Raw genomic sequence first — 227170 nt, 5'->3', positions numbered from 1 at the left:
CGTTGTCGTTGAACCCGTTCAGCTTCAGGTACTGATACATCAGCTGCGCCTGCGGCTCGACCGCGACCGGCAGCGCGCCGATCGCGAACGGCTTGCCGACTTCCTGCGACAGCGCGATGCCGAAGCCGTTCTGCGATGCCTCGTTGCCGTAGCTGTCGCGATAGCGGTTGCCGTAGTGCGTAACCTGCCCGACGCTGTCGAAGTACGTGCCGTCGGACAGGTACTTCGTCCAGTAGCCGCCGATGCTCTGTGCATGCATCTCGACCGAGCCCGTCGACGTCGACACGTTGGCCGTATCCGCACGTGCCATGTCGCTGAAGCTGGCGTTCGACACGCCGATGCTGGCCGTCACGCCCGCATGCGTGCTGCCGCCGCCGTTCGGCGCCTGGTCGAGCGTCCAGTCCTTGCCGAACTGCGCGAAGAACGTGCGCTCGTCGGCCGCGAAGCGGCCCGCGTTCGCGTCGAGGCTCTGGCCGCCGATGCGCCCCCACACGCCGTCGCGATTTCCCGGCTGCTGCTTCTCGAGGTTGTAGATGTCGCCGACGCGCTCGTGCAGCTTGCCCAGTGTGGAGAAGCCGTAGTCTGCGTTGAGCAGTGGCGTGAGTGCGTAGCCCGAGACACCGGGGCGATACGCGAGCGTGCCACCGTTGCCATTCCCGTTGCCGTCTCCGTCGCCGCCACCGGACGGGTGGATCGGGTCGCCGGGATCCGACGGATCGAGTTGCGACCGCAGGTACCAGCCGTTCGCGTCGCCTTGCCCGCCGCGATAGAGCCGGTATTCGTACGCGCCCGCCTGCACGGGCCCAGCGAGCTGGAACGCCGATGCGGTGGTCGTGCCGCCGTTGGCCGTGACGACCACCGGAATCCCGTCGCCCTTCGTCTGCGCGCCGGTGCCGGCCGTGTTGGCGATCTTCAGGCCCGTCGTGCCGCTCGCGGTGCCGCCGTTCACGATCACCCGGTCGGTCGGCGATGCATCCGCGCCGAGGAACGTGTTGAGCGCGATCGTGCCGCCGTTGCCGACGTAGCTGCCGGTCGTCAGCGTCTTGTAGCTGCCCGCGAGCGTCGGCGAACCGGTCGGTGCGGCGAACGCGACGAGGCCCGCGTTGTTCAGGCTGCTCAGCACGGAGCTGCCCGTCATGCGCCACGTGCTGGTGTTGTCGATCGACAGTGCGACCGGATCGATCTTGCCGGTCAGCGTCGTGCCGTTCGCGAGGAACACGTTGCCGGTGCTCGATGCGTCGGAAACGATGTCGCCGGCCAGGTTCACGGCCGATGCGGTGAAGGTGGCGTTGCTGCCGTTCGACAGGTCGAGCAGCGTGCCGTTGCCGGCCGTCACGACCGTGCCGTTGCGCACCGCGATGTCGGCCGTGCCGCCGCGTGCGGCGAAGGCCGGCCCGGTGGCGGACGTGACGCTGCCGCCGTCGACGAGCACCGAGTTCGTCGCGCCGTTTGCGAGCGTATCGGAAATCAGCACGCCGGCCGTCGCGCCCTTGAGCGTCGTGCCGGTCAACGCGAGCACGCCGCCGCTGTCGGCGGTTGCGCCGTTGCCGGCGGCGCTGGCGATCGTCGAGCCCGTATCGCCGATGCGGCCGCCGTTCTGCGCGACGAGGCCGTCGGCCGCCGTGCCGGCAGCAGTGATCTTCGTGCCCGACAGCAGCGCGGTCGCACCGCCGCTCGTCACGATCGCGGCCGAACTTGCGCCGGTCGTCGCGATGGTCGTACCGTTGGCCGCCAGCGTCGAATCCGCGCCCGACACGAAGAGGCCGCGCGCGTTGTCGCCGGTGGTCCGGACGACGGTCGCCGCATCCGCCGCGATGCGTGCGCCGGCGCCCGTCGACGACAGGCCGTCGGCGCCACTGCCGGTCGTGCCGATCTGCGTGCCGGACAGCGCGATCGTCGCGTTCGTCCCCTGGTTGTCGATCCCCTTGCCCGAGCCGCCGACCGCGATCGATGTCGCGCCGGCCGCGAGCCCGCCGCCCGTGACGGTCGAGTCGATCAGCACGCCGTCGGCGCTGCCGTTGGCGCTCACGGTGCCGGCGCCCGACAGCGCGACCGATGCGCCGGCGCCCGTCAGGTGCACGCCGGCGATGCCGTCGTCGGCTTCGATCGAACCCGTGTTGGCGAGCGTCGCCGACGCACCCTGCACGAGCGCACCAGTGCCGTCGGATACGCGGATCGTCGACGCGTTGTTCACGGTGCCGAGCGTGCCGATCACGACACCCGTCGAACCGGCGCCCGTCAGCAGCACCGTGTCGCGGTTCGCGAGCGTGCCGAGGTGCTGCGCGACGAAGCCCGTCACGCCGGCCGTCGATGACGTGACGGCGGCGTCGTTGGTGAGCGTCGTCGCGACCGGTGCACCGGCATTGGCGCCGGCGAGGTCGTGCGCCTGGCCGTCGACGATGCCGGCGATCGCACCGGCCGCGTTCAGGTTGATCGTCGCGCCCGTGTCGATCGTGCCCTGCGCGCCGCCTTCGACCGCGATCGCGATGCCGTTCGCGCCGTTGACGTTGTAGATCGCGTTGCCGGTCGACAGCACGGTGCCGGCGTCGGTCGCGAGCACGCCGTGCGCGCGCTGGCCATTGACGTCGGTCGTCAGCGCGCCGGCCGTCGACGTGCCCGTGTAGACCGCGCCACCGGCAACGCGGAACAGTGTCGAATCGTCGGTGTCGACGCTGAGATGCTGCGCGGCGACGTTGATCTTCGAGCCCGCGCCATACGCGTAGAAGCCGATCTGGTTGGTGCCCGACATGAAGGCGGGCACGGCATTGGCGCCGACGTCGATCGTCGCGCCCGAACGCGCGTGTGCGCCGATCGCGCCGGTGCCCGTCAGGTTGAGCGCGCCGTCGAGCGTGGCTTTCGCGAGCGGCCCCTCGGCCCACACGCCGTAGTTGCGCGTGCCCGATGCGGGATCGAGGCCGCCGGCCACGTTGATCGTGCCGGTCGAGGTCGCCGCTGTCGCGGTCGGGCCGGTCCCGACGACCATGATGCCGATGCCGTTGACGCCGTTCAGCGTGATGGTGCCGGTGTTGGTCACGGTCGCGGCCGTGTTGGCCGCGAGCATGCCGACGTTGGCGAGCGGCGTGCCGGACGCCGCGCCGTTGACGACGAGCGCGCCCGCGTTGGTCAGCGCGCCGGCGGTCGAGCCGATGCTCGCCATCGCGGCGCCATTTTGCGTCTGCGAGCCGATCACGATCGTGCCGAGGTTGCTTGCGGTGCCGGCATTACCGAGCAGGATGCCGTATGCGTGCGCGGCGAGCGCGACGTCGTTTGCCGTTCCGCCGGGCGCGTACTGCGCCGAGCGGCCGAGGTAGATCGTGCCGCCGGCTTCGTTCGTGAAGCTGCCGCCGGCGACGAGGCCGCCGATCACCTGGCTGTCGAGCGTCGTCGCATTGACGCCGACATTGATCGTGCCGGCGTTCGACGCGGTCGCGCCGCCTGTCACGGCGACCGCGTAGTTCTGCAGGTCCGGCTGGTTACCGTCGAGCGTCCACGCGCCCACGTTCATCACGCCGTTGTTGACGAACGACGTGCCCGCGCCGTTCGCAAACACGCCGTTGCCTTCGGTGTACGCGTGAAAGTTGAAGTTGTTCGGCGGCGTGCTGCCGCTCGTGTCGAAGTCGTCGCCGGACGCGTACCCGGACGAGATCGCGCCGTTGTTGACGCCGCTTGCACCGCTCAGCAGGCGCACCAGCGTGAAGTCGCCCGACAGGCGCCCGTCGTTGATGAAGTGCGCGCCGTTTTCCGCGAGGACGGCCGAGCTCGAGACGATCGTGTTGACGCCGCGGAAGTCGATCTGGCCGTCCTTGCCGATTTGCAGTGTCGCGTTCGCGCCCGTGCCGTGCATCACCGACAGGAAATCGATCGGCAACGTGTTCTTGTCGCCCGAGGACGCGTTGTTCTGATACTGGAAGGTTTGCTGCGAGAACGTGACGGCCTGGCTGAGCGCGCTGTCGTAGGCGGCCTGCGAGCCGAGCGCGCCGCTTTGCACCGAGCGCACGAGAAAGTCGTTGTACGCGGCGAGCGACGCGGCGTCGGTGACCTTCCACGTGCTGCCGTCGAATGCGGCGAAGGTGCCCGCGTAGGCCGGCACGTCGAGCTGGCGGCTGCCGATCGCGCCGCCGTCCGCAACGTAGTCGCCGGTGGTGAACTGGATCTGGTTGCGCGAGTTCCAGTTGACGGTGCTTGTCGTGGCGCCGGTGCCGTCCGCAAAGGTCAGGTCGGTCCCCTTCGCGGCCATCGAGATCGCGTTGCCGGCTGCATCCGGCGCGTTCGCCGCATTGCCGATCGACACGTTGAGCGTACCGCCGCTGGCGGTGACGGTGCCGATGCGCGTATTCACGTACTGATCGCCGTTCACGTCGTGGTAGACGGGCACCGCGGTCGCGCCGGCCGTCGACGCGGAGAACGCGGACGAGTCGTAGGTCGCGACCGTCGTGTGGGTGCCGGTGATCGAGTCGGGCGTGCTGACGCTGTGCGTCTTGCCGCCGAGCGACAGCAGCGGCTGGTTCGGGTTGCCCGACACGATGGTCGTGCTGCCGATCGGCGTGAGCGTGTAGCCGGGGTCGCCGCCGGCGCGGGTCCATGTGCCCGACACGCCGACGGTGTCGCCGCCCGAGACAGTGGCCGAGCCTGCCAGGTTGTCGTTGACGGTCGGGCTGAAACTGCCGGGCGCGCAGGTGCCGCCGCTCGCGACGGTCGCGCCGCTGCCGCACGTCGATGCGTACGCGGAGCCGGCCGACAACGCGGCCAGCGCGGCGCCGACTGCCGCGATGCGAAGCGATGTCCGGTGCGTTGCCGCGTGTGCGGCGCGGCGGCTCGCGCAGGATGAGCGGCCCGAACGCTTGCCGCGCGCCCGTGCCGTTTCCGCAGCCGCAACCCAGCAGCCGGTGGCCTCGCTCCATATCGATCGAAATGAATGATTCACGACAAGCCCCTCTCTCTTGTTTTGATGTGGTTTTCACCGCGGCGCAGTGAAATCGCAATCCGCAGTGAGGAATGGCGTGAATGGGTGTGCGGCGGCCGTGGCCGTTTCTCCGCCAATCGCGATTCGTTACACCGAGGATGGGGCGGAGTCTATTGGCCGTGCCGGTGATTGATTGTCGGGAAGCTAACAAATGCGGCAATCATGTCGATTTCATCCGGTATATCTGGATTGTGTGATGAATCGAACTGAAAGCCTTGGTGGGCAAGGATTCGGTGGATTTGATCGATGTGAGTCGGCGATTGCCGGCTCGGTGAGGTGGCGCACGGTTTGCGCTAAATTGGCACGTTAAAATGCGGCTCCCGGATTATATGTTGCCCGGGATCTGTATATTGTTTTTCGTCTTTTAGTTATTTTCGTTTGAAAATAAATTAAATCGCGCGGATGTCGTGCGGCGTCGCTTCGATATATCGGACTGCGATCCGGATGAAGCGAAGTCGGTGCCGGGGCAGGCCACTTGCTCCGACGGAGCGCGTCGCTGTATCGCCGGCGCGCGAAGCCAACGCCGCGATCGGACGCGGCGAGCCACCGACTTGCCGTGCTGCGGCGAAAACGTGAAGAGAAGAGGGCGCGGGCGCCGGGCTCAGAAGTCGATCGCGTCGTCGGAATCGACGTCGGCGGCGGTGGCGAGCGCCTCGCGTGGGTCGCGCGGTGCCGACGCCGATGCGTCGAGCGACGGATTGCGCAGCTTCTCGAGCACGCGTTCGGGCACCGGGATCCGCATCCGCGCGGCGACGTCGCCGCACTGGAACATGATCAGTTCGCCCGGCTCGAACGCGGTCCACACTTCGTTGTCGGTGAGCGGCTGCGTTGCGATCACCGCGACGCGATCTTCGGGCGTCGTGTATTTCGCGAAGTCGATCGACAGGTCTTCGTCGACGAGGTGCGCGGTCGAGAACGGCCAGCGTCGCACGAGGTAGTGCAGCCGCGTCGAGCAGTGCGCGAACAGCGCCTGGCCGTTCGACATCAGGAAGTTGAACACGCCGTGATCGGTGATGCCGCGCGTCAGCTCGCCGACGCGCTCGAACAGCTCGGGCAGCGGCGGCTGCGCGCCGGGGAACGCTTCGCGCAGCCCCTGCATCAGCACGCAGAACGCCTGTTCGCTGTCGGTCGTGCCGACCGGATGGTAGACGCTGCCGTCCATGTCCGGAGCGTAGTCCTGCAGGTCGCCGTTGTGCGCGAAGATCCAGTGCCGGCCCCACAGCTCGCGCATGAACGGATGGCTGTTCTCGAGCAGGATGTGGCCTTGCGTCGCCTTGCGGATGTGCGCGATCGTGTTCTTGGACTTGATCGGGTAGCGCTTCACCATTTCGGCGATCGGCGACGTGGCCGATGCCTGGTGATCGATGAACAGGCGGCAGGCTTTATCTTCGAAGAACGCGATGCCCCAGCCGTCGGCATGGTGATCGGTGAGCCCGCCCCGGGCCGCGAAACCTGTGAAGGAGAATGTGACGTCCGTCGGCGCGGCGCAGTTCATTCCTAAGAGTTGGCACATTTTACTTGGGGCAGCAGGCTGAGGCGGGGGGGTAACGAACCGGGCGAACCCCGGTACAATGCGGCTTCTAGCATATCACCGAGCCCTGAGCGGTAAAAAGCGGATTCCGCCGGCCGAAGGCCCCGTGTTGCGGTTTGCCGTCAGTCGGCCCGCGCACGCGCGTTCCGGCCCCGCCGATGGCCAGCCCGTTCCTCACGACGCCTCCTATGACTGCCTCGAACGCTTCCTCCCCGGCGACGCTCTCGCTCGCCCGTCCCGACGACTGGCACCTGCACCTGCGAGACGGCGACATGCTGGCCGCCGTGCTGCCGCACACCGCACGCCAGTTCGGCCGCGCCATCGTCATGCCGAACCTGAAGCCGCCGGTGACGACCACCGCGCAGGCGCAGGCCTATCGCGAGCGCATTCTTGCCGCGCTGCCGGCCGGGATGACGTTCGAACCGCTGATGACGCTGTACCTGACCGACAACACGCCGCCCGACGAGATCCGTCGCGCGCGCGAAAGCGGCTTCGTGCACGGCGTGAAGCTGTATCCGGCCGGCGCGACGACGAATTCCGACCACGGCGTCACCGATCTCGCGAAATGCGCGAAGACGCTCGAGGCGATGCAGGAAACCGGCATGCCGCTGCTCGTGCACGGCGAGGTGACCGATGCGTCGATCGACCTGTTCGACCGCGAGAAGGTCTTCATCGACCGCGTGATGACGCCGCTGCGCCGCGATTTCCCGGGCCTGAAGGTCGTGTTCGAGCACATCACGACGAAGGACGCGGCCGACTACGTGCGCGACGCCGACGCGGCGCCCGGCCTGCTCGGCGCGACGATCACCGCGCATCACCTGCTGTACAACCGCAATGCGCTGTTCGTCGGCGGGATTCGCCCGCATTACTACTGCCTGCCGGTGCTGAAGCGCGAGACGCATCGCGTCGCGCTGGTCGAAGCCGCGACGTCGGGCAACCCGCGCTTCTTCCTCGGCACCGACAGCGCGCCGCATGCGCGCGACGCGAAGGAAACCGCGTGCGGTTGCGCGGGCTGCTACACGGCGCTGCACGCGCTCGAACTGTATGCGGAAGCGTTCGACACGGCCGGCGCGCTCGACAAGCTGGAAGGGTTCGCGAGCTTCTTCGGCGCCGATTTCTACGGACTGCCGCGCAGCGCCGAGACGGTTACGCTACGTCGCGAGGCGTGGGAGCTGCCGCGCGAGATCTTCGCGGGCGATACGCCCGTCGTGCCGCTGCGCGGCGGCGAGACGATCGGCTGGAAACTGGCCTGACCTTCGCGCCGCCGCGCGAGCCTGGCCGCACGGCCGGCGGCGCGCAGTGCTAGAATGCGCGTCGCAAAGCAGGCCAGGCAGTCGCGGCCTCGCCGCCTTCGGGCGCGCGGGGGCGAGGAAAGTCCGGACTCCACAGGGCAGGGTGATGGCTAACGGCCATCCGTGGCGACACGCGGAACAGGGCAACAGAAAGCAAACCGCCGATGGCCCGGCGCAAGCCGGGATCAGGTAAGGGTGAAACGGTGCGGTAAGAGCGCACCGCGGCGACGGCGACGTTCGCCGGCACGGTAACCTCCACCCGGAGCAATTCCAAGTAGGCAGGCGCGCATTTTCGGATGCAGGACGGGGCCCCCGTCTCGTCTGCGGGTAGGAAGCTTGAGCGCGTCAGCAATGGCGCGCCTAGAGGAATGGCTGCCACGCGTTGCGTGCTTCGGCGCGCAGCGTGCACAGAATCCGGCTTATCGGCCTGCTTTGCCGTTCGAATGCGAAAGGGCCGGCGTCTCCCAACGGAGCGCCGGCCCTTTTTTCATGCGCGCCCGCCGTGCGTTCAGCCGGCGACGATGTCGAACGAATGCGTGAGTTCGGCCGTTTTCGCGATCATGATCGACGCGGAGCAATACTTGTCGTGCGACAGGTTGATCGCGCGTTCGACCGTGGACGGGTTCAGGTTGCGGCCGGTGACGGTGAAGTGGAAGTGCACCTTCGTGAACACCTTCGGGTCTTCGCTCGCGCGTTCGGCCTTCAGCGTGACCGAGCAGCCGCTGACTTCCTGGCGGCTCTTCTTCAGGATCAGCACGACGTCATAGGCCGTGCAGCCGCCGGTGCCGAGCAGCACCATTTCCATCGGGCGCGGCGCGAGGTTGTGGCCGCCGCCTTCGGGCGCGCCATCCATCGTGACGAGGTGGCCGCTGCCGGTCTCGGCGGAAAACGCCATGCCGTCCTGCCCCATCCAGCTTACTTTGCATTCCATGCTTGCACTCCAGCTTTGCCTGATTCGGATTCGATCCGGCATTGTAGCCCGCGGCGCAACGGTCGGCTGATGCGCTGCACGACGGTCAATGCCGGAGCCGCGCGAGCGGCGCGCCGGACGGCCAATTCACCGTCGTATTTAGGGGTTTTGCTCTAGAAGAGGGCGATTCGTGATCCTGCCAGCCGGGATCAGATGGTTGATTTTAAAGGGAAAATAAATTTTTCAAACGCGCTTCGAAATATTCCGCATTATGGTGTTTGATTTCGTAATGCAAATTTTCTTGTGAAGTCGGAGACGCGTTCGTATAATGAGCCTCATTGGTTGTCGCGCTGCGGCAACCTCCGAATGTCTCCTCCACCCTCCTCCTATGGTGGATTAAGCCCGAACCAGCCGTTCGGGCTTTTTTTCGTCCCATGCAAACATCGGCGCGCGGCTTGCGCGCCCCGGCATCGTTACACCGGTTGCTTCGCGGCGGGCTGCGAGGTCGCACCGGGCGAGCGTGCGCCAGGTGCCGGCGCGTGGACGGCCGACGCGTGGCCGTGGCCGCGTGCGCAGAAGTGGCGGACGCGTTCGCGCACCGCGCGCAGGCGGGCGACGCGATCCTCGGCATGGGCGGCACGGGCTTCGGTAATCCGTGTATCGAGTGCGTCGAGCTTGGCTTCGCAGTCGGTGCGGGCGGCGACGGCAGGCGCCGCGGCGGCCAGCAGGGCGGCCGCAAGGAAGGGCGTAAGTCGTTGATTCATCATGCTTGTTTGTTGTTTTCCGTATTCGGCCGGTCTGGCGCGGCGAGGTCCGGTGCCGCGCGTCGATGGGTGCCTCCCCCGGGCGCTCGGTTCGCCTGGCTTGTCGGGGCACGAACGGATTTTGGCCCATTTCGGCCGCCGTGGGCACGGGGAGTGGATTCCCTTTGACCGCGTTGCCGTATTTCCTTTATAATTCAGGGCTTTTCCGCATTCATGCCCACGGAAAAAGAACAGGGAGAGCCTGCACCGCGCCTCGAAGCGCACACAGACAAGCAGGACGAACACATCGGGCAAAGCATTTTTTTTGGATCGATCATGAAGACGTTTTCCGCAAAAGCCCATGAGGTGACGCGCGAATGGTACGTGATTGACGCGACGGATAAGGTTCTCGGCCGTGTTGCCAGCGAAGTGGCACGCCGTCTGCGCGGCAAGCACAAGCCTGAGTTCACTCCGCACGTCGACACTGGTGATTTCATCATCATCGTCAACGCGAGCAAGTTGAAAGTCACGGGCAACAAGACGCTGGACAAGAAGTACTACCGTCACTCGGGCTACCCGGGCGGTATCTATGAAACGACGTTCGGCAAGATGCAAGAACGCTTCCCGGGCCGTGCGCTCGAGAAGGCGGTCAAGGGCATGCTGCCGAAGGGCCCGCTCGGCTACGCGATGATCAAGAAGCTGAAGGTCTACGCAGAAGCGACGCATCCGCACTCGGCTCAACAGCCGAAGGCGCTCGAGATCTAAGGGGACCCACATGATCGGTAACTGGAACTACGGTACGGGCCGCCGCAAGAGCGCAGTCGCACGTGTCTTCATCAAGGCTGGCAAGGGCGACATCATCGTCAACGGCAAGCCCATCGCTGACTACTTCTCGCGCGAAACGTCGCTGATGATCGTGCGTCAACCGCTGGAACTCACGAACCACGGCCAGACGTTCGACATCAAGGTCAACGTCAACGGCGGCGGCGAAACGGGTCAGGCAGGTGCAGTGCGCCACGGCATCACCCGTGCACTGATCGACTACGATGCGACGCTCAAGCCGTCGCTGTCGAGCGCAGGCTTCGTCACGCGCGATGCGCGTGAAGTCGAGCGTAAGAAGGTCGGTCTGCGCAAGGCACGCCGCGCCAAGCAGTTCTCGAAGCGTTAATTCCGCTTCATGGCATCGCCGCTTCCGGGCGGCGTCCGCCGAAAAAACCGCCAGCTTTCGCGCTGGCGGTTTTTTTATGTCCGTTTCCAGGCGCGTGCTGCCGCGGCCCGCGCGGGCGCGTTTGATGAAATCGACAAGAACCTATTGATTTCATGGACTTCAGCACGATCTTCTGATCGGCCCTACAATAGCGGCTAAAGCTTTTTGGAGAGTTCGCAATGAACGCTGTTACCGAATCCGCAGCAACGACGGCCGAAATGCCGGTTCCGTTCGTCTTCACCGACGCCGCGGCCGACAAGGTCAAGCAACTGATCGACGAAGAGGGCAATCCCGACCTGAAGCTGCGCGTGTTCGTGCAGGGCGGCGGCTGCTCCGGCTTCCAGTATGGCTTCACGTTCGACGAGGAAGTCAACGAGGACGACACCGTGATGAACAAGAACGGCGTCCAGCTCCTGATCGACTCGATGAGCTACCAGTACCTGGTCGGCGCCGAGATCGACTACAAGGACGACCTCAACGGCGCCCAGTTCGTGATCAAGAACCCGAACGCGAGCACCACCTGCGGGTGCGGCTCGTCGTTCTCGGTCTGACCGCACGGCAGGTCTACACCGGTTCGTCGGAATGAAAAACGGGGCTTCATGCCCCGTTTTTTTATGTCCGTCTGCGATGGCAATGCGGCACCCGCCGCGCCGCAGGCGTCGCGTCAGCGCGGATAGAGCGCGCCGAGCACGCGATTGCCGGCGGCACCGGTGACCGTCGCAAGATTGCCGGGCTGGCGCGCCGTGAAGCGGTATGCGAGCCACGCGAACGCGAGCGCCTCGACTTGCTGGGGCGGCACGCCGAGTGCGGCCGTCGTATCGACCGTGGCCGGCACACCTGCCTCGTGCAGTGCGTTCCGGAGGGCGTCGAGCAGCACCGGATTGCGTGCGCCGCCGCCGCATACGAACACGGCCTTGCAGCCCGCTGCGTGCTGCGCGATTTCGCGTGCGACCGACACGGCCGTGAGCGCGGTGAGGGTTGCCTGCACGTCCTGCGGCGCGACCTGTGCGAACGCGGCGAGCTTCGCGTCGAGCCATGCGGGATTGAACAGGTCGCGCCCGGTGCTCTTCGGCGGCGGTGCGGCGAAATACGGCTCGTCGAGCAGCGCGTCGAGCAGCGGCGCGTGGACGGTGCCGCGCGCGGCGAACTTGCCGCCGTCGTCGTACGGCTTGCCGAGATGACGGGTCGCCCATTCGTCGAGCAGCGCATTCGCGGGGCCGCAGTCGAAGCCGCGCACGTCGCCGCCTTCGCCGGGCAGGATCGTGATGTTGCTGATCCCGCCGAGATTGCAGACGACGCGCGTCTCGCCCGGCGCGCCGAATACCGTCGCATGGAAGGCCGGCGCGAGCGGCGCGCCGTGGCCGCCTGCGGCGACATCGCGGCTGCGGAAATCGGCGATCACGTCGACCTGGGTCAGCTCGGCAAGCAACGCCGGGTTGTTGATCTGCCGCGTATAGCCGCGCTCGGGGCGATGGCGCACGGTCTGGCCGTGCACGCCGATCGCGCGGATCTCGTCGCGCGACAGCCCGGCCGTGCGCTGCAATTCGTGGCAGCACACCGCATAGCGTGCGACCAGCGCGTTCGCGGCGACCGATTCGCGGTCGATTTCATCGTGGCCGGGCTGCTGCAGCGCGAACAGCGCGTCGCGCAGCGATTGCGCGAAGCCGACGAACGCTTCCGCGAGCACGACCGGCGCACGGCCGGCCTCGAAACGCACGGCGACGCCATCGACGCCGTCCATGCTGGTTCCCGACATCAGCCCGAAGTAGATGCCGTCGGCCGGATGGGCGTTTTGCGGCTGTCGTTGCGGCACGTGGGGTCCTCCTGGATCGTGCGGCGCGGGCCGGTGCCGCGCGCCTTGCGCCCGATTATCCGCGCAACATGACGCGCCGTTAAGCGATGCGCGCGCAAGTTATGGGAAAATCCCTGCTTTTGCGACATTCTTCCTGGCACCGATGAGCACCGAACCCAGTTCCAAGCCTGTTTTCCCGATCACCGACGAAGTCCGGCATGCGCTCGCCGTCACGAAGCGCGGCGTCGACGAGCTGCTGGTCGAGGAAGAGTTCGCGCAGAAGCTCGCGCGCAGCGCGGCCACGGGCACGCCGCTTCGCATCAAGCTCGGCCTCGACCCGACCGCACCTGACATCCACATCGGCCATACGGTCGTGCTGAACAAGATGCGTCAGCTGCAGGACCTCGGCCACACGGTGATCTTCCTGATCGGCGATTTCACGTCGCTGATCGGCGACCCGTCGGGCCGCAACGCGACGCGCCCGCCGCTCACGCGCGAGCAGATCGAATCGAACGCGAAGACCTACTTCGAGCAGGCCGCGCTCGTGCTCGACCGCGACAAGACCGAAATCCGCTACAACAGCGAATGGTCGATGCCGCTCGGCGCGGACGGGATGATCAAGCTCGCGTCGCGCTACACGGTTGCGCGGATCCTCGAGCGCGAGGATTTCACGAAGCGCTTCCAGGGCGGCGTGCCGATCTCGATCCACGAATTCCTGTACCCGCTGATGCAGGGCTACGACTCGGTCGCGCTGAACGCCGACCTCGAGCTCGGCGGCACCGACCAGAAGTTCAACCTGCTGGTCGGCCGCGAACTGCAGAAGCAATACGGCCAGGAACAGCAGTGCATTCTCACGATGCCGCTGCTCGAAGGCCTCGACGGCGTCGAGAAGATGTCGAAGTCGAAGGGCAACTACGTCGGCATCAGCGAGCAGCCGAACGACATGTTCGGCAAGCTGATGAGCATCTCGGACACGTTGATGTGGCGTTACTTCGAACTGCTGTCGTTCCGCCCGATGGACGAGATCGGCGGCTTCAAGCGCGAGATCGAAGGCGGCCGCAACCCGCGCGACTTCAAGGTGCTGCTCGCGCAGGAAATCGTCGCGCGCTTCCACTCGCAGGCCGACGCCGAGCGCGCGCTCGAGGACTTCAACCACCGCGCGAAGGGCGGCGTGCCGGACGACATTCCGTCGGTCACGCTTGCGGGCGCACCGCTCGCGATCGGTCAGTTGCTGAAGCAGGCCGGCCTCGTGCCGTCGACGAGCGAGGCACTGCGCAACATCGAGCAGGGCGGCGTGAAGATCGACGGCGCGACCGTGTCGGACAAGGGCCTGAAGGTCGAAGCCGGCGAGTTCGTCGTGCAGGTCGGCAAGCGCCGCTTCGCACGCGTCACGCTGACCGCATGATCGCGCTGATCCAGCGCGTGAAGCGCGCCGACGTGCGCGTCGGCGACCGCACGACGGGCGAGATCGGTGCGGGCCTGCTCGCGCTGGTCTGCGCGGAGCGCGGCGACACCGACGCGGCGGCCGACAAGCTGCTCGCGAAAATGCTCGGCTACCGCGTGTTCAGCGATGCCGCCGGCAAGATGAACCTGCCGGTGTCGAATATCGACGGCGAGGGCCGCGCAGGCGGCCTGCTGCTCGTGTCGCAGTTCACGCTGGCGGCCGATACCAACAGCGGGCTGCGTCCGAGCTTCACGCCGGCCGCGCCGCCCGACGAAGGCGCGCGGCTGTTCGACTATTTCGTCGCGGCCGCGCGTGCGCGCCATCCGGTCGTCGAGACGGGCGAGTTCGGCGCCGACATGCAGGTGTCGCTCGTCAACGACGGCCCCGTGACTTTCTGGCTGCAAGTGCGGCCCTGATTCTTCCCCGGAGACGCGCCGCGATGGCCACCACGCAGATTCTTTTCATCCGCCATGGCGAGACGGCCTGGAATCGCATCAAGCGCATCCAGGGTCATATCGACATTCCGCTGGCCGAAACGGGCCTCGAGCAGGCGCAAAAGCTGGCCGCGCGCCTCGCACGCGACGCGCGTGACGGTGCCCGGCTCGACGCGATCTATTCGAGCGACCTGATGCGCGCGCAGCAGACCGCGCAGCCGTTCGCCAACGCGCTCGGGCTGCCGCTGCGGTTGCGGGAAGGGCTGCGCGAACGCTCGTACGGCCAGTTTCAGGGGCATGACAGCGCCGAGATCGAGACGCTGTTTCCCGACGCATACGCGGCCTGGCAGACGCGCGACCCCGGCTTCGCGCCGGAAGGCGGCGAGTCGCAGCGCGAGTTCTACCACCGCGTGCTGCATGCGCTCGAGCCGATCGTCGCCGAGCATCCGGGCGGCCGGATCGCGTGCGTCGCGCACGGCGGCGTGCTCGATTGCGTGTACCGGTTTGCGAACGGCATCGAGCTGTCGGCGCCGCGCAATTACCAACTGCTCAATACGAGCATCAACGTCGTCGATTACGTCGATGGCCGCGCGCAGGTGGTGCAGTGGGCCGACGTGTCGCATCTGGACGCCGCGAGCGACGACGACGACGGGTACCGCAAGGTCCTCTGAGCCAGCGGGCCCCGTCCGGCGTCGCCGGCCGGGGTTTCCGGTGCCGGCTGCTTACTGCGGCAGCGCGTGGCGCGTCTTGTAGTCGAGCGCGTACGCGATCTTGCCGGGCTTGTCCGCCGCGATCGGCTGGCGCAGCTTGTCGAATTCCCCCTTGTTGTATTTCTTCCCGCCGTTGATCGCGTCCGCGCGCCCGAGGTCGGCCCCCGTCTTGCCGTCGATCACCGGGTCCGTGGCCGCGACCATGCGCGTCGACGCATTCCAGACCGCGTTCAGGTAGCCCGTGTCGGCTTTTGCCGGATCGGGGTCGGTTGCGCCGGCGCGCGCCAGGTCATAGCCGGCGAGCGAGAACGTGCCCGGTTGCGCGCGCAGCCAGTCGGCCCAGTAGAACTCGAGATAGTCGGTGGCTTGTGCGGGCTTGCTGTAGCCGATGTCGCGCGTGAAATAGACGAGCGAGCGGTAGCGGTCGTTCGTCATCCCGAGTTTCAGGCCGAGCCCGGTCGGCAGTTGGGCGGTCGTGATCGCCTTGCCTTCGCCGTTCTTGAGGCGCAGATAGCCGCGGCTCTGCATCTGCTGCCAGAACGCGTCACCCGAGTAGCCGCTGAGGTTGTCCTTGACGACGACGTGCACGTGCAGCGCCGGGCCGCCGTCGGGCGTCTCGTAGTAGGTCGACAGGCCGTGGTGGCCGTCGGTCAGGTACAGCGCATCGCCGTTCGGGCCGATCACGACCGGGTTCAGCACCGAGCGGTCGCGGGCGTTCGCGTCGGTCGTCGTGCACGTGTAGCTCGCGGGCTCGCGCAGCGCCGACCTGGCCGTATAGCCGCCCGAAGCGACGCCGCCGAGGCCTTCGTCCGCGCAGAAGTCGTCGAATTTCTTGTCGGGCTGCAGTTCGTAGCGGCCGAGCTTGTAGTAGATCTGGTCGTAGCCGATCGCACCCTGCGTCGGATGGAGGTCGCCGAGCGTCACGTCGATCAGGTCGCCTGCGCGAGCGGCCTTCCATTTGCCCGGTTGCGGCGTGACGGTGGCGGGCGGCGCGGGGGCCGGCACGGTCGGGGTGCCGCCGGACGGCGTTTGCGCGTCCGAACGCGCGACGGCGGCGACATCGTCGCCTCCGCAGGCGGTGAGGGCGAAGACGGTGGACAGGCTGGCGGCAAGGGCGAATCGGATCGGCAGGCGTGGCATCGCGGGCATCGGGTGTCGGTCGGGTGGGCGGGACACCGCGCGGGTCACGGACGGGCGGAACGGACGGCGCGTGCGACCGTGCGCGGGTGCAAGCCCGTCAGCTTGTCACAGGTATTTGACAGTAAATTGAAATGATGTGAGGAAGCGAATCGTCAGGCGGGCGGCGTGCCGTCGGGCGGTGTCGCGGTAGCGCGGCGGCGCGCACGCCTGGATGCGCCGTTCACGAGCGCCCAACGCAGCACGGGTGCGACGACCCGGATGCCGGGCCGGACCACCGCGCGGCGCAGCGGTGCGAACGCCGACACGCCGAGCATGCGCTGCGCCCATGGCGGCAGCAGGTCGATGCCGGCGTGCATCACCAGCGACGCGGCCGGCCGCAACGCGGGCTTCGCGACGGGCACGTTGAGCAGGATGGACATCACGTCGAACGTGCGCGGTCCGGCCTCGAGTTCAGGCTGCATGCGCGCGAGATACGCGGCCACCTCGGCGCGCGAACGGGGCACCCCATGTGCGCCGAGCAGTTCGGCGATCAATGCCGTTTCGGCGTAGTAGCGGTCCTGCAACTCACCCGGCAGTGCCGGATTCACGTAGCGCAGATGCGCGGCGAGGAAACTCGACACTTCCGCGACATGTACCCAGGTCAACAACGCCGGATCGTCGGCACGGTAGGGCCGGCCGTCCGGTGCGGTGCCCGATATGTGCGCGTGGATCGATTTCACGCGCTCGATCAGCGCGAGTGCGTCCGCGCGACTGCCGAACGTCGTACCGGTGATGAATGTGGCGGTGCGCCGCAAGCGGCCCAGGATGTCGGTGCGAAACGACGAGTGATCCCAGACGCCCGCGAGCGCGAGCGGATGGAGCGCCTGCAGCAGCAGCGCGGCGATGCCGCCCGTCATCATCGACGTGAAGTCGGCATGCACGCGCCAGCAGACGGCATCGGGGCCGAACAGCCCGGGGTCTCCCGGCGGCGAAGAAAGGTCGAGCGACGGGCCGCCGCCGCCCGCCGTCAGGTGCGTGACGCCGGCCACGAGCCGCTTGCGGATCGGCTCGGCCCAGCGCGGGCCCGGTGCGGGTGCGGCGGGGTGGTGGCTGGGCGGCGTCGTCATGGTGGGTGCGGCTTGGGCGACGGGTTACTTCCCGTCGGGGGTATCCCACTCGCCGCGTTCGGTGCGGCCGGTGTCGGGCACGGAAAGCCCGAAGTGGCGATAGGTGAGCAGCGTCGCGACGCGCCCGCGCGGCGTGCGCTGCAGGAAGCCCTGCTGGATCAGGTACGGCTCGAGTACGTCCTCGATCGTGTCGCGTTCTTCACCGATCGCCGCCGCGAGGTTGTCGATACCGACCGGGCCGCCGTCGAACTTGTACAGGATCGCCTCGAGCAGCTTGCGGTCCATCAGGTCGAAGCCGACCGGGTCGACGTCGAGCATCGCGAGCGCGGCATCGGCAACGGCCGCGGTGATCTGGCCGTCGGCCTTCACTTCCGCGAAATCGCGCACGCGGCGCAGCAGCCGGTTTGCAATCCGCGGCGTGCCGCGCGAGCGCTTCGCGATTTCGAGCGCGCCGTTCGGATCGATCTGCGCGTTCAGCAGCGACGCCGAGCGCCGCACGATGCGCGACAGTTGGTCGGCGTCGTAGAACTCGAGGCGCGCGACGATCCCGAAGCGATCGCGCAGCGGGTTGGTCAGCATCCCGGCGCGGGTGGTGGCGCCGACCAGCGTGAACGGCTGCAGGTCGAGCTTCACGCTGCGCGCGGCCGGGCCTTCGCCGATCATGATGTCGATCTGGTAATCCTCGAGTGCCGGATACAGGATTTCCTCGACGACCGGCGACAGCCGGTGGATTTCGTCGATGAACAGCACGTCGTTCGCCTCGAGGTTCGTCAGCAGCGCGGCGAGATCGCCCGCGCGCTCGAGCACGGGGCCCGACGTCTGGCGCAGGTTCACGCCCATCTCCCGCGCGATGATGTGCGCGAGCGTCGTCTTGCCGAGGCCCGGCGGCCCGAACAGCAGCACGTGGTCGAGCGGCTCGGAGCGGCGCTTGGCGGCTTCGATGAAGATCTCGAGCTGGCCGCGCACCTTTTCCTGGCCGACGTAGTCGTCGAGCTGGCGCGGCCGCAGCGCACGTTCGAACACCTCCTCGTGCGACGAGGTGGGTGTGGCGGCGATGATCCGCTGCTCGGTGGCGAGTTTGTCGGTTTCAATCATGCGGCCATTGTACCGCGCGCCGCTGTCCCGCCCACCTGGCCGAACGGCCGACTGGCGAGCGCCCCACGGCCGCGCGACACTGGCTTCAACGCACCGATAGGCGGTGCGTCATGCGGGCATTACACCTTCGACAACGCCTTCAGCGCGAGCTTGATGCCTTCGGATACACCGGTGCCGGCCGGCACGTTCTTGATCGCGGCGAGGCCTTCCTTTTCGGAATAGCCGAGCGCGAGCAGCGCGTTGAGGATGTCGGTTGCGTGGTCGGACGGCGACGCGGCGCCGGCGAGCGCACCGAGATCGGCGCCGAGCTTGCCCTTCAGTTCGAGCAGCAGGCGCTCGGCCGTCTTCTTGCCGATGCCGGGCAGGCGCGTCAGGCGCGCGGCGTCCTGCATCGTCACGGCCTGCGCGAGTTCCTGCACGCTCATGCCGGACAGCACGGCGAGCGCCATGCGTGCGCCGATGCCGGTGATCTTCAGCAGCTCGCGGAAGGTCGTGCGCTCCTGCGGCGTCAGGAAGCCGTACAGCAGGTTCGCGTCCTCGCGGACGATCTGCTGCGTGAGCAGCACGACGCGCTCGCCTGTTTGCGGCAGGTTGTAGAAGGTGCTCATCGGCACGTCGATTTCGTAGCCGACGCCGTTGCAGTCGACGAGCAGGTGAGGCGGGTTCTTTTCGAGCAGGATGCCGGCGATGCGACCGATCATGGATGGCGGGATGCGAGGAAGAAAGCGCGAGTGTAGCGCACGTGCGGCGCAATGCCGACGGGATCGGCCATCAGGCCGGGGCGAGGTGGGGGCGTGGGCGCGCCGCGTGCGGTCAAGAGGGGCGATCCGGTGCGCCGCACGCCGGCATGCGCGGCATCAGCCGACGAGGCGCCCGCGCCGCACGCGCAGCCCTTTCTTCGCGAGCGCCGGCGCGAGGCCGCCGAGCGTGCTGAGCGTGTTGCCGCCGTGCGCGTGGCAGATCGCCATGCCGAGCGCGTCGGCCGCGTCGGAGCCCGGTTGTCCGGAGAGGTTGAGCAGCCGTGTGACCATTTCCTGCATCTGCGTCTTGGTCGCGCGGCCGTAGCCGACCACGGCCTGCTTGAGCTGCAGCGCCGTGTATTCGGCGACCGGCAGGCCGCCCGCGACGAGGCCGCAGATCGCGGCGCCGCGTGCCTGGCCGAGCAGCAGCGTCGACTGCGGGTTCACGTTGACGAACACCTTTTCGATCGCGGACTGATCGGGGGCGTGCTCGCGCACGATGGTCGAGACGCCCTGGAAGATCGTGCCGAGCCGGGTGGCCAGGTCGGCGGTCGGCGTGCGGATCACGCCGCTCGCGACATACGCGAGCCGGTGGCCGCTGACGTCGATGATGCCGAAGCCGGTAACGCGCAGGCCGGGGTCGATGCCGAGAATTCGCATGGGTAAGGAGAAAAGCCTGATGCAGCGATACTACAACGAATGGTGCGGCGCGCTGGCCGCACGGTCGCGTACGAGGGCGCCGCGCAATAAAAAACCCGGCGGGTGCGATGCCGCCGGGTTGTCGTGCAGCGACCGCGCGGGCCGCATGCGATCAGTGACGGAAGTGGCGCACGCCCGTCAGGATCATCGCGATGTTGTGCTCGTCGGCGGCGGCGATCACTTCGTCATCGCGCATCGAGCCGCCCGGCTGGATCACGCAGGTCGCGCCGGCCGCCACGACGACGTCGAGGCCGTCGCGGAACGGGAAGAACGCATCCGATGCCACGGCCGAGCCGGCCAGCGTCAGGCCCGCGTTCTGCGCCTTGATGCTCGCGATGCGCGCGGAATCGACACGGCTCATCTGGCCTGCACCGACGCCGAGCGTCATGCCGTTGCCGCAGAACACGATCGCGTTCGACTTCACGTACTTCGCGACGCGCCATGCGAACAGCAGGTCGTCCATTTCCTTCGGCGTCGGGTGGCGCTTCGTGACGACACGCAGTTCGTGCGGCTGCACGTTCTTCGAGTCGAGCGACTGCACGAGCAGGCCGCCGCCCACGCGCTTCAGGTCGAATGCGTTATGGCCGTCGCCGAGCGCGATCTCGAGCAGGCGCACGTTCTGCTTCGCGGCGAACACCTGCTTCGCGGCGTCGGAGAACGACGGTGCGATCAGCACTTCGACGAACTGCTTCGCGACGGCCTGGGCAGCCGCTTCGTCGACTTCGCGGTTGAACGCGATGATGCCGCCGAATGCCGACGTCGGGTCCGTCTGGAACGCCTTTGCGTACGCATCGGCCGAATCGTTGCCGACCGCGACGCCGCACGGGTTCGCATGCTTGATGATCACGCAGGCCGGTGCGTCGAACGTCTTCACGCATTCCCACGCCGCGTCGGAATCCGCGATGTTGTTGTACGACAGTTCCTTGCCCTGCAGCTGGCGGTAGTTCGCAAGCGCGCCGGCCGGCGTCGCGAGGTCGCGGTAGAACGCGGCGCTCTGGTGCGGGTTCTCGCCGTAGCGGAGGTCCTGCACCTTGTCGAACGCCAGGTTCAGCGTCGCCGGGTACGCGCTGCGCGATGCGTGCTTCAGCTCGTCGGTCAGGCTCGTCAGGTAGTTCGTGATCGCGCCGTCGTATTGCGCGGTGTGCGCGAACACCTTCGTCGCGAGGCGGAAGTTGGTCGCGTAGCCGACCGCATTGCCGTTCGCCTTCATTTCATCGAGCACGACCGCGTAGTCGGCCGGATCGACGACGACCGTCACGTCGCGGTGGTTCTTCGCGGCCGAGCGCAGCATCGTCGGGCCGCCGATGTCGATGTTCTCGATCGCGTCGGCGAGCGTGCAGTCGTCCTTCGCGATCGTCGCGACGAACGGGTACAGGTTCACGACCAGCAGGTCGATCGTCGGGATGCCGTGTTGCTCCAGCGCCTGCATGTGCTCGGGCAGGTCGCGGCGGGCCAGGATGCCGCCGTGCACCTTCGGGTGGAGCGTCTTCACGCGCCCATCGAGCATTTCCGGGAAGCCCGTGTAATCGGCCACTTCGGTAACGGGCAGGCCCGCGTCGGCGAGCAGTTTCGCGGTGCCGCCGGTCGACAGGAGCTTGACGCCGAGGTCGGACAGCGACTTCGCGAAGTCGACGATGCCGGTCTTGTCGGAAACGGAAATGAGCGCTTGCTTGATCATGATGGAACCACCAATAGCCAGGGAAACGGGGACGGGACGGCCGCCTACAGCAGGCCGTGCTGCTGCAGCTTCTTGCGCAGCGTATTGCGATTGATGCCGAGGTACTCCGCGGCGAGCGACTGGTTGCCGCCTGCCTGTACGAGCACGACCTCGAGCATCGGCTTTTCGACGCAGGACATCACCATTTCATAGACGTCGTGCGGATTGGAGCCGTCTAGATCCCGGAAATACACGTCCAGGCTCTCGCGGACACATTGTTCGATGTTGTGCTTGCTCATGCTGCTAACTGGTTATGGTCGTCCGACTCGCCCTGGCCGTTTTCCTCTTCGTCATCCACGTAGACGAGGTGGTCCGACAGCGCCTTTTGCGCCTCGAAGAATGCATTGACGGCGGCGAGCTGCTCGCGGGAGGAATCGAGCGTGTTCATCCGGTGCCGGAACCCGTTGGCACCGGAAAGGCCGCGAGTGTACCAGCCGATGTGCTTGCGCGCAGTACGGACTCCCGTGAATTCACCATAGAAAGCGTAGTGGTCTTCCAGGTGTTCGTTCATCACGTGCTGGATCTCGTCGATCCGCGGCGGGGGCAGCAGCTCGCCGGTTTGCAGGAAATGATCGATTTCGCGGAACAGCCACGGCCGACCTTGCGCGGCACGACCGATCATCAGTGCATCGGCGCCGGTTGCGTCGAGCACGGCCTTCGCCTTCGCGGGCGACGTGATGTCGCCGTTCGCGACCACCGGAATCCGCACGGCCGCCTTCACGGCCGCGATGGTGTCGTATTCCGCGTCGCCGCGGTACAGGTCGGCGCGCGTGCGGCCGTGCACGGTGAGCATCGAGATGCCGGCGGCTTCGGCCAGGCGCGCGACGGTGATCGCGTTCTTGTGCTCGCGATCCCAGCCCGTGCGGATCTTCAGCGTGACGGGCACCGCATCGGGGCCCGTGCCGACCGCCGCGACGACGGCCTCGACGATGCGCTGCACGAGCGGCTCGTTCTGCAGCAGCGCGGAGCCGGCCGCGACATTGCAGACCTTCTTCGCCGGGCAGCCCATGTTGATGTCGATGATCTGCGCGCCGTTGTCGACGTTGTAGCGGGCCGCTTCGGCCATCATCGCGGGATCGGCGCCGGCGATCTGGACCGCAATCGGTTCCACCTCGCCTTCGTGGTTCGCGCGCCGCATCGTCTTCGCGCTTTTCCACAGCTGTGCGTTGGACGCGACCATCTCGGACACGGCGTAACCGGCTCCCAGCCGCTTGCAGAGCTGGCGGAACGGACGATCCGTCACGCCGGCCATCGGGGCGACGAACAGGTTGTTACGCAATACGTGAGGGCCGATAACGGGCATCGCAATGGCACCGCCCGCGGCGGGCGCGGGCAGGGAAAGGGCAGACGGAAACGCGCATTTTACCGTATTCCCATGCCCCGCCGATTTGACCCGGTTTGAGTGGCGCGACTGTGCGCGCCGCGCGTCAGTTGCGCTGGCCGAACATCATCTGGCGCGCGATCACCTTCTTGAGCGGCGGCACGAATTCGAGCGCGGTGAGCGCAGCGCCACGCAGCAGCGGAAGCGGGCCCGAGTCGATCGTGAACAGGCGCGCCAGCGTGTCGGTTGCGCCGATCGTGAAGCGCCGGTCGAGCGCGCGCCGCGCGTTGAAGGTGGCGAGTGCGGTTGCTTCGAAGCCTTGCGCGGACAGCGTGTCGACGAGCGTATGGGCATCGCGCAGCCCGAGGTTGAGCCCCTGGCCCGCGACGGGGTGCAGGGTTTGCGCGGCATTGCCGACGATCGCGACGCGGCCGTTGACGAGCGTCTGCGCGGCGGTCAGGCCGAGCGGGAACGATGCGCGGCCCGCGATCGCGACGAAGTCGCCCATGCGTTCGCCGAACGCGCTGCCGAGCTCGCGCAGGAATGCGTCGTCGGGCAGCGCCGCGCGCCGCGCCGCTTCATCGGGCGTGCAGCACCAGACGAGCGCGTACTCGGCTTGGCGTGGCCCGCCGAGCGGCAGCAGCGCGAGCGGGCCTTCGTGCGTGAAGCGTTCCCATGCGACGTTCGGGCGCGGTGCCGATACCGTGACCGTGCCGACGAGCGCGGTCTGTCCGTAGTCGCGGCGATGCTTGCCCGTATCGGCCTGCTGTTCGTGGAACAGCCCGCCTTCGGCATTGATGACGACGCGTGCGCGCAGCGTGCGCTCACCGTGCGGGCCGTCGAGCGTCAGCGTGACGCCGTCGGCATCCTGCTGCGGCGTGCGCGCGGTGGTCGACGTGAGCCAGTCGATGCGTGTGCCGCGCACGGCGTCCGCGAGCGCCTGCATCAGCGAGCCGTAGCGCACGACATAGCCGAGCGCGGCGACGTCGTGCTCGTCGCGGTCGATCAGCGTGCGGCCGAAATGGCCGCGCTGCGATACGTGGATATGTTCGATCGGCGTCGCGTCGGCGGGCCACGCGAGCGTGTCGAGCAGCACGCGGCTGCCGTGCGACACGGCGATCGCGCGCGGGTCGTTCGCGCTCGCGGCCGGTTCGCGTGCATCGATCAGTGCGATCGACGCATGCTGCGTGGCGCTGCGGCGCGCGAGCCAGCCGGCGAGCGCGAGCCCGACGGGGCCCGCGCCGACGATGGCGAGGTCGTAGTCCGGCGTGGCCGGGGAGGAGGCGGTCGTCATCTTGATTCGTGAAACGGTGGTAACGGTCGGCGGCAGCCGGTCATGCGCCCGCGCGCATCAGCGCTTCGATCTCGTCCGCCGCGACGGGCACGCCGCGCGTGATCAGCTCGCAGCCGTGCTCGCGCACGATCGCGTCGTCCTCGATGCGGATGCCGATGTTCCAGTACTCGGGCGGCACGTCGTCGGCGGCGCGCACGTACAGGCCGGGCTCGATCGTCAGCGTCATGCCGGCCTTCAGCGTGCGCCACGGCAGCGCGCCGTTGCCGTCGCGCTCGGCGAGCCGCTCGCGGTAGTCGCCGCAATCGTGCACGTCCATGCCGATCCAGTGGCCGGTGCGGTGCATGTAGAAGCGCGTGTAGGCGCGCTCGGCGATCACGTCGTCGACGTTCGAGAAGCGCGTTTTCGGAATGATGCCGGTGTCGAGCAGCCCCTGCGCGAGCACGCGCACGGCCGCGTCGTGCGGCGCCTCGAACGGCACGCCGGCACGGGTCGCGTCGATCGCGGCCTGCTGCGCGGCGAGCACGATGTCGTACAGCGTGCGCTGCGCGGGCGAGAAGCGCCCGTTGGCCGGGAACGTGCGTGTGATGTCGGACGCGTAGCCGTCGAGTTCGCACGCGGCGTCGATCAGGATCAGGTCGCCATCTTTCGCGGTTGCGTTGCCGGCCGGGTAGTGCAGCACGCACGCGTTCGCGCCGGCCGCGACGATCGAGCCGTACGCGGGCGACTGCGCGCCATGCTTGCGGAAGACATACAGCAGCTCGGCCTCGAGCTCGTATTCGCGGACGCCGGGGCGGCACGCCTGCATCGCGCGGCGATGCGCGAGTGCGGAGATGTGCGCGGCGCGCATCATGATCGCGAGCTCGTGCTCGTCCTTCACGAGCCGCATGTCGTCGAGCAGCGGCGTGAGGTCGAGCATCGCATCGGGGGCGGCGACGCCCGTGCGTGCGAGCGCGCGCACGGCGTCGACCCAGCCCGCGAGCTGGCGGTCGAAGTCGGCCGAGGCGCCGAACCGGTAGTGCACGGTGCCCGCGTCGGCGAGCAGGCGCGGCATCTCGGTATCGATCACGTCGACTGCGAACGCCGCGTCGAAGCCGAACGTGTCGCGCGCGGCTTCGGGCCCGTAATGGAAACCTTCCCAGATTTCGCGGTCGGCATTCTTGCCGCGGCAGAACAGGACCGACTCCGGCGCGCCGTGCGGTGCGGCCGCGTTCAGCACGAGCACGGCATCCGGCTCGCTGAAGCCCGTCAGGTAGTGGAAGTAGCTGTCGAACCGGTACGGATAGTCCGTATCGCGGTTGCGCGACACTTCGGGCGCGGTGGGGACGATGGCGACGCCGCCGCCGGCGGCACGCAGTGCGGCAAGCACGCGTTCACGGCGCTGGCGGTAGACGTCGACGGCGATGGCGGTATCGAGGGGCGCGTTCATTCGTGCGATTGTAGCGCCGCGGGGCGCCGTGCGTGAGAGAGGGGCCGGAAGCCGCCTGGGAAGGCCCGCGCGGCGCTTGTTGCAAACCATCCACAGGCCGGTCGGGCGATTTTCTATCGCGCGATGCTGGCCGGTTATGATCGGCGACAACGTATACTCTCGGCGGTTCCCTTAAAAAGGCAGATGATGAAATTAATCGGTTCGCTCAGCAGCCCGTACGTCCGCAAGGCGCGGATCGTGCTGGCTGAAAAGAAGATCGACTACAAGCTGGAGCTCGAGAACGTGTGGGCGCCGGAGACGGATATTCATGCATCGAATCCGCTCGGCAAGGTCCCGTGTCTCGTGATGGAGGATGGTGCCGCGGTGTTCGATTCCCGCGTGATCTGCGAATACGTCGATACGCTGTCGCCGGTCGGCAAGCTGATTCCGCCGTCGGGCCGCGAGCGCGTCGAAGTGCGCTGCTGGGAAGCGCTCGGCGACGGCGTGATCGACGCGGCGGTCGCGATTCGCGTCGAACATACGATGCGTGACGAGGCGCAGCGCAGCGCGAGCTGGATCGCGCGCCAGCAACGCAAGATCGACGACGGTCTCGTCGCGATGTCGCAGGGGCTCGGCGGCAAGACGTGGTGCGTCGGTAATCATTACACGCTCGCCGACATCGCACTTGGCTGCGCGCTCGGCTATCTCGATTTCCGGATGCCCGAACTCAACTGGCGCGATCGCCACCCGAACCTCGACAAGTACTTCGTGAAGCTGCTGCAGCGGCCGTCGTTCGCCGACACGCTGCCGCAGAACTGAGCCGCGCGCGCATTCACGCATTCGGCAGACAAAAGAAAAGCGCCCCGCAGGGCGCTTTTCTTTTTGCCGGGCAGGGCGGCGTGCGTCACTCGATCGACGCGTACACGGCCTCGCCGAGCGTGAACGAATCGCTGCGCGCAATCGGCCACCACTTGTCGTACAGCGTAAAGCCGCAGGTGTTGCCGTCGAGCAGCGCGCCGGGCTTCAGGTACTTCAGCAACTGCGACATCAGCCGGACCTCGTGCGGCGCGATGCGCTGCACGATGTGATGCGCGCGCAGCTCGGAAGGATGCGCGAGGCCGGCCGCCTGCACGAGTTCCTGCAGCGCGTGCAGCGTGTTGCGGTGGAAGTTGTACACGCGGTCGGCCTTGTCCGGCACGACGAGTGCGCGCTGGCGCACCGGGTCCTGCGTCGCGACGCCGGTCGGGCAGCGGCCCGTGTGGCAGGTCTGCGCCTGGATGCAGCCGACCGCGAACATGAAGCCGCGCGCCGAGTTCACCCAGTCCGCGCCGATCGCGAGCGTGCGGGCGACGTCGAACGCGGTGATGATCTTGCCGCTTGCGCCGAGCTTCACGCGATCGCGCACGCCGATCCCGACGAGCGTGTTGTGCACGAGCAGCAGCCCTTCCTGCAGCGGCACGCCGACGTGGTCGGTGAATTCGAGCGGCGCCGCACCGGTGCCGCCTTCCGCGCCGTCGACGACGATGAAGTCCGGCACGATGCCGGTCTCGAGCATCGCCTTCGCGATCCCGAAGAATTCCCACGGATGGCCGACGCACAGCTTGAAGCCGGTCGGCTTGCCGCCCGACAGCGTGCGCAGACGTTCGACGAATTCGAGCAGCCCGCGCGGCGTCGAGAATTCCGAGTGCGTCGCGGGCGAGATGCAGTCCTTGCCCATCGGCACGCCGCGCGTCTCGGCGATTTCCGGCGTGATCTTCGCGGCCGGCAGCACGCCGCCGTGGCCGGGCTTCGCGCCCTGCGACAGCTTCACCTCGATCATCTTGACCTGCGGATCGGCGGCCTGCTTCGCGAACTTGTCGGGGTTGAAGGTACCGTCGTCGTTGCGGCAGCCGAAGTAGCCGGACGCGATTTCCCAGATGATGTCGCCGCCGTTTTCGCGATGGTACTTCGACAGCGAGCCTTCGCCCGTGTCGTGCGCGAAACCGCCTTTCTTCGCGCCGAGGTTCAGCGAGCGGATCGCGTTCGCGGACAACGAGCCGAAGCTCATCGCCGAGATGTTGAAGATCGAAATGTCGTACGGTTGCGCGCGGCTCGCGCCGACGCGGACGCGGAAATCGTGGTTCGGCAGCTTCGTCGGCGCGAGCGAGTGGCTGATCCATTCGTGTGCGACGGCCTTCACGTTCAGCTCGGTACCGTACGGACGGTTGTCGGCGACGTTCTTCGCGCGCTGATAGACGAGGCTGCGCTGCGCACGCGAGAACGGCTTCTCGTCGGTGTCGTCCTCGACGAAATACTGGCGGATTTCAGGTCGGATGAATTCGAACAGGAAGCGGAAGTGGCCCCAGAGCGGGTAGTTGCGCAGGATCGCGTGGCGGTCCTGCTTCAGGTCGTACAGGCCGAGGGCGACGAGGGCGACGGGAATGACGATCCAGAACCAGGAAAGTGCGTGGATCGAGGCGAGCGCGGCCGCGGCGACGAGCAGCAGGACGGCACACCACATCGCCAGATAGCGTCGTGAAAGCATGGGGACTCCGTAAGAATCTTGAAATGCCGCCATGCGTACGCTGCGCGGCGGCACGCCGGCCGCAGCGGAATCGTGTTCCGCCGGGCGCGGCGTGCCGCAAGTCTAAACCGAATATGTGTCAGCGTGCTTCGGCGAGTGCCCGCGCGGGGCCGTCCGCCGGGGCGGCCTGACCGGGCTGGCCGGCGGCCGCGGATTCGATGATCCCGCCGCCGAGGCAGATTTCGCCGTCGTACAGCACGGCCGACTGGCCGGGCGTGACCGCCCACTGCGCGTCGTCGAAAGCGAGCGAGAAGCGTGCTTCGCCTGCCGGGCCGGGCGTGGCGGCGCCGAATGCGCATGCGGCGTCGGCCTGCCGGTAGCGCGTCTTCGCACCGCACGCAAAACCTTCGGCCGGCGGTTCGCCGGCGACCCAGCTCACGTTGCCGGCGACCAGCTCGCGCGCCAGCAGCCACGGATGATCGTGGCCCTGCACGACGTACAGCGTGTTCGACGCAATGTCCTTCGCGGCGACGAACCAAGGGTCGCCGTTGCCGCTCTTGCTGCCGCCGAGGCCGATGCCCTTGCGCTGGCCGAACGTGTAGAACGCGAGGCCGATGTGTTCGCCGACGACCTTGCCGTCCGGCGTCTTCATCGGGCCGGGTTTCGTCGGCAGATAGCGGTTCAGGAAATCGCGGAACGGCCGTTCGCCGATGAAGCAGATGCCGGTCGAATCCTTCTTCTTCGCGTTCGGCAGCCCGATCTGCGCGGCGATCTCGCGCACCTTCGTCTTCGGAATCTCGCCGAGCGGGAACATCGTCTTCGACAGTTGCGCCTGGCTCAGCCGGTGCAGGAAGTACGACTGGTCTTTCGTATGATCGAAGGCCTTCAGCAGTTCGAAACGCCCGTCGCGTTCGCGCACGCGCGCATAGTGGCCGGTCGCGATCATTTCCGCGTCGAGCGACATCGCGTGGTCGAGGAACGCCTTGAACTTGATCTCGGCGTTGCACAGCACGTCGGGGTTCGGCGTGCGGCCGGCCGAGTATTCGCGCAGGAATTCGGCGAATACACGGTCCTTGTATTCCGCCGCGAAGTTGACGGCTTCCACGTCGATGCCGATCAGGTCGGCCACCGACACGACGTCGATCCAGTCCTGGCGCGTCGAGCAGTATTCGCCGTCGTCGTCGTCTTCCCAGTTCTTCATGAACAGGCCGACCACGTCGTAACCCTGTTCCTTCAGCAGCCACGCGGTCACCGACGAATCGACGCCGCCCGACATGCCCACTACTACACGGCGCTTGCTCATTTGTTGACCGCCTGACGTTCGAATGCCTCGGGGCGCGGTGCGACCGAATGCGTGTGCACGAAATCGAGCGGAATGCGCCGCCCGGCGAGGTAATCGTCGACGCAGCGCATCACCGCGGGCGAGCGATGGCGCTCGCTGCAGGCGCGCAGTTCGTCGGCGGTCATCCACAGCGTGCGGACGATGCCGTCGTCGAGCGCGTGGCCCGCGATCGGCTCGCCGGCCGCGCCGCAGAACGTGAAGCGCAGGTAGGTTGCGCCGGCGGTGCCGGGACGGTCGTAGTGCGCGAGATAGACGCCGACGAGCGCGTCGGGCGTGAACGGGTGCGCGGTTTCCTCGAGCGTCTCTCGGATCACGGCGTCGGCCAGCGTTTCGCCGGCTTCGAGATGGCCTGCCGGCTGGTTGATGCGCAGGCCCGACGAGGTTTCTTCCTCGATCATGAGAAAGCGGCCGGCGTGCTCGACGAGCGCGGCGACCGTCACATGCGGGGTCCAGATTTCGGGTTTCATGGTTCGGCATTTTACCGGTTGCGCCCGAACGGTGCCGGTCGCTGCGCTAAACAACTCCGACCCCATCAATTTGTCTGCCCGTCGATGCGCGGCGACGCCGGCCGGGCTGGCGTCGCCAACTTGCACGACCGTGCGGAGCCGCTGGTACGGCCCTCGCTTTCGCCTAAAGTGGAGAGTGAGTGTCGTCGCTCGTGAGCCGGCAGTCAGCCTGCCCGGTTCGTTGTGCAGTAGAAATCGCCACAAACGAAACACCTGCAATGACTGGAGGGACCGACGATGCATATTGGCGTGCCTGCCGAAACGCGGGCGAACGAGGCGCGTGTGGCCGCGACGCCGGAAACCGTGAAGAAATACGCGGCGGCCGGTCATCGGGTCAGTATCGCGAAAGGGGCCGGCATCGCCGCGAGTTATCCCGACGCAGCCTATGCCGACGCCGGTGCCGAGCTGACCGGCCAGCCGGCCGCTTTCGATGTCGACATCGTGCTGAAGGTCCAGGCGCCGACCGACGCCGAACTGCCGCTGCTCAAGCGTGGTGCCGTGCTGGTCGGGATGCTCGAGCCGTTCGATGGCGAGCAGGCGGCGAAGCTCGCCGCGGCCGGCGTGACGGGCTTCGCGCTCGAAGCCGCGCCGCGCACGACGCGCGCGCAGAGTCTCGACGTGCTGTCGTCGCAGGCGAACATCGCGGGCTACAAGGCCGTGCTGGTGGCTGCGACGCTGTATCCGCGCTTCTTTCCGATGCTGATGACGGCCGCGGGCACCGTGAAGGCCGCGCGCGTGCTGATTCTCGGCGCGGGCGTCGCGGGCCTGCAGGCGATCGCGACCGCGAAGCGCCTCGGCGCGGTGATCGAGGCGTCCGACGTGCGGCCGGCCGTGAAGGAGCAGATCGAGTCGCTCGGCGCGAAATTCCTCGACGTCCCGTACGAAACCGACGAAGAGCGCGACGCGGCCCAAGGCGTGGGCGGCTACGCGCGCCCGATGCCGCCGTCGTGGCTCGGCCGTCAGGCCGCGCTCGTGCACGAGCGTGCGAAGCAGGCCGACATCGTGATCACCACCGCATTGATTCCCGGGCGCCCGGCGCCGACCTTGATCTCGGTCGAAACCGTGCAGTCGATGAAGCCGGGCTCGGTACTCGTCGATCTCGCGGCCGGCCGCGGCCCGGAATTCGACGGCCGCAAGAGCGGCAACTGCCCGCTGACGGTTGCCGACCAGGTGATCGTGCACGACGGCGTGACGATTGCCGGCTACACGAATCTCGCGTCGATGGTCGCAGCGGACGCATCGGCGCTGTATGCGCGCAACCTGCTCGACTTCATGAAGCTGATCGTCACGAAGGACGGCACGCTGAACATCGACCTGACCGACGACATCGTCGCCGCGACGCTCCTGTGCCGCGACGGCGAAGTCGCGCGCAAGTAACCGGGGGGAGGAGGCGACCATGGAAGTCATCAATCACACGGTGATCAACGTGATCATCTTCGTGCTGGCGGTGTACGTCGGCTACCACGTGGTGTGGAACGTCACGCCGGCGCTGCATACGCCGCTGATGGCCGTGACCAACGCGATCTCGGCGATCGTGATCGTCGGCGCGATGCTGGCGGCGGCGCTTACCGTCGGCACGACCGGCAAGGTGTTCGGCACGCTTGCGGTCGCGCTCGCGGCCGTCAACGTGTTCGGCGGCTTCCTGGTGACGAGGCGCATGCTCGAGATGTTCCGCAAGAAGGCGCCCCGGCAGGCCGAAGGCGGCAAGGAGGGCGCGCGATGAGCATGAACGTCGTCACGCTGCTGTACCTCGTCGCGTCGGTGTGCTTCATCCAGGCGCTGAAGGGCCTGTCGAACCCGAAGAGCGCGCGGCGCGGCAACCTGTTCGGGATGGTCGGGATGGCCATCGCGATCCTCACGACGATCGCGCTGATCGTCAAGCAGGCCGCGTGGCTCGGCGCGAACCTGCCGCTCGGCATCGCGCTGGTGCTCGGCGCGCTGATCGTCGGCGGCGGCGTGGGTGCGTTCGTCGCCGCGCGCGTCGAGATGACGAAGATGCCCGAACTCGTCGCGGCGATGCACTCGCTGATCGGTCTCGCGGCCGTGTGCATCGCGTACGCGGTGGTGTCGGAGCCGGAAGCGTTCGGGCTCGTGCCGCAGGACGCGGTGTCGTCGAACTTCATCCCGTACGGCAACCGCGTCGAGCTGTTCATCGGCACGGTCGTCGGCGCGATCACGTTTTCCGGTTCGGTGATCGCATTCGGCAAGCTGTCGGGCAAATACAGGTTTCGGCTGTTCCAGGGCGCGCCGGTCGTGTATGCGGGCCAGCACCTGCTCAACCTGATGCTCGCGCTCGCGATGCTCGGCTTCGGCATCCTGTTCTTCATCACGCAGTCGTGGCTGCCGTTCATCGTCATGACCGCGATCGCGTTCGCGCTCGGCGTGCTGATCATCATCCCGATCGGCGGCGCGGACATGCCGGTGGTCGTGTCGATGCTGAACTCGTACTCGGGGTGGGCGGCGGCCGGCATCGGCTTCTCGCTGAACAACGCGATGCTGATCATCGCCGGCTCCCTCGTCGGCTCGTCCGGCGCGATCCTGTCGTACATCATGTGCCACGCGATGAACCGGTCGTTCTTCAACGTGATCCTCGGCGGTTTCGGCGGCGAGGCGGCGGCCGGTGGCGCGGCGGGCGCGAAGGAGCAGCGGCCGGTGAAATCGGGCTCGGCCGAAGACGCGTCGTTCATGCTCGGCAACGCGGAAACGGTCGTGATCGTGCCGGGCTACGGCCTTGCCGTGGCCCGCGCGCAGCACGCGCTGAAGGAGCTGACCGACAAGCTGGTCGAGAAGGGCATCGACGTGAAGTACGCGATCCATCCGGTCGCGGGGCGGATGCCGGGGCACATGAACGTGCTGCTCGCGGAAGCGGAAGTGCCGTACGAGATCGTGCACGAGATGGAGGACATCAACGGCGAATTCGGCCAGGTCGACGTCGTGCTCGTGCTCGGCGCGAACGACGTCGTGAACCCGGCCGCGAAGAACGATCTGCAATCGCCGATTGCGGGGATGCCGATCATCGAGGCGTACAAGGCGCGCACGGTGATCGTCAACAAGCGCTCGATGGCGGCCGGCTACGCCGGGCTCGACAACGACCTGTTCTACATGGACAAGACGATGATGGTGTTCGGCGATGCGAAGAAGGTCATCGAGGACATGGTGAAGTCGGTCGAGTAACGCATGCGCCGGCAGCGCGGCTCGATCGAAGAGGCCCGACCGGCGCAAGCCGGCCGGGCCTTGTTCATGGTGCGACGCGGTTCGCGACGCACGCGGCGATCGTGTCGCGTACGCGCACGATCGCCGGGTCGCGCTGCGTGCTCGTGCGCCAGCCGATTTCGACCGGGTAGTGCGGCAAGTCGACCGGGCATGCGAGCGCGCGCAGCGGCGTCGATTGCGCGATCGCGCGTGCCGCGTGCGCGGGAATCGTCGCGACCGCGTCGGAGCCGGCGAGCAGGTACGGCAACGCGGCGAAGTGCGTGGTCGACGCTGCGACGCGCCGCTTGTGGCCGAGCGTGGCCAGCGCCTCGTCGACGATCCCGATCACGCCGCCCGACGACACGAGCAGGTGGTCGCGCCGCAGGAAATCGGCGAGCGTGAGTGTGCGCGGCGGCTTCGGGCGGGTGGCCGGGTCGATCAGGCACGCATAGCCGCCCGTCGCGACCGCGCGCCGGCTGAGGCCGTTCGCCGAGAAGCCGCCGGATGCGATCGCGAGGTCGACGCCGTGCCGCAGCAGCGCGTCGCCGGCGATGCCGCTGTGCGTCTGCCGGAAGATCAGCCGGATGCCGGCGGCTTCCCGCGCCACGGCGTCGATCAGCGCGCGGCCGAGCGCGATTTCGAAGTCGTCCGACAGCCCGATCGAGATCGTGCGGCCGATGCGGTCGCCGCCGTCGGCCGCGATCGCGAGGCTTTCACGGCAACGGTCGAGCGCGTCGGACAGGATCGGCTTCAGTTCGTCCGCGCGCGGCGTCGGCGCAAGCCCGCGGCCGGTGCGCACGAACAGCGGATCGGCGTAGATCACGCGCAGCCGCGCCAGCGCCGCGCTCACCGCCGACTGCGTGAGGCCGAGCCGCAGCGCCGCGCGGCTCGCGCCGCCTTCCTCGTACAGCGCCTCGAACACTTTCAGCAGGTTCAGGTCGAGGCTGGCGATATCATCCGCATTCATGACACTTATCGTTCTATCGATTTGATCGATGACATCATATCGATAAAGATGGCGTTACCCCATTCACCGGAGACGCCTTCATGTCCACGTCAGTCATCGCCGCGCTGCAGATCGGCGCATCGCCCGCCGGCACGCGCGCCACGCTCGACACGATCCTCGGCTACGAAACCGCGATCCGCGACAGCGGCGCGTCGCTCGTCGTGCTGCCCGAGGCCGTGCTCGGCGGCTATCCGAAAGGCGAGATCTTCGGCACGCGGCTCGGCTACCGGCTGCCCGAAGGCCGCGACGCGTATGCGCGCTATGCCGCGCAGGCGATCGACGTGCCGGGGCCCGAAACCGACGAGCTGGCCGCGCTGTCGCAGCGCACCGGCGCGAGCTTCGTGGTCGGCGTGATCGAGCGCGGGGGCAGCACGCTGTACTGCACGGCGCTGTTCTTCGACCCGCGCGACGGGCTCGTCGCGAAGCACCGCAAGCTGATGCCGACCGGCACCGAGCGGCTGATCTGGGGGCAGGGCGACGGCTCGACGCTGCCCGTCGTCGACACGGCCGCGGGCCGCGCGGGCGCCGCGATCTGCTGGGAGAACCACATGCCGCTGCTGCGCTGCGCCATGTACGCGAAGGGCGTGCAGATCTGGTGCGCGCCGACCGTCGACGAGCGCGACGTCTGGCAGAGCTCGATGCGGCACATCGCGCACGAAGGGCGCTGCTTCGTCGTCAGTGCGTGCCAGGTGCAGCCGTCGCCGCGCGCGCTCGGCATCGACGTGCCGGGCTGAGATCCGGAGCGGCCGCTGATCCGCGGCGGCAGCGTGATCGTCGGGCCGCTCGGCGACCTGCTGACGGAGCCGCTGATCGGCGAAGCCGGGCTCGTGACCGCGCGCATCGATACCGATGAACTCGTGAGGGCGCGCTACGACTTCGACGTGGTCGGGCATTACGCGCGGCCCGACGTGTTCTCGCTGCACGTCGACGAGCGGCCGAAGCGGACGGTGGTGTTCGGCGCGTAGGGAAGTGGGCCGGGCGCTGTCTGGCGGCCCGGAACATGAACGGCGGCGGCGGCGCGTAGCGCGCCCGCCGTCGTGCCGCGTCAGCGCATTGGCGCTTCCGCGATCCGCATGTAGTCGGCGATCCGCCGTCCTTCCATGTCCGGAAACTGCTCGTGCACGGTGATGTCGCCCATCCGCGCGATGTCGAAGGTGCGGAAATCGTCACGCAGCTCGCACCACGCGCCGATCGTCCAGCGCCCGCCCCAGTAGACGAGCCCGAGCGGCCACACGCGGCGTTGCGAATGCGCGCCGAGCCGGTCGCGGTAGCCGAAGCTGACCACGTGGCGCGTGTCGATGGCCTGGTGGATCGCGTCGACCTTCGCGCAAAACGTCTCGTCGATGTGGAACGACGGCGCGAACACCGGCAGGCGGTCGAGCGCCGTGCGCTTGTCGGCCGGCATCGCCGACGCGATCTTCGCGAGCGCCGAGCGCGCGCCGCTCGCGAAGCGCGCACCGCCCCAGGTTTCGAGCATGCGTGCGCCCGTGGCGAGCGCCGCCAGCTCCTCGGCCGTGAACGTGAGCGGTGGCAGGCTCGCGTTGCGGTTCAGCCGGTAGCCGATGCCGGCTTCGCCTTCGATCGGCACCCCTGACAGTTGCAGGTCGCGCACGTCGCGATAGACGGTGCGCGGTGACACCGACAGCCAGTCGGCCAGCTGTTGCGCGGTCGTGAGACGACGCCCGCGCAACAGCTCGGCGATCTGGAACAGGCGGTCGGCACGGCGCGTCATGACGGCACCTCGACTCCAACGGCGATGGGGATGTCGCGATGATAGCGCCGCGCGCGCCCGACGGCCGCTGCGCTCAGTGGCATTTCGGCGCGTGCAGGCCGACGCGGTTGCCTTCGGTGTCGATCAGGTAGCCGACGTAGCCGTAGTTGTTCGGCAACTCGACGACCGTGCCCTGCACGACGCCGCCCGCGCGTTTCACGCGTTCGAGCGCCGCGACGACCGATTCGCCGGCGTTCAGGTAGACGAGCACGCCGTTCGCGCTCGGCTTCATCTGCTGCGGATCGAACACGATGCTGCCGCCCGTGCTCGATGCGTCGCGGTCGAACGTGGCCATCGGCACGCCGCCGATGACTTCGCGCTGCAGCGTCGTTTGCAGCACGGTTTCGTAAAAGCGGATCGCCCGGTCGAAATCGAGGGACGGAATGTCGAACCACGCGATCGCGCGTTCCAGCGTGGCGGTGGCAGTTGCGGACGTCATGACGAGCTCCTTGTTGCGGTGTGTGTCGTTCGGGTTCGGTGCGGAAACCAGCTTGCATTGCGCCGGGATTGCAGTGTGATCGCGGCCTGCTGACACCGTATTGTCAGTAGAGTTGTCACCCTTGACATGCAACCATTTGGTTGCATAATAAGGTCATTGACCCGGGAGCGGCATGGATCTCGTTTTCAAGGCGCTGGCCGATGCCACGCGCCGCCAGTTGCTCGACCTGCTGCACGCGAAAAGCGGGCAGACCCTGTCCGAGCTGTGCGATGGGCTCGCGATGAGCCGGCAGGCCGTGAGCAAGCATCTCGCGCTGCTCGAGGCCGCGAATCTCGTCGCGACCACGTGGCGCGGCAGGGAGAAGCTGCATTACCTGAATCCGGTGCCGATCCACGACATCGCGGAACGCTGGATCGGCAAGTTCGAGCGTCAGCGCCTGCAGGCGCTGGCGGACCTCAAGCGCGGGCTGGAAGCGGCACGCGAATCTGGAGACGACGATGAGTAATCCCGCCTTTGTGTACGTGACGTTCATTGCGTCGACGCCCGAGCGCGTGTTCGACGCGCTCACCAACGCCGAACTGACGAAGGACTACTGGGTGCGGCATCGCAACGCGTCGCCCGACTGGCGGCCGGGCTCGCGCTGGGAACATCAGGACTACGACGATCCGTCGCGCGTCGACATCGTCGGCGAAGTGGTCGAGAACGATCCGCCGCACCGGCTGGTCGTCACGTGGCGTACGCCGTCGGGGGAGAGCGGGGAATCGCGCGTGACCTACGTCGTCGAGCCGCACGAGGGCGTCGTGAAGCTGACCGTCACGCACGACGGGCTGGTGCCGGGCTCGGAGATGGATCGCGGGATTCGCGGCGGGTGGCCGGTCGTGCTGTCGAGCCTCAAGACGCTGCTCGAGACGGGGCAGGCGCTGCCGTTCACGATGGGGCGCTGGGAGTGCTCGAAGCACTGAAACGAAACACCGCCGTTGCCGCGGGTGCGGTAACGGCGGCGTTCCGGGTGCCGCGATGGGGCCGCGCCAGCGACGCCAGCGCGGCCATGATGCGGATTACGCGTCGCCTTCCGGCGTGGCCGGGCGCGCCTTCACGCTGCCGGCGATCAGGTCGAAGCGGAACAGCCGGCATTCGAGCGCGCCGTTGAACAGCGGCGTCTTTGCCGATTCGCGCAGCCGCAGCTGGCCAGGCAGCGACCGGTCGGACGTCAGCAGGAACGCCTGCCAGCCCGTGAAGCGCTGCTTCAGCGCATCGCCGAGCGCGTTGAAGAACTCGCTGTCCGGTGCGTCGGTGTGAGTACGGCGGAATGCGTCGTCGTTGCCGCGGTTGCGGCCCGTCTCGCGCACCTCGCCGCGCGCGCTGCGGCCGCGCACTTCGATCCGCTCGCCGTACGGCGGGTTCGCGAGGATGATGCCCGGGCCGTCGCACGGCGGCGTCATCCCGCGCGCGTCGACCTGCTTGAGCCAAACCGACGGCACGCCCGCGCGCTCGAGGTTCGCGCGCGCCTTCTCGAGCATGTCGCCGGAGATGTCGCTGCCGTACACGCCGAGCGCTTCGCCGCGTTTGCCGCGCGCCGCGCGCTTCGCATCCAGCGCCGGGACCTTCAGCCCCTGCCACGCGGTGATGTCGTACTGCTTGAGTTTCTCGAAGCCGAACCGGCGCTCGACGCCGGGCGCCACGCCGAGCGCGATCTGCGCGGCTTCCGCGAGGAACGTGCCGCTGCCGCACATCGGGTCGTACAGCGCGGTGCCGGGCGTCCAGCCCGTCAGGCGCAGGATGCCGGCCGCGAGGTTCTCGCGCAGCGGCGCCGCGCCCTTGTCGAGACGCCAGCCGCGCTTGAACAGCGGCTCACCGGACGTGTCGAGGTACAGCGTGCATTCGCCCGCCGTCAGGAAGGCGAACACGCGCACGTCCGGCGCACCGGTGTCGATGCTCGGGCGCGCGCCGGTCTTCTCGCGCATGCGGTCGCAGATCGCGTCCTTCACGCGCAACGTCGCGAATTCGAGGCTCTTCAGCGGCGACTTGATCGCGGTGATGTCGACGCGCAGCGTCTGCGTCGCCGCGAACCAGCGCTCCCACGGCTGCTCGAGTGCGAGCGCGTAGACGTCCTGCTCGTTGCGGTACGCGCGGTGCGCGATCTTCAGCAGGACCCGGCTCGCGATCCGCGAATGGAGGTTCGCGGCCATGCCGGCGGCCCAGCCGCCGCTGAAGTGGACGCCGCCCGGCACCTGCGCGCCCGCGGTGAACGGCGCGCCGTTCAGGTGGCGGCCGGCGATTTCGGCCAGCTCGGCGGCAAGCGCCGCTTCGAGGCCGCGCGGGCAGGGGGCGAAGAATTCGTACAGGGTGGGCGAGGACATAAGGCGGGTGAGGACGTGCAAAAGTCCACTATTGTACGCGGCGCGGGCGGCCGGGGCCGGCGTTGCGTCGCGTTTCGGTGCTTGCCGCGCGGGCCGGGGCGCCGCGCAGGCGTGCCGGGCGGCCGTGCGGCGGCGCCCGGGCGGGCACCGCCAAGCCGCCGCGGGGTCAGTGCGAGCCCGTCTGGCCGGCGCGTGCGGCCTGGCCGCTGCCCGGCCAGAACAGCGCGAGCGGGTTCTTCAGCACCGTGCGGACGATCGCGGCGATGAGCGCGCGCACCTTGGTCCGGCGCAGGCTGCGCGAGCGCACGGCCATCGTGAACGCGAGCGCGAAGCTGACGAGCACGTTGAGGATCGCCATGCTGAGCACGCCGGCGCCGGCCCACCACAGCTCGGGCGTGCCGAGCGCGTCCTTGCCCAGCACGCCGAGCGCGATGCCGATCGAGCCGGCCGACAGCGTCACGTGCCGCACCTCGAACGGGAACATGAATACGGTGACGATCGCCGGAATGAGGCCGAGCATCAGGCCGAGCCCGACGTTCGCGACCACGCCGGCCACGTTCGACCGGCAGAAGTGCGCGAGCTTCGCGGCACCGGCCGCACCGAGCGTGAGGCGCAGCCGGCGGTTGTACGTGAGCGCGTCGCCGACCCGGTGCAGTACGAACCAGTTGTCGGCCCAGCCCGCGATCAGGCTCGACGCCCACAGCAGCACGCCGGTCAGCGCCGCGTAGAGCGGCGTCGGGCCGAGCAGCGAGAACGAGTGCAGCGTCGCGTGGGCTTTTTCCGGCGAGATCAGGTTCGCGTGCAGCAGGTTGCCCGCGAACAACTGCACCAGCAGGCACACGGGCAGCACGACGAGCACGTTGCCGGAAATCGCGGCGGCCTGCGTGCGGATCAGCGCGATCACCGACGCCACGAACGCCTTCACGCCTTCCTCGTGGCCCGTGTCGTCGAGCTCGCGCGCGAGTGTCGGCGCGGTCATCGCGGGCTGCTTGGTCGCGAGCGTGAAGTGCAGGAAGTGCATCAGCATGAAGCTCGCCGCGTAATTGACGCCCGCGAGCAGCCCTTCGAGCATCGACTGCAGGTGCGCGCCCGTGATCGCGAACTTCACGCACACGGTCACGACGGTGACGAGGCCGCCGCCCGCGGCCATCCGCAGCATCTTCAGGTACTCGGCACGGCCGCGCGAGATGTAGTGCTCGCCGGTGTCCGCGTTGGTCTCGACGAGCTTGCGCGCGAACAGCGAGAAGTTGCTGCGCACGAGGTGCGACACGCTCTGGCTGTTGTGGTTCGCGTCGACGAGCTCGGCCGTCAGGTGCGCCATCCCGTGCAGGTCGTCGCGCGCCATCCAGGCGTTCAGCAGCATCTCGGCACGCAGGATGCGCATGCGCATCCGCTCGACCTGGAACACGATGTCGACCGACACGCCGTTGCGGTACAGGTGCGAGAACACGTCGTCGACGGCGATCCGGCATTCGTCGAGCAGCACGCGCAGGTAGTTCACCTCGTGCAGCAGCTTGCTCGGGTCGCCGCCGTCCTCGACGGCCGCGTGCGCGGTCTCGACCGCGAGCATCGCGCGCGTGAGGCGGTAGAACGGCTGCGTCTCGTGCGGCTTGCGCGCGTCGTCGTCGGAGAGCCGGCTGCGCACCGTCTGCGACAGGCCGGTCGAGCTGATCTGGCAGGTCAGGTTGTGCAGCGCGGCCAGCAGGTCGCGCGAGAACGAGCCCGGCTCGTGGCGCTCTTCGTCGGTGACGTCGAACGAGATCAGCTCGGCGAGGCGGGTGAGGAGATCATTGGGCAGCGCGTCGATCCATTGCGCGTCTTCCGGCGTCGGGAACATCAGCGTGAAGAGTGCCGACAACTCGCGGCGGTTCGGCGCGGGCGGGATCAGCGACGAGTCGATCCGTTCGAACAGCGCGCCGAAGAAGCCCGAGTGCACGGGCATGCCGGCGTCGCACAGCAGCGAGATGCCGTCGCATTCGCGCAGGATGCCGCGCAGGATGCGCGCGGCGTGGGTTTTCCACGCGGGATTGCGATCGAGCACGTGGAACAGGTAGCGCAGCCGCGCATGGGCCGGATACGCGCGCGCATCGGCGTCGCGATCGGCCGGCGCGTCCTGCGCGGCCTGCATCGTGCCGGTGCGGCGCAGCCAGTGCGCGAGCTCGATCAGCCATTCGCTGCGCTCGGCGTACGACGCATCGGCGTCGGCGTGCGCGAGCAGCGCATCGAGCTGGTGACCGGCATTGCGCGACGCGCGCCACTTCTTGATCAGGGTCGTCAGGGAACGAAACATAAACGGAATAGCGAAAGCCCTGGACGGGCGGGTTCGGGATGCCGGCCGGTGAAACGGCGCGGCGCCGGGGAGAACGGGTGAGACGGGGCCGGTTGCCGGACGATGCGCGGCGACCCGCGATGCGGCTGCCCCGCTGCGGTGCACGCCGATCGCGTGCGGGCGCCGGGAGGCACGGCGGTCGGGCCGAACGCGGCCCGATACCGCTGGCTGGCGCGCACGACGAACGGCGCGAGCCGGAAAGTGCGTAGGATCGTCAATCGGGCCGGAAAACGCAAGCCGACCGTATGGCAGGGCGCCGGTTCCGGCCGACTTTGACAAACAATGCAAAGTGGCCGTCCGGCCGATGGGCGCGGTGCGAGGCAGGCGGTGGCCGGGTCGCGCCGACGGTTGCCGGCGCTCGCTGCCGGACTTGCCGGGCCGGACGCAGCCTGGCGACGAACGCTGCGTCGAACGCTCGCCTGCGCGCCCGACGCTTACGTGCCGGACTTGCCCGTCGCGCCGGCGTCGCCGCCGGACGTCGGGTTGGCCGGGCACGGCACGACCGGCGCGGCGGCCGTCTTGCTGCCGGCCGCAGGTGCCGTCGAAGCAGGTACGCCGCGGCGCGCGGCCATCGCGCGCACGCCGGCCGCGGCTTGCGTGGCAATCACATCGAGCGCGCGCCGGTGGCCGGCGACGAGCGCGTCGTAGCCGTCGGCGACCGGTTCCGCGACGCTCGTGCGGCACGTCATCACGGCCTGCGTGGCGAGCGAGCGCACGCTCCACACGGCGTCGACCGCCGCGCGCTTGGCCGGCCACGATTCGAAGCGCTGCACGTTCACGCTGATGCGATACACGGGCACGCCGGGCGGATAGGCGGAATTCGCGACGTCGATCGTACCGAGCTGCGCGGCGAGATCGTCCGACAGCGCGCGGCGGATCTCGTCGGCGGGCGGCGACGCCCAGCGTTCCTGCTCGAGCACGTCGACCTGTGCGGCGTTCTTCTGTACGACCAGCTGGTTCTTCGCGACCTGTTCGGGCACGCCGACGGACGGCACTTCGATCAGGAACGCCGGGTTGGCCGGCGCGGTGCGCAGCGGCGTGGCGGCGTCGGCCGGGCTGAGCGTGTAGAACCGCGCGGGCGGCGAGCTGCACGCGGCAAGCGCGAGGGCGGCGACAGCCGCCGCCGCACCGCTCGCGAAACCGTTCACGCGTGTCGTCATGGTTGATCTCCTGGCTTGCCCTTGAGCAGCGATTCGGGGTGACGCTCGAGGTAGTCGGCGAGCGCGTTCAGCGACTGCAGCGTGCGCGTGAGCTCCTTCAGCGCGCCGCGCACGTCGGATTGCAGCGGCGAATCCTGCTGCAGCGTCGCTTCGGCGGTCGAGAAGGTCTGCTTCGCGGCCGACAGCGTGTCGCGCGCTTCCGGCGCGACCTGCGTGTCGAGCTGCTTGAACAGCTTGTCGGCGTTCGACAGCGCGCTGTTCAGGTTCGCGCCGATCTGGTCGAACGGCACCTTGTCGAGCTTCTTCGCGATGTCGGCGACCTGCAGCTGCAGCTCGTCGAGCGTGTTCGGCACGGTCGGCAGCTCGAGCGGCTGGCGTGCCGTGTCGATTTTCGCCGGCTGCGCCTTCGGGAAGAAGTCGAGCGCGACGTACAGCTGGCTCGTCAACAGGTTGCCGGTGCGCAGCTGGCCGCGCAGTCCGTGCTGGACGAGCCGCTCGACGATCTCGCGGCGGGCCGGTTCGCCCTTGCTCTCGATCGTCTCGCGGAAGCGGCGGCCGAGGCGCTCCGGATAGATGTTCATCGTCACCGGCATCAGGAAGTTCTTCGTCTTCGGATCGAAGTCGATGCCGATGTTCGTCACCTCGCCGAGCACGATGCCGCGGAAGTCGACCGTCGCGCCGACGGCGAGCCCGCGCAGCGACTGGTTGAAGTTCATCACCACCTGCAGCGGCTGGCCGTCCGGGTCGCGCATCGCGTCGCTCTCGTCGGAGCCGAGGCGGAAGGTCGAATTGTTCGGCGCGGTCGTGCCGGAGCCCTGGTTCGGCGGCGTCTGGAACGCGATGCCGCCAAGGATCACCGTCGCGAGCGACTGCGTGTTCAGCTTCAGGCCGCTCGAATCGAGCCGCAGGTCGACGCCGCTCGCCTGCCACCAGCGCGAGTTCACGCCCACGTACTGGTCGTACGGCGCGTTGACGAACACCTGGAACGTGACGCCCGTGCCGTCCTTGTCGAGCGAGAAGCCGACCACCTGGCCGACCTGCACGCGCCGGTAGTAGACCGGCGAACCGATGTCGACCGAGCCGAGCGAATCGCCACGCAGCACGTATTGCGTGCCCTTCTGGTCGCCGGTGACGGCCGGCGGTGTCTCGAGACCCGTGAAGTCGGTCTGGTAATCCTGCGAGCGCCCGGCGTCGACGCCGATGTACGCGCCGGACAGCAGCGTGCCGAGCCCCGACACGCCGGTCGCGCCGACGCGCGGCCGCACGATCCAGAAGCGCGAGTCCTTGACCGCGAAGTCTTCGGCTTCCTTCTTCAGCTGGACCTGGACGAGCACGCGCGTCAGGTCTTTCGACAGCTTGATCGTCTTGACCATGCCGATCTCGACGTCCTTGTACTTGACCTGGGTCTTGCCGGGCTCGAGCCCTTCGGCGCTGTGGAAGCTGATCGTGACTTCCGGGCCGCGCTCGCGCACGGACTTGATCACGAGGCCGATGCCGATCAGCGCGGCGATCAGCGGCACGAGCCAGACGAGCGACGGCAGCCAGCCGCTTTTCGTCGAGATCGTCGGATCGGGCGGCCGGGGCGCGTCGTGCTGCGGGCCTTGTGGACTATTCATGGTGATTCCCTGAGGTTTCGACTGGATCCCAGATCAGGCGGGGATCGAACTGCATCGACGCGAGCATCGTCAGGATCACGACGGAACCGAACGCGAGCGCGCCGGGGCCGGCCGTGATGATGGCGAGCGAACGAAAATGGACGAGCGCGACGGTCAGCGTCACGACGAAGATGTCGAGCATCGACCAGCGGCCGATGCGCTCGACGATCCGGAACAGGCGCGTGCGCTGCAGCGGCCGCCAGGCGGTGCGGCGCTGCGCGCTGATCACGAGGATCAGCAGCACGCCGAGCTTGAGCATCGGCACGAGGATGCTCGCGACGAACACGACGACCGCGAGCGGCCAGTCGCCGGAGACCCAGAAATAGATGACGCCGCTCATGATCGTGTCTTCCTGCGAGCCGACGATCGACGCCGTGCGCATGATCGGAAGCAGGTTCGCCGGAATGTACAGGATCGCGGCCGCGAGCAGCAGCGCCCACGTGCGCATCAGGCTGTTCGGCGTACGGAAATGGAGCGCGCTGCCGCAGCGCGCGCAGTGCGCGTGCGGATGATCGAGTGTCTGCACGAGCCCGCATGCGTGACAGCTGGCGTAGCCCTCGCGGGCCGCGGTCGGGATCGTCATCGGCGGGCGGCGTCCGGCAGCGGGGCGGCATCGTCGGGCTGCCCGGGCGAGCGCCCGGCGCGCAGGTCGTCGGCGATGTCCCACAGCGTGCGCGGATCGAACATCAGCACGACGGCGATCATCAGCGTGAGCGCGGCGAACGCGAACAGCGCGGCATCGGGAACGACTCTTGCGAGACTCACCATCTTCACGATCGTGACGAGGATCCCGAGCATGAACACCTCGATCATGCCCCACGGTCGCACGAGCTCGATCGCGCGCAGCACCAGGTTGAAACCGGGCGGTACGAGGCCGCGCCGCATCGGCAGCAGCAGGTACAGCAGCGCGGCCATCTCGACGAGCGGGAACAGCACGGTCGAGCAGAACACCATCACGCCGACGATCGCCATGTCCTGGTGCCACAATGAATCGATCGCACCGATCAGCGTGGTCTGCACGCGGTTGCCGTTCACGTCCATTTCGAGGATCGGGAACGCCTGCGCGATCGTGAACGTGATCAGCGCCGCGAGCGCGAGCGCGCAGATCCGCTCGATCTGCGCGGCGCTGTTGCGATAGAGCAGCGCGTCGCAGCGCGGGCAGCGCGCGGATTCACGTCCGCTCAGGCGCGGTTTGTGCAACAGTGCGTCGCACTCGTGACAGGCAATCAGGTCGTTTCGTTGCATGGAAAAGGCAGTTGTGCGACGGCTGGGGAGACGCGTCGACGGGGCCGGAACCCGCGCCAATCTTACCAAAAGGCCTTTTTCGGCGTGTCAACGATCGTGTGTTCGGTGACTGATCGGTAACATGACAGGAAACTGTCAGACGGCTGGCGCGCCTGTCTTCAGAGTCCGCGCGTGTCAAAAGGTTGCGGTAGCATGGCGCCCTTGACAAGCGTCGGACGCATTTCCGGCGCGGCCGTTCGCTGAACTGAGGAATCCAAGATGGCATCGAAATCGCTGCCGGCCCGGCCGGTACGCTATACGCAGACGGCGATCGCGCTGCACTGGCTGATCGCGCTGCTGATCGTCTGTGCGTTCGCGATGGGCTGGGTGATGACCGACATCCCCGGCTTCACGCCGACCAAGCTGAAGTACTTCTCGTGGCACAAGTGGATGGGCGTGACGATATTCGCGCTGGTCGTCGTCCGCCTGCTGTGGCGTGCGACCCACGTGCCGCCGGCGCTGCCGCGCGATACGCCGGGGTGGCAGCGTGCGGCGTCGCACGGCGTGCACATCCTGTTGTACCTGCTGATGATCGTGATTCCGGTGACGGGCTACCTGTACAGCTCGGCGGCGAACATCCCGGTCGTCTACCTCGGCATCGTGCCGCTGCCGCGGCTGATCGATCCCGATCCGGTGCTGAAGGAAACCTTCAAGACGCTTCACGTGTCATTGAATTACATTCTGCTTGCGCTCGTCTCGCTGCACGTGCTCGCGGCGCTCAAGCATCAGTTGTTGGACCGCGACGGGCTGCTGTCGCGGATGCTTCCCTTTGCCAAATGAAGGATCCCATGAAAGTGTCTTTCTCCCGCTCCATGCTGACCGCGTTCGCCGCGGTGTCACTTGTCGCGTCGGGCGCGGCGCTCGCCGATGTCGATCTCGCGAAGAGCAAGGTGTCCGCCGTGTCGAAGCAGATGAACGTGCCGACCGAAGGCGCGTTCAAGAAGTTTTCGGCCCAGTTGAAGTTCGACCCGGCGAAGGCCGCGCAGGGCAGCGCCCAGATGACGATCGACGTCGCGAGCTATGACCTCGGCGACAAGATGTACAACGACCAGGTCGCCGGCAAGGACTGGTTCGACGCGAAGGCGTATCCGCAGGCGACGTTCGTGTCGTCGGCGATCGCGCCGGCAGGCGGCAACAAGTACAACGTGACCGGCAAGCTGACGATCAAGGGCAAGTCCGAGAACGTCACGGTGCCCGTCACGGTCACGCAGAGCGGCGCCACGCAGACCTTCGACGGCGTGCTGCCGATCAAGCGCTCGGCGTTCAACGTCGGCACCGGCGAGTGGAAGGACACGTCGGTCGTCGCGGACGAAGTGCAGATCAAGTTCCATCTCGTCGCTACCAAGTAAGCGGCGGGCTGTTGCCTCACCCGAACGCCGCGCGAGGGCGCGGCGCCGTTCCAAGGAGAAAGAGTTTGAAAAAGCAACTGATCATCGCCGCGGGCGCGCTGGCAGCGTCGCTGTCGTTCTCGGCATTCGCCGAAAGCGTCACGTACCAGTTCGACCCGAGCCACACGTACCCGAGCTTCGAGGCTGACCACATGGGCGGCCTGTCGGTCTGGCGCGGCAAGTTCGACAAGTCGAGCGGCTCCGTGACGCTCGACCGCGCGGCGAAGACGGGCACGGTCGACGTGACGACCGACATCGCGTCGATCCACACCGGCAGCGCGAAGCTCGACGAGCACCTGCAGACGGCCGAATTCTTTGACGTCTCCAAGTTCCCGCAGGCGAACTACAAGGGCGCGATCAAGTTCGACGGCGACAAGCCGGTGTCGGTGGTCGGCAACCTGACGCTGCATGGCGTCACGAAGCCGGTCACGCTGAAGATCGATTCGTTCAAGTGCATGCCGCACCCGATGCTCAAGCGTGAAGTGTGCGGCGTCGACGCCGTCGGCGAATTCGACCGCAGCGATTTCGGCCTCGACTACGGCAAGCAGTACGGCTTCAAGATGAAGACGAAGCTGCTGATCACGGCCGAAGCGCTCAAGCAGCAGTAAGCCCGCCGGCCGGGCAGGCCTTCGCGCCGGCCCGCTGCGAGCCCGCCGCCGCGTTCCCGTCAGGGGGCGCGGCGGTTTTTATTTGCGCGCCTATAATCGCCCGAGCGCCGTACCCGGCGCCGGGCAGGCCGACGGCGCCCGAGCGGCTGCCTCGAACAGAACGTACAACGACAAGGAGATCGCCGATGCATGCCGTCACGCAGTCCCGTTCCATTGCCTCGTCGCCGCGCGTGTGGCGCGCGGTGGTCGCCGCGTCGATCGGCAATGCGCTCGAGTGGTTCGATCTCGTCGTCTACGGCTTCTTCGCGGTGACGATCTCGAAGCTGTTCTTCCCGTCCGGCAACGACACCGTGTCGCTGCTGCTCACGCTCGGCACGTTCGGCGTGTCGTTCTTCATGCGCCCGCTCGGCGCGATCGTGCTTGGCGCATATGCCGACCGCGAGGGCCGCAAGGCCGCACTCACGCTGTCGATCCTGTTGATGATGGCCGGCACGCTGATCATCGCGGTGCTGCCGACCTACGAGACGATCGGTGTCGCGGCGCCGGTGATTCTCGTCGCCGCGCGGCTGATGCAGGGCTTTTCGGCCGGCGGCGAGTTCGGCAGCGCGACCGCGTTCCTCGCCGAGCACGTGCCGGGCCGGCGCGGCTTCTTCGCGAGCTGGCAGGTCGCGAGCCAGGGGCTCACGACGCTGCTCGCCGCCGGCTTCGGCACCGTGCTGAACGCGCAGCTCACGGCCGCGCAGATGGCGTCGTGGGGCTGGCGCGTGCCGTTCTTCTTCGGCCTGCTGCTCGGGCCGGTGGCGTACTACATCCGCACGAAGGTCGACGAGACGCCCGAATTCCTCGCGGCGGAAGGCACCGCGAACCCGCTGCGCGACACGTTCGCGTCGCACAAGGCGCGCCTCGTCGCCGCGATGGGCGTGGTCGTGCTGGGCACCGTCGCGACCTATCTCGTGCTGTTCATGCCGACCTACGGCGTGAAGCAGCTCGGCCTCGCACCGTCGGCCGCGTTCGCGGCGATCCTCGTGGTCGGCGTGATCCAGATGGCATTCGCGCCGCTCGTCGGCCACTGGTCGGACACTTACGGCCGCGTGCGCGTGATGATCGCGCCGGCCATCGGCATCCTCGTGCTGATCTACCCGGCGTTCGCGTACCTGGTCGCGCATCCGGGCTTCGGCACGCTGATCGCGCTGCAGGTGCTGCTCGCGTTCCTGATGACGGGGTACTTTGCGGCACTGCCGGGTTTGCTGTCCGAGGTGTTTCCGGTGCAGACGCGCACGACCGGGATGTCGCTCGCGTATAACGTCGCGGTGACGATCTTCGGCGGCTTCGGGCCGTTCATCATCGCGTGGCTGATCAAGGCGACCGGGATGAAGACCGCGCCGAGCTTCTACCTGATGTTCGCGGCCGTGCTGAGCCTCGTGGCGCTGGTCGTGCTGCGCAAGCGGTTCGGGTTCCGGTAACCGGGCGGGCGGCGCGCGTCAGTTGCCGGCGCGTTCGCATGCGGGCTGCGCGGGCATCAGCCGCGGTCTGGCTTCGACGGTCTGCACCGGACGCCCCGCGAGCGCGGCGAGCGCCTGCCTGAGCTGCCAGTCGGTTGCCGTGCCGAACTCGCGCTGCGGCAGCGCCGCGCTCTTCGCCGTATCGATCTTTGCGAGCGCACGCTGCTCGCGCAGCTTCTGCCGTTCCTTGCGCACCTTCGCGAACGGATCGGGCGTCAGCCGGTCCGCATACGGCGCACGGGCGAGATCGGCTTCCCGGTACCACAGCAGCACGCCGTCGACGTCCGAATCGCGGCGCGGCGCCACGAGCCAGTCCGGTACGACACCGTAGCCGTCCATCGGGCAGCCGTTCGGCCGCAGGTTGCGCGCGAACGTGAAATTCAGGCGCGTGCCGTCGATCAGGTCGACGCCCGTCTGCGCGAGCCCCTTCCCGTAGGTCGGCATGCCGAGCAGCTTCGCGCGGCCGAGATCCTTCAGTGCTGCCGCGGTCGCTTCTGCAGCCGACGCGCTCTGCCCGTCGACGAGCACGACGAGCGGCACGGTACGCCACCAGTCATCGGCCTGCAGCGGCGCGAGCGGATCCTGCCCGTGCATGACCGGCAATTCGTAATCGGGCCAGTTGGTCATGTAGCGGCGGCGGTTGGCGTCGCCGCGCTCGACCGTCACCATCGCGGTGCGGTCGCGGCCGGCGAACAGCGCGGTGATGCCGATCGCTGCATTGAGCGCGCCGCCGCCGTTGATGCGCAGATCGAGAATCAGGCCTTTCACCGGCGGTCCCGCGCGGCGTGCGGCCTGCACGGCATCGATGTAGTCGCCGACGGCCGGTTCCGGAAAGCTCGACAGCCGCGTGTACAGGATGTTGCCGTCGAGCCGTTTCGCGGTCGCCGGATGCGGCTTGAGGATCGCCCGCACGGGCGCGAAGCTCAGCACCGCGTGCGACGGGCCGCGCCGGACCGTGAGTTTCAGCGGCACGCCCGCGTCGCCCTTGGCGAGTCTGGTCAGGTCGGCGGGGTCGATTCCGACGACGCTCGTATCGTTCATCGCGACGACGAGATCGTCGGGGCGCACGCCGGCTTTTTCCGCGGGCGCGTCGGGGATCACGTCGACGATGTGCAGCCCGTCGGGCCGCGTCTCGAACACGATGCCGATGCCGGGCGTGCCGTCGCGCGCGCGCCGTTCGTCGTCGAGCCGCTCCTGCTCCTCCTTCGCATCGAAGAAACGCGCGTACGGCAGCGTCTTGATCCCCGCGTGGGTCGTTGCGTCGAGCAGCGCGCCGATGTCGACGTCGGTCAGGTGCTGCCGCTTCAGGACTTCCACCGCTGCCTTGAGCTCGCAGATCTGCGGCTCCCAGTCGGGCGGGCAGGGCGAAGGTGGCTGGGTGGGGGCGGGCGAAGAGGCGGGTGCGGAGGCGGCGGAAGCGGGCGGGGCGGACGCCGGTTGTTGCGCACCGACGGTTGACGCGCACGGCAGGAGCGCGGCCGTGACGGCTGCGCAAACGGCAAGGCGAAGAACGGCACGCGTGGGAGGCATCATCGGGACCGCACGTTTGAACGGAGGACGAAGGTGCTGTTCCGCCTACGCGGCGGGACGGTCTCGATTGTAGCCGACGCGCGTGACGGGGCAGGGCGCGCGGGCTGCGCGATGCGCGGCGGTGGCGCGCAGGCATGAAAAAAGCCGGCCCAACCGGGCCGGCTTTTGGTCTGTTCCCAGACAGCGCGTGCGCTTAAACCTGCGCGCCCGCGTTGGGATCGTCCGGATCGTGCGCGGTCTTCTTGTCCTTGATCAGGTCTTCGCGCTTGATGCCGAGCCACATCGCGAGCGAACCCGCGACGAACACCGACGAGTAGATGCCGAACATGATGCCGACCGTCAGCGCGAGTGCGAAGTAGTGCAGCGTCGGGCCGCCGAAGAAGAACATCGACAGCACCATCATTTCGGTCGACGTGTGCGTGATGATCGTGCGCGACATCGTGGTCGTGATCGCGTGGTTGATCACTTCCTGCACGCTCATCTTGCGTTCGCGGCGGAACGTTTCGCGGATCCGGTCGAAGATGACGACCGACTCGTTGACCGAGTAGCCGAGCACCGCGAGGATGGCCGCGAGCACCGCCAGCGAGAACTCCCACTGGAAGAACGCGAAGAAGCCGAGAATGATCACGACGTCGTGCAGGTTGGCGATGATGCCGGCCACTGCGTACTTCCACTCGAAGCGGAACGACAGGTAGATCACGATGCCGATCACGACGCACGCGAGCGCGAGCAGGCCGTCGGTCGCGAGCTCCCGGCCGACCTGCGGGCCGACGAACTCGACGCGCTGCAGCGTGACGTCCGGGTTCTGCGCCTTCAGCGCGCCCATCACCTGGTCGCTCTGCTGGGCGGACGTGAGGCCTTCCTTCAGCTGCAGGCGGATCAGCACGTTGCGCGACGTGCCGAAGTTCTGCACCTGCGCGTCGGCGTAGCCGAGCGTGCCGAGCGTCGCGCGCACGGGTTCGAGTTCCGCGGCCTGCTGGTACTGCACCTCGATCACCGTGCCGCCGGTGAATTCGACGGACAGGTGCAGCCCGCGGTGGAACAGGAAGAACACGGCGGCGAGGAACGTGACCAGCGAGATCACGTTGAACACCAGCGCGTGCCGCATGAACGGAATGTCTTTACGGATGCGGAAAAATTCCATGGTCTCGTCTCCGGGGCCTTATTGGGTCGAGCCCGGTTTCTTCGGCGACACGCCTTGCTGCGCGCGGTTGCGCAGCTGCGGCTTGCCGGCGCGCGGCGCGTTGCTCTTCGCGGGGGCGGTAAGCTTCGCGGCGCGTGCGGTGTCGGTCGATTCGTCGGCGTCGGTGAACGACGCGCCGGCGGTGGCGCCTTCCGGCTTCCACACCTGGCCGATCGCGAGCGACTTCAGCTTCTTGCGGCCGCCGTACCAGAGGTTGACGATCCCGCGCGAGAAGAACACCGCGGAGAACATCGACGTCAGGATACCGAGGCAGTGCACGATCGCGAACGCGCGAACCGGGCCCGAGCCGAACGCGAGCAGCGCGAGGCCGGCGATCAGCGTCGTGACGTTCGAGTCGAGAATCGTTGCCCAGGCATGCGCGTAGCCGGCCTGGATCGCGGTCTGCGGCGGCTGGCCGGCGCGCAGTTCTTCACGCACGCGCTCGTTGATCAGCACGTTCGAGTCGATCGCCATACCGAGCGCGAGCGCGATAGCGGCGATACCGGGCAGCGTCAGCGTCGCCTGCATCAGCGACAGCACGGCGACGAGCAGCAGCAGGTTCACCGACAGGCCGATCACCGACACCACGCCGAACAGCATGTAGTACGCGATCATGAACACGGCGATCGCGCAGAAGCCCCAGATCACCGAGTGGACGCCCATCTTGATGTTGTCGGCGCCGAGGCTCGGGCCGATCGTGCGTTCCTCGATGATGTCCATCGGAGCGGCGAGCGAACCGGCGCGCAGCAGCAGCGCGAGGTCGGCTGCGGCCTGCGGCGTCGGCTGGCCCGTGATCTGGAAGCGGTCGCCGAGTTCGGACTGGATCGTCGCGACCGTCAGCACTTCGCCCTTGCCCTTCTCGAACAGCACCATTGCCATCGGCTTGCCGATGTTCTCGCGCGAGACCGCGCGCACCGAGCGGCCACCCGCCGAATCGAGGCGGATGTTGACCGACGGACGCTGGTGATCGTCGAAGCCGGCCGATGCATCGATGATGCGGTCGCCCGTGAAGATCACGTCCTTCTTCAGCAGCACCGGCGCCTGGTTGCCCTGCGTGAACAGCTCTTCACCCGGCGGCACCGGGTCGTTCGGGTTCGGGTGCGTGTTGATCGGGTCGGCGAGGCGCGCCTCGAGCGTCGCGGTGCGGCCGATGATGTCCTTCGCCTTCGCGGTGTCCTGCACGCCCGGCAGTTCGACGACGATACGGTCGCTACCTTGCTGCTGCAGGATCGGCTCGGACACGCCGAGTTCGTTCACGCGGTTGTGGAGCGTCGTCAGGTTCTGCTTGAGCGCGGCGTCCTCGACGGACTTCTGCACGGCCGGCGTAAACGTGCCGACGACCTGCGTGCCGCCACCGCCCGGCTGGGTTGCCCATTGCAGTTCGGTGATCGACAGCGCGAGCACCTTGCGGGCGTCTTCCGCCGTCTGCGCATCGCTGAAGTTGACGACCACGGACTGGTCGACGCGGCTCACGCCGCCGTCGCGGATGTTCTTGTCGCGCAGCAGCGTGCGCGCGTCGGACGCGTCGGAATCGAGCTTCTTCGTCAGCGCGCCCGTCATGTCGACCTGGAGCAGGAAGTGGACGCCGCCACGCAGGTCGAGGCCGAGATACATCGGCAGCGCGTGCAGGGAGGTCAGCCAGCGCGGCGACGCGCTCTGCAGGTTCAGGGCGACGACGTACTGCGGATCGTTCGGGTCGGCGTTCAGCGACTTCTGCAGCAGGTCCTTGACGCGCAGCTGCGTATCGGTGTCCTTCAGGCGCACGCGGATGTTCGCGTTGGTCGCCGTGTTCTCGAAGGTGACGTCGTCCGGCGTGATCTGCGCGGAGGCGAGCGCCGATTCGACCTGGGTCAGCGTGGTCGAGTCGAGCTTGACCGTGGCCTTGCCGCTCGACACCTGCACCGCCGGCGCTTCGCCGAAGAAGTTGGGCAATGTGTACAGAAGGCCGATGGCGAGCGCCACGACCATCACGACATATTTCCAGAGTGGATAACGATTCATGAGGGAGCCGAACGGGTGGTTGGCGTGAAAGCGTCGCGTCCGGCGCCGCGGCGGCCCGCTCTCTCAGGCGGGCACGGCGCGGGGAGCCGGACGCTCGGTGAAGGGCTTACAGCGACTTGATCGTGCCCTTCGGCAGAATGGTCGTGACAGCAGCCTTCTGCACGGTGATTTCGGTGCCTTCGGCGATTTCGACGCCGATGTAGCCTTCGGTGACCTTCGTCACCTTGCCCACAAGGCCGCCGCTCGTGACGACTTCGTCGCCCTTGGCCATGGCCGCGAGCATGTTGCGATGCTCCTTCTGACGCTTCATCTGCGGACGGATCATGATGAAGTAGAGCACGGCGAACATCAGGATGAGCGGCAGGAAGCTCATCAGGCTCGATTCGGCGCCACCGGCACCTTGCGCGAAGGCATTGGAAATGAACGGCACGTTGGTCTCTCCGTAGGGGAAGATCGAAAAATAAGCCGGATATTCTACCACCGGCCCCATGCGCAAACGGCGCGGCAAATGCGCTTTGAGATCAAGCTGTTAAAGCGCGAACCGACGTCGCTGCGACTTGTTTGGAAAGGTAATTGTAATATTTGGCGACCCGGAGCGGCAGTTGGGGTGCGTTATTTAGTACACGTCCCATGTGACGGGCCGCCCATCGGGCCGCCCGCGCGTCTGCCGGCCCGTCAGTCGACACCTCTCGCGCGATCCTCCGCGAAGCGCTGGCGGAACGCGTCGAACGTGTGGGTCTCGATCGCTTCGCGGATCTCGGTCATCAACTGCAGGTAATAGTGCAGGTTGTGGATCGTGTTGAGTTGCGCGCCGAGGATCTCGCCGACGCGGTGCAGGTGATGCAGGTAGCCGCGCGAGAAGTTCTGGCACGTGTAGCACGTGCAGCTCGCGTCGAGCGGCTTCAGCGAGTTCTTGTGCGTCGCGTTGCGGATCTTCACGTCGCCGAAGCGCGTGAACAGCCAGCCGTTGCGCGCGTTGCGGGTCGGCATCACGCAGTCGAACATGTCGATGCCGTTCGCGACGCCCTCGACCAGATCCTCCGGCGTGCCGACACCCATCAGGTAGTGCGGCTTGTTGGCCGGCAGCTTCGGGCCGACGTGCCGCAGCACGCGCATCATGTCTTCCTTCGGCTCGCCGACCGACAGCCCGCCGATCGCGAGGCCGTGGAAGCCGAGTTCCGCGAGGCCCGCGAGCGATTCGTCGCGCAGGTCCTCGAACATCCCGCCCTGGACGATCCCGAAGAGGGCATTCGGGTTGCCGAGCCGGTCGAACTCGTCGAGCGAGCGCTTCGCCCAGCGCATCGACATGCGCATCGAGTCCGCTGCTTCCTTGTGCGTGGTCGGCACGCCGTTGGTCGCATACGGCGTGCACTCGTCGAACTGCATCACGACGTCGGAGTTCAGCACCTTCTGGATCTGCATCGACACTTCCGGCGACAGGAACAGCTTGTCGCCGTTGATCGGCGACGCGAACGTGACGCCGTCCTCGGTGATCTTGCGCAGGTCGCCGAGCGAGAACACCTGGAAGCCGCCCGAGTCGGTCAGGATCGGCTTGTTCCAGCCCATGAAGGCGTGCAGGCCGCCGTGCGCGTCGATCGTGTCGAGGCCCGGGCGCAGCCACAGGTGGAACGTGTTGCCGAGGATGATCTGGGCCTTGATCTCGTGCAGCTCGCGCGGCTGGATCGCCTTCACGGTGCCGTACGTGCCGACCGGCATGAAGATCGGCGTCTCGACCACGCCATGGTTGAGCTTCACGCGGCCGCGGCGCGCATGGCCGTCGGTCGTCAGCAGTTCGAATTCAAGCCCGTTCGCCGGGCGGTCCTGCACGGGGGCGTGCGTATCGTGGGACGAACCTTCGGTCATCGCGTCATTCTCCTCGCTACCGGAAAACAGTCCGGCGCAGGTTGGAAACGCCGCCGGAAGCCGGCGGCGGGGAAAAAACGGGTGCGTGCCATCGTAGCGCGCGCAGCGGGCACGGCGTTACCGCGCACGGCAATTTCTTGCGGTGCTTGCGGGACGTGCGTCGCTTATACGGCGTCGACCGTCTCCGGCGCGTCGCGCCGCGTGAGCAGCATCGCATCGCCGTAGCTGAAGAAGCGATAGCGTTGCTCGATCGCGTGCCGGTACGCGGCGCGGATCGTCTCGACGCCCGCGAACGCGGACACGAGCATCAGCAGCGTCGACTTCGGCAGGTGGAAGTTCGTGACGAGCCGGTCGACCACGCGGAACCGATAGCCGGGCGTGATGAAGATGTCGGTCTCGGCCTGCGTGGCCGCGAGCGGGCGACCCGCTTCGTCGGCCGCGCGCGCGGCGGCTTCGAGCGCACGCATCGACGTCGTGCCGACCGCGATCACGTTGCCGCCGCGCGCGCGGGTCGCGGCGATCTTGTCGACGAGCGACTGCGGCAGGTCGTACCACTCGCTGTGCATCTTGTGCTCGGCGATGTTGTCGACGCGCACCGGCTGGAACGTGCCGGCGCCGACGTGCAGCGTCAGCGTCGCGCGTTCGACACCCATCGCATCGAGCCGGTCGAGCATCGGCTGGTCGAAGTGCAGCCCGGCCGTCGGTGCGGCGACCGCGCCCGGGTTGCTCGCATAGACGGTCTGGTAGCGCGTCTCGTCGGTCGCGTCGGGATCGTGCTCGATATAGGGCGGCAGCGGCAGGCGGCCGTACTGCTCGATCAGGTCGAGGCACGGCTCGGGGAAGTTCAGCGTGAAGAACGGGTCGACGCGCTCGCCGACGGTCACGTCGAACGCATCGGCGAGCCGCAGCGTCGTGCCGGCGCCCGGCGACTTGCTCGCGCGGATCTGCGCGAGCGCCGTGTGCGTGCCGGTGACGCGCTCGATCAGCACCTCGATCTTGCCGCCGCTGGCCTTCTGGCCGAAGAAACGCGCCTTCAGCACCTTGGTATCGTTGAAGACGAGCAGGTCGCCGGCCGCGATGCACGACGGCAACTCGGCGAAATGGCGGTCGGCCAGGCGCGCGGGCGCGACGGTGCCGTCAACCTCGAGCAGGCGGCTCGCGGTGCGATCGGGCAGCGCGGTTTGTGCAATCAGCTCGGGCGGCAGATTGAAATCGAAATCGGAAAGCGTGAACATGCGGGCTGGTTCGAAGCGGCCGGCGGGCGTCGCCGGCAGGGCGGAAACGCGTAAATGGGGCGCGCGAGCCGCTATGATGACGGGATGCGCGGCCTGGCCGGCGTCGTTCGTTCGGACGACGTGAAAGCCGCTATTGTACTTGCCTTGCGAAGCACCCAGACGATCCGATGCCTGTGTCACCACGCCGTTCCCCCGCCGCCGTTGCCGATTCCGCCGATCCGTTCGACGCGGAGGATGTCGCGCCGCCCGCGCCAAGCGCGGAGGAGCGTGGTTCCGCCGAGCGCGCCGCACCGCGTCGTGCCGGCCCGAAGCGCGGCGCCGACGGCAGGCTCGCGCAGCCGGCCGCCGCCGCGCCCGATACCGATGCCGATGACGCCGCCAGCGATGCGGCGGGTGCGGCCGGCGCGAAGCGCAAGAAGAAGCCGGCCGCGGATAAACCCGTGAAGACCGTCGACAAGCTCGCGAAGCTCGGCCTCACGCGCTCGATCGATCTCGTGCTGCATCTGCCGATGCGCTACGAGGACGAAACCACGCTCACCCCGATCGGCGACCTGCTGCCGGGCGGCATCGCGCAGGCCGAAGGCGTCGTGTTCGACAACGAGGTCGCGTACCGGCCGCGCCGCCAGCTGGTCGTGAAGATCCAGGACGACGACGGCGAGCACCTCGTGCTGCGCTTCCTGAATTTCTACGGGTCGCAGGTCAAGCAGATGGCCGTCGGCCAGCGGCTGCGCGTGCGCGGCGACGTGCGCGGCGGCTTCTTCGGGATGGAGATGGTGCATCCGGCGGTGCGCGTCGTCGAAGCCGATGCGCCGCTGCCGCAGGTGCTCACGCCCGTCTACCCGAGCACGGCCGGCGTGTCGCAGGCCTATCTGCGCAAGGCGATCGAGAACGCGGTCGAGCGCACGCCGCTGCCCGAACTGCTGCCGCCCGAGATCCAGCGCGACTACCTCAAGCCGCTCGACGTACCGACGCTCGAGCAGGCGGTGCGGATCCTGCACCACCCGCGCGTCGATTCCGACGAAGCCGCGCTGATGGACGGCTCGCATCCGGCGTGGACGCGCATCAAGTTCGAGGAGCTGCTCGCGCAGCAGCTGTCGCTCAAGCGCGCGCACGAGGAGCGCCGCACGCGCGCGGCGCCCGCGATGCCGCGCCGCACCGCGAGCGATGCCGGTGCGCTGACGACCCGGCTCTACGCGGCGCTGCCGTTCACGCTGACGGGCGCGCAGGCACGTGTCGTCGACGAGATCGCGCACGACCTCACGCTCGCGCACCCGATGCAGCGCCTGCTGCAGGGCGACGTCGGCAGCGGCAAGACCGTCGTCGCGGCGCTGGCTGCCACGCAGGCGATCGACGCCGGCTACCAGGCCGCGCTGATGGCGCCCACCGAAATCCTCGCGGAACAGCACGCGCGCAAGCTGCGCGCGTGGCTCGAGCCGCTCGGCGTCACGGTCGCGTGGCTCGCGGGCAGCCTGAAGGCGAAGGAGAAGCGCGCGGCGATCGAGGCGGCCGCGCTCGGCACCGCGCAGCTCGTGATCGGCACGCACGCGATCATCCAGGACACGGTCGAATTCGCGCGGCTCGGCCTCGTGATCGTCGACGAGCAGCACCGCTTCGGCGTCGAGCAGCGCCTCGCGCTGCGTGCGAAGGCCGCGAATGCGGCCAACGGCGCGCGCGATTTCCAGCCGCACCAGCTGATGATGTCGGCCACGCCGATTCCGCGCACGCTCGCGATGACGTACTACGCGGATCTCGAGGTCTCGACGATCGACGAGCTGCCGCCGGGCCGCACGCCCGTGCTGACGCGCCTCGTCGGCGATGCGCGGCGCGAGGAGGTGATCGCCCGCGTGCGCGAGGCCGCGCTGACCGGGCGCCAGGTGTACTGGGTGTGCCCGCTGATCGAGGAAAGCGAGACGCTGCAGCTGCAAACGGCCGTCGAGACTTACGAGACGCTGGCCGCCGCGCTCCCGGAGCTGAAGGTCGGGCTCGTGCACGGCCGGCTGTCGCCGGCCGACAAGGCGGCCGTGATGGAAGCGTTCACGCGCAACGACGTGCAGCTGCTCGTCGCGACGACCGTGATCGAGGTCGGCGTCGACGTGCCCAACGCGTCGCTGATGGTGATCGAGCACGCGGAGCGCTTCGGCCTCGCGCAGCTGCACCAGCTGCGCGGCCGGGTCGGGCGCGGCACCGCGGCATCGGTGTGCGTGCTGCTGTACACGGGGCCGCTGTCGCTCACGGGCCGCGAGCGGCTGAAGACGATGCGCGAGACGACCGACGGCTTCGAGATCGCACGGCGCGACCTCGAGATCCGCGGCCCCGGCGAATTCCTCGGCGCACGCCAGTCGGGCGCGGCGATGCTGCGCTTTGCGAACCTCGAGACCGACGGCTGGCTGATCGACCCGGCCCGCGACGCCGCGACGCGGCTGATTGCCGCGTATCCCGAGATCGTCACGCAGCATCTCGCGCGCTGGCTGGGCGCACGGGAGCAGTATCTGAAGGCCTGATTCGCGGGTCGGGGCCGGATTTAAAACCGCCGTTTGAAGCATTCCGATGCAGAGAAACTTGGCGAACCGGTGCCACAGGGTGTATAAATTAAACCTATCGCCTGTATATCTCTGATTGACCCACAATGACGCTGACTGAATTGAAATACATCGTCGCGGTCGCGCGCGAACGGCATTTCGGCCGCGCGGCCGAAGCATGCTTCGTGAGCCAGCCGACGCTGTCGGTGGCGATCAAGAAGCTCGAAGACGAGCTCAACGTGCAGATTTTCGAGCGCGGCGCGAGCGAAGTGAGCGTAACGCCGATCGGCGACCAGATCGTCACGCAGGCGCAGCGCGTGCTCGAGCAGACCTTCGCGATCAAGGAGATCGCGAAGCAGGGCAAGGATCCGCTGGTCGGCCCGTTCCGCCTTGGCGTGATCTACACGATCGGGCCGTACCTGCTGCCGACACTCGTCAAGCAGATGATCCAGCGTGTCCCGCAGATGCCGCTGATGCTGCAGGAAAACTACACGCTGAAGCTGCTCGAACTGCTGAAGCAGGGCGAGATCGACGCCGCGATCATGGCGCTGCCGTTTCCGGAAACCGGCCTGATGGTGCGCCCGCTGTACGACGAACCGTTCGTCGTCGCACTGCCGGCCGGCCATCCGTGGGAAAAGCGCGAGGAAATCGACGCCGAGGACCTGAAGCAGGAAACCATGCTGCTGCTCGGCAACGGCCACTGCTTCCGCGATCACGTACTCGGCGTGTGCCCGGAACTGATGCGCTTCTCGCAGACGGCCGACGGCATCCAGAAAACCTTCGAGGGTTCGTCGCTCGAGACGATCCGTCACATGGTTGCGAGCGGCGTCGGCATCACCGTGCTGCCGCGGATGTCGGTCGCCGAAGTCGGCCCGCGCGCGAACGGCCCCGATGCCGAACTGCTGTCATACGTGCCCTTCAACGAACCGGTGCCCGACCGCCGCGTGGTGCTCGTGTGGCGCAAGAGCTTCACGCGGATGCCGGCGATCGACGCGATCAGCGACGCGATTTCCGCCTGCGAGCTGCCGGGCGTCGCGAAGCTCGACATGCCGGCGACGATGAACTGAGCACGCTGCAGCATGCGTGTGTGGCAACACGATGAACGGGGTCTTGCGACCCCGTTTATTTTTCTCTATCGCATAGATAAAATTTATCAAATTAAAGTAATTGATAGATGTAGATAGAATGCTCTACATGGATCGGCGTCGTGTCGACGACCGATCCGCACGTTGAATGCAAGCGTCAAAGGAGGATGTCATGATGCGGTCGGTATTGCAGCACGCGCAGCGGAACATCCCGTCGCGCGACGCGGTCGTACATCGCGCCAGGGCGGCGGTTCGCAGCCTGCGTCCGATTGCGTTCGCGTACCTGGCGGACCGCGTGTATGGTGGCTGAAGATCGCCGCGCGCCGGTTCAGTGTTCCCCCGATTCACCCGCCGTCAAGCCATGAGGGAGCAGCGCATGTCCGAAAGCTTCAATACCGCCCGCAGCGCCGGCACGACGCCTGCCGGCAGCCGGTTCCCCGAGCGTCCCGCCTGCGGCACATCGCGGCGGGAGCGCGCGCCACAGGCCACGCACGACATCCCGTAGTACGACAGGAGGACCAACCTGTTCCGTTTCCCATCCCCGCAATGACACTCCACCCACCGCGCCCGGCATGCCGCCGGAGCAAACGGATGGAGTCATACGAGCAAGCCAAGGAGAAATCGCATGTCGAACGAAACGAAGTGCCCGTTCAACCACACCGCTGGTGGCGGCACGACGAACAAGGACTGGTGGCCGAATCAGCTTAACCTGAACATCCTGCATCGGCATTCGGCGCTGTCCGATCCGATGGACAAGGATTTCGACTACGCAGAAGCGTTCAAGACGCTGGACCTCGCGGCGGTGAAGAAGGATCTGCACGCGCTGATGACGGCGTCGCAGGACTGGTGGCCGGCCGACTTCGGCCACTATGGCGGCCTGTTCATCCGCATGGCCTGGCACAGTGCCGGCACGTACCGCACGGCCGACGGCCGCGGCGGCGCGGGCGGCGGGCAGCAGCGCTTCGCGCCGCTCAACAGCTGGCCGGACAACGTGAGCCTCGACAAGGCGCGCCGCCTGCTGTGGCCGATCAAGCAGAAGTACGGCCGCAACATCTCGTGGGCCGACCTGCTGATCCTGACCGGCAACGTCGCGCTCGAATCGATGGGCTTCAAGACCTTCGGCTACGCCGGCGGCCGCGTCGATACGTGGGAGCCGGACGACGTGTACTGGGGTTCGGAAAAGATCTGGCTGGAACTGAGCGGCGGCCCGAACAGCCGCTACTCGGGCAAGCGCGACCTCGAAAGCCCGCTCGCCGCGGTGCAGATGGGCCTCATCTACGTGAACCCGGAAGGCCCGGACGGCAACCCCGACCCGGTCGCCGCCGCGCATGACATCCGCGAGACGTTCGCGCGCATGGCGATGAACGACGAAGAGACGGTCGCGCTGATCGCGGGCGGCCACACGTTCGGCAAGACGCACGGCGCGGGTCCCGCGTCGAACGTCGGCGCCGAGCCGGAAGCCGCGGGCCTCGAGCAGCAGGGTCTCGGCTGGAAGAGCACGTTCGGCACGGGCAAGGGCAAGGATGCGATCACGAGCGGCCTCGAAGTCACGTGGACGTCGACGCCGACGCAGTGGAGCAACGACTTCTTCAAGCACCTGTTCAGCTACGAGTGGGAGCTCACGAAGAGCCCGGCCGGTGCGCACCAGTGGGTCGCGAAGGACGCCGGCGACGTGATTCCGGATGCCTTCGATGCATCGAAGAAGCATCGCCCGACGATGCTGACGACCGACCTGTCGCTGCGTTTCGATCCGGCCTACGAGAAGATTTCGCGCCGCTTCTACGAGAACCCGGCCGAGTTCGCCGACGCGTTCGCGCGTGCATGGTTCAAGCTCACGCACCGCGACATGGGGCCGCGCGCCCGCTATCTCGGCCCGGACGTGCCGGCCGAGCATCTGTTGTGGCAGGACCCGATTCCGGCCGTCGACCACCAGCTGATCGACGCCGCCGACGTCGCGGCGCTGAAGGCGAAGGTGCTTGCATCGGGCCTGTCGGTGTCGCAGCTCGTGTCGACCGCATGGGCGTCGGCTGCGACGTTCCGCGGTTCGGACAAGCGCGGCGGCGCGAACGGTGCGCGGATCCGCCTGGCGCCGCAGAAGGACTGGGAAGTGAACCGTCCGGCTGAACTCGCGAAGGTGCTCGCGACGCTCGAAGGCGTGCAGAAGGCGTTTAACGACGCGCAGACGGGCGGCAAGAAGGTGTCGCTCGCCGACCTGATCGTGCTGGCCGGTGCGGCCGGCGTCGAGCAGGCAGCGAAGAACGCGGGCGTCGCGGTGACGGTGCCGTTCGCACCGGGTCGTGCGGATGCGACGCAGGAGGAGACCGATATCGAAGCGATGGCCGTGCTCGAGCCGGTCGCGGACGGTTTCCGCAACTTCCTGAAGCACGCGTACCAGACACCGGCCGAGGCGCTGCTGGTCGACAAGGCGCAACTGCTGACGCTGACCGCGCCCGAGATGACGGTACTCGTCGGTGGCCTGCGTGTGCTCGATGCGAACGCAGGCGACGCGAAGCAGGGCGTGTTCACCGACCGTCCGGAAGCGCTGACGAACGACTTCTTCGTGAACCTGCTGGACATGGGCACGGAATGGAAGCCGGTGTCGGCCGCGAACGACGTGTTCGAAGGGCGCGATCGTGCGACGGGCAACGTCAAGTGGACCGGCTCGCGCGTCGACCTGATCTTCGGCTCGCATGCGCAACTGCGTGCGCTGGCCGAGGTGTACGGCAGCGAGGACGCGAAGGAGAAGTTCGCGCACGACTTCGTCGCGGCCTGGAACAAGGTGATGAACCTCGACCGCTTCGACCTCGCGTAAGTGTCGCCGTGCCGTAGTGCGGTGATGCAGTAACGGGAAACGGCCGGTCGTCCGACCGGCCGTTTCTTCCAGACCCTCAGTTTCGTTGAAGGAGTGACGATCATGACGCAAATGATGCTGAACATGCGCGCCGTACTGGCGTCGCCGGCCGAGATCGCGCGGTACGTAGTCGGATTCGCGATCGTCATCGGCGGTGCGGCCGAGCTGGTGTCGCAGGCGGTGCACGCGATCGCCTGAGCGCGGCGCTTCACGCGCCACGCAGCGTGGCGAACCGTGTGCGCGGATGGCGCGGTATCGAGAGGCAGGTAACCCGATTCGTTTTCATTGCTCTGGTTCATTGAATAAGGAGTCCGGAACATGTCCAGGAAGATTCACGCTGCCCAGATCGATATCGGCATCAGCGACAAGGACCGCAAGACGATCGCGGAGGGCCTGTCGCGCCTGCTCGCCGATACGTTCACGCTGTACCTGAAGACCCACAATTTCCACTGGAACGTCACGGGCCCGATGTTCAACACGCTGCACCTGATGTTCGAGGCGCAGTACAACGAACTGTGGCTCGCGGTCGATTCGGTTGCCGAACGCATTCGTACGCTCGGCGTCGTCGCGCCGGGTACCTTCGGCGATTTCGCGAAACTGTCGTCGGTGCCGGAAGCGAACGGCGTGCCGGCGGCCGAAGACATGATCCGCCAGCTCGTTGAAGGGCATGAGGCTGTCGTGCGCACCGCTCGTGCGATCTTTCCGCTTGCCGATGCGGCGAGCGACGAGCCGACCGCCGATCTGCTGACGCAGCGCCTGCAGATTCATGAAAAAACCGCGTGGATGCTGCGGTCGCTGCTCGCGTAGGCATGCAACGGGCGGCAGGCAGGCTGAAGCTCTCGTAGACCGGCTCCGGCCCTGATTGATTCATACGCATCGGGCCGGGCCCAGGCCGCTGCGCCTGACGGATCCGCGCGTGCGTCGGCTCTGTCCCTTGATTGATGTGCTTCGCGGCTCGACGATGTGCGGCGGGCACCGGCAGCGCGCTGGCGTCCGGCAGCAATCGCCCGCGGGCCGCGCCGACATGACGCGAAGCACCGCTCGGCTCTAAAATGCCGGGGTTATCTTCCCGGTGCTTCGCCATGCTTGCCCGCTTTCCCCTGTATCTGCGGCTCGTCCGGATGGACAAGCCGATCGGCAGCCTGCTGCTGCTGTGGCCGACGCTCAACGCGCTGTGGATCGCGTCCGACGGCCATCCGCGCTGGCCGCTGCTCGTGATCTTCTCGCTCGGCACGCTGCTGATGCGCTCGGCCGGCTGCGCGATGAACGATTACGCCGACCGCGACTTCGACCGCCATGTGAAGCGCACGGCTGACCGGCCGCTGACGTCGGGCAAGATCCGCGCGTGGGAGGCCATTGCGATCGCGGTCGGGCTCGCATTCATCTCGTTCCTGCTGATCCTGCCGCTCAACACGCTGACGAAGCAACTGTCCGTCGTCGCGCTGTTCGTCGCGGGCTCGTATCCGTTCATGAAGCGCTTCTTCGCGATTCCTCAGGCGTATCTCGGCATCGCGTTCGGCTTCGGCATTCCGATGGCGTTCGCGGCCGTGCAGGACACGGTGCCGACGATCGCCTGGGTGATGCTGGTCGCGAACATCTTCTGGTCGGTCGCGTACGACACCGAATACGCGATGGTCGATCGCGACGACGACATCAAGATCGGGATTCGTACGTCCGCACTGACGTTCGGCCGCTTCGACGTCGCGGCCGTGATGCTGTGCTACGCGGTGACGCTCGGCATCTACGTATGGATCGGCGTGACGCTCGGCTTCGGCCTCGCGTACTGGGCCGGCTGGGCTGCGGCGGCCGGCTGCGCGCTGTATCACTACACGCTGATCAAGGACCGCGAGCGGATGCCGTGCTTCGCGGCGTTCCGCCACAACAACTGGCTCGGCGGCGTGTTGTTCGCGGGGATCGCCGTGCATTACCTGCTGGCAGGGAGCTGAGCTTCCCGATCTGTCCGCCGGCGTCATGTCGTGCGGAACGCGGCAACAAAAAAAAGCGGCCTGGGCCGCTTTTTTTGTTGGTCGAGCAAGGCAAGGGGGCGGCCCGTGCGACGCAGAGCGCACCGGGCCGATACCGCGGGCGCGCTTACGCGCGGCCGAGCTCGTCGCCCATTTCCTTCGCACGCGCTTCGGCTGCGAGCGCGCCGCGCACGATCGCATCCTTCACGCCTTGTGCGTCGAACGACGCGAGCGCGGCGGCCGTCGTGCCGCCCTTCGACGTCACACGCTCGCGCAGCACGCTCGCCGGCTCACCCGATTGCGCGGCGAGTTGCGCGGCGCCGGTGAACGTCGCGACCGCGAGTGCGCGGCCCTGTTCGTCGTTCATGCCGAGCTGGCGCGCGGCTTCCTGTAGCGCTTCGATGAAATAGAACACGTAGGCCGGGCCGCTGCCCGAAATCGCGGTAACAGCGTCGAGCTTCGATTCGTCGTCGAACCATACGATTTCGCCGACCGCGCCAAGCACGTTCGATGCGAGTTCGCGGCCCGCCGCATCGACGCCCGGCAGCGCAGCGAGGCCCGTCACGCCCATGCCGACGAGCGCGGGCGTGTTCGGCATCGTGCGCACGATGCGCGTGTAGTCGCCGAGCCAGCGCGCGAGGTCCGTGCCGCGGATACCGGCCGCGATGCTGATCACGAGCTGCGACTTCAGGTGCGGCGCGAGCGCTTGCGCGACATCCTTCAGCACCTGCGGCTTCACCGCGAGCACGACCGCGTCGTAGTCGGCGAGCGTCGCGTCGATGGCCGCGCCGGTGCGTACGCCGAATTGCTGCGCGGCGCGCGCGCGCACATCTTCGTTGACGTCGATGGCGTACAGGCCGTCAGCGGCGACGCCGCGCTTGATCAGGCCGCCGATCAGGGCCGCGGCCATGTTGCCGCCGCCGATGAATGCGATTTTCATGATGTCCGATTGAGCGAGTGAGTGAACGGTAGGGCGTAAAGGGTGCGGTGTTCAGTGCGAGTAATCGCGCGCGCCGAAGATCGCAGTGCCGACGCGCACGATCGTCGCGCCTTCGAGCACCGCCGCGTCGAGATCGGCGGACATGCCCATCGACAACGTGTCGAGCGGCAGGCCGTCGGCGCGCAACGTGTCGAACAGGGCGCGCAGCGCACGATGCGGCGCGCGTTGCGCGTCGGTGTCGCCGGCCGGTTCGGGAATCGCCATCAGGCCGCGCAGCCGCAGCGACGGCAGCGCGGCGACCGCGCGCGCGACCTCGGCCACATCGGCCGGCGCGACGCCGCTCTTCGACGCCTCGCCGCTGATGTTCACCTGCACGCACACGTTGAGCGGCGGCAGGTGCGCGGGGCGCTGTTCCGACAGGCGCTGCGCGATCTTCAGCCGGTCGACCGAATGGACCCAGTCGAAGCGTTCGGCCACCGGGCGTGTCTTGTTCGATTGCAGCGGCCCGATGAAATGCCATTCGAGGCCGGCGCGCAGGTCGGCGAGCGCGTCGATCTTGTCGATCGATTCCTGCACGTAGTTTTCGCCGAAGGCACGCTGTCCGGCCGCATGCGCGGCGCGCACGTCGTCGGCGGGAAACGTCTTCGAGACGGCGAGCAGCGATACGGTGGCGGGATCGCGGCCGGCCGCACGGGCGGCGTCGGCGATGCGGCGATGAACGGATTCGAGGCGAGCGGCGAGATCGGACATGACGGGCATGAAAGCAGGCACGGAAGCGGGCATGTAGCGGATGCGTCGCGGCACGCGACGCATCGATCCGCTCATTATACGGACGCCGCGCGCGAGGCCCAGCGCCAGCCCGTCATTCGCGTGAACCGACCCTAGCCGTACAGCAGATGCTCGACGAGCTGGATCCAGTGGGCGACCGGAATCTGCGTGCCGCTCTGCAGGTGCGCGATGCAGCCGACGTTCCCGGAGACGATCATCTGCGGTTCGAGCGCCTGTAGCTTCAGCAGCTTCTGCTTGCGCAACCGGTACGACAGCGACGGCTGCGTCAGCGAATAGGTGCCGGCCGACCCGCAGCACAGATGGCTGTCGGCCGGCAGCCGCACGTCGATGCCGAGCGTCTCGAGCAGGCGCTCGACCTTGCCGCGCGACTGCTGGCCGTGCTGCAGCGTGCACGGCGGGTGGTACGCCACCGTATGGATCGCGCGGCGCCGCGCGAGCGTCGCCAGCTCGGCCTCGAACGCGAGCAGCACATCGGAGATGTCGCGCGTCAGCGACACGATGCGCTGCGCCTTCTCCGCGTAGGCCGGGTCATCGCGCAGCAGGTGCGCGTATTCGAGCACCGTCGCGCCGCAGCCGGACGCATTCATCACGATCGCCTCGACACCCTGTTCGACATGGGGCCACCACGCGTCGATGTTGCGGCGCGCGTCGTCGAGCGCTTCGTCGTGATAGTTCAGGTGCAGGCGGATCGCGCCGCAGCAGCCGGCGTCGGGCGAGACGACCGTCTCGATGCCGAGCGCATCGAGCACGCGCGCGGTCGCGATGTTGATGTTCGGCAGCATCGACGGCTGTACGCAGCCGCCGAGCATCAGCATCTTGCGCGTATGCGTGCGGTGCGGCCATTCGAGCAGCCGCGTGCGCGGCGGCACCTTGTCGCGCAGCCGCTTCGGCAGCAGCGGCCGCACGTGCTGGCCGAGCCGCATTACCGGCGAGAACAGCGCCTCGTTCGGCACGAGGCTCGCGAGCAGGCGGCGCACGAGACGCTGCTGCACCGGGCGCTTCACCTGCGCCTCGACGTGCTTGCGGCCGATCTCGACGAGCCGGCCGTACTGGACGCCGGACGGACAGGTCGTCTCGCAGCTGCGGCACGTGAGGCAGCGGTCGAGGTGCTGCTGCGTGCTGCGCGTGACGGGCGCGCCTTCGACCATCTGCTTGATCAGGTAGATACGGCCGCGCGGGCCGTCGAGTTCGTCGCCGAGCAACTGGTAGGTCGGGCAGGTCGCGGTACAGAACCCGCAATGCACGCACTTGCGCAATATCGCGTCGGCCTCGTCGCCGTCGGGCGTATTGCGGATGAAATCGGCGAGGTTCGTTTGCATCGATCCCTCAGAGGTCGGGGTAGAGCCGGCCGCGGTTGAAGATGCGCGCGGGATCGAACGCGGCCTTCAGCCCGCGGTGGATTTTCATCATCGGGGCGGGGAGCGGCGTGAACACGCCCGCGCTGCGGTCGTACGCGTCGCCCGCGCGGAACAGCGTCGCGTGGCCGCCGGCCTGCTTCGCGCTCATCCGCACGGTTTGTGCATCGGCGTCGGTGATCCACCAGCGCTGCGCGCCACCCCATTCCATCAGCTGGGTGCCGGGCAGGTGCATCGGTTCGGTGATCGACGGCAGCGCGAGGCGCCACAGCGCATAGCCGGGCGGGATGCCGTTGAAGAACGGGTCGGTATGCTCGCGCAGGCCGGCCCAGAAGCGTTCGGCCTCGACCGCGTCGACGACTTCGCCGCCGAGCAGCGTCTTCGCGGATTTCACGGCCGCTTCGGCGCCCGACAGGCGCAGCACGAGCGTGCCGTTGCGCCACCCGCTCGCGCTGACGGGCAGCGGATGGCCGCCCCATTCGTTGAGCTTGCGCACGGCGTCGGTCGCGGTCATCTCGAACTTCAGCGTGACTTCGGCGACGGGCATCGGCAGCACCTTGATCGACAGGTCGAGCATCAGCCCGAGCGTGCCGAGCGCGCCGGCCATCAGCCGCGACACGTCGTAGCCGGCGACGTTCTTCACGACCTGGCCGCCGAAGCGCAGCATTTCGCCGCGGCCGTTCATCAGCGTGACGCCGAGCACGAAATCGCGCGGCGCGCCGCAGGTGGCCCGCCGCGGACCCGCGAGACCGGCCGCGATGCAGCCGCCGACGGTGGCCGCGCGGCCGAAGTGCGGCGGCTCGAACGGCAGCATCTGGCCGCACTCGGCGAGGACGGTTTCAAGCTGCGCGAGCGGCGTGCCCGCGCGGACCGTGACGACGAGTTCGGCCGGGTCGTACGACACGACGCCCTGAAACGCGCGTGTGTCGAGTATTTCGCCCTCGAGCGCCTGGCCGTACCAGTCCTTGGTGCCGCCGCCGCGAATCCGCAGCGGCCGGCCGTCGGCACTGGCGGCACGGATGCGCTCGGCCCATCCGGCGACGATGTCGTCCTCTTCCATGTTCTGTTGCTGCCTCGACTTGTTGTTCGGTCGATTGTACCGGGGTGGCGCGATTCCACATCGCGACTATCCCTAAGCCCCGTATTGTCGGCCGCATGCTTGCGCGATCGCACGAACGGGCCGCGCGGACGTGGCCGTCCGCCGCGACCCGGCCGCCGGCACGGGCCGCGTACCGCGCGCGATGCTCAGAAGCGCGGCAGGTCGGGGTGCGGCAGCAGCCCGCCGCGCACGTGCTGGCGACCGTACTCGGCGCAGCGTGCGCGGGTCGGGATGCCCTTGTCCGGGTTCAGCAACCCCGCCGGATCGAAGGCGCGCTTGACCGCGAAGAACGCATCGCGCTCCTGCGGCGAGAACTGTACGCACATCGAATTGAGCTTCTCGATGCCGACGCCGTGCTCGCCCGTCACGCTGCCGCCGAATTCCACGCAGCATTCGAGGATTTCCGCGCCGAACTGCTCGGCGCGGTGCAGTTCGTCCGGATCATTGGCGTTGTACAGGATCAGCGGATGCATGTTGCCGTCGCCCGCGTGGAACACGTTGATGCAGCGCAGCCCGTAGCGCGTTTCGAGCTGCTCGATGCGCGCGAGCAGCGGGCCGATCGCACGGCGCGGCACGGTGCCGTCCATGCAGTAGTAGTCGGCGGAAATCCGGCCGGCGGCCGGGAACGCGTTCTTGCGGCCCGACCAGAAGCGCAGCCGCTCGTGTTCGTTGCGCGATACCTGGATGCGCGTCGCGCCGTGCTCGCGCAGCACGGCGGTCATCCGCACGATCTCCTCCGCGACTTCTTCCGGCGTGCCGTCCGATTCGCACAGCAGGATCGCTTTTGCCTCGAGGTCGTAGCCTGCGTGCGTGAACGCCTCGACGGCCTGCGTGGCCGGCTTGTCCATCATTTCGAGCCCGGCCGGGATGATCCCCGACGCGATGATCGCCGCGACGGCCTCGCCGCCCTTGACGACGTCGTCGAAGCTCGCCATCACGAGCTGGGCCGTTTGCGGCTTCGGGATCAGCTTCACCGTGACCTCGGTGACGATCGCGAACATCCCTTCGCTGCCGATCATCACGGCGAGCAGGTCGAGGCCCGGCATGTCGAGCGCGAGCGAGCCGAATTCGACGATCTCGCCGTCGATCGTCACCGCGCGCACCCGCATCACGTTGTGCACGGTCAGCCCGTATTTCAGGCAGTGGACGCCGCCGGAATTCTCCGCGACGTTGCCACCGATCGTGCACGCGATCTGCGACGACGGATCGGGCGCGTAATAGAGGCCGTACGGCGCGGCGGCCTCCGAGATCGCGAGGTTGCGCACGCCGGGCTGCACGGTTGCCGTGCGTGCGTAAGGATCGACTTCGACGATGCGCGTGAAGCGCGCAAGCGACAGCACGACGCCGAGCGCGATCGGCAGCGCGCCGCCCGACAGGCTCGTGCCCGCGCCGCGCGGCACGATCGGCACTTCCATGCGGCGGCAGATCTGCACGATCCGCTGCACCTGCGATTCCGTTTCGGGCAGCGCGACCGCGAGCGGCAGGCGGCGGTACGCGGACAGGCCGTCGCATTCGTACGGCGCCGTGTCTTCGTCGCGGTACAGCAGGCAGTGCGTCGGCAGCACGGCCATCAGCGCCTGCACGACTTCACGCTGGCGCTGCGCGCGTGCCGCGCTCGACAGTTCGACGGGAGCGTTCATTGGGTCTCCTGCAGCAGGAGGCGCGGCGTCGCGCCGCCGTGTCAGCACGTGAAAATCTTGCCCGGATTCATCAGGTTGCGCGGATCGAGCGCGAGCTTGATCGCACGCATCGTATCGATCGCGTTGTCGCCGTGCTCCTTCGGCAGGAAGCGCATCTTGTGCAGCCCCACGCCGTGCTCGCCCGTGCAGGTGCCGCCGAGGCGCAGCGCGCGCTCGACGATCCGGTCGTTGATGTGCTCGGCTTCGGCGATTTCCTCGGGTTTGTCGGGGTCGATCAGGATCGCGACGTGGAAATTGCCGTCGCCGACGTGGCCGACGATCGGGCAGGGCAGCGACGACGCGCGCAGGTCGACTTCGGTTTCCTCGACGCACGCGGCGAGCTGCGAGATCGGCACGCACACGTCGGTCGTCACCGCGCGGCAGCCGGGTTTCAACTGCAGCATCGCGAAATACGCGTTGTGGCGGGCGGCCCAGAGCCGGCTGCGGTCTTCGGGGCGGGTTGCCCATTCGAAGCCCTGGCCGTGGTTCTGGCCGGCGAGCGCCTGCACGAGTTCGGCCTGCTCCTTCACGCCGGCCTCGGTGCCGTGGAATTCGAAGAACAGCGTCGGCGCTTCGGTCAGCGTCAGGTTCGAATGGCGGTTGATCGAGCGCACGGCGAGCGCATCGACGAATTCGACGCGCGCGATCGGCACGCCGATCTGGATCGTCTCGATCACGGTGCGTACCGCGTCGCCCATCGACGGGAACGTGCAGATCGCGGCGGATACCGCTTCGGGCAGCGGATGCAGGCGCAGCGTGATCTCCGTGATCACGCCGAGCGTGCCCTCGGAGCCGACGAACAGGCGCGTGAGGTCGTAGCCGGCCGACGACTTGCGGGCGCGCGAGCCGGTTTTCACCACGCGGCCGTCGGCGAGCACCGCGGTCAGGCCGAGCACGTTCTCGCGCATCGTGCCGTAGCGCACGGCGTTGGTGCCCGACGCGCGGGTCGCGGTCATTCCGCCGATGCTGGCGTCGGCGCCCGGATCGATCGGGAAGAACAGGCCGGTGTCGCGCAGCGCTTCGTTGAGCGCCTTGCGCGTGATGCCCGGCTCGACCGTCACGGTCAGGTCTTCCGCGTTGATCGACAGCACGCGGTTCATTTCCGACAGGTCGAGCGAAACGCCGCCGCGCACCGCGAGCAGATGGCCTTCGAGCGACGAGCCGGCGCCGTACGGGATCAGCGGGACGCTGTACAGCGAGCACAGCGACACGACTTCGCGCACGTCGTCCGCGCTGTGCGCGAACACGACGGCGTCGGGCAGTTGCGGGTCGAACGGCGATTCGTCGCGGCCGTGGTGGGCGCGGACGGCGTCAGCGGTCGATACGCGCTCGCCGAAGACGGCGCGCAGCGCATCGAGCATGGCGGGGGGAAGCGGGCGGCGCGTAGCGGCCGGCGGGGCAGGGTAATTCACGTACGTCTCCTTGTCGATCCGGGTGAGCGCGTTGGCGCCGCCCCGGCTCCCGTGCTGCAGGGTTTCGGCCCATTCTACGCTGTAACGCCCGCTGCGCCTGCCGCTGCGGGCTGCGATAATCACGTTCGAACGCAACCGGGCCGCCTCGCGGCCGCGCACGAGAGGACATTCGCATGGGCAACCGCTTGAGCAAGATCGCCACGCGCACGGGCGACGATGGCACCACCGGCCTTGGCGATGGCCGACGCATCGGCAAGGACGACACGCGGATCGCCGCGATCGGCGACGTCGACGAACTGAGCTCGAACCTCGGCGTGCTGCTCGCCGAAACGCTGCCGGACGAAATCCGCACGGCGCTCGTGACGATCCAGCACGACCTGTTCGATCTCGGCGGCGAACTGTGCATTCCCGGCCATACGGTGCTCGACGACACGCATCTCGCGCGTCTCGACCGCTGGCTCGCCGACTACAACGCAACGCTGCCGCCGCTGAAGGAATTCATCCTGCCGGCCGGCTCGCGTGCGGCGTCGCTCGCGCACGTGTGCCGAACCGTGTGCCGCCGCGCGGAGCGCTCGATCGTCGCGCTCGGGCGCACTGAAACGCTCAATGATGCGCCGCGGCGCTACGTGAACCGGCTGTCGGACCTGCTGTTCGTGCTGGCGCGCGTGCTGAATCGCACCGACGGCGGGTCGGACGTGCTGTGGGAGCGCGGCCGCGTCCGCTGACGCTTTGTCCCCTTTGCCGCACTGCGACAATTTGCCCGGGGAGGCTCCGTTTTTAAAGATGTATCGTATGTGCATGTTTAACGGAGAACGAACATGACCCACATCACCGCTGATCAGATGGCTCGCGTGAAGGCCACTGCCCCTGTCCTCGCCGTGCACGGCGCGACGATCACGAAGCACTTCTACCAGCGCATGTTCGCGCGCCATCCGGAACTGAAGAACCTGTTCAACCAGACGCACCAGAAGACCGGCAGCCAGCCGGAAACGCTCGCGAAGGCCGTCTACGCGTATGCGGCGAACATCGACAACCTCGGCGCGCTGGGCGGCGCCGTGACCAAGATCGCGCACAAGCACGCGAGCCTGAACATCCGCCCCGAGCATTACCCGATCGTCGGCGAGAACCTGCTTGCGTCGATCGTCGAAGTGCTGGGCGACGCGGTCGATGCCGAGACGCTCGAGGCGTGGCGCGTCGCTTACGGCCAGCTTGCGCAGATCCTGATCGGCGTCGAGGCCGACCTGTACGCAGGCGCCGCGTGGAGCGGGTTCCGTCCGTTCAAGGTCGAGCGCAAGGTGCGCGAAAGCGACGAGATCACGTCGTTCTACCTGACCCCGGCCGACGGCGGCGCGGCGCCGACGTTCGAGCCCGGCCAGTACATCACGGTGAAGCGCTTCGTCGGCGACCTCGGTGTCGACCAGCCGCGCCAGTACAGCCTGTCCGACGCGCCGCACGGCAAGTGGCTGCGCATCTCGGTGAAGCGCGAGGCCGGCAAGCCGGAAGTCATTCCGGCCGGCAAGGTGTCGACGCTGATGCACGATGGCGTGGAAGAGGGGGCGATCGTCGAGGTGACCGCGCCGATGGGCGAATTCTCGCTGAAGCGTGGCGTCGAGACGCCGGTCGTGCTGATTTCCGGCGGCGTCGGCATTACGCCGATGCTGTCGATGGCGTCGACGCTGATCGCCGAGGGCAGCAAGCGCGAAGTGCGGTTCGTCCACGCGTGCCGCTCGGGCGCGGTGCACGCGTTCCGCGACTGGCTGAACGATACGGTGCGCGACCATGCGAACGTCAAGCGCACGGTGGTGTACGAACTGGTCGGCCCGAACGATCGCGCCGGCATCGACTACGACCTGGAAGGGCGCCTCACGCCGGAACGCTTGCAGCAATACGCGCTGGTGCCGGACGCCGACTACTACATTTGCGGCCCGATCGGGTTCATGAAGGCGCAGCGTGACGCGCTCGTCGCGCTCGGCGTCGCGCCGGAACGCGTGAACACCGAAATCTTCGGTTCGGGCGCGCTCGAGTGATGCACTGGCGGAGGGTCTCCGGCCAATGAAAAAGCCCGGCGCGAGCCGGGCTTTTTTGTTGCGTGCATGCGTCAGGCGCGCAGCATCAGCGTCGCGTGATAGCGCCACACTTTCGGATCGGCGCTGACGAGCGGCATGCCTTCATGGAGTGCCTGCGCAACCATCACGCGGTCGAACGGATCGGCATGGTCCGGAAAATCGGGCAACGCGGCGACGCCTTCGACGTGATCGCTGCTGATCGGCAACTCCGCGAAACCTGCGAGCCGGAACGCCGAGCGTGCATCGCGCGGATGAACGGGCAGATTGCCTTTGCGGTATTTGATCGCGATTTCCCAGATGGACGCGGCGCTGACGTACAGCGTGTTTTCGGGATGCTCGATCAACGCGGCCGCGGTCGCTGACAGTTGAGGCGCGCCTTCGGCCGCCCATAGCGCGATGTGCGTATCGAGCAGCAGCTTCACGGCGCGAGTCCCTGTTCCGAACTGGCGTCGAAGTCGGCGGAGATCGATTCGTCGCCGGCGTTGAACGCCTCGACGGTTGTGGGGATGTTCAGCCCGGCAAGCAAATGACGGGCTGCGCCGATCCGCTTCGGCGCCGCGTAAGGAACGATGCGCGCAACCGGATGACCATTGCGGGCGATCACGACTTCGGATTCGCGTCCCAATTCGAGCGCTTCGACGAGGCTTGAGAGCCGCGACTTGGCATCGTGCATGTTGACGGTCGGCATGATCGCCCCCGTGGTTAGCTAGACAATGTTAGCTAGTCTAGCAGAGCGAAACGACGACCGCACGCTGGCCGCATGGCCAACCCGCCGGCAGGCGGGGACATGCGGCCAGCCTGTCTGCGCCCGTCAGTTGCCGCTGCCGCGCGTGACGCGGCGTGCCTTCACCGATTCAGCGAGGCCCTCGAGCACCTTCACGCTGTCGTCCCACGCGATGCACGCATCGGTGATGCTCTGGCCGTAGGTCAGTTCGCAGCCTTCCTTCAGGTCCTGGCGACCCTCGACGAGGTGCGACTCGATCATCACGCCGACGATCCGTGCGTCGCCGGCCGCGATCTGTCGGCCGATGTCGGCACAGACGGGGATCTGGTTCTCGTGCTTCTTCGAGCTGTTCGCGTGGCTCGCGTCGATCATCAGGCGCGCCGCGAGGCCTGCCTTGCCGATGTCCGCGCAGGCGGCGTTCACGCTCTCCGCGTCATAGTTCGGCGTCTTGCCGCCGCGCAGGATCACGTGGCAGTCCTCGTTGCCGGCCGTCGACACGATCGCCGAATGGCCGCCCTTCGTCACCGACAGGAAATGGTGCGGCTGCGAGGCGGCCTTGATCGCGTCGACCGCGATCTTCACGTTGCCGTCGGTGCCGTTCTTGAAGCCGACCGGGCACGACAGCCCCGATGCGAGCTCGCGGTGCACCTGCGATTCCGTCGTGCGTGCGCCGATCGCGCCCCACGAGATCAGGTCGGCGATGTACTGCGGGCTGATCATGTCGAGGTATTCGGTCGCCGCCGGCAGCCCCATCTCGTTGATCTGGAGCAGCAGCTCGCGCGCGGTGCGCAGCCCTTCGTTGATCTTGAAGCTGTTGTCGAGGTGCGGATCGTTGATGAGGCCCTTCCAGCCGACCGTCGTGCGCGGCTTCTCGAAGTACACGCGCATCACGATTTCCAGTTCGCCCTTGAAGCGCTCGCGCTCCTTCACGAGCCGGCCCGCGTATTCGATCGCCGCCTTCGTGTCGTGGATCGAGCACGGCCCGACGACGACGATCAGCCGGTCGTCCATCCCGTGCAGGATGCGGTGCATCGACTGGCGCGAGTTGTAGATCAGCTCGGACGCGGCTTCGGAGCACGCGAATTCGCGGATCAGGTGGGCGGGCGGCGTCAGTTCCTTGAGTTCGCGAATGCGGACGTCGTCGGTGTTGTGCGGGGGCATGCTGTTTCTCCTTGGTTCCGGGCGCCGTTCGGTCAGTGCGAGTGCGCGTGCGGCAGATTCATCAATTCAAGCGATTCAGTGGTTTCGGTCGGGGCCGCGGGACCGCTGCGACGGCGACCGGGTGGCGAAGGGCGAAAAAAAACCGCCGGGTTCGCCGGCGGTTTTTTCGGGAATTTCGGTTGCGCTTTACGCGCCATCAACCCTCTCGATCCGCCAGCGGTCTGAGATACCAAAAAAAGTAAAAGTAAAACTTGGCGGACATGACGGAGATTCGGTTCGTCAAAAAAGTTGATTCGGAATTTATACCCCGTCGCCGGGCGGCTGGCAACCGGGAAACGTCGAAAATGCGGAAATTCCGCGCGTTTTCTTCAAAATGCGCGGAATGTCTGCGCCGCGATGCGGTTATGCCGTACCGCCGACCGTCATCCTGTCGATCCGCAGGGTCGGCTGGCCGACGCCGACCGGCACGCTCTGGCCTTCCTTGCCGCACACGCCGACACCCGAGTCGAGCGACATGTCGTTGCCGATCATGCTCACGTCCTTCAGCGATTCGGGGCCGCTGCCGATCAGCGTCGCGCCCTTCACCGGGTAGGTGACCTTGCCGTTCTCGATCATGTACGCCTCGGATGCCGAGAACACGAACTTGCCGTTCGTGATGTCGACCTGGCCGCCGCCGAAGTTCACCGCGTACAGGCCGTTCTTCACCGACGCGATGATTTCCTGCGGATCCTTGTCGCCGTTCAGCATGTACGTGTTCGTCATGCGCGGCATCGGCAGCGCCGCGTACGACTCGCGCCGCGCGTTGCCGGTGACCGGCATCTTCATCAGGCGTGCGTTCAGCGTGTCCTGGATGTAGCCCTTCAGGATGCCGTCCTCGATCAGCGTCGTGCACTGCGTCGGGTTGCCTTCGTCGTCGATGTTCAGCGAGCCGCGGCGGTTCGGCAGCGTGCCGTCGTCGACGACGGTCACGCCCTTCGCAGCAACGCGCTCGCCGATCCGGCCGGCGAATGCCGACGAACCCTTGCGGTTGAAGTCGCCCTCGAGCCCGTGGCCGATCGCCTCGTGCAGCAGCACGCCCGGCCAGCCCGGCCCGAGCACGACCGTCATCGCGCCGGCGGGCGCGGGGCGGGCGTCGAGGTTGACGAGTGCCGCGTGCACGGCGTCGTCGACGTAGCGCGACAGCACTTCGTCGGTGAAGTAGCCGTAGTCGAAGCGGCCACCGCCGCCGCCGGAGCCGATCTCGCGGCGGCCGTTCTGCTCGGCGATCACCGTGACCGACACGCGCACGAGCGGGCGGATGTCGGCCGCGAGCGCGCCGTCGCTGCGTGCGACCAGCACGACGTCGTATTCGCCGGCGAGGCCCGCCATCACCTGCGTGATGCGCGGGTCGCGGCCGCGCGCCATCTGCTCGATGCGTTCGAGCAGCTTGACCTTGGCCGTCGCGTCGAGCGACGCGAGCGGATCGGACGGCAGGTACAGGTCGCGGCCCGAGATGCCCTTCAGCGACGTTGCCGCCTTGATCTTCTGGCGGCCGCCGCCGGCTGCCGCGATCGCCTTGGTGGCGGCAGCGGCTTGCGCGATCGCTTCCGGCGACAGGTCGTCCGAGTACGCGAACGCGGTGCGGTCGCCCGCGACCGCGCGCACGCCGACGCCCTGGTCGATGCTGAAGCTGCCCGATTTGACGATGCCTTCCTCGAGGCTCCACGCTTCGCTGCGGGTTGCCTGGAAGTACAGGTCCGCGTAGTCGACGCGATGCGTGAAGATGTCGGCGATCGTGCGCGTGAGCAGGCTTTCGTCGAGGCCGTACGGCGTGAGCAGGATGTCCTTCGCCAGCGCGAGGTTGCGGATGCCGGGTTCGATGATGTTCATGCGGATATCGGGGTTTCTCAAAAAGTTGTCGGGTGCTTCTGGGCAGATGGGTTGGCCGCGCGGCGTTTCAAGCGGCGCGGCGGATTCAGGTCAGCACGCGATGCCGCCACGCGGGCAGGCTCTGGCGCACGTCGGCGATGCGTTGCGGATCGATCGCGCCGAGCACGACGCTTGCGCCTACGTCACGGACCGCGACGATCTCGCCCCATGGGTCGATCAGCATGCTGTGGCCCCAGGTGCGCCGGCCGTTCTCGTGCTTGCCGCCTTGCGCGGCCGCGAGCACGTAGCACTGGTTCTCGACGGCCCGCGCGCGCAGCAGCGTTTCCCAGTGCGCGCGGCCCGTCGTATACGTAAACGCCGACGGTACGACGATCAGCGCGCAGTCGCCCATCCTGCGATACAGCTCCGGAAAGCGGAGATCGTAACAGACCGACAGGCCGACCCGCCCGAACGGCGCGTCGAACGCGACGACCGTATCGCCCGCGCGGATCGTGCGCGCCTCGTCGAACGACTCGTCGCCTTTCTCGAAGTTGAACAGGTGGATCTTGTCGTAGCGCGCAGCTTCGTTGCCGGACGGATCGAACACGAGCGTCGTGTTGAGCACGCGGTCGGGCTCCGGCGCCTTCAGCGGCAGCGTGCCGCCGATCACCCAGATGCCGTGGCGACGCGCGGCGTCCGCGAGGAAGTGCTGGATCGGGCCGTCCCGGTACGGTTCGGCGAGCGCGAGCTTGTCGGTGTCGCGGTGGCCCATGAAGCAGAAATACTCGGGCAGCAGCACGAGCTGCGCGCCTTCGCCGGCGGCTTCCGCGATCAGGCGGCGCGCCTCCGCGAGATTGCGCGCGACGTCCGGCGTGCTCACCATCTGCAGCGCGGCGACCTGGAAGGGCGTGGCGGAACGGGTAGGGTCGGTCATCGCAGGATCGGTTGCGTCATAAATGGGGTGCGGCCCGGCACCGTGCGCGATTCGACGCGCGGCTCAATGGCTCGCCGCATCGGCCGGACCGTGATTCATCTTACCCTGATCGCCCCGCACCCGCTCGATGTGCGGGTGCGCCCACGAGCCGGTGATCGCGTAGTCGAGCGCGAACGCGCGCGACAGCGTTTCCGACAGCGCGTAGTTCGCGGCCAGCACGCCGACGCCGAGCAGCGGGTTGATGATGGCCGCCCCGATCGCGGCTGCGCCTGCACTGATTTTCGGCGCGACGTGCGCATGCAGGTCTTGTGTCTCGGTGCCGAGATCGACTGCACCGCGCACGGTGACGTTCGCGGGGCCCGTCATCATCGAAAAGTCGTCGGTGCGGGCGATTCCGTTCGAGATCTGGCCGGTGCCGGTGATCTTGTCGAACGGCAGCCCCTTGCCGATCACGTCGCGGAAATTCAGCGTCAGGAAGCGCGCGAGGCTCTGCAGGCTCAGCACGCCGAGCAGCTTCGCCGCGCCCGGATCGACCTTCAGGATCTGGCCGTGCTCGAGATCGATCGCGATCTGGCCGCCGAGCGACGGGAAGTCGAGCGCGGTCGGGCCGCCGCGCCAGCCGACCTTGCCCGTGACCGAGCCGTGGCCGTCCGCAAGCGTGCGCGGCAGGCCGACGCGGTCGAGCAGCGCGCCTGCGTTGTCGATGTCGAGCTTGAAGTCGAACACGGTGCGCCGCGGCGCATCGGTTTCATCGGCACCGCGGGCGAGCGCACGGCGCGACGTGCGCCAGTTGCCGGTGGCCGTCAGCTTCGCGGCCGGGTTCGACAGTTCCAGCTTGTCGAGCTGCCACACGGGCGTGCCGGCTTCGTCGATATTGCGCGCGTTGACGACGAGGCGGCCGATGTCGTGGTTGCGCTCGACGACCTGGTCGACGATCAGGTCGATCGACGGCATCGGGCGGTCGGTCGGCGTCGGCAGGTTCATCGCGCGACCGACGAGATCGTGCTGCGCGCTGTCCGGGATCACGAGCTTCGCGAGCCGCGCGTTCAGCACGCCCGCGCCGTTGTGGCCGCCGCCCGGCGCCCACGACAGGTATCCCGACACCTGGTTCGATGCGATGTTCGCCTGCCACAGCTCGTCGACGTGCGACGCGCCGATGATCACGTTTTCCCAGTTGCGCTTGAGCAGCTTCAGCGTGCCGAAGTGGAGCGCGAAACGCTTCGGCGTGAAGCTCGCGAGATCGACGCGCGACGGTGCCTGCGGCTCCTGCGCGCGCGGCGTGTCGGGCTTCAGCGTATGGGCCAGCGCGAGCCACGCATCGGCGTCCAGTTCGTTGACGTCCACGGCCGCGCTCACGCCGTCCTGCGGCATGTCGGGCATTCGGTGGATGCCCATCGCGCCGCGCACCGCGCGCAGCGGCTGGCCGCGCGTCGCGTCGAGCAGGTAGGTGGCCGACACGGGGCCGAGCGTCAGGTCCGCGTGTTCGAGGCGCTTGCCGTCGGTTTGCGGCGCCGGCTGCAGCGTGAAGCTGAACGGCATCGGCGTGCCGGCCGCCTTCGCGAACGGCGCCGGGAACTGCAACGCGACGCCGGTCAGGTCGGAATGCGCGCTGATGTCGGGCAGGCGGCCCGGTGCGCCGCGCACGGCGACCTTGTACGGTGCGTCGCCGACCACGTGCTCGAGCAGTGCGGCGGCCGGGCCGTGCAGGTTCAGGCCGCGCGCGGCGTCGAGCGCGAGCCGGCCGTCGACGTCCACCGTGTACGGGCCGTGCGACTGGAAGTTGCCGTTCGCGCGCACCGGGCCGCCGAGGAAGCGCCCCGAGAGTTCGTGCAGCGACGCGCCGGCCTCGGTGAACCGGACACTGCCGCGCAGTGCCGACAGCGGCGGCACGCCGCTGGTCGTCAGCGTGTTGCCGCCGAACGCGAGCGCGCCTTCGACGTGCGTGTGCGGATGCGCGACGTGCTGCGGAATCGTGATCTTGAGCGCGAGCGACGCGGGCCCCTGTGCATCGATCCGCTGGCCGATGTGCCCGCTCATCGTGCCGAGCGAGCTGTTGTCCGCGTAGTCGATCAGGTCGGCGAGCGGGCCCTGCGCATGGCCGTCGATGATGAGCGGCGAGTGGGTCGGATTGCCGAGATCGTCGATGCGGCCCGCAACCTTCGTCAGCGCGACGCGCTTGTAGTGCGCGCGGTGGATGTCGAAGCGCAGCTTGTTCTGCGCGAGCTCGAACACGCCGTCGATCCCGTCGAGCGCCGGCCAGACGCTCGGCGTACCGTTCGCGAGCTTGCGCGGCGGGTACGGCGTCGGCTCGAAGCGGCCGCCGGTGAACGGCGCGACGATGTGGAACGTGCCGGCCGTCGGCTCGTGTTCGAACGGGAATTTCTCGAGCGGGCCGCGGGCGACGATCGACGCGCCCTTGGTCACCTGGCCGTCCTGCAGCGCGTGGCCGAGATAGTCGCGCAGGTGTTCGGACATCCCGGTCGGCAGGTAGCGCGGGATGCGCGCCACCGACGCGCGCGCGAAATCGGCGCGCAGGTCGAGCGTGCCGCGGCCGTGGCCGGGGTTCGTGTACGAGCCGGACACCGCGATTTCGGCATCGGGGTTCGAGACGAGCAGGTCGGGCAGCGATACCTCGACGCGCGCGTGCTTGTCGCCGGGCTCGGGCGTGATCGTCCATTTCGCATTGCCGCGCAGCCGGTCGAACGTCAGGCGCGGCTCGTCGAATTCGCCGGGCACCGTGACGGCTGCGTTGACCGTATCGAAATGCGCGGAGCCGCCCGTCTCGTTCGCATCGACACGGCCCCACAGGTTCTCGACACCCGGCCAGCCGGCCCGCGGGTGACCGCGCGGCGAGAGCCCGGGGGGCGGTTCCTGCGCGGCGAAGCTGATGCCTTGCAGATCGCCGAGGAAGCGATAGCGAACGATCGGCGCGGCGCCCGTGCGCCGCTCCTCGTCGGCGAGATCGGCGTGCGCGGGTTTCGCGCGTTCGACCTCGATCTGATAGTTCGACACCATCCCGCGCGGGTCGATCTTGATCAGCTCGTTGCGCAGGCGCGCCGGCAGCGGCAGCCCGCGGATGAATTCGCTGAGGATGCCGAGATCGACGCGGTCGCCGACGACGCTCAACAATTGCCCCTGGTTCGCGGTCGGCACGCGGTAGCGGGCCGTCAGCGTCGACAGCGCGAGCGAGCGGGCGAGCGGCGTGCCGTCCGGTAGCGGCGGCTGGCCGAGCTCCGCGTTGAAGCGCGTCAGGTGCAGCGTGTAGTCGTGGCCGGCGTCGAGCTGCATGTCCCAGCCGAAGCCGACCGTCGGCACGTCGAGCCGCGGCTGGGTCGGGCGCACGCGCAGTGCGACGTCCGCGCCCTGCAGGTCGCCGCCCGCCGAGTGCAGGTGGCCGTCGCTGAAAGTGGCCCAGATCGCGTTGTCGATCCGGCCCGCGTGGATCGTGAGCGGCATCTCGAGGTAGCGCGCCAGCGTCTGCAGGTCGACCGGGCCGGTCGACAGGTACGCGTCGCCCGCCCAGTTCGACGGCTTGCCGATCGGCGCGAGCGGCTTGTGCTTGAAGCGCGCGCGGAAATCGAGCGGGCCGAGCAGCAGCGTGCCGTTCGCGGGCGCCTGCAGCGCGGCCTTGTGCATGCGGCCGTCGTTGAGCACCGCGAGCCGGATGCCCGACAGCACGAGCTCCGGCGCGTCATGCTGCGCGTCGCGCCAGCGCAGCGTGCCGCCGCGCAGCACGATCGCTTCCTGCTTCAGCAGCCACGTGCCGAACGTGTCGTTGCCGCCGTGGGTGGTCGCCACGCCGACGCCCGCGATGCTCAGCGAGCCGTCGGCCGCACGCGCGACGACCAGGTCGGGCTGGTCGACGATCAGGCTCGACAGCGCCGGCGACAGCCGTAGCAGCGACATCCAGGACAGTGCGGCCGTCGCATGCGGCACCGACAGCGCGACCTTGCCGTCGCGGCCGCGGATCGTCAGGTTCGTGAGTTCGACGCCCGGCTGCATGCCGGACCAGTTCGGGGAAAGCTTGCCGATCGAAAGCTGCGCGTGGAGCTTGTCGGACACCGCGCGCTCGATGCGCGGGCGGAATTCGTCGATACGGGGCAGCAGTACGTAGCGCAGCCCGAGGAGCGCGCCGGACGCGACGAAGTAGGTGCCGATCCCGACTGCCAGCGTCACCCTGAACACGCGACGCAGGACCGGATGATCGTGCTTCGGAGGTCCCGCTTCGGGCGCAGCTACGGCGGATTCCTGACGGTCGGACATGCGGCGGACGGGCGGCGATATGGTAGTTTTGCAGACTGACGTTGAAATGTATCACACGGGTTCGTGCCGGCGGCCGTTGCGGCAGCGCGGCACGGGCTTTCCGGCGCGCGGTTTCGCGACGGGCACGCACGCCCCGCGATGCCGCGCCGAGTCCATGGGGCCGGTCGGGTGCGGGGCGCGCATGCGTTTCCCGTGCCGGCCGGCCTTTCCGCCAGGCCCGCTTCTCGATGACCGACGCTTCCGCCCTGATCTGCACGTCCTATTCCCGTTACCTGGCCCGCGCGGCCGCTGCGCGCCCCGCGCTGGCCGACCAGGTCGCCGCGTGGGCTGCCGCGCCGCTCGGTCGCGCGCAGCTCGACGCGCGCCTCACCGAACTGCTCGCGACGCCGGCCGGCACCGCCGCGCCGACCGAGGAGCAACTGAAGCGCGCGCTGCGACAACTGCGGGCCGAGGCGTTCGGCGCGGTGGCGGAGCGCGACCTGCGCGGGCTGGCGGACGTCGCCGAGGTGACGGGCGCGATGACCGATCTCGCGGAAGTGGCGGTGCAGCGCTCCCTCGCGCTGCTGTCGGCCGAACTCGAGGCGCTGTACGGCGAGCCGCGCGGCGCCGACGGCCAGCGCGTCGTGCTCGGCGTGGTCGGGATGGGCAAGCTCGGCGGCCGCGAGCTGAACGTGTCGTCGGACATCGACCTGATCTTCGTCTACGAGGACGACGGCGAGACGACCGGCGGCGCGCGTTCGCCGCTGTCCACGCAGGAATACTTCACGCGGCTCGGCCGGCGCCTGATCGGCGTGCTGTCGGAAGTCACGGCCGACGGCTACGTGTTTCGCGTCGACATGCGGCTGCGCCCGAACGGCGATTCGGGGCCGCTCGTCTGCAGCCTCGGCATGCTCGAGGAATATTTCTACGTGCAGGGGCGCGAGTGGGAGCGCTATGCGTGGATCAAGGGGCGGCTCGTGTCGGAAGGCGACAGTGACGCGGCACAGCGGCTGGAGTCGCAGCTCGAGTCGATCGTCAAGCCGTTCGTGTATCGCCGCTATCTCGACTTCGGCGTGATCGGCGCGATCCGCTCGCTGCACCAGCAGATCCGGCAGGAAGCCGCGCGCCGCGCGTCGATGCGGCCCGACAAGGCCGATGACATCAAGCTCGGGCGCGGCGGGATCCGCGAGATCGAGTTCAGCGCGCAGGTGTTCCAGCTGATCCGCGGCGGCCAGGATGCGGAATTCCGCGTGCGGCCGACGCTCGCGGTGCTGCGCCATGCGCAGGCGCGCGGGCTGATCGGCGAAGACGTGCGCGCACGCCTGGCCGACGCCTACAATTTCCTGCGCACGCTCGAGCACCGGCTGCAGTACCGCAACGACGCGCAGACGCACGCGATGCCGGTCGAGCCGGATGAACGCGCGGCGCTGGCCGCATCGCTCGGCTTTGCCGACTACGGGGCGCTGATGACGGTGCTGGATGGCCACCGGACTTTCGTCGAGGCGCAATTCCACGAGATTTTTGCCGACAAGGTGGGCGGCGGTTCGTGCGCGGCGGGTGACGATAGCGCGGCCGCGTGGATCTGGAGCGGCGCGCTGGCCGACGACGGCGAGGACGACGCACTGGTCGCGCGGCTCGACGGCCTCGGCTTCGCCGATCCGGCCACCGTGCTCGCGCGGCTGCGCGCGATCTGGCAGTCGTCGCGCTATACGGGCCTGCCGGAAAAGAGCCGGCAGCGCTTCGACAGCGTCGCGCAGCGGGCGCTCGAGGCCGCGCCGAAGATCGATGCCGCGCGCCGCGACGACACGGTCGTGCGCCTGTTCGATCTCCTCGAAACGGTCAGCCGGCGCGGTGTCTATCTCGCGCTGCTGACCGAATATCCGGCCGCACTCGACCGCGTGCTGTCGGTGCTCGGTGCGACGCGCTGGGGCGGCGGCTACCTGATCCGCCACCCGCAACTGCTCGACGAGCTGCTCGACGACGAGGCGATCGCGAGCCCGTTCGACTGGCCCGCGTTCAAGGACGCACTGCGCGCGCGACTCGCCGCTGCCGACGGCCCCGAGCAACAGATGGACCTGCTGCGGCACGCGCAGCACGCGGAGGTGTTCCGGATCCTGCTGATCGATCTGGCCGGGCAACTGTCGGTCGAGCACGTGAGCGACCGGCTGTCCGAGCTGGCCGACGCAGTGCTCGACGTGACGATCGAAGTCGTCTGGTCGCAGCTCGCGAAGCGCCATCGCGACGTGCCGAAGTTCGCGGTGATCGCGTACGGCAAGCTGGGCGGCAAGGAGCTCGGCTACGCATCGGATCTCGACCTGATCTTCCTGTACGACGACGCCGACGAGCGCTCGGCGGACGTCTACACGACCTTCACGCGGCGCCTGATCACGTGGCTCACCACCGCGACAGGGGCGGGCGCGCTGTTCGACATCGACCTGCGGCTGCGGCCGAACGGCGAGGCCGGGCTGCTCGTCACCGATCTCGACGCGTTCCGCCGCTACCAGCTGCGCGAAGGCGACGCCGCGAACACCGCGTGGGTCTGGGAGCACCAGGCGCTGACGCGTGCCCGCTACAGCGCGGGCGACGCGCAGATCGGCGCGGATTTCGAGGCGATCCGCCAGCAGGTGCTGACGACGCCGCGCGACGGCGGCGTGCTCGCGAAGGAAATCGTCGACATGCGCGGCAAGGTGTTTGCCGGTCACCCGAACCAGACCGAGCTGTTCGACCTGAAGCACGATCGCGGCGGGATGGTCGACATCGAGTTCATCGTCCAGTACTGGGTGCTGCTGCACGCGTCGAGCGACGCCGAGCTGATCCGCAACACGGGCAACATCGCGCTGCTGCGCGAGGTCGCGCGCTTCGGGCTGATGGGCGAGGACGAGGCCGAGCGTGTCGGCGCGGCGTACCGGAAGTACCGGAAGCTGCAGCACAAGCTGCGGCTCGACGGGATGGAGAAGGCGCGGGTCGATCCGGCCGTGGTGGCCGACGAGCGGGCGGCCGTGACGGCACTGTGGGAGCGCGTGTTCGGGGCGGTTGAAACGGGTAGTTGAAACGGATAGTTGAAACGGCCGTTCGATGCAGGGAGGCAGGGCGGACATGATTGTGCCGCCGTGCCCAAAAAAAGACCGGCGCGTGCGCCGGTCTTTTGCGTTCGATGAACGGATAACGGGTGGCCGGCGTCAGGCCGCGAGCATTTCCTTCGCGTGCTTGCGCGTGGTCGCCGTGATCTCGAGCCCGCCGAGCATCCGCGCGACTTCCTCGATCCGGTTGGCGCGGTCGAGCGCGACGACGGTCGACACCGTGCCGCCACGGTCGTCGGCGCCTTTTGCGACCTGGAAGTGGTGATCGCCGCGCGCGGCGACCTGCGGCAGGTGCGTCACGCACAGCACCTGGCGATCGCGCCCGAGCTGGTGCAGCAGGCGGCCGACCACTTCGGCGACGCCGCCGCCGATCCCCGTATCGACTTCGTCGAAGATCAGCGTCGGTGTCGGGCTTGCCGCGCTGGCGATCACCGCGAGCGCGAGGCTGATCCGCGCGAGCTCGCCGCCCGACGCAACCTTCGCCAGCGGCCGCAGCGGCACGCCGGGGTGCCCGGCGACCCGGAATTCGACCTGTTCGAGCCCGTGCGGGCCGCCGTCGGCGAGCGGCACGAGCGCGACCTCGAAGCTTCCGCCCGCCATCGACAGTTCCTGCATGCCGGCCGTGACGGCCGTGCCGAGCGTCCTGGCGGCCTGTGTGCGCGCCTTGGACAGATGTTTGGCGTCGGCGAGATAGGCCTCCCGCGCCTTGGCCTGCACCGCTTCGAGCGCGCCAAGATCGGCGGCCGCGTCGAGTGCGGCGAGCTGCGCGCGGCGTGCCGCGTGTTCTTCGTGGAGCGTGTCGGGCGGCAGTCGAAACTTGCGGGCGGTCGAGTGCAGCGCATCGAGGCGCCTTTCGACCTGCGCGAGCCGCTCGGGGTCGAGATCGACGCGCTGCGCATAGTGTGACAGCGAGTAGACGGCTTCCTGCAGCTGGATCTCGGCCGGTTCGAGCGACGCGAGTGCGTCGCCGAGCGAGGTGTCGTAGTCGGCGAGGCTGCGCAGCTTCGACACGATCGCACCGAGCTGCGCGAGCATTGCGTCGTCGGACTCGGACAGCGCGTTGAGCGCACCGCGCACGCCTTCGATCAGGTTCGCCGAATGCGACAGGCGCTTGTGCTCGTTGCTGACTTCGTCCCATTCGCCGGCTTGCGGCGCGAGCTTGTCGAGCTCGGCGAGCTGCCACGCGAGCTTTTCGCGTTCGAGCTGCAGTTCGCGCTCGTGCGCCTTCGCAGCGTCGATCGCCTGCGTCGCGTCGCGCCACACGCGCCACGCGCGGGCGACGTTCGCGGCATCGGCGACGAGTCCCGCGTGCGTGTCGAACAGTTCGCGCTGCGCGTCGGGGCGCATCAGCAGCTGGTGCGCGTGCTGGCCATGGATGTCGACCAGCATCTCGCCGAGTTCGCGCAGCTGCGCGAGCGTTGCGCTGGTGCCGTTGATGAACGCGCGCGACCGACCGTTTGCATCGATCACGCGGCGCAGCATCACGGAGTCCTCGGTGTCGAACGCGTGTTCGTCGAGCCAGCGCGCGACGCGGTCGTGCGGCGTGAATTCGGCGGTGATGTCGGCGCGGCTGCAGCCGGTGCGCACGACGCTCGCGTCGGAACGTTCGCCGAGCGCGAGGGCGAGGGCGTCGATCAGGATCGATTTCCCGGCGCCGGTCTCGCCGGAAAAGACGGAAAAGCCGCTGTCGAATTCGAGATCGAGCGCGGCGACGATGACGAAGTCGCGGATCGAGAGGTGGCGGAGCATGGTGTCGGGCGGAGCGGCGTCAGGACGCCTTGTCGTCTTCGTTCGAGGCGTGTTCGTTCCAGTGCAGCTTCTTGCGCAGCGTCGCGTAGTAGCTGTAGCCGATCGGGTGCAGGAACGGCACCGTGTGCTTCGAGCGGCGCACCTCGATCGTGTCGTTCAGTTCGAGCGCGGTGAACGACTGCATGTCGAAGTTCACGTTGACGTCGCGCCCGCCGACGATCTGGATCGCGATTTTCGAATCGTCGGGCAGCACGATCGGCCGGTTCGACAGCGCGTGCGGCGCGATCGGCACGAGCACGATGCCCGCCAGCTGCGGATGGAGGATCGGGCCGGCCGATGACAGCGCGTAAGCGGTCGAGCCGGTCGGCGTCGCGACGATCAGGCCGTCCGAACGCTGGTTGTACATGTACCGGCCGTCGACCGACGCGCGCAGCTCGACCATCCCGGAGAAGCCGCTGCGGTTCACGACGACGTCGTTGAAGGCGATCGCGTGGTAGATCGGTTCGCCGTCGCGCATGATCCGGGCCTCGAGCAGCGCGCGCTCCTCGCGCTCGAACTTGCCCGACAGGATCACCGGGACGAGCGCCTGCATGTCGGCCGCCGCGATGTCGGTGATGAAGCCGAGCCGCCCGTGGTTGATCCCGATCAGCGGTGTCTTGTACGGCGCGAGCTGGCGCCCGATGCCGAGCATCGTCCCGTCGCCGCCCAGCACGACCGCCACGTCGGCGCGCGCCCCGATTTCGGCCGGGGTCAGCGCCGGGTAGCCGGTGATGCCGATCTCGCGCGCGGTCTCGGCTTCGAAGACGACCTCGAAGCCCCGCTTGGCGATGCAGGCGGCCAGCGTGGCGAGCGGCTCGGCGATGTTGGGCGTGTTGCTCCGGCCGACGAGCGCGACAGTGTTGAACTGATTACCGGTTTTCATGCCGGCATTACACCATAGCTCGTTGACGAAAAGAACCGGCTGTGCGCAGTCGGGGCCGGATCGGGCCGGCCCGCGCAACGGTAGCCGACGCCACTCGCCGCGGTCGCGCGGTTGCGCTAAAATTTTCCACCATGCTAGATCCTCGCGCACGAACCCTCCTGAAAACCCTGATCGAACGGTATATCGCCGACGGTCAGCCGGTCGGATCGCGCACGTTGTCCCGTTATTCCGGGCTCGAGCTGAGCCCGGCGACGATCCGCAACGTGATGTCCGACCTGGAGGAGCTCGGCCTCGTGTCGAGCCCGCACACGTCGGCCGGCCGCGTGCCGACGCCGCGCGGCTACCGGCTGTTCGTCGACACGATGCTGACGGTCGAGGCGCCGATCGACGCCGAAGCCGTCGCGCGGCAGGTGCAGAACACGCTGCAGGCGGGCGAGCCGCAGCAGCGGGTCGTGGCGGCCGCGGCGAGCGTGCTGTCGAACCTGTCGCAGTTCGCGGGCGTCGTGCTGACGCCGCGCCGCAGCCACGTGTTCAAGCAGATCGAGTTCATGCGCCTGTCGGACAAGCGCATCCTGCTGATCATCGTCACGCCCGAGGGCGACGTGCAGAACCGGATGCTCGCGACGCCGCGCGACTACTCGCCGTCGCAACTGACCGAGGCGTCCAACTACATCAACGCGCATTTCGCCGGACTGTCGTTCGACGAGGTGCGCCGCCGCCTGCGCGACGAGATCGACCAGTTGCGCGGCGACATGACCGCGCTGATGCACGCGGCCGTGACGGCCAGCACCGAGGTGCCCGACACCGAGGACACCGTGCTGATTTCCGGCGAGCGCAACCTGCTCGAGGTGGCGGATCTCTCGTCCGACATGGCGCGGCTGCGCAAGCTGTTCGACGTATTCGACCAAAAGACGGGCCTCCTGCAACTGCTCGACGTGTCGAGCCACGCCCAGGGCGTGCAGATCTTCATCGGCGGCGAATCGACGCTCGTGCCGATCGAGGAAATGAGCGTCGTCACCGCGCCTTACGAGGTGAACGGGCAGATCGTCGGCACGCTCGGCGTGATCGGCCCGACCCGCATGGCTTACAACCGCGTGATACCGATCGTCGACATCACCGCGCGCCTGCTGTCGCTCACGCTGAGCCAGCAGTAGCCGGCCTCGCCAGCCTGATCCCGCCCCGTCATCGTGCCGCGGCACCGCGTAACCGGACAGTCGGCCGAACGGCCAGCCGACCGGCGCGGGGCGGCCCGCTATAATTGAGAGCCGTCCGGTCCCGTGCCCCGAGCACGTTATTGCCCATGCGTTTCGATCTTGAGCCGCCTTCGAGCATCGCGGCTGCCCATCGCATCGGCGTGCTGCTGATCAATCTCGGCACGCCCGATGCGCCCACGCCGCGCGCGGTGCGGCGTTACCTGGCCGAATTCCTGTCGGATCCGCGGGTCGTCGAGATTCCGCAGGCCGTCTGGCAGGTGCTGCTGCGCACGCTGATCCTGCCGCTGCGCGGCCGCGCGTCCGCGAAGAAATACGCAGCCGTCTGGATGCCGGAGGGCTCGCCGCTGCGCGTGCATACCGAGCGGCAGACCGACAGCGTGCGGCACCTGCTCGTGTCGAACGGTTATCAAGTGCAGGTCGATTACGCGATGCGCTACGGCAGCCCGAGCATTTCGCATGCGCTTGCGCAGTTCAAGCGCGCGGGCGTCGAGCGCGTGCTGCTGATGCCGATGTATCCGCAATACTCGGCATCGACCACGGCCACCGCATTCGACGCCGCATTCGACGCACTCGCGCGCATGCGCAACCAGCCGGAGGTGCGCACGGTGCGGCACTACGCCGACCATCCGGCCTATATCCACGCGCTGGCCGAGCAGGTGCGCCAATATTGGGCGCAGCATGGCCGGCCCGACTTCGCGGCCGGCGACAAGCTCGTGCTGAGTTTTCACGGCGTGCCGAAGCGCACGCTCGACCTCGGCGACCCTTATCACGACCAGTGCCAGCAGACGGGTGCGTTGCTGATGGCCGCGCTCGGGCTGTCGACGACCGAATGCCGCGTCACGTTCCAGTCGCGCTTCGGCAAGGCCGAATGGCTGCAGCCTTACACCGCGCCGACGCTGCGCGAGTTCGGCGAAGCCGGCGTGCGGCGAGCCGACGTGTTCTGTCCCGGTTTCACGGCCGACTGCCTGGAGACGATCGAGGAGATCGGCATGGAAGTGCGCGACGAGTTCCTCGCCGGCGGCGGCAAGGCGTTCCACCGCATTCCGTGCCTGAACGGTGCGCCCGCGTGGATCGGCGCGCTCGGCGAAATCGTCGCCGAGAATCTGCAGGGCTGGCCGGTCAGGGCCGCGCAGCCCGAAACGGTGAGCTGAGATGAAACGACCCCCACGCTCACTTCGTTCACTGCCCCCCGAGGGGGCGGTCAGCCTCCTTGGGGCGGCCCGGCGGAGGCTGCGATGAACTACAAGATTTCGACCGAACCGGGCGCGAAGCTGCGCATCGACAAATGGCTGTGGGCGGCCCGGTTCTTCAAGACGCGCTCGCTTGCGACCGATGCGGTCGACAAGGGGCACGTGAAGATCGGCGGTGCGGCGGTCAAGCCGGCGAAGGAAGTGCGCGTCGGCGACGAGGTCGAGATTGCGATCGACGGCATCGTCTGGCACATTGCCGTGCTTGGCGTGTGCGACGTGCGCGGGCCGGCGAGCGTCGCACAGACGCTTTACGCGGAAACGGAAGCGGGGCGGGCCGCGCGGCTCGCCGAACTGGAGCGGCGCCGCACGTATCGCGAGCCGGCAGCCGAATTGCACGGCCGGCCGACGAAGCGCGACCGGCGCATCATCGACAGATTTTCTGGTGGGAGCTGAACATCTGGTCGAACGTCGCCCGCGCGCTCCCGTATTCGGTCGTGCGGTCGGTAACGGCTCCCGACAGGCAGATGGTGGTGGTGCCGGCAATGAGTACCAGCGCGACCACCGAGATCGCAAAGGTCAGTTTCACGGTACTCCCCTCGAGAAGAAGGGTGAAAACGGCGCCAGGTGGATGTCAGGCGGCGGTCAGCTAGGGGTAAACACGCTTTTCCGACGCTTGAGTGCAGTGTAGTGCAGCGGGCCTGTGCCAAGCTAGTACTTGCCAGGTAAGCGTTGTTACAGCCCGTTTCGCCCGTCATGGCGGACTATGCGGGCGATGCCCCGGCGTGACGCGCGGTTGTTTCGCGGCATTGGAGAATGCCGGCGAATAACCCTCTTGAAATTGTAGTTTTCACCCTTATCTGCACCAGCAATGTGCGGTACCGCCGGGTATACGGTCCGGCGGTTGCCGATTTGGCTTCAACCTCTAATCGACTTTCAGCGACATGGAAAACACGCAAGAGAACCCGGCTACCCAATCGGCCGAAGATATCGGCAGCGAGAAGCAGGCGGCACAAGGCGCTGCTCCCGCCGCCGAAGCAGCCGACGCGGCGCTCGCGGAGGCTCAAGCCAAGGTCGCCGAGCTGCAGGAGAGCTTCCTGCGGGCGAAGGCCGAGACCGAGAACGTCCGCCGACGCGCGCAGGACGACGTCTCGAAGGCGCACAAGTTCGCGATCGAGAGCTTCGCCGAGCATCTGCTGCCGGTGCTGGACAGCCTGGAAGCAGCCGTCAACGATACGTCCGGCGATATCGCGAAGGTGCGCGAAGGCGTCGAGCTGACGCTGCGCCAGCTGACGAGCGCGCTCGAGAAGGGCCGTGTCGTCGCGCTGAACCCGGTCGGTGAGAAGTTCGATCCGCACCAGCACCAGGCAATTTCGATGGTGCCGGCCGAGCAGGAGCCGAACACCGTCGTCGCGGTGCTGCAAAAGGGCTACACGATCGCCGACCGCGTGCTGCGTCCGGCTCTCGTTACCGTCGCCCAGCCGAAGTAAGGCGGTCGCGATGGTGCCAGCCGGCGTCGATCCCGCCATGTTTGACGCCCCGAAGGAAGTCCCCTTGGGGGACGCGTTCGACATGCAGGCGCTGGACGCCGGCACGTTCGACGCGGCGATCGACGGCGCGGGCGATGCGCTCGCGGTGGTGTTCTTCTGGGGCGTGGACTGCTTCAACTGCGAGATCGCGAAGAAGGCGATGCTCGCCCAGCCCGACGCGATCCGCGCGCTGGACCTGAAGTGGTTCCATTGCAACGTGTACGAACATCACCAGCTGGGGCGCCGCTTCGCGCTGCACGGCGTGCCGACGTGGTTCTTCTTCCATCGCGGCAAGCGGCTGGGCCGCGCGACGGGCTGGCATGGCCTCGCGCAGTTCCAGGCGGCGGTGTCGGCGGCACGCGCGAAAATCGCCGCGCCGGGCGGCGATCCCCTAGCCGGCGGCGATTGAAAAAATTTAATATCCGCATCGCTCGTCGGGTCTTGAAAACGGACCGGACGGACGCATTTCGGGAACAGAGTTGAATTCTGGCGCGCGAAACCACCCCAAAACGCGGGGTTTTGCGCAGCAAACAAGCATTTCTGGAGATTAGGAAAAAATGGGAAAGATCATCGGTATTGACCTCGGCACCACGAACTCGTGCGTCGCCATCATGGAAGGCAACCAGGTCAAGGTCATCGAGAACTCGGAAGGCACGCGCACCACGCCGTCGATCATCGCCTACATGGACGACAACGAAGTGCTCGTCGGCGCGCCGGCCAAGCGTCAGTCGGTGACCAACCCGAAGAACACGCTGTTCGCAGTGAAGCGCCTGATCGGCCGCCGCTTCGAAGAGAAGGAAGTCCAGAAGGACATCGGCCTGATGCCGTACACCATCATCAAGGCCGACAACGGCGATGCATGGGTCGAAGCACACGGCGAAAAGCTCGCACCGCCGCAGGTTTCGGCGGAAGTGCTGCGCAAGATGAAGAAGACGGCCGAAGACTACCTCGGCGAGCCGGTCACGGAAGCCGTGATCACGGTGCCGGCGTACTTCAACGACAGCCAGCGCCAGGCAACCAAGGACGCCGGCCGCATCGCGGGCCTCGAAGTCAAGCGGATCATCAACGAGCCGACCGCAGCTGCGCTCGCGTTCGGTCTCGACAAGGTCGAGAAGGGCGACCGCAAGATCGCCGTGTATGACCTCGGCGGCGGCACGTTCGACGTGTCGATCATCGAGATCGCGGACGTCGACGGCGAAATGCAGTTCGAAGTGCTGTCGACCAACGGCGACACGTTCCTCGGCGGCGAGGACTTCGACCAGCGCATCATCGATTACATCATCGGCGAGTTCAAGAAGGAGCAGGGCGTCGACCTGTCGAAGGACGTGCTCGCGCTGCAGCGCCTGAAGGAAGCCGCAGAAAAGGCGAAGATCGAGCTGTCGTCGGGCCAGCAGACCGAAATCAACCTGCCGTACATCACGGCAGACGCGTCGGGCCCGAAGCACTTGAACCTGAAGATCACCCGCGCAAAGCTGGAAGCGCTGGTGGAAGACCTCGTCGAGCGCACGATCGAACCGTGCCGCATCGCGATCAAGGACGCAGGCGTCAAGGTGTCGGACATCGACGACGTGATCCTGGTCGGCGGCCAGACGCGCATGCCGAAGGTGCTGGAGAAGGTGAAGGAATTCTTCGGCAAGGATCCGCGCCGTGACGTGAACCCGGACGAAGCCGTCGCAGTCGGCGCGGCGATCCAGGGCCAGGTCCTGTCGGGCGACCGCAAGGACGTGCTGCTGCTCGACGTGACCCCGCTGTCGCTCGGCATCGAGACGCTCGGCGGCGTGATGACGAAGATGATCAACAAGAACACGACGATCCCGACGAAGCACGCGCAGGTGTACTCGACGGCGGACGACAACCAGGGCGCCGTGACGATCAAGGTGTTCCAGGGCGAACGCGAAATGGCGGCCGGCAACAAGCTGCTCGGCGAGTTCAACCTCGAAGGCATCCCGCCGGCACCGCGCGGCGTGCCGCAGATCGAAGTGACCTTCGACATCGACGCGAACGGCATCCTGCACGTCGGCGCGAAGGACAAGGCGACCGGCAAGGAAAACAAGATCACGATCAAGGCGAACTCGGGTCTGTCCGAGGCTGAAATCGACCAGATGATCAAGGACGCGGAAGCGAACGCAGCGGAAGATCACAAGCTGCGCGAGCTGGCCGATTCGCGCAACCAGGGCGATGCACTGGTTCACAGCACGAAGAAGGCGCTGACCGAGTACGGCGACAAGCTGGACGCGGGCGAGAAGGAAGCCATCGAAGCGTCGCTGAAGTCGCTCGAGGAAGTGCTGAAGGACTCGTCGGCCGACAAGGCTGCGATCGACGCGAAGGTCGAGGAACTCGGCAAGGTTTCGCAGAAGCTCGGCGAAAAGATGTACGCCGACATGCAGGCCCAGCAAGCAGGTGCGGCCGGCGCAGCGGGTGCAGCGGAAGGCGCGGCCCACGCGGGCGGCGCGCAACAGGCTGCCGACGATGTCGTCGACGCCGAGTTCAAGGAAGTGAAGAAGGACTAAGCCGGGTTGCCCCGGTGCCGCACGCCGCGCGCGCAACACGCGCGCGGCGCGGCTGACGGGTTGGCTGACAAGCGGTCTGTCTTTCCTTCCGGATGGCCGGATCGACTCCACGCCTGGCGGGCTTCGCGGCCCTCCGGGCACATTTGTTTTTTGGCGGGTGCTGCACGAGCCGTCCGTGGACGGCGCAGTGCCAGACGAGTCGAGAGACTTTACTGCAGGCGAAAGGAGCCGCGCGTGCGCGATGCGTGGCGGCACAGTGAATCGATATGGCGAAACGGGATTACTACGAGGTTCTGGGCGTCGCGAAGAATGCGAGCGACGACGAAATCAAGAAGGCATATCGCAAGCTTGCGATGAAGTATCACCCTGACCGCAATCCGGACAACAAGGATGCGGAAGAGCATTTCAAGGAGGTGAAGGAAGCCTATGAAATGCTGTCGGACGGCCAGAAGCGCGCAGCGTACGACCAGTACGGCCACGCGGGCGTCGATCCGAACATGGGCGGTGCGGGCGCACAGGGCTTCGGCGGTTTCGCGGACGCGTTCGGCGACATCTTCGGCGACATCTTCGGCCAGGCTGCGGGCGGTGCCGCGCGCGGCGGCCGCGGCGGCCCGCAGGTGTATCGTGGTGCCGACCTGCGCTACAGCATGGAAATCACGCTCGAGCAGGCCGCGCACGGCTACGACACGCAGATCCGCGTGCCGAGCTGGGTGTCGTGCGAGGTCTGCCACGGGTCGGGCGCGAAGCCCGGCACGAAGCCGGAAACCTGCCCGACCTGTCACGGCCAGGGCACGGTGCGCATGTCGCAGGGCTTCTTCAGCATCCAGCAGACCTGCCCGAAGTGCCACGGCACGGGTACCTACATCCCCGAGCCGTGCGTGCATTGCCACGGGTCGGGCAAGGTGAAGGAAACCAAGACGCTCGAAGTGAAGATCCCGGCCGGGATCGACGACGGGATGCGGATCCGCTCGGCCGGCAACGGCGAGCCGGGCATCAACGGCGGGCCGCCGGGCGACCTGTACGTCGAGATCCACATCAAGCCGCACTCGGTGTTCGAGCGCGACGGCGACGATCTCCACTGCCAGATGCCGATCCCGTTCACGACCGCCGCGCTCGGCGGCGAGATCGAGGTGCCGACGCTGGCCGGTCGTGCGTCGTTCCCGGTGCCGGAAGGCACGCAGTCGGGCAAGACGTTCCGCCTGCGCGGCAAGGGCATCAAGGGGCTGCGTTCGAGCATCGCGGGCGATCTGTACGTCCACGTGCAGGTCGAGACGCCGGTGAAGCTGACCGACAACCAGCGCGACCTGCTCAAGCAGTTCGAGAAATCGCTGGCCGAGGGCGGCGCGCGTCACAGCCCGCAGAGCAAGAGCTGGTTCGATCGTGTGAAGAGCTTCTTCGAGTAACTCGAGTAACAGCATGACTGAAGGCAACGAGAGCGCGTCGTTCGCGCTCTTGGACGATTGCGACTCGACCGCGTCCGCGCGGTCGAGTCGTTTGTATTCGGGGTTCGTGCGCGAACGTGTGTGCACGGATCCGGCTCGGCTCGACGAGGTCGACGCGGCAGTGGCGCAGGATCTGCGCGACGGGCTGCATGCGGTCGTCGTCGGCGATTACGAATTCGGACGCAACCTGCAACGGGCGCAGCCGGGCCATGCCCCGCTGCGCTTTTTGCTTTATGCGCGCTGCGAGCACCTGTCGCGCGACGAAGTCGACGCGTGGCTTGCGCAGCAGGACGGCGGTGGCATGCCGTCGATCGCGGGCGTCGCGCATGTCGAAAAGAGTGTGTCGCGCGATGCATTCGACGCGTCGATCGCCGCGGTGCACGACGCGCTGCGCGCCGGCGATTCGTATCAGGTCAACTACACGTACCGGCTGAACTTCGACGTGTTCGGCACGCCGCTCGCGCTGTACCGGCGGCTGCGTGCGCGCCAACCCGTGCGCTACGGCGCGCTGATCGCGTTGCCCGACGGACCGTGGGTCGTGTCGTGTTCCCCCGAGCTGTTCGTCGAGAAGCACGGCGACGTGCTGCGCGCACGGCCGATGAAGGGCACGGCACCTCGTTCGGCCGACCCTCGCGACGACGCGGCGGCGGCTGCGTTCCTCGAGAACGATCCGAAAAACCGCGCGGAAAACGTGATGATCGTCGACCTGCTGCGCAACGACGTGTCGCGGATCGCGCGCACCGGCACGGTCCGCGTGCCGGCGCTGTTTTCCGTCGAGCCGTATGCGTCGGTGTGGCAGATGACGTCGACGGTCGAGGCCGGCTGGCGCGACGGTACGACGTTCGCGCAGATGCTGCGTGCGCTGTTTCCGTGCGGATCGATCACGGGTGCGCCGAAGTACAAGACGATGCAGCTGATCGATGCGATCGAGTCGACGCCGCGCGGGCTCTATACGGGCGCGATCGGCTGGCTCGATGCTGCGAAGCAAGGTGCCGATGCCGACGCGCCGGGCGATCGCGTGGCCGGTTGCGGCGATTTCTGCCTGTCGGTCGCGATCCGGACGCTGACGCTCGACGCGGCCGGCGAGGGCGCGACGGACGAAGGCGATGACCGCGAAGGTGCGACGCGAGCCGATGCCGAAGCACACCATCCGGCAACGGCAACCGCCGGCCGGCGCCGCGGCACGATGGGTGTCGGCGCGGGCATCGTGCTCGACAGCGTCGCGGCCGACGAATATGCGGAGTGCGAATTGAAAGCGCGATTCCTGACGGACGCCGATCCCGGCTTCCAGCTGTTCGAAACGACTGCCGCCACGCGTGCGGACGGCATCCGGCATCTCGATCGCCATCTCGCGCGGCTGCAGCGTAGCGCGGATGCGTTCGGCTTCCGCTTCGATGCCGACGCATTGCGTCGCGGGATCGACGCGCGCTGCGCGGCGCTCGACGGCGACGGCGCGTACCGGATGAAGCTCGCGCTTGCGAAGGACGGCACGGTGGAGATCGTTGCGGCACCGCTCAAGCCGCTGCCGGCGGGTGCGGTCGGCGTGATGCTGGCGTCCGCGCATGGCTTCGCACCGACCCGTGCGAGCGATGCGCTGCTGCTGCACAAGACGACGCGCCGCGCCGAATACGATCGCGCGTGGCAGGCAGCGGAGGCGCTCGGCGGTTTCGACATGCTGTTCGTCAACGAGCGCGGCGAGGTGACGGAAGGCGGGCGCTCGAACCTGTTCGTGAAGCTCGATGGCCAGTGGGTCACGCCGCCGCTCGAGTCCGGCGTGCTGCCGGGCGTGATGCGCGGTGTGCTGCTCGACGATCGTGCGTTCGGTGCGACGGAGCGGGTCGTGACGCGCGACGATCTCGCGCGTGCGGAGGCGCTGCTGCTGACCAACGCGCTGCGCGGCGCGCTCGACGCGGTACTGAAGTAACCAGCAGATAGTCGACCGCTGCCGGCAGCGGGAGAAAGAAAAAGCGCGGCGCCCCGCAAAGGGCGCCGCGCTTTTTTCATCAAGGGACCGGCGAACGCATCGCCGGCCCCGTGAAGGACGTCAGAACGAATGCTCGGGGCCGGGGAACGAACCGTCCTTGACCGCGTGCACGTACGCTTCGACGGCCGCCTGGATGTTCGGCTGGCCCTGCATGAAATCCTTCACGAAACGCGGCCGCTTGCCGGGGAACACGCCGAGCATGTCGTGCAGCACCAGTACCTGGCCCGAGCAGTCGGCGCCCGCGCCGATGCCGATCGTCGGCACGCGCAGCATGTGCGTGACTTCGGACCCGATCAGCGTCGGCACGGCTTCGAGCAGGACGACCTGCGCACCGGCTGCTTCGACCGCGCGCGCGTCGCGCAGCAGTTGCGCGGCGCCGGCTTCGGTCTTGCCCTGCACCTTGAAGCCGCCGAACGCGTGCACCGACTGCGGCGTAAGGCCCACGTGCGCGCACACGGGCACCGCGCGCTCGACGAGGAAGCGGATCGTCTCGGCGAGCCATTCGCCGCCTTCGAGCTTGACCATCTGAGCACCGGCGCGCATCAGCTTGACGCTGCTTGCGAATGCCTCGGCCGGCGTGCCGTACGTACCGAACGGCAGGTCGGCCATGATCAGCGCGCGCGGCTGCGCGCGGGCGACGCAGGCGGTGTGATACGCGATGTCGTCGAGCGACACGGGCAGCGTGGTCGTATGGCCCTGCAGCACGTTGCCGAGCGAATCGCCGATCAGCAGCACGTCGACGCCCGAACGGTCGAGCAGTGCGGAAAAGCTCGCGTCGTAGCAGGTGAGCATCGCGATCTTCTCGCCGGCGTCGCGCATTGCCTGCAGCTTGGGCACCGTGACGGCAGGCCGGCTCGATTCCTGGAGATAGGTCATGGGAAATCCGGTTCGAATGGGTGATGAACGACAGGCGAGGACGCGTCAGCGCGTCGTCTCGCCCTTGACGAAGAACTCCTTGCGGCCGCGCATCGTCTCGATGCGCTCGACCAGCAGGGCGAGATCTTCGGGGGAATCCAGCGGGTTCAGGTGTTCCGCGGCGACCGTCAGCACCGGCGTGCGGTCGTAGTGGTAGAAGAATTCGTTGTACGCGTCGACGAGCGAGCGCAGGTACGCATCGCTGATCTGCAGCTCCATCGGCAGCCCGCGCTTCTGGATGCGCGAGAACAGCACTTCCGGGCTCGCCTGCAGGTAGACGACGAGGTCGGGCGACGGCGCCTGCGGCACGTCCACGTGCGTCGCGACCGAGCGGTAGAGCTGCCACTCGTCTTCCGGCAGGTTCAGCCGCGCGAAGATGTCGTTCTTCTGCGGCATGAAATCGGCGATGACCGGGCGGCCCGTTTCGAGCGCACCGATCAGCTCGCGCGCCTGCTGCGCGCGCTGCAGCGCAAACGACAGCTGCACGGGCAGCGCGTAGCGCGCGGTGTCGCGATAGAACCGTTCGAGGAACGAATTGTCCTGCGGGCGCTCGAGCAGCGACTGCATCGACCAGCGCTCGGCGAGCTGGCGCGCGAGCGTCGTCTTGCCGACGCCGATCGGACCTTCGATCACGAGATAGCGATACGGGGCACGCAGGTCGGGCGCGGTGACGGTGAGGGGAGTCGGGGTCATCGGCAGCGGTTCTTGTCGGCGTCTTCGCTGGCAGCGAGCGCCTTCTGCATCAGGCACTGGCAGGTCTGCACCTTCTCGACGCGCTGGTCCGCGACGGCGGCGAGGAAGGCATCGGCACGACCGCGCGCAGGGATGTCGAGTGCCGGCTCGATCTCGACGAGCGGCACGAGCGCGAACGCACGGTCGGTGAGGCGCGGGTGCGGGACGATCAGGTCGGGCTCGTCGATCGAATCGTCGCCGAACAGCAGGATGTCGAGATCGAGCGTGCGTGGCGCGTTGCGATACGGGCGCTCGCGGCCGAAGTGATGTTCGATCTTCTGGCAGAGCGCGAGCAGCTCGCGGGCCGACAGCGTCGTGTCGAGCTTGACGACGCAGTTGTAGTAGTCGTCGCCGCCCGCTTCGAAGGGCGCCGTGCGATACAGGCTCGATTTGCCGAGGATCGAGATGGTGCGCTGCTGCGCGAGGCACACCACCGCGTCCTTCAGGGTCTGGCGCGCATCGCCGAGATTCGCCCCCAGTCCGATATATGCAACCGTCATGGCATCACTTCCTACGTCGTTCGCCGGCGAGCGCGTCAGTCGTCGGAACCGTCCGAGGTGTCCGGTGCCTGCTCGGCAGCACCTTCACCCGGCTTGCGGTTTCGCACGCCGCCGCGGCGGCGCCGCTTGCGGGGCGATTTTTCCTTCGTGCCGCCCTGCGTGAGCAATGCCTCGCGAGCGGCCGCGTCGCCTTCGATGAAATCCGTCCACCACTGTCCGACTTCCGCATCGAGCTCGCCGGATTCGCAGCGTAACAGGAGGAAATCATACCCCGCTCTAAACCTTTGGTGTTCCAGCAGCCGCATCGCGCTGCGGCCCGAGCGTTTCTCGAGGCGCAGTTGCAGGCCCCAGATCTCGCGCATGTCGGCCGAATAACGCTTGTGGATCGCGAGTTTCTCGGTCTGCATGTCGAGCACGTCGTCCATCGCGCGATGGAGCGCCGGCACCGGGATTTCGCCTTCGGCCGTGTATTGCTCGAAGCGCTGGCGCATGTCGTGCCACAGCAGCGTCGCGAACAGGAAGCCCGGCGAGACCGGCTTGCCGGCGCGCACGCGTGCATCGGTGTTGTTCAGCGCGAGCGTGATGAACTTCTCGCCCTGCGGCTGCTCGAGCACGACGTCGAGCAGCGGCAGCAGCCCGTGGTGCAGGCCTTCCTTGCGCAGCTGCGTCAGGCACGCGAGTGCGTGGCCCGACAGCAGCAGCTTCAGCATTTCGTCGAACAGGCGCGCGGCCGGCACGTTGTTGATCAGGTCGGCGAGCGCGTTGATCGGCTCGCGTGTATGCGGTTCGATCTCGAAACCGAGCTTCGCCGCGAAGCGCACGACGCGCAGCATCCGCACCGGATCCTCGCGGAAGCGCGTGGCCGGATCGCCGATCATCCGCAACAGGCGGGCGCGCACGTCGGCCATCCCGTCGTGGTAGTCGAGCACCGTCTGCGTCGACGGGTCGTAGTACATCGCGTTGATCGTGAAGTCGCGGCGCGCGGCGTCTTCGTGCTGCTCGCCCCACACGTTGTCGCGCAGCACGCGGCCGCTCGCGTCGACCGCGTGCGTGCGGCGATCGAGTTCGTCGCGCTTCAGGCGCTTCGGCGGTTCGGCGGCGGCCGCCTCGGGCGGTGCGTCGACCAGCGCGCGGAACGTCGACACCTCGATCAGCTCCTGGCCGAACTGCACGTGGACGATCTGGAAGCGGCGGCCGATCAGGCGCGCGCGGCGGAACAGGCGCTGCACCTCGGTCGGCGTTGCATCGGTCGCGACGTCGAAGTCCTTCGGCGCGATGCCGAGCAGCAGGTCGCGTACTGCACCGCCGACGATGAATGCACGGAAGCCCGCCTGCTGCAGCGTGTCGGTCACGCGCACGGCATTCTTCGAGATCAGCGCCGGGTTGATGCCGTGCACGCTGGCCGGCACGATGGTCGGCTCATGGTTGCTGCGCGGTTTCTTCGCGCCGCCGCCGCGGGCGCCCTTCGGGGCGCGAGGGGTAGCAGGGGCCGCTTCGTCGGCCGGGGCCGTTGCGGGAGACGTTTGCTCGGTTTCGTCCTGGCCGAGCAGCTTGCGGATGAATTTTTTGATCACGACGTTCAGAAGAGATCGAGGATGCGCCAGCCGCGGTTGCTTGCATGCGCACGCAGCGTGTCGTCAGGGTTGGTCGCGATCGGGTCGGTGACTTTCTCGAGCAACGGGATGTCGTTGTGCGAGTCGCTGTAGAAATAGGTGTGGGTGAAGTCGCTCCATTGCTTGCCGAGCGACGCGAGCCATGCTTCGGTCCGCACGATCTTGCCTTCGCGATAGCTCGGCGTGCCGGTCGGCCGGCCCGTGTACGGCGAATCGGGATGCCCGTCGGTCGTTTCGACCTCGCAGGCGATCAGCGTGTCGACGCCGAACGCGGATGCGATCGGGCGCGTGATGAATTCGTTGGTCGCCGTCACGACGCAGCACAGGTCGCCCGCATCGAGGTGTTTGCGCACGAGTTCGAGTGCGGCGGGTGTCATTGCGGGTCGGATCACCTCGTGCATGTACTGCTCGTGCCACTCGGAGAGCTGCGCGCGCGAATACTTCGCGAGCGGCGTGAGCATCGCCGTGAGGTACGCGTGGATGTCGAGCTTGCCGGCCTTGTAGTCGGCGAAGAACTGATCGTTCTGACGCGAGAAGCTGTCCGCGTCGACGATGCCGAGCTTCACCATGAAGCGGCCCCATTCGTGGTCGCTATCGGTCGTGATCAACGTGTGATCGAGGTCAAAGAGTGCCAGATTAGTCATGGAAGCGCATTTTACTCGAAGCGGTTCGGGCCCGTGCCCGGTGGTGTGATGTCGTCGCCGGGACGCGCCAGCATGCGGCGCAGCAACGGCAGCGTGACGGCGCGTTTCTGCTCGAGCGAAAAGCGGTCGAGTGCGTCGAGCAGTGCCATCAGGCTGGGCATGTCGCGGCGGAAATGGGTCAGCAGGTAGGCGGCGATGTCGTCGGTGAGCGCGATCCCGCGCTCCTTCGCCGCGAGCTTGAGCACGGCGATCTTGCCGGCGTCCGACGGCGGCGACAGGTGGAACACGAGTCCCCAGCCGAGGCGCGTGCGGAGATCCTCGCGCACGTCGAGCGCGAGCGGTGCCGTGGGGCCCGCTGCGACGAATGCGCTCGACGGGTGCGCGCGTACTTCGTTGAACAGGTTGAACAGCGCGACCTGCTGCGTGTCGCTCATCCGGTCGCAGTCGTCGATCGCGTAGATGCCGATGCGCGGGTCGAACGTGAACGCACCGAGCGGGCTCTGCGGCGTCAGGTAGCGCGCATAGCCGTACGACGCGTCGCTCACGAGCGCCTGCAGCAGATGGGTGCGGCCGCAGCCGGGCTCGCCCCAGATGTAGAACGAACGATCCGGCACGGGGCCCGCCGCGAGCGCGAGGTCGAGCTTCTGCAGGCGCGAGATGAGCTCGTCGTTCTCCTCGTTCATGATGAAGTTGTCGAACGTGGCGGGCGGCGGCGTGCCGAGATCGAGCGTCAGTTGACGGGACACAACAGTCACAATGCGGGTCGGTTGAAAATACGCGTGCCATACGCCGGGCACGCGCCGGGAACTGCACCTTCACGGGCTTCACGCGCGACCGTACGCACGGCGCCACGCCGGTTTCGGCGCGGTTCGCTCGGCGATGAAAACGGGGACGTGTTGACCAAGATGCAATCCCTGACGATTCGGTGCTGGGAATTCCGGCCAACGGGCCGGCTTCGGGTAAAATCGCATTTTACCGACCTTCTCGCATTCCCCCATGAATCCTCCGAAATCCGCTCCTGACGCTCAGGGTCTGTCCTATCGCGACGCAGGTGTCGACATCGACGCGGGCGACGCGCTCATCGACAAGATCAAGCCTTTTGCGAAGAAAACCCTGCGCGACGGCGTGCTCGGCGGCATCGGCGGGTTCGGCGCGCTGTTCGAAGTGCCGAAGAAGTACAAGGAGCCCGTGCTCGTGTCGGGCACCGACGGCGTGGGCACCAAGCTCAAGCTGGCGTTTCATCTGAACAAACACGACACCGTCGGCCAGGATCTCGTCGCGATGAGCGTGAACGACATCCTCGTGCAGGGCGCCGAGCCGCTGTTCTTCCTCGACTACTTCGCGTGCGGCAAGCTCGACGTCGACACCGCGGCAACGGTCGTCAAGGGCATCGCGCAGGGTTGCGAACTGTCGGGCTGCGCGCTGATCGGCGGTGAAACGGCCGAAATGCCGGGCATGTACCCGGACGGCGAATACGACCTGGCCGGCTTCGCGGTCGGCGCGGTCGAGAAGAGCAAGATCATCGACGGCAGCACGATCGCCGAAGGCGACGTGGTGCTGGGCCTCGCATCGAGCGGCATCCACTCGAACGGCTTCTCGCTCGTGCGCAAGATCATCGAGCGCGCGAACCCCGACCTGTCGGCCGATTTCCACGGCCGCTCGCTGGCCGACGCGCTGATGGCGCCGACGCGCATCTACGTGAAGCCGCTGCTCGCGCTGATGCAGAAGCTGTCGGTGAAGGGCATGGCGCACATCACGGGCGGCGGTCTCGTCGAGAACATTCCGCGCGTGCTGCGCGAAGGCCTCACCGCCGAGCTCGACCAGAACGCATGGCCGCTGCCGCCGCTGTTCAAGTGGCTGCAGGAGCACGGCGGTGTCGCCGATGCGGAAATGCACCGCGTGTTCAACTGCGGCATCGGCATGGCCGTGATCGTTTCGGCGGCCGATGCCGACGCAGCGATCGCCGACCTGACCGCCGCCGGCGAGCAGGTGTGGAAGATCGGCACCGTGCGTGCGACCCGCGAAGGCGAGGCGCAGACGGTCGTGGTCTGACGCACTGCCTGCAGCAATTGCAGCAAGAAAAGCCGCCCGGAGTCGATCCGGGCGGCTTTTTTCATGCCGACGGACGCGGTGCGCCCGAATTCGCGGCGCGTGTACCGGCCAGCAACGGCGGGACCAGCAGGTAAAGCAGCGCGGCCGCGGCCCAGACGAGCCCCGGCCACGTCGTGCGGGTGGCCGCATAGGTCGCGGTGACGACCAGCGGCCCCGCGACGCCGATCAGGCTTGCCACGCTCGCGAGCGCGCCCTGCAGTTCGCCCTGGCGCGCATCGTCGACCTGCCGCGCGAGCATCGCCTGCAGTGCCGGCAGCGTCATGCCGCCCGCCGCGAACAGCGGCAGCAGCGCGAACGGTACCCACGCGGCGGTCGCGAACGCAATTGCCGCGAGCCCGAGCGCGTCGCCCGCGAGGCCCAGTGCGAGTGCGCGGCGTTCGCCGAGCCGCGCGATCAGCGGCCCGATTGCGAATGCCTGTGCGAGTGCGTGACACGCGCCGTAGCCCGCCAGCGACAGCCCCGCGATCGGTGTAGACCAGCCGAAATGTTCCTGGCCGTACAGGATCCACAGCGTCGCGGGTGCCTGCGACACCAGCGCCACGATCACGTAAATGCCGATCAGCGGCACGAGTGCCGGTGCGCCGCTCAGCCGGCGCAGGCTGGCGAACGGGTTGAGCGCGCCGACTGGATGGTCTTCGCGGGCCGAGCGCGGCCGCGATTCCGGCAGCGCGCGCCAGACGAGCGCGAGATTGAGCGCGTTGAGCACGGCGGCCGCGACGAACGGCGCGCGCAGATGCAGCGCGCCGAGCAGGCCGCCGATCAACGGGCCCGCGATGAAGCCGATGCCCATCATCGCGCCGAGCTGGCCGAAGCGTCGTGCGCGGTCGGGTTCGGCGGTGACGTCGGTCACGTACGCGGTCGCGACCGCGACGTTCGCACCGGTGATGCCGGCAATCAGCCGCCCGACGTAAAGCCACGCGAGGGTCGGCGCGAGCGCCATCAGCAGGTAGTCGAGCGCGGCGCCGGCGAGCGACACGAGCAGGACGGGCCGGCGGCCGAAGCGGTCGCTCAGCGCGCCGAGCAGCGGTGCGCACAGGAACTGCGCGAACGCGTACAGCGCGAGCAGTATCCCGTAGTGGGTGTCGCTGCTGCCTGCGTCGACGAGCGAGCGCAGCAGCCCGGGCAGGATCGGCATCACGATCCCGACGCCGATCGCGTCGAGCAGGACCGTGGCCAGGATGGCAATCAGGGACGGATTCAAGAGCGTGACTCTATCGGTGATAGAGTGGCGATTATTCCACAGCTTTCCCTATCGGTGATAGAGATGAAGGACACAGGGGCGCGGCTGACGCGCGACACGGTATTGCGCGCGGCGCTCGAACTGCTCGATGAAGTCGGCATCGACGGGCTGTCGACGCGGAAGCTCGCCGAGCGGCTCGGCGTGCAGTCGCCGACGCTTTACTGGCATTTCCGGAACAAGGCCGAACTGCTCGACGCGATGGCCGAGGCGATCATGCTCGAGCGCCACGATGCGTCGCTGCCGCGGCCGGGCGAAGCATGGGATGTGTGGCTTTTCGACAACGCGCGCAGTTTCCGGCGCGCGCTGCTGGCCTATCGCGACGGCGCGCGCCTGCATGCCGGCACGCGGCCGCGCGCGCTGCATTTCAGCTCGATCGAACGCAAGGTCGAGTTGCTCGGCGACGCGGGTTTCGCGCCGGACGAGGCGGTCGACGTGATGTATGCGCTGGGCCGCTTCGTGGTCGGATGGGTGCTGGAAGAGCAGGCGGAACCGGACGGCGAAGCCGATGCGCCGCTGCCGGACGCGGCCGAGTATCCGTTGCTCGCCAAGGGTTGGGCCGCGCTGCGCGAGCGCAGCGGCGACGAGGCGTTCGAGCGCGGCGTCGCGTGGATCGTCGACGGCGCCCGCGCGCGCCTGGCAGCGCGCGAGCGCGGCTGACGCGGTCAGCCCGGCGTGCGGCCGTCGAGCACGCGTTCGAGCGCGTCGAGTGCGCGGGCCGTCGAGTCCGGCGCGATGCAGTCGACGACGATCCGCTCCGGCATCGCGCGCAGCCAGGTGATCTGGCGCTTGCAAAGCTGGCGCGTCGCGAAGATGCCCTTGTCGCGCATTGTCCGGTAGTCGGTGTCGCCGTCGAGGAATTCCCACGCCTGCCGATAGCCGACGCAGCGCATCGACGGCAGGTCGGGGTGGAGGTCTTCGCGACGGCGCAGCCGCTCGACTTCGTCGATGAAGCCTGCGTCGAGCATCGCGTCGAAGCGCTGCGCGATCCGTTGGTGCAGCACCGCGCGATCCGACGGCTCGAGCGCGACCGGCACGAAGCGGTAAGCGGCGGCCGCATCGTCCGTGCGGCGCGGGGCGGCGAGCAGTACCGACATCGGCTGCCCGCTCAGCATGAACACTTCGAGCGCCCGCTGGATCCGTTGCGAATCGTTCGGCGCGAGCCGCGCGGCCGTATCGGGATCGACTTGCGCGAGCCGCGCGTGCAGTGCAGGCCAGCCATCGCGCGCGGCTTCGGCATCGAGTGTCGCGCGCACGTCCGGATCGGCGCCCGGCAGGTCGTTGAGCCCCTGCGTCAGCGCCTTGTAGTACAGCATCGTGCCGCCCGCGAGCAGCGGCGTGCGGCCGCGCGCGGCGATCTCGCCGATCAGGCGCAGCGTATCCGCGCGGAAACTCGCGGCCGAATACGCGTCGGCCGGATCGATGATGTCGATCAGGTGGTGCGGCACGCTCGCGCGCTCGTCGCGCGACGGCTTCGCGGTGCCGATATCCATGTCGCGGTAGACGAGCGCCGAATCGACGCTGACGATCTCGATCGGGCGGCGCGCGGCGAGCGCCAGCGCCGCGGCCGTCTTGCCCGATGCGGTGGGGCCGAGCAGGCAGGCGATCGTCGTCGGGCTGGGGCTGGAGTGCGGTGCTGCGCTCATTGGCCGCGCATGAAGAGGCGGTCGAGATCGTTCAGCGTGAGCTGATACCACGTCGGCCGGCCGTGATTGCACTGGTCCGCGCGTTCGGTCGCCTCCATCTGCCGCAGCAGCGCGTTCATCTCGTCGAGCGTCAGGCGCCGGTTCGCGCGCACCGCGTGGTGGCAGGCGAGCGTGCCGAGCAACTCGTGCTGACGTTCGGTGAGCACGCGCGAGCCGCCGAACGCGTGGAGGTCGGCGAGCACCGCGCGCGCGAGCGACTGCAGGTCGGCATCCTTCAGCAGTGCCGGTACCGCGCGGATCGCGAGCGTCGTCGGCGACAGCACTGCCAGGTCGAAGCCGAGGGATTCGAGCGTGTCGCGTTCTTCCTCGACCGTGCCGATCTCGACCGGCGTGGCCGTCATCGAGATCGGCAGCAGCAGCGCCTGCACGGCGACCGAGCGGTCGGCAAGCGCGTTCTTGAACTGCTCGTACAGGATCCGCTCGTGGGCCGCGTGCATGTCGACGATCACGAGGCCGTGCGCGTTCTGCGCGAGCACGTAAATGCCGTGGATCTGGCCGAGCGCGAAGCCGAGCGGCTGCTCGTCGTGCGTGGTGGCCGCAATCGGCGATGCGGTGATGCCCGCCAGTGGCGCAACCGGCGCGTCGGCCGAATCGCGGGCGATGGTCGTCGTGCCTTCCGGCGTGCCGGCGCCCGTATCCTTGCGGCCGAACAGCGCGTCGTAAAGCGCGAGCGGCTGCGCAACGGGCAGCGTGCCCTGGGTCATCCGCGCCTGGCGCATCCAGGTGTTGCCCGACGATGAGGACGACGACGGCGAGAAGCCGCTGCCACCCAAGGCGTTGCCTTGCTGGCTCTGGCCGAGCGGCGTATCCAGGAACGACGACGGCCCGCGTGGAGCCGGTGAGAGTTGCGCGGCATGGCCGCCCGCCGTGGTTTCCGGCGACGCGCCCGCGTGGCGCGCAAGCGCGCGCTGGACCGCATGGAATACGTACTGGTGGATCGAGCGCGAATCGCGGAAGCGCACCTCGATCTTCGACGGGTGCACGTTCACGTCGACGGCTTCGGGCGGCAGATCGAGGAACAGCACGTACGACGGGTAGCGGTCGCCGTGCAGCACGTCCTCGTAGGCCGCGCGCACCGCGTGCGTCAGCAGCTTGTCGCGCACGAAGCGGCCGTTGACGAAGAAGTATTGCTGGTCGGCGCGCCCGCGGCTCGCGGTCGGCAGGCCGGCGCAGCCGTAGACCGCGAGCGGGCCGGCCTGCTCGTCGAGCGGCAGGTGTGCGGTTGCAAAGCTGTCGCCGAGGATCTTCGCGACGCGCTGCGCGGGCTCGGTCGCATTCCAGTGCTCGACGGCCTTGCCGTTGTGCAGCACCGAGATCGCGACGTCCGGCCGCGCGAGTGCCGCGCGGCGGATCATTTCCAGGCAGTGGCCGAACTCGGTCTGCTCGCTCTTCAGGAACTTGCGCCGCGCGGGCGTGTTGAAGTACAGCTCGCGGACCTCGATCGTCGTGCCGGTCGCGCCGGCGGCGGGCGACAGCACGCCCGTCTGCGCGTCGATCTTCATCGCATGCGCGGCATCGGCCGTCCGGCTCGTGATCGACATCTCGGCGACCGACGCGATCGACGCGAGCGCTTCGCCGCGGAACCCGAGCGTGGCGACTGCCTCGAGCTCCTCGAGCGAGCGGATCTTGCTGGTGGCGTGGCGCATCAGCGCGAGCGCCAGCTCGTCCGGCGGAATCCCGCAGCCGTCGTCGGTGATCGAGATGCGCTTGACGCCGCCTTCTTCCAGCACGATGCGCAGCGTCCTGGCGCCGGCGTCCATCGCGTTCTCGAGCAGCTCCTTGACGACCGACGCCGGGCGTTCGACGACCTCGCCGGCGGCGATCTGGCTGATCAGCTGGTCGGGCAGGGGCTGGATCGCGCGCAGCGGGCGCGGAGCTGGGGCGGGCGCGGCGCCCGCGGCCGTTTCGGTGATATCGGACATGGCCGAATTATAGCGAGGCGGCGAATGCGTGCCGGGGCCACCGGCGGTTACGTTTTTTCACGGAGCCTTAAGGTAGTTTCGGTATCATGGGTTCGTTACACGCACCGCCTTGACCGGCGGGCGCTTCAGCCTTTTTCGGCCGTTCCGGCCCTATCGCCTTCGAGGAATCGCATTTGGATACGCTGCTTCATTTCGTCAACCTTGTCCTGCATATCGACGCCTTCCTCGGCGATTTCATCCGGCAGTACGGCGCATGGGTCTATCTCGTGCTGTTCCTGATCGTGTTCTGCGAGACGGGGCTCGTCGTGTTCCCGTTCCTGCCCGGCGATTCGCTGCTGTTCATCGGCGGCGCGTTCGCGGCGACGGGCGAAATGAACGTCGGCCTGCTGATCGTGCTGCTGCTCGTCGCGGCGATTTCCGGCAACACCGTGAACTACCTGATCGGACGCTGGGTCGGCCCGAAGGTGTTCAATACGCACATCCCGGTGCTCGAGCGCTTCCTCGATCGCGCCGCGCTGCAGAAGACCCACTCGTTCTATGACAAGCACGGCGGCAAGACGATCGTGCTCGCGCGCTTCATTCCGGTCGTGCGCACGTTCGCGCCGTTCGTCGCAGGGGCGTCGTCGATGAGCGCCGCGCGCTTCCAGCTTTTCAACGTGATCGGCGCGCTGGTCTGGGTGCTGCTGCTCGTGCTGCTCGGTTATTTCTTCGGCAATATCCCGTTTATCCGCCAGTACCTGAACGTGATCGTGCTGGTCGGGATCGGTGCGGCGGTTGTGCCGGTCGCGCTTGGTGCCGTGTGGAAGCTGGTGCGCGGGCGGCAGTCGGATGGTACGCAGAAGACGGGCGGGCGTTGAGCGGGGGCTTCGTTTTCAGGGCAATAAAAAAAGCGTGGCGGATGCCACGCTTTTTTTTCGTCCGGTGCCGCTGTTACGCGTTGCGATGCGAGACCGGCGTTTCCGGAGTCGGGTACTGCGCGTCGCGGAACGTCTCGAGGATCACGCGGTTGGTATCGCAGTACACCTGCCAGTAGTTCTCGGGTGCCGTGGACGGGCGCACGAACAGCAGCGGGCCTTCCGGCGTGAACTGCAGCACGCCGACGTCCGGCGCCGGGGTGGTCAGCACGTTCGGGATCTGCTGGATCGACGTCTTCAGGCGGTTGATCGCGTCGACCGCATCCACGCCGTTCGCGATCTTCGCGGTCAGGTCGACCCGACGGTACGACGTTGCGCTGTAGTTCGCGATGTTGTCCGAGAAGATCTTGTTGTTGCCGACGATCGTGACGATGTTGTCGGGGGTGACGATCGTCGTACCGAACAGGCCGAGCTCCTTGACCGTGCCCGTGACGCCGCCCGCGTTGATCACGTCGCCGATCTTGAACGGACGCAGCACCTGCATGAACACGCCAGCGGCGAAATGCGCGAGCAGGCCGCCCCAGGCGGTGCCGATCGCGAGGCCGAGGCCGGCGAGCAGGGCGGCGAACGAGGTTGTCTGCACGCCGAAGATCTGCAGGATCGCGAGGATCAGCAGGATCGTCAGCAGCACGCCGACGACGGAGGTCAGGTAGTCGGTCAGTGTCGGGTCGACCTTGCCGCTGCGGCGGACGACCTTGCCGAGCAGGCGCGTGCCGATGCGGATCGCCCAGCGGCCGACGAACCACAACACGATCGCGGCGAGGAGGTTGAGGCCGAAGTCGAGACCGCGGGTCATCAGGAATTGCTGGGCTGTGGCGAGATCGATCATGCGTTCTCCGAAGTCAAGAGTAGAAAGGGCGGCGCATGCACCGGGTGGGTGGCGCTTTTATAACCTGACCTGTGCGGGGCGGGCAACCTGCCTGACATTGCTTGACGTAATGAAAAACGGGCAGGACGCGTGTGCGTGCTGCCCGTGGCGGGTGCAGGATCGCGGCCGGTGGCGGCGCGCGACCCGGAACGGCTTGGCTTACTTCGGCGCCCGGCCGTAAGTATCCTCGAAGCGAACGATGTCGTCCTCGCCCAGATACGCGCCCGATTGAACTTCGATCAGTTCGAGCGGGATCTTGCCGGGGTTCGTCAGCCGGTGGGTCGCGCCGAGCGGGATGTAGGTCGACTGGTTCTCGGTCAGCATGATTTCCTTGTCGCCGTTCGTGACCATTGCGGTGCCCTTCACGACGATCCAGTGCTCGGCGCGATGGTGGTGCATCTGCAGGCTCAGTTGCGCACCGGGGTTCACGATGATGCGCTTGACCTGGAAGCGGTCGCCCTGGTCGATGCCTTCGTAGGAGCCCCACGGGCGGATGACGCGGCGATGCGTAACCGATTCGTGACGACCGGAAGCATTCAGCCACTCGACGATTTTCTTGACGTCCTGAGCCTTGTCGCGGTGTGCGACCAGCACGGCGTCGGCGGTTTCCACGATGACGATGTCGTCGAGGCCGATCGCCGCAACCATCCGGTGTTCCGCGCGGATATACGAGTTCTGCACGGCGTCGGTGAAGATGTCGCCGATGAGCGCGTTGCCTTGTTCGTCGGCGTCAGCGATGTCCGCAAGCGCGCTCCATGACCCGATGTCGTTCCAGCCGAGGTCTGCCGCCGCGACGACAGCGGCGCGTTCGGTCTTTTCCATCACGGCATAGTCGATCGAGACGCTCGGGCAGGCTGCGAACACGTCCGCGTCGAGGCGGAGAAAGTCGTTGTCTCGCTTGGCGGATTCGAATGCGAGTTCCGCCTGACGGGCGATCTCCGGTGCATGGCGACGCAGTTCCTCCATGTACGTGGACGCTTTCAGCATGAACATGCCGCTGTTCCAGGAGTAATTGCCGTCGCTGAGGAAGCGCTCGGCCGTCGGTGCGTCGGGCTTTTCGACAAACGCGTCAACCTTGTAGACCTGCTTGCCGTCCACGATGGCCTGGCCGCGACGGATATAGCCGAAGCCGGTGTGCGCTTCCGTCGGCGTGATGCCGAACGTGACGAGGTGCTGGTCTGCTGCGATGGCCGCTGCCTCGCTGGCTGCAGCGATGAATGCCGGCTCGTTGAGGATGACGTGGTCCGACGGCAGCACCAGCAGCAGCGCGTCAGGCGATTCGTGCGTGGCGAGCAGCGCCGCGATCGCGATGGCGGGCGCGGTGTTGCGGCCAACCGGCTCGAGCACGATCGACGACGGCGTGATGTTGACCTGGCGGAGTTGTTCCGCGACCAGGAAGCGCTGTTCGTTGTTGGTGACGACGATGGGGGCTGCGGCACGGGGAATGTGCTGAAGGCGCATAGCGGTCTGCTGGACGAGCGTCTGGTCGCCAGTCAGCTTCAGGTATTGTTTCGGATAGCCGCCGCGCGACATCGGCCAAAGGCGGGTGCCGCTGCCGCCACACAGAATTACCGGATATATGTTCATGGTTGCAATCCCCGAGTCAAGTTGCCAGTTTTGTGACCGGCTCACGACGCTTCGCGAGCCTTCTTCTTCGTGATTTGTTGCCTGCGCCAAGATAAGTGATGCGCTGCATTACGGCTCCAGCGCATGGCCTTCAGGAACGTTCGTGTCCGGTCGGCGCTTATTTGCGCGAGCGGACGAGCGGCGAGTGGTGCGAGCCGCTCAATGACCGCTTCCGGCGTCGTGTAAAGCTGTAGACGCCAGTCCCAATAGATCGGGTAGCGTAGCAGCACACCTGCCGTAAGCATGTCGAGCGACAAACTGCGTTTTCTCCAGGGCATGGGCGTAACCGCGTCATGCGTGAGTCCCCAGCCTGCGTAAAACGGCAGTCCATACGTGAAAACCGCCTTGCCGCGCAGCAACGCGTCGAAGCCGGCGAGCGACGACAGCGTGTGTACTTCATCTGCTGCGTCGATCAGTGAAATGAGATCCGAATCAATGTCAACAACGTCGGCTAGCCGCTCTGCATCGACGAGGCCATTCCGGTTGCCGGAAAGGACATCGGGATGGGGCTTGTAGACGATGTAAGCGTCGGGGAGGCGCGCGCGCACTTCGCGCAGCAGTGCGTCGGCAGTGGAAATTGTACGAGTGCCCAGGCGAATCGAGGCGTCGTCGGCCACTTGCCCCGGGACTAGCGCAATTCGTTTTCCAATAGGCGCTTGCCAAGTCGGTCTGCGCCGCCCAAGGTTGTACTTGGTCAGACCGAATCGGATGATCTGTGCACGCAACCTGGCGGCCCGAGAGAGTTCCTCGTCGCTGAATGTCGTTTCATTCAGCAGAACAGTAAGATCGCTCGGACCGCTTGCGTCGAAATACAGGCCGCGCATGTCGACCACTTGGCTACGGGGGGCAATCATGTCTGAGCCAAGCCCGGTTGAATGGAGAAACCCGTCCTCGATCCTCACGTGACGTACACCTTCGGGTAGACCGTCCGAACTGCGTGCACCCCAAAGTGCCGCATATTCGCCGGGACGCAGCGAGCCGGGCTCTGGTGCCCAGCGCAGGGCACCGCCGCCGGCCGTGAGGAACGGGGTGGCGAACGGGCGCTTCCACCACTGAAAACGCACGCCGACCACCTCGCGCAGTTCGGCGAACCGTTCTGCAGTGGCGCGCTGCAATTCAATGCTGTCGAGCAATGCATCGAGGCGCCCCGGCGCATGCGTTGCCGGGTTCAGGTAATTCGCCAGACGCAAGAAGACAATATCGAAAAGCGCGGCTACGGTAGGCCTCTCGGTGCGGCCGCACATCTTGCCGCGATCGTTTGTGAGTCCCCAGCCCGCATAGTACGGTGCACCGAATGTATGAACCGGGACACCTGCGAGCAATGCATACATGCCTTCAGGCGCAGCTACCGTATAGACATGATCGACGCGACGAAGCGTGGCGCATAGCGAATACTCGTCGCCAACATACTTTGTGCCGGGCGGTAAGTCGCGAATCAACGACGATAGCCAACGGCCGGTGCCGTAGTCACCGGTCCGTGCGATCCAGAACTGAGCATCGGGATGCGAGGCGCGCGCAGTGTCGATCATCTGCGCGAACAACTTTCGACGCTCAGTCACGGATTCGTCCGCACATGCTGATCGCATGCGCTCGTCGATCAGTAGCACGCGCGGGAAGCGGGACGGCTCCAGCAGCGCTGGCAAACAACGCGGCACGCGGTGTTCCGGATCCAGCGCGTGGGTGTCGAGCACCCGCCCCATCAATCTTGCGATATCGGGTGATGTACCTGCGTCGCGTGCGGTTGCAAGTGCATCGTTAATCGCACCGGAAAGTGTTTGTGGGCCGGCTTCGGTGCGGGGCAGGACGAACCATGAGGTTAGCAGCGTACGTCGATCGATGCGTGCCAACAGCGGTCCCGGTGAGGCTGCCTGGACGGTTAGCCCTGCAGCGCGTGCGATGCGCAGCACGAGTCGTCCCGGAGAGTTGTCTGTCCAGATCCAATTCGACCGACGCATCAGCCAGCTGATGAAACGCAACCCGCGCGTGATACCGCGAAGATCGAAGACCGGATCGCGCAGACCCGGATACGGACGCCCCGGATCGCTCATCTAGTGCAGTGTTTCGAGGAAATGGTCGACGTGGTCAAAGTGTTCGGCCCACGTGGGCTCGCGAAAGTCCCCGATACGTTCGAGCTGCGCATCGCGCTCCGTGCACTCTGCCCGGCTGTATGCCTCAATGCGAGCGAGCCAGTTGGGACCGTCCAGCGGATCGAGATAGTCGGGGATGCCGGCGGCAATTTCGCGAAATACGCCGAGGTCGCTGGCGAGAACCGGTACGCGCAACGCAAGTGCTTCGACGAGCGGCATGCCATAGCCTTCGACGAACGACGGGAAAAGCAGTGCGCGTGCGTGCTGTAGCCAAATGTGGAGTTGATCATCGGAACAGTCCGTTTCCTCGATCACCGCCCCGCGCAGGCTCGAGCAACGGTCGAGCATATCGATCACGTTCTCGCATTCCCACCCGCGCCGGCCAATGACGACGAGTTTTGGCGCCGCCGTACCGTGTCGTTCGACGAGCCTGCGCCATACATGCAGCATGAACCAGTGATTCTTGCGCGGCTCGATGGTGCCAAGCATGACGAAGTAGGGATGATCCAGAGGGCTCAACCCTTGGGCGCGAGTGGCGACGCCGGACGCCAGGGGCGCTACCACCGTTGGTGGAAGGGGGAGCCCTGCGAGGTCGGCCTCGGTGATAAGCGAGTCGAGTGTTGCTTGTGAGTTGGCAATCAGGCCATTGGCTTGCTGGAACGCAGTGTGGATGCGTAGTCGATGAGCGTCGTCGACACCGGGTCTGCAGTATTCCGCGTGCGTGAGCGGAATCAGATCATGCACCATAAATACGGAGCGGGCGTTCCGACGCGCCATGGCGCGGTAATAGCGCTGAAACTCCATGCCGTTGTGGCTCGTATGCAACAAAATGCTGCGTGAAAAATCTTTAAATCGCAGCTGGCTCATGACGCCACGAATCACCAGCTTTTGAATCGCGCAACGATTACGAACGGACGACAACAGCATTTCAAAAATTTGCTGTGAATCTCTGTCCGTCAAAACGGCAGAAAATCCGCGTTCGCTCAGTACCGCGTTTGCCTGGGCGCCGTACCTTTCCACGTAGGCGAGCCCCACACGATCTACGCCGGTTGGCCGCAAGCCGTCGTAGAGGCGTGACAGCAGGCGAGTGACGTCCAAGAAGATATGTGACACGCGAATGCAAAATTTCTGTGGTAACGGGTGCGGGGCAGGAGGATCCAGTCCCGCATGCGTGGTTTTTTTGCTCGCGACATTCTATTTGATTCTGTTACGTGAGACAATTTGCGCCGACCATAAATTACCAAGACTACTAGGCAATGTCGCGTGTTCGGGTGAATGCTTTTTGGGTTTCGATTATCGGGGGAGTCGCCTTGTTGGCCGGCTGTGCAGGGGTGATTCCTACATCCGGACCGAGCAGTGCTCAGATCGATCGGGCGGCGCAGGCGCCGAATGCTACGGGCATTCAGATCGTCGATTTGACGGACGACGTCGCTCGCAAGCTTCTTGCCGAACGAACCCGCGCGGATTTCTTTAGCGGACTCGGCAATGACACGGCATTTCAGCGGCGGTTGGGCATTGGCGACACGATTCAGGTGTCGATCTGGGAGGCGCCTCCCGCGACACTGTTCGGTGCCGCGCAGACCGACGCGAAGAGTGGTGCCAGCGGTGCACACGCGACGGTTCTGCCAGATCAGACGATCGACGGCGACGGGAATATCAGCGTGCCCTTCATTGGCCTCCTGAAGGCGGCCGGGCGCACGCCGACCCAACTGCAGCTGGACATCATGGCGCGCCTCAAGTACATGGCGCACAATCCGCAAGTGTTGGTCAAGCTGTCGCAAAACGTCACGTCATACGTGACCGTGGTGGGTGACGTGGAAAAGAGCAATCGCATGCAGCTGACGGCGCGCGGCGAGCGGCTGTTGGACGCGCTGGCGAGCGCTGGTGGGACGCGCCAGGCGATCGACAAGATCACGATTCAGGTGACGCGTGGCGACAAAGTGGTGTCATTGCCGCTGGAGACCGTAATTCGCGATCCGCACCAGAATGTTCCGCTGCATGCGGGGGATGTGGTAACTGCGTTGTTCCAGCCGTACAGCTTTACGTCGCTTGGTGCGACAGGCAAGAATCAGGAATTCAACTTCGAAGCGCAGGGCATTACGCTCGCGCAGGCGCTGGCGCGAGCTGGCGGGCTGGAGGATTCGCGCTCGGATCCGCGAGGCGTGTTCATTTTCCGGCTTGAGGATGCAAACGCACTGCCGTGGCCGAATACTCCGGTTCGCGTCACGGCTGATGGCAAGGTGCCAGTCGTGTATCGCGTGAATCTAAAGGATCCGAGTTCGTTTTTTGTTGCCCAGAGCTTCATGATCGACAACAAGGACTTGCTGTATGTATCGAACGCGCCGATTACCGAGATTCAGAAAGTGCTGAATCTGGTGTTCTCGGTGGCATATCCGGTGGTTACAGGGGTTCAGACGTTTAAGTAAGCCCGTGGTCGGGCGAAGAGCTTGAGCGGCATCGGTTTTGTGACTGCTCACGTTGTCGCGGATCACGTGAATTGCCTTTCTGTCTGGCCGGGCCGGTACCGTCTCGGTGAGGAGCGCGCCGAAGCGGGCGCTGATATGGCGTGGGGCCGTCTTGCCCAACACTTCGCCGGTGGCCATATTCAACGTGGCAAACAGGCTTGGGGTGCTGTTGCGTTCGTATTCGAAGTCGTACCTCTCGGCGCGTCCGGGCGAACGCGGCAGCATTCGGTTTATGCAATCAAGCGCCTGAATGGTCGTTTTCCCATCCATGCAGAACACCACCGCATGCAACCGCGGGTTCAGGTACAGGCCGATCGCATCGACAGCCTTGGCCGCAAAGTCGGGATCGTTGAACACCATGTTGGTATCGAGATGATGCGGCCGATTGCCGTGGTTGCGTTAGATATGCCGCACCGCCGTGAAGGGCGCGCCCAACTACGTGGCCAACTTTCCGTGGCTGCAGTGTGTCGTGCCGTCGGCCAGTTTGCGTCGCAGCGTGTAGTCCCGCACTCTCGCTTCAAGACGCGCCAGGTCACCATGCGGAGCACGACCAGGGTGCCTATCGTACAAGCCCGCCAGGCGGTCACTCGCAAAGCGAGTGTGCGATGTCGTGATGAAACGCGAATCGCATCGCAATTCGTTCATGATCGCCCCGCGCGAGGTCCCTTCGTCGAGCAGCAGGATCGATCGCGCTCGCCTCGCCTTGCCAACGGCCATCGTTCGGCTGCACGCACCGACAGCGGTTCTTCGCGCTCGGATTCATTCAGATTCATTTTGCCGGTGTATCCCTAAATCGGTGCGAATTCATTGGTTCAACGTACCGGTTGACAGTGGTGTGTGAGTGGTCCTTTGGGGTGCGTCAGATCGACGTGAAGGCTAAGATTTTGTTTGGTGGTTCCATGGTTAAGAAACGCAAACTTGACGATTGTAAAGAGGTGCCGTGCCCTCCCATGCCGTTGACATTAATCAATCGGTCAATCAAGGCGGCGGCATTGTTTGAAGTCGTCGTGCCAATCAAGCCGTTTCAGAAATTCGTCTGCGCTGATAGTCCGCGCCTATCGCAACCTCAAGACGCTGATCGCCGTAATAGCATGCGCGATGACGAGCAAGGGGAGAGTTGCCTCCCGGATCAGTCTATCCCCGCTTACATGCCCTCCATGGCAAGCGCTTTGAAGCGGTTGATGGGTGAAGTGAGCCGTAACAGCGTGCGCGATGATGCACAAGAGAAGACTAGCCTGCAGGATCAGTCTGTTTCTACTCACACGCCTACCATGGCGAGCGCTTTTAAGCGGTTGATGGGTGAGGTGCGCTGCAATAGCGTTCGCGATGACGCGCAGTGGGAGAATTCCCTCCAGAATCAGTCGTCGAATGTCGAGCCGACCCGCGATATTGGGGCGGAGCGCGATCTTGGGCAGGAGTCGGGCCTGAAATATGACGCCAGCATGGGTGACATGCTACGGAAGTTAATCTCTCCGCGTCCTATAATCACTACTTCGGGCGGGCGGTCGGATAACGTCGGTTTCAATTCCCCGATTTTGGATCCTCTCCTGAACAGCGAGGGTGGTCTGGAATATCTGCTGTCACTGGATGGCGACGACTTCATTCGGGCTGCGTATTTGAAGGTTTTGAACCGGGCGGTGGATCCGACGGGTCTGAATTACTACCGTCAACGTTTATTTATCGGGATTTCTCGTCGCGAAATACTGGGGCAATTGGCGCATTCAAGCGAAGGGCGGAGCACCGGGGAGTGGCGAAGCAGGCTGCGTCATTCGTATTCTGTATTGCGACGCCGAAGCGTTACGCCTTTCCGATGGGCGACGGAAATCATTAGCGCGTTCAAAAAATATCATCTTCATGAGATAACCCGTCGGGACGGGGATCAATTCATCATGGAGGCGTTTCGCGCTGTTTTGGGTCGTTCGCCCGATAAAGCGGGGTTCGAGCACTATCGCATTCAATTGTTGAGCGGTCGCGATAAAGTTTCGATCCTCGCGGATATGCGGATGTCCAAGGAGAGCAAAGCAGTCGGTAATCGGGTTGCAGGGCTGACGGCTATCGCCTGGTTGAGAAAATTCAGGCGTACGATTCTTGTCAAGCAACTTGTCGATATTCTTAATCTGCCTTGGGTTGCGGCGGATATCCTCAAGAATCTGCGTGGCCTTGCCCTGGAAGTCCGCGAGCTTCGTTCGCAGCACGAATCCCGGTTCGATACCGTATTGGAGTCGCTTCGGGCTGACCGTGCGCAAGCGTTAGCTCTGTCTGAGCAGGCATTGACGCGGTATCAGGATATGTCTGACCTTCTTTGGCAGCAGAAGGCGGCGTTGACTTCCGAAATGGTGACGTTTGCGGACGACATCAAATCGATGTTAATTGCAGCCCAGGCTGCCGGGCAGGACAACCTAAAGCATGCAATACGCCAGGCGGACTTGTCGTTTGAAAAGTCGGTTGGGGTGATCAAAGGGGATATTTCAAGGCGGCTGGAGACTGCGCAGGCGCAATTGCGTGCGCAGGGCGATCAATATGTAAAGGACGTCACGGCGCTCGTTACCCGTGAGCATGCTGCGGCGGGCGTTGAGGCGCGACAGTTGCAACAGAAGGTGGATCGGCTCAGCGCAGCGCTGCCGAAAGCGATCGACGACGCGAAGGTATCAGTCCTGAAGGCGCTGAAAAAGAGCACGGCGGCGGACGACGCGGCGCGACAGTTGCAACAGAAGGTGGATCGGCTCAGCGCAGTGCTGCCGAAAGCGATCGACGACACGAAGGTATCGGTCCTGAACGCGCTGAAAAAGAGCACGGCGGCGGACGACGCGGCGCGACAGTTGCAACAGACGGTGGATCGCCTCAGCGCAGTGTTGCCGAAAGCGATCGACGACACGAAGGTATCAGTCCTGAACGCGCTGAAAAAGAGCACGGCGGCGGACGACGCGGCGCGACAGTTGCAGCAGACGGTGGATCGCCTCAGTGCAGCGCTGCCGAAAGCGATCGACGACGCGAAAGTATCAGTCTTGAACGCGCTGGAAGAGAGCACGGCGGCGGACGACGCGGCGCGACAATTGCAGCAGACGGTGGATCGCCTCGGTGCAGTGCTGCCGAAAGCGATCGACGACGCGAAGGTATCGGTCCTGAACGCGCTGGAAGAGAGCACGGCGGCGGATGACGCGGCGCGACAGTTGCAGCAGACGGTGGATCGCCTCGGCGCAGTGCTGCCGAAAGCGATCGACGACGCGAAGGTATCGGTCCTGAACGCGCTGGAAGAGAGCACGGCGGCGGACGACGCGGCGCGACAGTTGCAGCAGACGGTGGATCGCCTCAGTGCAGTGCTGCCGAAAGCGATCGACGACGCGAAGGTATCGGTCCTGAATGCGCTGGAAGAGAGCGAGGCGGCGGATGACGCGGTGCGACAGTTGCAACAAATTGTGGACCGACTAAGCCTGGCGTTGCCGAAGACTATCGAAGACGCCAAGACGTCAGTCCTTGACGCGTTGGAAAAAGATGCGGTGAGCCAGAATCTCTTGCGCGAACAAGTCAGCCGTGACTTTGCTAGTGCGGGAGAGCTGCTCGGCCATAAGACTGCCATGCTGGGTGACGAGACGCGTAAGTTCGCAAATGAACTGCAAGCTCAATTGCGTGAGATGAACGGCAATATCACTCACGCGGTTCGAGAGACGTCCTCCCATCTGGAGCAGACCTTCCCGCAGAGTATCGAATTGGCTCGAGGCGCGATTTCGTCTCAAATTGCTGAAAATCAGGCTATTCAGCAGCAACTACGTGCAGAACTGCAGCAGTTTAGTCCGCAATTCGACCGAATCGAGCTCTATAGCCTTAAAAGCGCGCGAAGGGTCGCCGTTCCCTGTGGTGAGAATGATATTTTGGTGCGCACGAATATAGGATACGTCCTATGCGCCAGCGATGATCATGCCTTGGTCGCGACACTCGTGGAAGCCGGCGAACTCGAGCCAGGTATCCGAATGTTGATTCAACGCCTTCTTTCGCCTGGAGACGTGTTTCTGGATGTGGGTGCGAATGTCGGAATGCATAGCATCGCGGCCGCGCAGACTATGCGCGGACAAGGGCGCATCATCGCTTTCGAACCCTATAGTCCCACGGCTAAGCTGCTGGAGAAGACTGTTTGGATCAATGGTTTTCAAAATATTGTTGACGTAAAGAACGAGGCTGTTTTTGATGTGCAGGGCGAACGCGCACTTCACCTCGGGGCGACCAGTGGGCATCACTCGCTTTTCCCTCATGAGGGTCACTTGCCGATAACCGACACGGCCGTCAACGTACCTGTCACAACGCTGGATCATGCCGTTGCAAATTTGCCCAGTGCGAACCTTATTAAAATCGATGTCGAGGGGGCGGAGTCGGCGGTGATGGCCGGGGCGGGGGCGTTGTTGGGCCGCAGTAAAGATATTGGTATCATCGCCGAGTTTGGGATCTCCCATTTAAGACGGGTTGGTGTTGGTGTGCATGATTGGTTGGCAAGCTTTCACAGGCACGGTTTTGTACACCGTGCTATACATGCTGAAAGCGGTGCGATATACGAAATTTCGATCGACGAATTGGAAGCTGCAGATTCGGTAAATCTTTTTTTTGCGAGACCACTTTCGCCAATTTTGGAAAAAGCGGAATATAAAAAATGAATAATTCAGTGATTGTCCTGGGGGGCGGAGGACATGCGAAGGTAGTCATCGAAATACTTAGATCTACCGGATACGATGTCTCCTATTGTATTGCCGCATCCGACGATGTGCCGTATTGTGTTGGCGTACCCGTGCTATGCGGGGATCATCATCTGTCGCGGCTCTTGGATGCCGGACATTCGAAACTATTTCCGGGAATCGGATCCAACGCCGTCCGCGGGCGTGCTGCTGAACAGGCGCTCAAGCTGGGTTATGAGTTGGTGAATGCGGTTAGCCCGATGGCGTCTATCTCCCCCTCTTCGATTATTGGAAAGGGCGTCGCCATCATGGGCGGTGTGATTGTAAATGCAGAATCACGGATCGAGGATCTCGCGATTATCAACACGGGTGCCACCGTCGACCATGATTGTCATGTTGGTTTCTCCGCGCATGTTGCACCGCAGTGTGCGCTTGCGGGCAACGTAAAAGTAGGCGATTTCGCATTTTTGGGTATCGGTACCAAGGTTATTCCTGAAATCGTCATTGGGGAGAACGCTCTTGTTGGTGCCGGGTCGATCATCATTCGGGATGTGCCGCCCTCGAGCAAAGTAATTAATCGAATGCATCAAATTGTGTCGCAGCGCGGGTAGAAGATTGTGCATGCGCAAGGAGTGAGTTGTTAGTTGGCCTTCAAACAAGAAGGTCGCCATATTTTCAAGGTTTGATTGAGCTTGGTTGAGTGCCTAATTGGCCGCGGCGAAGCGAAGTTCGTTGTTTTGGCAAAGTCGAGTGAGTCTGCTCGTTGCGCAGATGCTCAACGCGACGTCATGAACGATTCTTGCCGGAAGGGGCCGTGTCAACAGCGTCGACGATGTGGGGGGGCGGCGTTGTAGGTGCTCGAAATGAATGGGTTGACTAGCGATGATGCTGGTAATGCTTTGGTCGGTGGAGTGTTCGATTGACAAGTGCCAATTAACATTCCCGGTGTGCCTTTGGTGAAGTATGTGGCCTCCGTTTTCGTGAGCAATTAATAAGGAACTAACGTTTATGAAGCGAATTTATGTGGCTGAGCCCAAATTGGCGGGTAAGGAGCGAGAATATGTGCTGGACTGTATCGATAGCACGTGGATTTCGTCCAATGGGAAATACATAACCGCATTTGAGAATGAATTTGCGCGCTTTTGCGGCGTGAAGCATGCAATCGCAACCAATAATGGCACGACTGCCCTCCACCTGGCACTTGTCGCAATGGGCTTGCAACCTGGCGACGAAGTTCTCGTTCCAACGGTCACATACATAGCGACGGCCAACGCGGTACGCTATTGCGGTGCCACACCTGTTTTGGTCGATGTACAACCCGGGACGATGAATATCGACCCGGATGATCTTGAGCGTCACATCACGCCGAGAACGAAGGGCATCATTCCGGTTCACCTTTATGGTCACCCGGCTCAGATGGAGCCGATTATGCGAATCGCCAAGGATCACGGCCTGTTTGTGCTCGAGGATGCGGCCGAAGCGCATGGTGCGGAATACATGGGGCAAAAAGTCGGGTCGTTCGGCACGTGCAGCACATTCAGCTTCTTCGGTAACAAGATCGTTACGACTGGCGAAGGCGGGATGATCACGACCGACGATGATGAACTGGCGGCAAAGCTTCGACTCTATCGTGGCCAAGGAATGGACCCGAATCGGCGTTATTGGTTTCCGGTGGTCGGTTACAACTACCGGATGACAAACATTCAGGCGGCTATCGGCCTCGCTCAAATGGAAAACATTGAGCAAGCTATTTCGGCTCGGGAGCAGGTCGCTGCTTGGTATAACGACGCTTTGGCGTCGTTGGTGACGAAGATATCGCTTCCGGAGGAAGCCCCGTGGGCTAAGCAAGTGTATTGGATGTACAACATTTTCTTGCGCGAGGGCGGAGAGGAGCGGCGTGACGCAGTGATGCGTAATCTCGATTTGCAGGGCGGAATCGAAACGAGGCCCGTTTTCCATCCGATGCATGTCATGCCGCCGTATGCGCAGGCTAGTACCTTCCCGGTGGCGGACTCTTGGGCGCAACGCGGGATCAACCTGCCCACGCATCAATTGTTGACTCGAGACGACGTCTACCGAATCGCGGATGCACTTGCTCATGCTATTGGATAAGTATGAAAATTGCACTTTGCTCGTCCTATACTCCATTTGCGGATGGTGGCGATAGGGACGTTATGGAGTGGCTAAAAGCAGCTCTCCTGAAGGCTGGGCATCAGGTTGAGCTTGTCTATTTGCCATATTCTGCGGCGGCGGAATCATTGCTTACGCAGATGGCCTCCTTTCGTTGGGTGGATCTCACGAGTTCTGCCGATCGAATTGTTTGTTTTCAGCCGCCTGCTTATTTGATTTCGCATCCGCACAAAATTATTTGGTCCGGTTGCCATATTCGTGAATTTCTCGACTATTTGAGCAATGAAAACGGACAACTTTCTGTCGGCGAAGAGCGTCAGGCAATTGACGACATTTTGTGCAGCTTAGATGCAGCTGCATTTAATGAGGCGAAGGCAGTTTTTTCTCACTCTAAATCCGCCGCGGATTGTTTGCGTCGATTTAATGGCGTAAATAGTGAGATTCTGTATCAGCCGGTGTCGTCTCCGGAGCGTTTTCGACACAACGGTTTTGGCGACGAAATTGTCTGTATGGCGCGACTTGAACAGCGTCAACGACAGCATCTTCTCATTGAAGCGATGCGGCATACACGCACGGCGGTGCGGTTGCGATTGTGTGGGGTGAGTTCCGGGGATAAATACTTGCAGCACCTGGAGGATTTGATTGCATCCCTGGGGCTGCAAGATCGCGTTCGACTCGAAAATCGTTGGACTGACGAGGGTCAAAGAGCTGAACTGCTTTCGGATTGTCTGGCCGCTGCGTACATCCCGTCAGATGGGTGGACACACGGAAATCCCGCACTGGAGGCGTCCCATTCGTCAAAACCTGTTTTGACTACCTCGGATGTCGGTGCGGGAGCGGAGTTGATCGAGCACGATCATAATGGATTGGTGGTCGCCCCGGATCCGAAAGCGCTAGCTGCAGCTATGGATCAACTGTATGTTGACCGAAATCGAACTCGAGAAATGGGACTGCATGCTGCAGCTCGTGTAAATGAGATGAATATTTCGTGGTCCACGGTGCTGACGAGGTTGCTCGCATGAAGGTTCTTGTCGTCAATAATATGGCCCCGTTTGTTTGGGGCGGCGCCGAGGAGTTGGCTACTCATTTGGCGAAGAATTTGATCATTGCCGGGCATCAGGCGGAAGTGCTGCGAATTCCATTTCAGTGGGAACCTTCCCACGGGATTCCGTCGCAGATGCTGATGGCACGAAGTCTTGACCTGAGTGGGGCGGACCGAGTAATTGCATTGAAGTTTCCTGCTTATTTGGTTAGACACCCGAAGAAGACGCTATGGTTGCTGCATCAATATCGCCAAGCCTACGATCTCTTCGATGCAGGGCAAACGAACATAAGCGCCGATTCGGTCGGCGATGAACTCCGTTGCATCATCAAGAGTGCCGATGATGAAGCGTTTGCTGAAAGCGAGCGTATCTTCACCAACTCGGAGGTCACTCGCAATCGGCTCGCGAAGTACAACGGCTTCGATGCAGAAGTGCTTTTGCCGCCATTGAACGATCCTGAGTTGTTTGTCGGCGGGCCTTCCGGCAAGTACGTATTTTCGGGCGGGCGTGTAAACGGCTTGAAGCGGCAGCACCTCCTGGTGGAAGCAATGGCGCGTACGGCGCCGCATGTGCAACTGGTTGTAGCGGGGCCGCCGGATACGCCTGAGGATTCGGCTCGCCTTCATAGGCTGGTCGAGCAATATGGGCTGCAGGGCCGCGTTCATCTTGATCTTCGCTTCCTGTCTCGGCAGGAACTCGCGCGCTACGTCAATGAGGCCGCCGCATGTGCGTATCTGCCATTTGACGAGGATTCGCTGGGTTATGTGGCCATGGAAGCCGCGACGGCGGGAAAGGCTCTGATTACCGCGTCTGACAGTGGGGGTATTTTGGGCTTGGTTCGACAGCACGAGACCGGCTGGATTGCGGAGCCTACAGCCGAGAACTTGGCATCCGTACTTAACGAAGCTTGTCGCGATACACGTTCCGTCCGGGAAATGGGACAGGCTGCGCGAAAACTTTGGGCCGACATGGAAATTTCGTGGCCTGCTACCGTCGAAAGGCTACTTGCATGAGGATCTTATTTTTCACCCCCATTGCGCTGGCTTCTGCGATCGGTCGTGTTTCTGCGCTCGTGGTGGCAGAGTTGGTGCTGCAAGGCCACGAAGTTGTCGTCGTCCGGACGGAGGATCCAGCCGAGTTTGGCGGCCCGACTCATCGATTTTCAGGGGACGTCGTTGCCTGGAATGAAACTGAGCGTGTGGCGCACCTCGCGGCACACTCCGAGATTGTCGTCTACCAGGTCGGAAATCACTTCCCCTATCATCGCGGGTGTCTGGAGTGGTTGCCGACGGTGCCCGGATTGATCGCATTGCACGATAACTTTCTGGGGCATTTGTTTTGGGCATGGTCGGATGCGGTCGGGCGAAATAACGCACTCGACGTACTGTCGACCTTATATGGTGAGCACACTGCTGCGGCTTTTTTTAATCAAACTGATTCAACGCAGTTTCTTGAGTTCGCATCTGAGTCCGCTCCGCTGACCGAGTGGATCGCTTCGATGGGCTCGGCAGTGATTGTGCACTCCAGCTGGGCGATGGAGCGAATCGTCGGCTCGTGCGCGGGGCCGGTTGAGGTGGTGCCGCTTCCGTATGACGCGCCTTACCTGGGGCAACCGGAGTCGAATTCGGCAGGGAATAATTCGCAGCGCCTCGTCGCGTTGACGGTGGGGCACGTCAATCCAAACAAGCGATACGAAAGCGTAATTAGAGCACTCGGAGAAAGTTCATTCCTCCGCAACCATGTGTCGTATCGGGTGGTCGGCCCTGCCGAGCCAACTACGGTGCAAGAGCTTACGTCATTAGCAGCCCAGCTTGGAGTTGACTTGGTCATGACTGGTGCGGTGGACGACAGGCAGCTTGCGACGGAAATTCAAGGAGCGGATATCATGTGCTGCCTGCGCTGGCCCGCTCTCGAGGCCGCTTCTGCTTCGACCATCGAGGCAATGTTGTATGGCAAGCCTACGGTGGTGACAGACACCGGGTTCTACCGCGATCTGCCGAACGACTGCGTTGTAAAGATTTCACCCGACGCCGAGATTCAGGACTTGCGCCTGGCGCTAGAGAAGCTGAGTAAGTTCCCTGAGGAAAGAGTGGCTTTGGGGGAGCGTGCGCACAAATACGCGTCGAGAACATTCAGGGCCGACAATTATGCGCGTGCCATCGTCCGCACGGAGCATCGAATTAAGCGGTCCAGAATAATTGGTCAATCAGCCGAAGTTTTTTCATCGACCCTGAAACGGTGGGGCGCAAGTGGGAGTGGCATCATTATTGATGCAGTCGCACGTCCGCTCGACCTGTTTAGGTGAATTTAAATTTTCAAATAACTGATATATATTATATGAACAAGGCGATCATTACCGGCATTACTGGTCAAGACGGGGCCTATCTTGCGCAGCTTCTGCTGGAAAAAGGCTATGTGGTGTACGGAACGTTTCGACGGTCAAGTTCAGTCAATTTCTGGCGGATCAAAGAACTGAACATCGAAAATCATCCGAACCTTCACCTGGTGGAGTATGATCTCACCGATCTGAGTTCTAGTATCCGTCTCTTGCAGACCACGAACGCGACGGAAGTTTATAATCTGGCCGCGCAGAGTTTCGTGGGTGTCTCGTTCGACCAGCCTGTCACGACGGCCGACATTACCGGTCTTGGACCGCTATACCTTCTTGAGGCGATTCGCATCGTCAACCCGGCGATTCGTTTTTATCAGGCAAGCACGTCCGAAATGTTCGGGAAAGTGCAATCCATTCCGCAGACGGAGTCGACGCCATTTTATCCGCGGAGCCCGTACGGTGTTGCAAAACTGTACGCTCATTGGATCACGGTAAACTACCGCGAAAGCTATGGGATCTTCGGTGCAAGCGGGATTTTGTTCAACCATGAGTCCCCGCTGCGTGGCCGTGAATTTGTTACGCGCAAAATTACCGATAGCATCGCGAAGATCCGCCTCGGCCAGCTTGACGTCCTCGAACTCGGGAACTTGGACGCCAAGCGCGATTGGGGCTTTGCAAAAGAATATGTGGAAGGCATGTGGAGGATGCTCCAGGCCAAGACGCCGGACACCTATGTGCTGGCGACGAACCGTACGGAAACGGTTCGGGACTTCGTGACTATGGCAGCTAAAGCCGCAGATCTGGATCTTGCATGGGAAGATCAAGGTGAAAAGGAACTGGCGATCGACCGCAAGTCGGGCAAAGTAATTGTCCGGATCAATCCGAAGTTCTATCGTCCTGCCGAAGTGGATCTCTTGATCGGCGATCCGGCCAAGGCGCACGAAGAATTGGATTGGAAGCCGCACACGTCACTGGAGCAACTGTGCGCCATGATGGTAGAGGCCGATATTCGCCGCAACGAGACCGGATTCTCCTTCTAATATGAGGCGGGTACTTATAACGGGCATCGGCGGGTTCACGGGGCGACATCTTGCGAACTCGCTTTCTCGGGCCGACTTTTCTGTCGTGGGCATGTCGCATCGGCCGTTGAATGCGGACGCATGGCCCACGCATGTATGTGATTTACTTGACCGTGAAAAGCTCTTAGACATTGTTGCCGCGACAAAGCCCGATTTTGTTGTGCATTTGGCCGCTGTCGCGTCTGTTGCGCATCCATCTCCGGCCGCGATTTATGAAACGAACATTGTCGGTACCCGCAACTTACTAGATGCTCTGCTGGCTTCCGAGAGCCAGCCCCGCGCAGTATTGCTGGCGAGCAGCGGAAACGTGTACGGCAACGCGACGGTTCAACCGATTGCCGAGACTCAGTCGCTTGCGCCGACGAATGACTATGCGCTAAGCAAGCTCGCGATGGAGTATATGGCAAAGTCGTGGCAGACTAGATTGCCAATCGTAACTGTCAGGCCATTTAACTACACCGGCATTGGTCAACCGATAGATTTTCTATTGCCGAAGTTGGTCTCTCATTTTCGTTCGAAATTACCAGTATTGAAATTGGGTAACCTCGACGTAGTGCGGGACTTTTCAGACGTACGCAGCGTCACCGAGGCCTATACGCGGTTATTGACGCAAGATAATGTGGCCGGGCAGACTTTCAACGTCTGCTCGGGCGTCGGCCATGCATTGAAGGATGTTCTGACGATGCTGCGTGAGTTGACCGGACACCATCCTGATGTCGTGTCAACACCAGAACTCGTTCGCGGGAACGAAGTTCATACGTTGATCGGTGACCCTTCGCGACTGCAGCGGGCAGTGGGTCCAATGAATTGGATCCCTCTTCGCGAAACGCTAGTCTCGATGTTGGAAGCTGGGGTATGAGACTGACATTGGGTGTCGATGCACTCGTACCTCCACTCACCGGGATCGGTCGATACACTTTTGAGCTGGCGAAACACTACCAGTTGCATCGGTCGCAACTGGCTGTGCGTTTTTTCTTCGCGGGACGTTGGGTATCGGATCCGGCGGCGTTATTGCAGGAGCCGGTGTGTCGCAAGCCCGGACAGTTGCGCAAGCTTTGGGAGCGAAATCGCTTGCGCAAGTGGCAAACGGCGCGCGAGTTGCGCCGCGGTGTCTACCATTCGCCAAATTACTTCCTTCCCCCGGCGGTTGAGGGCGGTGTGGTGACAGTTCACGACCTGTCAGTCTTTAAATATCCGGAGACACATCCGATCGAGCGAATTCGGCATTTTGAAGCCGGATTCGCATCAACGCTCAAACGCGCGGCACACTTGATTACCGATTCGGAGGCTATTCGCGAAGAGGTCGTCGAGCAATTCGGGTGGCCGGCTGAAAAGGTGACTGCGATCAGCCTCGGTGTACCTTCCGTTTTCCACCCGCGAGACGATGCCGAACTGCGTCCGATGTTGGCAGCGCTTGGATTGGAGCCTGGCGCATATGTGCTTTGCGTTTCGACGCTTGAACCGCGCAAGCGCATTGACGCGCTCCTGACTGCGTATCGCGCGCTGCCGGACTCGCTTAGGCAGAGGTACCCGCTGGTTCTCGCTGGCAGCAACGGCTGGCTGAGCGAGAGTTTGTTGGCACAGATCCAGGAAGGTGAATCACAGGGCTGGGTGCGCTATCTGGGCTTCGTCGCAGAGCCGATACTACCGTTTCTGTATTCGGGTGCGCACGCGTTCCTTTTTCCATCCGTCTACGAAGGTTTCGGGCTGCCGGTACTGGAGGCGATGGCTAGTGGCGTGCCTACCCTGACTTCAGATTGCTCGTCGCTACCTGAGGTGGCCGATGGCGCAGCATGGTTAGTACAGCCTGGCGATCATCAAGGGCTCTACGACGGCATTATTCGTGTTCTATGCGACGAAGTCTGGCGGAAGGGCGCACGAGATCGGGGCCTCGAGGTGGCGGCCCGTCACACTTGGGAAAGCTGTGCGGAGCGTACTCTCGATGTATGTCGACGCTTTATGTAGATCCTATGTAGCTGTGGGGGCTCGACACGACATACATTCGTAAGCGGCTATCTCCGCTGCCGCCCAAGCTCTGTCGTCAAGGCGGGTTGGCTAGTCGTGAAGCGTCAAGCGTGTGTTTCTCGACCCAGGAAGTCTGGCCATCGGCGCAACGCCGCCGATGGCGCCATGAGCACGAGGCCAGTTGCAGTAGTGCGCCAACTCGCCAAGGCTTCGATGCGATGGGCGGAGCTCTGGTATGTCCATGCGTAGGCCCATTCGCGTCACGCTGACTGGATGACGCGTTCGGCCTTGCCGTTAGTCTGCGGACGATGCGCTCGCCTGATTTTGTGCCGGACACCCAATTTCCGGCAGGCCTGAGCACCAGACTCAGTCCGGATGAATCGTCGATACAACCTAGTGAAGCTTTACCGCTAGTCGCTTGCGTACATCCCGATGGCGCTTGGCTTGATCGAGTCATTTTCCCGCAAGAGACACGGCTCAGGCCTGCGTGCGGTCAAGCTCTATCAAGAGGGTGCGAAGTTGCTGGGCGCTCTCGGCCCATGTCAGTCGCGCCATATTGCTGCTGTCCGGCGCGCTCGATTCATCGATTTGATTGAGCCATGCTGCTAATCGAGGCGCGAGTTCTACTCCGGTTCTTTCTCTAAAATATGTCGCGTTGTCGCCTGCGATCTCTCGGAACACCGGGAGGTCCCGGACGAACAGCGGCGTGCCGAATTGTGCCGCTTCGACAAGCGGCAGTCCGAACCCTTCGGCTTCAGAGGCCATCACAAAACCGTCGGCAATCGCATAGAGGGATGTGAGTGTCGCGTCGCTGACGTCGCGGAGCCATATCAGGCGTTTTCCCGTCTCCGGGTGTTTCTCCAGTCTGGCAGCCACATCTTCCACGTGCCAGCCCTGCCTTCCCGCAATGACGAGTCTGACATCAACACCCGCGCTCCATAAGCACTCGAACGCGTCAAGTACCAGGGCATGTGCTTTGCGCGGCTCCACTGTGCCAACCATGATGACTGTGCGGCTGATCGAAGGTTCAAAAAGCCGGGAAATGTCGACCTCGTTCAGATCCGGGGGGAGGCCTTGTGCCGGCAGGTCCGCGCCGAGGTGGAACCAGCGGATGGCTGGCTGGTCGTTTGTCAGGTGGTGGTGGTCTTCTAGTCGGCGTCGAACGTCCGCAGCTACCGATGAGGATATGCAGAATAGCGAATCCGCATGGATCGAAATGCTAGTAACCCAATGCTGGAAAAATTTGCTTGAACGACGTGTAAACCAGTCTGGGTTGGTTGCGGGAAGCAAGTCATAAACGACAAACGCATGACGGACGCCTTTCGCGCGCCACTCGAGCAAGTCTGCTTGCCTGCGAGGCAGGATTCTACTTGTCAAATCGAGGCCGAGAAAAATATCCCCCTGATCAACGTTGATCGCCTCCGCCGAGGGCGGAGCGCTGCCCGTGAGTGCTGAAAAATACTGGTCAGCATAGCGATATCTCTGCTTGCGCGTCGCCATCACGGGCCGCACGACAAATCCCGGCGGTGGTTCGCTTATCAACTCGCGAAGTAGCGAACGAACCACGCGCTGAATGCCGGTGCCGGCGTCGTGCACGGCAATGATGGAAACATCGACCAAAAGTTGGCGGCTGGCAGTCGATTGCGCCAGTTTGCCGGTTCGTATCGATTGCACGGCCCGACGGGCGTCTTTCGTGAAGTGGGGCGCCCACCGCGTTGCCATTAGCGTCAGCAGTATTGCTTTTATTTTTCGTATCAAGGGGCGATTTTCACGTTAGGTCGCGGGATGCCGCGACTTCGGTCTGACCTGCTTTGGGCGAGACGCGGAATTTGCTGTACTGGATGCCAGGAGGCCTGGAAAATGGACATTGGTCAGCACCAAGATGACCCAAGCCTGATCTGGGTCGCGCGCATCTCCTTAGTGCGGGAGGGTCACCCGCTGAGGAAATGCTGCACATCGCCTCACATGACGCTTTCCTTGTAGAACGCGTATGCGTCGTCCAATTTTTCAAAATCGTGTAACTTACCATTGACCAACACCGCCGCACGATCGCAGTGTTCCTGGATGTATCCGGGATCGTGGCTAACGATGATAAGAGACCGATCGCGACGTCGTTCAAATAATTCGTGATGGCACTTCGTATGGAATCGACTGTCCCCAACGGCGATGATTTCGTCGATTAGAAAGCAATCGAATTCGACGGCCATCGAAATCGCGAATGCCAGTCGAGCTCTCATACCCGCCGAGTAACTCTTCACCGGTTCGCGCAAGTAGTACCCAAGTTCGGAAAAATCCTGAACGAATGCTTCTGCAGCTTTGGGGTCGGCACCATAGACCCGGCAAATGAAGCGAAGATTATCCATGCCGGTCAGGCTGCCTTGAAACGCACCGCCGAAAGCGAGTGGCCATGACACGCTCATGGTCCGGGTGATGCGTCCGGATGTCGGGAGTTCCGCTCCGCTGATCATCCGGATCATCGTTGATTTGCCCGCGCCGTTCCGGCCCAAGATTCCGACTTTTTGCCCTTTGGTTATTCTTATGTTCACGCCATCCAGCACCAATCGCTGACCTTGTCGCGTATGGTAGGCTTTTGACAGGTTCTCCATTTCAATCATTCTGGTTCCACACGCTTACTGGCTTCTCTTACTAGAAATAGCCCGAGAAGCAAAAGTAATAAATCGGCCGTGATCATGTAGCTTACGTCGTAGTGGGCCTTGACTGCAGCTCCGAAGTATCCCGCGCGCAGCATTTCGGCGCCGTGGACCATCGGTATGAGCAGGATGACCTTCTGCGCAGGGACGGGGAGCCAATCGACCATGAACAATGCCCCGGAAAGCGGAAAAAGCAAATAGGCCGCTGTATGCCAGACACGATCGATCGTTTCGCTTCGCTCGCTCAGAGCCCCAATGGTGAACCCGAGCCCGGTGCCGAGAATGATGAGATACACCCAAGCCTCGATCATCAGTACGACGTCGTGCGGGGGGGCCATTAGTCCAAGCACGATGAAAAGCGTGGAGAGGAACACCAGGGAAATCGTTGCGCCGGACACTTCAAGCAGGACACGCGCAATAAAGAAATCAATCACGCGCACGTTGCGGTGATAGAGCAGGCTTTGATTTGGAAGAATCGCGAGCGCACAGCGGTTTACGCAGTTACGCCACAAAAGGACCGTCGAGTAGCCCGTAACGGCAAACGCCGTGATAGGGAGATTCGATCCGTGCGTTGACTTCGTGGCTGTCCAGAGACCGGTCACGCCGAGCGTGAACATCATCGGTTCGAAGAACACCCATAGGAAACCAATATTGTGGCGACCGTAGCGCGTCAGGATTTCTCTCATCAGCAGCGCGCCCACGACTCTGCACTGTATCTGGAACGATCGATACAGTGGCGCAACGTGCTTCTGCGGGATCTCGCTCATTCGTGATGCTCGCGAACGCCGGCGAGCAGCAGCGTCAGGACGCCCCAGACGATCATCCCAAGCGCGAACACCTCGAATACCGACTTCAGTCGCTTCGGCTCGATCGCCACATCTGGTGCATTCGGCTGGACGAGTCTTTCCAGATAGAGCTGCTTGCGCTCGGCTTCGGCACGAGCGTTTTCCAACGCCGACATCGCCGAACCAAGCTGCTTGTCGCTGAATTGCGCATCCAGTTGCAGCCGCGCATAGTTCGCAGCCTTCTGCGAAAGCGAGTCCTTGCCGCCAGTCACGCCTCCGGTCGCCGCCTGTATCTGCTTCTGCAGCGATTCGATGTTCGTTTTCAACACGGGAACCTGCGGGTTCTGCGGCGAAATCGACTGTAGCTGCATGAGCTGCGTCTGCGCGGCGAACATCTGTGATTGCAGGCTCGTGACCTGCTGAAGCTGCAGGGCGGACTGCTTTTCCGGATCAAACACCGTAAACGAGTTCCGGTAAGCCGCGAGCGCTGCTGCTGCATCCTTTGCCTTCGCCGCAGCGAGACTGACTTCGCGCTGCGCGAACTGGACCGTATCCGACGATGCCCGTTCGTTCATCCGATTGACGAGCCGTTCGCTGATTTCCAGCAGCGTCTGGTTGATCTTTTCAGCGTCCTTCGACGTGAACGCCCGAACCTGCAATGTGGTAATGGCGGACGTGGAATCGAAGTCTATCGATACGACATGCTTGCCGTAATACTTCCACAACGCTTCAAAGCTATCGTCGAGGCTAGAGTTGAACCGGCTGATGATGTCGCCGCGATTCGAGTACGCGTCAAGGAGGTAGTTGCCGCGGTTCAGCTCAGTCAGCGCGTCGCGCGACTGGATATAGTCGATCACAGGGTAGGTATCGTCCTGTGCCCGCGCGAACCCGGTACCTTGCAGCAGCGCACCGACCACGCTCGTTTGGCTCTGCCGCTGGGCGCTGCGCACGACGAAGCGCGACTCCGAAACGTAGACGTCGGACGCCACGAGGCCATAGTAGATAGTGGCAATCGTGGTGGGCACGAGTACTGTCAGCGCAAAGAGCCGATTAATCTTCTTGATCCGCGCTATCAGGCCTTTCTTATTGACCGTTGGCGACCCCGATGTCGCTGTCCTGCTAGATACGTTTTCCAACTCTTTTCCAGGCTGTTTGGCTCCGTTGCACTATCCGCCGCGTGTGGCGATTTTGTGACAAAGGAGCGAAGAATATTCGTGAAACTGTGTCGCCAACTCTAGGAAAAACGTTTCAAACAGATTGGCAACCTGCTTAAGCACCCCGGTTGCGCCATGCCGCGTTGGCGCGCTGCGGTGCCGCGGTGGCCTGCGATCTGTGCGACAGATGCGCGTAGATCGTGCCACGGCGGCTGATTATAGCCACACGTTATGCAAGGCGCCATCGCGGTGGGGTTGTTGCGACACCTTGCCGTATTTTTCGCCGCGTCTATATTGCTTTCAGCTGCGATGCTGTATTCTTCGAACCTTGCCGGGACCAAGCAATTTTTTAACAAATATTACGGGCTTACTACATCGAAGGTGTCGCGGGCGGCGTCGCAGCATTTCGAGCAGGCCATATTCGCTGTTTGACCAGACAAGATGCCTCGTTCATTCCTTGTGTTGCAAGGGACGGCTTCGCCGTTTTTCAACCGCCTCACCGACGCTTTGCGGGAACGCGGACACGCAGCACGCAGGGTCAATTTCTGCGGCGGCGATCTTCTTTACGGCGGGGCAGGCAATGCGTGGGACTACCGCGGCACGCCGGACGACTTGTCCGGCTGGTACGCAAGGCTTGCGCAAGCGGGTGATTTCACGGATGTCATCATGTTTGGCGATTGTCGCGAGATTCACCGTCATATGCATCCGGTATCGCAGGCATTCGGCCTGCGGGTTCATGTTTTCGAAGAAGGCTACGTCCGCCCGCACTGGCTCACCCTCGAGAGGGGTGGGGTCAACGGACGTTCGCTGCTGCCGCGTGATCCGTCCTGGTATCTCGACCAGCGGAGCGTGACCCCGCCGAGCCCGGTTGGCCGTTCCACCGGCTACAAACTCAGCGAGCGCGCGTATCACGACATTCGTTATCGCGCCGCGAACATGCTCTACGCGACGCGCTTCCCGCATTACCGTAGCCACCGCCCACGAAACGGCGTCGCGGAATACGCCGGCCTTGCCGTGCGCGCGCTCCGCCAGGGGCAACATGATCGCCATGCTGAGCGTGTGACGCGTGAACTCCTCGATGCCGGGCGACCGTACTATCTCTTTCCGCTCCAACTGAACTCGGATACGCAGATTGTCGTCCATTCGCCGTTTGACGGTATCCGCGATGCGATCGCCAAGGTCATGCGGTCATTCGCGAGCCACGCGCCTGCGGACGCGTGGCTCGTCATAAAGAATCACCCGCTCGACACGGGGCTCATCGACTATCGCCATTATGCGCGGCAACTTGCGTGCGAACTCGACATGGCTGATCGCTTGCGTTTCATCGACGCAGGCCATTTGCCCACGCTGCTCGAGCACGCGCGAGGCGTCGTAGTGGTCAACAGCACAGTCGGACTTTCTGCGCTGCATCATCGCCGCCCGCTGATTGCGCTCGGCACGGCGATCTACAGCATGCCGGGACTCACCGCGCAGGGTGAGCTCGACGACTTCTGGCGCGGCGCGTCGCCGCCGGACATGCACCTGTACCAGGCGTTTCTCGACTACGTCGTCCATCACACGCAAATCAACGGCGACTTCTACACGCGCACCGGCATCGAAATGGCGACTGCCGGTGCGGTTTCTCGTCTCGAGGCGGTACATGGCTAGTTCCGTGCCGCACCACATCGTCATTACCGGCGCGAGTGCGGGCATCGGGCGCGCGCTCGCTATCGCCTATGCGGCGCCGGGTAGGGTGCTGGGGCTCGTCGGACGGGATACGGAGCGGCTTGACGCTTGCGCCGACGCCTGTCGCGCACGCGGCGCGCAGGTGGTCACCGCGCAGGTCGACGTGCGAGACGCAGCGGCGATGCAGGCATGGCTATGGCAGTTCGACGACGCATATTCGATAGATTTGCTGATTGCCAACGCCGGGGTGGCGAGTACCCTCTCGTCGGCTCGCGACTGGGAGAGCCTCGACCGCACGTCGGCAATCGTCGATACCAATTTCTATGGGGCGATGCATGCGGTACTGCCGGTGATGGAGCGTATGCGGCCGCGCCGACGCGGGCAGGTTGTGCTGGTGAGTTCCCTCGCGGCAATACGTGGCATGGCCATTTCGCCCGCGTACTGTGCAAGCAAGGCCGCGCTCAAGGCGTATGGTGATTCGGTTCGCCCCTTGCTAGCGCGTGACGGCATCCGTCTGTCGGTTGTGATGCCCGGCTTCGTGAAAACGGCGATGAGCGACGTGTTCCCAGGTGACAAGCCGTTCCTCTGGAGCGCCGAGCGCGCAGCCGCATACATCCGGCGCCGGCTTGACGCGGGCCGCAGCGAGATTGCATTCCCGGGCCTGCTGGCATTCGGCATGCGCCTCCTGACGCTCTTGCCTGCCGCACTCGCCGACGCAATCCTCGACCGTCTGTCCTATCTGCCATCGAAGGACAGGGTCAATTGAGCGCGCGTCTTGCCGTGATGCTTGCGGCTACCGTTGCGCTGTCGTTCGCGGTCGATGCGATTGCCGTCCCGCGGGCGCCGCTGCGGCGCCCGCCAGTGTCGTCAGTGTTTCACATTCTTTCCGTAGTCTTCCTGTTCGACATGGTGTTCGCTGTTACGTCGCGGCCGCTCTTCTCGGCCTGCGCGGCGCTTGCGCTCGTCGGTCTTGTCGCCGCGGTCAGCAATGCGAAGTACGAGTCGTTGCGCGAGCCGTTCGTATTTACCGATCTGAGCCTGTTCAGCCAGTTGTTTTCGCATCCTCGTCTTTATTTGCCGTTCCTGAGCGTCGGCAAGGTCGTCGCGATCGGTGCCGGCATCCTGCTTGTGATCGCGGGCTTCGTCGTCGAGCGACCGGTGCACCGGGGCTCCGGCGCGATGGCGTGGCTGGCGGTGGCATTGCCGTTCGCGATCGCCGTGCCCATCGCGGCGCGCTTGCCGCTCACACTCGATCCCGATGTCGATCAACGTCGGCATGGCTTTTTTGCCGTGTTCGTCGCCTATCTGCTCAACGGGCTGCGTCCTGCGACGTTCCGGAAGTTCTGCGAGGTCCTGGCGGCCGGGCCGTTCGCAACCGGCAAGCCGACAAGACGTCCCGACGTGATCGTGATCCAGAGCGAATCGTTCTTCGATGCGCGCCGGCTCGGTGAGGCGGTCGAGCCGAATCTCTTCAGGCGCTTCGACCAGGCGCGTCGCGAGGCCGTCTGGCATGGCGAGATGACGGTCCCTGCGTGGGGGGCAAACACCATGCGAACGGAATTCGCGGTGCTGACCGGCACGGAATCCTTTTCGCTTGGATATGCGCGCTTTTATCCTTACGCATTTGTAAGAAGTAAAATCGCTTCGCTCGCATCCTGGTTCAATCGTTGTGGCTACGATACAGTCGCGATTCATCCGTATTACGCCGATTTCTTCGGGCGGCACCGGGTATTTCCGTTGCTCGGCTTCACGCGTTTTCTCGATATCCGCCACTTTGAATCGGCCTCCCGTGCCGGTCCGTACGTGGCGGACGCCGCAGTGTCCGAGTCGATCATCGCGGAACTCGATGCGGCGGGCGGCGACTGCCCGCGCTTCGTCTTTGCGATGACCATGGAAAATCATGGCCCGCTGCATCTGGAGCAGGTTTTGCCTGGAGAATCGTCTTCGCGGCATACTCTCGGCGAGGTTGCATCCTGGCGCGATCTGACGGCATATCTGCGGCATATCGAAAACGCGGACGCCATGATCGGGCGCCTGCTCGATCATTTGCGCGCCAGCGATCGTGAAACGGTCGTTTGTTTTTACGGTGATCACGTTCCCGCTCTGCATCATGTATTCCAGAAGCTGGGCGTTTCTCCACAACGCAGCGACTACTTCATTTGGCGAAATTACGGCACAGTTGCTCCTGAATGCCGGCATTTGGCCGCCGAAGAGCTGGGGGCGGCTCTGCTGAATGTGGTACAAGACGACGGAAATCGCATGGAAGAGCCGTGCGCATCCGAGAAAGCGACATAAAAGATGAACAGTAAGATTGCAATAATTGGGATCGCTTGTCGGTTTCCCGGGAGTGCAAACAATCTCGGTGACTTCTGGCAACTGCTGCGCGACGAACGTGACGCAGTCACCGAAATCCCCGCCGATCGCTTCGGCACCGATTTCTACCAGCACCCGTCCAAGCGCGAACCGGGCAAGAGCTACACGTTCTCGGCCGGCGTCGTCGACAACGTCGCCGGCTTCGACGCCGCGTTTTTCGGCATTTCCCCACGCGAAGCGGCCCAGATGGACCCGCAGCAGCGCCTGCTGCTCGAACTCGCGTGGGAAGCGTTCGAGGATGCGGGCGTGCGCCCGGCCGACATGCGCGGCAGCAATTGCGGCGTCTTCGTCGGTGCCGCCAGCATGGATTACGGCAACCGCAACATGGACGATCTGAACGTGATCGATCCGTATTCGGCGACCGGCAATACGCTGAGCATCGCGTCGAACCGCGTGTCCTACCTGTTCGACCTGCGCGGCCCGAGCATGTCCGTCGACACGGCCTGCTCGTCGTCGCTCGTCGCACTCCACCAGGCCGTCAAGGCACTGCAGTCCGGCGAGGCCGACGTGGCGCTCGCAGGCGGCGTCAACCTGCTGCTGCACCCGTTCGGCTTCGTCAGCTTCTCGAAGGCGTCGATGCTGTCGCCGCGCGGCCGTTGCCGCGCGTTCGATGCGACCGGCGACGGCTATGTCCGCTCGGAAGGCGGCGCGTTCGTGCTGCTCAAGCCGCTCGATCGCGCGCTCGCCGACGGTGACACGATCCATGCGGTGATCGCCGGCTCCGGCGTGAACTCGGTCGGCCACTCGCCGGGCGGCATCAGCGTGCCGGGCGCGGCCGCCCAGGCGTCGCTGCTGCGCAGCGTGTATGCGCGCGCGGGCATCGATCCGCAGTCGCTGGCGTATCTCGAGGCGCATGGCACCGGCACGGCGGTCGGCGATCCGATCGAGGCGCGTGCGTTGATCGACGTCGTGTCGGGCGAGCGCCCGGCAGATCGTCCGCTGCTCATCGGTTCGGTCAAGACCAACATCGGCCATCTCGAGACGGCATCCGGCATGGCCGGCCTGCTGAAGGCCGTGCTGTGCCTGAAGCATCGCGCGGTACCGCGCTCGCTGCATTTCGTCACGCCCAATCCTGGCATCGATTTCGACGGCGGGCGTCTGCGTGTCGTCGATCGCTACATGCCGCTCGACGCAAGCGACGCGCCGCTGACGGTCGGCGTCAACTCGTTCGGCTTCGGTGGAACGAACGCACACGTCGTGCTGACGGAGGCGCCGGCTGCAAACGAGGCCTCGACGGCCGAGCTCGAGCCGACGCACGCGCAACTGTCTCCGCTCGTCCTGACCGCGCGCAGCGCGAACGCGCTCGGCGCGCTCGCGGGCCGTTATCTGGCGGTGCTCGAGAACGGCGGTGACTGGCAGACGCTGGCCGCCGCGGCTGCACGTCGTCGCCAATGGCTCGAGCATCGGGCGATCGTCGCGCCGGCCGACGTGGCCGAAGCGCGCACGGCGCTCGCGGCGCTGGCCCAACCGGCGCCGGAAGGGCTGCCGGCGTGCGTGGCGACCGGCCAGGCCCCGACCGATGCGGTGCGCACCGCGCTCGTCTTCTCGGGTAACGGTTGCCAGTGGGTCGGGATGGGCAACGAGCTCTATGCCGAGAACGCGGTCTTCCGCGCGGCGCTCGACGAAGTCGACGCGCTGTGGTGCGCCGATGGCAGCCCGTCGCTCGTCGACGTGATGCGTGGCGGCCCGAGTGCGGAATGGCTGGCCGGCGCGGGCGCCGAATGGCTCGCCGCGACGGAGAACGCGCAGCCGCTGCTGTTCGCGATCCAGGTCGGCATGATTCGCGTGATCGACGCGCGCGGGATGCGTTACGACGCGGCGATCGGCCATAGCGTCGGCGAGATTGCCGCGGCGTGGGTGACGGGCGCGCTGTCGCTCGCCGACGCGGTTCGCGTGATCAAGATCCGCAGCCGCGCGCAGGCCATGACGCGCGGCAGCGGCCGGATGGCGGCCGTCGGCATCGGCGATGCGGCGGCGCGCGAGCTGGTCGCGCGCCACGGACTGGCGCGGCGCGTCGAGATCGCCGGCATCAACAGCCCCGATGCGGTAACGCTCGCGGGTGAACTGCAGGGCTTGCAGGCACTGGAGGCCGCGTTGCGCGGCAGCGGCAAGTTCTTCCAGATGCTGGATCTCGACTACGCGTTCCACAGCAGCCACATGGACCGCATCGAGCCGGTCGTGCTGGCCGAACTGGCGAGCCTGCGGCCGCAGCCGGGTAACGGCACGTTCGTGTCGACCGTGACCGGCGGCGCGCTGGCCGGCACCGAACTCGATGCCCGCTACTGGTGGCGCAACATTCGCGAGCCGGTGCGTTTCGGCGACGGCATCGCGCATCTGATCGAGCAGGGCGTCCGGCTGTTCGTCGAGGTCTCGCCGCATTCGATCCTGCGCACGTACGTGAAGCAGGCATTCGCGGCCGCCGGCGCGACCGGCGTGGCGCTGCCGACGCTCAAGCGCGATCACGGCAGCGCGGCGACGCTGCGGCAAGCGATTCTCGCGGCGATCGCGCACGGTGCGAGTGTCGATCCCGACCGCTTCGCGCCGGGCGAATCGCGCGCTGCATTGCCGTCCTATGCGTGGCAGCGCGACCGCTTCTGGCTGACGCCGACCGTCGAAGGCTATGGCCTCGTCAATCGTCGCCGCGAGCATCCGCTGCTCGGCTATCGCCTGCACGAGCACGCATTCGCGTGGGAAAACCAGCTCGATCCGGCGAAGCTGCCGATGCTGGCCGATCACGTCGTCGACGGCGGCGTGGCGTTCCCGGGTGCGGGCTATGTGGAAATGGCGCTCGCCGCGGCGCGTACCTTCTTCGATACGCCGGATGCGGCACTCGAAAACGTCGAGATCCGCACGCCGGTGGTATTCCAGCCGCAGCAGGCGAAACTGTTCCGGCTCGTGATCGAGCCGCGCACCGCAACTTTCACGATCGAGACGCGCGACCGGATGTCCGACGGCGCATGGACGCTGAACGTGACGGGGCGGATGCTGGAAAGCGGCAACGCGCTCGGTGAAGCGAGCGTCGCGCCGGCCGACACGCTCGATCGTCTGTTCGCGCTGCCGGCCGCCGACGGCGACACGCTGTACGCAAACACGGCGGCCATCGGCCTCGGCTACGGGCCGGCGTTCCGCTGGGTCCGCACCGTGCGGGTCGCCGTGGACGACGGCGCGGCGCTGGCCGACGTCGCCGCGCCGGCCGCGTGTGGCGATGCGCGGGCATTGTCTGCCTATCTGCTGCACCCGGCGCTGATGGACAGCGGGTTTCATCCGCTGTTCGCACTGCTCGCGGCGCATGCACGCGAAGGCGAGCACCCGGCTTACGTGCCGGTGCAGATCGGCCGGGTCGACTATCTGCGCGGCGACACGGTCGAGCGGGTGCTGGTGCGGATCGACCGTCACAGCCCGCATTCGATCGTCGCGCATTTCGAATTCCTCGACGCGCGGGGCGCGATCGTCGCGCGGCTCGGCAGTTGCCGGTTCCGGCGCGTCGATCTCGTCGGCCGCCGGCAGAACCTGCCTGCGCGCTTCGTGTACCGCCTTGAAGAAATGCCGCTGCCGGGCGACGTCGATGCCGCCGGTTTGCCGGCCCCCGACGCGCTGCTCGCGCAGGCCGTCGCGCGGCTCGATGCGACCGGGCACGACGGCCGCCGGACGCAGCATCTGACCGAAATCCTGCCGCTGCTCGACGTGCTGGCGAGCCTCTACGCGCTCCGCGCGTTCGATGCGCTCGACGCATTCGCCGGCACATGGCGGCCGGCGGCCGGGCGTGAGGCACTGGCCGCACGTCTGGCCGACATGCTGGTCGAGGATGGTCTCGCTCATCGCGATGGCGCGCTGCTCGTGCGCGACGACGCGGCGTGTGCGGCGTTGCCGCCGCTCGACGAGCTGTGGCGCGGGCTGCTGGCCGAATCGCCGGGGCACGTGGCCGAGCTGACGCTGCTCGCGCATTGCGGCGCCGCGTTGTCCGACGTGCTGGGCGGCACCAAAGACGGCGCGCGCCTGCTGTCGCCGACCGGGCACAGCCTGGTCGAACAACTCCTTGCCGCATCGCCGACGTGGCAGCACGTGCACGCGTTGCTGACCGCAGGCGTCGAGCAGGCAGTCGACGGATGGCAGCCGGCACGCCGGCTGCGCGTGCTCGAACTGGGCGCGACGGACGGCGACGTGCTGCAGACGCTCGGCATGCATCTCGCGGCCGCGCGTTGCGATCACACGATCGCAGCGACTGCGGGCCAACTGGCCGGGTTCGACGCGGATGCGGAAGCGGCGGTGCGCACGGTTGCATTGCAGCCGGGCGAGCGGTTGTCGCTGGCGGCCGACGAAGCCGGCCCTTACGACCTGATCGTCGCGAACCGCGCATTGAGCGGCCGTCACGATGTGGCCGACGCGCTGAATGCGATGCGGTCATGGCTGGCGCCGGGCGGATTGCTGCTGCTGGCCGAGTCGCGCCGCGGCCGCTTCTCCGACCTCGTATTCGGCGCGCAGGCTTCGTCGACGGAAGCCGACGCGCCCGCGCCGCTGGCGCCGGCGGACCTCGATGCGGCGCTCGAGCGCGCGGGCTACGTCGATGTCGTGCGTCACGTCGAGCAATCGCTCGATCTGGACGGCACGCCGACGTTCGTCATCGCGCGCAACCCTGCGAACGCGGTTGCTGCACAACGCGGCGACGAGCCGAGCGATCTCGATACGCTTGCACGCAGCGAACAATGGCTCGTGATGCACGCACCGGATGCCGCCGGCAGTTTCGGCCGGCAGTTGGCCGATGCGCTGGCGCGCGCCGGTTATCCGGCCGATATCGTCGACGTGACGCACGCGGCCGATGCGATCGATTCGTTGCCGGCCGGACAGCCGGCGCATGTCGTGTTCTGCGCGCCGGAAACGCCGCTCGCCGAATCGGCGACGGGCGATGGCCTGATGGCCGCGCAGCGTAGCGGCGTGATCGCGCTGGCGGCGCTCGTTCGCGCGCTGGGTACGCAGCCGAACGCGGCGACGCGGCTGACCGTCATCACGCGTGGCGGCGCGCCATTCGCCGGCACCGCGAATGCGCATCCGGAACAGGCCACGCTGTGGGGCCTCGGGCGTGTGCTGGCGAACGAGCATCCCGAACTTGCGTGCCGCCTGATCGACGTCGATCGAGCGGCGGACCGGATTCCCGACGCGCTGATTCGCGAGCTGACCGGCGTGGCGGTCGAGGAAGAGGTCGTCCTGGGCGCACACGGGCGGCAGGTGCCGCGCATGCTGACGGCTGCGCAGGCCGCGGCCCGCAACGATGGTGCGATCGCGCGTGCGGCCGTGCTCGCGTTCGATGCGCCGGGCTCGCTGCGCAATCTCGAATGGTTCGCGTTGCCGGAAAGCCCGCTGGGCGCCGACGAGGTGGAGATCGAGCCCGTTGCGACCGGCCTCAATTTCCGCGACGTGATGTATGCGATGGGGCTCTTGTCCGATGAAGCGGTCGAGACCGGCTTCGCGGGCGCGACGATCGGCATGGAGCTGTCCGGCCGAGTCGTCCGGGTGGGCAACGCCGTGACGGGATTCGCGCCGGGCGATGCGATGCTCGGCTTCGCACCGGCGTCGTTCGCGACGCGCGTCAGGACGCGCGCGCAAGCGATCGCACTGAAACCCGAACGCCTGTCGTTCGAGGAAGCGGCGACCGTGCCGACCACGTTCTTCACCGCGTATTACGCACTCGTCGAACTCGCGCGTCTGCGTCGCGGTGAGCGCGTGCTGGTGCACGGCGGCGCGGGCGGTGTCGGGATCGCCGCCATCCAGCTCGCGCGCCACTTCGGCGCGGAAGTGTTCGCGACGGCCGGCAGCGACGAGAAGCGCGAGTTCGTGCGCCTGCTCGGTGCCGACCACGTGCTCGATTCGCGCAGCCTCGCGTTCGCGGACGAGATTCGCGCACTGACGGGCGGCCAGGGCATCGACATCGTGCTGAATTCGCTTGCCGGCGAGGCCATGGTGCGCAGTATCGACACGCTGCGGCCGTTCGGTCGTTTCCTCGAGCTCGGCAAGCGCGACTTCTACGAAAACAGCCATATCGGGCTGCGGCCGTTCCGCAACAACATCAGCTATTTCGGCATCGACGCCGACCAGCTGATGGGGGCGTTGCCGGAGCTGACCGCGCGCCTGTTCGGCGAAGTGATGGCGCTGTTCGAGGCAGGCGTGCTGCATCCGCTGCCGTATCGCGCGTTTCCTGCCGAACGGGCGGAAGATGCGTTCCGCTACATGCAGCAGGCGCGCCAGATCGGCAAGGTGCTCGTGACCTATCCGTCCGGCACGCCGGCCCCGACGCGCGGCGTCACGCGCGCGGATTCGCTCGCGCTCGATCCGCATGGCACATACCTGGTGGTCGGCGGCACGGGCGGGCTCGGTTTCGCGAGCGCGCGCTGGATGGTCGAGCGCGGCGCACGCCGGCTGACGCTGGCGAGCCGTTCCGGCGAGCTCGCTGCTGCCGCACGCGAGGAAGTCGAGCACTGGCGCAAGACGCTCGACGTCACGGTCGACGTCGTGTCGTGCGATGTGACCGACGCCGCGGCGGTCGATGCGATGATTGCCGCGATCGTCCGGCGCGACAGCCCGCTCAAGGGCGTGCTGCATTCGGCGATGTCGATCGACGACGGCCTCGTGCGCAACCTCGACGACGCGCGCATGGCCGCGGTGCTTGCCCCGAAGGTGGCCGGCGCGTGGAACCTGCATCGCGCGACGCGCGCATTGCCGCTCGACCTGTTCGTGGTCTATTCGTCGGCAACGACCTATCTCGGCAATCCGGGGCAATCGAACTACGTCGCGGCCAACAGCTTCCTCGAGGCGCTCGTCGAGCATCGCCGCGCAGCGGGATTGCCGGGTACGTTCATGGCGTGGGGGCCGCTCGAGGACGTCGGCTTCCTCGCACGCCACGCGGATACGCGCGAGGCATTGCAGTCGCGGATCGGCGGGGCCTCGATCACGTCCGACGAGGCGATGGTCGCGCTCGAGCGCGCGCTGGTAGCGGGCGCGGCGGGCGAAGCCGTGGTCCGGCTCGACTGGCACGCCGTGGCGCGCGGGATGCCTGCCGCGAAGGCACGCCGGTATGCGTTGCTGCAATCGCATGCGAAGGGCGGCGATGCACGCGACGGCGGCACGCAATTGCGGGAAGAAGTGCTGGCGTTGCCGCGTGACGAAGCGATCGCGCTGGTTGCCCGGACGCTGCAGGGGCAGATCGCGCGAATCCTGCACATGACGCCGGATCGCATCGCGCTCGACAAGTCGGTGCTCGACATGGGCATGGATTCGCTGATGGGGATGGAACTCGGCCTCGCGGTCGAGGAAGCGTTCGAGGTCAAGCTGTCGGTGATGGCGATTGCCGAGGGCGCGTCGGTGACGACGCTGGCCGGACGCATCGTCGATTCGATCGATGCATCGACCCATGCGGACGCCGGTTCCGAGACCGACGCCGCGCACGAGGCCGTCGCTGCGCTTGCTGCGAAGCATGCGATCGACGGCGAAGCGCGCGCGATGCTCGATACGCGGCCGGTGACGGGCCAGGCGTCGCCGACGCTGGAGGTCGCGCGATGAGCGCGCCGTCCGGCTGGGCGACGCGTCAGGGCACGCTGGCACGACCGCTGGCGATCGACGGTCACGGGCTGCACACGGGGCGCCGGGTCGGGGTGCGGATCCTGCCCGGGCGTCCGGAAGACGGCGTGACGGGCATCGCGTTCCGTCGCGTCGCGCAGGGGCGCACGCTCGCGACGCTGCCGGTCGATCCCGCGTTGCGCCGCGCGCAGCCGCTGTGCACGATGCTGCGCAATGCCGACGGCGTCGGCGTTCGCACGATCGAGCATCTGCTCGCGTCGCTGCTCGCGTGCGAGATCGATCACGCGATCGTCGAGATCGATGCCGAGGAAGTGCCGATTCTCGATGGCAGCGCGGCGCCGTGGGTGGACGCCATCCGCGCGTGCGGCCGCGTCGCGCTCGATGCGCCGAAACGCTTCATCCGCGTGCTGCGGCCCGTCGTCGTCACGGACGGCGAAGGCGACCAGCGGCGCGAAATGCGGGTCGAACCGGCGCCGCGTTACGAATTGAGCGTGCGCAACGACTTGCGCGGCTTCGGCAACATGCACTGGGATGGTGCGCTGACGCCGGCCGCATTTGCGACCGAAATCGCGCCATCGCGCTCGTATGGCCGCGTGAAGTGGGCCGTGCCCGCGATCGTCGCCGGTTATCTGCGCGGGGTGCCGATCCTGCGCGGCGCACGGCCGTCGTGCACCGCGTCCATCGTCGGCAATCGCGTGCTGGGCGGGATGCGGCTGCCGGAGGAGTTCGTCCGGCACCGCGTGCTCGACCTGGTCGGCGATCTCGCGCTGGCCGGCGCACCGCTGCTGGCGCGCGTGAGCGCACTGCGGCCGAGCCACGAGATGAATTTCCGGCTGGTCGACGCGCTGCTGGCCCAACCCGACGCATGGCAGTGGGCCGAGTTTCCCGACGCGTGACACCACGCTTTTTCATGATGCGCGGCGTAACATAGCGCCTTTTCGAGATACAGCGAAGGAAGCAATGGCACTGGGAGAGCATCTTCGCCAGCAACTGGCGGCGAAAGCGTTGAAACGGCAACTGGAGCGCGCGACCGATGCTGCCGCGGCACCGGGCGTGCCCGGCACGCTGGCCGCGCAGACCGCATCGGCGCGCAGCCGCTTCGAGTCGATGCCGCAGTATCAGCAGGTCCGGATCATGCGCGAGATGGGCGAGAAGCTGCGCGTCGACTCGCCGTTTTTCCGCGTGCACGACGGCGTGGCCGGTGCGACGACGCAGATCGGCGGCCGCGAATACCTGAACTTCGCGAACTACAACTACCTCGGCCTTGCCGGCGATCCGGCCGTGTCGTCGCGCGCGAAAGCCGCGATCGACCGCTACGGCACGTCGGCCTCGGCCAGCCGGATGGTCGCTGGCGAGCGCCCGGTGCAACGCGACCTCGAGCGCGCGCTGGCGGCGTTCTACGAGACCGACGATTGTGTCGCGTTCGTGAGCGGCCACGCGACGAACGTGACCGTGATCGGCGCACTGTTCGGCCCCGGCGATCTGGTCATCCACGATTCGCTTGCGCACAACAGCATCGTGCAGGGCGCACAACTGAGCGGCGCGAAGCGGCTGAGCTTCGCGCACAACGACTGGCAGGCGCTCGACGAACTGCTGTCGCGCGTGCGCCGGGAATACCGGCACGTGCTGATCGCGATCGAGGGGCTGTACAGCATGGACGGCGATTTCCCCGACCTGCAACGCTTCGTCGACGTGAAGACGCGTCACGGTGCATTCCTGCTGGTCGACGAGGCACATTCGCTCGGCGTGCTCGGCGCGACCGGCAAGGGCATCCGCGAACATTGCGGCGTCGCGCCCGACCAGGTCGACATGTGGATGGGCACGATGAGCAAGACGCTGGCCGGCTGCGGCGGTTTCATCGCCGGCTGCCAGCCGCTGGTCGACATGCTGCGCCACCTGGCGCCGGGCTTCCTGTACAGCGTCGGGCTCGCGCCGACGCTCGCCGAAGCGTCGCTGGCCGCGCTCGAGCGCCTGCAGGCCGAGCCGGAGCGCGTCGCGCAACTGCAGGCGCGCGGGCGGCAGTTCCTGACCGAGGCGCGCGCCGCCGGGCTGAACACGGGCACGAGCGCCGGGTTCGCGGTCGTGCCGGTGATCACGGGGAGCTCGCTGAAGGCCGCGCAGTGGGCCAATGCGATGTTCGACGAAGGGATCAACGTGCAGCCGATCTTCTATCCGGCCGTCGAGGAAAAGGCTGCGCGCCTGCGCTTCTTCATCTGCTCGACGCACGAGCCGGAGCAGATCAGCCGGACGGTCGCCGTGTTGTCTCGACTCGCAGGGCGCAGCGCATGACGCTGGCCGGCGCGTTCGCGCAAGCGGCCCCGCGCGCCGGCGAGCGCGTGCGGTTTCGTGCGGCCGATGCAGGCGACGCGGCTGCGTGCGCACCGCTCGTGTTTGCATCCGGCGTGGCCGAATTCGGGTTCTTTCTCGGCGAAAGCGACGCGCGCTGCATCGCCTTCCTGCAGCAGGGGTTCCAGTCGCGCCATGGGCGCTTCTCGTGGCGCCGGCATCGTGTCGCGGTCGCCGACGACGGCACCGTGCTCGCCGTGATGGCGATTCACGACGGGCAGCAGACGATGTTCGACGACGTGCATGTCGTGTGGGCGCTGGCGCGCTTCTTCGGCGTGCGCCGCACGATTGGCCAGTTGTTGCGCGGGCTGATCCTCGAAACCGAAATTCCGGCACCGAAGCGTTCGCAGATTCTCGTCGCGCATTGCGCAACCGACGAGCGACAGCGCGGTACGGGGATCTTCAGCGCGCTGTTTGGTGACGCGCTGGACACCGGCGCATTGTCGGCCGACGCCAGCCGCGACGTTGTGCTCGACGTGCTGACCCGCAACGTGCGGGCCCGCGCGCTGTACGAACGGCTCGGGTTCACTGCACTGCCGCGGCCGCGCGCCCGTTCGCGCCGGCTGCCCGCCGAACTCGATTCGATCCGGATGAAGTTTTCGCGCCGCGCCTGACGGCGTGTACGGTACCCGCCTGTCTACTTGTGCCGCGGGCTGAACGGCCGCTGCTGCACATCGGCGCCCTGCGCGACGATCGCCATGCTTTCCGGTACTTCCTCCCACGCACCCCGCAGGTCGACGAGCGGCTCGGACACGACCATGAACGCGTCGTCGCCGGCTTCGGCGATGCGCGGGTTGTGCGGATACAGCTCGTGCAGGTGCTTGAACGACGTGCTGTGGAACAGCGAACGCGATTGCCGTTCGCTCGAATAACGCACCGCGATGATCCGTTCGCCGTCGGTCGCGCAGATCGTCATGTTGAGCGGGTCGGCCACGCGATGCCGCGCGGCGGTTTCCTCGACCACGCCGACCATCCGCTCGAGCGCCGGCAGCGGGGTCTGCTCGAGGCCATAGGTCAGCGCGAGGCGGAACATCAGTTCGGAATCGGTCGAGCCTTCGAGCGTCGGGAACAGCGCAGGATCGACCTTCATCGTCAGGTCGCGGCGCAGCTTGTGGAAGTCGCGGATCAGCCCGTTGTGCGCGAACAGCCAGCGGCCGTGGCGGAACGGGTGGCAGTTGGTTTCCTGCACGGGGGTGTCGGTGGCCGCGCGGATGTGCGCGATGAACATCCGCGAGCGGATCGCACGTGCGGCTTCGCGCAGGTTGCGGTCGTTCCACGCAGGATGCACGGAGCGGTAGCGGAACGGCAGTTCGTCAGGGTGCCCGTACCAGCCGATGCCGAAGCCGTCGCCGTTGGTGGTCGTCGCCCCCAGCTCGGAATGCAGGCTCTGGTCGATCAGCGAATGCTTCGCGCGGAACAGTACGGTCTCGAGATGAATCGGATTACCCGTATAGGCGAGCCAGCGGCACATGGAGCGCTCCTTCACGATGGATCGTTCGCAGCATGGTAGCCGACTTCGCGGCGTATCCGTGCTGGTGCGGACCCGGCCGGTCATTCGGGCAGGTACGCTGGCCATTCTTCATACATCGCTTGTCTGCCCGGATGCGCGACGCGCAACCGGGTGGCCACACGGCCGAGCGCCGCCACCTGACGGCAGCGCCGCGGCCGTCAGGTTCACTCTCCGAGCGCGTCCATCACACGCGCCGAATAGACGAGCGCCGCACCCGCGTTCAGCGCAATCGCGACGCCGAGCGCTTCCGCCACTTCCTCCTTGGTCGCGCCATGCTTGGCCGCTTCCGCCGTGTGCACGGCGATACAGCCGTCGCAGCGCGTCGTGACGGCGACCGCGAGGGCGATCAGTTCACGCGTCTTCGCGTCGAGATGACCTGTCTTGGCACCGGCGCCGGACAGCGCCTTGTAGCCGGCCAGCGTATCGGGCGACAGCTTGGCGATCTCGCCGATGCGCGTCGAGAGTTCCTTCCGGTATTCGTTCCAGTTCAGCATGATGCGTCCTTTCGAGTAGGGGTGAGGAGGGCGGCGGGCGCCGCGATCTCGGGCGATGCAGGGCTATTCTGATCGTTCGCGCTGAGGGTTTCGATACGCTAGAGTGTCAATTTTTAGCGCGATCGTCTCATGGATGCGTTGAGTCAACTGTTGTCGCTGGGCCGCAGCCATGTCGAGCTCGACCTGCGCTGCCTGCTCGACGGGCCGTTCGCGATGCCGCACGACCCGCTGCCGCCCGGCGAGGCGGCGTTTCACCTGGTGCTGGCCGGAACGTGCCGGCTGCGTACCGCGGACGGGCGCACGCTGCAGCTCGCCGACGGCGATTTCGTGCTGCTGCCCGCGGGTGGCGCGCACGACCTGCTCGATGCGGGAGGTGGCCGGTCGCGGCCGGCTGCGGCACTGCGCGAGCAGGGCACCGGCGGCGGCGCGGTGCTGCCGGTCAAGTCGAATCTCGATCCGGCCGAACCGGGCGGCGCGAGCGTGGACCTGCTGTGTGGACGGTTCGTCTATGCGCGCGGCGCGGGCGAACTGCTGATGCGCACGCTGCCGCACGTGCTGCATGTCGGGCTGCGCGAGGCGTCGGGGTTCGCGCCGCTGCAACTGCTGACGAGCGTGCTGCGTACCGAGGCGTCGAACGGGCAGCCGGGCGCCGGTGCGATCGTGAACGCGCTCGGCCAGGCGCTGCTCGCGTATGCATTGCGCGCATACGGTCGTGGTGCGCGTGTACCGTCCGGCTGGCTTGCGCTTGCGGCCGACGCGCGGCTCGGCCCGTCGGTCCAGGCCGTGCTGCAGGCGCCGGAGAAGCCGTGGACGGTCGAGTCGCTCGGCGACGCCTCCGCGATGTCGCGTGCGACGTATGCGCGGCATTTCCGCGAGCGGGCCGGAATGAGTGTCGGCGCGTTCGTCGCGCAGATCCGGATGATGCACGCGTGCGCGCTGCTGCAGGACACGCAGCGCGGGCAGGCGGAGATCGGGCAGGCGGTCGGCTACCAGTCCGAGGCCGCGTTCGGCAAGGCGTTTCGCGCGGTGCTCGGCACGACGCCGGGGCGCTGGCGGCGGGCGCAGCGCGAATTGTAAGACTGCAAGCAAGCCGTCTTGCCGCGTGCCAAAGCTGCTACCATGCGCGAAACGCAGTTCAACGAAAACGATTTCGAACAAGAAGAAAGAGAGGGCAAAGCAATGAACCAGACCACCATCCAGCAGCCGTCGTTCGCGTTCGTGGCCGCGTCGTGGGCCGCGCTGCTCGCCGGTTTCGCGGCATTCCTGATCGGTCTCTGGAACGCCGGCATGCAGCTCAACGAGAAGGGCTACTACTTCACCGTGCTGGTGTTCGGTCTCTATGCGGCAATCTCGCTGCAGAAAAGCGTCCGCGACCGCGCGGAAGGCATTCCCGTCACCGGCATCTACTACGGCCTGAGCTGGATCGCGCTACTGCTGTCGATCGCGCTGCTGGTCGTCGGTCTCTTCAACGCGACGCTGCAGTTGAGCGAGAAGGGCTTCTACGCGATGTCGTTCGTGCTCGCGCTGTTCGGTTCGGTCGCCGTGCAGAAGAACACGCGTGATCTGCAGAACGCAAAGCCGCGCTATACCGACGCCGAATCGGCGCCGTCCGTCCAGGAGTGACGGCACGCGAGGCGGGCGCCTTCCAGGCCGTCCGTTTTGCGACAACGGTCGCGGGCGACCCGCATTCGCCGATGCCTCGCGGGCTCCCCGCCCATTCGTTTCATCCATGCCGGTGCGCATGACGATGGAGATATTCCGGATGCCAGACTTCCCTGAAACCACACGGCACAGCCGTGCGGCCGCCCGTTCCGTGGCGGCGCAAGCCGCGCTCGTGCTGGAGACGAACAACCTGCGCGGCGGCGCGGGCCTCGCGCAGGCCGTCGACAGCCTGAAGCGCCTCGTATCGGCGCTGTCGAAGCAGACCGTACCGCCCGCGGCGCTCGCGCAATGGATCATCACGCACGACGGGCTGCCCGCCGATGCGTGCGCGGAGATCGCCGCGCTGGCCGGCCGCCCGGTCGACTTCGTCGAGATCGGCGCGAGCACCGGCTACTACGATGCGAAGAACGACGGGTTCGACCGTGTCGACGCGGCGCGCTGCGACATCGTCGTGTTCGGCGATGCCGATTGCCGGCCGGCCGACGACTGGCTCGAGCACCTGCTCGCGCCGTTCGCGCGCGAAGCCGGCGATGCGCCTGTCGCGGTGGCGGGGCGCACCAGCTATGCGCCGAACGTGCTCGGCATCGCGCTGACATCGATCGATTTCATGTATTTCCCGAGCCCGCTGCGCGACGGTGCGACGCGCAATTTCTACGCGAACAACGTCGCGTTCCGGCGTGACGTGTTCGCGCAATTCCGCTACGAGCCGCTCGACGGCGTCTATCGCGCGCATTGCCAGGTGATGGGGCTGCGGATGCAGGCGGCCGGCGTGGCCGTCGAGTTCGCGCCGGCGGCACACACCGAGCATCGGCTGCCGGACACGCAACGCGAATCGCTGAAGCTGCGCTGGATGCGCGGCGAGGACAGCGTCGGGCTGACGCCGTATCTCGTGAACGCGTACCTGCCGCGCGGGTGGCAGTGGCTCGGCCGCAGCGGCCCGCTCGGCCCGTTCTGCGTGATGGCGATGCGGCTCGGCTACAGCCTGCGCGCGCTCAATCGCCAGCAGTTGCCGCGACTGGGTGCGGCCCGCTATCTCGCGGCCGTCGGCGTCACGATCGCCGCGTCCGCCGTCGATACGCTCGGCGCGCTCGCGCGCGGTTTCGGTCTCGCCGGGCGCGCATCGGCGCGGCGCGATCTCGAAGCGCTGTCCTATCACCGTCATTGAGCCGGTGCCGCGCATCGCGCGGCCATCGCACGCCGACCTCCTGGATCCATCCCGACAACGACCATGTCCTCTCTCGCTACCCGTGTTGCCTGCCTCGCCCTGTTTGCCGTCGGCGCCGGCGCCCATGCCGCGCCGGTCGATCACGCCGGGCGCGGGATCTACCACTTCGCGTCGCAAAGCGGTTGCCCGTTCGCGAATGCAGCCGCCACGGACTGCAATCGCGTTGCGCTCGATGCGTCCGACGTTCACGCGAGCATCGACACCGATGCGCACGCGATCGTGTTCTCGAGCGATGCGACGCGCCGCACGAAGGACGTGCTAGGCGACGTGCTGCTGCAGGGCACGGGCGTCGACGGCGACGGCCGGCGCGTGCCGTTGAGCGTACATGTGCTGCTGCGTCGCGACGGCGCGAAATGGGACCGCGACGTGTACGTCCATGCGCCCGTGCACGGCACGTTCACCGATGTCCGGATCGATCCGTACCGTGTGCGCGTGAAGGAGGGCGACGGCGAGCGCGACGTGCTCACGCCGGACGAAACGCTGGCGCTGTTCGCGCATCCGTCGCTTGCGTCGCGGTTCGCGCGGCATCTCGTGAAGGTGAGTGCGACTGATCCGAAACAGCCGTCCGCGGACGACATCACGATCGCGCTCGGTGTCGCCGGCCTGACGAAGTCGGTCGCGCGTGCGAGCTTCACGTCGAACGCGCCGCACGATGCCGACGTCGATCGCGCACTCGCGTCCGGCACGTGGACGATTCGATTCGATGCGCTGAGCAATCACATTCCGGTGTGGGTCGCCCAGCGCGAGCTGTTCCTGTTCGGCCTCGACGGCAGCGCGCTCGTGAAGGACATGCGTGCGCGCGGCTTCAAAAAGAACGACCGGATCGAGTTCGGCGCGCGCGACGGTAACGGCTATCTGCGCGTGAACGGCCGCGAGGAGGCATTCGCAGGGGCGGCTGCGTCCGCGCACGCGTTCATGCAGGAAAGCTTCATCGGCCTGATCCTCGGATGGCGTCGCGATCCGGCCGCCGCTGCGGCATCCGCGACGAAATCCGCATCCGTACGGGGCGTGCCGGCATGAGCACGGCGGGCGAGCTGCCGGCGTCGCCGCAGGCGGTGCGCGACGTGCGCTTCGACTGTCTCGATGCACCGGCGCCGCGCGGCGCGGCGCGGGTACGCGCGTACCTCGTCGATCGCATCAAGCGGACGGCGATCCGGCAGCTTCATCGCAGTACACATGGCGAGCGCTGGGTGCTGCGCATGTACCTGATCGGCGAGGAAGCGACCGAGTGCGCGTTGCACGACGACTGGACCGGACAGCCGCCGGACTGGCTTGCGCCGCGGATCGAGCAGCACCTCGCGGACGAGCGTCGCCACGCGGCCGCGTTTGCCGAGGCGCTGCGCGAGCGCGGCGTCGCGCCGTCGACCGCGCCGCACGAGCCCGACTGGCTAAGCCGGCGCAAGATCATGCGATGGCGCCGGCTCGCGCAGCGCCATGCGCCGTATTTCGCGCAAGGCGTGCTCGTGCCGGCCTATGCGACGGGTCTGTGCGCGGAACAGATGGCGATGCGCGTGCTCGCGCGCCACTGCGAGACGATCGGCGTTGCGCATCCGTTGTATCCGTTGCTCTCGCGTGTGCTTGCTGACGAGACGCGGCATGTCAGGCTCTGCTCGGATACCCTGCGCCGTCTCGTTGCGCCGTCCGAGGTAGCGCATCTTGCCGCGTTGCTGAACGAGATCCGCGCGATCGAAGCCGGTTTCGGCGTGACGGGTGCACTGGCGATGGTTGCGGCCGGCTGGCTCCAGTCGCTTCGTCCGCGCGCATGATGCCGCGGATCGTCTATCTCGCGACGGCCGACGCGCGCGGCCACCTGATGCGCGCGCAACTGCTCGTGCACGCACTGCGTGCGGCCGGCGCGCAGGTCGACGTGCTGACGACGTCCGATGCGGGGCAGGCGTTCCTGGCTGCGTTCGACATCGACGCGGCCGTGCTGTCCCGTCACTACGCGGTGCAATTCGACGAACGGCAAAACATGCTGCGCGATGCGACCGATCGCAATGTCGCGCACTACGTGTTCAGGCCGACGCGGATGCTGCGTGACATCGCGCGGCTGCGTGGGATCGCCAGCGATGCCGATCTCGTGATCAACGACTCGTTTCATCCGGCGCTGCTGTTCATGGGCGCGATGCCGGGCTGGCGGCGCCGCGTCGTCCACGTGTATGGCGGCAGCCTGCGCCGCGCGTTGACCGCGAATTTCGATGCGCGGCTGCCGCGCGCACTGGCGCGTACTTTCGCGCGGATCGTCGACTGGCAGATCGATTCGGCGCGGTGCTGCATCGAGCACGATTTTGCCTGCGATGCCGCCGATGAAGTCCGGCGATCGTGCGCGCATTACCGGCTGCCGACGCCGGTGCCGGTCGTCGCCGAGCGGCCGGCTTCGGAACCGGCTGCGGCGGCCGTCTATCTGAACCCGCACTTCCGCGATATCGCGCTCGCCGATGCGTTGTCGGCCGGCATGCGCGACGCGGGGCTCGACACACACCGCGTGGGCGAGGGCTACGCCGGGCACGATGGCTGGACCGGCGTCGACGCCGACTGGGTGACGCGCGCCGCTCATGCACCGCTGATCGTGTCGGCACCCGGCATGGCCGCGCTGTCGATCGCACGCGTGTATCGCCGCCCGATCCTGCTCGTGCAGTCCGATCAGCCCGAGCAGGCGAGCAACGCCGCACGCGCCGCGCAACTGCAACTCGTGCATCGCGTCGTCACGTGGCGCGGCGATGCGGCCGCGTTCCGGCGGGAAGTCGGGCAGGCCGCGGCTGAACTGATGCGCAATCCCGGTACGCAGGCAGGGACGAGCGCCGGCCGCGAGCATGCGCGTGCGCGTGTCGACGCATGGACGTCGCGCCTCCTCGCGCTGCGTCCGCGTGCGCAGGTGGCCGATGCCGATACGCGATGCGAGGCGTCGGCGCCACGATGAATTCGCTGTCGTTTCGTGACGATCGCCGGCCCGACATCCGGCAGATGCTGGCCGCGACGTTCGGCATGGTCGCCGGCCTCGCGATCTTCTTTCTGCTGGAGCGCAGCGTCACGCCGCGCTACGTGTTTGCCACGGCGATCGATGCGCGGATTCCGTTCATCGCGTGGTCGTGGTTCGTCTATGTCGGCTTCTTTCCGTTCGTGATTGCGCTTGCCGCGTATGCGCGGCCGCCCGCGTTCGCCGCGTTCAAGGAGGCCGTGCTGATCGCGTTCGTGCTCGGTATCGTGTGCTTCCTGCTGTTTCCGGAAGCCGTGCCGCGGCCCGACGTCGCGGAGATCGGCAACGCGTTCGTGCGCCATCGTCTCGCGCGCATGTGGCAGCTCGACCTCGCGGCCAACGGCTTTCCAAGCCTGCATGTCGCGGTGACGTGTCTTGCCTGCCGGATGCTGGCGGACCGGGGGCGGCTCGTGACGGTGGCGGTCGGCCTGCTGATCTGCGCGTCGACGCTGACGCTCAAGCAGCATACGGTGGCCGATGTGCTGGGCGGCGTGGCGCTCGCGATGGTCAGTGCGCTGTGGGTCGAGCGACGTTCGCTGCGAGGGAGGCTCGCGTGACGGATACCCGTGTTCACCATGCCGGGCCGAACGCCGAGCTTGCGCGTTTCGTGCCCGATCCCGCGTTGTTTCGCGTGAGCACATCGCGCGTCGGCGCGGCGCTGGCAGGCGACTGGCTGATGATTGCCGCTGCGTTCGCGGTTGCGATCGCGTTTGCGCATCCGCTCGTGTACGCATTGGCCGCGATCGTGATCGCGCGCAGCCAGCTTGCGCTCGCGGTGATGATGCACGAAGGCGCGCACGGGTTGCTGGCGCAGAACCGGCGTGTCAACGACGCGCTGGGCCAGCTGTTCGCGGCCGGCCCGTTGTGGCTGTCGTTGCGTACGTATCGTGCCGGCCACCTGAAGCACCATCGCGCACCGATGGAGCCGGACGATCCCGTCGCGCTGCTGTTCGGCGTGCACGACTATCCGGTGACGCGCGGTCGGCTGATCGGCCGCCTGCTCGCGTACGCATGCGGGATCGGCTACGTGACGAGTATCGTGAAGCTCGCGCGCGGCGAGTTTGCGCATGCGATGCCGAAGGTCGGGAAGTCGCGCGCGTATGCCGCGTGGGAAGTGGCGTCGATGCTGGCCGGCAACGGTGTGCTGTTCGGCGCGCTCGCATGGGCCGGACACCCGCTGCTTTACGTCACGTTGTGGATCGTGCCGTCCGTCACGCTGCTGCCGCTCGCCGGGCAGGTGCGCGCGATCTTCGAGCATGCGGGGCTGCCGGCCGGTGCCGACCAGAGCCGCAACGCGCGCACGATCGTCCGGCGTTCGTGGCAGACGTTCCTGTTCGGCCCGCACGCGATTCATTTTCATATCGAACATCACCTGTTCACGCGGATGCCGTTCCATAACCTGCCGGTCGTGCATCGGCAGCTCGCCGAGCGGCAGTTGCTGCCTGACGGCAATCTGTACACGGGATACGGTGGCGTGCTGCGCGACGTCAGTGTGCGCTGATGCATGGACGGTGCATTGCCTGCCCCGTCCGATTTGGGGGTCGTGAGCGGATCGATATCGGGAAACAGGATGGCCGACAAAATCGGGCGGTTCAATTGCGTGGCGCTGGCCATCGGCGTGATCCTGGCAGTGTGGAGCGCGGCATCGATCGACGAACGGTTCGCTTTCATCGGAGCGTCCGTTGCCGTGCAGGGAACGGTCGTCCGGTTGACCCACGGCGAACATCACCCGCTGATCGAGTTCGTGACGAAACGCGGTGAGCGCGTATCGTTTCCGGGGAGCTTCGTGACGGTGGAGGTCGGCGACACGGTGCCGGTTCGCTATGACCCGGCCAGGCCGCTAGCCAGCGCAACAGTCGACACGTTCTCGAACATGTGGCTCGAGTCGATCATCTCGATCGCTTTCACGGTCGCGTTTCTTTACGCCGGCTTGAAGGGGGAGGCGCTTCTGCCGAAGCCAGGGGGAGGGGGAGGCTGAGTATGTGGCGAGCATCACCGGGAGGCCGGGCTCGACACGGAAGCGACAGACGCAAAAAAGCCTCCACTTGGGAGGCTTTGATTTGCACTATCGAAGATAGTTGGTAGGGTGGGAGGGACTCGAACCCTCGACTCTCTGATTAAAAGTCAGATACTCTAACCAACTGAGTTACCACCCCACGTTCTTGAAACCGGTTGGTTCGTTGCTTCAACAACTTGAACAACGACCCAAAGAGCAAAAGATTATAGCGACGGATTGTCAGGCTGTCAACAACCCGCCGCGATAATTATTTGATCGTCTCGAGCTTGCCCTGCGCGGTCTGCGCTGCGTTCGACCCGGCGTACTGCGACACGACCTGCTCGAACGTCTTCTTCGCGGCCGCCTTCTGGCCTTGTTCGAGCTGGTTCGTGCCGATTGCCACCAGGGCGTCGGCTGCGCGCGGATGCTGCGGGAACTTGCTGACGATCCCTTGCCACGTTGCAGTCGAACCGCGGTAGTCGCGCAGCGCGTATTGCGCATTGCCGTACCAGTACTGCGCGGTCGGCTGGTAGGGGCTCTGCGGATACTTCGCGATGAACGCGCGGAACGAGGCCGCGGCCGCCTTGAAGTTGCCGTTGCGGAACTGCTGCTGCGCCGCGCTGAGCGCATCCGTTTCACCCGGCTGCACGGTGCCTTCCACGCCGTCGATCGTCGCCTGCTGCGGCTCGAACTTCTTGAGCCGCGTGTCGAGATCCTGGTAGTACTCCTTCTGCTGCCGCTCGAGCGTCGTCAGCCGGTTCGTCAGGTCCTCGTTCTCGCCACGCAGCGTCGCGACCTGCTGATTCAGCTGGTCGAGACGGCCGGATTGATCGAGGATCGTACGCTGGGCGGCCGACAACTGGCTGGACAGGTTGTCGGTCTTGCTGCGCAGATCGAGCACGGCGCGGCGCGCTTCGTTGTCGTCGAACACGCCGGCGTGCGCCGGCGCGGCCGACCACGCCGCGCCGGCGACGCAGAATGCTGCGGCAACGCGCAGCAGGGATACACGGTGCGTCATACGGCGATTCTTCCGTTACTTACTGTTGGTAGACGAGGTCGGCGCGACGGTTCTGCGCCCACGATGCTTCGTCGTGACCCGCTGCCTGCGGCTTTTCCTTGCCGAGGCTCACGGCTTCCATTTGCGAATCGTTCACGCCGAGCAGTGCCATCGCACGACGGACGGCTTCCGCACGCTTCTGGCCCAGCGCGAGGTTGTACTCGCTCGTGCCGCGTTCGTCGGTGTTGCCCTGGATCAGCACGTGGCGCTGCGGGTGGCTCTTCAGGTACTGAGCGTGCTGCTGCATCAGCGGCTGGTACTCGTCCTTCACCGAATAGCTGTCGAAGTCGAAGTAGATGCTGCGCTTCGCGAGCGGGCTGTTCGGGTCGTTCAGCGGGTCGACGTTCACTTGCGCGACGTTGTCGGCGCTCGGTTGCGTGCTGACCGCACCCGCGTTGTTTGCCTTGTCGTCGAGCTTCACGCCCGACTTGCACGCTGCGAGCGCGCTGATCATCATCACGGCCAGGGCCAGACGAGCTTTATTCGACATCATGTTTACTCTCCTTGTGGTCATTGCATGAAGGGCCCCCACGACGGTTCACGAACGGAGCCGCCCTGGACGGACAGGATTTGCGGCGGCGCGCTGCCGTCGGAGGGCACTGCTGCCAGAACATTTCGACCACCCGACTGGGTAGCGTACAGAAGGTACTGGCCGTTTGCCGCGAAGCTCGGCGATTCGTCGCGATTCGTATTCGTGATGGCGTTCGCCGCGCCCGATTGCAGATCCTGAACGTACAGCTTGAAGCCCCCGCCCGTGCGGGAGATGTAAGCGAGCAGCTTGCCGTCCGGGCTGATGCGCGGACTCGTGTTGTAGCTGCCGGTGAAGGTCACGCGTTGCGCCGCGCCGGCGCTTTCGCCCTGCGCGGGCATCCGGTAGATCTGCGGCGCGCCGCCGCGATCGCTCGTGAAGTAGATCCAGCGGCCGTCCGGCGAGTAGAACGGCTCGGTGTCGATCGAGCTGCTCTGCGTGAGACGGCGCAGGCCGCCGCCGGTCGAGTTGACCGTATAGATTTGCGTATTGCCCGACAGCGACAGCGCGACGGCGAGCGTGTTGCTGTCCGGCGACCATGCCGGTGCGCTGTTGTTGCCCTTCTGGTCGGAGACGATGTAGCGGCGGCCGGTCGGCAGGTCGTGGATGTAGACGATCGGCTTCTTGCGCTCGAACGACACGTACGCGACCTTCGTGCCGCTCGGCGACCAGGACGGCGAGATGATCGGTTCGGTGCTCGACAGCGCGATGCGTGCGTTCTGGCCGTCCGAATCCGAGATCTGCAGCTGGTAGCGGTTACCGGTCTTGATCACGTACGACAGGCGCGTGGCGAACACGCCGCGCACGCCGAGCAGCTTCTGGTAGATGTAGTCGGCGATCTTGTGGCCGGCCGTGCGCAGCGTGGTGTCGGTGGCCGTCAGCGACAGGCCGCCGAGGCTTTGCTGCTTCACGGTGTCGTACAGGATGAAGTTGACCTTGTACTGGCCGTTCGCCTCGCGGTTCACGCTGCCGGCGACGAACGCATTCGCGCCCTTGGCCTTCCATGCGCCGAGATCGACCGATGCACTCTCCGGCACCGGCGTGCTGCCGGCGTCGATGTTGGTGAATTTGCCGCTGCGGGCGAGGTCGGCACGGACGATCGACGTGACCTGCTGCGGCAGGTTCGCCTCGTTCGCGAAATTCGCAGTGGCGATGGGGAACTGGGTCGACCCGACACCGGTGATCAGCACGTTGACCTGGGCGTTAGCGGCGCTGCCCGCCGTAATCAGACACGAGGCCACGAGTGCCCTGAAACCTAGCTTTGTCATCAAACTCATGCTTCTTGCTTCCCGTATGACTTGAATCGCTGCGCAACGGCAGAGACAGTAAAAATACCCGATTCGTTCCCGTCCGACAGCGAAGCCCGGAGTGTAAGCGCATTTCCTTTCACTCCGCAGCCTTGAAGGTAATCGTAATGTCCGACGGGGTACGACCGTTAGAATCGGGCGGCAACGGGACCGATGCGTGGATCGCATTGACCACGGCTTGATCCCACCCCGAATTCCCGCTGGAGCGGGAAACCGATGCGCTCAATACGTCACCGGACGGCGTGCACCGAATCTTGACGACGGTGGTCAGGCCTGCTCGCTCGCCGCCCCAAACGATGTTCGGTTTGACGCGGCGGCGCACCTTGTCGGCATAGCCGGGCGTGGCGGCATTGCCGCCGGAGCCCGTGCCCGTGCCGCTTTTTGCGAGGCCCTCGCCGCCGCCTTCACCGGCGCCGGACAGGCCCTGCATCTGTGCCAGACGCGCGCTGCGCTCGCGGTCGAGCTTCGCGTTCGCCGCTGCATTGGCCTTTGCGCGCGCCGTGGCTTCGGCCTTCGCCTTGGCCTGGGCTTCCGCCTTTGCCTTCGCAGCCGCGTCGGCCTTCGCCTTCGCCGCCTGCTGCGCTTCGAGTTGCGCCTGCTTCTGCTGCTGGAGTTTCTGCTGTTCGAGCTTCTGCTGCTCGGCGAGCTGCTGTTGCTTGAGCTTGTCGGCCTGCTTCTGCTTGTCGCGTTCCGCGGCCTTCTGCGCGGCGAGTGCGGCTGCCTGCTGCGCCGCGAGCTGCGCGCGGGCTTCCTCTTCCTGCTGGGCCTTCAGCTGCTGCGCGCGGCGCTGCTGTTCGAGCAGCGCTTCACGCGCGGCCGCTTCCTGCTGCCGCTTCTTCTGCTGCAGCGCGATGTCGGCTTGCTCGTCACGCACCGGGGGAGCGGGCGGCGCGACCTTCACGGGCGGTGCGGGTGTGACAACGGGCCGCGGCGCGGGGACATCGGGCACCTCGGTCCACAGCTCGGCTTCGGCGCCGGCCGGCGTGCTGTTCTGCCACTGCACGCCGTGATAGAGAAACAGCGCGAGCAGCACGTGCATCAGCGCGGCGAGCGCGAATGCGCGCCAGGTGCCGCGCTCGCGGGGAGGCTGAGGCGGGTAGGCGGAGCTGCGCGTGGATTGCTGCCGGTTCATTGCGATTTGACGAGGAGGCCGACGCGCTTGACGCCGCGCGCCTTCAGATCGGACATCACGGTCATGACTGCATCGTACTGCACGGTCTTGTCGGCCGCGATCACGACCGGCTGGTCGGGATGATCGGCCTGCCGGGCGGCGATGAAGCTGTCGAGCTCGGCCTTCGTCATCGTGTCTTCCTGGGTCGCGCCCGAGTCGCCCTTGTACTTGACGCTCATCGTGCGATCGGCCTTGATGTTGACGACGACAGGCGGCGTCTGCTCCTGCGGCGCGGCGTTGCCGACGGTCGGGAGGTTGATGATCGACGGGGCGACGAGCGGTGCGGTGACCATGAAGATCACGAGCAGCACCAGCATCACGTCGATGTACGGCACGACGTTGATGTCGGCCATTGCGCGGCGCGAGCGGCCGCCGCGCATGCTGGATCGGATGGGACTTCCTGCCATGGCGCGCTCCTTACTGGGCCTGACGCTGCAGGATGTTCGAGAACTCTTCGATGAAGGTCTCGAAGCGGATTGCGAGGCGGTCGATGTCGTGCGCGTAGCGGTTGTACGCGACCACCGCCGGAATCGCGGCGAACAGGCCGATCGCCGTGGCGACGAGCGCCTCGGCGATGCCCGGCGCGACGTTCGCGAGCGTGGCCTGCTGCACGTTCGCGAGGCCGCGGAACGAGTTCATGATCCCCCAGACCGTGCCGAACAGACCGATGTACGGGCTGACCGAACCGACCGACGCGAGGAACGCGAGGTTCGCTTCGAGCACGTCCATTTCACGCTGGAACGACGCGCGCATCGCGCGGCGTGCACCGTCGAGCACGAGGCCCGGATCGCTGATGCGCTTTTCCTTCGCCTTCAGGAATTCGCGCATGCCCGATTCGAAGATGCGCTCGAGCGCGCCGATCGTGTGGCGGTTGTTGGCTGCGCTCTGGTACAGCGCCTGCAGGTCGCCGCCCGACCAGAAATCCTTCTCGAAGCGTTCGGTCTGCGCGCGTGCGCGGCGGATCGCAAACCACTTGCGGAAGATGAAGGTCCACGACATCAGCGACAGCAGCAGCAGCAGCCCCATCACGGCCTGGGCCAGCACGCTCGCGTTGAGGACGAGGGAAATGATCGACAGGTCTTGAGAAGTGTTCATAGAGGTTTGAGTAACGTCCCTTCGGGGCGCCCGGTATGCGTGTGGCGCGGCGCGCCGGCCATGCCTGGCGCCGAACCTTGCTTAGTATCGAATCAGAAAGGCAAGTTCATAGGCTTTGTCTAAACGGCGCTCATGCGAGCTTCGTTGACAGTGCAGTCTGCCCGTCGTTGATGACGGGCCCGCGCTGCAGCGCGTCGAGCACGGCCGGCGGGATGGCCGCGGGCCGGATGCCGGTACGGTCGACGCAGCCGAGGCGGATGTGTCCGGCCACGAGCAGCGTGTCTCCACACCAGGCTTCCTGCGTGAATTCCACCGATGCACGGCCGATGCGTCCGGGCCGGCTCGTGATCGCCAGTGTGTCGTCGAGTCGCGCCGGTGCGCGGTAGTCGAGCGACGTGCTGCGGACGACGAAGATCGCGTCGGTATCGTCGGCGAGCTGACGCTGGTCGATGCCACATGCGCGCAGCCACTCGGTGCGGGCGCGTTCGAAGAACTTCAGGTAGTTGGCATAGAAGACGATGCCGCCTGCGTCGGTATCCTCGTAGTACACGCGCACCGGCCAGGTGAAGCCGGAGGGCGCGTCCGGGGAGCGGGTAGGCTGGGTCATGGCGCGCATTCTACCGGAAGGCAAGGGCCTGATTCGTAACCGATTCGTAACGGAATGTAGTATGCCGTAGCACACTGCGGACCGGCCCGCAGGGGCCGGGCCCGCGTGACTTCAGCCGCGGTGGACGGTCGGGCCGCCGGGTGCCTGTGCGATCGGCATCAGCTCGATCGTGTTGACGTTGACATGCGCCGGGCGCGTCGCGATCCAGTAGATCGTGTCGGCGATGTCCTCGGGCATCAGCGGCTGGACATTGTTGTAGACGTTCGCTGCTTTTGCGTCGTCGCCGCGATAGCGGATGTTCGAAAATTCGGTGCCGCCGCACAGGCCCGGCTCGATGTCGGTGACGCGCAGCGGCGTGCCGAGCAGGTCGGCGCGCAGGTTCAGGCTGAATTGTCGGACGAAAGCCTTGGTCGCGCCGTAGACGTTGCCGCCTGCATAAGGGTACGAACCCGCGACCGATCCGAGATTGAAGATGTGACCGCGGCCACGATCGATCATGCCGGGCAGCAGCGCGTGCGTGACCGTGACGAGGCCGGTGCAGTTCGTGTCGATCATCGTGTGCCATTCGTCGAGACTGGCCTTCTGGGCCGGCTCGACGCCGAGCGCGAGGCCGGCGTTGTTGACGAGCACGTCGAGTGCTGCGAATTCGGCGGGAAGGGCGGCCGGCACGGCCTCGACGGCCGCGCGATCGCGTACGTCGAGCTCGAACGGCAGAAGGGAATCGCCGAGTTCGGCGGCGAGCGCATCGAGACGATCCTTGCGGCGCGCAGTCGCGACGACGCGGTGGCCTCCCTTGACGAAGGCACGGGCGATGGCGGCGCCGAAGCCGGCGGACGCGCCTGTGACGAACACGATCATTGCTGCTCCTGGTCGATGACAAAATAGCGGGTGGACTCCCGCAAGCCTACTGAGATTGCCGCACCGCGGCAAGGCGGCAAAGCGTTCCGGCACGGGCGCGTAGAGTCTGGCCCCAATTGCTTCCGGCGCACCGCCGTGCGGTTGCCTATTCATGACGCATCCAATACACTAACGCGCTCATCACCCCCGCGTGACTGGCGATAGAACCCTTCGGGTTCAAGGTGGAGCATCCCACCGTGAAGCGCGGGGCGCCGTTTTTGCCGTTCGCCTGGGCAGCCGTTGTGCGCCGTCGCGTGCATCGCCGGTGGCTGTCCTGCCTCGCGTCATACGGATTCTTCCGCCACGTCGAGCTGGTTCCGCCAGCAGCGCACCGTACTCGGCCGCTCCGGTCAACCTGTACACACTTAACGGAAACCGTATGTTTGACAGAGCCCAAAGCACCATTGCGAACGTCGATCCCGAAATCTTTGCCGCGATCGAGCAGGAAAACCGCCGCCAGGAAGATCACATCGAGCTGATCGCGTCGGAAAACTACACGAGCCCGGCCGTGATGGCCGCGCAGGGCTCGCAACTCACGAACAAGTACGCGGAAGGGTATCCGGGCAAGCGCTACTACGGCGGTTGCGAATACGTCGACGTCGTCGAGCAGCTGGCGATCGACCGCGTGAAGCAGCTGTTCGGCGCGGAAGCCGCGAACGTGCAGCCGAACTCGGGTTCGCAGGCGAACCAGGGCGTGTTCTTCGCGATGCTCAAGCCGGGCGACACGATCATGGGCATGAGCCTCGCGCACGGTGGCCACCTGACGCACGGCTCGCCCGTAAACATGTCGGGCAAGTGGTTCAATGTGGTGAGCTACGGCCTGAACGAAAACGAAGACATCGACTACGAAGCGGCCGAAAAGCTGGCACAGGAACACAAGCCGAAGCTGATCGTCGCGGGCGCGTCGGCGTTCTCGCTGAAGATCGATTTCGAACGTCTGGCGAAGATCGCGAAGTCGGTCGGCGCGTACCTGATGGTCGACATGGCCCACTACGCGGGCCTGATCGCGGCAGGCGTGTACCCGAACCCGGTGCCGCACGCGGACTTCGTGACGACAACGACGCACAAGAGCCTGCGCGGCCCGCGCGGCGGCGTGATCCTGATGAAGGCCGAGTACGAGAAGCCGATCAACTCGGCGATCTTCCCGGGCATCCAGGGCGGCCCGCTGATGCACGTGATCGCGGGCAAGGCGGTGGCGTTCAAGGAAGCGCTGTCGCCGGAGTTCAAGGCGTACCAGGAGAAGGTGGTCGAGAACGCACGCGTGCTGGCTGAAACGCTGGTGAAGCGTGGCCTGCGGATCGTGTCGGGCCGCACGGAAAGCCACGTGATGCTGGTGGACCTGCGCGCGAAGAACATCACCGGCAAGGCGGCGGAAGCAGCGCTGGGCGCGGCACACATCACGGTGAACAAGAACGCGATCCCGAACGATCCGGAAAAGCCGTTCGTGACGAGCGGCGTGCGCCTGGGTTCGCCGGCGATGACGACGCGCGGCTTCGGTCCGGCGGAAGCGGAGCAGGTGGGCAACCTGATCGCGGACGTGCTGGACAACCCGGAAGATGCAGCGACGATCGAGCGCGTGCGCGCGCAGGTCGCCGAGCTGACCAAGCGTTTCCCGGTCTATCGCTGATCGACGATGCGCTGCCCGTTCTGCCGGCATGACGACACGCAGGTCGTGGACTCGCGCGTGTCCGAAGATGGCGCCGCGATCCGGCGGCGCCGTCGCTGCTCGGCTTGCGACAAGCGCTTCACGACGTACGAGCGGGTCGAGCTGTCCCTGCCGTTCGTCGTGAAGAAGGACGGCAGCCGCACGGAATTCGACCGTCGCAAGATCGTCGCCAGCATGCAACTCGCGCTGCGCAAGCGGCCGGTTGCTGCCGATGCGATCGACGCGGCGGTCGCCCGCATCGAATATCAACTGCTCGCGACAGGCGAGCGCGAAGTGCGTAGCGAGAAGCTCGGCGAACTCGTGATGAACGAGTTGCGCGGCCTCGATACGATCGCTTATGTCCGCTTCGCATCGGTGTATCGCCGGTTCGAGGACGTTTCCGAATTTGCCGACGTGATCGAAGAGTTCCGTCGCGCCTCTCCCGCCAAGACTCCGCGTAAGCGCTGACGCGCTGCGTCCGTTCATCGTCTTCTCCGTTGGTCAGTTCGCGCCGATTGTGTCGGTCGCGATCGCATGCCGCCAGTCGGCCGTTCGGCAAATGGTGCGCTTCCGCACGCATCGCTACAGTCGTCGCATCACCTTGGCGAAGGACGACTGCGATGGGACTGCACGCTCAACCCCTGAAAAATGTATTGCGACGCTCGGGCGGGTTCACGCTCGTCGAGCTGATGGTCGCCATCTCGCTGGCGGCCGGGCTCGCGCTTCATGCGGCGCCCGCGTTCGACCAGTGGCGCATGCGCGAACGCGTGGATGCACGCTCGCGTGCGTTGCTCGGCGCGCTGTCGTTCGCACGTACCGAGGCGACGCGTCTCGGCGTGCGCGTCACGCTGTGCCGGGCCGGGAGCGGCAGCACTTGCCTGCGCGCGGGTGAGCGGTGCGATCCGGCCGAATGGTCGTGCGACTGGATCGTCAGCGGGCAGGTCGACGGGCAGTCACGCGTGCTGCGGCGCTATCCGCGCGATGCCGAAGTGGCCGTCACGGGTGCCGCGCACGATCTCGCGTTCGCACCGCCGGTCGGTCAGGCAATCGGTGGCATCCGGCGCTTCGAACTGCGTCCGCGACGCGACGTGTCGGGAGCCGACGGCGCGCATGCATCGCGTTGCGTGCGGATCGCGGCAGGCGGCCGGGCACGGGTTGTCGCCGGCCGTTGTGACGCGGCGTGAGCGTCATGCGCAACATAATGCGCGGCACGTCGCTGATCGAAGCGATGCTGGCCATCGCGCTGCTCGCGACCGTGATGCTGGCTGTAGCGGGTAGTCAGCTTGCGATGGCGCGTGCGCAGCGCGCGACGATCTGGCGTGAACGCGCGTTGTGGCTGGCCGATGCGCGTATCGAGCGTTTGCACGTAGCAGAGGAGGCCGACGATGGCCTCGCGGCGCGGGCCGCGTCGTCGCTGCCCGGTGGCGCGGTGACGCGTGGTGACGGGCCGGATGGCGTCCGCTACACGGTTGTCGGGTGGCGCGGCGTCAATGCGGCGAGCGGGCCGCAATGCGAAGCGGCGGGAGAGGCGGCGCAGCCGCCGTCGTGCGTCCGGATTCCGTATCGGGAGACTGACGCCGATGAACGCTGATCGCCGTACGCGTGCACATACGTTGCTTGAGGTGTTGATTGCGATGACCGTCGGTCTGCTCGTGCTCGCGGCTGCCGGTGCGCTGTACCACGCGCAGCGCGTCGCACAGCGGCGCGCGGACGACGGGTTCCGGATGCGGGATGCGGCCGGCACCGCACTGATGCTGATCGGCCAGCAGATCCAGATGGCCGGATTCCGGCCGCTCGATGTGGAAGGCGTGTCGTCGTTGCCACCCGTGTTCGGCTGTTCGATGGCGCGTGTGAGGGGAGAGGGCGCGCAGGTACGGTGCGAGCCCGCACGCGGTGCGTCGGACGCTTTGCTGATCCGGTATGTCGGCGATGCCGTGTCGACGTGGCTCACCGTTAGCGGCCAGGTGTCGGATTGCCTCGGTCAGGGTGTCGGCGTGTCCGGCGAACCTGCGCCGGTGGAGAACCGCTTCGATGTGCATGTCAGTCCGTCGACGGGCGAACCGGAACTGTATTGCGAAGGAAGCGGCCGTCCGGGCACGCCGCAGCCGGTCGTGTCGGGAATCGATCAGTTGCGGGTGCGCTATCTTCGTCGGGGCGGCACGCAGTTCGTCGCCGCCGATGCAATCCCGGGCGACGACTGGCGCGATGTCGTGGCCGTGCATGTCTGCGTGCGTGCACGCGGCGAACCGGCGGGTGAGCCGGCACGGCACGTCGACTGCGACGGTCGCACTGTCGTTGCGCAAGACGGCCGCGCGCGCCTGACGCTCGATCGCATCGTCGCGTTGAGGAATTCCGCGCGCGTATTCGACGATAAGTCGCGCGATGCGACGGATGAACGCGAGGTACTGCGATGAACGGGGCGGGGCAGTCCGCGCGGGAGAGGTCGCGATGGATTGCGGCAGACATCACGCATGAGCGTATCGCGACAAACGACGGCGAACCGCGGCAGGCCGCAGGTGCGGAGGCACTGGCAGCGGGCCGGCGAGCGCCGCACATGCGGTTGCGATCGTTCAGCCGCGATTGGCGTCGCGACGCGGGCCTCGCATTGCCAGCGGTGATCGCGGTTGGCGCAGCGGTCGCGGCGCTGACTGGCACGTGGTTCGAAGCCGCACTGACGGAATCGCGCCGCACGCGTGCATTGTCCGATCGGTTGATCGCATTCCACGCGGCCGATGCCGCGCTTGCTGCGTGCACTGCGCGATTGCGACGGGGTTCGGCACCCTACGTGAGCGAAGGCGACTCGCATGCGGAGCCCGATGCGTGGCGGCGCATGCCGATGCTGGCGGCCGCCGAAGCGTTTGCGCCATTCGCCGGATGGCCGATGGCTGCGCAACCGCCACGATGCCTGATCGAAGCGTGGCGCGGAGCAGGGCCGGCCGGCCGTCGCGCATACGTCGTCACCGCGCGCGGCGTCGGTGCGCATGCATCGAGTGCCGTCTGGCTGCAGCATCAGGTCGCGATCCGCGACGGCCATATCGTCGCCTTGCACTGGCGTCACGTCGCAACGGTGCTTCGATGAACGGTCGCCCATCCGTATACCGCGCGGCGGGATTCACGCTGATCGAGCTGATGATCGTGCTCGCGATCGTCGCGGTGCTGGCCGGATGGGGCATCCCGTCGTATCGCGAGCATGTCGTGCGCGTTCATCGCGCGTCGGCGGTTGCCGCGCTTTACCGGGCGGCCCAATATCTCGAAACACGGGAGGGTGTACTGCCTTCGGCATTGCCGTTGGCGCTCACGCAAGCGCCGCCGGACGGGCGCGCGATCTATCGATTGGCGCTTACGCGGCCGGACGGTGGCGATTCACCGGTGAGCTATGAACTGCAAGCCATCCCGCTCGACACGGGCCCGATGCACGACGATGCATGCGGCGCATTCACGCTGCGCGCGGACGGGGCGAAAGGCAATGTGCGAAGTGACGGCGCCGACGGGCAGATCGCGGCGTGCTGGGGTGTGCGTTGAGATCGCAAAGAAGGCGCGCCACGGCGCGTGGCCGTGCGCGCAGGATGCCGACGGTCAGTCGTCGTGCGTGTCGAGCCCGCGCTCGTCGCGGGACTGCTTCCAGATCCGGTAGACCTCCCATGCAGCGAAACCGAGGGTGCCCCACTTCAGCGCGGGCCCCGCGCTCGCGCGCAGCAGCGAGCGAACGGGTTTGGCGAGCACGAGCGATGCGAGCGAACTCAGCATCGGATACTGGTTGACGAGCTGGCCGAAGCTCGCGTTCAGGTTCTTGGCGGACTGGCTGAACTTGTTGGTGGACAGGCCGGGGATAAACACCTTGAGCCAGCTGAAGCGCGTGACGGCCTGGCGCATTTCGCCGGCGGCTTCCGCGAGTTCGAGCCGCTCGACTTCGGATCGCAGGATCAGCAGTTCCTTGCGGAGCGCGCGATGCTGCGACGCGCTCCAGTTCGATCGCGACGAATGGGAGCGGGGTGAGTTGCCCGTGATGTTCTGGCTCATGGCGCGTCGGCGAAGTAGGTGGGAGGGGTGAACGGGACTGCGTTCACGGCTTGCTGCGGAACAGTTCGCGGTCTTTCTCGAGTTCGGCGAGCGTTGCCTCGAATACGGTCGGCGCATCGCGCAGGCCCGAGCGGGCCTTCAGTGCGCATACGATGCCGCCAGTGGCATACAGCGCGGTGATCGCCGCAAGCGACTGCCAGCGGTAGGTATCCCAGAACGCGATCGCGACGAGTACGGTCAGGCTGATGAGTGCCATCGTGGCGAGCATCATCGCGGCGAGCCCGAGGAACAGCACGCCCATCAGGCGCTCCTTCTCCTCGGCAAGCTCGATGCCCACCAGTTCGAGGCGCGTTTGCAGAAGGCCGATCGCGGAGCCGACGAGGCGGCGCAGCGGTCCTTGGCCGGACGGCTGCGAGGTGGTGTCTGTCGTCATGGGTGAGGTGCGTGCGCGTGCAGTGTGCAGCTAGGACAAAGCCGGCCGGCGGAAACCGCCGGCTGGCTTCGACGCCCGTAGGCCGCGCGACGCGGCCAACGGGACGAAACGGCGCAGGGCGCGTTACTTGCGGTTGATCAGCAGGCCGATCAGCACGCCGACGCCGGCGGCGACGCCGATCGACGTCCACGGATGCTCGTGCACGTAATCGTCGGTCGCGCGTGCGGCCTTCTTGCCTTTCTCGACCACCACGACCTGGACGTCGGCTGCCTTTTCCTTGGCCTGCTTCAGGCGCGACATGGCTTTCTCGCGCAGCTCGGCCGCACGGTCGCCCGTGCTGCTCGCAGCTTGCTTGAGCAGGTCTTCGGCGTCCGAGAGAACGGTTTTGATATCCGACATCAGTTTCTCCTTGTTGATTTCCGACATTGCAACTCCCATCGTGCTGTCATGCTGCAGGTTCACATCCTAGCGAAACGCCTGCCTGCTGGCGAGCCGGGAAGACACACGACGGCAGTGCAAGACCGCATGGTAAACGACTTGTAATCATTCACAGAGCGGCAAACGGGGTGAAAAGTTTCCCGCGTGGGCGCCCGTCCGGCGCCGACACCGCGCAAAAATGACAAAAAAGTATGAATATCAAACGGAATAATCGTTCGCACGCCCCATTGCTTCCCGTAAGCTGACAGACTTTCCCGCGCCGACCCGGGCGCGGTTTCAACCAGCATCGTTCGAGGAGGGAACATCATGAGTCTGCGTCTTGGCGACATCGCACCGGATTTCGAGCAGGAATCGAGCCTGGGCACGATCAAGTTTCACGAGTGGCTGGGCAACAGCTGGGGTGTCCTGTTCTCCCACCCGGCAGACTACACGCCGGTGTGCACGACCGAACTCGGGCTGACCTCGAAGCTGAAGGGCGAATTCGAGAAGCGCAACGTGAAGGTGATCGCGCTGTCGGTCGACGGTGTCGAATCGCACAAGGGCTGGATCAACGACATCAACGAAACGCAAGCGACGGTCGTCGGCTTTCCGATCATCGCCGATGCGGACCGCAAGGTTTCGCAGCTGTACGACATGATCCACCCGAACGCGAACGAAACGCTGACGGTGCGTTCGCTGTTCGTGATCGACCCGAACAAGAAGGTGCGGCTCACCATCACGTACCCGGCCAGCACGGGGCGCAACTTCGACGAAGTGCTGCGCGTGATCGACTCGCTGCAGCTGACCGACAACTACAAGGTCGCGACGCCCGGCAACTGGAAGGATGGCGACGACGTCGTGATCGTGCCGTCGCTGCAGGATCCGGAAGAGCTGAAGAAGCGCTTCCCGAAGGGCTTCAACGCGGTGCGTCCGTATCTGCGTCTGACGCCGCAGCCGAACAAGTAAACATCGGCTGCAGAGGAACGCGGTACCGGGCCGACGGCCCGGCGCGCGGATCCGATGAAACACGGCCCGCCCGGCAGTCATGCCGGGCGGGCCGTGTCTTTTGCGCGTGAGCGGCACGGCATGACTGCCGCACGCGCCGCACCGGGACGATCAGAAGAACGCCTGGATGCCTGTCTGTGCGCGGCCGAGGATCAGCGCGTGGATGTCGTGCGTGCCTTCGTACGTGTTGACCACTTCGAGGTTCACGAGGTGGCGCGCGACGCCGAATTCGTCGGAGATGCCGTTGCCGCCGAGCATGTCACGCGCGAGCCGGGCGATGTCGAGCGCCTTGCCGCACGAGTTGCGCTTCATGATCGACGTGATCTCGACGGCCGCCGTGCCTTCGTCCTTCATCCGGCCGAGGCGCAGCACGCCTTGCAGGCCGAGCGTGATTTCGGTCTGCATGTCCGCGAGCTTCTTCTGGATCAGCTGGTTCGCGGCGAGCGGCCGGCCGAACTGCTGGCGGTCGAGCACGTACTGGCGCGCGGTGTGCCAGCAGGATTCGGCGGCGCCCAGCGCGCCCCATGCGATCCCGTAGCGCGCCGAGTTCAGGCAGGTGAACGGGCCGCGCAGGCCACTCACGTTCGGCATCAGGTTCTCTTCCGGTACGAACACCTCGTCGAGGACGATTTCGCCGGTGATCGATGCGCGCAGCCCGACCTTGCCGTGGATCGTGGGCGCCGACAGGCCCTTCCAGCCTTTCTCGAGGATGAAGCCGCGGATCGCGTCCTTGCCGTTCTCTTCCAGCTTTGCCCACACGACGAACACGTCGGCGATCGGCGAGTTCGTGATCCACATCTTCGCGCCGGACAGCGAGTAGCCGCCGGGCACCTTCTTCGCGCGGGTGACCATGCTGCCCGGGTCGGAGCCGTGGTTCGGCTCGGTCAGCCCGAAGCAGCCGATCCATTCGCCGGTGGCGAGCTTCGGCAGGTATTTCTGCTTCTGCGCGTCGGAGCCGAATTCGTAGATCGGCACCATCACGAGCGACGACTGAACGGACATCATCGACCGGTAGCCCGAATCGACGCGCTCGACTTCGCGGGCGATCAAGCCGTAGCTCACGTAATTGAGGCCGGGGCCGCCGTATTCCTCGGGAATCGTCGGGCCGAGCAGGCCGACTTCGCCCATTTCGCGGAAGATTTCGGCGTCGGTGCGCTCGTGGCGGAACGCTTCGGTCACGCGCGGCGCGAGCTTGTCTTGCGCGTAAGCCTGCGCGGCGTCGCGCACCATCCGCTCTTCTTCGGTCAGTTGCTGGTTGAGCAGCAGCGGATCGTCCCAATGAAAAGTTGCAGCACTCATCGTCTCATCTCCTGTCGACCCGAGTTAGCGCTTCAGCGCTTACTCGGGTCCCATGCTTTGCGGTCGACCCGAGGTGGCGCTTCAGCGCTTACTCGGGTCCCATGCTTTGCGGTCGGCCCGAGGTGGCGCTTCGGCGCTTACTCGGGTCCCATGCTTTGCGGTCGGCCTGAGTTAGCGCTTTAGCGCTTACTCGGGTCCCATGCTTTGCGGTCAACCTGAGTTAGCACTTCAGCGCTTGCCCGGGTCCCATGCTTTACGGTCGGTCCCTGATTCAGCCGGGTTTCTTGCCTGAGAGTTTGCTTGACGGAAGTTCCGCTGTGCGGAACAATGTTTTGCAAATCGAACCCAGTGTAGCACCAGATGACACTTTCAACCATCGACGAAACCATGATCGACGAACGCAAGTTCGTCGTCGCGCTCGCGCGCGGGCTCGACCTGCTGCGCGCATTCCGGCCGGGCGAGACGATGCTCGGCAACCGCGACTTCGCGGAGCGCACGGGGCTGCCAAAGGCGACCGTGAACCGGCTCGCTTACACGCTGACCGTGCTCGGCTACCTGCGCTACGACGAGACGCTCGGAAAGTATGCGCTCGACGCCGGCGTGCTGTCGCTCGGCTACGCGCTGCTGTCGGGTTCGGGGACGATCGACCTCGCGCGGCCGCACATGCAGGCGCTCGCGCGCGACATCGGCGCGGCCGTGTCGCTCGGCTGCCGCGACGGGCTCGACATGATCTATCTGGAGACTATCCGCAGCGAGACCGCGCTGACGCTCGGGCTTGCGCCCGGCTCGCGGCTGTCGATGCTGACGAGCTCGATGGGGCGCGCGTACCTGGCCGTGCAGCCGGAGGACGTGCGCCGCGCGCTCTATGCGGAGCTGCATCGTGCAGCCGGCGGCGCGGCCGACGCCGATGCGCTCGTCGCGGCCGCGCAGCAAGCGGTGGCCGAGTTCTCGGCGGGTGGTTGTTGCTATTCGTTCCGCGCGTGGCACCTGGACGTCAACGCGGCGGCCGTGCCGTTTCGCGAGCCGCGCGAGGGGCGCTGGCTGATCCTGAGCTGCAGCGGCCCCGCATCGTCGATGGACGAGGACGTGTTCCGTACGCAGGTCGGGCCGAAGCTGAGGGCGCTCGCGCAGCGGCTCGGGCAGACGGCCTGAGCACACGGCGGGCGGTACGGGTTCGGTCGCCGGTGCGGGCGGTAACGCACGAGAGTAGTACCGCAGCCGCCGGTTGTGCCGCAGGCGCACCGCGCGCATGATCGTTCGCCTGCTCACCGACGAAGAGGTTGGCCATGTCTCGCGCGGAACCGATGGAAGGCGGGTGCGCATGTGGCGCGATTCGGTACCGGATCGCCCATGTGCCGGCCGACGCCGGTTTTTGCCACTGCCGGCTCTGCCAGCGCACGACCGGCGCTGCGGTCGTCGCATCGGCATCGGTGCCGATCGACGCATTCGCTTACCTGCAAGGGGAGCCGACGGTCTATGCGTCGAGCGCGTGGGGCGAGCGGCGCTTCTGCGGCCGTTGCGGCGCGCAGCTCGAATACCGGCTTAGCGATGCACCCAAGACGGTCGAGATCAATTACGCGACGCTCGACGAATCGTCGCGGCTACGCCCGGCCTGGCATGTCTGGTATGGGGATCGTTTCCCGGGCATCGAGATCGGTGACGATCTGCCCAAGTACGACGATGGCGGAAGAGCGTAAGCGGTAGCCGTCGGCACTGACCGTGCCGGAAACGAGGCGCGTACGCGCCCGCGAAGCCGGTCTTTCCAAGAGGCCGACACCAACCCGCCGCATATCGGGCGACGGGTCAAGCCGGGCGACCTGATCCACGGTCACATCACCTGCATTCCACATTCGGCACGCGACGCCCCGCGTAAGCGGATCACCTCATCCACTCAGGCTCAGGCCGTCACGACCTTCGCAAACACGGGCCCCTGCATGAACCGCACGTCGTGCTGGCGCAGCAGCTCGCACTGCGTTTCGTCGACGACGCCGTCGAAGATCAGCGGAATCCGCACGCGCTGCGCATACGCGACGAGCGCCTTGACCATCCCGTCGCGCAACGCGATGCCCGCATCCATCTTGATGTAGTCAGGGCGTGCCATCTCCGATTCGACCGCGAGGATGCGGCCGGGGTCGGGCAGCTTGTCCGCGACCTTGAAGCCGTGATGCTGGTAGCTGCGTGTCAGGTAGCCGAGGAAGGTCTTGTGCGCGACCGCGACCGCCGGCAACTCGATCACGATCCGCTCGGTCGGCAGCCCGAAGCGCTGCAGCACCGACGAGAAATGCTTGCCGTGGTCGTACTTCACGCTCTTCAGCAGCCGTTCGTGCACGCGCAGGAACAGCAGCCCGTGGCGCTGTGCGCCGAAGAAGTTGATCGCGTGCAGCGAGCGCGACAGGCGGTCGATCGCGACGAGCGTCTGGTCGTCGACGGCCGAGTCGACCGGATCGTGCGGCGCACCCGTCACCAGCGTGACGGCCTGGAAGCCGAGCTCGTCGCCATAGCGCTCGATCGCGTCGGCGAACGACGTCGATTGCGGCGCACCGGGCATCGTCACGTCGTAGATCGGTTCGTAGGCGCTGCCGAGCGTGCGCTCGGGCAGGTTCGCGCTTGCGGTGCCGCCATCGGCGAGCGCGAGGTGATCCCGCAGATACGGCAGTTGCCCGGCACGGGCGACCAGCTCGGGAATGGTGGGCGGAATCATCGGCGTAAGAAGGAAAAACGGCGGCCGAACGGGCCGCCTCGTAGCTTGATATTAGCAGCGCCGGCCAAGCTCGGCTTGGCGTTTCGTTCATATGGTTATCCCGTCGTCGACGCTTCGCCTAGGGTTTACGTTGATTTCACTATTAGTAATTGGTTTTACTATTCGTAAATCCAGGATTTGTCGCCGATCAAGAAATGCGGCATGCGGGCGCCGCGAGACGGCGCCGTTCACGAATCAACAGGAAGCAAGGAGCGAGACGTGGCGGTTGACAGGAATTGCACGCGGGACGGCGGCGCGGCGCGCCGGCAGGCGACGGGCGGGATGACGGGCGTGCCGGCGAGCGCCCGGCAGGGTTGAGGAGCGGATGGCGACCATGAGCATCGATTACCAGACGCTGAAGTTCGAATACCGCCCGCGTGCGCAGGACACGACCGTTCACCCGGTGATCGTCGTCGGCGCGGGCCCGGTGGGCCTCGCGGCCGCGATCGACCTCGCGCAGCAGGGCGTACCCGTCGTGCTGCTCGACGACGACGACACGCTGTCGACCGGCTCGCGCGCGATCTGCTTCGCGAAGCGCACGCTGGAGATCTTCGACCGGCTCGGCTGCGGCGAGCGCTTCGTCGACAAGGGCGTTAGCTGGCACGTCGGCAAGGTGTTCCTGCAGGACGAGCAACTGTATGCGTTCGACCTGCTGCCCGAGGAAGGGCATGCGCGCCCCGCGTTCATCAACTTGCAGCAGTACTACGTCGAAGGCTATCTGGCCGACCGTGCGTTCGAGCTGCCGAATATCGACATCCGCTGGAAGCACAAGGTGACGGGCGTCGAGCAGTCGGCCGAGCACGCGGTGGTGACGATCGAGACGCCGGAAGGCGTCGCGACGCTGCGCGCGCAGTACGTGATCGCGGCCGATGGCTCGCGTAGCCCGATGCGCACGATGATGGGCCTCGAAAGCCACGGTCGCACGTTCAAGGACCGCTTCCTGATCGCCGACGTGAAGATGAAGGCGGAGTTTCCGACCGAGCGCTGGTTCTGGTTCGACCCGCCGTTCCATCCCAATCAGTCGGTGCTGCTGCACCGCCAGCCCGACAACGTGTGGCGCATCGACTTCCAGCTCGGCTGGGATGCCGACCCCGTCGCCGAGAAGCAGCCGGAGCGCGTGATCCCGCGCGTACGCGCGCTGCTCGGGCCGGACGTCGAGTTCGAACTCGAATGGGTGAGCGTCTACACGTTCCGCTGCCAGCGGATGGAGTCGTTCCGGCACGGCCGCGTGCTGTTCGCGGGCGATTCCGCGCACGGCGTGTCGCCGTTCGGCGCGCGCGGCGCGAACAGCGGCGTGCAGGACGCCGACAACCTCGCGTGGAAGCTGAAGCTCGTGCTCGACGGCCGTTCGGCCGACAACTTGCTCGATACCTATGCGAGCGAGCGCGAATTCGCGGCCGACGAGAACATCCGCAACTCGACGCGCTCGACCGACTTCATCACGCCGAAGAGCCCGGTGTCGCGCGTGTTCCGCGACGCGACGCTGAAGCTCGCACGTGATTGCGAGTTCGCACGCAAGCTCGTGAACAGCGGCCGCCTGTCGGTGCCGGCGGTGCTGGCCGATTCGCCGCTGAATACGCCGGACCGCAATGGCGACGCGTTCGCGGGCGCGATGCGCCCGGGTGCCGCGGCGGCCGATGCGCCGGTGCGGGCGCAGGGCGCGTCGGGCTGGCTGCTGCAGCATCTGGGCAGCGGCTTCACCGGCGTGCTGTTCGGGTTGCCGGGCGATGCGGCCGCGCTCGCGCAGGCGCTCGACGGCCTCGCGCTGCCGGTGCGGCCGGTGCTTGTCGTGCCGGCCGGGCACGCGCAGCCGGTCGCGGGTGTCGACGTCGTGGAGGACGTCGACGGTTTCGTTGCGCAACGCTATGACGCGAAGCCCGGCACGTTCTACCTGCTGCGTCCCGACCAGCACGTTTGCGCGCGGACGCGCACGCTCGACCGTCAGGCGCTTGCCGACGCACTGGCGCGCGCGACCTGCGCACGCTGAAAACGATAAAGACACCGGAGACTCCGTCATGCCCCCACTCGACACCCGCCCGCGCCTGGCTGACCCTGACGCGTTCTACGAAGCGCTGATCGACATGCATCGCGACCTGTCCGACGCCGACAGCCAACTCGTCAACGCGAAGCTGATCCTGCTGCTCGCGAACCAGATCGGCGATGCCGATGTGCTGCGCGAAGCGATGGCGCTCGCGCGCCAGGGCGTGACGCCGCCCGTGCATCCGGCCGCCGAGGTGACGCAATGAGCGCGGCGCTGGCCGACGCACGCGTGCTCGAAGTCGAGCACGTGATCGACGAGACCCATCGCCCGGGCTTTCACTGGATGCTGCTGGTGCTGTGCGGGCTGTGCCTCGTGATCGACGGTTTCGATGCGCAGGCGATGGGCTACGTCGCACCGAGCGTGATCGCCGAATGGGGTGTGCCGAAGCAGGCGCTTGGGCCCGTATTCAGCGCGAGCCTGTTCGGGATGCTGCTCGGCGCGCTCGGGCTGTCGGTGCTGGCCGACCGGATCGGGCGGCGCCCGGTGCTGATCGGCTCGACGCTGTTCTTCGCGGTGACGATGCTCGCGACGCCGTTCGCGGGTTCGATCCCGGTGCTGATGGCGCTGCGCTTCGTCACGGGCCTCGGCCTCGGCTGCATCATGCCGAACGCGATGGCGCTGGTCGGCGAGTTCAGCCCGGCCGCGCATCGCGTGAAGCGGATGATGATCGTGTCGTGCGGCTTCACGCTCGGCGCGGCGATCGGCGGCTTCATCAGCGCCGCGCTGATTCCGGCGCTCGGCTGGCGGTCGGTGTTCTTCGTCGGCGGCGCGGTGCCGCTGGTGCTGACGATCGCGATGGTCGCGCGGCTGCCCGAATCGCTGCAGTTCCTGGTGCTGAAAGGGCGCGTCGCGCAGGCACGCGACTGGCTCGCGCATTTCGCGCCGCAGTCCGGCATCGATGCGAATACGCGGCTCGTCGTGCGCGAGCGCGCCGCGACCGGCGCGCCGGTCGCCGAGCTGTTCAGCCATGGCCGCCTGCCGGTCACGCTGCTGCTGTGGGCGATCAGCTTCATGAACCTGATCGATCTGTACTTCCTGTCGAACTGGCTGCCGACCGTGATGCGCGACGCGGGCTATTCGCAGGGCACTGCCGTGATCGTCGGCACGGTGCTGCAGACGGGCGGCGTGATCGGCACGCTGTCGCTCGGCTGGTTCATCGAACGCTACGGCTTCGTGCGCGTGCTGTTCGTATGCTTCGCGTGCGCGGCCGTGTCGGTGGGGCTGATCGGCTCGGTTGCGCATGCGCTGCCGTGGCTGCTGGTGGTCGTGTTCGCGGGCGGGTTCTGCGTGGTCGGCGGGCAACCGGCCGTCAACGCGCTCGCGGGCCAGTATTACCCGACGTCGCTGCGCTCGACGGGCATCGGCTGGAGCCTCGGCATCGGCCGGATCGGCTCGGTGCTCGGGCCGCTCGTCGGCGGACAACTGATTGCGCTCAACTGGTCGAACGGCGCGCTGTTCCACGCGGCCGCGGTGCCCGTGCTGTGCTCGGCGCTGTTCGTCCTGGGGCTTGCCGGTGTGACGCGGCGCAACGGCGCGCAGGCGCCAAACGCCGCGATGAATTGAGGGAGAAAGGAAACGATGACGCTTGACCTGTCGAAACCGGCGACCGCCGGCTACCAGAGCGGTTTCGCGAACGAATTCGCGACCGAGGCACTGCCCGGCGCGTTGCCGCACGGCCGCAACTCGCCGCAGCGCGCGCCGTACGGGCTGTATGCGGAGCAACTGTCGGGCACGGCGTTCACCGCGCCGCGCGGCCACAACCGCCGCTCGTGGCTGTACCGCATCCGCCCGGCGGCCGTGCACCGGCCGTTCGAGCCGTACGCGGGCCCGCAGTGCCTCGTGTCGGAATTCGGCGATTCAGCCGACGTGCCGCCGACGCCGCCGAACCAGCTGCGCTGGGATCCGCTGCCGATGCCGGTCGATCCGACCGATTTCGTCGACGGGCTCGTGACGATGGCCGGCAACGGCTCGGCTGCCGCGATGAACGGCTGCGCGATCCACCTGTACGCGGCGAACCGTTCGATGCAGGATCGCTTCTTCTACAGCGCGGACGGCGAACTGCTGATCGTGCCGCAGCAGGGGCGCCTGTTCATCGCGACCGAATTCGGCCGGGTCGACGTCGAGCCGTTCGAGATCGCGGTGATCCCGCGCGGCGTGCGTTTCACCGTCACGCTGCCGGATGGCGACGCGCGCGGCTACATCTGCGAAAACTTCGGCGCGCAACTGCGCCTGCCGGATCTCGGCCCGATCGGCTCGAACGGTCTCGCGAACCCGCGCGACTTCCTGACGCCGCAAGCCGCGTACGAAGACCGCGAAGGCGCGTTCGAGCTGATCGCGAAGCTGAACGGCCGCCTGTGGCGTGCGGACATCGGCCATTCGCCGCTCGACGTCGTCGCGTGGCACGGCAACTACGCGCCTTGCAAATACGACCTGCGCCTGTTCAACACGATCGGCTCGATCAGCTACGACCATCCCGATCCGTCGATCTTCCTGGTGCTGCAGTCGCAGAGCGACACGCCGGGCGTCGACACGATCGACTTCGTGATCTTCCCGCCGCGCTGGCTCGCGGCCGAGGATACGTTCCGCCCGCCCTGGTTCCACCGCAACGTCGCGAGCGAATTCATGGGGCTCGTGCACGGCGCATACGACGCGAAGGCCGAAGGTTTCGTGCCGGGCGGCGCGAGCCTGCACAACTGCATGTCGGGCCACGGGCCCGATGCGGATACGTTCGAGAAGGCGTCCGCGAGCGACACGACGAAGCCGCACAAGGTCGACGCGACGATGGCGTTCATGTTCGAAACCCGCACGCTGATCCGGCCGACGCGCTATGCGCTCGACACCGCGCAGCTGCAGGCCGACTACTTCGAATGCTGGCAAGGCATCAAGAAACATTTCAATCCGGAGCAAAGATGAGCGATACCCAAGACTGGCGCGCGACGCTCGACCCGGCCCGCAAGAGCTGGGTCGACACGGCGAACGATCCCGCCTGCGATTTCCCGATCCAGAACCTGCCGTTCGGGATCTTCAGCGATGCGAAGCAGGCATCGCGTCGTGCGGGCGTGGCGCTCGGCGACCAGATCGTCGACCTCGCCGCGCTTGCGCGCGCGGGCCTCGTGACGCTGCCGGCCGGCGCCGACGTGTTCGCCGCGCCGACGCTCAACGGGTTCGTCGCGCTCGGCCGCGACGCATGGCGCAGCGTGCGCGTGCAGCTGTCCGACCTGTTTTCGCGCGACAACGCGCGGCTGCGCGACGATGCTTCGCTGCGTGCCCAGGCGCTCGTCGCGCAGCGCGACGCGACGCTGCATCTGCCGGTCGAGATTCCCGGCTACACCGATTTCTATTCGTCGAAGGAGCACGCGACCAACGTCGGCTCGATGTTCCGTGATCCGAAGAATGCATTGCTGCCGAACTGGTCGGAGATGCCGATCGGCTACAACGGCCGCGCGTCGTCGGTGATCGTGAGCGGCACGCCGGTGCGGCGCCCGAACGGGCAGCTGAAGCTGCCCGACCAGGAACGCCCGGTGTTCGGTGCGTGCCGCAAGCTCGACATCGAACTGGAGACGGGCTTCATCGTCGGCCAGGGCAATGCGCTCGGCGAGCCGATCGCGTGCGAGGACGCGGAAGCGCATATCTTCGGGATGGTGCTGCTGAACGACTGGAGCGCGCGCGACATCCAGCAGTGGGAGTACGTGCCGCTCGGCCCGTTCAACGCGAAGACCTTCGCGACGACGATCTCGCCGTGGATCGTCACGCTCGACGCGCTCGAACCGTTCCGCGTCGCGCAGCCGGAGCAGTCGCCGCAGCCGCTCGCGTATCTGCAGCACGCAGGCAAGCATGCGTTCGACATCGCGCTGGAAGTGACGTTGCGCGCGGAAGGGGCGGCCGAAGCCACGTCGATCAGCCGCACGAACTTCAAGCACATGTACTGGACGATGGCGCAGCAGCTCGCGCATCACACGGTCGCGGGCTGCAATACGCGCGTGGGCGACCTGATGGGTTCGGGCACGATCAGCGGGCCGACGAAGGATTCGTTCGGCAGCCTGCTCGAACTGACGTGGAACGGCAAGGAGCCGGTCGCGCTGAACGGTGGCGGCAGCCGCGCGTTCATCGAGGACGGTGACGAGCTCACGCTCGCCGGGTGGTGCCAGGGTGACGGCTATCGTGTCGGCTTCGGTGCGTGCGTCGGCACGATCCTGCCGGCGTTGAAGGCGTAACGCGCGACGTAGCGCGACCCGGAGCATGACGGCCCGCATTGCGCGGGCCGTCGTCGTTTTCGTAGCCGGAGTATCAGTGACAGGGCGGAGCGCTGTGGTGTGCTCGCGTCGGCATCAGACCGCGCGCTGCAACGCGGCGCGGCGCTCCCACAGTGCGGCCGCGACGAACGCCGCGACGCAGACGACCAGCACGCCGACCAGCGCGTTGCTGCCCAGTTGCTCCATCAGCGCACCGGCGACCAGCGGGCCGCCGAAGCTCGCGGCGCTCCACGACGCCGACACGAGCGAGCTCGCGGTGACGAGCGCCGCACCGCGGAAGCGTTCGCCGCACGCGACGAGCGACAGTGTGTAGATGCTGCCGGCCGCCGCGCCGAGCACGAACAGCAGCGGCCAGCACAGCCACGGATTCGCGATCACGAACGGCAGCAGCGGCAGGCCGGCGAGCACGATCCAGCCCGCGCCGAGGTGCACGCGCTCGCGGCCGAGCTTGTCCGCGAGCCAGCCGATCGGGAACTGCATCGCGGTGTCGCCGAACAGCATGATCGACGCGAGCAGCACGGCGGTCGCGCTCGCGACGCCGTGATCCATCGCGTAGAGCGGCAGCAGCGACAGCGCGAGCGTATCGAACAGCGCGAAGAAGCCGGTGCCGATGATCAGCGCGGGCATGCGCGGCAGCACGGCGAGCCAGTGATCGTGCTGCGCGTGATGCGCGTCGTCGCCGGCGAGCGGCGCGCGCCGGATCGTCGCGAGCGTCGGCAGCGCGAGCAGGAACAGCGCGCCGCACAGCGCGAAGCGGATGCTCGTCGCACCGGCGATCTGGCTCACGAGCACGGGGCCGGCCATCTGGAACAGCGTGAAGTTGGTCGCGTAGATCGCGACGACGCGGCCGCGCGTCGAATCGTCGGCGAGCTGGTTGACCCATGCCTCGCCGATCGTGAACAGCAGCATCAGCGCGGCACCGCACAGCACGCGCAGCACGCCCCACAGGATCAGGTTCGACGTGAACTGCATCAATGCGGTAGCCGCCGCGAGCAGCACGACCGACACGACGATCGCGCGGCGCGAGCCGATATGCCGTGCGAGCGCGGTGACGAACGGGACGATCGCGAGGCCACCGAGCGCCTGCGCGGCCGTCAGCATGCCGACGACGTTGGTGCCGTGTCCGGCTTCGGTCAGCGCGAGTGCGGTGAGCGGCAGCGTGGCGCCGGTGCCGAGACCGACGACCGCGACGCTCAGGATGAGTGCAAGGAAATCGCGATTAAGAATGGTTTTCATCGGCGGGGATGCTACACCGCGGACCTTGAAAGGTCCATGAAGGCCATCAGGTTCGCGTGGAGTTGTGGTCGCAACGATATCAACAGGGTTGTGTCAGACGTACTCGGTCGGCACGGTCACCGGGCGGCGCTCGAGCGATGCCGACCACAGCGTGAGCGCGAGTGCGGCGACGGCCATCGCGACGCCGACCCACGGCAGGTTCACGAGCGACACGCCGGAGCCGATCGCCATCCCGCCGAGCCACGCACCGGTCGCGTTGCCGAGGTTGAACGCGCCCTGGTTCAGCGTCGATGCGAGGTTCGGTGCGTCGCTGGCGCGGTCGACGATCAGGATCTGCAGCGGCGGCACGATCGCGAACGCGAGGATGCCCCACACGAAGATCGTCGCGAGCGCGGCGAACGGCAGGTGCATCGTGCCCGCGAACAGCGCGAGGATCACGCCGATCAACGCGAGCGTCGCGATCAGCGACGGCATCCGGCGCCAGTCGGCGAGCTTGCCGCCGAGTGTGCCGCCAACCGTCAGCCCGAGACCGAACAGCAGCAGCACGTAAGTGACCTGGCGCGGCGAGAAGCCCGTCACGTCCTCGAGGATCGGCGTGATGTACGTGAACACGCTGAACAGGCTGGCCGATGCGAGCACGCTGATGCCGAGCACCATCAGCACCTGCGGGTGCTTCAGCACGCTGAATTCGCGCGTGATGCTGGTGTCGGGCATCGCGAGGTTCTTCGGCAGGCAGACGGCGAGCGCGGCGGCCGCGGCGATGCCGATGCCGGTGACGGCCCAGAACGTCGCGCGCCAGCCGTATGCCTGGCCGAGCGCGGTGCCGAGCGGCACGCCGAGCACGTTCGCGAGCGTGAGGCCGGTGAACATCAGGGCGATCGCCTGCGCGCGACGGTTCGGCGCGACGAGGTTGCTCGCGACCACCGAGCCGATGCCGAAGAACGCGCCGTGACAGAACGCGGTGACGACGCGCGCGGCCATCAGCACCGCATAGCCCGGTGCGATCGCGCAGAACAGGTTGCCCGCGATGAACAGTCCGATCAGGCCCATCAGCGCGCGCTTGCGCGGCATTTTCGCGGTGACGATCGCGAGGATCGGCGCACCGATCGTCACGCCGAGCGCATAACCCGACACGAGCATGCCGGCGGCCGGGATCGACACGCCGAGATCGCGCGCGACATTGGGCAGCAGCCCCATGATCACGAACTCGGTGGTACCGATTCCAAATGCGGCGACGGCGAGGGCGAAAAGAGGTAAGGGCATCGCGGTAGGCTCGGGAAAAGCCGCCGCTCGGGCTGGCGCAGGATGCGCGGGACGGGCGGACGGTAAGGCGAACGACAGCCGCGATTCTACTTCAGTGAAAACCCCTATGCTTGGGGCCAAAATGGTTGTTGCCGGCGTGCGACGCGGCAGCGCGCGTGGCGCTCACAGTGTGGGATTCGACGGGGTTGGCGGCGGTGAAATTGCCGGGGTCGGAACGGTGGCGGCGGGGCGCTCGTCAGGCGATGCGTTCGGGGGAACTGTCGACGCTTGCGGTCGACGCGCTTGCGGCGTCGGTGCCGGTTTCCTTTACCGCGTCCGCCACGTCCGCGCGCAACGAAGGCGAGCCGGCGGCATCGATCGCGGCCGGATCGTCCCAGCCGTTTTCGAACAGGCACGCTTCGATCGGCATGCGTGCAGCCCAACGCTCCTGCTCGAGCATCGGCTTTGCATAGAACGCGTCGACGTGCCCGACGCACAGCACGGCGATCGGCTTCGCGCCGTCGGGCATCCGCAGCAGCGTGCGCAGCGCATCGACGTCGAACAGCGATACCCAGCCCATCCCGAGCCCTTCGGCGCGGGCCGCGAGCCACATGTTCTGGATCGCGCACGCGGCGGATGCGAGATCCATCTCCGGCAGCGTGCGGCGGCCGAACACGTGGCGCTCGCGGCCGTCGGCGAGCGCCACGACCAGCAACTCGCCGCATTCGCGCACGCCTTCGACCTTCAGCCGCATGAATTCGTCCTGGCGCTCGCCGAGCGCGTCGGCGGTCGCACGGCGTTCGGCCTCGACCAGCGCGTGGATCGCGCTGCGCAGTGCGGGATCGGTAATGCGGATGAAGCGCCACGGCTGCATGAAGCCGACGCTCGGCGCGTGATGCGCCGCGCGCAGCAGGCGCGCGAGCACGGCCGGATCGACGGGCGCCGGCGTGAAGTGGCGCATGTCGCGTCGTTCGAAAATGGCGCGGTAGACGGCGGCGATGTCGGAATCGTCGAAACGCATGGGCGGGAGGGGCGGGGTAACGTCGGCGCAACGATAGCAGACGGCGCACGGGAATCGTTACATCAGTCGAAACAAAGCGCGAAATTGTTGATGAAAAAGATCGCGTTTTCAGCGGCGAACAAAAGCAAACGATTGCGACTGCGCCGACAATCGTGAAATGAGCCGGTTTCGTCGATTTCTCAGCGATTCGCCATCACGACGTTCTGCGGTGCGCCCGCATGCCACGCCTCGATGTTCAGCAGTGTCGTATGCGCGATCTCGGCGAGCGCCTCGCGCGTGAAGAACGCCTGGTGCGACGTGACGATCACGTTCGGGAAGGTCAGCAGGCGCGCGAGCACGTCGTCCTGCAGCGGCAGGTCGGAGTGATCCTCGAAGAAGAGCCCGCTTTCCTCCTCGTACACGTCGAGCCCGAGATGGCCGAGCTGGCCGCTCTTGAGCGCGTCGACCAGCGCCTGCGCATCGACGAGGCCGCCGCGCCCGGTGTTGATCAGCATCGCGCCATGCTTCATCCGCGCGAGCGTCCGTTCGTTGATCAGGTGGTGCGTCGACGGCAGCAGCGGGCAGTGCAGGCTGACGATGTCGGCGTGGCGCAGCAACTCGTCGAGCTCGACATAGCGTGCGCCGAAGGCGATCAGCTCGTCGTTGTACGGCGGCACCGAGTGCGCGAGCACATGCATCCCGAAGCCCATCATGATCTTCGCGAACACGCTGCCGATGATGCCGGTGCCGATCACGCCGACGGTCTTGCCGTGCAGGTCGAAGCCGAGCAGGCCGTTCAGCGAGAAGTCGCCTTCGCGGGTGCGCGCGACGGCGCGCGGCAGGCGGCGGTTGAGGGCGAGGATCAGCGCGACCGCGTGCTCGGCAACCGCATGCGGCGAGTAGGCGGGCACGCGCACGACCGTGATGCCGAGCCGCTCGGCGGCCGCCAGGTCGACATGGTTGAAGCCCGCCGAGCGCAGCGCGATCAGGCGCGTGCCGCCGTCCGCCAGCCGTTCGAGCACGGCTGCGTCGACGGTGTCGTTGACGAACGGGCAGACGACGTCATAGCCATGCGCGAGGATCGCGGTTTCCGCGTCGAGGTGCGACGGCTGAAAGTGCAGCCGATAGCCGAACTGCCGGTTGGCGGCAGCAAACGAATCGTCGTCGTACTGCCGGCTGCTGAACAGGATCACGCGCACGCTGCACCTCCGATGGCTGACGCGCGCAGTTTACTGCAGCCCCGTGACGATGTCGGAGCGGTCGGGCCCGCGCGACGGCCGCATGAAGCCGTAGTCGGTGCGTTCGCGGGCGGGTTGCGCGCTGAAGTGATCGAGCGCGTGCTCGACGAAGCTGCGCGTGCGGGCCGGCACGTACTGGCGGTTCGGGTAGACGAGCGACAGCTGCGTGTCGGGATCGTCGATCCGGTAGCCGGCCATCAGTCGCACGAGCGTGCCGCTGGCGAGCGCGCTGGCGACGCACGGCTCGGGCAGCACCGCGATGCCCGCGCCGGCCACGGCGGCCGCGTGGACGAGCGCGAGCTGGTTGACCGTGCAGGCCGGGCGCACCGTGACGGAATGCGCGACGCCGTCATGGCCGACCAGCTGCCACGCGGGCGCATGCTGGTGCGGCGCGAGCGTGACCCAGTCGTGGCCCGGCAGGTCGTCGGGCACGCGCGGCTCGCCGCGTCGCTCGAGATAGGCCGGTGCCGCGACCGCGACGAACGGGTTCGGTGAAAGGGCGTGGCCGATCAGCGTCGGGTTGCCGTCGAGCCGGTTGCCCGTGACGATGCCGACGTCGTAACCCGAATCGAGCACGTCGAGCGGCCCCTCGGCGACGGTCAGCTGCACGCGCAACTCGGGGTAGCGGTGCCGGAAGCTGCTGACGAGCGGCGTCAGTGCAAGCGGCGACAGCAGGCCCGACGCGACGACGCGCAGCGTGCCGGCCGGTTCGCGCACGGCATGCGCGACGGACGATTCGAGGTGGTCGAATTCCTCGAGCAGCGCGCGGCACCCGTCGAGGTAGCGCACGCCGGCCTCGGTGAGCGACAGGTTGCGCGTGGTGCGGTGGATCAGCCGTGTGTTCAGGTGGCCCTCGAGCATCGCGATCGAACGCGTGACGAGTGCATTGGACACGCCGAGATGGTGCGCCGCGCGCCGGAAGCTTTGCTGCTCGGCGACGCAGACGAATACACGCATGGTCTGAATCTGGTTCATGGCTTGCGTATTTCTGGCCCGGTTGATTGATTATGGTTGTGGTGTTTCGCCGCGCAACCCCGAAAGCGCATCGCGCGGCACCCAGTTCTCTTTCGTATCGAAAAATCGTTTTTTTCGATTCCGCAGATGATTGTTCAATACAGAAGCGATATCCGTCAACCTGAGAAAAGGGGCGGGTTGCGGAAAATCGAAATCGGGAGTAACGCGTTAAACGTCGCGTTGTCTCGCATGCCTGCCGTTCAAAGGCGGCAGGGTATTTGAGCAGGTATGGAGGGTGCGAATATTTCTTATGTTAATCAATAAGTTGTGAACTATTCGAGCGGGCGTGCTTCGGTATTTCCGGGAAGCGTGCCCCAATACCTGCTGAAGTAATCGATGTTTTTCAGCCGAGCGAGGAATTTGCGTATCGGATTCCGTGCGGTGATTTTTATCACGGATCCGGTCTATTTCGTTCGATACAGAAGTTGTGCTGAACCAGCGGTGTCGACGAAGCACGGTGTTATTGACGGAGAAAATCGTGCGCTTGACGGACGAATGGAACCGTTTCACCACCTTGGCGGCAATCCTTTTTCAATCCGGATGACTGGCGTGCGGCCCGCGCCCGGCCGGCTGGCCCGGCCGGGCGACCGGGCCACCGTCGTGCTGTCCGGCGACGCGTGCCTCTTGCGCGAGGCGGCGGAACGCGGAATGATCGATCAGTTCGCCATGCCGCGCGGCGGGCGTCCTGCACTTCCTTTCCTCACCTTTTACCAGCCATGTCCATCGATTACTCGCCGATTCCCTGTCCCGTCGTCGTGCCGCTCGACGCGATCCTGCCCGAAGAACCGCTGCTGATGATGGGGGCCGGCCCGGTTCCGATCCCGGCCGCCGTCGCGAAGGCGAACACGATCGTGATCAACCACCTCGGCGCGACGATGGCGAAGATCATCGAGCAGGTGAAGGAGATGGCGCGCTACGTGTTCCAGACCCGCACGAAGTGGGTGCTCGGCGTCGCGGGCCCCGGTTCGGCCGCCATGGAAATGGCGATCTCGAACCTCGCGTGGCGCGGTACGCGCGTGCTGTCGATCCGCAACGGCTTCTTCAGCGCGCGGATGGCCGAGATGGCCACGCGCGTCGGCGCCGACGTCGCGACGCTCGAAGTGGCCGACCGCGCGGTTGCCAGCCTCGACGAGATCGCGGACGCGATCGCGCGCGAGCGGCCCGAGATCGTCACGATCGTGCAGGGGGAGACGTCGAACACCGTGTGGAACCGCGACCTGCGCGACATCGCGGCGCTCGCGAAGGCGGCCGGTGCGCTGGTCGTGGTCGACGCGGTGTGCACGCTGTCGACGATGCCGCTCGAGATGGACGCGTGGGGCATCGACGCGGTGATCACCGGCGGCCAGAAGGGGCTGTCGTCGATTCCCGGCGTGTCGCTGATCGCGTTTTCCGATGCCGCATGGAACCGCATGAAGCAGCGCCCGGAACCGAATGCGCACTGGTGCCTCGACATGGCGCTCGCGGAGAATTTCTGGCACAACGCCGGCTATCACTACACGGCGCCCGTGTCGGGCGTGCTCGCGCTGCACGAAGCGCTGCGGCTCGTCTGCGCGGAGACGCTCGAAAGCCGCTTCGCACGCCATCTGCGCTGCTCGCTCGCGCTGCAGGCGGGCGTCGAGTCGATGGGGCTCAAGCTCTATGCGCCGAAGGACTGCCGGCTCAATTCGGTGGTCGGGATCGAGACGCCGGAAGGGCTCACGCCGGGGATGGTCTGCGGCCATATCTCGAAGCAGTACCAGGTCGAGATTTCGGGCTCGTTCGGGTTGCCGATCGTGCGGATCGGGCAGATGGGCGAGCAGTGTCGCGAACACAACCTGTTCCGCACGCTGCATGCGTTCGGCCGCACGATGGTCGACCTGAAGGTGCCGGTCGACCTGCCGGCCGGCGTCGCGGCGCTCGAACAGGAGCTGTCGCGGCGCGGCGCGTAAGCCGCCAAACGACGAGAGGGGCCGCGCTCAGCGGCCCAGCATCGCGCGCCGGTACGTATTCGGCGTCGTGCCGTGCGCGTCGCGGAAACGATGGCTGAAGTGGCCGGCGTTCGCGTAGCCGCAGTCGGCCGCGATCTGCGCGAGCGGCAGCGCCGTCGTGCGCAGCAGCTCGCGCGCCCGCGCCAGCCGTTGCTCGGCCACCCAGGCGTGCGGCGCGCGGCCGAACGACAGCCGGAACATCCGCGAGAAGTGGTATTCGGACAGCGCGGCGACGTCGGCGAGTTCGCCGAGCGTCAGCGGTTGCGTCAGGTACGTGTCGATGTAGTCGCGCACACGGCGGCGCACGGCCGGCGCGAGCCCGCCGCGGAACGACGTGTCGGTGCGGGTCGTGCTCTGCCCGCGCAGCAGCAGGCTCAGCACCTCGTGCGCGGTCTCGTTCACGCGCAGCCGTTCGTCGGCATCGTCCCAGCCGTCCAGCGCGAGCGAGCGCAGCAGCGTGGCGACGCGCGCATCCTCGAAATAGGTGCGATCGGCGAGCTTCAGCTCGCGCGGCTCGCGGTCGAGTTCGCGGATCGCGCGCTGCGTGAAGTGCTCGGGCAGGAAATACAGGTGGATGAAGTGCATCTCGCCGCGCACCCACCAGCGCGATTCATGGTCGCCCGGCAGCGCGCACAGCAGGCTCGGCGCGCCGTAGCGCGGCACGCGCTGGCGCTCCGTCCGGTAGCCGCCGTCGAGGTAGCACGACAGCGTGTGGTGGCCCGGCTGCTCGTAGACCGTCTCGCTTTCGTCGGTGATCCGGGTCCATTCGGCGATCGCGAGATGGTCGCCGAGCCATGCGAAGCGTTCGAGCGTCGCGTTCGCGTCCGCGAGCGTGCGGCAGACCGACTGCAGGCCGAACGGCAGATCGCCGCCGGCCAGGGCGGCGGGGTGATCGACGGGCGGAGCGGAAAGGGAAAAGCTCATGATGGGCCGAGTATAAGCGGGCGCGCGGCGCCGCGTGCGGCGGCCCGAAAAAGACCGCAATTCCGGACAATCGGCGCGCGCCGGGCGGCGGCATAGTCGGGATCCGTTTCACCTGTTTTTTTTGGATCGTTGCCGCCATGAACCTGTCGCTTTATTTCGTCACCGTGCTGATCTGGGGCACCACCTGGATCGCGATCAAGTGGCAGCTCGGCTCCGTGCCGCCGCCCGTGTCGATCGCATGGCGCTTCTGGCTCGCGGCCGCCGTGCTGTTCGCGCTGCTGCGCGTGATGCGCCGGACGGTGCGCCCGCCGCGCGAAGCGTGGCGCTTTCTCCTGGCGCAGGGCTTCGCGCTGTTCTGCCTGAACTTCCTGTGTTTCTACTATGCGGAGCAGGTCGTGCCGAGCGGCCTCGTCGCGGTGATCTTCTCGACCGCGCCGCTGCTGAACTCGATCAACGGCCGGCTGTTCATGGGCCGTCCGCTGCGGCCGTCGGCGATCGCCGGTGCGCTGCTCGGGCTGGCCGGTATCGCGTGCCTGTTCTGGCAGCAGATGGCCGGCCACCTCGACGACCACGCGACGTGGATGGGGCTCGCGATCGCGTTCGCGGGCACGATGTGCTTCTCGATCGGCAACCTGCTGTCGAGCCGGATGCAGTCGATGGGGCTGCACCCGCTCGCGACCAACGGCTGGGCGATGCTGATCGGCGCGGCGATCCTGACCGTCGGCAGCATGGTGGCCGGGATGCCGTTCACGCTCGACACGAGCCCGCGCTATCTCGGCGCGCTCGTCTATCTGGCCGTGCCCGGCTCGGTGATCGGCTTTACCGCGTATCTGACCCTCGTCGGCCGGATCGGGCCGGAGCGTGCCGCGTACTGCACGGTGCTGTTCCCGATCGTCGCGCTGGCCGTGTCGACGGTGTTCGAGGGCTACCAGTGGTCGCCGCTCGCGGTGGTCGGGCTGCTGCTGGTGGTGGCCGGCAACCTGGTCGCGTTCGACCTGACGCGGCGGTTGTTTCTGCGGGCCGCCTGACCGGCTTGCCCGCCGCACCGGCCCCGTCCGGATACAAAAACGCCCGCGCGATGCGGGCGTTTTCTTTTGGGTGGCCGGTGGCGCGACCTGCGCGACCGGCTGCCGTGCGGCAAGCGATATGGTCAGGCCGCCGCGCTACTCCCTTCGACCCGCGCCTGCCGCTGGTACAGCACCATCGATAGCGCGACGCCCGCGGCAGCCGCCACTGCCGCGAACAGGAACACCTGCGGATAGCCGAACGCGCCCGCGACATAGCCGGCGAGCGGGCCCGTGATGCCGAGCGACAGGTCGAGGAACACCGAGTACGCGGACAGCGCCGCGCCGCGGCTCGCGGGCGGCACGAGCGCGACGGCCTCGACGCCGAGCGCCGGGAAGATCAACGCGAAGCCGAAGCCCGTCAGTGCGGCGCCGACGAGCGCGACGTGCGGCACCGGCGCGAGCCACAGCAGCACGAGGCCCGAGCATTCGAACGCGAACGACACGATCGCGACACGGAAGCCGCCGTAGGTCTTGATCGTGTTCGCGAACAGCAGGCGCGCGCCGATGAACAGCGTGCCGAACACGGTCAGCGACAGCGCGGCGTTCGGCCAGTGGCGCGCCGCGTAGTACAGCGTGACGAAGGTCGCGATCGAGCCGAAGCCGGCCGAGCCGAGCGCGAGGCCGAGGCCGTGCGGCAGCACGCGCGTGAACACGCTCGCGTACGACATCCGCTCGCCGTGCACGAGCGGCACGGAAGCGATCAGGCGCGCGAGGTAGAAGCCGGTCGCGGCGAGCGCGATCACGATCACGCCGATCAGCGCCGGATTCAGCGTATGCGCGATCGCGACGCCGACCGGCGCGCCGAGCGCGAGCGCGCCGTAGGTCGCGATGCCGTTCCACGAGATCACCTTCGCGTTGTGCGTGACGCCGACCCGGCCGATGCCCCACAGGATCGCGCCGGTGCCGCACAGGCTCTCGCCGACGCCGAGCACGAGCCGGCTCGCGACCAGCAGCACGAGGCTCGCGACCGGCAAGTGCGCGAGCAGCAGCGCGACGAGCAGCAGCACCCCCGACACGCCGCAACCGACCAGCCCGCGCAGCACCGTCTGCTTCGGCCCGAGCGTATCGGCCAGGCGCCCGGCGAGCGGCCGCGACGCGAGCGTCGCGAAATACTGGACGCTGATCGCGCCGCCCGCGACGATCGCGGAAAAGCCGAGGTCGTCATGGACGAAGCCCGGCAGCACGGCGAGCGGCAGGCCGATGGTCAGGTAGCAGATGAACGTGAAGCAGACGACGGACACGATTTGCAGCGTGACCGCGAACCCGCTGCGCGGCGGTGTGGCGGAATCGGTTGACATGGGGTCGGAACGAATGAACGAAACAGGCGGAGGACGGCGAAAAAGGGAATCGGGATTTTCCCATGGAACCGGTTTTCACGCAGGTACCATTTAGTTAATCGCGACCTGTTTTCGAGGATGACGGACGGTTGCGAGGGCGCAGGGACGGGGCTGGGAGCACCGTGCGGAAAGGCCGCCGGGCGGCCCCGGCGCTCATATCGCGGCAGTTATATGGGCCCCATGCGTGATGGGCTATGGGTTGCGGAATTTGATGGTGATAGCGTGCAAACTGTCAGAAAAACGTCGGTCGAGTGCACTGCGCAGGCCGCCTTGCCCCCCATTTGAAGAACCATCGAGACATGAGTGAGCCGATCCGCTTCTACCATCGTCACGCGATCCGCGAAGTCAGCGGCGCGGACGTTACCCGCACCGTGCTGCAATACCTGCGCGAGGACGTGCATTGCACCGGCACCAAGGAAGGCTGCGCGGAAGGCGACTGCGGCGCGTGCACGGTCGTCGTCGGCGAGCTGACCGACGCCGGCGCGGTCGAGTTCAAGGCCGTCAATGCGTGCATCCAGTTCCTGCCGACGCTCGACGGAAAGGCGCTGCTGACGGTCGAGGACCTGCGTCAGCCGGACGGCGCGCTGCATCCGGTGCAGCAGGCGATGGTCGACTGCCACGGTTCGCAATGCGGGTTCTGCACACCGGGCTTCGTGATGTCGATGTGGGCGCTGTACGAGAAGCACGGCCACGAAGGCTGCGGCAGCGCGTGCGCGAAGGCGAAGGACGTGCCGACGCGTACCGAGATCGCCGATGCGCTGACCGGCAACCTGTGCCGCTGCACCGGCTATCGCCCGATCGTCGATGCGGCCGTGCAGATGTTCGATGCGCCGGCACCGTCGGCGCCGGTCGACACCGCGGCGCTGGCCCGCACGCTCGCGTCGCTCAGGCGCGACGATACGTTCGACTACACGACGATCAACGGTGCGCGCTTCGCGGCGCCGCGCACGCTCGACGCGCTGGCCGCGCTGAAGGCCGAGCGACCCGACGCGCGCATTCTCGCGGGCAGCACCGACATCGGCCTGTGGGTCACCAAGCAGATGCGCCGGCTCGACGACCTGATCTATGTCGGCCAGATCGCCGAACTGCAGCGCCTCGTGGAGCGCGGCGACTGGATCGAGATCGGCGCGGGCGTGACGGTCGAGAAGGCGTATGCGGCGCTGGCCGGCCAGTATCCGGAACTCACGGAGATGTGGAAGCGCTTCGCGTCGCTGCCGATCCGCAACGCGGGCACGATCGGCGGCAACGTCGCGAACGGCTCGCCGATCGGCGATTCGATGCCGGGACTGATCGCGCTCGGCGCGCGCGTGGTGCTGCGCGGTGGCGACACGGTGCGCGAGCTGCCGCTCGAGGCGCTGTACACGGGCTACCAGCAGAAGGACATGGCGCCGCACGAATTCGTCGTCGGCCTGAAGGTGCCGACCCGCACCGGCGCGCGCGAGAAGCTGCAGTTCCGCACGTACAAGCTGTCGAAGCGGTTCGACTCCGACATCTCGGCCGTGTGCGCGGCGTTCGCATTCATCGCGGACGGCGACACGATCCGCGAGCCGCGCATCGCGTTCGGCGGGATGGCCGCGACGCCGAAGCGCGCGACCCAGACGGAAGCCGTGCTCGAGGGTGCGCTGTGGCACGAAGCCACCGCGCAGGCCGCGATGCAGGCGCTCGAGCGCGACTACCAGCCGCTGTCCGACATGCGCGCGACGAGCACGTACCGCCTCGATACCGCGAAGAACCTGATGTACCGATTCTGGCTGGAGACGCGCCCGCACGACCCGCTGCCGCCGCAAGCCCTGAATGTGCGTGAAGTGGCCGCCGAAGTCGGCACCGACGCGGCGCGCGTCTGAAGACGGAGAACACCGAACATGAACCAGCAAGCAGAACCGTTCCTGAGCACCCTCGACCCGCAAGCCGACGCCGCGCAGGTCCACGTATCGCGCGCGCACGAATCCGCGCACCTGCACGTCAGCGGGCGTGCCACCTACACCGACGACATCCCGGTCGTCGCGGGCACGCTCCACGCGGCGCTCGGGTTGTCGGCGAAACCGCACGCGAAGATCGTGTCGATGAACTTCGACGCGGTGCGCGCGACGCCGGGCGTGGTCGCCGTGTTCACGGCCGACGACATCCCGGGTGTCAACGATTGCGGCCCGATCATCCACGACGACCCGGTGCTCGCGAAGGGCATCGTGCAGTTCGTCGGCCAGCCGATGTTCATCGTCGTCGCGACGTCGCACGAAACCGCGCGGCTCGCCGCGCGCCGTGCAAAGGTCGACTATGAGGAGCTGCCCGCGATCCTCACCGCGCAGGAAGCGCGCGCGGCCGAAACCTACGTGATCCCGCCGCTGAAGCTGGCGCGCGGCGATGCGGCTGCGCGGCTTGCCGTCGCGCCGCACCGCGAGTCGGGCGAAATGCTGCTCGGCGGCCAGGAGCAGTTCTACCTCGAAGGGCAGATCGCGTACGCGGTGCCGAAGGACGACGACGGGATGCACGTGTACTGCTCGACGCAGCACCCGAGCGAGATGCAGCACCTCGTCGCGCACGTGCTCGGCGTCGCGTCGCACAACGTGCTCGTCGAATGCCGCCGGATGGGCGGCGGGTTCGGCGGCAAGGAATCGCAGTCGGGCCTGTTCGCGTGCTGCGCGGCGCTCGCCGCGTGGAAGCTGCTGTGCCCGGTGAAGCTGCGTCCGGACCGCGACGACGACATGATGATCACCGGCAAGCGGCACGACTTCCATTACCGCTTCGACGTCGGCTACGACGACGACGGCCGCATCGACGGCGTGGCGCTCGACATGACGTCGCGCTGCGGCTTCTCGGCCGACCTGTCGGGCCCGGTGATGACGCGTGCGGTGTGCCACTTCGACAACGCGTACTGGCTGGGCGACGTCGATATCGCCGGCTACTGCGGCAAGACCAACACGCAGTCGAACACCGCATTCCGCGGGTTCGGCGGCCCGCAGGGCGCATTCGCGATCGAGTACATCCTCGACGACGTCGCGCGCTCGCTCGATCGCGATCCGCTCGACGTCCGCTATGCGAACCTGTACGGCAAGACCGAACGCAACGTCACGCCTTACGGGCAGACGGTCGAGGACAACGTGCTGCCGGAACTGCTCGGCGAACTCGAGGCGACGAGCGACTACCGCGCGCGGCGCGCGGGCGTGCGCGCATTCAATGCGCGCAACACGGTGCTGAAGAAGGGCATCGCGATCACGCCGGTGAAGTTCGGCATTGCGTTCAACGTCACGCACTTCAACCAGGCCGGCGCGCTGGTGCACATCTATACCGACGGCTCGGTGCTCGTGAACCACGGCGGCACGGAGATGGGGCAGGGCCTCAACACGAAGGTCGCGCAGGTCGTCGCGCACGAGCTCGGCATCCGCTTCGGCCGGATCCGAGTGACGGCGACCGACACCAGCAAGGTCGCGAACACGTCCGCGACCGCTGCGTCGACGGGGTCGGACCTGAACGGCAAGGCCGCGCAGGATGCGGCGCGCCAGTTGCGCGAGCGGCTCGCGGTGTTCGCCGCGAAGCAGTTCGGCGACGGCAAGGTCGATGCGGCCGACGTGAAGTTCGGCAACGACTTCGTGTGGGTCGGCGGCGCGAGCGTGCCGTTCGGCGAAGTGATCGCGAAAGCGTATCTCGCGCGCGTGCAACTTTGGTCGGACGGCTTCTACGCGACGCCGAAGCTGTATTGGGATCAGTCGAAGCTGCAAGGCCGGCCGTTCTACTACTACTCGTATGGCGCGGCCGTGTCGGAAGTCGTGATCGACACGCTGACGGGCGAGATGCGCACGCTGCGCGTCGATGCGCTGCACGACGTGGGCGCGTCGCTGAACCCGGCGCTCGACATCGGCCAGGTCGAAGGCGCGTTCATCCAGGGGATGGGCTGGCTCACGACCGAGGAGCTGTGGTGGAACAAGGGCGGCAAGCTGATGACGCATGCGCCGTCCACGTACAAGATCCCGACGGTGAACGACACGCCGCCCGAGTTCAACGTGCAGCTGTTCAAGAACCGCAACGTCGAGGACAGCATCCACCGTTCGAAGGCCGTCGGCGAGCCGCCTCTGCTGCTGCCGTTCTCGGTGTTCTTCGCGGTGCGCGATGCGGTCGCTGCGGTCGGCGACTACAAGGTGAACCCGCCGCTCGATGCGCCGGCTACCGGCGAGTCGATCCTGCGCGCGGTCAGCGCGGTGCGTGCGGCGAAGGCAGGCTGAGATGAAACGACCCCCACGCTCACTGCGTTCACTGCCCCCCGAGGGGGCGGTCAGCCTCCTTGGGGCGGCCCGGCGGAGGCTGACATGAACGGCCCCGCACGCTCGCTCCGCACCGCGTCGACCCCGGCGTTCGCGCCGGGCACCGGCCAGCGCAACCGCGCGACCGGCACGCCCGCGCCGATGCACATCGTGTTGTTCGGCGCCGGGCATGTCGGTCACGCGCTCGTTACGCTGCTCGGCGCGCTGCCGTGCGTCGTGCAGTGGGTCGATACGCGCGACGAGCTGTTCCCGGACGAATGTCCGCCGAACGTGCAGCCGGAGCCGACCGACACGCCGGAGGCCGTCGTCGACGCGGCGCCGCCCGGCGCGTACTTCCTCGTGATGACGCACAACCACGCGCTCGACTTCTCGCTCGCCGCGCAGATCATGCGGCGGCGCGACTACGCGTACTTCGGGATGATCGGCTCGCGCACCAAGCGCGTGAAGTTCGAGCGCCGGCTTGCCGCGCGCGGCGTCGACCCGGCGCGGCTCGTGGAGATGGTGTGTCCGATCGGTGTCGCGGGCATCGTCGACAAGGCGCCGGGCGCGATCGCGGTGGCCGTGTGCGCGGAGCTGCTGCAGGCGCGCTCGGGCATGCCGGTGGCCGGCGCGAAGGCAACGGCGGCCGGGCGGGCGCGCGACGACGTGTCCTGCGCGCGGTAACCGCAGCGCGGCCGACGCACGGCCGCGCGTTTTTGCATACACTGCACGACGACGCGCGGCATCGGGCCGCGCCTTACCGTGCACGTGCCATGTCCGATCATCAGGTTTATCTCGACACGCTCGACGCGAGCCTCGTCGCCATCGAGCGCTGGCTGTCCGGCGTCGATACCGCGCCCGAGGCGCTCGACGCGATGCTCGCGCCGTTCTCCACCGATTTCACGATGATCCTGACCGACGGCCGCGAGGTCGATCGCGACGGTACGCGCGCGCTGTTCGCCAAGCTCGCCGGCGCGAAGCCGGGGCTGCGCATCACGCTGTCGGAAACTCGCGTGCTCGCGGCCGACGCGTCGCATGCGACGCTCACCTATCTCGAAGCGCAGCACGCGGCTTCGGGCGAGCTGCCCGCGCGCCGCGCGACCGCCGTGTTCGAGCGCGACGGGGCGGGCGTCGTGCGCTGGACCCATCTGCAGGAAACCTTCTGCACGGCCTGAAGTCGAGCGGCCGTGCCGCGTCTTGTGCTGCGTCTTGTGCCGTGGCTCAGCGCTTGCGGCTGCGGGGAACCGTCAGCTCGTCGGACACGCTCTGCATCAGCGCGCACAGCCAGGCGATGTCGGTCGGGCGGTCGGGCTGCGGATGCGTGAGCAGGTAGCTCTTGATGCGCGGGAACGGCACGGGCGGCGTGACGACGACGAGCGGCAGCAGCTGCGCATAGTGCGTTGCGAAGCGGCGCGTCGTCGTGAAGATCAGGTCCGACTGCAGCAGCACCTGCGGGACGATCCCGAAGTAGGGCAGCGTCGTCACGATGCGCCGCGTGAGGCGTGCGCGCGCGAGGCCGATCTCGATCGCATTGCGCTTGTCGCCGGTGTACGGCGTCGGCGCGACGTGCGCGGCCGACGCGTACGCTTCGCGCGTGAGCGGCACGCGCGCGAGCGGGTGCGCGTCGCGCATCAGGCACACGATCGTGTCGGAGAACAGGTCCTGGCGCGCGAACTGCGGGTCGGGTTTCGGCCAGTTGCCGATCACGAGATCGAGCGCGCCCGATTCGAGCGCGCCGGCATGATCGAGCGCGGGATTCAGCGAATCGATTTCCAGATGCGCATGCGGCGCCGCGTCGCGAAAGCGCTCGATCAGCGTCGGCATGAAGAAATCGTTCAGGTAATCGGGCGCGGCGACGCGGAACGTGCGCCGTGCGGACGACGGATCGAAGTCGCCGTGCGGCGTCGCGATGAAGTCGACCTCGCGCAGCGCGCGCTGTGCGGCCTCGAGCAGCGACGCGCCGTATTCGGTCGGCACCATTCCGGATTTGCCGCGCACCAGGATCGGGTCGTTCAGCGTCTCGCGCAGCTTGCGCAGCGCGGTGCTGATCGCGGGCTGGGTCTGGTTCAGCCGCAGCGCGGCCTGCGTGACGCTGCGCTCGAGCAGCAGCGTGCGCAACACGCGCACGAGCCAGATATCGAGCGAGGCGGTACGGTCGTCTTCTTCCATCGTTGAAGGGTGATTCAGGTGAAGCGTAACCTTACCGCAGCCGCGCGTTGGCGGGCGTGATACCGGCCATCACGCACGGCCCTTCGGCAGCGTGCTGATCCGCTTGACCTCGCGCGATTCGAGCCAGTTCGGCGTGCGCGCGCAGTACAGCACCATCGGCAACGCATCCTCGCCCCAGAACAGCTGCTGGTTCATCCAGAACGTCGGCACGCCGAACACGCCGAGCGCGATCGCGTCGGCGTTGTTGCGGGCCAGTTGCGCGGTGGTCTCCTCGAATTCGATCAGCTCGTCGCCGTGGCCGACGCCGACACGCTCGCACAGTGCCGCGAAGCCTTCCGGCGTCGACGGATCGTTGCCGTCGTGCCAGATGAAGCGGAACATTTCCAGCACGGTCGCGATGTCGGCGCGCAGCGCGATCGCGAGGCGCAACACCTTGTCGGAATCGAACGGATGGGCGGGCGGCATCTTGAAGCGGATGCCGAGCTGTTCGGCGCGAAACAGCGCGTGACGGTACGTGAACACGCGCTTGGCGGGCACGTCCGCGCCCGAGCGTTGCCCCCAGTGTCGCTGCAGCTCGGGCAGCGACACCGCGACGGGCTCGAACGGCACGTCCGGCCATTTGTCGAGCTGTTCGAGCAACAGGTAGGAGAACGGCGACACGAAGTCGTAGAACCAGGCGGGTTGGGCAGTGTCGAGGCCGGTTGTCATGGCGATCTCCAGAGGGTAGGGCGTGCGGCGCCTGGTGGCGGCCTCCATGTTACGCGGCGGCGCGCGCATGCGGCAATGATCGCGGATCGTCCGCTCACACGGAACCGGGAGTCGCCCGAGGGGGCGTGCCGGCCGGCGGTGCGGTGTCGGCACGTGCCTGCGGCGGGCCGCCGGCGCCCGGCGGGCTGGCCGGCGTGTCCTGGTCGTGCGCGGTGAGCCGTTCGCGCACGAAGCCGATGTGCTCGCGCAGCACGTAGAACTGCCCGGCATAGGCGAGCGGCATCTTCATCCGGTTCACGGCTTCCTCGATGTCGTCGAGCTCGTCGAGCAACTGCACGCGCTCCTCGGCCGTGTGCTCGCCGAGCGCGCTGCGCTCGAGCGCGATCAGCGCGCCGTACCAGCGGTAGATGCGCGAACGCACGCGCCAGCCGTACAGCGACGGCACGAGCCGCAGCCCGGGGATCAGCACGACGATCAGCGGCACGACCACGACGAGCAGCCGGTCGACGAGGCTCGCGACCCAGAACGGCAGCCGCCGGTACAGGAAGGTCTTGCCTGATTTGTAGTAGCGCGCGGCGTCGTCGGACAGCGGGAAGCCGCGTGTGACGGGCGACGGGAATTCGCCCGCGTGCTGCAGGATCGTCGCGTGGCCGTGCACCTCGCGCGCGGCCTCGATCAGCAGGTCGGACAGCGCGGGGTGCAGCGAGTCGCGTGCGACGAGTTCGATGGTCGGCGCGACGGTGTGGATGTCGGCGGGCGGCAGGTTGTGGCCGAGATCGTAGACGCCCATCGGCAGCGTGATCGCGGTCAGGTACGGAAAGCGCCGCGCATACGCCTCGGCCTGCGTGAACGAATACACGTGCACGCCCGGCGCGCGGAACAGCTTCGCCATCACCGGGATCTGCGTCGAGTCGCCGGACAGGAAGGCGGCGTCGATCTTGCCGTCGAGCAGCGCGGTGGCCGCATCCTCGCCGGCGGTCGGCAGCAGCTCGGTCGAGCCGCCCGGCACGATGCCGTTCATCTTCAGCAACGCGAGGCTCAACTCGCGCGCGCCGCTGCCTTCCGCGCCGAGCGCGAGCCGCTTGCCCTTGAAGTCGGACAGGCGCGCGACGACCGGGCCGCGGTACATGATCGCGAGCGGCACGTAGCCGATGCTGCCGAGCGACACGAGGTGTTCGTCGCGCTCCTTCGGGCCGATGCCGCTCTGCACGAAGCCGACGTCGACCGGGGCGTTCGGGTTCGACAGCCTCGCGAGGTTCTGGGCGGACCCTTCGGACGACTGGACGTCGAGCGTGACGCCGTTCTTCGCGAGGATCGTCTTGTATTTCTGCGCGGCGTTCCAGTACGTGCTGCCGGGCGGCCCGGACGAGATCACGAGCGTGGACGGCGGTGCCGGCTGGATCAGTTTGACCGCGAGCCAGACGGCCGCGCCGGCGAGCAGCACGGTCGGGCCGATCGACAGCGCGAGGTCGCGCCACGACACCGCGACGAAGCGGGCGAGGATGCGGCGAGGCGGGCGAGGGCGGGGTGGCTTCATGGGGCGGTGGATGACGCTGGCGTGACGGTTCGGTGACGGTCGTCGCGGACGATGGGATTCTCGCGGCGATGGTACCCGGTTTCGCCGGGCGTGCGCGAGTGGGGCGCGCCCGCGCGACGACAGCGGCGGGGGCCGCCGCGTCAAAAGCTTTGCGCTTCCGCGGGCGCTGGATTACATTGTGCGACGCAGCCGCGCCCGATTCGCGCGCGACCCGGCACGCAATGAGACCGGGCGCGTCCGGCCGGCGGCTGCCCGGCCCGGCCGGCCCGCTTTTCGCGTGCGCCGGCTGCCGGCCCGTCCCGCCTCTCTCGTATCGCCGTGGAAAACACCGGCTGTCCCGCCCGTTCGCGCGCGTGACGGCTGTTTTTGGGGGTATCCGGCCGTACTGTGCACGGCTGTTCCGAAGTGATAAGGAGATAGCATGAAGTCGATCGTGTTGAGAGCATTGGGCGTCGCCGCCGTGGCGGCCTGTCTGACGGGCAGCGTGTATGCGCAGTCGAGCGATGCAGCGGCAACGGAAGCGCCCGCGGCCACGACCAGCGCGCCGAAGGCCGCCGCGAAAACCGCGAAGAAGGCGAACCGCAAGCTCGGCTACGCGGTGCGCAAGGCGATTTCGAAGGAATCTGGCGTGAACGTGTCGAACCTCGTCGTGCGTTCGAAGGGCGGTGCGATCACGCTGGAAGGCACGATGCCGGCCCAGGACCAGATCGACAAGGCCGAGGCCGCCGCCAAGGGCGTGAAGGGCGTGACGTCGGTCACGAACAAGCTGACGGTTCAGCAGCAGTGATGCCGGGCCGCGGCGCGCAAGCGCCGCGTGCGCCCGTTTCCAGGCGGGCCCCGGCATGCCGGGGCCCGTTTGCGCTTGAGAGGCCGCAAGCCGCACGAAGCGGCAGCGGACCGATAACGATATCGAGAGGGCGGCGATGACGAGGCTCGGGTGGGGCAGGCGGATGGTTTTGGGCGCGGCGCTGGCCGCGGTCGCGATACTCGGCGCCTGCAACGGCGACGAGTCGGCCGAGCGCAACCGGTTGCCCGGTTTCGTGTCCGGCAGCGTGCGCACGACGGCCTATGACGGCGCGAGCGACGATCTGCTGACGGCCGGCCTCGGCAAGACGGGCCTCGGCTCGGCGAGCGCCCCCGGCTTTGCGAATGCCGCCCGGCCGACGAGCGCCGAACTGCGCCGCCTCGCGATCTGGTCGAACTACCGCGCGCTCGTCGACATGAGCGCGAACGGCGGCTACGGCCGCTTCTGGGGGCCGAACGTCGACCTCGACGGCAACGACACGCTCGGCGAAGGCAAGATCCCCGGCACCGAATATCTCGCATACTCCGACGACGGCAGCGGCAGCAAGAACGTCACGCTGCTCGTGCAGGTACCCGCCAGTTTCAATCCCGCGCAGCCGTGCATCGTCACCGCGACGTCGTCGGGCTCGCGCGGCGTGTACGGTGCGATTTCCGCGGCCGGCGAATGGGCGCTCAAGCGCGGCTGCGCGGTCGCGTACAACGACAAGGGCGGCGGCAACGGCGCGCACGAACTGATGTCGGATACCGTCACGCTGATCGACGGCACGCTCGCCAATGCGGTGCTGGCCGGGACCGCGAGCCTGTTCACCGCGAACGTCACCAGCGGCGATCTCGCCACGTTCAATTCCCGCTTCCCGAACCGCTATGCGTTCAAGCACGCGCATTCCCAGCAGAATCCCGAGCAGGACTGGGGGCGTGTGACGCTGCAGTCGGTCGAGTTCGCGTACTGGGCGCTCAACGAGCAGTTCGGACCGCTGATCGACGGCTCGCATCACGGCGTGCGCTATCGCGCGGGCGACATCACGACGATCGCCGCGTCGGTCAGCAACGGCGGCGGCGCGTCCCTCGCGGCGGCCGAGCAGGACAGCCGCGGCTGGATCACCGCGGTCGTGGTCGGCGAGCCGCAGATCAACGTACGGATGGCGCCGAACGCGGTCGTACGCTCGGGCGGCCAGCCCGTGCCGTCGTTCGGCCGGCCGCTGGCCGACTACGCGACGCTCGCCAACCTGCTGGAGCCGTGCGCGGCCGCATCGGCGTCGCTCGCCGGCGCGCCGTACCTGAGCGCGCTGCCGGCGGCGACCACGCAGTCCATCCGCACGCAGCGCTGCGCGACGCTCGCCGCGGCCGGGCTCGTGTCGGGCGCCGATACGCCAAGTCAGGCCGCCGACGCGCTCGCGCAGCTCCACGCGGCCGGCTACCTCGCCGATTCCGACCTGCTGCAAGCGCCGATGTGGGATTCGCAGGCGATTCCGGCGATCGCGGTCACCTATGCGAACGCGTACACGCGCTCGCGCGTCACCGACAACCTGTGCAATTTCAGCTTCGCGACGACGAACCCGGCGACGGGCGCCGTCGCCGCGCCCGCCACGTCGCCGATGCCGGCCGTATTCGGCGTCGGCAACGGCGTGCCGCCGACGGCCGGCATCAACCTCGTGTTCAACACGGGCGCGGGCGTCGACCACCGGCTCGCGACGCCCGATGCGAGCTTCGCGGGCGCGCTGTGCCTGCGCCAGCTCTGGACGAACGGGATGCTCGGGATGCCCGCGAACGTCGACGCGGTGCGCGTGAACGCGAACCTGCAGGGCAAGCCGGCGATCATCGTGCAGGGGCGCAGCGATGCGCTCGTGCCCGTGAACCACGCATCGCGCGCGTACGTTGCGCAGAACAGCATCAGCGAAGGTGGGCGCAGCCAGCTCGTGTTCTACGAGGTGACGAACGGCCAGCACTTCGACGCGTTCCTGCCGGTGCCGGGCTTCGACACGCGCTTCGTGCCGGTTCACTACTACGACCTGCAGGCGCTGAACCTGATGTGGAAGCACCTGAAGAACGGCGCGCCGCTGCCGCCGTCGCAGGTGATCCGCACGGTGCCGCGCGGCGGCACGCCGGGCGCCGCCCCCGCGCTGACGAGCGCGAACCTGCCGCCGATCTCGGCGGCGCCGGGTGCGAACGCGATCACGGCCGGCGCCGGCACGATCGACGTGCCGCTCTGACGGCGCCCGCCGCACCGCCCTCACGAAGCCGGACAGTCGTCCGGCTTTTTCTTTTGGCTGGTCTGGAATCGGTCCCGAACTGCCTTTTATCGGAATGGCGAGCGCCGTAACAAAATATTACTTTACGGCGGTAAATCAGGACCCTAATATGCGCCGGTATTTTCACTTAATTTAATAAATTCCAGATACGAGATATTCCTTTCCGTTTAGTTAATCTATCCTTTCGATTTTATTAAATCGGCTCGAGCTGCGATTGATTGCGATTTTGCGATTAATTGGCATCTCGCCGAGGGGGATTGTTCGTCTGTTCGAAGCGAGGCGCCCTTGTCGGGCTGGCCTTGCGGGGCATGTTTTTGCCGTCGGTTTTGTGCGTGTGCAAATACGTAAAATGAATTCGTATTGCTGCGGATTATTGAATTGTCGTTCGCAATGGAATTGATTCCATTGTGCAGTTGCAAAAAAATATGGGTGGGGTAAATCATGCCGATCGGTATTTGCCGATCCGGTAAAAAACTCGGAGTGCGTCGCATAACGAATGCATTCCCGGTGCGGAGCGCCGGCGCAAATGATCCTTTGCGACCGGCGGTATTTATCGTTCTGTTCGAGAGGCAATAATGACGACACGGAAGTCCTTGAAAGACGGTTTCGCGCTATTCGGAACGACACTGAGCGTGCCGCTCGCAGCCGCCGCGGCCGCAGCGCTGCTCGTCACGGGGTGCGGCGGCGACGACGGGGCGAGCCCGTCCGCGTCGGCCGCTGCCGCGGCCACGACGTCGGCCGGCGCCAGTACATCGGCCAACGCCAACGCCAACGCAACGGCCGCCGCGGCCGACCAGCCGTACGTCGACAACGACGTGTACGGCACCGGGCCGAACGACGCGGTCACGGATTCGACGGAAGGGGCGGCCGTCGTGCACCGCACGGTCACGATCGGCGGCAAGACCATCAAGTACACGGCCACCACGGGCCACCTGACGACGATCGACCCGACCACGTCGGCGCCGAACGCGAAGATGTTCTACGTCGCGTACACGCAGGACAATCCGGACCCGTCGAAGCCGCGCCCGGTCACGTTCTTCTACAACGGCGGCCCCGGCTCGTCGTCGGTCTACCTGCTGCTCGGCTCGTACGGGCCGAAGCGCCTGCAGTCGTCGTTCCCGAACTTCACGCCGCCCGCACCGTACAAGCTGCTCGACAACCCGGACAGCCTGCTCGACCGCACCGACCTCGTGTTCATCAACCCGGTCGGCACCGGTTACTCGGCGGCGATCGCCCCGGCGAAGAACAAGGACTTCTGGGGTACCGACCAGGACGCCCGCTCGATCGACCGCTTCATCCAGCGCTACCTGACCAAGTACTCGCGCTGGAATTCGCCGAAGTTCCTGTACGGCGAGTCGTACGGCACTGCACGCAGCGCGGTCGTGTCGTGGGTGTTGCATGAGGACGGTATCGACCTGAACGGGATCACGCTGCAGTCGTCGATCCTCGACTACGCGAACGCACTGTCCGCGCCGGGCATCTTCCCGACGCTCGCGGCCGACGCGTTCTACTGGAAGAAGACGACGCTCAACCCGACGCCGACCGATCTCGACGCGTACATGATCCAGGCCCGCAACTACGCGGACAATACGCTCGCGCCGCTCGTGCAGAAGCCGAACCCGCAGGACGGCGGCTTCGTGAACGTGCGCCTGAACCTGAACCTGCAGACCGCGCAGCAGATGGGTTCGTACATCGGCACGGATCCGACGTCGCTGATCCAGACGTTCGGCAACCCGGCCGCGCTCGGCAACGTGCCGTCGTCGGACGACAACCCGCCGTACACGTTCTTCCTGACGCTCGTGCCGGGCACGCAGATCGGCCAGTACGACGGTCGCGCGAACTTCACGGGCAAGGGCATCGCGCCGTACATCCTGCCGAACTCGGGCAGCAACGATCCGTCGATCACGAACGTCGGCGGCGCGTACACGGTGCTGTGGAACAGCTACATCAACACCGACCTCAAGTACACGTCGACGTCGTCGTTCGTGGACCTGAACGACCAGGTCTTCAACAACTGGGACTTCAGCCACACGGACCCGACCGGCGCGAACAAGGGCGGCGGCAATACGCTGTACACGGCCGGCGACCTGGCGTCGACGATGAGCGTGAACCCGGACCTGAAGGTGCTGTCGGCCAACGGCTATTTCGACGCCGTCACGCCGTTCCACCAGACGGAGCTGACGCTCGCGCAGATGCCGCTCGACCCGACGCTCAAGGCGCAGAACCTGACGATCAAGAACTACCCGTCGGGCCACATGATCTACCTGAACGACGCGTCGCGGACCGCGCTGAAGGGCGATCTCGCCAACTTCTACGACGGCATCCTGGCCAACCGCACTGCGCTGCAGCGCGTGTTGAAGCTGCAGATGCGCACGCAGCAGTTCAAGCAGCAGAAGTTGCAGCAGCAGGGGCAGTAAGCACCGTGGGCGGCTTGCGCCGCCCCGGACGGACAACAGCCCGATCGGCGCAGGCCGGTCGGGCTGTTTTTATTTGCGCAGGGCGATGGGCCGGCGCGTCGTGCGCCGGCGGGGAGGGCGCGTAACCGGTAACCGCGGGAGGGGCAGCCGCGCCGCTTACGCGAGCACGAGCCGGACGCCGACCGCGACGAGCGTCGCGGCGAGCAGGTTGCGCAGCAGCCGCTCGGGCGCGCGCGCCGACAGCAGGCTGCCGAGCACGATGCCGGGCAACGAGCCGAGCAGCAGCGACAGCAGCATCGACCAGTCGACCGAGCCGAGCAGCCAGTGGCCCATGCCCGCGACGAGCGTGAGCGGCACCGCGTGCGCGATGTCCGAGCCGACGATGCGGGTGGTCGCGAGGGCCGGATACAGCAGCAGGAGCACGGTCACGCCGATCGCGCCGGCGCCGACCGACGTCATCGACACGAGGACGCCGAGCACGGCGCCCGTCAGCATGGTCGACCACAGCGTGCGCGCGGGGCTCGGCGCGAGCGGGTTGCGCGCGGCGAACGCGGTGAGCTGCGGCCGGAAGATCAGCGCGAGCGACGTGAGCAGCAGCGCGACGCCGAGCACGAGCTGGATCATCCGCGCGGTGCCCGGCGAGTTCATTCCGTGCGTATGCAGCCACCACAGCGTGACGGCGGCAGCCGGGACGCTGCCCGCCGCGAGCCGGCCCGTGATGCGCCAGTCGATCGAGCCTTTCAGGCCGTGGACGAGCGTGCCGGTAGCCTTGGTCGCGGCCGCGTACAGCAGGTCGGTACCGACCGCCGTGGCAGGGTGGACGCCGAACAGCAGCACGAGGATCGGCGTCATCAACGAACCGCCGCCAACGCCCGTCAGACCGACGAGGATGCCGACGAACAGGCCGGACAACGAGTACAGCAGATCGATATGGGGAAGCGACATCGGAAGCAGACGGTTATGCGGCGACGGTTATGCGATGTTCGGCGGCGGCGCGTGGCCGCGGCGCTCGCGTCAAAGTCCGCCATTGTCGCAAAAGTGGCGCTTGGATGTACGACTGCGTTAAAAATCGGTGGGGAAAGCCCGTGGGGCGGGCATCCGGCCTGAAGTAAAACAGGCGTTTGAGCGGCGCGGGGACGGGGTGGCCCGCTCCGTCGCGGCGATCGGCCCGAAACGCCCGGTGAAACGGGAGCCGATGCCGATCGAGGCGCGCGTAAAAAAGGGCGCGACGGTGCGCGCCCTGGTTCGATGGCGGCGCTGGACGCCGCCAGACACCGGCCCCCGGTCAGTGCATCGCGGGGCCGACGCCTTCGACCGCATCCTGCCGCCGGATGCGCAGCGCGAGGCCGATCAGCGCGGCGACGGCGGCGAATGCCGCGCCGAACGCGAAGGCCGCATGGTAGCCGCCGTTCAGCGCGTCGAGCGGCGCCGCGCTCGCTGCCGCGAGTGCGTCGCTGCGGGCGGCCGCGAGGCTCGCGAGCACGGCGAGGCCGAGCGCGCCGCCCATCATGAATGCGGTATTGACGATCCCCGACGCGAGCCCGGAATCGGCCGGATCGACGTCGTTCATCGCGGCGAGCAGCATCGGGTTGAACGCGACGCCTGCGCCGATGCCGAGCAGCGTCATGCCGGGCAGCACGTGCCAGACGAAACCGCCGTCCACCGGTGCGCGAGAGAACAGCGCGAGGCCGCAGGCCGCGATCAGCAGGCCGGCTGCGATCGGGCCGCGGATCCCGAAGCGCATCACGATCCGCGCGGACAGCCCGAGCGAGAACGCGGCCATGATCAGGTTCGCCGGCAGGAACGCGAGCCCGACCTGCAGCGGCCCGTAGCCGAGCACCCGCTGCATGTACAGCGCGGACAGGAAGAACCACGCGAACATCGCGGCCGCCCACAGCACGGCGATCGCGTTCGCGAGCGCGACGTTGCGCGACGCGAACAGCGAAAGCGGCATCAGCGGATGCGCGGCGCGTGCCTCGATCGCGATGAACAGCGCGAGCAGCGCGGCGGCCGCGCCGATCAGCGCGACGGTCTGCGTCGACAGCCAGCCGGCCTCGTTGCCGCCGACGATCCCGTAGACGGCCAGCATCAGCGATGCAGTGACGGTGATCGCGCCCGCGACGTCGAGCCGCGCGGTGCCGGCCGGCGCGCGCAAGCGCGGCAGCAGCGCGACGCACATCGCATAGACCGCGATGCCGATCGGCAGGTTGACGAGGAAGATCCAGTGCCACGACAGCGAGCTCGTCAACAGCCCGCCGAGCAGCACGCCGATGCTGCCGCCGCCCGCGCAGACGAAGCCGTACACGCCCATCGCGCGTGCGCGCTCGCCGGGCTCGGTGAAGAGATTCATGATCAGCGACAGCGCGACGGCCGAGACGACCGCGCCGCCGAGCCCCTGCACCGCGCGCGCGGCGATCAGCATTGCCTGCGATTGCGCGAGGCCGCACGCAAGCGACGCGAGCGTGAACACGACGAGACCGGCGAGGAACATGCGCCGATGGCCGTACAGGTCGCCGAGCCGGCCGCCGAGCAGCAGGCAGCCGCCGAACGTCAGCAGGTACGCGTTGACGACCCACACGAGGGCCGTCTCGGTGAAGTGGAGGTCGGTGCTGATCGACGGCAGCGCAACGTTCACGATCGTGCTGTCGAGCACGATCATCAGCACGCCGAGGCAGAGGACGATCAGCGCGTACCAGCGCTTCTCGCCGTGAATCCCGTGGGTCATGGGCTTGCAGCCTTCTGATAGTTATTTGAAAGGATGCATTGTAGACCCCGTCGGCGCGGGCTTCCTGCCGGTTTGTGGCAGCAGCGAAGCGTAGCCGCGCGTCCGGGCGGGACGCGCGCGACGATGGATGCGACGGACGTTACGAGCGCGCCGGCAGTTCGCAGCCGTCCGGGCCGCAGGCGGCCGCATCGCTGCCGTCGAGTTCGACGATGCCGTCGCGCCATGCCTGGTCGAGCGCCTGCGCGAACGCGTCGGCCGGTTGCGCACCCGACACCGCGTAGCGGCCGCCGAATACGAACAGCGGTACGCCGCGACCGCCGATCTGCGCGGCGCGGGCGACGTCGGCTTCGACTTCGTCGCGGTACAGGTCGCTGCGCAGCACGGCTTCGACGGCCGAGCGCTCGAGCCCGGCTTCGACCGCGAATTCGGTCAGCTCGGCGTGATCGAACAGCGAGGCGTGCTCGCAGAAATACGCGCGGTACAGCCGCTCGGTCAGCGCATGCGCGCGGCCCGTCGCTTCCGCGAGCTTCACGAGCCGGTGGCCGTCGAGCGTATCGCCGACGAGCGTGCCGGGCAGGTCGTAGCGCAACCCGACGCTCGCAGCCGCATCGGTGACCTGGCGCAGCATCTGGTCGACCTGAGCGGGCGACATCCGGTACTTGCCGCCGAGCATCGCCTCGACCGGCTCGACGGGCTGGCCGGGCATCAGCCGGTACGCACGCAGCGCGACGTCGACGCGGTCTGCATGTGCGAACGCGGCGAGCGCCTCGTCGAAGCGGCGCTTGCCGATCCAGCACCACGGGCAGATCAGGTCGGACCAGATTTCGACGGTCAGGGTCGGGCGGGCAGTTGGGGCGGGAGCGGTCGTCATGGGCGGTTCCGGGCAGCAAAAAAAGTGTAACCGGGACTATATCACTTTGTGCTTCGGCGCTTCGTCCTGGCCGGGCGGGCATGCGAAACGGGTGCCCGGCGTATCACGAAGCATAGACACGGAAGCGGCGTCCCGATAGCAAGTGCCGATGCCGGCCGCCGCCGTGCCTCCCGGCGAACCGGCCCGCGAGGTGGTCCGCTTATGCGTCGCCCTGCGTTTCCTTCAGGTGCTTGAGGTGCTTGTAGACCGTCGCGCGGCCCATCCCGAGCACGTTCGCGACGTAGTTCGCCGCGCTCTTGCCGCGAAACGCGCCTTCCGCGTAAAGCGCTTCGACGAGCTCGCGCCGGTGCTCGCGCGTCAGCCCGTTCAGCCCGACCTGCCGTTCGCGCAGCCAGCCGTGCAGGAACGTGTTGATGCGCTCCTGCCAGTCGTCACGGAACAGCTCGTCCGGCTGCGCGACGACGCCCGCGCCCTTGATGAACAGGTCGAGCGTCGCGCGCACCTCGTCGAACACCGCGATGTTGAAGTTGATGCACATCATCCCGGCCGGGCGGCCTTCGTCGTCGAACAGCACGTTGCTCACGCAGCGCATCCGCCGGCCGTCCCAGTTCAGCTTCTCGTACGGGCCGATCACGCGCTCGCGCGCGGAATGATCGATTTCCTCGAGCGCGGAATCGTCGCCGACCTCGCGCTTCGACAGGTTGTTCGCGAGATACAGCACGGTCTGGTCGTGCAGGTCGTGGATCACGACTTCCGCGTACGGGAAGAACAGCGCGGCGATACCGTCGGCGATCGGCGCATAGCGGGTGAGCAGCAGGTCTTTGACGGGGGATTTCTTCTTGCGCATCGGGTTCGCCATCTCGGGTGGGCGGGGGCCGGGCAGCGCATCGGGCCGGCGCGCCGGCGCACCGTTGGCCGGCATGCCCGTGCGCCCGCGCGCGGCCGCCGCGGCGGTTGCGTCATTGTATCGGCCCCGCGCGCGCGTGCCGCTCATGCGCGCGTCAGGTGCGTGTACAGCGCATGCGCGATCGCGATGTCCTCGAGCCCGAGGCCGATCGAGCGGAAGAACGCGTGACGGGCGTACGACGGTGCCGGGCAGGTGCGGGCGACGAGCGCGGGCAGGTCGCCGACGATCCGCGCGGCGTCCCAGCCGTGTTCCGCCGTCGCGATCTGCATCTCGCCGGCGCTCGCGGGCGTCGTGTGCCCGTAGTCGCAGTACACGTCCATGTCGGGCAGCCACGCGGGCGGGATCTCGTGGGCGCGCGCGACGTTCGTGCTGATCGACGTGACGAGCGCGGGGCGCGTGAGCATCCCGTCGCCGAGCACGGGCGTGCCGGACGACGTGCACAGCATCACGACGTCCGCGTCGCGTACGCAGGCTTCGACGCTCGTCGCGGCGCGTGCGCGCGGATCGAGCTGCGCGAGCGCCGCCTGCTGCGCCGCGTCGCCGGCGAGCGAGGGCGAGTACACGCGAATCGTTTCCCAGTCGCGCAATCCCGCCGTGTGCCGCAGGTGTGCGAGGCCGACCGCGCCCGCGCCGACGATCGCGAGATGGCGCGCGTCGCGCGGCGCAAGGCAGTCGACCGCGAGCGCGGTCGTGCCGGCCGTGCGCTCGACGGTCAGCAGCCCCGCGTCGCACCACATCAGCGGCTGGCCCGTGCGCATCGACATCAGCGCGGTCCATGCGGTGACGATAGGCTTGCCGCCCGTCACGACATACGGCGACAGCTTCGCGCCGAACACCTGCGCGTCGGCGAGGGCGCCGAGATACGTGATGAAGTCGCCGGCCTGGTCGGGAAACAGCGTGAGCGTTTGCGGCGGCTGCACCGCGCGCGCCGCGGCGAGCGACGCGAACATGCTGCGCAGCGTGCCGAGCACGTCGAGCGACGGCAGGGCCGCGCGCACCGCGGCTTCATCGACGGTCAGCGGCAGGGTCGGGGCGGTTTGCGTCATGGGGACATCTCCGGTCGGGGCCGGACAGGACAGTCTCGATCGACGGTGTCCGGCAGTGTTCGTAATGGACGAAAAGTCTAATATAGACAAACAAAATCGGGAGAATTTTTCTTTTCGAGACTTCGTGTTGCCGTGGGGTTCGAAAAAAATCACGGTAAATCAAAGGCTTTCCGGATGAGTGGCGAATTTTCGACGCCGTGTATCGGGGCACGATTCTCGTATCCCCTATAGTCTATAGTAGACTTTGAGTCTATATTTCGCGTGCAGGACACGGCGCGTCGCCTCGAGGTGGCCGCCTGCCTCGCATGCCGATCCGGCGCCCGGCCGACGCCGGCGTGTACCGATCTTCATCGCCTCAATCCAGAACGGAAGGACCGTCATGAACTGGAAGCTCTCCCTTTGCGCCGCTGCGGCGCTTGCCTGCGCGGCCGTCACGGCCCATGCGGAACAGACCACGTTGCGCTTCGGGATCGAAGCCGCCTATCCGCCGTTCGAGAGCAAGACGCCGGCCGGTCAGTTGCAGGGTTTCGACGTCGACATCGGCAATGCGGTGTGCGCGAAGCTGAACATGAAATGCGTGTGGGTCGAGAATTCGTTCGACGGGCTGATCCCGGCGCTGCAGGCACGCAAGTTCGACGCGATCAATTCGGCGATGAACATCACGTCGAAGCGCCGTCAGAGCATCGACTTCACGCCGGCGATCTACGTGGTGCCGATCGTGATGATCGCGAAGCACGGCTCGCCGCTGCGGCCTGACGTCGCGAGCCTGCGCGGCAAGCACGTCGGCGTGCTGCAGGGCTCGTCGCAGGAGGACTTCCTGAAGGCGCACTGGGCCAATGCGGGCGTGGCCGTCGTGTCGTACCAGGATCAGGACCAGATCTACGCCGATCTCGTCGCGGGTCGCCTCGACGCGGCCGTGCAGGAAGCGCAGACCGCGCAGGACGGTTTCCTCGACAAGCCGGCCGGCCGCGACTACCAGATCGTCGGCGAGCCGCTGAAGGATCCGGCGACGCTCGGCGAAGGCACGGGCTTCGGGATGCGCAAGAACGACAAGGCGCTGCAGGCGAAGATCGTCGGCGCGCTGGACGCGCTGAAGAAGGACGGCACGCTCGGCGCGCTGTCGCAGAAGTACTTCAAGCGCGACATCGTCGCGAAGTAAGCACCGCCGCGCGCCGGCCGTCGCGCCGGCGCGTGCCGCATCGAATCTCGACGCAGTACGGGGAACCATGGATTTCGACGTCATCGTTCTGGGGGCCGGCATCGTCGGCGTGTCGTCGGCGCTGCATCTGCAGGATCGCGGGCTGCGCGTCGCGCTCGTCGACCGGCGTGCGCCCGGCGAGGAAACGAGCCACGGCAATGCCGGGCTGATCGAGCGCTCGTCGGTCGTGCCGTACGCGTTTCCGCGCCGGCTCGGCACGCTGTTGCGCTATGCGCGCAATCGCTCGGTCGATCTCTACTGGGACTACCGCGCGCTACCGGCGTATGCGGGCTGGCTCGCGCGTTTCTGGCGCGAATCGTCGCCGCAGCGGCTCGCGGCCGCCGCGCGCGACCTGCTGCCGCTCGTCGCGGCGAGCGTCGTCGAGCACGACGCGCTGCTCGCGCGTACCGATGCGCAGCCGCTCGTGCACGACGGCGGGTGGATCGAGGCGTTCCGTTCGCCCGCGCTGTTCGACGCGGAAACGCGCGCGCAGCAGCGCGTGGCCGATGCGCACGGGCTGCGGATGACCGTGCTCGACGCACGGGCGTTGCGCGCACGCGAACCCGGTATCAGCGATGCGTTCTGCGGCGCATTCCACTGGCAGGACCCGAAGACCGTGTCGAGCCCGGGCGGGCTGACCAAGGCCTACGCGCGGCTGTTCGAGCGCGACGGCGGCACGTTCGCGCTCGGCGATGCAAAGACGTTCACGCAGGTGGATGGCGGCTGGCAGGTCGGCACGGAACACGGGCCGATCTCGGCGCGCTCGGCCGTGGTTGCGCTCGGGCCGTGGTCCGATCATGTCTTCGAGCCGCTCGGCTACCGGATTCCGCTGCGCGCGAAGCGCGGCTACCACATGCACTACCGGCCGACGCGTGCGCCGTTGAACGTGCCGGTGTGCGATACCGAGGAAGGTTTCGTCGTCGCGCCGATGGAAGGTGGCCGCCTGCGGGTCACGACCGGTGTCGAGATCGCGCTGCGCGGCGCGCCGCCGACCGGCGTGCAGCTCGCGCGTGCCGAGCCGCTGGCGCGCGACGCGTTCGGCATCGGCGAGCGGCTCGATCCGGAGCCGTGGCTCGGGATGCGGCCGTGCACGCCCGACATGCGCCCGGTGATCGGGGCCGCGCCGCGCCATCGTCATCTGTGGTTCGCGTTCGGTCATTGTCACCACGGGCTTACGCTCGGCCCCGCGACCGGGCGACTGCTCGCCGAAATGATGACGGGCGCGCCGACCTATATCGATCCCCATCCGTACCGGCCCGCGCGCTTCGGCTGATCCGGCGGCGCGCGCTGCCTCGCGCGCGCCGGCCTTCACAATGTTTCATTCTGCTATCCGAATTACCGGAAATCGCGCGATCGGAAATGATCTGCGTAATCGGCAAGAAAGATAATCGCGAAATAAATAAAATCAGCAAATCGGCGATTTATCAATGCATTTTCATATTGCTGAAATGCGTAATGGGCAGCCCGTCATGACGGTGTAATGCACCGTGGCGGCGGGGTGTTCCGGTGTTACGAGGAATGTACCGGAACACGTTACCACGGGGCTCGCAAACGTTACGTTACATCCGCGCTCCGTCGGCCTTTTTCATCAGATGATTGTGCCGCCAGGGCCGTGAATTTCGTCTGAAATCGATTAAAAAAGCGCTATCGAACGTCAATAGGCAGACGAATCAATCCTGTTTTTCGAATTGGCACACTTCGTGCAATCCGTCCCCATGCTTTATCAACGTTGTGCCAACCGAGATGGGGAAAAATAAAGATGGGACACAATCTGAAATTGACGGGTGTGGCGCTGTCGGTTGCGACGGTGTTCGGGGTACTGGCTTCGGGTTCCGCGATGGCGGGGGCCCTTGATGCGCTGCCGATTCCGCAAGTGATCGTCAACCCGCCGACGAACAGCGTGTCGGTCGGGTTGGTCGCGACGGGTACGTCGCCGCTGGGCTCGGTCACCGTGGCGGCAGGCGGGGCGGGCGCGATCCAGACGTCGCTTGGCGATCCGGGCCAGGTACTGTCGGGCGCCGTGGGGGCGGTGACGGGCGCACTCGGCGGTGGCGGCGGCACGGTGCAGCCGCTCGCGCCGGTCCAGGGCGTGCTGAATCAGGTGACGGGTGCGCTGAGCGGCGGCAACCCGGCTGGCGCGCTGACCGGTGCGCTGAATACGGCGACGGGGACGCTGAGCAATGCGGTTGGCACGGTAACGGGGGCGCTGGGTAATGTCGGCGGCGGCGCGAATCCGCTGGCGCCGGTTCAAGGTGTCGTGAACCAAGTCACGGGTGCACTCGGTGGCGGCAACCCGGCTGGTGCGTTGACCGGCGCACTCGGCACGGTGACGGGCGCATTGGGCGGCATCGGTGGCGGCTCGAGCCCGCTGGCGCCGGTGCAAGGTGTCGTCAATCAAGTAACGGGTGCGCTCGGTGGCGGCAACCCGGCTGGTGCGTTGACCGGCGCACTGGGCACGGTCACGGGTGCACTGGGCGGCATCGGTGGCGGCGAGAACCCGCTGGCGCCGGTTCAAGGTGTCGTGAATCAAGTAACGGGTGCACTCGGTGGCGGCAACCCCGCAGGGGCACTGACCGGCGCACTGGGCACGGTGACGGGCGCACTGGGCGGCATCGGTGGCGGTTCGAACCCGCTGGCACCGGTCCAAGGCGTCGTGAATCAAGTGACGGGCGCACTGGGCGGCATCGGCGGCGGCTCGAACCCGCTGGCGCCGGTGCAAGGTGTCGTGAATCAAGTAACGGGTGCACTGGGCGGCATCGGTGGCGGCTCGAACCCGCTGGCACCGGTCCAAGGCGTCGTGAATCAAGTGACGGGCGCACTGGGCGGCATCGGTGGCGGCTCGAATCCGCTGGCACCGGTGCAAGGTGTCGTCAATCAAGTAACGGGCGCGCTCGGCAGCGGTAACCCGGCTGGTGCGTTGACGGGTGCACTCGGTACGGTGACCGGCGCGCTAGGTAATGTCGGTGGCGGTTCGTACCCGCTGGGGGCGGTTCAAGGCGTCGTCAATCAAGTGACGACGGCGCTCAATAGCGGCAACCCGGCCAGTGCGTTGACGGGTGCGCTCGGTACGGTGGCAGGTGAGCTCGGTGCGGGCAATCCGGCAGGCACGGTGACCGGTGCGATCGGCAACGTGACGGGGGCACTGGGTGCATTGGGCGCCATCGGCGGCGGTACGGATCCGCTGGCGCCGGTTCAAGGCGTCGTGAATCAGGTCACGGGTGCGCTGAGTGGCGGCAACCCGGCAGGTGCCCTGACCGGTGCGCTGAACACGGCGACCGGGGCACTGAGCAACGCACTCGGTACGGCAACGGGTGCGCTCGGCGGAATCGGCGGTGGCTCGAACCCGCTGGCACCGGTGCAAGGTGTCGTGAACCAAGTCACGGGGGCGCTTGGCAGCGGTAACCCGGCAGGCGCACTGACCGGCGCACTGGGTACGGTGACGGGCGCACTGGGCGGTATCGGTGGCGGCTCGAACCCGCTGGCACCGGTGCAAGGCGTAGTGAATCAAGTGACCGGCGCGCTCGGTAGCGGCAACCCGGCAGGGGCACTGACCGGCGCACTCGGCACGGTGACGGGCGCATTGGGCGGCATCGGTGGCGGCTCGAGCCCGCTGGCGCCGGTTCAAGGCGTCGTGAACCAAGTGACGGGCGCATTGGGCGGTATCGGCGGTGGCTCGAACCCGTTGGCACCGGTCCAAGGTGTCGTGAACCAGGTCACGGGCGCATTGGGCGGTATCGGCGGCGGCTCGAACCCGCTGGCACCGGTCCAAGGCGTCGTGAACCAGGTCACGGGCGCATTGGGCGGCATCGGTGGCGGCTCGAACCCGCTGGCGCCGATCCAGAACGTCGTCGACCAGGTCACGGGTACGCTCGGCAGCGGCAACCCGGCCGGCGCGCTGAGCAACGCGGTCAACACGATCACGGGCACGCTCGGCAACGTCGGCGGCGCGGGAAGCCCGCTGGCGCCGGTGCAGGGCGTCGTGACGCAGCTCGCCGGCACGCTCGGCGGCTCGAATCCGCTGGCGCCGGTTCAAGGCGTCGTCAATCAGGTCGTCGGTACGCTGTCCGGCGCAGGTGGCGGCAGCCCGATCGCGCCGATCACGAACCTCGTCAACGGCCTGCAGAACGCGCTGCCGACGGGCGGCAACGCGGCCGGTGCGCTGTCCGGCGCACTCGGCTCGGTGACGGGCGCACTCGGCAACCTCGGCGGCTCGAACGCGCTGGCACCGGTGCAGGGCGTCGTGAACCAGGTCGTCGGCACGCTCGGCAACAGCAATGCGGTCGGCACGGCCACGAACGCACTGGGTAACGCGGTCGGCTCCGTCGTGGGGGCACTCGGCAACCTCGGCGGGTCGAACCCGCTGGCGCCGGTGCAAGGCGTCGTGAACCAGGTCGTCGGCACGCTGTCGGGCGCGGCGGGCAGCAACCCGATCGCACCGATCACGAACCTCGTGAGCGGCCTGACGGGCGGCAGCAACCCCGCCGGCGCACTGACCGGTGCGCTCGGCTCGGTGACGGGCGCACTCGCGAACGGTCCGGTGGCTCTCGGGCAGGCGGCCGGCGCGCTGTCGGGCGCAGCCGGTTCGACGGCGGCGGCGGGCGGCAGCCTGCTCGGCTCGGGCGCGAACGCGGCCGGCGGCACGGCGGGTGCGGTCGGCTCGCTGCTGACGACGGGCGCCAACGCGACGGCGACGGTCGTCAACGCGGTCGGTACGACGGTGGGCACGGCGCTCGGCTCCGCGCCGGGCCTGTCGGTCACGCCGCATTCGGGCAACAGCGCACCGGGCAACCCGCTCGCACCGGTGTCGTCGCTGCTCCAGTCGCTGACGGGCGCACTGTCGAAGTAATCGGCCTCGCCCGCACGGCGGTGCCGGATCGGCCGCCGTGCGCAACGGGTCGCGCAACGCGGCATGACAGCGATGTCATGCCGCGTTGTCTTTGGGTGTCCCGCTTTCTTTCATCGCATGAATGGGCGCTGCCGGCGCGCGTCGGCCGGCGTGGAATATCCGGTCGCCTCCATCCGTTTACATACCGAAGCCCGGCAGCGCCGGCCGGCGGGATAATGGTCGTGACGAAGCCGATCGTCCCGGCCTGAGCCGCGCTGTCGCGATACCGTGCCAAGGAGAAAGGGCATGAAACGGATATGCGTCGCCGCTGCGCTGATGGCGGCAATCGTGCGGCCGGCCGCCGCGGAACCGCCCCGGGCCGGCGACGGGAAACTCGTCGACGACGATCACATGACGCTGTACGTGTTCGATCGCGATGCGCCCGGCAAGAGCGCGTGCGACAGCGCGTGTGCGGCCAACTGGCCGCCCGCGCGCGCCGACGCGTATGACAAGGCCGCGGGCGCGCTGAGTCTCGTCGCGCGCGACGACGGCGGCAAGCAATGGGCGTACCGCGGGCGCCCGCTGTATCGCTGGAAGCTGGATCGCAAGCCCGGCGACGCGGGCGGCGACGGGATCGGCGGCATGTGGCACGTTGCACGTCCTTGAGGGCGCGGCGGTGCGGCGGTGCGTGAGGCATCCTGATGAGCTACGAATCGGATCTGCTGGTGTGGTTGCCGCATCTCACGCGCTATGCGCGCGCGCTGACGGGCGACCGGGCCTGGGCGGACGATCTCGTACAGGACACGCTCGAGCGTGCGCTGAACCGCCCGCCGCGCGATGGCGGCAACCTGCGCGCGTGGCTGCTGACGCTGCTGCGGCACCGTTTCATCGACCAGTTGCGTGCGCGGCACGAGATCGCCGTCGATGACGCGACGGCACCGTGGCAGACGATGGCCGCACCGGCCGGCGAAATCGGCGGGCTGGTGCTGCGCGACGTGCAGCGCGCGCTGTACCGGCTGCCGGTCGAACAGCGCGAGGTGCTGTTGCTGGTCGCCCTCGAGGAATTGAGCTATCGCGAGGCCGCGGAGGTGCTCGGCGTACCGGTGGGAACGGTGATGTCGCGGCTCGCACGGGCGCGCGGGCAGATGCGCGCGCTGCTGTCGGACGAGCCGTCGGCGCACGGCACGGCCGCGTTACGGGTGATCGGGAAGACATGATGGACGATCCACGCAAACCTTCGAACGAGCGGGACGACGATGCGTCGGCGCAACTGCTGTCCGCGTTGCTGGACGGCGAGCTGTCCGGGCACGAGCGCCGCGAGGTGCTCGAGCGCGTGCAGGCCGATCCGGAGGAAGCCGGACGATTCGCGCATTACCGTGCGCAGCGCGACGCGCTGCAGGCGCTGTTCCCGCTGCCGGGCGCCGCGCCCGCGCTGTTCGTGCAGCGCCGTACGCCGCGGCGGCGCGGGATCGCCTATGCGTTCGCGGGGCTCGCGGCCGGGCTGCTGATCGGCGTTGCGCTGCATGCGGGCTGGATGGCGTTTGGCAGCGAACCGGCGTTCGCCGCGCGCGCGGATGTCGCGTACGCGACGTACGTGGCCGAGCGCGAACATCCGGTCGAGGTCGGCGCGGGCGACTCCGAACATCTCGTCGCGTGGCTGTCCACGCGTCTCGGGCGGCCCGTGCGTGCGCCGTCACTCGACGAATACGGCTACGCGCTGCTCGGCGGCCGGTTGCTGCCCGGTGAAGCGGGGCCGGCCGCGCAACTCATGTACCAGCGCGCGGACGGCGAGCGCGTGACGCTGTACATGACGGCCTACGACGCACGGCGTCTCGCGCCGCAGGCGATGTCGGCCGGCGATCGCTACACGTATTTCTGGTCGGATCGCGGGATGGGCTACGCATTGTCCGGCCAGGGCGACGAACGGCGCCTGCGCGAACTCGCGATCGACGCATGCGGCGAGCTCGGCGGCCCGACCGACGCGTGGAAGGGGTGACGCGCGCGGCGCCGGTACGGAGCAGGCGATGAAGACGACGATCACGAAGGGGCTCGTGCAGATGCTGGTGCCGGCGGTGCTCGCCGCGGGCGCCGCGCTTGCGCGGGCGGACGGCGACGCGCCGGTGCGCGTGCCCGTCGACGCCGACGGCGTGCAGCGGGTGGCGATCGTCGGCGGCAGCTATTTCTTCCGACCGAACCACGTGATCGTGCGGGCACACGTGCCGGTCGAGCTGACCGTGTCGGCCGAGCCCGGCCTGGTGCCGCACAGCTTCGAAATCGATGCGCCGCAGGCCGGCATCGCGGTGCACACCGAGCTCGGCACGACGCCGAAGACGTTTCGCTTCACACCGACGCAGCCGGGCCGGTTCGCCTACTATTGCACGCATCGGCTGCTGTTTTTCAGGAGCCATCGCGAGCGCGGGATGGAAGGCGTGCTCGATGTCGAGGCGGCGCCGTGATCGCCGCGTTGCTGGCCGCGAGCCTGATAGGAGCGAGCATGACCGCCGATCCCGTGACCGTCGCGCAGGCGCATTTCGACCACGTCCGCTCGTACCGCGCGACGATCCGCTCGTCCGCGCGCAGCGGCGACCACACCGAAATCCATTACGCGTACCTGAAACCGGGCTTCGTCCGGATGGATTTCGTGTCGCCGCATCGCGGCGCGGTGCTCGCGTACGATCCCGGCGACGGCAAGGTGCGGCTGCGCCCGTTCGGCGCGCATGCGCCGCCCGCGCTGACGCTGTCGCCGTCCAATCCGCTCGTGCGCGACCGCAGCGGCCACCGGGTCGACCGGTCGGACGTGGGCGAACTGCTGCGCAACGTTCATGCGCTGCAGGAAGGCGGCGCGACGGTGACCGAAGGCGAGGAGGCCGTCGGCGGCCGGACCGCGCTGCGCGTGTCGGTCACGGGCGCACCCGCGCACGCGGTCGATGGCGTGCATCGCTACCGGCTGTGGCTGGATACCGAGGACGGCTTTCCGCTGAAGGTCGTCAGTTTCGCGGACGATGACGACGTGCCGCTCGAAACCGTGACGCTCGACGATATCGAGATCGACGTCGCCTTTCCCGAACGCTTCTTCGCGCCCTGAGCGGTGCGCTGACTCATGCCCGCGACGGGCATGCCGGAGGCTGCATGGCGGAGTACCGGTTCTCGACGACCTGGCGCGTCGACGCACCGCTCGCGGTGGTGTGGGACGCGATCTACCAGGTCGACCGCTGGCCCGACTGGTGGAAGGGCGCCGTGCGCACCGTCGAGATCGAGCCGGGCGACGCGCGGGGTGTCGGCGCACTGCACCGGTACACGTGGAAAGGGGCGCTGCCGTACCGGCTGACCTTCGACATGCGCGTGCGACGCGTCGAGCCGCCGCATGCGCTCGAAGGCCGCGCGAGCGGTGCGATCGAAGGCGACGGGTACTGGTCGTTCATCGCCGACGGCGCACGCACGATCGTGCGCTACGACTGGCACATCCGCACGCACGTGCGCTGGATGAACCGGCTGGAGCCGCTCGGTCGCCCGCTGTTCCGGTGGAATCACGACGTCGTGATGCGCGAAGGCGCGAAGGGGCTCGCACGGCTGCTGGGCGCGGCCGTCGAAACGGAGGGCCGGACCTTCCGGCCGTTGTCGGATGCGGGTTGTGCCGATGCCTGACGGTGTGTGAGTGCGCGCAGTGGCGGGCCGCGCCGCTCAGCGCGCGTATGCCATCACCGCGCCATCCACGACCAGCGCGACGCGTTCACCGACGGATGGACACCGATGCCCCGGCACGCGTACGCGCACGAGGACGTCGAGATCCGCATCGAGGCGCACGAGCACGTCGGCGTCCTGGCCCGCGAACTGTGCGGCTTCGACGCGCGCAGTATGGCCGCGTGCCGCGTCGACGTGTGTGACCGGCACGATGCCGATCTGCTCGGGACGCAGCATCGCATCGGCCGGCCCGTCGGGCAGCGGCGCGACGAGCGGCAGTTCGCCGAGCGCGCAGGCGATGCGCGTGTTGTGCACGCGGCCGGCGAGCAGCACGGCCTGCCCGACGAACGACGCGACGTCGCGCGTGACGGGCTGCCGGTACAGCGTCTGCGGCGCGGCCGTCTGCACGAGCCGGCCGTGCCACATCACCGCCACTTCGTCGCCGAGCGTCATCGCCTCGGGCTGGTCGTGCGTGACGAGCACCGATGTCGCGCCCGCCGCGGCGAGCGCATCGGCGACCGCGCTGCGCGTTTCGTGGCGCAGCGACGTGTCGAGCGCGGAGAACGGTTCGTCGAGGATCACGAGCGACGGTTCGGGCGCGAGCGCGCGTGCGAGCGCGACGCGCTGCTGCTGCCCGCCGGACAGTTGCTGCGGCGCACGGTTCGCATACGACGCGGGCAGCCCGACCATCTCGAGCAGTTCGTCGACGCGATGATGGCGCCGCCGCGCCGCGCGTGGCAGCCCGAACGCGATGTTGTCGGCCACCGACAGATGCGGAAACAGCGCACCTTCCTGCGGCACGTAGCCGATCCGGCGCTGTTCGGGCGGCAGGTGCACGTCGGGTGCGGCCACGCGGCGCCCGTCGATTTCGACGGTGCCGCGCTCGGCGCGTTCGAAGCCGCACAGCACGCGCAGCAGGGTGGTCTTGCCGCTGCCGGACGGGCCGAGCAGCGCGAGGCGCGAGCCGCGCCGCACCGTGAGGTCGATGTCGTGCAGGACGGTATGCGATCCGAACGATTTGGACAGGCCGTGGATGCGTAGTTCGCTCATGGGCGGTTCCGGGGAAAGAGGGCGGCGCTCAGTCGCGCACCGACGCACGGCCGAGCAGCAGGAACAGCAGTCCCGATGCGCCGAGCGACAGCGCGACGAGCAGTGCGGCATAGGGCGCCGCGGCGGCGAACGCGAGCGTCGCCGTATCGCTCCACACCTGCGTCGCGAGCGTGCGGGTGCCGATCGGCGACAGCAGCAGCGTCGCGTTGAGTTCCGTCACGACCGAGATGAACACCATCGTCGCGGCCGCGCCGAGGCCGGGCGCCGCGAGCGGCAGCACCACGCGCATGAGCGTCGCGCGCCAGCCGAGGCCGAGCGAGCGCGCGGTTTCCTCGAGCCGGACCTGCACGTGCGACAGCGCGGCGCGCACGCTGACGACCGCGAGCGGCAGGAACAGGATCGCGTATGCGCCGACGAGTGCCGGTGCGCTCTGGTAGAGCGGCTGCAGCAGCCGCACCGTGATCGACACGATCGCCAGCGCGACGACGATGCCCGGCACACCCTGCACGGTCATCGCGGTGCGCTCGAGAAGCGTCGCGACGCGGCCCGGATAACGAACCAGCAGGAACGCGAGCGGCAGCGCGAGCAGCGTCGTGACGGCTGCCGCCATCAGGCCGTAGCCGGACGATGCGAGCGTGGCCTGCCACAGCAGCTCGGGCGACACGTCGGCCGGCGTGACCGCGGCCGCGCCCTGTTGCGTGAGCCAGTAGCCGATCATCGCGAGCGGCACGCCGAGCGTCGCCGCCGCGAGTACGGCGAACGCAACGGTGACAGGGCCGCGCAGATGGCCGAGCGGATAACGCATCGCGACGCGGCGCGCGGCGCGGTGCGTATGGCCGTAGCGCGCATGGCCGCGTGCGCGTGCCTCGATCGCGAGGCACAGCAGGCACAGCGCGATCAGCACGCAGCCGAGCAGCGATGCGCCGCCGCCGTCGAACGCGGTGCGGTATTCCGCATAGATCTCGGTCGTGAACGTACGAAAGCGCAGCAACTGGAATGCGCCGAACTCGGACAGTACGCCGAGCGCGACGAGCAGCATCCCGCCGCACAGCGCGGGGCGCAGCTGCGGCAGCACGACGCGGAAGAAGGTATGCCACGGCGAGCAGCCGAGCGTGCGCGCGCTTTCCTCCAGCGCGGGATCGAGTTCGCGCAGCGCGGCGGCCACCGGCAGGTAGACGAGCGGGAAGTACGCGGAGGTCAGCACGATCAGCGCGCCGAGGAAATCCTGCAGGTCGAGGCTCAGCGACACCCACGCATAGCTCGTGATGAATGGCGGCACCGCGAGCGGCGCGGCCGCGAGCGCGGTCCACAGCGGCCGGGCCGGCAGGTCGGTGCGCTCGATGAACCACGCGACCGCCGTACCGAGCAGCGTGCACGCGAGCGTCGCGGCGAGCGTGATCGACAGCGTGTTGACCAGCAGTTCGCCGACGAGCGGGCGCCATATCAGCTCGATTGCATCGTCGACGCCGAAGGTGGCCGCGCGGTACAGCGTGAAGCCGAGCGGCAGCAGGATCGCGAGCGGCCCGCACGCGGCCGCGGCGACGAGCGCGCGCGACGGGCGGCG

General features: G+C 66.7%; 196 protein-coding genes, 1 tRNA gene, 1 other RNA gene, 3 pseudogenes and 1 riboswitch (1 of these 202 cut by a window edge). Of the genes and pseudogenes, 101 read left to right on the top strand and 100 right to left on the bottom strand.

What is annotated here, in order from left to right:
* On the bottom strand, positions 1-4924 hold the 5' portion of the coding sequence (locus BDI24065_RS10835) for an autotransporter outer membrane beta-barrel domain-containing protein (protein WP_175031223.1). 338 nt of this gene lie to the left of the window's left edge; only the first 4924 of its 5262 coding nucleotides appear in the window; its start codon is at positions 4922-4924; the stop codon falls past the left edge of the window.
* Between the two features lie 640 nt (positions 4925-5564).
* Positions 5565-6476 carry a class II glutamine amidotransferase gene (locus BDI24065_RS10830; RefSeq protein WP_175031222.1) on the bottom strand — a complete coding sequence of 304 codons (912 nt, stop codon included), beginning with the start codon at positions 6474-6476 and terminating at the stop codon, positions 5565-5567.
* A 206-nt stretch (positions 6477-6682) separates the two neighbouring features.
* Between BDI24065_RS10830 and pyrC the strand changes: the two genes are divergently transcribed.
* The gene (gene pyrC / locus BDI24065_RS10825; protein WP_011350953.1) at positions 6683-7747 is read left to right on the top strand and encodes a dihydroorotase; all 1065 of its coding nucleotides are present in this window, start codon (positions 6683-6685) and stop codon (positions 7745-7747) included.
* Positions 7748-7812: 65 nt separating this feature from the next.
* An RNA gene (rnpB, locus tag BDI24065_RS10820) (RNase P RNA component class A) lies at positions 7813-8224 on the top strand.
* Positions 8225-8294: 70 nt separating this feature from the next.
* Here rnpB and BDI24065_RS10815 read toward each other — a convergent pair.
* Together BDI24065_RS10815 and BDI24065_RS10810 are read right to left on the bottom strand one after the other, a co-directional pair.
* A complete protein-coding gene (locus BDI24065_RS10815; RefSeq protein WP_175016056.1) occupies positions 8295-8759 on the bottom strand; it encodes an OsmC family protein in 465 nt (154 codons plus the stop codon).
* Between the two features lie 410 nt (positions 8760-9169).
* Complete coding sequence (locus tag BDI24065_RS10810) at positions 9170-9463, bottom strand: DUF1090 family protein (RefSeq protein WP_175031221.1); 294 nt, start codon at positions 9461-9463, stop codon at positions 9170-9172.
* 312 nt (positions 9464-9775) lie between these two features.
* Here BDI24065_RS10810 and rplM point away from each other — a divergent pair, with 312 nt between their 5' ends.
* The 4 genes from rplM to erpA are packed head-to-tail and all read left to right on the top strand — an operon-like array spanning position 9776 to position 11197.
* Positions 9776-10204: a 50S ribosomal protein L13 gene (rplM, locus tag BDI24065_RS10805; RefSeq protein WP_041490553.1), complete on the top strand. Its 429-nt coding sequence runs from the start codon at positions 9776-9778 to the stop codon at positions 10202-10204.
* A 10-nt stretch (positions 10205-10214) separates the two neighbouring features.
* Complete coding sequence (gene rpsI / locus BDI24065_RS10800; RefSeq protein WP_006476904.1) at positions 10215-10607, top strand: 30S ribosomal protein S9; 393 nt, start codon at positions 10215-10217, stop codon at positions 10605-10607.
* A gap of 9 nt (positions 10608-10616) precedes the next feature.
* Positions 10617-10805: a hypothetical protein gene (locus BDI24065_RS10795; RefSeq protein WP_175031082.1), complete on the top strand. Its 189-nt coding sequence runs from the start codon at positions 10617-10619 to the stop codon at positions 10803-10805.
* A 20-nt stretch (positions 10806-10825) separates the two neighbouring features.
* Positions 10826-11197, top strand: a complete 372-nt coding sequence (erpA, locus tag BDI24065_RS10790; protein ID WP_011350956.1) for an iron-sulfur cluster insertion protein ErpA — start codon at positions 10826-10828, stop codon at positions 11195-11197.
* Between the two features lie 113 nt (positions 11198-11310).
* Here the strand turns inward: erpA and BDI24065_RS10785 are convergent, their stop codons facing one another.
* Positions 11311-12459, bottom strand: coding sequence for an anhydro-N-acetylmuramic acid kinase (locus tag BDI24065_RS10785; RefSeq protein WP_175031220.1), 1149 nt, complete (start codon positions 12457-12459; stop codon positions 11311-11313).
* A gap of 142 nt (positions 12460-12601) precedes the next feature.
* Between BDI24065_RS10785 and tyrS the strand changes: the two genes are divergently transcribed.
* From tyrS to BDI24065_RS10770, 3 genes are read left to right on the top strand one after another with little or no spacing between them, the layout of a single operon-like run.
* Positions 12602-13843 carry a tyrosine--tRNA ligase gene (gene tyrS / locus BDI24065_RS10780; protein WP_122944484.1) on the top strand — a complete coding sequence of 414 codons (1242 nt, stop codon included), beginning with the start codon at positions 12602-12604 and terminating at the stop codon, positions 13841-13843.
* Entirely contained in the window at positions 13840-14298 is a 459-nt protein-coding gene (gene dtd / locus BDI24065_RS10775) for a D-aminoacyl-tRNA deacylase (protein WP_011350959.1), read from the top strand. Before tyrS ends, dtd begins: the two co-directional genes overlap by 4 nt.
* A 23-nt stretch (positions 14299-14321) precedes the next feature.
* The gene (locus BDI24065_RS10770; protein WP_175031219.1) at positions 14322-14987 is read left to right on the top strand and encodes a histidine phosphatase family protein; all 666 of its coding nucleotides are present in this window, start codon (positions 14322-14324) and stop codon (positions 14985-14987) included.
* Between the two features lie 51 nt (positions 14988-15038).
* Here BDI24065_RS10770 and BDI24065_RS10765 read toward each other — a convergent pair whose 3' ends face one another.
* From BDI24065_RS10765 to BDI24065_RS10720, 10 genes are all read right to left on the bottom strand, one after another.
* Positions 15039-16166, bottom strand: a complete 1128-nt coding sequence (locus BDI24065_RS10765) for a ParB/Srx family N-terminal domain-containing protein (RefSeq protein ID WP_175031234.1) — start codon at positions 16164-16166, stop codon at positions 15039-15041.
* A 152-nt stretch (positions 16167-16318) separates the two neighbouring features.
* Complete coding sequence (locus BDI24065_RS10760) at positions 16319-17272, bottom strand: oxygenase MpaB family protein (protein WP_175031218.1); 954 nt, start codon at positions 17270-17272, stop codon at positions 16319-16321.
* A 24-nt stretch (positions 17273-17296) separates the two neighbouring features.
* Positions 17297-18367, bottom strand: a complete 1071-nt coding sequence (gene ruvB / locus BDI24065_RS10755) for a Holliday junction branch migration DNA helicase RuvB (RefSeq protein WP_069247143.1) — start codon at positions 18365-18367, stop codon at positions 17297-17299.
* 119 nt (positions 18368-18486) lie between these two features.
* Positions 18487-19068, bottom strand: coding sequence for a Holliday junction branch migration protein RuvA (gene ruvA / locus BDI24065_RS10750; RefSeq protein WP_069247144.1), 582 nt, complete (start codon positions 19066-19068; stop codon positions 18487-18489).
* Positions 19069-19224: 156 nt separating this feature from the next.
* Positions 19225-19767 carry a crossover junction endodeoxyribonuclease RuvC gene (gene ruvC / locus BDI24065_RS10745; RefSeq protein WP_011350965.1) on the bottom strand — a complete coding sequence of 181 codons (543 nt, stop codon included), beginning with the start codon at positions 19765-19767 and terminating at the stop codon, positions 19225-19227.
* A 151-nt stretch (positions 19768-19918) separates the two neighbouring features.
* Positions 19919-21484: a bifunctional phosphoribosylaminoimidazolecarboxamide formyltransferase/IMP cyclohydrolase gene (gene purH, locus BDI24065_RS10740; RefSeq protein WP_175031217.1), complete on the bottom strand. Its 1566-nt coding sequence runs from the start codon at positions 21482-21484 to the stop codon at positions 19919-19921.
* Positions 21485-21528: 44 nt separating this feature from the next.
* A complete protein-coding gene (locus BDI24065_RS10735; RefSeq protein WP_006476892.1) occupies positions 21529-21762 on the bottom strand; it encodes a Fis family transcriptional regulator in 234 nt (77 codons plus the stop codon).
* Positions 21759-22826 (bottom strand): tRNA dihydrouridine synthase DusB, encoded by a 1068-nt coding sequence (gene dusB / locus BDI24065_RS10730; protein ID WP_174386055.1) that lies wholly within the window; start codon positions 22824-22826, stop codon positions 21759-21761. Before dusB ends, BDI24065_RS10735 begins: the two co-directional genes overlap by 4 nt.
* 124 nt (positions 22827-22950) lie before the next feature.
* Positions 22951-24138, bottom strand: a complete 1188-nt coding sequence (locus tag BDI24065_RS10725) for a UbiH/UbiF/VisC/COQ6 family ubiquinone biosynthesis hydroxylase (protein ID WP_175031216.1) — start codon at positions 24136-24138, stop codon at positions 22951-22953.
* A 40-nt stretch (positions 24139-24178) separates the two neighbouring features.
* Complete coding sequence (locus tag BDI24065_RS10720) at positions 24179-25564, bottom strand: aminopeptidase P N-terminal domain-containing protein (protein WP_175031215.1); 1386 nt, start codon at positions 25562-25564, stop codon at positions 24179-24181.
* A gap of 183 nt (positions 25565-25747) precedes the next feature.
* Between BDI24065_RS10720 and BDI24065_RS10715 the strand changes: the two genes are divergently transcribed.
* On the top strand, positions 25748-26362 hold the full coding sequence (locus BDI24065_RS10715; protein WP_175016047.1) for a glutathione S-transferase family protein: 615 nt from the start codon (positions 25748-25750) through the stop codon (positions 26360-26362).
* An 85-nt stretch (positions 26363-26447) separates the two neighbouring features.
* Here the strand turns inward: BDI24065_RS10715 and BDI24065_RS10710 are convergent, their stop codons facing one another.
* The 3 genes from BDI24065_RS10710 to BDI24065_RS10700 form a co-directional block, all read right to left on the bottom strand.
* On the bottom strand, positions 26448-28067 hold the full coding sequence (locus BDI24065_RS10710) for an FMN-binding glutamate synthase family protein (RefSeq protein WP_175031214.1): 1620 nt from the start codon (positions 28065-28067) through the stop codon (positions 26448-26450).
* Between the two features lie 118 nt (positions 28068-28185).
* On the bottom strand, positions 28186-29349 hold the full coding sequence (mnmA, locus tag BDI24065_RS10705; protein WP_175031213.1) for a tRNA 2-thiouridine(34) synthase MnmA: 1164 nt from the start codon (positions 29347-29349) through the stop codon (positions 28186-28188).
* Positions 29346-29855, bottom strand: coding sequence for an NUDIX hydrolase (locus BDI24065_RS10700; RefSeq protein WP_043191182.1), 510 nt, complete (start codon positions 29853-29855; stop codon positions 29346-29348). The genes mnmA and BDI24065_RS10700 overlap by 4 nt, the downstream gene beginning before the upstream one ends.
* A 276-nt stretch (positions 29856-30131) precedes the next feature.
* Here BDI24065_RS10700 and BDI24065_RS10695 point away from each other — a divergent pair, with 276 nt between their 5' ends.
* The 3 genes from BDI24065_RS10695 to BDI24065_RS10685 are packed head-to-tail and all read left to right on the top strand — an operon-like array spanning position 30132 to position 33068.
* Positions 30132-31271: a Re/Si-specific NAD(P)(+) transhydrogenase subunit alpha gene (locus tag BDI24065_RS10695; protein WP_175031212.1), complete on the top strand. Its 1140-nt coding sequence runs from the start codon at positions 30132-30134 to the stop codon at positions 31269-31271.
* Between the two features lie 19 nt (positions 31272-31290).
* Positions 31291-31617 (top strand): NAD(P) transhydrogenase subunit alpha, encoded by a 327-nt coding sequence (locus BDI24065_RS10690; protein ID WP_175031211.1) that lies wholly within the window; start codon positions 31291-31293, stop codon positions 31615-31617.
* Complete coding sequence (locus tag BDI24065_RS10685) at positions 31614-33068, top strand: NAD(P)(+) transhydrogenase (Re/Si-specific) subunit beta (RefSeq protein WP_175031210.1); 1455 nt, start codon at positions 31614-31616, stop codon at positions 33066-33068. Before BDI24065_RS10690 ends, BDI24065_RS10685 begins: the two co-directional genes overlap by 4 nt.
* A 64-nt stretch (positions 33069-33132) precedes the next feature.
* On the opposite strand, the gene BDI24065_RS10680 is transcribed toward BDI24065_RS10685, so the two are convergent.
* Entirely contained in the window at positions 33133-34053 is a 921-nt protein-coding gene (locus tag BDI24065_RS10680) for a LysR family transcriptional regulator (protein WP_175031209.1), read from the bottom strand.
* A gap of 80 nt (positions 34054-34133) precedes the next feature.
* Between BDI24065_RS10680 and BDI24065_RS10675 the strand changes: the two are divergent.
* A pseudogene (locus tag BDI24065_RS10675) lies at positions 34134-35057 on the top strand (carbon-nitrogen hydrolase family protein).
* A gap of 80 nt (positions 35058-35137) precedes the next feature.
* Here BDI24065_RS10675 and BDI24065_RS10670 read toward each other — a convergent pair.
* Both BDI24065_RS10670 and BDI24065_RS10665 read right to left on the bottom strand, forming a co-directional pair.
* Entirely contained in the window at positions 35138-35824 is a 687-nt protein-coding gene (locus BDI24065_RS10670; protein WP_069746174.1) for a helix-turn-helix transcriptional regulator, read from the bottom strand.
* Between the two features lie 73 nt (positions 35825-35897).
* Positions 35898-36302 (bottom strand): VOC family protein, encoded by a 405-nt coding sequence (locus tag BDI24065_RS10665; RefSeq protein ID WP_175031208.1) that lies wholly within the window; start codon positions 36300-36302, stop codon positions 35898-35900.
* A 172-nt stretch (positions 36303-36474) separates the two neighbouring features.
* Between BDI24065_RS10665 and BDI24065_RS10660 the strand changes: the two genes are divergently transcribed.
* Positions 36475-36807 carry an ArsR/SmtB family transcription factor gene (locus BDI24065_RS10660; protein ID WP_175031207.1) on the top strand — a complete coding sequence of 111 codons (333 nt, stop codon included), beginning with the start codon at positions 36475-36477 and terminating at the stop codon, positions 36805-36807.
* Complete coding sequence (locus BDI24065_RS10655; protein WP_175031206.1) at positions 36800-37264, top strand: SRPBCC family protein; 465 nt, start codon at positions 36800-36802, stop codon at positions 37262-37264. Before BDI24065_RS10660 ends, BDI24065_RS10655 begins: the two co-directional genes overlap by 8 nt.
* Before the next feature lie 96 nt (positions 37265-37360).
* On the opposite strand, the gene BDI24065_RS10650 is transcribed toward BDI24065_RS10655, so the two are convergent.
* From BDI24065_RS10650 to BDI24065_RS10625, 6 genes are all read right to left on the bottom strand, one after another.
* Positions 37361-38662, bottom strand: a complete 1302-nt coding sequence (locus tag BDI24065_RS10650) for a THUMP domain-containing class I SAM-dependent RNA methyltransferase (protein WP_174974104.1) — start codon at positions 38660-38662, stop codon at positions 37361-37363.
* Between the two features lie 166 nt (positions 38663-38828).
* Positions 38829-40952, bottom strand: coding sequence for a site-specific recombinase (locus BDI24065_RS10645; RefSeq protein WP_175031205.1), 2124 nt, complete (start codon positions 40950-40952; stop codon positions 38829-38831).
* 473 nt (positions 40953-41425) lie between these two features.
* Positions 41426-42151, bottom strand: a complete 726-nt coding sequence (locus BDI24065_RS10640) for a PqiC family protein (protein WP_175031204.1) — start codon at positions 42149-42151, stop codon at positions 41426-41428.
* Positions 42148-43767, bottom strand: coding sequence for an intermembrane transport protein PqiB (locus BDI24065_RS10635; protein ID WP_175031203.1), 1620 nt, complete (start codon positions 43765-43767; stop codon positions 42148-42150). Before BDI24065_RS10635 ends, BDI24065_RS10640 begins: the two co-directional genes overlap by 4 nt.
* Entirely contained in the window at positions 43760-44389 is a 630-nt protein-coding gene (locus tag BDI24065_RS10630; RefSeq protein ID WP_046544963.1) for a paraquat-inducible protein A, read from the bottom strand. Before BDI24065_RS10630 ends, BDI24065_RS10635 begins: the two co-directional genes overlap by 8 nt.
* Entirely contained in the window at positions 44386-45051 is a 666-nt protein-coding gene (locus tag BDI24065_RS10625; protein WP_175031202.1) for a paraquat-inducible protein A, read from the bottom strand. The genes BDI24065_RS10630 and BDI24065_RS10625 overlap by 4 nt, the downstream gene beginning before the upstream one ends.
* Before the next feature lie 258 nt (positions 45052-45309).
* Between BDI24065_RS10625 and BDI24065_RS10620 the strand changes: the two genes are divergently transcribed.
* From BDI24065_RS10620 to BDI24065_RS10605, 4 genes are all read left to right on the top strand, one after another.
* Positions 45310-45870, top strand: a complete 561-nt coding sequence (locus BDI24065_RS10620) for a cytochrome b (protein ID WP_175031201.1) — start codon at positions 45310-45312, stop codon at positions 45868-45870.
* An 8-nt stretch (positions 45871-45878) separates the two neighbouring features.
* Positions 45879-46439 (top strand): YceI family protein, encoded by a 561-nt coding sequence (locus BDI24065_RS10615; protein ID WP_175031200.1) that lies wholly within the window; start codon positions 45879-45881, stop codon positions 46437-46439.
* A gap of 65 nt (positions 46440-46504) precedes the next feature.
* Positions 46505-47086 (top strand): YceI family protein, encoded by a 582-nt coding sequence (locus BDI24065_RS10610; RefSeq protein WP_175031199.1) that lies wholly within the window; start codon positions 46505-46507, stop codon positions 47084-47086.
* Between the two features lie 185 nt (positions 47087-47271).
* Positions 47272-48549 carry an MFS transporter gene (locus tag BDI24065_RS10605; RefSeq protein WP_175031198.1) on the top strand — a complete coding sequence of 426 codons (1278 nt, stop codon included), beginning with the start codon at positions 47272-47274 and terminating at the stop codon, positions 48547-48549.
* An 18-nt stretch (positions 48550-48567) separates the two neighbouring features.
* Here the strand turns inward: BDI24065_RS10605 and BDI24065_RS10600 are convergent, their stop codons facing one another.
* The 6 genes from BDI24065_RS10600 to queA all read right to left on the bottom strand — a co-directional run bounded on the left by BDI24065_RS10600 (position 48568) and on the right by queA (position 56400).
* Positions 48568-50121: a S41 family peptidase gene (locus tag BDI24065_RS10600; RefSeq protein WP_175031197.1), complete on the bottom strand. Its 1554-nt coding sequence runs from the start codon at positions 50119-50121 to the stop codon at positions 48568-48570.
* Between the two features lie 190 nt (positions 50122-50311).
* Positions 50312-51262, bottom strand: a complete 951-nt coding sequence (gene secF, locus BDI24065_RS10595) for a protein translocase subunit SecF (RefSeq protein WP_175031196.1) — start codon at positions 51260-51262, stop codon at positions 50312-50314.
* A gap of 18 nt (positions 51263-51280) precedes the next feature.
* On the bottom strand, positions 51281-53302 hold the full coding sequence (secD, locus tag BDI24065_RS10590; protein ID WP_175031195.1) for a protein translocase subunit SecD: 2022 nt from the start codon (positions 53300-53302) through the stop codon (positions 51281-51283).
* Between the two features lie 106 nt (positions 53303-53408).
* Positions 53409-53732 (bottom strand): preprotein translocase subunit YajC, encoded by a 324-nt coding sequence (gene yajC / locus BDI24065_RS10585; RefSeq protein ID WP_006476868.1) that lies wholly within the window; start codon positions 53730-53732, stop codon positions 53409-53411.
* Between the two features lie 245 nt (positions 53733-53977).
* The gene (gene tgt, locus BDI24065_RS10580) at positions 53978-55165 is read right to left on the bottom strand and encodes a tRNA guanosine(34) transglycosylase Tgt (protein WP_175031194.1); all 1188 of its coding nucleotides are present in this window, start codon (positions 55163-55165) and stop codon (positions 53978-53980) included.
* A 164-nt stretch (positions 55166-55329) separates the two neighbouring features.
* Positions 55330-56400, bottom strand: a complete 1071-nt coding sequence (gene queA / locus BDI24065_RS10575) for a tRNA preQ1(34) S-adenosylmethionine ribosyltransferase-isomerase QueA (RefSeq protein ID WP_175031193.1) — start codon at positions 56398-56400, stop codon at positions 55330-55332.
* A 167-nt stretch (positions 56401-56567) separates the two neighbouring features.
* On the opposite strand from queA, the gene recG reads away from it, so the two are divergent.
* From recG to ubiA, 6 genes are all read left to right on the top strand, one after another.
* A complete protein-coding gene (gene recG / locus BDI24065_RS10570; protein ID WP_175031192.1) occupies positions 56568-58901 on the top strand; it encodes an ATP-dependent DNA helicase RecG in 2334 nt (777 codons plus the stop codon).
* A gap of 125 nt (positions 58902-59026) precedes the next feature.
* Entirely contained in the window at positions 59027-59986 is a 960-nt protein-coding gene (locus BDI24065_RS10565) for a hydrogen peroxide-inducible genes activator (RefSeq protein WP_043189592.1), read from the top strand.
* Between the two features lie 643 nt (positions 59987-60629).
* Positions 60630-62816: a catalase/peroxidase HPI gene (gene katG, locus BDI24065_RS10560; protein ID WP_175031191.1), complete on the top strand. Its 2187-nt coding sequence runs from the start codon at positions 60630-60632 to the stop codon at positions 62814-62816.
* A 102-nt stretch (positions 62817-62918) separates the two neighbouring features.
* Complete coding sequence (locus BDI24065_RS41355) at positions 62919-63053, top strand: hypothetical protein (RefSeq protein ID WP_302479453.1); 135 nt, start codon at positions 62919-62921, stop codon at positions 63051-63053.
* Positions 63054-63173: 120 nt separating this feature from the next.
* A complete protein-coding gene (locus BDI24065_RS10555; protein ID WP_175031190.1) occupies positions 63174-63662 on the top strand; it encodes a Dps family protein in 489 nt (162 codons plus the stop codon).
* 275 nt (positions 63663-63937) lie between these two features.
* The gene (gene ubiA / locus BDI24065_RS10550) at positions 63938-64801 is read left to right on the top strand and encodes a 4-hydroxybenzoate octaprenyltransferase (protein WP_175031189.1); all 864 of its coding nucleotides are present in this window, start codon (positions 63938-63940) and stop codon (positions 64799-64801) included.
* Between the two features lie 145 nt (positions 64802-64946).
* On the opposite strand, the gene proC is transcribed toward ubiA, so the two are convergent.
* From proC to BDI24065_RS10520, 6 genes are all read right to left on the bottom strand, one after another.
* On the bottom strand, positions 64947-65759 hold the full coding sequence (proC, locus tag BDI24065_RS10545) for a pyrroline-5-carboxylate reductase (protein ID WP_175031188.1): 813 nt from the start codon (positions 65757-65759) through the stop codon (positions 64947-64949).
* A 51-nt stretch (positions 65760-65810) separates the two neighbouring features.
* Entirely contained in the window at positions 65811-66509 is a 699-nt protein-coding gene (locus tag BDI24065_RS10540) for a YggS family pyridoxal phosphate-dependent enzyme (protein WP_175031233.1), read from the bottom strand.
* 131 nt (positions 66510-66640) lie between these two features.
* Positions 66641-67867 carry a glycolate oxidase subunit GlcF gene (gene glcF / locus BDI24065_RS10535; protein ID WP_175031187.1) on the bottom strand — a complete coding sequence of 409 codons (1227 nt, stop codon included), beginning with the start codon at positions 67865-67867 and terminating at the stop codon, positions 66641-66643.
* 7 nt (positions 67868-67874) lie between these two features.
* A complete protein-coding gene (gene glcE / locus BDI24065_RS10530) occupies positions 67875-68963 on the bottom strand; it encodes a glycolate oxidase subunit GlcE (protein WP_071333943.1) in 1089 nt (362 codons plus the stop codon).
* 185 nt (positions 68964-69148) lie between these two features.
* The gene (locus tag BDI24065_RS10525) at positions 69149-70642 is read right to left on the bottom strand and encodes an FAD-linked oxidase C-terminal domain-containing protein (protein WP_011351007.1); all 1494 of its coding nucleotides are present in this window, start codon (positions 70640-70642) and stop codon (positions 69149-69151) included.
* A 41-nt stretch (positions 70643-70683) separates the two neighbouring features.
* The gene (locus tag BDI24065_RS10520) at positions 70684-72093 is read right to left on the bottom strand and encodes an FAD-binding oxidoreductase (RefSeq protein WP_175031186.1); all 1410 of its coding nucleotides are present in this window, start codon (positions 72091-72093) and stop codon (positions 70684-70686) included.
* Between the two features lie 173 nt (positions 72094-72266).
* Between BDI24065_RS10520 and BDI24065_RS10515 the strand changes: the two genes are divergently transcribed.
* Together BDI24065_RS10515 and hmpA are read left to right on the top strand one after the other, a co-directional pair.
* Positions 72267-72818 carry a cob(I)yrinic acid a,c-diamide adenosyltransferase gene (locus tag BDI24065_RS10515; RefSeq protein ID WP_175031185.1) on the top strand — a complete coding sequence of 184 codons (552 nt, stop codon included), beginning with the start codon at positions 72267-72269 and terminating at the stop codon, positions 72816-72818.
* A gap of 93 nt (positions 72819-72911) precedes the next feature.
* The gene (gene hmpA / locus BDI24065_RS10510; protein ID WP_175031184.1) at positions 72912-74120 is read left to right on the top strand and encodes an NO-inducible flavohemoprotein; all 1209 of its coding nucleotides are present in this window, start codon (positions 72912-72914) and stop codon (positions 74118-74120) included.
* 71 nt (positions 74121-74191) lie between these two features.
* Here the strand turns inward: hmpA and BDI24065_RS10505 are convergent, their stop codons facing one another.
* The 3 genes from BDI24065_RS10505 to aroG all read right to left on the bottom strand — a co-directional run bounded on the left by BDI24065_RS10505 (position 74192) and on the right by aroG (position 76044).
* Positions 74192-74581, bottom strand: coding sequence for a type II toxin-antitoxin system VapC family toxin (locus BDI24065_RS10505; protein WP_011351011.1), 390 nt, complete (start codon positions 74579-74581; stop codon positions 74192-74194).
* Positions 74578-74847 carry a type II toxin-antitoxin system Phd/YefM family antitoxin gene (locus BDI24065_RS10500; protein WP_175031183.1) on the bottom strand — a complete coding sequence of 90 codons (270 nt, stop codon included), beginning with the start codon at positions 74845-74847 and terminating at the stop codon, positions 74578-74580. The genes BDI24065_RS10505 and BDI24065_RS10500 overlap by 4 nt, the downstream gene beginning before the upstream one ends.
* A 123-nt stretch (positions 74848-74970) precedes the next feature.
* Positions 74971-76044, bottom strand: coding sequence for a 3-deoxy-7-phosphoheptulonate synthase AroG (gene aroG / locus BDI24065_RS10495; protein WP_069746145.1), 1074 nt, complete (start codon positions 76042-76044; stop codon positions 74971-74973).
* Between aroG and BDI24065_RS10490 the strand changes: the two genes are divergently transcribed.
* The gene (locus BDI24065_RS10490) at positions 76043-76336 is read left to right on the top strand and encodes a hypothetical protein (protein WP_175031182.1); all 294 of its coding nucleotides are present in this window, start codon (positions 76043-76045) and stop codon (positions 76334-76336) included. The genes aroG and BDI24065_RS10490 overlap by 2 nt on opposite strands.
* 110 nt (positions 76337-76446) lie before the next feature.
* Here BDI24065_RS10490 and tldD read toward each other — a convergent pair whose 3' ends face one another.
* The 3 genes from tldD to BDI24065_RS10475 all read right to left on the bottom strand — a co-directional run bounded on the left by tldD (position 76447) and on the right by BDI24065_RS10475 (position 83089).
* Positions 76447-77913: a metalloprotease TldD gene (tldD, locus tag BDI24065_RS10485; protein ID WP_175031181.1), complete on the bottom strand. Its 1467-nt coding sequence runs from the start codon at positions 77911-77913 to the stop codon at positions 76447-76449.
* A gap of 85 nt (positions 77914-77998) precedes the next feature.
* On the bottom strand, positions 77999-78826 hold the full coding sequence (locus BDI24065_RS10480; RefSeq protein WP_175031180.1) for a carbon-nitrogen hydrolase family protein: 828 nt from the start codon (positions 78824-78826) through the stop codon (positions 77999-78001).
* 63 nt (positions 78827-78889) lie between these two features.
* Positions 78890-83089, bottom strand: coding sequence for a YhdP family protein (locus tag BDI24065_RS10475; protein WP_175031179.1), 4200 nt, complete (start codon positions 83087-83089; stop codon positions 78890-78892).
* A gap of 227 nt (positions 83090-83316) precedes the next feature.
* Here BDI24065_RS10475 and glnE point away from each other — a divergent pair, with 227 nt between their 5' ends.
* Complete coding sequence (gene glnE / locus BDI24065_RS10470) at positions 83317-86118, top strand: bifunctional [glutamate--ammonia ligase]-adenylyl-L-tyrosine phosphorylase/[glutamate--ammonia-ligase] adenylyltransferase (RefSeq protein ID WP_175031178.1); 2802 nt, start codon at positions 83317-83319, stop codon at positions 86116-86118.
* A gap of 129 nt (positions 86119-86247) precedes the next feature.
* Here glnE and recN read toward each other — a convergent pair whose 3' ends face one another.
* Together recN and BDI24065_RS10460 are read right to left on the bottom strand one after the other, a co-directional pair.
* On the bottom strand, positions 86248-87897 hold the full coding sequence (recN, locus tag BDI24065_RS10465) for a DNA repair protein RecN (protein WP_175031177.1): 1650 nt from the start codon (positions 87895-87897) through the stop codon (positions 86248-86250).
* 19 nt (positions 87898-87916) lie between these two features.
* Positions 87917-88819 (bottom strand): NAD kinase, encoded by a 903-nt coding sequence (locus BDI24065_RS10460; protein ID WP_122944533.1) that lies wholly within the window; start codon positions 88817-88819, stop codon positions 87917-87919.
* Between the two features lie 131 nt (positions 88820-88950).
* On the opposite strand from BDI24065_RS10460, the gene hrcA reads away from it, so the two are divergent.
* The 3 genes from hrcA (at position 88951) to BDI24065_RS10445 (ending at position 91676) form a co-directional block, all read left to right on the top strand.
* A complete protein-coding gene (hrcA, locus tag BDI24065_RS10455) occupies positions 88951-89973 on the top strand; it encodes a heat-inducible transcriptional repressor HrcA (RefSeq protein WP_031399637.1) in 1023 nt (340 codons plus the stop codon).
* Between the two features lie 146 nt (positions 89974-90119).
* The gene (gene hemH / locus BDI24065_RS10450) at positions 90120-91184 is read left to right on the top strand and encodes a ferrochelatase (RefSeq protein ID WP_175031176.1); all 1065 of its coding nucleotides are present in this window, start codon (positions 90120-90122) and stop codon (positions 91182-91184) included.
* A gap of 84 nt (positions 91185-91268) precedes the next feature.
* On the top strand, positions 91269-91676 hold the full coding sequence (locus BDI24065_RS10445) for an RNA-binding S4 domain-containing protein (protein ID WP_011351021.1): 408 nt from the start codon (positions 91269-91271) through the stop codon (positions 91674-91676).
* On the opposite strand, the gene BDI24065_RS10440 is transcribed toward BDI24065_RS10445, so the two are convergent.
* Positions 91648-91809, bottom strand: a complete 162-nt coding sequence (locus BDI24065_RS10440) for a hypothetical protein (RefSeq protein WP_006476841.1) — start codon at positions 91807-91809, stop codon at positions 91648-91650. The genes BDI24065_RS10445 and BDI24065_RS10440 overlap by 29 nt on opposite strands.
* A 355-nt stretch (positions 91810-92164) precedes the next feature.
* Here BDI24065_RS10440 and grpE point away from each other — a divergent pair, with 355 nt between their 5' ends.
* The 5 genes from grpE (at position 92165) to BDI24065_RS10415 (ending at position 98625) form a co-directional block, all read left to right on the top strand.
* Positions 92165-92710, top strand: a complete 546-nt coding sequence (gene grpE / locus BDI24065_RS10435; RefSeq protein WP_175031175.1) for a nucleotide exchange factor GrpE — start codon at positions 92165-92167, stop codon at positions 92708-92710.
* A 10-nt stretch (positions 92711-92720) separates the two neighbouring features.
* Positions 92721-93158, top strand: coding sequence for a thioredoxin family protein (locus tag BDI24065_RS10430; protein WP_175031174.1), 438 nt, complete (start codon positions 92721-92723; stop codon positions 93156-93158).
* A gap of 148 nt (positions 93159-93306) precedes the next feature.
* Positions 93307-95259 (top strand): molecular chaperone DnaK, encoded by a 1953-nt coding sequence (gene dnaK, locus BDI24065_RS10425; RefSeq protein ID WP_175031173.1) that lies wholly within the window; start codon positions 93307-93309, stop codon positions 95257-95259.
* Between the two features lie 266 nt (positions 95260-95525).
* Positions 95526-96662, top strand: a complete 1137-nt coding sequence (gene dnaJ / locus BDI24065_RS10420; protein ID WP_043189531.1) for a molecular chaperone DnaJ — start codon at positions 95526-95528, stop codon at positions 96660-96662.
* 13 nt (positions 96663-96675) lie between these two features.
* The gene (locus tag BDI24065_RS10415; RefSeq protein ID WP_175031172.1) at positions 96676-98625 is read left to right on the top strand and encodes a chorismate-binding protein; all 1950 of its coding nucleotides are present in this window, start codon (positions 96676-96678) and stop codon (positions 98623-98625) included.
* Positions 98626-98745: 120 nt separating this feature from the next.
* Here BDI24065_RS10415 and panB read toward each other — a convergent pair whose 3' ends face one another.
* Genes panB through hda form a run of 6 tightly spaced genes read right to left on the bottom strand, consistent with a single transcriptional unit; the run spans position 98746 to position 103835 of the window.
* Positions 98746-99561 carry a 3-methyl-2-oxobutanoate hydroxymethyltransferase gene (panB, locus tag BDI24065_RS10410; protein WP_175031171.1) on the bottom strand — a complete coding sequence of 272 codons (816 nt, stop codon included), beginning with the start codon at positions 99559-99561 and terminating at the stop codon, positions 98746-98748.
* 45 nt (positions 99562-99606) lie between these two features.
* A complete protein-coding gene (locus tag BDI24065_RS10405) occupies positions 99607-100293 on the bottom strand; it encodes a deoxynucleoside kinase (protein WP_175031170.1) in 687 nt (228 codons plus the stop codon).
* On the bottom strand, positions 100290-100832 hold the full coding sequence (gene folK, locus BDI24065_RS10400) for a 2-amino-4-hydroxy-6-hydroxymethyldihydropteridine diphosphokinase (RefSeq protein ID WP_011351029.1): 543 nt from the start codon (positions 100830-100832) through the stop codon (positions 100290-100292). The genes BDI24065_RS10405 and folK overlap by 4 nt, the downstream gene beginning before the upstream one ends.
* Before the next feature lie 35 nt (positions 100833-100867).
* Positions 100868-102406 (bottom strand): polynucleotide adenylyltransferase PcnB, encoded by a 1539-nt coding sequence (gene pcnB / locus BDI24065_RS10395; protein WP_175031169.1) that lies wholly within the window; start codon positions 102404-102406, stop codon positions 100868-100870.
* Between the two features lie 5 nt (positions 102407-102411).
* Positions 102412-103089 (bottom strand): HAD family hydrolase, encoded by a 678-nt coding sequence (locus BDI24065_RS10390; RefSeq protein WP_175031168.1) that lies wholly within the window; start codon positions 103087-103089, stop codon positions 102412-102414.
* Between the two features lie 11 nt (positions 103090-103100).
* Positions 103101-103835 carry a DnaA regulatory inactivator Hda gene (hda, locus tag BDI24065_RS10385; RefSeq protein WP_217481809.1) on the bottom strand — a complete coding sequence of 245 codons (735 nt, stop codon included), beginning with the start codon at positions 103833-103835 and terminating at the stop codon, positions 103101-103103.
* Positions 103836-104085: 250 nt separating this feature from the next.
* Between hda and purM the strand changes: the two genes are divergently transcribed.
* Complete coding sequence (purM, locus tag BDI24065_RS10380) at positions 104086-105141, top strand: phosphoribosylformylglycinamidine cyclo-ligase (RefSeq protein ID WP_006484927.1); 1056 nt, start codon at positions 104086-104088, stop codon at positions 105139-105141.
* A gap of 61 nt (positions 105142-105202) precedes the next feature.
* Here purM and tet read toward each other — a convergent pair whose 3' ends face one another.
* Positions 105203-106402, bottom strand: coding sequence for a Tet(A)/Tet(B)/Tet(C) family tetracycline efflux MFS transporter (tet, locus tag BDI24065_RS10375; RefSeq protein ID WP_175031166.1), 1200 nt, complete (start codon positions 106400-106402; stop codon positions 105203-105205).
* Positions 106403-106465: 63 nt separating this feature from the next.
* Here tet and tetR point away from each other — a divergent pair, with 63 nt between their 5' ends.
* Positions 106466-107098, top strand: coding sequence for a tetracycline resistance transcriptional repressor TetR (gene tetR, locus BDI24065_RS10370; protein WP_175031165.1), 633 nt, complete (start codon positions 106466-106468; stop codon positions 107096-107098).
* 5 nt (positions 107099-107103) lie between these two features.
* Here the strand turns inward: tetR and miaA are convergent, their stop codons facing one another.
* Together miaA and mutL are read right to left on the bottom strand one after the other, a co-directional pair.
* Positions 107104-108084, bottom strand: a complete 981-nt coding sequence (gene miaA / locus BDI24065_RS10365; protein ID WP_175031164.1) for a tRNA (adenosine(37)-N6)-dimethylallyltransferase MiaA — start codon at positions 108082-108084, stop codon at positions 107104-107106.
* Positions 108081-110066 (bottom strand): DNA mismatch repair endonuclease MutL, encoded by a 1986-nt coding sequence (mutL, locus tag BDI24065_RS10360; protein WP_175031163.1) that lies wholly within the window; start codon positions 110064-110066, stop codon positions 108081-108083. The genes miaA and mutL overlap by 4 nt, the downstream gene beginning before the upstream one ends.
* Before the next feature lie 173 nt (positions 110067-110239).
* Between mutL and BDI24065_RS10355 the strand changes: the two genes are divergently transcribed.
* Positions 110240-110923 (top strand): DedA family protein, encoded by a 684-nt coding sequence (locus tag BDI24065_RS10355; RefSeq protein ID WP_175031162.1) that lies wholly within the window; start codon positions 110240-110242, stop codon positions 110921-110923.
* 73 nt (positions 110924-110996) lie between these two features.
* Here BDI24065_RS10355 and BDI24065_RS10350 read toward each other — a convergent pair whose 3' ends face one another.
* The 4 genes from BDI24065_RS10350 to BDI24065_RS10335 all read right to left on the bottom strand — a co-directional run bounded on the left by BDI24065_RS10350 (position 110997) and on the right by BDI24065_RS10335 (position 116674).
* Positions 110997-111809 (bottom strand): mechanosensitive ion channel family protein, encoded by an 813-nt coding sequence (locus BDI24065_RS10350; protein WP_175031161.1) that lies wholly within the window; start codon positions 111807-111809, stop codon positions 110997-110999.
* Between the two features lie 198 nt (positions 111810-112007).
* Entirely contained in the window at positions 112008-113435 is a 1428-nt protein-coding gene (locus BDI24065_RS10345) for a mannose-1-phosphate guanylyltransferase/mannose-6-phosphate isomerase (protein WP_175012614.1), read from the bottom strand.
* 41 nt (positions 113436-113476) lie between these two features.
* Positions 113477-115522 carry a capsular polysaccharide export protein, LipB/KpsS family gene (locus tag BDI24065_RS10340; RefSeq protein WP_175031160.1) on the bottom strand — a complete coding sequence of 682 codons (2046 nt, stop codon included), beginning with the start codon at positions 115520-115522 and terminating at the stop codon, positions 113477-113479.
* On the bottom strand, positions 115523-116674 hold the full coding sequence (locus BDI24065_RS10335; protein WP_175031159.1) for a glycosyltransferase family 4 protein: 1152 nt from the start codon (positions 116672-116674) through the stop codon (positions 115523-115525).
* 143 nt (positions 116675-116817) lie between these two features.
* Here BDI24065_RS10335 and BDI24065_RS10330 point away from each other — a divergent pair, with 143 nt between their 5' ends.
* Positions 116818-117987 carry a polysaccharide biosynthesis/export family protein gene (locus tag BDI24065_RS10330; protein ID WP_175031158.1) on the top strand — a complete coding sequence of 390 codons (1170 nt, stop codon included), beginning with the start codon at positions 116818-116820 and terminating at the stop codon, positions 117985-117987.
* A gap of 21 nt (positions 117988-118008) precedes the next feature.
* On the opposite strand, the pseudogene BDI24065_RS10325 reads toward BDI24065_RS10330, so the two are convergent.
* Positions 118009-118799, bottom strand: a pseudogene (locus BDI24065_RS10325) (IS630 family transposase); the annotation flags it as partial.
* Between the two features lie 81 nt (positions 118800-118880).
* On the opposite strand from BDI24065_RS10325, the gene BDI24065_RS10320 reads away from it, so the two are divergent.
* From BDI24065_RS10320 to BDI24065_RS10280, 9 genes are all read left to right on the top strand, one after another.
* Positions 118881-122669 (top strand): FkbM family methyltransferase, encoded by a 3789-nt coding sequence (locus BDI24065_RS10320; protein WP_175031157.1) that lies wholly within the window; start codon positions 118881-118883, stop codon positions 122667-122669.
* Entirely contained in the window at positions 122666-123298 is a 633-nt protein-coding gene (locus BDI24065_RS10315) for a NeuD/PglB/VioB family sugar acetyltransferase (protein WP_175031156.1), read from the top strand. Before BDI24065_RS10320 ends, BDI24065_RS10315 begins: the two co-directional genes overlap by 4 nt.
* Before the next feature lie 397 nt (positions 123299-123695).
* Positions 123696-124799: a DegT/DnrJ/EryC1/StrS family aminotransferase gene (locus tag BDI24065_RS10310; RefSeq protein ID WP_175012620.1), complete on the top strand. Its 1104-nt coding sequence runs from the start codon at positions 123696-123698 to the stop codon at positions 124797-124799.
* 2 nt (positions 124800-124801) lie between these two features.
* Positions 124802-125839, top strand: a complete 1038-nt coding sequence (locus tag BDI24065_RS10305; RefSeq protein ID WP_175031155.1) for a glycosyltransferase family 4 protein — start codon at positions 124802-124804, stop codon at positions 125837-125839.
* Complete coding sequence (locus BDI24065_RS10300) at positions 125836-126873, top strand: glycosyltransferase family 4 protein (RefSeq protein ID WP_175031154.1); 1038 nt, start codon at positions 125836-125838, stop codon at positions 126871-126873. Before BDI24065_RS10305 ends, BDI24065_RS10300 begins: the two co-directional genes overlap by 4 nt.
* Positions 126870-128165 (top strand): glycosyltransferase family 4 protein, encoded by a 1296-nt coding sequence (locus tag BDI24065_RS10295; protein ID WP_175031153.1) that lies wholly within the window; start codon positions 126870-126872, stop codon positions 128163-128165. Before BDI24065_RS10300 ends, BDI24065_RS10295 begins: the two co-directional genes overlap by 4 nt.
* Before the next feature lie 32 nt (positions 128166-128197).
* Positions 128198-129232 carry a GDP-mannose 4,6-dehydratase gene (gene gmd / locus BDI24065_RS10290; protein ID WP_175012624.1) on the top strand — a complete coding sequence of 345 codons (1035 nt, stop codon included), beginning with the start codon at positions 128198-128200 and terminating at the stop codon, positions 129230-129232.
* 1 nt (position 129233) lies between these two features.
* Positions 129234-130130, top strand: coding sequence for an NAD-dependent epimerase/dehydratase family protein (locus BDI24065_RS10285; protein ID WP_175031152.1), 897 nt, complete (start codon positions 129234-129236; stop codon positions 130128-130130).
* A complete protein-coding gene (locus BDI24065_RS10280; RefSeq protein ID WP_175031151.1) occupies positions 130127-131236 on the top strand; it encodes a glycosyltransferase family 4 protein in 1110 nt (369 codons plus the stop codon). The genes BDI24065_RS10285 and BDI24065_RS10280 overlap by 4 nt, the downstream gene beginning before the upstream one ends.
* Positions 131237-131326: 90 nt before the next feature.
* Here the strand turns inward: BDI24065_RS10280 and BDI24065_RS10275 are convergent.
* The 5 genes and pseudogenes from BDI24065_RS10275 to BDI24065_RS10255 all read right to left on the bottom strand — a co-directional run.
* Positions 131327-131595, bottom strand: a pseudogene (locus BDI24065_RS10275) (integrase core domain-containing protein); the annotation flags it as partial.
* Positions 131596-131713: 118 nt separating this feature from the next.
* A complete protein-coding gene (locus BDI24065_RS10270; RefSeq protein ID WP_254609723.1) occupies positions 131714-132910 on the bottom strand; it encodes a glycosyltransferase family 4 protein in 1197 nt (398 codons plus the stop codon).
* A 287-nt stretch (positions 132911-133197) separates the two neighbouring features.
* A complete protein-coding gene (locus BDI24065_RS10265; protein ID WP_175031149.1) occupies positions 133198-133851 on the bottom strand; it encodes an ABC transporter ATP-binding protein in 654 nt (217 codons plus the stop codon).
* Positions 133848-134654, bottom strand: coding sequence for an ABC transporter permease (locus BDI24065_RS10260; protein WP_175031148.1), 807 nt, complete (start codon positions 134652-134654; stop codon positions 133848-133850). The genes BDI24065_RS10265 and BDI24065_RS10260 overlap by 4 nt, the downstream gene beginning before the upstream one ends.
* Positions 134651-135808, bottom strand: a complete 1158-nt coding sequence (locus BDI24065_RS10255) for a hypothetical protein (RefSeq protein ID WP_175031147.1) — start codon at positions 135806-135808, stop codon at positions 134651-134653. The genes BDI24065_RS10260 and BDI24065_RS10255 overlap by 4 nt, the downstream gene beginning before the upstream one ends.
* A 459-nt stretch (positions 135809-136267) precedes the next feature.
* On the opposite strand from BDI24065_RS10255, the gene BDI24065_RS10250 reads away from it, so the two are divergent.
* The 7 genes from BDI24065_RS10250 to BDI24065_RS10220 all read left to right on the top strand — a co-directional run bounded on the left by BDI24065_RS10250 (position 136268) and on the right by BDI24065_RS10220 (position 150393).
* Positions 136268-137473, top strand: coding sequence for a capsule biosynthesis protein (locus tag BDI24065_RS10250; protein WP_175031146.1), 1206 nt, complete (start codon positions 136268-136270; stop codon positions 137471-137473).
* On the top strand, positions 137466-138257 hold the full coding sequence (locus tag BDI24065_RS10245; protein ID WP_175031145.1) for an SDR family NAD(P)-dependent oxidoreductase: 792 nt from the start codon (positions 137466-137468) through the stop codon (positions 138255-138257). The genes BDI24065_RS10250 and BDI24065_RS10245 overlap by 8 nt, the downstream gene beginning before the upstream one ends.
* Positions 138254-139786: an LTA synthase family protein gene (locus tag BDI24065_RS10240; RefSeq protein WP_374104155.1), complete on the top strand. Its 1533-nt coding sequence runs from the start codon at positions 138254-138256 to the stop codon at positions 139784-139786. The genes BDI24065_RS10245 and BDI24065_RS10240 overlap by 4 nt, the downstream gene beginning before the upstream one ends.
* A gap of 3 nt (positions 139787-139789) precedes the next feature.
* Complete coding sequence (locus BDI24065_RS10235; RefSeq protein WP_175031144.1) at positions 139790-147415, top strand: type I polyketide synthase; 7626 nt, start codon at positions 139790-139792, stop codon at positions 147413-147415.
* Positions 147412-148329 (top strand): UDP-3-O-acyl N-acetylglycosamine deacetylase, encoded by a 918-nt coding sequence (locus BDI24065_RS10230; RefSeq protein ID WP_175031143.1) that lies wholly within the window; start codon positions 147412-147414, stop codon positions 148327-148329. Before BDI24065_RS10235 ends, BDI24065_RS10230 begins: the two co-directional genes overlap by 4 nt.
* A gap of 64 nt (positions 148330-148393) precedes the next feature.
* Positions 148394-149722, top strand: a complete 1329-nt coding sequence (locus tag BDI24065_RS10225) for an aminotransferase class I/II-fold pyridoxal phosphate-dependent enzyme (protein WP_175031142.1) — start codon at positions 148394-148396, stop codon at positions 149720-149722.
* Positions 149719-150393: a GNAT family N-acetyltransferase gene (locus tag BDI24065_RS10220; protein ID WP_175031141.1), complete on the top strand. Its 675-nt coding sequence runs from the start codon at positions 149719-149721 to the stop codon at positions 150391-150393. The genes BDI24065_RS10225 and BDI24065_RS10220 overlap by 4 nt, the downstream gene beginning before the upstream one ends.
* 23 nt (positions 150394-150416) lie before the next feature.
* On the opposite strand, the gene BDI24065_RS10215 is transcribed toward BDI24065_RS10220, so the two are convergent.
* Together BDI24065_RS10215 and BDI24065_RS10210 are read right to left on the bottom strand one after the other, a co-directional pair.
* Entirely contained in the window at positions 150417-151250 is an 834-nt protein-coding gene (locus BDI24065_RS10215; RefSeq protein WP_175031140.1) for a class II glutamine amidotransferase, read from the bottom strand.
* Between the two features lie 203 nt (positions 151251-151453).
* Positions 151454-151783, bottom strand: a complete 330-nt coding sequence (locus BDI24065_RS10210; protein WP_011351062.1) for a carboxymuconolactone decarboxylase family protein — start codon at positions 151781-151783, stop codon at positions 151454-151456.
* Positions 151784-151912: 129 nt separating this feature from the next.
* On the opposite strand from BDI24065_RS10210, the gene BDI24065_RS10205 reads away from it, so the two are divergent.
* From BDI24065_RS10205 to BDI24065_RS10165, 9 genes are all read left to right on the top strand, one after another.
* The gene (locus BDI24065_RS10205) at positions 151913-152860 is read left to right on the top strand and encodes a cupin domain-containing protein (protein ID WP_175031139.1); all 948 of its coding nucleotides are present in this window, start codon (positions 151913-151915) and stop codon (positions 152858-152860) included.
* A gap of 102 nt (positions 152861-152962) precedes the next feature.
* The gene (gene yiaA / locus BDI24065_RS10200; RefSeq protein ID WP_039361552.1) at positions 152963-153406 is read left to right on the top strand and encodes an inner membrane protein YiaA; all 444 of its coding nucleotides are present in this window, start codon (positions 152963-152965) and stop codon (positions 153404-153406) included.
* Positions 153407-153545: 139 nt separating this feature from the next.
* Positions 153546-154610: a glycosyltransferase gene (locus BDI24065_RS10195; RefSeq protein ID WP_175031138.1), complete on the top strand. Its 1065-nt coding sequence runs from the start codon at positions 153546-153548 to the stop codon at positions 154608-154610.
* A gap of 63 nt (positions 154611-154673) precedes the next feature.
* A complete protein-coding gene (locus BDI24065_RS10190) occupies positions 154674-155690 on the top strand; it encodes a hypothetical protein (protein ID WP_175031137.1) in 1017 nt (338 codons plus the stop codon).
* Positions 155687-156436: a hypothetical protein gene (locus tag BDI24065_RS10185; RefSeq protein WP_175031136.1), complete on the top strand. Its 750-nt coding sequence runs from the start codon at positions 155687-155689 to the stop codon at positions 156434-156436. The genes BDI24065_RS10190 and BDI24065_RS10185 overlap by 4 nt, the downstream gene beginning before the upstream one ends.
* Positions 156433-157590 carry a hypothetical protein gene (locus BDI24065_RS10180; protein WP_175031135.1) on the top strand — a complete coding sequence of 386 codons (1158 nt, stop codon included), beginning with the start codon at positions 156433-156435 and terminating at the stop codon, positions 157588-157590. Before BDI24065_RS10185 ends, BDI24065_RS10180 begins: the two co-directional genes overlap by 4 nt.
* On the top strand, positions 157587-158204 hold the full coding sequence (locus BDI24065_RS10175; RefSeq protein WP_175031134.1) for a phosphatase PAP2 family protein: 618 nt from the start codon (positions 157587-157589) through the stop codon (positions 158202-158204). The genes BDI24065_RS10180 and BDI24065_RS10175 overlap by 4 nt, the downstream gene beginning before the upstream one ends.
* A complete protein-coding gene (locus BDI24065_RS10170; RefSeq protein WP_175031133.1) occupies positions 158201-159148 on the top strand; it encodes a fatty acid desaturase family protein in 948 nt (315 codons plus the stop codon). Before BDI24065_RS10175 ends, BDI24065_RS10170 begins: the two co-directional genes overlap by 4 nt.
* Before the next feature lie 69 nt (positions 159149-159217).
* The gene (locus tag BDI24065_RS10165) at positions 159218-159625 is read left to right on the top strand and encodes a DUF3592 domain-containing protein (RefSeq protein WP_175031132.1); all 408 of its coding nucleotides are present in this window, start codon (positions 159218-159220) and stop codon (positions 159623-159625) included.
* 101 nt (positions 159626-159726) lie between these two features.
* Here BDI24065_RS10165 and BDI24065_RS10160 read toward each other — a convergent pair.
* The 9 genes from BDI24065_RS10160 to BDI24065_RS10120 form a co-directional block, all read right to left on the bottom strand.
* Positions 159727-159803, bottom strand: a tRNA-Lys gene (locus BDI24065_RS10160).
* Positions 159804-159911: 108 nt separating this feature from the next.
* Entirely contained in the window at positions 159912-160661 is a 750-nt protein-coding gene (gene ybgF / locus BDI24065_RS10155) for a tol-pal system protein YbgF (RefSeq protein ID WP_175031131.1), read from the bottom strand.
* Between the two features lie 19 nt (positions 160662-160680).
* Positions 160681-161193: a peptidoglycan-associated lipoprotein Pal gene (gene pal / locus BDI24065_RS10150; protein ID WP_011351072.1), complete on the bottom strand. Its 513-nt coding sequence runs from the start codon at positions 161191-161193 to the stop codon at positions 160681-160683.
* 17 nt (positions 161194-161210) lie between these two features.
* Positions 161211-162506 carry a Tol-Pal system beta propeller repeat protein TolB gene (tolB, locus tag BDI24065_RS10145; RefSeq protein ID WP_174913252.1) on the bottom strand — a complete coding sequence of 432 codons (1296 nt, stop codon included), beginning with the start codon at positions 162504-162506 and terminating at the stop codon, positions 161211-161213.
* A gap of 109 nt (positions 162507-162615) precedes the next feature.
* Positions 162616-163668, bottom strand: a complete 1053-nt coding sequence (gene tolA / locus BDI24065_RS10140) for a cell envelope integrity protein TolA (protein WP_175031130.1) — start codon at positions 163666-163668, stop codon at positions 162616-162618.
* Complete coding sequence (tolR, locus tag BDI24065_RS10135; protein WP_031399575.1) at positions 163665-164114, bottom strand: protein TolR; 450 nt, start codon at positions 164112-164114, stop codon at positions 163665-163667. The genes tolA and tolR overlap by 4 nt, the downstream gene beginning before the upstream one ends.
* 10 nt (positions 164115-164124) lie before the next feature.
* Positions 164125-164802 carry a protein TolQ gene (gene tolQ, locus BDI24065_RS10130; protein WP_021157170.1) on the bottom strand — a complete coding sequence of 226 codons (678 nt, stop codon included), beginning with the start codon at positions 164800-164802 and terminating at the stop codon, positions 164125-164127.
* 130 nt (positions 164803-164932) lie between these two features.
* Positions 164933-165418: a tol-pal system-associated acyl-CoA thioesterase gene (gene ybgC / locus BDI24065_RS10125; RefSeq protein ID WP_175031231.1), complete on the bottom strand. Its 486-nt coding sequence runs from the start codon at positions 165416-165418 to the stop codon at positions 164933-164935.
* A 102-nt stretch (positions 165419-165520) separates the two neighbouring features.
* A complete protein-coding gene (locus tag BDI24065_RS10120; protein WP_175031230.1) occupies positions 165521-166267 on the bottom strand; it encodes an SDR family NAD(P)-dependent oxidoreductase in 747 nt (248 codons plus the stop codon).
* 180 nt (positions 166268-166447) lie between these two features.
* Positions 166448-166548, top strand: a riboswitch (ZMP/ZTP riboswitch).
* Positions 166549-166685: 137 nt separating this feature from the next.
* Here BDI24065_RS10120 and glyA point away from each other — a divergent pair.
* The 7 genes from glyA to BDI24065_RS10085 all read left to right on the top strand — a co-directional run bounded on the left by glyA (position 166686) and on the right by BDI24065_RS10085 (position 171473).
* Positions 166686-167933: a serine hydroxymethyltransferase gene (gene glyA, locus BDI24065_RS10115; protein ID WP_021157166.1), complete on the top strand. Its 1248-nt coding sequence runs from the start codon at positions 166686-166688 to the stop codon at positions 167931-167933.
* A gap of 6 nt (positions 167934-167939) precedes the next feature.
* On the top strand, positions 167940-168419 hold the full coding sequence (gene nrdR, locus BDI24065_RS10110) for a transcriptional regulator NrdR (RefSeq protein WP_006476792.1): 480 nt from the start codon (positions 167940-167942) through the stop codon (positions 168417-168419).
* Between the two features lie 152 nt (positions 168420-168571).
* The gene (locus tag BDI24065_RS10105) at positions 168572-169135 is read left to right on the top strand and encodes a GspH/FimT family pseudopilin (protein ID WP_175031129.1); all 564 of its coding nucleotides are present in this window, start codon (positions 168572-168574) and stop codon (positions 169133-169135) included.
* Positions 169136-169140: 5 nt separating this feature from the next.
* Positions 169141-169542 carry a type IV pilus modification PilV family protein gene (locus BDI24065_RS10100; protein ID WP_240202091.1) on the top strand — a complete coding sequence of 134 codons (402 nt, stop codon included), beginning with the start codon at positions 169141-169143 and terminating at the stop codon, positions 169540-169542.
* On the top strand, positions 169532-170365 hold the full coding sequence (locus BDI24065_RS10095; RefSeq protein ID WP_175031128.1) for a PilW family protein: 834 nt from the start codon (positions 169532-169534) through the stop codon (positions 170363-170365). Before BDI24065_RS10100 ends, BDI24065_RS10095 begins: the two co-directional genes overlap by 11 nt.
* A 140-nt stretch (positions 170366-170505) precedes the next feature.
* Positions 170506-171030, top strand: coding sequence for a pilus assembly protein (locus BDI24065_RS10090; protein ID WP_175031127.1), 525 nt, complete (start codon positions 170506-170508; stop codon positions 171028-171030).
* Positions 171027-171473: a type IV pilin protein gene (locus tag BDI24065_RS10085; protein ID WP_175031126.1), complete on the top strand. Its 447-nt coding sequence runs from the start codon at positions 171027-171029 to the stop codon at positions 171471-171473. The genes BDI24065_RS10090 and BDI24065_RS10085 overlap by 4 nt, the downstream gene beginning before the upstream one ends.
* A gap of 54 nt (positions 171474-171527) precedes the next feature.
* On the opposite strand, the gene BDI24065_RS10080 is transcribed toward BDI24065_RS10085, so the two are convergent.
* The 3 genes from BDI24065_RS10080 to BDI24065_RS10070 form a co-directional block, all read right to left on the bottom strand.
* A complete protein-coding gene (locus BDI24065_RS10080) occupies positions 171528-171971 on the bottom strand; it encodes a DUF3318 domain-containing protein (protein ID WP_175031125.1) in 444 nt (147 codons plus the stop codon).
* Between the two features lie 43 nt (positions 171972-172014).
* Positions 172015-172404: a phage holin family protein gene (locus BDI24065_RS10075; protein WP_175031124.1), complete on the bottom strand. Its 390-nt coding sequence runs from the start codon at positions 172402-172404 to the stop codon at positions 172015-172017.
* Positions 172405-172527: 123 nt separating this feature from the next.
* Complete coding sequence (locus BDI24065_RS10070) at positions 172528-172830, bottom strand: DUF883 family protein (protein ID WP_006494044.1); 303 nt, start codon at positions 172828-172830, stop codon at positions 172528-172530.
* A gap of 318 nt (positions 172831-173148) precedes the next feature.
* Between BDI24065_RS10070 and BDI24065_RS10065 the strand changes: the two genes are divergently transcribed.
* Positions 173149-173787 (top strand): peroxiredoxin, encoded by a 639-nt coding sequence (locus BDI24065_RS10065; RefSeq protein WP_175031123.1) that lies wholly within the window; start codon positions 173149-173151, stop codon positions 173785-173787.
* A gap of 150 nt (positions 173788-173937) precedes the next feature.
* On the opposite strand, the gene BDI24065_RS10060 is transcribed toward BDI24065_RS10065, so the two are convergent.
* Complete coding sequence (locus BDI24065_RS10060) at positions 173938-175125, bottom strand: acyl-CoA dehydrogenase (protein ID WP_175031122.1); 1188 nt, start codon at positions 175123-175125, stop codon at positions 173938-173940.
* Between the two features lie 360 nt (positions 175126-175485).
* Here BDI24065_RS10060 and BDI24065_RS10055 point away from each other — a divergent pair, with 360 nt between their 5' ends.
* Positions 175486-176277, top strand: a complete 792-nt coding sequence (locus BDI24065_RS10055) for an IclR family transcriptional regulator (RefSeq protein ID WP_175031121.1) — start codon at positions 175486-175488, stop codon at positions 176275-176277.
* 134 nt (positions 176278-176411) lie between these two features.
* Positions 176412-176822 carry a GFA family protein gene (locus BDI24065_RS10050; RefSeq protein WP_175031120.1) on the top strand — a complete coding sequence of 137 codons (411 nt, stop codon included), beginning with the start codon at positions 176412-176414 and terminating at the stop codon, positions 176820-176822.
* Positions 176823-177022: 200 nt separating this feature from the next.
* Here the strand turns inward: BDI24065_RS10050 and BDI24065_RS10045 are convergent, their stop codons facing one another.
* Positions 177023-177826, bottom strand: coding sequence for an EAL domain-containing protein (locus BDI24065_RS10045; RefSeq protein WP_175031119.1), 804 nt, complete (start codon positions 177824-177826; stop codon positions 177023-177025).
* A 364-nt stretch (positions 177827-178190) separates the two neighbouring features.
* Here BDI24065_RS10045 and BDI24065_RS10040 point away from each other — a divergent pair, with 364 nt between their 5' ends.
* Genes BDI24065_RS10040 through fahA form a run of 5 tightly spaced genes read left to right on the top strand, consistent with a single transcriptional unit; the run spans position 178191 to position 184120 of the window.
* On the top strand, positions 178191-179852 hold the full coding sequence (locus BDI24065_RS10040) for an FAD-dependent oxidoreductase (protein WP_175031118.1): 1662 nt from the start codon (positions 178191-178193) through the stop codon (positions 179850-179852).
* A gap of 28 nt (positions 179853-179880) precedes the next feature.
* Positions 179881-180111 carry a DUF2783 domain-containing protein gene (locus BDI24065_RS10035; protein ID WP_069247256.1) on the top strand — a complete coding sequence of 77 codons (231 nt, stop codon included), beginning with the start codon at positions 179881-179883 and terminating at the stop codon, positions 180109-180111.
* Positions 180108-181469 carry an MFS transporter gene (locus BDI24065_RS10030; RefSeq protein ID WP_175031117.1) on the top strand — a complete coding sequence of 454 codons (1362 nt, stop codon included), beginning with the start codon at positions 180108-180110 and terminating at the stop codon, positions 181467-181469. The genes BDI24065_RS10035 and BDI24065_RS10030 overlap by 4 nt, the downstream gene beginning before the upstream one ends.
* Positions 181470-181484: 15 nt before the next feature.
* A complete protein-coding gene (gene hmgA, locus BDI24065_RS10025; RefSeq protein WP_175031116.1) occupies positions 181485-182819 on the top strand; it encodes a homogentisate 1,2-dioxygenase in 1335 nt (444 codons plus the stop codon).
* Positions 182816-184120, top strand: coding sequence for a fumarylacetoacetase (fahA, locus tag BDI24065_RS10020; protein ID WP_175031115.1), 1305 nt, complete (start codon positions 182816-182818; stop codon positions 184118-184120). The genes hmgA and fahA overlap by 4 nt, the downstream gene beginning before the upstream one ends.
* 114 nt (positions 184121-184234) lie before the next feature.
* Here the strand turns inward: fahA and BDI24065_RS10015 are convergent, their stop codons facing one another.
* The 5 genes from BDI24065_RS10015 to BDI24065_RS09995 form a co-directional block, all read right to left on the bottom strand.
* On the bottom strand, positions 184235-185395 hold the full coding sequence (locus tag BDI24065_RS10015) for an MFS transporter (protein WP_175031114.1): 1161 nt from the start codon (positions 185393-185395) through the stop codon (positions 184235-184237).
* Between the two features lie 93 nt (positions 185396-185488).
* Positions 185489-186658 carry an MFS transporter gene (locus BDI24065_RS10010; RefSeq protein WP_089445022.1) on the bottom strand — a complete coding sequence of 390 codons (1170 nt, stop codon included), beginning with the start codon at positions 186656-186658 and terminating at the stop codon, positions 185489-185491.
* A 235-nt stretch (positions 186659-186893) separates the two neighbouring features.
* The gene (gene bluB / locus BDI24065_RS10005; RefSeq protein ID WP_175031113.1) at positions 186894-187658 is read right to left on the bottom strand and encodes a 5,6-dimethylbenzimidazole synthase; all 765 of its coding nucleotides are present in this window, start codon (positions 187656-187658) and stop codon (positions 186894-186896) included.
* Positions 187659-187837: 179 nt separating this feature from the next.
* Positions 187838-188836 carry a 2-hydroxyacid dehydrogenase gene (locus BDI24065_RS10000; protein ID WP_175031112.1) on the bottom strand — a complete coding sequence of 333 codons (999 nt, stop codon included), beginning with the start codon at positions 188834-188836 and terminating at the stop codon, positions 187838-187840.
* Between the two features lie 30 nt (positions 188837-188866).
* On the bottom strand, positions 188867-189850 hold the full coding sequence (locus tag BDI24065_RS09995) for a LysR family transcriptional regulator (RefSeq protein ID WP_175031111.1): 984 nt from the start codon (positions 189848-189850) through the stop codon (positions 188867-188869).
* A gap of 375 nt (positions 189851-190225) precedes the next feature.
* Here BDI24065_RS09995 and BDI24065_RS09990 point away from each other — a divergent pair, with 375 nt between their 5' ends.
* Both BDI24065_RS09990 and BDI24065_RS09985 read left to right on the top strand, forming a co-directional pair.
* Positions 190226-190684 carry a hypothetical protein gene (locus BDI24065_RS09990; protein ID WP_175031110.1) on the top strand — a complete coding sequence of 153 codons (459 nt, stop codon included), beginning with the start codon at positions 190226-190228 and terminating at the stop codon, positions 190682-190684.
* Positions 190606-191817 (top strand): pyridoxal-phosphate-dependent aminotransferase family protein, encoded by a 1212-nt coding sequence (locus tag BDI24065_RS09985; protein WP_027788247.1) that lies wholly within the window; start codon positions 190606-190608, stop codon positions 191815-191817. Before BDI24065_RS09990 ends, BDI24065_RS09985 begins: the two co-directional genes overlap by 79 nt.
* A gap of 27 nt (positions 191818-191844) precedes the next feature.
* On the opposite strand, the gene BDI24065_RS09980 is transcribed toward BDI24065_RS09985, so the two are convergent.
* Positions 191845-192780, bottom strand: a complete 936-nt coding sequence (locus tag BDI24065_RS09980; RefSeq protein ID WP_175031109.1) for an AraC family transcriptional regulator — start codon at positions 192778-192780, stop codon at positions 191845-191847.
* 137 nt (positions 192781-192917) lie between these two features.
* Here BDI24065_RS09980 and BDI24065_RS09975 point away from each other — a divergent pair, with 137 nt between their 5' ends.
* Positions 192918-193808 (top strand): DMT family transporter, encoded by an 891-nt coding sequence (locus BDI24065_RS09975; RefSeq protein WP_175031108.1) that lies wholly within the window; start codon positions 192918-192920, stop codon positions 193806-193808.
* A 122-nt stretch (positions 193809-193930) separates the two neighbouring features.
* Here the strand turns inward: BDI24065_RS09975 and BDI24065_RS09970 are convergent, their stop codons facing one another.
* Positions 193931-195145 carry an MFS transporter gene (locus BDI24065_RS09970; protein ID WP_175031107.1) on the bottom strand — a complete coding sequence of 405 codons (1215 nt, stop codon included), beginning with the start codon at positions 195143-195145 and terminating at the stop codon, positions 193931-193933.
* 338 nt (positions 195146-195483) lie between these two features.
* On the opposite strand from BDI24065_RS09970, the gene xdhA reads away from it, so the two are divergent.
* The 4 genes from xdhA to BDI24065_RS09950 all read left to right on the top strand — a co-directional run bounded on the left by xdhA (position 195484) and on the right by BDI24065_RS09950 (position 200594).
* Complete coding sequence (gene xdhA / locus BDI24065_RS09965; RefSeq protein WP_175031106.1) at positions 195484-197028, top strand: xanthine dehydrogenase small subunit; 1545 nt, start codon at positions 195484-195486, stop codon at positions 197026-197028.
* An 18-nt stretch (positions 197029-197046) separates the two neighbouring features.
* Positions 197047-199401, top strand: a complete 2355-nt coding sequence (xdhB, locus tag BDI24065_RS09960) for a xanthine dehydrogenase molybdopterin binding subunit (protein WP_175031105.1) — start codon at positions 197047-197049, stop codon at positions 199399-199401.
* An 84-nt stretch (positions 199402-199485) separates the two neighbouring features.
* Positions 199486-200103: a xanthine dehydrogenase accessory protein XdhC gene (gene xdhC, locus BDI24065_RS09955; RefSeq protein WP_175031104.1), complete on the top strand. Its 618-nt coding sequence runs from the start codon at positions 199486-199488 to the stop codon at positions 200101-200103.
* A gap of 89 nt (positions 200104-200192) precedes the next feature.
* Complete coding sequence (locus BDI24065_RS09950; RefSeq protein WP_175031103.1) at positions 200193-200594, top strand: nuclear transport factor 2 family protein; 402 nt, start codon at positions 200193-200195, stop codon at positions 200592-200594.
* 46 nt (positions 200595-200640) lie between these two features.
* On the opposite strand, the gene BDI24065_RS09945 is transcribed toward BDI24065_RS09950, so the two are convergent.
* The 3 genes from BDI24065_RS09945 to BDI24065_RS09935 all read right to left on the bottom strand — a co-directional run bounded on the left by BDI24065_RS09945 (position 200641) and on the right by BDI24065_RS09935 (position 203833).
* Positions 200641-201588, bottom strand: a complete 948-nt coding sequence (locus tag BDI24065_RS09945; RefSeq protein ID WP_011351110.1) for a LysR family transcriptional regulator — start codon at positions 201586-201588, stop codon at positions 200641-200643.
* A 69-nt stretch (positions 201589-201657) separates the two neighbouring features.
* Positions 201658-202296: a DsbA family protein gene (locus tag BDI24065_RS09940; protein ID WP_175031102.1), complete on the bottom strand. Its 639-nt coding sequence runs from the start codon at positions 202294-202296 to the stop codon at positions 201658-201660.
* 94 nt (positions 202297-202390) lie between these two features.
* Positions 202391-203833, bottom strand: a complete 1443-nt coding sequence (locus BDI24065_RS09935) for a TAXI family TRAP transporter solute-binding subunit (protein ID WP_175031101.1) — start codon at positions 203831-203833, stop codon at positions 202391-202393.
* 421 nt (positions 203834-204254) lie between these two features.
* On the opposite strand from BDI24065_RS09935, the gene BDI24065_RS09930 reads away from it, so the two are divergent.
* From BDI24065_RS09930 to BDI24065_RS09920, 3 genes are all read left to right on the top strand, one after another.
* The gene (locus BDI24065_RS09930) at positions 204255-204620 is read left to right on the top strand and encodes a BON domain-containing protein (RefSeq protein WP_175031100.1); all 366 of its coding nucleotides are present in this window, start codon (positions 204255-204257) and stop codon (positions 204618-204620) included.
* A 136-nt stretch (positions 204621-204756) separates the two neighbouring features.
* Positions 204757-206847, top strand: a complete 2091-nt coding sequence (locus BDI24065_RS09925; RefSeq protein WP_175031099.1) for a D-(-)-3-hydroxybutyrate oligomer hydrolase — start codon at positions 204757-204759, stop codon at positions 206845-206847.
* 614 nt (positions 206848-207461) lie between these two features.
* The gene (locus BDI24065_RS09920) at positions 207462-209303 is read left to right on the top strand and encodes a S10 family peptidase (protein WP_175031098.1); all 1842 of its coding nucleotides are present in this window, start codon (positions 207462-207464) and stop codon (positions 209301-209303) included.
* 156 nt (positions 209304-209459) lie between these two features.
* Here the strand turns inward: BDI24065_RS09920 and BDI24065_RS09915 are convergent, their stop codons facing one another.
* From BDI24065_RS09915 to BDI24065_RS09895, 5 genes are all read right to left on the bottom strand, one after another.
* Complete coding sequence (locus BDI24065_RS09915; RefSeq protein WP_175031097.1) at positions 209460-210248, bottom strand: sulfite exporter TauE/SafE family protein; 789 nt, start codon at positions 210246-210248, stop codon at positions 209460-209462.
* 340 nt (positions 210249-210588) lie between these two features.
* Positions 210589-212028: an MFS transporter gene (locus BDI24065_RS09910; RefSeq protein ID WP_175031096.1), complete on the bottom strand. Its 1440-nt coding sequence runs from the start codon at positions 212026-212028 to the stop codon at positions 210589-210591.
* 139 nt (positions 212029-212167) lie between these two features.
* Positions 212168-212899: a DsbA family oxidoreductase gene (locus BDI24065_RS09905; RefSeq protein WP_175031095.1), complete on the bottom strand. Its 732-nt coding sequence runs from the start codon at positions 212897-212899 to the stop codon at positions 212168-212170.
* A gap of 199 nt (positions 212900-213098) precedes the next feature.
* On the bottom strand, positions 213099-213893 hold the full coding sequence (locus BDI24065_RS09900; protein WP_175031094.1) for a helix-turn-helix transcriptional regulator: 795 nt from the start codon (positions 213891-213893) through the stop codon (positions 213099-213101).
* The gene (locus BDI24065_RS09895) at positions 213890-214852 is read right to left on the bottom strand and encodes an ornithine cyclodeaminase family protein (RefSeq protein ID WP_175031093.1); all 963 of its coding nucleotides are present in this window, start codon (positions 214850-214852) and stop codon (positions 213890-213892) included. Before BDI24065_RS09895 ends, BDI24065_RS09900 begins: the two co-directional genes overlap by 4 nt.
* Before the next feature lie 379 nt (positions 214853-215231).
* Here BDI24065_RS09895 and BDI24065_RS09890 point away from each other — a divergent pair, with 379 nt between their 5' ends.
* From BDI24065_RS09890 to BDI24065_RS09850, 9 genes are all read left to right on the top strand, one after another.
* The gene (locus BDI24065_RS09890; protein ID WP_175031092.1) at positions 215232-216011 is read left to right on the top strand and encodes an ABC transporter substrate-binding protein; all 780 of its coding nucleotides are present in this window, start codon (positions 215232-215234) and stop codon (positions 216009-216011) included.
* Positions 216012-216078: 67 nt separating this feature from the next.
* A complete protein-coding gene (locus tag BDI24065_RS09885; protein ID WP_175031091.1) occupies positions 216079-217323 on the top strand; it encodes an NAD(P)/FAD-dependent oxidoreductase in 1245 nt (414 codons plus the stop codon).
* 486 nt (positions 217324-217809) lie between these two features.
* Entirely contained in the window at positions 217810-220896 is a 3087-nt protein-coding gene (locus BDI24065_RS09880) for a beta strand repeat-containing protein (RefSeq protein WP_175031090.1), read from the top strand.
* Between the two features lie 285 nt (positions 220897-221181).
* Positions 221182-221541, top strand: coding sequence for a COG4315 family predicted lipoprotein (locus tag BDI24065_RS09875; RefSeq protein WP_175031089.1), 360 nt, complete (start codon positions 221182-221184; stop codon positions 221539-221541).
* Positions 221542-221576: 35 nt separating this feature from the next.
* Complete coding sequence (locus tag BDI24065_RS09870) at positions 221577-222092, top strand: sigma-70 family RNA polymerase sigma factor (RefSeq protein ID WP_175031088.1); 516 nt, start codon at positions 221577-221579, stop codon at positions 222090-222092.
* Positions 222089-222871 carry an anti-sigma factor family protein gene (locus tag BDI24065_RS09865; protein WP_175031087.1) on the top strand — a complete coding sequence of 261 codons (783 nt, stop codon included), beginning with the start codon at positions 222089-222091 and terminating at the stop codon, positions 222869-222871. The genes BDI24065_RS09870 and BDI24065_RS09865 overlap by 4 nt, the downstream gene beginning before the upstream one ends.
* 28 nt (positions 222872-222899) lie before the next feature.
* Positions 222900-223331, top strand: a complete 432-nt coding sequence (locus tag BDI24065_RS09860; RefSeq protein WP_438820003.1) for a quinol oxidase — start codon at positions 222900-222902, stop codon at positions 223329-223331.
* Positions 223328-223960 (top strand): LolA family protein, encoded by a 633-nt coding sequence (locus tag BDI24065_RS09855; RefSeq protein WP_175031086.1) that lies wholly within the window; start codon positions 223328-223330, stop codon positions 223958-223960. The genes BDI24065_RS09860 and BDI24065_RS09855 overlap by 4 nt, the downstream gene beginning before the upstream one ends.
* Positions 223961-224004: 44 nt before the next feature.
* The gene (locus BDI24065_RS09850) at positions 224005-224520 is read left to right on the top strand and encodes an SRPBCC family protein (RefSeq protein ID WP_175031085.1); all 516 of its coding nucleotides are present in this window, start codon (positions 224005-224007) and stop codon (positions 224518-224520) included.
* A 36-nt stretch (positions 224521-224556) separates the two neighbouring features.
* Here the strand turns inward: BDI24065_RS09850 and BDI24065_RS09845 are convergent, their stop codons facing one another.
* Together BDI24065_RS09845 and BDI24065_RS09840 are read right to left on the bottom strand one after the other, a co-directional pair.
* Entirely contained in the window at positions 224557-225606 is a 1050-nt protein-coding gene (locus BDI24065_RS09845; RefSeq protein ID WP_175031084.1) for an ABC transporter ATP-binding protein, read from the bottom strand.
* 28 nt (positions 225607-225634) lie between these two features.
* Positions 225635-227170 (bottom strand): ABC transporter permease (locus BDI24065_RS09840; protein ID WP_175031083.1); only part of this gene is annotated, 1536 nt, incomplete at its 5' end.

The sequence above is a fragment of the Burkholderia lata genome (genome assembly GCF_902499025.1).
Lineage (GTDB): Bacteria > Pseudomonadota > Gammaproteobacteria > Burkholderiales > Burkholderiaceae > Burkholderia > Burkholderia lata_C.
Note: the sequence above shows the minus strand (reverse complement) of the source record. Positions and strands in the feature narration are given on the sequence as shown.

What these genes read in the sequence shown, in the direction of transcription:
- tldD (WP_175031181.1), bottom strand. Translation starts at nt 77,913, where the DNA reads ATGAACATCATCGAACCCGGCATCCGCAACCTCGCGCTGGCGAAGGAC.
- BDI24065_RS09915 (WP_175031097.1), bottom strand. Translation starts at nt 210,248, where the DNA reads ATGTCGCTTCCCCATATCGATCTGCTGTACTCGTTGTCCGGCCTGTTC.
- aroG (WP_069746145.1), bottom strand. Translation starts at nt 76,044, where the DNA reads ATGCCCCCGCACAACACCGACGACGTCCGCATTCGCGAACTCAAGGAA.
- grpE (WP_175031175.1), top strand. Translation starts at nt 92,165, where the DNA reads ATGGAAAACACGCAAGAGAACCCGGCTACCCAATCGGCCGAAGATATC.
- dusB (WP_174386055.1), bottom strand. Translation starts at nt 22,826, where the DNA reads ATGCCCGTTATCGGCCCTCACGTATTGCGTAACAACCTGTTCGTCGCC.
- BDI24065_RS09920 (WP_175031098.1), top strand. Translation starts at nt 207,462, where the DNA reads ATGACGACACGGAAGTCCTTGAAAGACGGTTTCGCGCTATTCGGAACG.
- BDI24065_RS10515 (WP_175031185.1), top strand. Translation starts at nt 72,267, where the DNA reads ATGGGCAACCGCTTGAGCAAGATCGCCACGCGCACGGGCGACGATGGC.
- BDI24065_RS09845 (WP_175031084.1), bottom strand. Translation starts at nt 225,606, where the DNA reads ATGAGCGAACTACGCATCCACGGCCTGTCCAAATCGTTCGGATCGCAT.
- BDI24065_RS10710 (WP_175031214.1), bottom strand. Translation starts at nt 28,067, where the DNA reads ATGCTTTCACGACGCTATCTGGCGATGTGGTGTGCCGTCCTGCTGCTC.
- tetR (WP_175031165.1), top strand. Translation starts at nt 106,466, where the DNA reads ATGAAGGACACAGGGGCGCGGCTGACGCGCGACACGGTATTGCGCGCG.
- BDI24065_RS10725 (WP_175031216.1), bottom strand. Translation starts at nt 24,138, where the DNA reads ATGACGACCGCCTCCTCCCCGGCCACGCCGGACTACGACCTCGCCATC.
- BDI24065_RS10230 (WP_175031143.1), top strand. Translation starts at nt 147,412, where the DNA reads ATGAGCGCGCCGTCCGGCTGGGCGACGCGTCAGGGCACGCTGGCACGA.
- glcF (WP_175031187.1), bottom strand. Translation starts at nt 67,867, where the DNA reads ATGCAAACGAACCTCGCCGATTTCATCCGCAATACGCCCGACGGCGAC.
- BDI24065_RS10690 (WP_175031211.1), top strand. Translation starts at nt 31,291, where the DNA reads ATGGAAGTCATCAATCACACGGTGATCAACGTGATCATCTTCGTGCTG.
- BDI24065_RS10060 (WP_175031122.1), bottom strand. Translation starts at nt 175,125, where the DNA reads ATGAGTGCTGCAACTTTTCATTGGGACGATCCGCTGCTGCTCAACCAG.
- ruvA (WP_069247144.1), bottom strand. Translation starts at nt 19,068, where the DNA reads ATGATCGGTCGCATCGCCGGCATCCTGCTCGAAAAGAACCCGCCTCAC.
- BDI24065_RS10010 (WP_089445022.1), bottom strand. Translation starts at nt 186,658, where the DNA reads ATGCCCTTACCTCTTTTCGCCCTCGCCGTCGCCGCATTTGGAATCGGT.
- BDI24065_RS10625 (WP_175031202.1), bottom strand. Translation starts at nt 45,051, where the DNA reads ATGCAACGAAACGACCTGATTGCCTGTCACGAGTGCGACGCACTGTTG.
- tolR (WP_031399575.1), bottom strand. Translation starts at nt 164,114, where the DNA reads ATGGCAGGAAGTCCCATCCGATCCAGCATGCGCGGCGGCCGCTCGCGC.
- BDI24065_RS10030 (WP_175031117.1), top strand. Translation starts at nt 180,108, where the DNA reads ATGAGCGCGGCGCTGGCCGACGCACGCGTGCTCGAAGTCGAGCACGTG.
- BDI24065_RS10735 (WP_006476892.1), bottom strand. Translation starts at nt 21,762, where the DNA reads ATGAGCAAGCACAACATCGAACAATGTGTCCGCGAGAGCCTGGACGTG.
- BDI24065_RS10165 (WP_175031132.1), top strand. Translation starts at nt 159,218, where the DNA reads ATGGCCGACAAAATCGGGCGGTTCAATTGCGTGGCGCTGGCCATCGGC.
- recN (WP_175031177.1), bottom strand. Translation starts at nt 87,897, where the DNA reads ATGCTCCGCCACCTCTCGATCCGCGACTTCGTCATCGTCGCCGCGCTC.
- BDI24065_RS10245 (WP_175031145.1), top strand. Translation starts at nt 137,466, where the DNA reads ATGGCTAGTTCCGTGCCGCACCACATCGTCATTACCGGCGCGAGTGCG.
- BDI24065_RS10050 (WP_175031120.1), top strand. Translation starts at nt 176,412, where the DNA reads ATGTCTCGCGCGGAACCGATGGAAGGCGGGTGCGCATGTGGCGCGATT.
- hrcA (WP_031399637.1), top strand. Translation starts at nt 88,951, where the DNA reads ATGCTAGATCCTCGCGCACGAACCCTCCTGAAAACCCTGATCGAACGG.
- BDI24065_RS10660 (WP_175031207.1), top strand. Translation starts at nt 36,475, where the DNA reads ATGGATCTCGTTTTCAAGGCGCTGGCCGATGCCACGCGCCGCCAGTTG.
- glcE (WP_071333943.1), bottom strand. Translation starts at nt 68,963, where the DNA reads ATGGAAGAGGACGACATCGTCGCCGGATGGGCCGAGCGCATCCGTGCC.
- BDI24065_RS10080 (WP_175031125.1), bottom strand. Translation starts at nt 171,971, where the DNA reads ATGAGCCAGAACATCACGGGCAACTCACCCCGCTCCCATTCGTCGCGA.
- BDI24065_RS09940 (WP_175031102.1), bottom strand. Translation starts at nt 202,296, where the DNA reads ATGACAACCGGCCTCGACACTGCCCAACCCGCCTGGTTCTACGACTTC.
- BDI24065_RS09985 (WP_027788247.1), top strand. Translation starts at nt 190,606, where the DNA reads ATGTCCATCGATTACTCGCCGATTCCCTGTCCCGTCGTCGTGCCGCTC.
- BDI24065_RS10075 (WP_175031124.1), bottom strand. Translation starts at nt 172,404, where the DNA reads ATGACGACAGACACCACCTCGCAGCCGTCCGGCCAAGGACCGCTGCGC.
- BDI24065_RS10390 (WP_175031168.1), bottom strand. Translation starts at nt 103,089, where the DNA reads ATGACTAATCTGGCACTCTTTGACCTCGATCACACGTTGATCACGACC.
- BDI24065_RS10620 (WP_175031201.1), top strand. Translation starts at nt 45,310, where the DNA reads ATGGCATCGAAATCGCTGCCGGCCCGGCCGGTACGCTATACGCAGACG.
- BDI24065_RS10040 (WP_175031118.1), top strand. Translation starts at nt 178,191, where the DNA reads ATGGCGACCATGAGCATCGATTACCAGACGCTGAAGTTCGAATACCGC.
- BDI24065_RS10460 (WP_122944533.1), bottom strand. Translation starts at nt 88,819, where the DNA reads ATGAAAACCGGTAATCAGTTCAACACTGTCGCGCTCGTCGGCCGGAGC.
- mutL (WP_175031163.1), bottom strand. Translation starts at nt 110,066, where the DNA reads ATGTCCGATATCACCGAAACGGCCGCGGGCGCCGCGCCCGCCCCAGCT.
- BDI24065_RS09970 (WP_175031107.1), bottom strand. Translation starts at nt 195,145, where the DNA reads ATGTCAACCGATTCCGCCACACCGCCGCGCAGCGGGTTCGCGGTCACG.
- hemH (WP_175031176.1), top strand. Translation starts at nt 90,120, where the DNA reads ATGCGTTTCGATCTTGAGCCGCCTTCGAGCATCGCGGCTGCCCATCGC.
- BDI24065_RS09910 (WP_175031096.1), bottom strand. Translation starts at nt 212,028, where the DNA reads ATGACCCACGGGATTCACGGCGAGAAGCGCTGGTACGCGCTGATCGTC.
- BDI24065_RS10490 (WP_175031182.1), top strand. Translation starts at nt 76,043, where the DNA reads ATGCTGTTTCTCCTTGGTTCCGGGCGCCGTTCGGTCAGTGCGAGTGCG.
- BDI24065_RS09870 (WP_175031088.1), top strand. Translation starts at nt 221,577, where the DNA reads ATGAGCTACGAATCGGATCTGCTGGTGTGGTTGCCGCATCTCACGCGC.
- BDI24065_RS09925 (WP_175031099.1), top strand. Translation starts at nt 204,757, where the DNA reads ATGACGAGGCTCGGGTGGGGCAGGCGGATGGTTTTGGGCGCGGCGCTG.
- BDI24065_RS10525 (WP_011351007.1), bottom strand. Translation starts at nt 70,642, where the DNA reads ATGAACGCTCCCGTCGAACTGTCGAGCGCGGCACGCGCGCAGCGCCAG.
- BDI24065_RS10565 (WP_043189592.1), top strand. Translation starts at nt 59,027, where the DNA reads ATGACGCTGACTGAATTGAAATACATCGTCGCGGTCGCGCGCGAACGG.
- BDI24065_RS10315 (WP_175031156.1), top strand. Translation starts at nt 122,666, where the DNA reads ATGAATAATTCAGTGATTGTCCTGGGGGGCGGAGGACATGCGAAGGTA.
- ybgF (WP_175031131.1), bottom strand. Translation starts at nt 160,661, where the DNA reads ATGACGCACCGTGTATCCCTGCTGCGCGTTGCCGCAGCATTCTGCGTC.
- queA (WP_175031193.1), bottom strand. Translation starts at nt 56,400, where the DNA reads ATGTTCACGCTTTCCGATTTCGATTTCAATCTGCCGCCCGAGCTGATT.
- BDI24065_RS10795 (WP_175031082.1), top strand. Translation starts at nt 10,617, where the DNA reads ATGGCATCGCCGCTTCCGGGCGGCGTCCGCCGAAAAAACCGCCAGCTT.
- BDI24065_RS10350 (WP_175031161.1), bottom strand. Translation starts at nt 111,809, where the DNA reads ATGATCGATCTCGCCACAGCCCAGCAATTCCTGATGACCCGCGGTCTC.
- BDI24065_RS10765 (WP_175031234.1), bottom strand. Translation starts at nt 16,166, where the DNA reads ATGCCACGCCTGCCGATCCGATTCGCCCTTGCCGCCAGCCTGTCCACC.
- hmgA (WP_175031116.1), top strand. Translation starts at nt 181,485, where the DNA reads ATGACGCTTGACCTGTCGAAACCGGCGACCGCCGGCTACCAGAGCGGT.
- BDI24065_RS10605 (WP_175031198.1), top strand. Translation starts at nt 47,272, where the DNA reads ATGCATGCCGTCACGCAGTCCCGTTCCATTGCCTCGTCGCCGCGCGTG.
- BDI24065_RS10340 (WP_175031160.1), bottom strand. Translation starts at nt 115,522, where the DNA reads ATGAGCGATCCGGGGCGTCCGTATCCGGGTCTGCGCGATCCGGTCTTC.
- xdhC (WP_175031104.1), top strand. Translation starts at nt 199,486, where the DNA reads ATGAACGGCCCCGCACGCTCGCTCCGCACCGCGTCGACCCCGGCGTTC.
- tolQ (WP_021157170.1), bottom strand. Translation starts at nt 164,802, where the DNA reads ATGAACACTTCTCAAGACCTGTCGATCATTTCCCTCGTCCTCAACGCG.
- BDI24065_RS09900 (WP_175031094.1), bottom strand. Translation starts at nt 213,893, where the DNA reads ATGAGCGGCACGCGCGCGCGGGGCCGATACAATGACGCAACCGCCGCG.
- BDI24065_RS09975 (WP_175031108.1), top strand. Translation starts at nt 192,918, where the DNA reads ATGAACCTGTCGCTTTATTTCGTCACCGTGCTGATCTGGGGCACCACC.
- BDI24065_RS09865 (WP_175031087.1), top strand. Translation starts at nt 222,089, where the DNA reads ATGATGGACGATCCACGCAAACCTTCGAACGAGCGGGACGACGATGCG.
- BDI24065_RS10210 (WP_011351062.1), bottom strand. Translation starts at nt 151,783, where the DNA reads ATGCTGAACTGGAACGAATACCGGAAGGAACTCTCGACGCGCATCGGC.
- BDI24065_RS10685 (WP_175031210.1), top strand. Translation starts at nt 31,614, where the DNA reads ATGAGCATGAACGTCGTCACGCTGCTGTACCTCGTCGCGTCGGTGTGC.
- BDI24065_RS10280 (WP_175031151.1), top strand. Translation starts at nt 130,127, where the DNA reads ATGAGACTGACATTGGGTGTCGATGCACTCGTACCTCCACTCACCGGG.
- BDI24065_RS10695 (WP_175031212.1), top strand. Translation starts at nt 30,132, where the DNA reads ATGCATATTGGCGTGCCTGCCGAAACGCGGGCGAACGAGGCGCGTGTG.
- BDI24065_RS10265 (WP_175031149.1), bottom strand. Translation starts at nt 133,851, where the DNA reads ATGATTGAAATGGAGAACCTGTCAAAAGCCTACCATACGCGACAAGGT.
- pyrC (WP_011350953.1), top strand. Translation starts at nt 6,683, where the DNA reads ATGACTGCCTCGAACGCTTCCTCCCCGGCGACGCTCTCGCTCGCCCGT.
- secF (WP_175031196.1), bottom strand. Translation starts at nt 51,262, where the DNA reads ATGGAATTTTTCCGCATCCGTAAAGACATTCCGTTCATGCGGCACGCG.
- BDI24065_RS10250 (WP_175031146.1), top strand. Translation starts at nt 136,268, where the DNA reads ATGCCTCGTTCATTCCTTGTGTTGCAAGGGACGGCTTCGCCGTTTTTC.
- BDI24065_RS10260 (WP_175031148.1), bottom strand. Translation starts at nt 134,654, where the DNA reads ATGAGCGAGATCCCGCAGAAGCACGTTGCGCCACTGTATCGATCGTTC.
- BDI24065_RS10635 (WP_175031203.1), bottom strand. Translation starts at nt 43,767, where the DNA reads ATGAATAGTCCACAAGGCCCGCAGCACGACGCGCCCCGGCCGCCCGAT.
- BDI24065_RS09995 (WP_175031111.1), bottom strand. Translation starts at nt 189,850, where the DNA reads ATGAACCAGATTCAGACCATGCGTGTATTCGTCTGCGTCGCCGAGCAG.
- tgt (WP_175031194.1), bottom strand. Translation starts at nt 55,165, where the DNA reads ATGACCGAAGGTTCGTCCCACGATACGCACGCCCCCGTGCAGGACCGC.
- BDI24065_RS09890 (WP_175031092.1), top strand. Translation starts at nt 215,232, where the DNA reads ATGAACTGGAAGCTCTCCCTTTGCGCCGCTGCGGCGCTTGCCTGCGCG.
- BDI24065_RS09885 (WP_175031091.1), top strand. Translation starts at nt 216,079, where the DNA reads ATGGATTTCGACGTCATCGTTCTGGGGGCCGGCATCGTCGGCGTGTCG.
- erpA (WP_011350956.1), top strand. Translation starts at nt 10,826, where the DNA reads ATGAACGCTGTTACCGAATCCGCAGCAACGACGGCCGAAATGCCGGTT.
- proC (WP_175031188.1), bottom strand. Translation starts at nt 65,759, where the DNA reads ATGAAAATCGCATTCATCGGCGGCGGCAACATGGCCGCGGCCCTGATC.
- xdhA (WP_175031106.1), top strand. Translation starts at nt 195,484, where the DNA reads ATGAGTGAGCCGATCCGCTTCTACCATCGTCACGCGATCCGCGAAGTC.
- BDI24065_RS10600 (WP_175031197.1), bottom strand. Translation starts at nt 50,121, where the DNA reads ATGATGCCTCCCACGCGTGCCGTTCTTCGCCTTGCCGTTTGCGCAGCC.
- BDI24065_RS10810 (WP_175031221.1), bottom strand. Translation starts at nt 9,463, where the DNA reads ATGATGAATCAACGACTTACGCCCTTCCTTGCGGCCGCCCTGCTGGCC.
- BDI24065_RS10215 (WP_175031140.1), bottom strand. Translation starts at nt 151,250, where the DNA reads ATGTGCCGCTGGCTCGCCTATACGGGTAATCCGATTCATCTCGAGACC.
- BDI24065_RS10650 (WP_174974104.1), bottom strand. Translation starts at nt 38,662, where the DNA reads ATGTCCTCGCCCACCCTGTACGAATTCTTCGCCCCCTGCCCGCGCGGC.
- rplM (WP_041490553.1), top strand. Translation starts at nt 9,776, where the DNA reads ATGAAGACGTTTTCCGCAAAAGCCCATGAGGTGACGCGCGAATGGTAC.
- ruvB (WP_069247143.1), bottom strand. Translation starts at nt 18,367, where the DNA reads ATGATTGAAACCGACAAACTCGCCACCGAGCAGCGGATCATCGCCGCC.
- BDI24065_RS10445 (WP_011351021.1), top strand. Translation starts at nt 91,269, where the DNA reads ATGAACTACAAGATTTCGACCGAACCGGGCGCGAAGCTGCGCATCGAC.
- BDI24065_RS10430 (WP_175031174.1), top strand. Translation starts at nt 92,721, where the DNA reads ATGGTGCCAGCCGGCGTCGATCCCGCCATGTTTGACGCCCCGAAGGAA.
- BDI24065_RS10015 (WP_175031114.1), bottom strand. Translation starts at nt 185,395, where the DNA reads ATGAAAACCATTCTTAATCGCGATTTCCTTGCACTCATCCTGAGCGTC.
- purM (WP_006484927.1), top strand. Translation starts at nt 104,086, where the DNA reads ATGAATCCTCCGAAATCCGCTCCTGACGCTCAGGGTCTGTCCTATCGC.
- BDI24065_RS10330 (WP_175031158.1), top strand. Translation starts at nt 116,818, where the DNA reads ATGTCGCGTGTTCGGGTGAATGCTTTTTGGGTTTCGATTATCGGGGGA.
- BDI24065_RS09980 (WP_175031109.1), bottom strand. Translation starts at nt 192,780, where the DNA reads ATGAGCTTTTCCCTTTCCGCTCCGCCCGTCGATCACCCCGCCGCCCTG.
- BDI24065_RS10555 (WP_175031190.1), top strand. Translation starts at nt 63,174, where the DNA reads ATGTCCAGGAAGATTCACGCTGCCCAGATCGATATCGGCATCAGCGAC.
- glyA (WP_021157166.1), top strand. Translation starts at nt 166,686, where the DNA reads ATGTTTGACAGAGCCCAAAGCACCATTGCGAACGTCGATCCCGAAATC.
- gmd (WP_175012624.1), top strand. Translation starts at nt 128,198, where the DNA reads ATGAACAAGGCGATCATTACCGGCATTACTGGTCAAGACGGGGCCTAT.
- BDI24065_RS10760 (WP_175031218.1), bottom strand. Translation starts at nt 17,272, where the DNA reads ATGACGACGCCGCCCAGCCACCACCCCGCCGCACCCGCACCGGGCCCG.
- BDI24065_RS10500 (WP_175031183.1), bottom strand. Translation starts at nt 74,847, where the DNA reads ATGCCGACCGTCAACATGCACGATGCCAAGTCGCGGCTCTCAAGCCTC.
- BDI24065_RS09930 (WP_175031100.1), top strand. Translation starts at nt 204,255, where the DNA reads ATGAAGTCGATCGTGTTGAGAGCATTGGGCGTCGCCGCCGTGGCGGCC.
- BDI24065_RS10700 (WP_043191182.1), bottom strand. Translation starts at nt 29,855, where the DNA reads ATGAAACCCGAAATCTGGACCCCGCATGTGACGGTCGCCGCGCTCGTC.
- BDI24065_RS10120 (WP_175031230.1), bottom strand. Translation starts at nt 166,267, where the DNA reads ATGATCGTGTTCGTCACAGGCGCGTCCGCCGGCTTCGGCGCCGCCATC.
- tyrS (WP_122944484.1), top strand. Translation starts at nt 12,602, where the DNA reads ATGAGCACCGAACCCAGTTCCAAGCCTGTTTTCCCGATCACCGACGAA.
- BDI24065_RS10285 (WP_175031152.1), top strand. Translation starts at nt 129,234, where the DNA reads ATGAGGCGGGTACTTATAACGGGCATCGGCGGGTTCACGGGGCGACAT.
- BDI24065_RS09945 (WP_011351110.1), bottom strand. Translation starts at nt 201,588, where the DNA reads ATGGAAGAAGACGACCGTACCGCCTCGCTCGATATCTGGCTCGTGCGC.
- BDI24065_RS10220 (WP_175031141.1), top strand. Translation starts at nt 149,719, where the DNA reads ATGACGCTGGCCGGCGCGTTCGCGCAAGCGGCCCCGCGCGCCGGCGAG.
- dnaJ (WP_043189531.1), top strand. Translation starts at nt 95,526, where the DNA reads ATGGCGAAACGGGATTACTACGAGGTTCTGGGCGTCGCGAAGAATGCG.
- ybgC (WP_175031231.1), bottom strand. Translation starts at nt 165,418, where the DNA reads ATGCGCGCCATGACCCAGCCTACCCGCTCCCCGGACGCGCCCTCCGGC.
- BDI24065_RS10645 (WP_175031205.1), bottom strand. Translation starts at nt 40,952, where the DNA reads ATGTTTCGTTCCCTGACGACCCTGATCAAGAAGTGGCGCGCGTCGCGC.
- miaA (WP_175031164.1), bottom strand. Translation starts at nt 108,084, where the DNA reads ATGAGCGCAGCACCGCACTCCAGCCCCAGCCCGACGACGATCGCCTGC.
- BDI24065_RS10090 (WP_175031127.1), top strand. Translation starts at nt 170,506, where the DNA reads ATGCGGTTGCGATCGTTCAGCCGCGATTGGCGTCGCGACGCGGGCCTC.
- BDI24065_RS10720 (WP_175031215.1), bottom strand. Translation starts at nt 25,564, where the DNA reads ATGAACGCGCCCCTCGATACCGCCATCGCCGTCGACGTCTACCGCCAG.
- folK (WP_011351029.1), bottom strand. Translation starts at nt 100,832, where the DNA reads ATGACGGTTGCATATATCGGACTGGGGGCGAATCTCGGCGATGCGCGC.
- ruvC (WP_011350965.1), bottom strand. Translation starts at nt 19,767, where the DNA reads ATGCGAATTCTCGGCATCGACCCCGGCCTGCGCGTTACCGGCTTCGGC.
- BDI24065_RS09850 (WP_175031085.1), top strand. Translation starts at nt 224,005, where the DNA reads ATGGCGGAGTACCGGTTCTCGACGACCTGGCGCGTCGACGCACCGCTC.
- BDI24065_RS10045 (WP_175031119.1), bottom strand. Translation starts at nt 177,826, where the DNA reads ATGATTCCGCCCACCATTCCCGAGCTGGTCGCCCGTGCCGGGCAACTG.
- BDI24065_RS10475 (WP_175031179.1), bottom strand. Translation starts at nt 83,089, where the DNA reads ATGTCCGACCGTCAGGAATCCGCCGTAGCTGCGCCCGAAGCGGGACCT.
- BDI24065_RS10225 (WP_175031142.1), top strand. Translation starts at nt 148,394, where the DNA reads ATGGCACTGGGAGAGCATCTTCGCCAGCAACTGGCGGCGAAAGCGTTG.
- BDI24065_RS10415 (WP_175031172.1), top strand. Translation starts at nt 96,676, where the DNA reads ATGACTGAAGGCAACGAGAGCGCGTCGTTCGCGCTCTTGGACGATTGC.
- BDI24065_RS41355 (WP_302479453.1), top strand. Translation starts at nt 62,919, where the DNA reads ATGACGCAAATGATGCTGAACATGCGCGCCGTACTGGCGTCGCCGGCC.
- BDI24065_RS10830 (WP_175031222.1), bottom strand. Translation starts at nt 6,476, where the DNA reads ATGTGCCAACTCTTAGGAATGAACTGCGCCGCGCCGACGGACGTCACA.
- BDI24065_RS10405 (WP_175031170.1), bottom strand. Translation starts at nt 100,293, where the DNA reads ATGACCCCGACTCCCCTCACCGTCACCGCGCCCGACCTGCGTGCCCCG.
- BDI24065_RS10175 (WP_175031134.1), top strand. Translation starts at nt 157,587, where the DNA reads ATGAATTCGCTGTCGTTTCGTGACGATCGCCGGCCCGACATCCGGCAG.
- BDI24065_RS10770 (WP_175031219.1), top strand. Translation starts at nt 14,322, where the DNA reads ATGGCCACCACGCAGATTCTTTTCATCCGCCATGGCGAGACGGCCTGG.
- ubiA (WP_175031189.1), top strand. Translation starts at nt 63,938, where the DNA reads ATGCTTGCCCGCTTTCCCCTGTATCTGCGGCTCGTCCGGATGGACAAG.
- BDI24065_RS09875 (WP_175031089.1), top strand. Translation starts at nt 221,182, where the DNA reads ATGAAACGGATATGCGTCGCCGCTGCGCTGATGGCGGCAATCGTGCGG.
- nrdR (WP_006476792.1), top strand. Translation starts at nt 167,940, where the DNA reads ATGCGCTGCCCGTTCTGCCGGCATGACGACACGCAGGTCGTGGACTCG.
- mnmA (WP_175031213.1), bottom strand. Translation starts at nt 29,349, where the DNA reads ATGAGCAAGCGCCGTGTAGTAGTGGGCATGTCGGGCGGCGTCGATTCG.
- BDI24065_RS09950 (WP_175031103.1), top strand. Translation starts at nt 200,193, where the DNA reads ATGTCCGATCATCAGGTTTATCTCGACACGCTCGACGCGAGCCTCGTC.
- BDI24065_RS10105 (WP_175031129.1), top strand. Translation starts at nt 168,572, where the DNA reads ATGGGACTGCACGCTCAACCCCTGAAAAATGTATTGCGACGCTCGGGC.
- BDI24065_RS10180 (WP_175031135.1), top strand. Translation starts at nt 156,433, where the DNA reads ATGATGCCGCGGATCGTCTATCTCGCGACGGCCGACGCGCGCGGCCAC.
- BDI24065_RS10310 (WP_175012620.1), top strand. Translation starts at nt 123,696, where the DNA reads ATGAAGCGAATTTATGTGGCTGAGCCCAAATTGGCGGGTAAGGAGCGA.
- dnaK (WP_175031173.1), top strand. Translation starts at nt 93,307, where the DNA reads ATGGGAAAGATCATCGGTATTGACCTCGGCACCACGAACTCGTGCGTC.
- BDI24065_RS10070 (WP_006494044.1), bottom strand. Translation starts at nt 172,830, where the DNA reads ATGTCGGAAATCAACAAGGAGAAACTGATGTCGGATATCAAAACCGTT.
- BDI24065_RS10665 (WP_175031208.1), bottom strand. Translation starts at nt 36,302, where the DNA reads ATGACGTCCGCAACTGCCACCGCCACGCTGGAACGCGCGATCGCGTGG.
- BDI24065_RS10235 (WP_175031144.1), top strand. Translation starts at nt 139,790, where the DNA reads ATGAACAGTAAGATTGCAATAATTGGGATCGCTTGTCGGTTTCCCGGG.
- BDI24065_RS10540 (WP_175031233.1), bottom strand. Translation starts at nt 66,509, where the DNA reads ATGTCCGATCTCGCCGCTCGCCTCGAATCCGTTCATCGCCGCATCGCC.
- yiaA (WP_039361552.1), top strand. Translation starts at nt 152,963, where the DNA reads ATGAACCAGACCACCATCCAGCAGCCGTCGTTCGCGTTCGTGGCCGCG.
- BDI24065_RS09895 (WP_175031093.1), bottom strand. Translation starts at nt 214,852, where the DNA reads ATGACGCAAACCGCCCCGACCCTGCCGCTGACCGTCGATGAAGCCGCG.
- BDI24065_RS10630 (WP_046544963.1), bottom strand. Translation starts at nt 44,389, where the DNA reads ATGACGATCCCGACCGCGGCCCGCGAGGGCTACGCCAGCTGTCACGCA.
- BDI24065_RS10035 (WP_069247256.1), top strand. Translation starts at nt 179,881, where the DNA reads ATGCCCCCACTCGACACCCGCCCGCGCCTGGCTGACCCTGACGCGTTC.
- tolB (WP_174913252.1), bottom strand. Translation starts at nt 162,506, where the DNA reads ATGAGTTTGATGACAAAGCTAGGTTTCAGGGCACTCGTGGCCTCGTGT.
- BDI24065_RS10100 (WP_240202091.1), top strand. Translation starts at nt 169,141, where the DNA reads ATGCGCAACATAATGCGCGGCACGTCGCTGATCGAAGCGATGCTGGCC.
- BDI24065_RS10615 (WP_175031200.1), top strand. Translation starts at nt 45,879, where the DNA reads ATGAAAGTGTCTTTCTCCCGCTCCATGCTGACCGCGTTCGCCGCGGTG.
- secD (WP_175031195.1), bottom strand. Translation starts at nt 53,302, where the DNA reads ATGAATCGTTATCCACTCTGGAAATATGTCGTGATGGTCGTGGCGCTC.
- BDI24065_RS10065 (WP_175031123.1), top strand. Translation starts at nt 173,149, where the DNA reads ATGAGTCTGCGTCTTGGCGACATCGCACCGGATTTCGAGCAGGAATCG.
- BDI24065_RS10205 (WP_175031139.1), top strand. Translation starts at nt 151,913, where the DNA reads ATGGATGCGTTGAGTCAACTGTTGTCGCTGGGCCGCAGCCATGTCGAG.
- purH (WP_175031217.1), bottom strand. Translation starts at nt 21,484, where the DNA reads ATGATCAAGCAAGCGCTCATTTCCGTTTCCGACAAGACCGGCATCGTC.
- hmpA (WP_175031184.1), top strand. Translation starts at nt 72,912, where the DNA reads ATGACCCACATCACCGCTGATCAGATGGCTCGCGTGAAGGCCACTGCC.
- BDI24065_RS10480 (WP_175031180.1), bottom strand. Translation starts at nt 78,826, where the DNA reads ATGACCGACCCTACCCGTTCCGCCACGCCCTTCCAGGTCGCCGCGCTG.
- BDI24065_RS10655 (WP_175031206.1), top strand. Translation starts at nt 36,800, where the DNA reads ATGAGTAATCCCGCCTTTGTGTACGTGACGTTCATTGCGTCGACGCCC.
- BDI24065_RS10095 (WP_175031128.1), top strand. Translation starts at nt 169,532, where the DNA reads ATGAACGCTGATCGCCGTACGCGTGCACATACGTTGCTTGAGGTGTTG.
- BDI24065_RS09860 (WP_438820003.1), top strand. Translation starts at nt 222,900, where the DNA reads ATGAAGACGACGATCACGAAGGGGCTCGTGCAGATGCTGGTGCCGGCG.
- dtd (WP_011350959.1), top strand. Translation starts at nt 13,840, where the DNA reads ATGATCGCGCTGATCCAGCGCGTGAAGCGCGCCGACGTGCGCGTCGGC.
- BDI24065_RS10190 (WP_175031137.1), top strand. Translation starts at nt 154,674, where the DNA reads ATGTCCTCTCTCGCTACCCGTGTTGCCTGCCTCGCCCTGTTTGCCGTC.
- recG (WP_175031192.1), top strand. Translation starts at nt 56,568, where the DNA reads ATGCCTGTGTCACCACGCCGTTCCCCCGCCGCCGTTGCCGATTCCGCC.
- BDI24065_RS09990 (WP_175031110.1), top strand. Translation starts at nt 190,226, where the DNA reads ATGTTTTTCAGCCGAGCGAGGAATTTGCGTATCGGATTCCGTGCGGTG.
- rpsI (WP_006476904.1), top strand. Translation starts at nt 10,215, where the DNA reads ATGATCGGTAACTGGAACTACGGTACGGGCCGCCGCAAGAGCGCAGTC.
- BDI24065_RS10300 (WP_175031154.1), top strand. Translation starts at nt 125,836, where the DNA reads ATGAAGGTTCTTGTCGTCAATAATATGGCCCCGTTTGTTTGGGGCGGC.
- BDI24065_RS09880 (WP_175031090.1), top strand. Translation starts at nt 217,810, where the DNA reads ATGGGACACAATCTGAAATTGACGGGTGTGGCGCTGTCGGTTGCGACG.
- BDI24065_RS10055 (WP_175031121.1), top strand. Translation starts at nt 175,486, where the DNA reads ATGACACTTTCAACCATCGACGAAACCATGATCGACGAACGCAAGTTC.
- xdhB (WP_175031105.1), top strand. Translation starts at nt 197,047, where the DNA reads ATGAACCAGCAAGCAGAACCGTTCCTGAGCACCCTCGACCCGCAAGCC.
- tolA (WP_175031130.1), bottom strand. Translation starts at nt 163,668, where the DNA reads ATGAACCGGCAGCAATCCACGCGCAGCTCCGCCTACCCGCCTCAGCCT.
- BDI24065_RS10345 (WP_175012614.1), bottom strand. Translation starts at nt 113,435, where the DNA reads ATGAACATATATCCGGTAATTCTGTGTGGCGGCAGCGGCACCCGCCTT.
- BDI24065_RS10815 (WP_175016056.1), bottom strand. Translation starts at nt 8,759, where the DNA reads ATGCCGGATCGAATCCGAATCAGGCAAAGCTGGAGTGCAAGCATGGAA.
- katG (WP_175031191.1), top strand. Translation starts at nt 60,630, where the DNA reads ATGTCGAACGAAACGAAGTGCCCGTTCAACCACACCGCTGGTGGCGGC.
- BDI24065_RS09905 (WP_175031095.1), bottom strand. Translation starts at nt 212,899, where the DNA reads ATGACGACCGCTCCCGCCCCAACTGCCCGCCCGACCCTGACCGTCGAA.
- BDI24065_RS10680 (WP_175031209.1), bottom strand. Translation starts at nt 34,053, where the DNA reads ATGAATGCGGATGATATCGCCAGCCTCGACCTGAACCTGCTGAAAGTG.
- BDI24065_RS10715 (WP_175016047.1), top strand. Translation starts at nt 25,748, where the DNA reads ATGATGAAATTAATCGGTTCGCTCAGCAGCCCGTACGTCCGCAAGGCG.
- pal (WP_011351072.1), bottom strand. Translation starts at nt 161,193, where the DNA reads ATGATGTCGAATAAAGCTCGTCTGGCCCTGGCCGTGATGATGATCAGC.
- BDI24065_RS09935 (WP_175031101.1), bottom strand. Translation starts at nt 203,833, where the DNA reads ATGAAGCCACCCCGCCCTCGCCCGCCTCGCCGCATCCTCGCCCGCTTC.
- BDI24065_RS10085 (WP_175031126.1), top strand. Translation starts at nt 171,027, where the DNA reads ATGAACGGTCGCCCATCCGTATACCGCGCGGCGGGATTCACGCTGATC.
- BDI24065_RS10640 (WP_175031204.1), bottom strand. Translation starts at nt 42,151, where the DNA reads ATGACGACACGCGTGAACGGTTTCGCGAGCGGTGCGGCGGCGGCTGTC.
- bluB (WP_175031113.1), bottom strand. Translation starts at nt 187,658, where the DNA reads ATGCGTTTCGACGATTCCGACATCGCCGCCGTCTACCGCGCCATTTTC.
- glnE (WP_175031178.1), top strand. Translation starts at nt 83,317, where the DNA reads ATGACCGACGCTTCCGCCCTGATCTGCACGTCCTATTCCCGTTACCTG.
- BDI24065_RS10185 (WP_175031136.1), top strand. Translation starts at nt 155,687, where the DNA reads ATGAGCACGGCGGGCGAGCTGCCGGCGTCGCCGCAGGCGGTGCGCGAC.
- BDI24065_RS10195 (WP_175031138.1), top strand. Translation starts at nt 153,546, where the DNA reads ATGCCAGACTTCCCTGAAACCACACGGCACAGCCGTGCGGCCGCCCGT.
- BDI24065_RS10670 (WP_069746174.1), bottom strand. Translation starts at nt 35,824, where the DNA reads ATGACGCGCCGTGCCGACCGCCTGTTCCAGATCGCCGAGCTGTTGCGC.
- panB (WP_175031171.1), bottom strand. Translation starts at nt 99,561, where the DNA reads ATGACCTATCTCCAGGAATCGAGCCGGCCTGCCGTCACGGTGCCCAAG.
- fahA (WP_175031115.1), top strand. Translation starts at nt 182,816, where the DNA reads ATGAGCGATACCCAAGACTGGCGCGCGACGCTCGACCCGGCCCGCAAG.
- BDI24065_RS10305 (WP_175031155.1), top strand. Translation starts at nt 124,802, where the DNA reads ATGAAAATTGCACTTTGCTCGTCCTATACTCCATTTGCGGATGGTGGC.
- BDI24065_RS10295 (WP_175031153.1), top strand. Translation starts at nt 126,870, where the DNA reads ATGAGGATCTTATTTTTCACCCCCATTGCGCTGGCTTCTGCGATCGGT.